Origin of the sequence: Fervidobacterium riparium (assembly GCF_025370035.1) — a bacterium.
In the GTDB taxonomy this organism is placed as follows: Bacteria; Thermotogota; Thermotogae; order Thermotogales; family Fervidobacteriaceae; genus Fervidobacterium; species Fervidobacterium gondwanense.
Map to the genome: position 1 here is coordinate 1,933,872 of NZ_CP009277.1, position 230,686 is coordinate 2,164,557.

The following is a 230,686-nucleotide window of genomic DNA, read 5'->3' on the forward strand; positions in this document are numbered from 1 at the left end:
CGATATGGAATCACCTTGGTTCAGATGGAAAATCACGATGTCACGCGAAGAGTTTGAACAGAGTATCAGTAAGAGACTTCCTGCCAGAGAAAAAGCAGACCAAATATTGAAAGTGGATGCGGTGAGAACAGTTGAAGGTAAAGTTATACATGTTAACGAGCTCAACTCTCAATGGTGAACATAAAGATTTAATCGCCATTTGAAGAGGTAAGAGTGGCTTAGTCATAACCTTGCGGATCATAGCAGAGAACGGTGTGTACGATGTTGATAAAGAGTACAACATACGTTTCGTTAGAAGGCTGACTAAATCGATAACAGGCTTTTCAAGAGACATTCTTCTCGAAAGCAACGCTTTGACAATTGTAAACGACTATTCAGTTGTGCCGAGTGGTTACTTCGAGCTTCTCGTTGAAAGAAGAGACAATAGAATACCTCAGGTTACATTCTACGGGGTGGCAATGACCACGATGTTGGTATGAGTCAGTATGGTGCTAATAACCTGGCAAGAAGGGGAAGAGATTATCAAGAGACTCTTAGTGCATTGTAAGAAGAGGAAACTGTGAAAATGGATTAATTCAATCAGGAGGACAATGAAGATGGTAAGGAATGGAATCGATGTGCTTGATTATCAGTCTCTCAAAAATTACAGAATAGGCTTGGTCAGTAATTATTCTTCAGTTAATTCTAAGGGTGAACTGCTTACAGACATACTTCTAAGTAAGGGATTAACTCTTAGAAAACTCTTTATACCAGAGCACGGACTTTATCTAGCAGCAGACGGAATGGAGATATCTGATTTTTTTCACCCTAAGTTAGGAATTCCAGTTATAAGCGTTTACGGAACTAGAGATGAAGTCTCTTGTGAGATGCTCGAAGATGTCGATTTGATAATGTACGACATTCAAGACGTGGGTCTTAGATATTACACCTTCATCTACGCTTTAGCCAATATGATGAAAGCTGCAGCAAAGTGCGGCGTAAAATTTCTCATCTTAGACAGGTTTAACTTGCTTGGAAGAAAGGTCTTTGGCCCAAGAATGCCAGAGGGTATTAATTCAATAATCGGCGGTTATGAACTTCCTGTACAGTATGGCCTGACAACGGGTGAACTCGCATTGTATTACAAGAAATACCTTAAGCTCGATATAGATTTGGAGATTGTACGGTGCGAAAATTGGAACGGGGAGGCGTTTCCAGAAACAGGAATTTTTTGGAACGTTCCTTCCCCTAATCTTCCAACGTTTTCATCACTATTGTGCTACGCAGGCATATGCTTTTTCGAAGCAACTAATTTGAGCGTTGGAAGGGGCACTACAAAGCCTTTCGAATTCTTAGGTGCACCCTGGGTTGATGAAAATGACATGTACGAGTATCTCAAGCATAGATTTCCGAATCTTTTCTGCCGGAAACGGCAGTTTATACCTCAGTATAGGGAATACGCACAAAATGTATGTAACGGCGTTGAATTTTTCCCAAAGCAGGATGATAACTTCTTTGAAATCGCGGTTGCATTGTTTGAGTATTTTGAAAAATATGAAGAGTTTAAAGTTGATTATCAAAGGTTGGAAGTTTTCACAGGTGTGAGGGAATTCATGAAAAATAAAGAAAAATTCTTGAGTTTTGACCTTTGTTCATACCTCGAGTATGTGGAGGATCTACTCTTGTACAATTAAAACCGGAATCTTAGGAGGGGATTTAGTGAGAAGGATAAACGAGGAAAGTATCGGAAAACTATTTATGATTGGCATTTACGGTACGGAGCTAACAAAAGAGACGAGAGATGTTCTTGCACACATAAGACCTGGGTCTGTCATTCTTTTCTCTCGCAATATAGTAGGTCCAGAGCAAGTTAGGAAACTGATAGATGATATATCCAACTTCCTTGGTTACAAACCTATCATCGCTGTTGACCAAGAAGGCGGGAATGTTGTGAGGCTGAAAGATGGATTCAACACCCTCCCAAGTCCAATGGCTTGTGCTGCAAGCCGCGATGTAGAGCTCTTCAAGAAGGCAGTCTACTTAACATCCTTGGAGATGAGAGCAGTCGGTGTGGATTGGAATTTGGCCCCTGTTGTAGATATAAACGTTAATCCGTTGAATCCAGTAATCGGAATACGCTCTTTTGGCGACGAGCCAGAAATTGTAACTAAGTTTTCGAACGCTTTCGTGGAAGCGTCGGAAGAGGCAGGAGTTGCGACGTGCTTAAAACACTTCCCCGGTTTGGGAAGCGTTTCAATCGATCCGCACTTTGACCTGCCAGTCATAAACAAGACAATTGATGAACTACTCAATTTTGATTTGGTACCTTTCAAAAATGTGAAATGCAATGCATGGATGCCGTCTCATGTGTACTTTCCAAGAATTCAAAAAGATGGTCTGCCAGCCTCTCTATCTTCAGAAATAGTAGATATAGCCAGAATTAGACTTGGTTTCGACGGTGTTATAATAGTTGATGATTTACTTATGGGAGGTACTGGCAAATTTACAATAGAAGAAAAAACGTTGAAAGCATTCAACGCGGGGAACGATATCTTGACTATCTGCCACGAACCGGAAAAACAAATAAGAGCATTCGACAATTTCTGTGAATACGTTAACCAAAATACTGACCTGAAAAGGCGAATCATAGAAAGTTTAGATCGTATAGAAAATTCATTCAGCAAGGTTAAGTCTCACGCTCTTTTTGAACACATAGATAATGGACGTTTTGTTAGAGAAGCAAAGGGAACGATAGATGAGCTCGTTAGAAAATCCATCACCATTGTAAATCTGCGCGATTATTCATTGCCTCTCGAAGAGGTAGACATGGTATTAACAATGCTTGGTGTTCCTGGTTCTCCAGTTGTGGATCAATCTCTGCCAGTTCCTCAGATAACGCAAGAACTTTCAAGACTATTCAACGCTTATTTTGAGATTATCTCTGATACGAAATTGCCAGAAATAGAGAAAGTTAAGGGTAAAAAAATCCTCTTATTCACTTTCGATATGTACAGAAGCAAGTCACTCGTTAATTTCATAAAAGAGCTCGACTCATATTCCAAACTGCTACTTATCGCTCTTAAAAATCCATATGATGCTTTTTATTCGAGAAACTCTATTGTCCTTTACGGTTCATCGGCGACACATCAGAGAATATTGCTTGACGTACTTTTAGGAAAAGTACATGCCGAAGGTAAACTACCAGTCAAACCATTGGAGGTGGTGTAATGAAAAAAGATGATTTCAAAGAAGAGAAGACAATGTTCGAAGGACTCGAAACAGAGAGAGTCAATCCTGTCTCGCAGGAAATAGACAGGTTAGACGTAATGAGCATTTTGCGAATAGTAAATGATGAGGATAAAAAGGTTGCAAATGCTGTTGAAAAAGTTATTAACAAAATCGCCATGGTGATTGATTATTGCATTGAAGCGATAAAGAGTGGCGGCAGGGTTATATATGCCGGAGCAGGTACGAGCGGGAGAATAGGTTTTATCGATGCGGTTGAAGTTGTACCAACGTTTGGGGTACCTGAAGGTGTTTTTGTACCTTTAATAGCTGGAGGAGAAGAAGCACTCAGAAGGTCTGTTGAAGCAGTTGAAGATAACTTCGAACTTGGACGTGAAGACGCAAGAAGGATAGAGATAAACAGCAACGATATGGTTATAGGCATAACCGCAAGTGGTAGGACCCCTTATGTTGCGGGTGTTTTGGACTACGCCCGGGAAAACGGTGCACGTACAGCATTGATTTGCAATGTCAATAAACCAGCACTTTCTGGGTTTGCCGATATTGTTATCTCCATAGAAACTGGACCTGAAGTTATATCTGGAAGCACGAGGATGAAAGCAGGTACATCACAGAAGATGGTCTTAAATATGATAAGCACTACAACAATGATTAAATTGGGAAAAGTATACAAGAACTACATGGTTGATGTGTTAGTGCTTAATGAAAAACTGCGTGAGCGAGCAATAAGAATCATAATGAAAACAACAAGTACTGACTACAAAACGGCTTCAGAATTCCTTGCGAAAGCTAACAACTCACCAAAGATAGCAATCCTCATGATACTAACCGGCAAGAGTAAAGAGGAGTGTCAACAGCTATTTGGAAAATACACAAGTATATCTGACGTGCTATTACATCTGTTAGACAAGAAAAATGAGTGCTGAAGGGGTGGTTGATAAATGGACAAAAATGTTATTCCATTATACTATCGCATATACAACGAACTTCGTAACAGGATACTAAGTGGATATTACAAAGATGGAAAACTTCCACCCGAAATGGAACTCTGTGCCGAATTTGATGCGAGTAGAATAACAATAAGAAATGCCCTAGAACAGCTGAGAAGAGAAGGACTAATATCGCGTTCTAAAGGACTTGGGACTTTCATCAAGAAGTTCGAAAGTGAAGAGCAGTTGACAAAGTTAACCGGTTTTACTGATGAAATGAAAGGTCGAAAAGTAACATCTAAGGTGCTTGAGAATCGTCTTGTCAATATTCCGGCAGAAGCGCAAGAATGCTTTGGCTTAGCATCGGGAACACTTGTTGTGTTGTTAAAGAGAATTCGTTACATTGACGAAAAGCCCATTGCTATTGAATCAGCTTATCTCAATCCATCTGTTGATTTGAGGTTGTTGAACGTTCTTCACAAGGACATGGAGAAGGAATCCCTTTACCACTTCATCCAAAACGAACTGTCCATCAACCTGGCATATGCAGAAGAAATTTTGGAAGTTACTAAACTCTCTAAAGACGAGGCTAATTTACTTGGCGTAAAACCAGGTGAATGTGCGATACTCAGAAAAAGGTTTACTTATACTGATACACAAAAATGTATCGAGTACGTTCTCTCAATTTACCGCGGTGACGAATACAAATTCAAAGTTGTAAGAAAGTGAGGAAAGCGGATGATTGCTCTTGGCATAGACGGCGGTGGAACGTCTACAAAGGTTTGCTTAGCTATTCCAGATAGAAAGGTTGTGATATTGGAGTTCTCGATACCATGTGGAATCAACCTTACTTCCACGCCGTCTGATATTCAGCTGGAAATTCTAAACAAAATACGAGATGAGATAAATAGGAGAACCTCAGGATTAGAGTTTTTTGATAGTGTAATAATCTCAATCTCTGGTGGTGGTTCGTCTTCGAGAAGACTCAACTTCAAAAATCTCGTTTCTACTGTTTTTAGAGCGGGAAAGATAATTGTGCTTTCAGACATCGAAGTGTTAAAGGAAATAGTTTTGAAAGGCAGAACTGGTATATTGGTGATATGCGGCACTGGGAGCATAGCCATCTCTCACACAGGAAAAAGAGTGGGTGGTTGGGGACACCTGTTTGGAGATGAAGCAAGTGCGTTTTCGATTTCTTTGGAAATATTCAGAAGATTTTTTGAATATATAGATGGAGTTGAAGAATACGACGAGATTTTTGATGTGCTCTTAAACTTTTACAAAGTCACTAGCGTATTTGACTTGACTACTATCCAGCTCGAAAGTGATTTCAAAAGAAAGATAGCGTCCTTTACCGAACATGCACCGCTAACGCCTCTTGTTAGGAAAATTATAGATGAACAGCTAACTAAACTCACGCAGAAAATTTCCTACCTCGCATCCACAGAGAATGTGTCCGATATATACTATTTCGGTGGAACGTTTAAGAACGAATACTTCACTCAAGTGTTTTGCAAAAAACTCCACCGTTTCAACCTCCATTATTCTGACATAAAACCGCACGTTGAACTTGCACTTGATGCGCCTCATTTTTTGGAAGCAAGCAAAAACAATACGTGACGAAATGGTAAAACAATCAATCCCGAACTGGTAAGTGATAACATTTATTAGCAAGAATTGGCATTTGCATGTGGTTTGCAATTGCCTAGCGACGCATACTTAACTCTCAAGACAAATTTAAACAGCTCATGGATTTCAACCACGAGCTGTTTATGGTTTAGATTTATAATTTCAGTGGCATGAATGCACTTAATACAGTACACATCTTATTTTTCTACCGTTCACTTGTCGTAGTTCCACGGGGTTTTTGCACTCTAGTTTTGAAAATTTGCACCTTGGTTCGAATGGGCAACCTGGTGGTGGGGTAATAAGGCTTGGCGGCTCTCCTATATCAACCATTTTTGTCGTATTTGCCTTTTCCGGGTCAGGTGCCGCTTCTTTGAGGAGCATTGTGTATGGATGCATTGGTTTGTTCACTATATCCTTTGCATTTCCCTCTTCAACAACTAAACCTGCGTACATGACAGCTATTCTATCTGAAACGTACTTGGCAGCTGCCAGGTCGTGTGTTACATGAATAAATGAAATGTGAAATTCTTCTTTTAGTTTAATCATAAGGTTTAATATGCCAGATTTGATTGAAACATCAAGCATTGAAGTTGGTTCGTCCGCTAATATTATCCTTGGCTTGGTTATGATCGCTCGAGCAAATACTACTCTCTGTCTTTGACCGCCGGACAGCTCGTGTGGAAACTTTTCTAAGTAATTGTCAACAGGTGTGAGCTCCACTTCGGTCAGGACGTTTTCCAGGGTCTGGCTTTTGTCTGGAATTTTGTGAATTTTCAGTGGCCTTTCTAATATGTGCGATAGTCTCTTAGTTGGATTTAGTGAAGCGAACGGGTCTTGGAAGACCATCTGAACCTGCCTTCTAAATTCAAGTTCTTCCCTCCGATTCATTTTACTTGGAACCTGTTTTCCGAATAATTCAATACTTCCTGACGTTGGTTCGTATATTCTTGCAAGAACTCTCAAAAACGTTGTTTTGCCACAACCGCTTTCTCCAACAACTGATACTATTTCATTTTCGTAGAGTTCTAAATCTATTCCACGTAAAGCTTTTAGGGTGAACATTTTGAATCCTTTTCTGATTAAGAATTCTTTGGTTAGGTTCTTTACAATCAGTATAGATGACATGAGACCCACCTACCATTTTCTCCATCTTCCAGCAATCTCAGTCCTGGCTTTTCGATTTCACATCTATCGAAAGCATAGGGGCACCTTTCTCTAAACGGACAGCCCTTTATCTGTAGGGAAAGGTCTATGGGTCTTCCCGGAATGCCATTGTATGATTCGAGGTCTTTTGAAATACTCGGAAGAGCCTCAACAAGACCCTTAGTGTACGGATGAAATGGCTTGGAGTATACTGATTTTGCAGCCCCTGTTTCTACAAGCTCACCTGCGTACATTATAGATATTCTATTCGCCAGTTCAAAAAGCAAAGATATGTCGTGGGTTATAAATATTGTTGAGAACTTTTCTGTCTTTCTTAGTTCTTCGATTTGTTGCAAAATCGACCTCTGTACAACAACGTCTAAAGCTGTTGTTGGTTCGTCCATTATTATTACGTCAGGTGATAACAGAAGTGCCATAGCGATAACTACCCTTTGTCGCATACCACCAGACAATTGATGTGGATAGCTCTCCATTCTTTCGATAGGTATACCAACTAACTGTAATTTTTCTCTCACCAGATTGTATGAATCTTGCTTTGAATATCCGTGGTTTTTTATTAATGCGTCAGCCATCTGGTCCTTTATTTTCAAAACTGGGTTAAGGGAATTCATAGAACTTTGTGTAACCAGCGAGAATTTTTTCCAACGTTGTTTTCTTAGCTCAAATTCAGATAAACTAAGTATATCTGTACTATCTATAATGACCTTTCCTGAGATTATTTTTCCGGGTTTTCTCAGTAACTTAAGAGCAGCAAGGACAAGTGTCGATTTTCCACAGCCCGATTCACCTGCGATACCATGGAACTCACCTTTTTCTACTTTTAGAGAGACATTCCTTACAGCGTGTACAAATTTATTTCTGAATTCATATCCTGCATTAAGATCAACTATCTCGAACACAGTATCACCCCAGTTTTAGCACCTATTTAGAGCGTAGCCTTGGATTAGTTATTTCATCAATAGAAAAGCTTATCAACGCAAATGCCGTTCCAAGTAATACAATGCACAAACCCGGCGCAAGTACCCAGTACCACATGCCATTTAGAAGTGCATTTGCATTCTGTGCCCAATAAAGCATTGTACCCCAAGTGATTTTGCTTACGTCACTCAAACCGAGGAATGAGAGTGAAGCTTCACCTATTATTGCATAAAGGACTGAGTTGAAGAATATCGACGCAATTAGAGATAGCATATTTGGCAACAGCTCTACGAAAATTATATATAGATTGCTTTCCCCAATAACCTTTGAAGCAACTGTAAATTCTCTGTTTTTTAAAGAAAGCATTTGAGATCTGATTATTCTTGATCCAGATCCCCAGCTTGTAAACGCTATTACTAAAATCACCATAAGTGGACCTCGTACCCTCATGTATGAGCTAATAACTATCATCAACGGCAAGCCTGGAATAACGAGGAATATGTCAGTAATGGTTGAGAGAATTCTATCAACAATACCACCATAGTATCCTGAAATCATGCCTACAGCGGTAGCAATTAACGTCATCATTAAGCCGGTGGAGATTCCTATCGTCAGTGATAGTCTTGAACCATAGAATACTTGCGAAAGAATATCACGCCCGAGTCTGTCCGTTCCTAACCAGTGTTCGCTTGACGGAGACTGATAGGGTAAACCTACCGTGCGAGTAGGTTCATATTTAGAAAGTAGCGGTGCAAGAATGGCCATCAGGATGAACATTAAGATTATTGCCAAACCGATTTTCCACTTCACATGAATTACCCCCTAACGCGTGGATCCAAGAAGGCGTATAGAAAGTCCATAATAAGATTCGCTAAAAGAACAGAAACAGATACAAAGAAAAATATGGCTTGTATTAGCGGGAAATCTTGACTCAGCACTGCTCTGTAAAGTTGATATCCAACACCAGGATATGAGTATACTATCTCTGTCAACAAAGCTCCACTTACTACAAATCCAAGTGATATACCAAATGCTGTAATACTTGGCAGGAGTGCATTACGAGCAGCATAGTTTAGCATTATGTACTTTTCATCAAGCCCTTTCGCTTCTGCCAGGGTTATGTAATCTTCGGACAATATTGAGACCATGTTATTTCTCATTGTCAGTATCCAACTCCCTAATGAAGCAACAATTAGAGTTATCGACGGTAATATGGCATGGTATATTACACTTAGAGCAAATTTAAAACCGGTTAATACTTCTTTTGTTGAGTACGCATTTGAAAGCGGGAACCAACCAAACCTGTAACTAAAAACATACAAAAAGAGCATTGCAAGCCAAAAGTATGGGATAGCTCTTAACGAAAGTGAGAATATTAGCAGACCAGTACCTGAAGATTTGTCCCGGTTCCAACCGGCGTATACTCCAAGAAATGTTCCCAGTATGAAGCTTAAGACTGTGGAAACACCAACAAGACCTAAAGTCCAAGGTATGGAATCCTTTAAGACCTCAGAAACTGGAACTGGGTAATGTAAGTATGAAACACCAAATTTTCCAGTAAATGTATTGATTAAATATTCGAAATACTGTGAAACCAAGTTCTTGTCTTTCTCTACTCCAAGTGCAATCCTCATTGCCTCTATGGCTCTCTCATCTACGTTCGGGCCAAACCTTGATAGAATCCTCTCGGCAGGATCACCGGGCATTAACCTCGGTAGTATAAAGTTAAGCGTCAGTGCGAAAAATAACGTTATAACAAAAAACATCAATCTGTTGGCTACGTATTTCAAACTTCTCACCGCCTTTGAACCCTTTCAGCAAATTTGTAATCGGAGTATTAAAAAAGGCAACGCACATTCTCAATGTAATTTATACATTCGCTATTTTGTATATAGGTAAGAAATTGTGCGTTGCCACTCAAAAAATCCTGTTTTACTTAAAATCAACTCATTTGACTGGTTCCAAATTCATCACAAGATAAATCTTATCCATTCCAGTGATCCTTGGCTCAACGTATGGGTTCTTGGCGTTGGGCCAGCCTGTAAAGTTCTTTGTCGAGTAGATGAACCATACTGGGTTGTAGTATAGCGGTATGGCGGGCATGTTTTCAAGCATTATTCTTTGTAACCTTGACATGATGACCTTCCTTGTGTTAACATCCGCAGTCTCTTTTATCTTTGCGAGCAGTTCATCTGTAGTTTTGTCTATCCAACCGCCCCTGTTACTACCTACGTAAGCATTAGCGGAACCAAGATGGTTATCATAGAAATTGTAAGGTGTCGCACCATAATTTGACCAGCTCAGAACAACGTCGAAGTTCTTATTTCTAATTCTTTGCAGATATTCTCCATAATCGATAGGTGTGACTTTCAGTTCGACACCATAGTTCATCATTTGCTGGGATAGCAATTCACATACAGCTATCCAGTCTGTCCAACCCGCAGGAACGAGTAATTCATATGAAAGTTTTATATTTCCTTTCGCAAGTATTCCATCTCTACCCTTTTTGAAGCCAGCTTGTGCAAAAAGTCGTTCGGCGGTTTTTGGGTCATACTTCCACCACAAGTTCTTCAGGTCTTCACTAATTAAATATTCGTAACCGGATTTGATAAGGACAGGATTCACGGGTGCTGCGTAGCCTGTCATACCTATCTTAATTAGCATATCTCTGTCTACAGCATACGCGAATGCCTTTCTAAGTGTAACGTTGTTAAACGGCTCTTTAGCCAAGTTAAAGAAGAGGAATACGGGGTTACCTTCTGCAAACCAGTAATTTAAGTTCTTGTTTTGTTGGACAAGTTTTTCAATCTGTGGATAGTTAATTCCTGCCCAATCAAGCTCACCATTTGCCACCGCAAGTTGAGCGCTTTCATTACCGCTATATGCCGGGATTCGTATTGAATCTACCTTTATTTTCGAGGCATTCCAGTAATTTGGATTCTTTTTAAGTGTTACAACCTGTGTTGAAAAATTGTCAAGTAAGTACGCCCCTGTACCTATTGGTTCTTCATTCGTAAATTTCGATGGATCTTCAACCTTACCCCAAATATGTTTCGGAACGATGTAAACACCCGCTAAACTATATAAAAGCAAAGTGTTCACAACATTCATCTTAACCTTAACTGTATAATTGTCAACTTTTACTACATCTACAACTCCACTTTTCCATATTCCAACAGTGTCCAAAGCTGGGAATTTTTTCAGAATTTCAAAAGTAAAGATAACATCATCGGCTGTGAACGCTGTTCCATCTGACCACTTTACGTTGTTTCTCAGCTTGAATGTTATTTCCTTATACCCGGCACCCCATTTGTACTCTGAAGCTAACCATGGAATGAATTGTCCAGTCTTTGTATTAGCATAAATGAGAGTCTCATAAATGAAACCGGCTGCAACGTAACCAGTCGCGCCAGAGAAGTATGGGTTGAAATTTCTCTGGTAGGGACCCGTTACTGAAATCACTATCGACAATTCGTTCGCTACCGATAAGACCGATGCAATAACGAAAAACATGAGTACTACTTTCAAAAGATACCTCTTCATACCTCTCACCTCCACCTTCGGAATATACTTCGCGTATATTTGTTATAACATTCTATCATATAAACGATTCAAAAAAAACGTAAGGTAAACACAAAAATCTGGGAAAAAGTAGAATTAACTACAGAAATATACATTTTATGAACAGTTTCTAAGTAATTCGCAATAAAAGAATCTATTTACATATAAGATCTATCGCTGACAAATCTAAAACCAGAAAACTCAACAGCTTTTTCTAACTTTTCTCACCATTTCTTTTCCGCAAGTTCTTGCTTCAACAAACTACTTAGTGAGAAATTACAGGCAAAGCGATTTCTATTCATAGTTTCTGAATGCATAAAGGATATGATAACTTATTCCACTGTCAACAATTTGCTATACGTGAAGTATGTATGACAAGTGTTGTACTAAGTAGGAAATTGAACTTACAATGATAATCGAATTCTAACAAAGGGATTTTCGCCTATTCATATACGCGAAGTAACGCAAATACTGAGCAGATTTCCTTGAATTAAATCAACATGTCTTGTCATTCTAATGTTTTCAAATAGCATGATCCCTCCAATAGTCAGCAAATTCATGCACAACAAGAAAGAACTCCTTATCATGGAGCAGCGATGTGAGAAGTTTGCATTGTTTAATCTACGATCTGTTGTAAAATAAGAGTGGAAAAGTAATTTTTTGAAATTACTTGTATATACAAGTATATACAAGTTAAACGCAAATATCAGGACTATTTTGCCACTTTTGAGATTTCCGTTTTGTATACCACGGGTATAGAATTTCAGTAGGTGCGAAGAGAAACGTGCCCATCATGCTGAAGAAGATTTCCGGTAATAAGTCAAGAGGAGAAAAAATAGAAAAATAAAAAACCTAGTCAACACTTTGACTTTCAATAACTTAATATTTCACTTTCATTCTTCACATACTTGATTTCGTTCTTTTTACCTATTTCATCGGTACATACGGTACGTTGTTCTTTAGTAAATAATACACTAAATTTACTAATTTCCTTGCAGTTAATATTAGCGCTCTCATGTGTTTGTGTGTTGTTGCTTCTGCGTACTTTTTGCGATAATATTCTTTGTATACAGGATCGTATGTCTTTACTCCGTTCGCTGCCATTACTAGGTATGTTCTTAGATACTTGTTCCCTTTTTTCGTTAGTTGGTTGTTTTCTGATTTGTAATTTCCACTTTGATTGATTGTCCATACAAGCCCTGCGTATGATGCTAACGCTGAGGCTTTTTCGAAACGATTGATGTCTCCTATTTCGGCTATAATTCCAGCTGCAGTTATTTCTCCTATCCCTTTGACTGTTGTTAGTGTGTTCGGAATTACTTTAAGTAATTTACTTATTTCTTTCTTTACTAGTTCGATTTGTTTTTCATAGTGCTGTATCAAATCGATAGTGGAAACAATAGATATTCTCAGAGTGTTTGAAGGATTAACAGACAACCTCAAGGCATCTTTAGCAAGAGTTTGGAGTTTTTCTGCTAAGACTTGTGAAGAGACATTGTGTCTGGAAATTTTCGCAATATATTCAAATAACTCTTCAATTGGCATGTTTGCGATTTCTTCGATTGTATAATCTTTAAGCAGGCATTCGAAAGTCTTATTTAGTTTAAAGTCAAGTTTAGGGAAATAAAGAGAAACATACGAATAGAGCCTAAGTTTCAATCGAGCGATATCTTCGTTGAACTTTAAATAAAGTCTGGTGAGATTACGAAGCTCAGAGATGATATATGAGTTATTGACAAAAGGGACTAAAGACTCAGGAAATTTAGAAGCGATAGAGAAAATAAGTTCAGCATCGATTTTGTCAGTTTTAGGACGATTGAGAATTTTGCGATAGAGCTTAATGTTATCAGTTTTAACCCAAAAGACAGGTACGTTGTTTTGAAAGAAGAAGTTAGCGACATTAAAAGAAAAAACACCAGTTGATTCAAGGACAAGAGAAAAATCGGAAGAAGAAGCAAAAGCTTTGTTAAAAAGTTCAACAATGCCTTGAGGAGAGTTCTCAACAGTCCCACTACCGATGAAATCAGAAAAGAAAGAAAGATAGTTCTTTGAGACATCAATAGCTAAAATAGCCAAAGGAATCACCTCCGGATTGAGTACAGCCTTACAACCTCGCGGTACATAAGAAAACGAGGCAAAACATTTTCCGGCAAGTAAAAAGCTGTACTCTAGTTAGGCAATCTTATTTAAGAGAACAAAGTCTCAAGGAGGGGCAACCTGAAACTATTTTACCAGAGGTGTTAAAAAATATGCATTCAATTTTCAAAGACCAATTTTAATTTTTACCGAACTTATTATACGAGGAGGGGACTGTATGAGTTTTAAACGATTGTTCGGAAGTTTGGTTGTTCTGTTTCTCGTCTGTACGGTAGCGTTTGCTGCTGTAGAAATTACTTTCTGGCATGGTTTGGCCAGAGATCCTGACAAGAGTAGTATTGACAAAATCATCGCAGCATTTGAGAAAGAGAATCCAGGGATAAAGGTTAAAGTTGTTATAGTCCCTGCAGCCGAAACAGATTCAACGAAGTTGCTTACAGCGGTTGCTGCCGGTACCGGTCCAGATTTGGTTTACATCGACCGCTTTACAGTTCCTCAGAGGGCAGCATACGATGTGCTTGAGCCAATTGATAACTACCTGAAGCAACTCGGAGTGAATGTAGCAGATTTCTTAAAGCAGTTCTATCCATTTGCTGTTGAAGAGTGTATGTTTAATGGTAAGTACTACGCACTTCCATTTGATACTGATGTTAGGGTTATGCTTTACAATAAGAAGTTACTTAAAGCAGCCGGCTTTGAAAGACCACCGACAAACGTTTACGATATGATAAAGATAGCAGAGAAACTTACAAAAGAAGGTAAAAAGGGTAAGTACGATACGGTAGGGTTTATTCCTTGGTACGCTCAAGGCTGGCCCTACACATGGATATTTGCCTTTGAAGGAAAAGTGTTCGATGAAAAGACAGGAAAGTTTGTTTTTGCAACAGATCCTGGGGTAATCGAAGCATTTAAATGGCAAAAGTCATGGGCGGATAGGTTCGGGTATGAAGCTTTGAACGCATTTGGTTCTCTTCAAATTGGTGATTTGACACCGTTTACCGCTGGAAAGCTTGCAATGCTTGTTGATGGTAACTGGACTATATCCGGAATAAAATTGTTCGCTCCTAAGGATTTTGAATTTTCAATAGCTGGTATACCAACGAAATCTGGTAAGAATGTAACATGGGCTGGCGGATGGAGTGTTGCAATTCCAAAAGGTGCTAAGAGACCACTTGAAGCAGCGAAGCTTGCTTTGTATATAGCAACAAAAGGTCAAGTGACATATAGCGTTGATACTCTGCATCTACCAACCTATAAGCCTGCAGTAAGCGAACTTCTAAAGGTTGACCCATCGCAGAAGGTTTTCGTTGACTTACTTGAAGACGCAAAGTGTAGACCTCCTCTTCCAGTTGGTGCGTTGCTCTGGGATAAACTTGTTGAAGCACGGGATATGGTATTGACGGGAAAGAAAACCGTTGAACAGGCTTTGAAAGATGCACAAGATGCTGTTCAACGTGAGTATGACAAGATAATGGCAAAACAAAAATAGGTTGGGTGATAGCGATGAGATTTAAAGCAAGAATATACGTGTTGTTGATTTCAGTTCTGATAATGTCAGTTCTTTTTGCTCAAGAAGAATTTAGGATTCCTGAATCGTCATACTGGTATCCAAATGACTTGTTAGATTGGTCGCTGGAAGCTGACCCAGATGCGAAATACAACGTTTCGCAAGTTCCACTTCAAAAGAGGATTTCTGGCGAGAAAATATCAAGTAGTGCATCCGAGAAGGTTAAGATAGTAGCGCTATCTATAATGAATTCGTCTACAAGTGGTATGCCATCACAGGGAAGAAACGATTCAATGAAGGTCTATCCTTTCACGTATTGGCAGTATGTAGATTATTTGGTAGCCTGGGCTGGTTCAGCTGGTGAAGGTATAATCGTTCCTCCAGGACCAGATACAATTGATGCCGGTCATAAGAACGGGGTTCCTGTCCTCGGGACAATATTCTTCCCTCCGAATGTGTACGGTGGACGAAGAAACTGGGTTGACCAAGTCTTGCAAGAAGATGAAGATGGAACATTTCCAGTTGCTGATAAATTGATAGAAGTTGCAAGATATTATGGATTCGATGGTTGGTTTATAAATCAGGAAACGGAAGGTTGTAACGAAGAGCACGCAAATACGATGGTAAGATTCATAAAGTATTTTAAGACTAAAGCACCAGAACTTATCATCTTTTGGTATGACGCCATGACAGATACCGGAGAAGTTGCGTGGCAAGGTGAACTCAACGAAACAAATGTGGATTTTATTGTGAGTAACGGCGAAAGAATTTCTGATTTTATGTTCGTTGATTTCAGATGGATTTCTTCAAAAAGGCCAAACTCCATTGTTAACACATTGGCAAATTCTCAAAAGTACAATTTATCTCAGTACGATTTCTTTGCTGGTGTATTACTCCAAGGTGATGGGTACAATACTCCTTATTTCAATCTCCCGAAGATTCAGAACACAGACGGCACTCTTAAATTGTCGTTAGGTTTGTATGGTCCTTGCTGGTCTTATTATTCATCAAGAACTTTTGATGAATTTTGGAAAAAAGAAAATGTACTGTGGATAGGCAATCATGAATCATTGGTGTATGGTGAAAAGTCTGTTAAGCCTGATTGGTCTGGATTTGCAAAGTTTGTAGTAGAGAAATCACCAGTAACGAAACTACCGTTCGTAACTAATTTCAACGTTGGACATGGTAAGTATTTCTTCGTTAACGGAGAGAAAGTAAAGAGCACAGAGTGGCACAATAGGAGTTTGCAAGATGTCATGCCAACATATAGATGGAAAGTTGAAGGTAAGCCTTTAAATGTGCAGATTGATTACGATAACGCATATTACGGCGGAAGTTCACTAAAGTTTTCTGGTGAAATGGAAAGAAATGACACAGCTTTGTATCACTTGTATGTTGCAAATCTACCAGTTACAAATAAAACGTATTTCTCTGTAGCATTTCTTTCGGAAGTTGGAAAAGTTGATGGAAGGATTGTTCTCAAGTTTGTTGATGGCGAAACGTTGAGTATCCCGGTTCCAAGTATGCCACAGTGGCGAAGGTACGAGTATTCGTTACAAAATTACGCTGGTAAAACTATATCTGGAATATATCTATCTGTTAAGAGCAGTGCAAAGCAGACTGTTTCGTTCAATCTTGGTGAGATAGGTGTGTACGAGAAAGCAGCATCTCCGAAGGCTAATAAGGTGCAGATCGAAGACCTAACATTCAGTGAAGGGATTTATGCACAGCTAAAGTTGACGATTCAAACTTCAGAAAAGGCAAAAGCTTATGAGATATACAGAAGATTACCGACCGGTAATGAACTCGTCTGGGTAAGTGTTAATCCGTACACCTACATATACAGTCTCAGGCGTTTCGGGCACGAGAACGAAACAGTTTTGCAAGTTGTTCCAGTATCTGAGAACAACACCAGAGGTAAAGCTGTGAGTGTATCTTTCAAGTGGCCAGAATACCCGAAACCAAAAGCTGATTTTGTTGTGAGTAATACCATTATAAAACCAGGCGAGAGTGTTGTGTTTGAATCTAAGTCTTCGGAAACAACAGAAAAGTTGACATGGGAGTTCGAAGGCGGAGAACCCGCTGTTAGCCATGAAAATGTGGTCCGTGTGACGTATAATAAAGAGGGTATATACACTGTTAAGCTCATCGCAGGTAATATTTCCGGTGAGGATGTAAAAGAAGTTCAAGGAATGATTGTGGTAACAAAGAATGCTGAGAAAATACAGAACTTGGCACTTGGAAAGGATACTTACGCAAGTAGCTTTGTTCCTGCTGAGAAACCAGCTCTTGCAGTAGATGGTACAGTTGAGAACAACAGTAAGTGGTGTGCAGTTGGAGATCTTCCACACTGGTTGGTTATAGATCTTGGAAAAGAGTATATAGTTAACAGGGTCATTATAAAACATGCGGAAAGTGGTAAAGAATCTGCGGATTGGAATACAAAGGATTACAGAATACAGATTAGTACTGATGGAGAAAATTGGAAAGATGTAGTTGTTGTTAGAAATAATCTTAAAGGAATAACTGAACACTCATTCCCGCCAGTTAAAGGCAGGTATGTGAGACTGTTCGTTGAAGCCCCCACACAGACTGGAGATAAGGCTGCGAGAATATACGAAGTAGAGGTTTATGGCTTAGAAGAACAGTAATTATTTACACGCTCCGGAGGCTCAGCCTCCGGATTTTGTGGAACAAATCTAAGGAGGAACAAAAGATGAGAAAAAATTCTACTCTGAAAGGTTTAATGTTTATTATGCCCTGGCTTTTAGGGTTTTCGGTATTTAACTTGTATCCTATTATAGCATCTTTTTACTACAGCTTGACCGAGTATTTTATTACAACCAAGCCGAAATTTGTTGGTTTCTCAAATTACAAGTCAATGTTTTCTGATCCTCTTTTTTGGAAGAGCCTTACAAATACGCTTTTGTATGTCGTTGGTTTGGTACCATTGGGATTAGTTGTAGCACTCGGGATAGCTTTGCTACTTAATATAAAGCAACTCAAAGGGGTTTCAGTCTTTAGAGCCACAATCTATTTGCCTTCAATAGTTCCAGCTTTCGCATTTTCTGCTGTTGTAACACTCTTCTTCCATCCGTATATTGGTTTTGTTAACACTATTCTTTCATGGTTCGGTGTAGAAGGACCGCTTTGGTTGAGTAGCGAAACTTGGGTTAAGCCAACTATAATAATCGCTGCGCAATGGGGTGTTGGAGGTGCGATGTTGATCTTTTCTGCAGCTTTGAAGGATATCCCTTCTGAGTTATACGAAGCTGCACGAATTGATGGAGCGTCAAAATTCACTATGTTCACGAAGATAACACTGCCACTCATAACGCCAACGATATTCTATTACCTTGTGACGTCAACTATCGGAAATATGCAAATATTCGATTTACCAATGTTGTTAACTGGCGGTGGACCAGCGAATGCTTCAATGTCGCTTGGTATGTATATCTACAACCAGGCGTTCAAGTACACTAACATGGGATACGCATCAGCACTATCATGGATACTCTTTGGATTCATAATCATGCTTACGTTACTCTATTTTGGATTTTCGAAAAAATGGGTATTTTATATAGGAAAGAACTAAGAGGTGACAGCAATGAGAAGAGGGATAATGAATATATCAATTGCATACATTGGCATTTTCTTAATATCGATTATTTACATATTGCCATTTTTGTGGACGATAGGAACAGCTTTGAAGCCTGATAGTGAGATGTTAGACTTTCCTCCAAGCTTTTTCCCGGACGAACCAACATTTGAAAACTTTCCAAAAGCCTTGCAGAAATTCCCATTCGGAAGATATTTTATGAATTCTCTCATTATAACCATTGGAAATGTCATAGGTGTTGTATTTAGTGCTCCTCTGGTTGCTTATGGATTTAGTAAAATAAAGTGGCCGGGACGAGATGTCTTGTTTTTTGTAATGTTGAGTACTGTCATGATTCCAGGAGCAGTAACTATGGTGCCAACCTTCTTGATATTCAAAAATTTAGGATGGTTAAATACGTTTCTTCCACTGATTGTTCCAGCTTTTCTCGGAGGAGGTGCAATGAACGTATTTCTTATCAAGCAGTTCTTTGAAACTATACCTCAGGAAATGTTAGAAGCAGCCAGAATTGACGGTGCGGGGGATTGGATGATATTCAGAAAAATCATGTTGCCACTTGCAAAACCGGTGTTGGCTCTGGTTTCACTATTCACTTTTATAGGCAGTTGGAACAATTATACAGGTCCGCTGATCTACATTACGAGTGAAGAGAAGTATCCACTAGCACTTGGAATGCCTATGTTCATGAACAGATACGGCACTTACTGGAATCAAGCCATGGCTGCAGCGATACTTACTTTCTTACCTACTGTGATTTTCTTCCTCTTTGCGCAGAAGTATTTAATCGAGGGTATAAAACTCTCAGGAATCAAAGGGTAGTTCTTCGAGTAAAGGAGTGATAAAGTTGGATCCGAAGTATAGAGAGATTGAAAAGTACATAGAACAACTGATTTTAACCGGAAAGATATTACCTGGTGATAAATTGCCTTCAGAAAATTCACTGGCTAAGAAATTTAACACGACAAGAATGACTGTAAGAAAGGCATTTGATGAATTGGAGAGTATAGGATTGATAACAAAGGTGCAAGGCGTTGGAACATTTGTTTCTGAAATAAACGTTTTTGCACATAAGCGTGTAGGACTTCTCATAAACAATAAGAGAATCATGTACGGTGCGGTGAATTTTCTGTCCTCAGTGGGGACAAAAATGTTCTCGTTGCAGAAAGGAGTTAATGAGAAAGAAGAAGAAAAAGCGCTTGATGACCTTTTATCGAAGGAGATAGATGGATTAATTATAGAGCCATCAGAATATTCAATCAGAAACAAGCTACTTAAGGAACTCATTAAGAGCCGTTTTCCAATAGTTTTTGTTGACAGAAACATACCCCTTGATGATGATATCCCAACGGTAATGACTGATAATTTTGCAGGTGGGCGACTTCTTGCGCGTCATATGAAGAAGAGTCATCGTGTAGATAGTGCATTATTTGTGACAGCTGAGGAGTTAACGATATCGAGTGTTGAGGAAAGATACAAAGGAATTTCGAAAGAATTAGGATACAGTCCTCATATAGTGAGAATTGACAGAATTGATGGTGACTATTCCCCACTTGTAAATGAAGTCCAGTTGAGAAATGCTAAGTGTGTATTCTTCTGTAACGATATGCTTGCGGTAAGGGGTTTATTTTATTTAGTTGAAGGTGGATTTAGAATACCAGAAGATATAAGTGTTACAGGGTTTGATGATGAATATGTCTCGAGTATAACGAGACCAAAACTCACAACAGTGAAGCAGGATTTAACTAAAATCGGTGAAGTTGGAGCGTCGGTTTTGATGAGTATTATTAAGGGAGAGAAAGTAAAATCAAGATACCTTGTTGGTGTTGAACTGGTAGTAAGAGAATCTTGTGGTTGTCCATCAGAAGAATGATAAACATGCATGTATAGTTTGGAGGTGCTCATGTGAGAAAGAAGGATTTCGAGATAGGCCACTTATACCGTTTACTTGGTGAGCTTGTACCATACGCAGTAGTTTCCAAGAGAGACTATGAAGGTTGGAAGCACAATGAAAGCAAGATATCGTTACCTTACAAATGGGACGAAAGAATTCTGCCAGCTGTTTTTGTCAATTCTTTTAAGTTCACTTCTCTGGAAAAAGGATACAGTTGCTATCTCAGAGCATGGTTTGGTGGTGAGAGTCTTGTATTAGTAGATGGTCAGCCGTATGGGGAGGTTAATGTTTTTCACAAGGAAGTGGATTTGACTAAATTTTGTGATGGAAAGGAACACATTCTCAGAATTGAGACTATGCCAAGAGGATTGTTCGGGACAAAAGAGGAAAGCGTTTTCAAGAATTCTCAACTGGTAATATACGATGAAGAAGTTAAGCAAGTATTGAATTTTATCAAAAACGTAATAGATGTGACTAAGGAAACAGACGATGAATCTCTTGCTAATTTTCTAATTAGTGAAACCAACGCATTCTTGTCTTCGGTCTCCAAGCCCAAGAATACCGAAGCGTTCAAAAGCTCAGTTGTTGAGAATCCCACCATACTCGGCCAAGTGACTTCTACATGGTCTCATCCGGATTTTCCAAACGACAAAGTCATTTACGATTTGTCTTTTAAAAAGATGCTCTTGGAAAAATTCGAAGAATATGAAAAATCGATAAAATCCAAGGGTCTGCCATTATTTCCAAAAGTAGGGAATGTCTTCGTTTGCGGACATGCGCACATCGATTATGCTTGGCTTTGGCCCGTTGAGGAAACAAAGAGAAAAATCGTTCGAACGTTTGCGAATGCTGTTCAGTTGGCTGAGAAATACGATGAATTCATATATTCTCAATCATCAGCCCAGATGTATGAGGATTTGAAGAGTAGCTATCCGGAACTTTTTGAAAAGATTAGAAACCTTGTGAAACAGGGGAAATGGGAACCTGTGGGCGGTATGTGGGTTGAGTCAGACTGCAACGTTCCGAGTGTAGAATCGCTTATCAGGCAATTTTACTATGGGCAAAAGTTTTTCGAAAAGGAATTTGGAATAAGGAGTAAGGTTGCTTGGCTTCCTGATGTATTCGGTTTTTCATGGGTGCTACCTCAGATTTTGAAACAGTCAGGAATTGAGTATTTTGTAACAACGAAACTGAGTTGGAACGAGACGAATGATTTTCCATATGATTTGTGCGTTTGGCGCGGAATTGATGGCTCAAAAGTCGTATATTACAGCTTTAAGAACTACGAGGAAGGTTATAACGGTAGGATAAGTGCTCGGTCGTTAATAAATACTTTTGAAAATTTCAGGCACAAGGATATCACTAAGGATATTCTGTTGTCATTTGGATACGGTGACGGTGGCGGAGGACCTACGGAAGAGATGTGCGATAATTACCAGCCACTGAACGAGATACCTGGAATTCCAAATGTCAGATATTCTCGTGTTGAAGACTATATGGAACATTTGGTACAAGATTTTGACTTGTCAAAATTGCCTGTCTGGGATGGAGAGCTCTATTTGGAACTCCACAGGGGAACGCTTACATCACAAGCAAGGACAAAAAGACTTCACAAGATTGCAGAAACTCAATTGAGAAATACCGAAGTCTTGAATGCGTTGTACTTGGAAAATTATCAGGAAGAAATAGACGAGCTCTGGAAGGTTCTTCTAAGAAACGAATTTCATGACATATTGCCCGGTTCATCGATTAAGGAAGTCTACGAGGACACTGAACGGGAGTTGACTCATGTCATCGAAAGTTGCGAGAAAATTCAGCAAAGTATAGTCGAAAAGAATTTAATCAGTACAGAAGGGTATACAGCGTTTAATTTCTCATCTTGGCAGCAATGCATGAGAAATGATTCATCAGTTAAGGTCGAGCCATTGAGCTTCGTGCATCTTGATAGATTAGATGATGCAAGAATAATTAAGAAGGAAAAAGCTATTAAAATAATGGTAGAAGGAAAAGACTATATAATGGAAAATGATAAACTCAAAGTCCGTGTGTACCCGGACGGAAGTGTGAATATTTACAATAAAGAGCTCAAAAAATGGGCGTTCAACAAGAGCGGGAATTTGTTAAGGATATACGGTGACGTTCCTCCGTACTGGGAAAATTGGGACATAGATGCTTCGAGCAAACTTTCTGAGTGGAAACCTGAAGTGGAGAGTGTTGAAATCCTTCATACTGAGACAAGCGGTAAGATTAAAGTCAAGTACGTATTTGATTCAACAACAATAGAACAGGTATATGTCTTAGAACCGGAAAGCGACGAGTTATTGGTTGAAACGAGTGCTGACTGGCACCACAGAAGAGCGGTGCTTAAAGCATTATTCCCGACTAATGTTCTGAGCAGGTACGCATTGTATGACATTGATGGTGGATACATCCAAAGGAGTACAACTGATAATACATCTTTTGAGCAGGCGCGATTTGAAGTGCTCGGGCACAGGTGGGTTGACATTTCGCAATACGACCACGGTGTGTGTATTCTCAACGACGGCAAGTACGGACATTGCGTTAAAGGAAATACGATTGAAATGACACTTTTGAAAGCAGGTATCTATCCTGATTTTTGCGTTGATGAAGGGCACCACGAGTTCAAATATTCGATCCATCTACATGGAAAACAAGATGTGATTGATTTCTACAAGAAAGCAGATAAGCTTAATAATCCGGTGAAGGTTTATAAAGGCAATTTGAAGGAACCAAAGTTACAGATAAGAATTGAACCTGAGAATTTTAAAGTGCTCTCAGTTAGGAAGGTTAATAAGAAAGTTTATCTAAGAGTTTTAGAATGTACAGGTTCTTCGGGAGATGTTTCGATTGATTTCTTAACGAACGGTTTAAACTTCAAAAAGGTGTCCTTGGTAAACGCACTCGAAGATTTGATAGGAGATTTGAATGTCGTAGATAATACTGTTAATATTCCAGCTGAACCATTTAAGTTTTATACTATAAGTGTGGAGCTGTAACAAAAAAGACGTAAGGCGCACAAAATACGAATAAACAACAACCGAGGGTATTGACCCTCGGTTGAGTTTGTTTTGAGGAAATTAATTTTCCTTCGTACTCTTGTGAAGGTTCTTCTAAAGTATCAATTGAATGATTTGTTAGAAAGTGTGAACCGTTATCTCAGTACGTTAATTTCTATTTTCCAGAGATTCCATAAATACTTACCCATAGCAAATCAGCAACTATCTTCGGATTTTCTGGGTTTGAGATGTCGACAATGACCAATCCATTTCCGCCATCTGCTACGTAAGCATAATTACCCAAGACGTATACAGCTTCTGTATATCCACCAACATCTATATACCCAACTTCTATTGGTTGGACCGGGTTTGATATGTCAAATATGCTCATCGTGCCATCCCAGTAGCTTGTTGTATAAGCATATTTGCCTAAAATTGCTATATTGGTTATTTGTTCATAAGTTTCGAAGTAATCAACAAATTCAGGTTGTGAAGGATCTGATATATCATATATAAAAACAGTTCCATCATCATTTACCACGTAAGCATAATCTCCTGAAACAGCTATATCGACTCCATCAACTCCTTCAAAATATCCAACTTCTACTGGTAATTCAGGGTCTGATATATCGATTATGAACGAACCATTGTATTCATCAGTAATATATGCATAATCACCAGAAATGGTGACACTAACTACGGCATCTACTTGAAAATATCCAATTTCAATTGGGTCCTTAGGATCTGATATATCGAGTATAACCAAACCATTGTATCCATCAACCACATAAGCGTATTTGCCAGAAATAGTAACATCTATTGCATCCTCAACTTGAAAATGTCCAATTTTCCTTGGTTGTGCAGGGTTTGATACGTCAACTATAACCAGTCCATTATACCCGTCAGCTATATATCCATACTTCCCTGAAACCACTACGTTGAGGGTATAGTCGCCAGTATCTACACGTCCTATTTGTTTTGGCTGCGACGGGTTTGATACGTCCATTATAACCAGACCATTATACCCATCTGCCACATAGGCGGACTTACCAAATACATAGATGTTCTTTGCGTACTCATAAGTGTCGAAGTATCCAACTTTTTTTGGTTTGCTGGGATTCGATATATCGACTATCGAAAGTCCATTATATTCTCCTCCCACGAATGCGTAGTTACCTGAGATATAAAGACTCTGTATATTTGAATAATCGTTCATGTGGGCAACTTGTTTTGGATTGACAGGGTTCGATATATCGACTATGACCAGTCCATTGTATCCTCCCGCCACATAAACGTAGTTGCCTGAGATGACGAAATCAAATGGAGGAATTAGTTTGAAATTTCCAACTTGTCTCAGCTGCGACGGATTTGATATATCAAGTATAAACATATTGCCTTTGTTGTCGACTAAGTACGCATACTTTCCGGATATGCCAACAGTTTGTGCGTCACCATCGATATTGAACTGCCCGATTTGTTTCATCTGAGTTGGGTTTGATATGTCAATTATTACCAGCCCTCTATCTCTGAAAGACATGTAAGCATATCTTCCAAAAATCACAAGATCAGATAAAAAGTCATCAGAATATGGTAAAATTCCAACTTCTTTTGGCTGAGCAGGGTTCGATATGTCCACTACTATGAAACCAACTGGGTAGTTTAAAATGTAAGCATACTTATTTGAGACAATTACATCATATGAATATCCATCAATACCTAAATGTCCAACTTGCTTTGGCTGAGTAGGATTTGATATGTTAACTATAACCAATCCATTCTCTAAATCTGCTATATAGGCGTAATCGCCTGATACGTAGACCTTTTCTGACCAACCATCAGTGTTAAATTGTCCTACTAATACTGGACTGTTTGGCTTTGAAACGTCAAATATAAGTAATCCTTCAGGTCCACCTGCACACGCGATAATTTTAATAATTCCAGTAGGCTGTGTACTATTCGCTTGCAAGCTTGTTGTAAAAGAAAAAAACAATAAAAAGAGGAACAATGTTACGAACCGAACGAAAAAAACTCTTTTTACCATAATTACACCTCCTACATAAAAATATGGTATAAATAATTTAGCTTAAAAAAATTGAGGGCAGGACAACTTATGTCACCTTGGCTTTTAAGCCATTTAAGGAGTCTGTTGCCTGCCTTTAACCATGATTAGTTGGTTGGGCTTTCAGCCCTCGTCAGCATGGAGGATTGGTTCAGCAGGCTCCCTGCCCTCATCATTCGAAAGGAGGATTTTTCATGGATAACTTCCCTGTTTTCGTCGGCATCGATGTTTCCAAGGATAAGTTCAACGTCTGCGCTATCTCTAATCCCAGTTCCATCATCTTCGAATCTTCTTTCGATATGTCCCAGCAAGGCTTTTCCTCCTTCGCAAACAAACTCTCTGCCTTCCCAAAACAATCCATCATCATCGCTATGGAATCTACTGGCTGTTATCATCTCAACCTTCTGGCTTTCCTTTCTTCCAACGACTTTGCTTGCGCTGTTTTTAATCCTCTAACTGTTAAAAACTTTGCTTCTCTTCGAAAGACCAAAACCGACAAAATCGATGCTCGCATTATCGCTACTGCTTTGTTTTACCTACAACATCAAATTCCTTCTTCTGCTTTTGTCAACTCTGAGCTTCGTGATATTGTCAGAGCACGCGAAAACATTATCCACCGCATCGCAAAAGTTAAAGGCAATATCGAAAAACTGCTCAACGTTCTTTTCCCTGAACTCGAAAGAGTTACCAATATCTACAGTGACACTATCCTCAATCTTCTTTCTCATTTCCCTTCTGCCAAGGCTATTCAAAAGGCTCGTAATCTGGATGTGTTCTTTTCCAAAGACCGTGGCAGAAGTACAAAACTTAATGCTCAAAAACTTAAAGAACTCGCTAATAACTCGATTGCTCAATATTGGCCGATGAAAGAAAAGATTCTTGTGCAAAATATCAAAGAACTACAATTTTTACAGCAACAGCTTGAAGAACACGACAAGATGATGAAAGAATATTGCGAATGTAGTGCGATAAACCTTGATATCGAGATACTCACGTCAATACCAGGTATTGGTGAAAACAGCGCGATGCATTTCTTGGCAGAAGTTGGAGATATCTCAAGATTTAGTACATACAAAAAACTCATTGCGTATTGTGGACTCGATCCAAGCATTGCCCAATCAGGCAAAAGCAAAGTAGAAGGACACATATCGAAAAGGGGCAATGCCCACCTAAGACGAATACTATGGCTAATGGCAGTGAGTGTAGTGATTCACAACGAATATTTCCGAACATACTATGAACGAAAAAGGCAGCAAGGTATACCGTACAAAAAAGCGATAATGTCAGTAGTACACAAGTTATTGCGAACGTTGTACGCAATGTTGAGAAAGAAAGAGAAGTTCAATATTGATTATGCTATCTCACACTCAAAACAAAAATTTAATTTTGCATAGTTGACTCCTTAGATGTAGTGTAAGTTTTTAATATATATATTAGTTCATACAGAATGTCAAATTGACTATTATTGTAACTAATGAACGAAATCAGACTTATTCAGCTGTTTATATAAATTTTCGGATAATAGTTTAAATTTGCGCTTGTTATCATTTATTTACAACAAGCTGTAAAGTTTAACAACTACAATTATCATGCTCAGTAAAGTATATAGTTCAGAGTAGCGAAAGGTCGATGATGTTGTAGAAGAGTTCGGATGACTTTATCTGAAAATTACTCTTGTTTTCTTATGGTTTTGATATGACTTCTGTATTGAACTTCTAAGAATAAGAAATATTTTATTATCTCTCTAAACGTGAGTGAATTTGAACGATTTAGATATACCATTTCAAAAAATAATAAGCGGGCTTTTAAGCCCGCCTTTTTGAATTATGGGGGTTATTAAAATATGTTGTTTAATTCTTGGTAGATTTCTTCGGTTATCTTCTCCTTTACCTCAACAGCTTTTATGTTTTCCTTAAGCTGCTCGAGTGAACTCACGCCAAGAATCACGCTGCTAACGTGTGGATTCTTTAGACACCATGCGATTGAGAGTTGGGACATTGTTACGCCGAGGTCATCCGCGATTTGTTTAATTCTCTTAAGCTTATTCATCGTTTCTTCACCAAATATTCCGCGCTCCTCCATTGTCTTTCTGAGCCACGGCCATTTGTCAAGTCTTGAACCTTGCGGGATACCTTCAAGGTACTTTCCAGAAAGCACACCGGATGCTAATGGACTCCATATTGTTGTCCCCATGCCGTATTTTTCGTACAGCGGAGCGTATTCTTTTTCCACTCTTGCTTTGAAAATGAGGTTGTACTGTGGTTGCTCAACAACTGGCGGTATGCAGTTCAATTCTTTTGCTACCTGGTGGGCTTTTTCTATCTCTTCTGCACTCCATTCGCTTGTCCCCCAGTAGAATGCAAGTCCGCTTCTCAATATTTGATCCATTGTCCACACTACTTCTTCCATTGGGACTTCTGGGTCAGGCCTGTGGCAGTAGAGTATGTCCACATAGTCGAGCTGGAGTCTTTTGAGTGAGTTCCAAGTACCTTCCAAAAGGTGCTTTCTTGAAAGACCTTTGTCGTTTGGACCTTCTCCACCCCAGAATATCTTTGTAGAGATAACTAAGTCTTCTCTTCTGTATTCCTTCAGTATCACCCCGAGCATCGATTCTGCGATCCCGTTTGCGTAAGCTTCCGCTGTATCGATGAAATTAATGCCATTCTCTACTGCATACCTTACAACATCTTTTGTTGCTTTCAAGTCAAGCTGGTTTCCAAAAGTGAGCCAAGAGCCAAGTGAAACTTCGCTGATTTTTACGCCCCATTTGCCGACTTTTCTGTATTCCATCTCGTCCACCTCCTAATTCAAGGTATAATAGTTCGTATAACGAACAAAAGTATTATACCATAAAATTAAAGGGAGATGCAAGTGGTGCATCTCCCTTATTTTAAGACTGTTAATTATTCTTCTTTTGTTAATTCGTGGATCAATCTTTCTTCGATTATTCTGTTTGTGCCGAATTCGTCCAGTTGCAGATACCATGCAAATGTTTCGACAATCGCTTGGAGTGGTACCATTCCGATTATTTCACTACCGACAACTGGAACACCATACCTTTCGGCTTCTCTTTTGATGGTTTCGAAGACTCTGAAGATTGGTGATTTTTTGTAGTTTGTCAAGTTCATTGAGACTTGAACTATGCCTTTTTCTTTCAGTTCAACGCCCATGGCCTTTACGTATCTGTATCCACCGCTTATATGCCTCACAGCTTTTGCTATCTTGTCTGCTATCTCTATGTTATTTGTTCCCAAGTTTACGTTGAATGCGATCAAGAACTCCCTCGCACCAACTGCAGTTACACCAGCGGTCTCGTGTACTTTATCAGGGCCAAAGTCCGGTTTCCATTTCGGATTCTTTATTTTTTCAAAAAAGCCTTCGAATTCGCCTTTTCGTATCTCGGAAAGGTTTTCCTTTTCAGGAGATGTTGCGCTTCTTTCATATAGATAGACAGGAATGTTGAGCTCTTCGCCTATTCTTTTTCCAAGTTGTTTAGACCATTCTACACATTCTTGCATTGTCGTGCCGATGAGTGGTACAAGAGGAATAACATCCGTTGCACCCATCCTTGGATGCTCGCCTTTATGGTATCTCAAGTCTATCAGTTCAGAAGCCTTTTTTGTCATGTCAAAGAGTGCGTCCAAGACTTGTTCTGGTTCACCAACGAGTGTTACAACGGAGCGGTTGTGGTCTTTGTCCATCGACCAATCAAGAACCTTTACTTTTGGGTATTTGTTCGCTTCTTCGATTATCTGCCTTACAATTTCTTCCTTTCTTCCTTCACTAAAATTTGGAACGCTTTCGATAAGTTTCATTAAGAAATCCCCCTTTCATTTTTGAGCATCACTTGTCTACTGTCTTTTTTATCATATACCACAAGTATAGGTCAAACTTACCTAAGTGTTCTCCGAAAGCGTCTGATACCTTTCTAAGCCTTTCTTCGTAGTCTAAATATTTTTTCTTCGTCCATCCTTTCGGTATCTCTTCGATTAGTCCATATTTGTTCATTACTCTGAGTACGTGCTTGTCGAGTATTGCGTAATTAGTGAACGCTACGTTTCTTAAGAAGTGAGATGTTTCTTTCCAGCCGAGTCCTTTGATGTTCTTTACAAGGTATTCTCTCGGGTCCTCGGTCGATATTACTTCCCTAAGCTTTCCGATTATCCATCTGTTTGTTACTATGTACTGGGCTCGTGCATCCGGGTATCTGTGCCCAACTTCTCTTAGTTTGTCCGCAAGTTCTTCTTGATTTAATGTTGAGAACCCGTGACCAATTAGTTTCTGAGCTTTGATACCTCCCTGCGCACTCCAATTTGCAGTCAAAACGCAGAAGCTTAACTCAGAAAATAGATCGTCTTCGTTACCGTAATTACGAAGATTTTCAAATTCCACCCATCTTTTTTCAACAAGTGGTTTTGCTTCTTCACGAATTTCTTCAAGTTTGTTTAACAGTTCTTCTACCATGAAAATCTCCTCTCAGCTTCCTTAGAAAGTCTGTCCAATTATGAAATAGAAATTCGGATTCGGTACGAATGTTGGGGTTATCGGCAAGCCCCAACCGACTCTTACGAGCCCAAACATAGGAATAACCAAGCCAAGCTCGAAACCAGCAGAAGATTTTATGTTGTCGAAATTGTATGTATTTTCAAGAATACCTACATCAAAGAAAAGTGAGAAATATATCATCTGGTCAGGTTCTTTGAATCTAATTTCATTGTTGTTAAGTACCAAGACTGTGCCTTTTTGGTCTACTTTGACACCCCTTACTTGGTAAGGTCCAGCGAGGCTAAAGTTAACGGGCTCGCCTGATGTTTGGAAGACTTGTGCATTGTAAATGCGTGTAGCAAAGGAGATTGAAGGTGTAAACGGTAAGTGATACGTAGCATCTACAAAGTAGCTTAGAGCGTCAGAACCGTTTTCCGAAACCGGGACGTACTTTGTACCGCTCAGAGTTAATGAATATCCTGTCATCGGCACAAAGAGATTATCGAGCGTTTCGTAAATGTATGAGCCTGTAAAGCTAAGAGTTTTTGAGTTAACGGTTGTGTCTGAGGATACCGTAGTGTCGGTATACGCGGTGCTAAATGAGAATTGGCCAAACTGAGTTTTCAATGTGCTTAAACTTAATGATGCCGAGTACTTTGTTGTCTCGGTTGCGTTTTCTGTTGTTTGGTTGTAAGACAAGGATGTATTAATAATGAGAGGTAATTCAAAAGGTTTCCTTATACCAAAGCTGAAAGACAGATTCGTATTTGATAAAGCTTTCTGTAGTGATATGGAGAAGCTTTCACCGTATCCAAACGGATTCGTGCTTGAAAGTGAGAGAAGTCCTGCAAAACCTTCATACCACGGTTTATCTTTAACTGGTCCCCACGTTACACCGCCTTGGAAGTCAAATTTCTTATCCTTCTCTTCAACTGTCAAAACGATATTTACGTCTGTCGAGGTTGCTTCGGGTTGCTCAAAGTTGATGTTTACCTCTTTGAAAAAGTTGAGTTTCTTAAGTTCTATGTATGTGTTTTGCAAATCTGTTCTATTTAAGTAATCCCCGGGTTTAACGTAGATAAGATCATTGAACACGTATTCTTTCGTGTTTGTATTGCCTTTAATCTTTACTTCTTTTACTTTTGTTTCATTTACTAAAATGTACAGGTACCCATCTTCTCCTGCCTCGAGGTTAAGGTTTATAAAGTACCCAGCTTTCTCGTATTTGACCTTTACTTGCTGGATTTTCTTGAGTATGTCAAGGTTTGTGTAAGTTGCTTCTTTCACCTCGCCAACTAATTCGCTCTCTGATATCAGCGTGTTTCCTTTAACCCGGATTCCTTTAAGCGCAACGGGTTGACTTACAATTGTATTTTCCGCTACTGTTAAGACTAATGTTTTTGCTGGGATATCCTTATCCTCTTCAATAACTGACAAGTCAATCACTTTGAAAAACACATACTTTGAAAGGTTTTGGAAAAAGCCCTGGAGTGTGCTCAAAGTAGGTACGTAATTCTTTCCGCTATCGAAAATTTTTAAGAACCAATTTTTGTTTTCGTAATCTATATACTTCGGTAGTGAGAGCGATGGTTTTATCTTTTCAAATTCATCGTTGAAAGCTTTGTTGTCACTTAGAATCTCAAATTCTAAATTGTAAAGTGCGTATTCAGTGACTTTGAAGTTGACGACATTATCCTCGCCCAAGTTACCAGAAACGTATACGAATGCAAAACTCTTATCTTGCGTTCGTGGAGTTGCAACGGTATATCCGTTGTCAGAATACATTTTGGCTATGTTATCGATACTTTCCCAGAACTTTGGAAAACTAAACGCTTTACCTTCTTTCAACGTTACTGAAGCTTGGATTGTTTCTTTAGATATGATCCCATGCCCGCTGATTTCTATGTTTATCTTTGATACGGGAGCGTTTTCCGTTACTTTGATAAAGAGTATCTTTTCGTTTGCTTCAGAGTCTTTTAGCTCGTATGTTATTTCATCAAAATATCCTGTACCGTCGAGTTCTGATATGATGTCCTCAATTGCGTAGTTGTTGATATCTTTTCCTAAGTACTGCTTATAGAAAGGTTCTAACTCGGTTTTTGGGACGGTCTTCAAACCGTCAAACTGTACATCTTTGAGTACAAACCCAAAAGAAAGTGTTAGAAACAGGCTAAAAAGTATTACCAAAAGTGCTCTCAGTCTCATCACGTTTTCCTCCTTTTTATTATCACGATGTTACCTTTTATCTCAGATTTGACTCTCCATTTCTTTCAAAAGCTCTTCCAAAAGAGTTATTTTCTCAGGTGTGTCAAGGTGACCAAGATATTCTTTGATAGTCTTAGAAGCAATTTCATAGCATTCACCATCATAACACCTTTCAATTTGCCAGTTTATATTTTGATTAAGAAGCAGCACAAGAAATGTATCGGTAAGATTTCCAACAGGTTGGCAATCTATATGGCTTTTGTAAAATAATGCTTCTGTCTTTGTCCCTTTACCTAATTCTGAATCTATCTTCACGTACCCGCCAGTCGCCTCTGTTGCCTGTTTCAGAAATGGGAGGCCCAGTCCCACTCTACGTATTTCTTTCTTGCGCGTTGTGACAAACGGGTCGAATATTTTTTCAAGTATATCTGGTCTTATCCCGCCCGCATCGTCTTCCACAGAGAAGAAGAACGTATCGACAGTCTCAATAATCTTAATGTATACATTTTTTGCACCTGCGTTAACGGAGTTTTCCGCAATATCGTGTATGTGATCTGCTATGGTTATCAATCCCAAATTGTCTTAAACCTCCCTTCAATCAAAGTCTCTATCACATCATTTGCTGAAGAGATTTCTCCTTCGATATACAACTTTCTTGAGCCTATTTCATCCGGTAAGTGGGCATCAGACGATGTCAGCACAATGTATCCTTCCGCTTTCAGCTTAGCCCAAGTTTCTTTCCTTTTCACCTCAACGTATCTTGTACCGCTTGGAAGAAAGCCAAGTTGCTGAATTGCTCCAAACCTTCTGTCAACATGTGCAAAGACAGGTAAACCACTATTATCCTTAATCAATCCAATTGTATCATCAATTGTTAGATTTGTCGGAAAGCCGAGATAGTAATCGACTATCTCAACAAACGCCTCATTTTCGTTAATTACAATCTGGTATCCGTATTTTTCTGGATCATACGGCAATTTGTCAGCGTTTTCTTCTACAAGTTTTGAGAAATTCATTAAGTTTTCTATATTCGGAAAATAGCCAAGTATGTGAACGTCTTCGATAGTGTGCACTTCTATGCCCGGCACGACTATTTTATCTTTGCATAATAAAACAAATGCCGCAACATTCTGTGCGGTATTATGGTCTGTTATCGATATTATATCCAAATCATTGTTGCACACAGCAGATGGTACCATTGTTAAATCTCCACAAGGCGAAAGGCAAGAGTGGATATGAAGGTCAGCCTTGTATATCATTCTATCTAATACCCAACGAATAGATCTTTCCGGCGGTTATATATGAAGTCTCGTTTGAGATATACAAGTTAATCTTTTCTTCTTTCGCTTTTTCTATTACCTCTTCACTGAATTCGATCCCTTCACACAGTACTATAGCTTTAACACCGGTGAGCGCGGCAACTGCAACAATATTAAGATGATTTTGAACAGTTAGCCATACTGAATTAGCCTGAGCCGAGCGCATAACAATGCTTAAAAGATCTCCAACATAGCCGTGTTCGATTTCATAATCTTCGCAAAATAGTACCTCTTTTAGTCCGATCTGTCTCGCGAGCTCTTTAATTTTCATTCTTCCTATCCCCCTTAAATATTATATAAATGTTCAAACCGTTGTATTTAGAAGCATCCCTATCAGGAACTCTGGCATTTTCATGCCGAACATCAAAGCGTTCATTGCCATAGTGAGAAGCAAGATCTGTTGTTGGAGTTTTTCCCGCTCAACGGGATCTTGAGTCATTTGGAGTTTTCTGTAAAGTTCATCTATTTTTCTTGTTATTTCGCTCTGTTTCATTTGGTCTGGTTGCTCGAGTTTATTTGCACCGTCGGTTGGACCAGCTTCTCTTCCTTGACCATCATTGCTACCAGGTATATAAATCAAAACTTTTGTTTTACCTGCAACAGCTGCTAAAAAAGAACCACGCTTTTGCATGTCTAAGTATATCCCGCCAGATATTATTACTCCACCTTGCTCGGCGGCTTGTTTTTTGAAATCTATGTAGTTTGCGAATTCCTGACTCATTACTCTAAGCACGCTCTGGCTTGCAGGTGCACCAGAAGGTATACCTGGTTCGCCAGGATCAAGTTTGTATCCAAGTGTTGGATTTACAATTACCTGAGAGCCGGTTCTCACGCTACCAATAGCACTTACCATAGCCCTCATCCCTACTTAAAATTTCAAAAGTTCCCACTTTACATCTTCGACAGAAGCTTTAGAGATTCCTTTATGACCCTCGATAAATTGGCATCTGGAAGTTCTTTGCGCACTTGCTTGACAGCGTTTTGAGCCTGAGCTTTGCTGTAACCAAGAGAAGCAAGTGCCTCAATTGCTTCAAGAGATGTACTGTCCACTTGCATAGGTTCAAATTCCTCTCTCAGCTCCGCAACTATGCGTTCTGCAGTCTTACGTCCTATTCCTGGAATTGCGGAGAGTTTTTCTATATCACCTGTTGCAATTGCTGTAGAAAGATATTCTAAGCTCGTTGCCGACAATATTTTAACAGCGGTCTTTGGACCAAGTTTTGATACTTTTGTTAATTTTTCAAAGGCTTCTCTTTTTTCCTTAGAATCGAACCCGTATAGAGTTATATCTTCCTGCGTTACTACCAGTTTTGTATATACTTTAATATCCTCTCCCTCTGAAGTTTCTGAAAAGCTCTCTGCATCGCAAACAATGCTTAGCACAAAACTTCCAACCCTAATTAGCAGATTTCCCTCACTGCGTCCAGCGTATTTTCCTTCTATTACTTCTATCACTTTGCATCAACTCCAAGAAGTTCGTTGTTCAAACCAAAGAGTTGCGTTACATTGCTCAAAACATGTTCGGTCACATCTTTGCCAAATATTTTGTTTAGCTCTTCGACAACATATGCAACATAAATCGGTTCATTTCTTTTTCCTCTGAACTGTTGTGGTGGTAGATATGGGCAGTCAGTTTCGGTCACTATATTTTCTATTCCTATTATTTTGACTGTTCTTCTAAGCATTTCGTTCTTAGGATATGTAATTGGTCCGCCTATACCTATTTTGAAACCCAATTTTACGAATTTCTTCGCCCAGTTTTCATCTGAACCGAACGCGTGAACAATACCACGTAATTTTTCAGTCTTAAATGCACTTAAAATATCGTACGTGTCTTCGTATGCATCTCTAATGTGGAGTATGACGGGCAAATCGAGCTTTTGGGCTAAAGCAAGTTGATCGGCGAATACTCTTTTCTGAACCTCAACAGGTGAGAGGTTCCTAAAATAATCAAGGCCTATTTCTCCAATCGCGATAACTTTATTTGAAGTTGTTGCGAGTCTTTCGATTTTATCAAGGTAATTTTCTTTATGCTCAAGAGCATCTTTGGAATCGTGAGGGTGGACACCAATTGCACAGTAAGTGTTCGAAAGGCGCTTTGCAATCTTGATAGTTTCAGGCATATCTTTCATATTCGTAGACACATTCAAAACAAATTTTAACTCTTGAGTACGTTTTAGCACATCTTCCAGGTCGTTTTTGAATTGCCACATGTGCAAATGTGCGTGTGTGTCTATCAACTTTTGTGTGTCTAAATTCAATTCCATGGTATACACAGCCTCCTTTTTCTGATATAATTATACCAGAATTTTATTAACTTTATCATGTTTAGTTTTGAAATTGAGAAACAAGAACAGCTTTGGGGGTGTATCAATGGATCGTTACGGAAAACTGACGGTGATTACTGGACCTATGTATTCTGGAAAAACGACAGAACTTCTAAATTTTGCGGAGATTTATGACCTTGGAAGGAAGAAAATCGTTATTTTTAAGCCAGCCATCGATAACCGGTACAGTGCTGAAGATGTTGTAACGCACAAGTTTTTTAAAATGCCTGCTAAGGTAGTTGCGAGTTCTGATGAACTGGCTCGTGTGTATTATTCAGTTGGAGAAAGGCCCGATGCGATTTTTGTTGATGAGGTGCATTTTTTTGATGAAGCAATAGTTGATGTGCTAAAAAAGATAACCTCAGATGGTGTTGATGTATATTGTGCGGGTCTTGACATGAGCTATCTGTGGGAACCTTTCGAAGCAACAGCTAAGCTTATGGCAATAGCTGACGAGGTCATAAAGAAAAAAGCAGTGTGTGAAATATGTGGAGAATACAATGGGACACTATCGTTCAAGAAGAAGACAAACGGTGGTGTGATCGATGTTGGAGGGAAAGAAAAATATATAGCAGTTTGTAAAGATTGTTATAGAGAATTATCTTTGAAGGAGGGAGATAAATGATGGTGAGAAAGTGGAAGATTATTTTGGGTTCACTGTTCATTTTTATTTCTGCATTTGTTGTAGCACAATCGAAAGCAAATGTGACAGTTGTCCACACGAGTAACATATATGGAAATGTTTTGCCCTACAATTATTTTAATGATACTTTTGAGCCAAAAGGTTTGACGTATATTTATTCATACGTGACTTCAAAGAGAGCAGAGAATCAGAATTTTGTTCTCATCGATACAGGAAATATCCTTTACGGAAGTCCGTTTGGTGATTATTTTGTTGAAAAGGACATAGCAGAAAATCGAGTTTTAGAGTTAATTAACAAAACAGGTTACGATGTTTTAGTACCAGGAACGTTTGAGCTTTCGCTTGGTAAAGAGTATCTGAATCAGTATGTAAGAAAGTTTAATGGATTTGTTCTTGCGACAAACTTAGTTGGCGAGATAGACGGTATTAAAAACTACTATGTCAAAGTACTTCCAAACGGTATAAAAATAGCGATTTTCGGCGTCGTACCACCTTATGGTGAATATAAGTACAGTGACTATATTGCAAATCTTCGCGAAAGGATAGATAGAGTTAAGAAAGAAGTTGCGCCAGACGCAATCGTGCTCGCGACAAGTGGTGGCATTTCTTATGATCCCGTAAAAGGAAACAGAATAGCTTTGGAAAGCAATTTGAACATAGGGGACGCTTTGGTAAAGAATTTCTCAAAAGATGTTAATATCTTCTTGTTTGGAAATCAAGCCTTAATTTATACGGGTAAGAATCAAAACGTGATTTACTCACTTCCAGGTAATGATGGATTGTCAGTGAATGAAATCAATCTTGAATTCACGAAGAACGGAACTAAATGGAAATTGAACAACGTTTCCATTAAGAATGTCAAAATGGCTGATATCAAAGTCAACGAGGATATTATTTCATGGGCTCAGAAATTTGAAACAGAAGTGGAAAAATGGCTTTCCGAAAACTTGTTTGCATCTGCAGTGACAATTGGATTCAACAAATACATGGCCATTCTTGAAGATAGCTTAATCACGGAGTTGGTGAATAAATCAATTATTGAATATACAAGAGCGCAAATCGGTATTTGGAATGTCTTTAATCCGAATTTTAAAGGTATAGTGGAAGGAAACATAACAAGAAAAGAACTATATGGGTTGATTGGAAAAACAACATCTGTAAAAGTGTTGAAGCTTTCTGGTGGGGAAGTAAAGGAGATAATCAAGAATAGCCTTCAGTATTTATCGCTTGAAGATAGTAAAGTCTTGTTCTCGAGAACAGTTGTAAACAATCCATGGTTCTATGATCTTATTGAAGGTATAAACTACAAGGTTGTGTTGAACAATGGGACAATAAGAGAAATAACCTTCTTGGGTAAACCTTTAGAAGACAGCGATACTCTTATTATGTCAGTGCCAACTATAAGAACATACGGTCAGAATCCATTACTGAAAGGCAAAGTTATCAATGATGTTGAGGTACCTGTGCAAAAAATACTATTTAGCACGATTGGTAATCTGTTGTCCGATGGGGTAATAGCCAACGAGGAGGATAGAAACAGAGAGTCCTTGGTACTCCTGACATACACTGTTCAAGCGGGTGATACTTTCAGACAAGTTGCTTACAGATTGGGTGTTAGTGAAGAGGAACTCTTGAAACTTAATCCTATTATCAAAGACCCGAATTTGATAAGGCCGGGATGGAAGTTCATCTACTACAAGAAGTATTTAGACCTTATTCCACCATTGAAAGAACTTTTCGAAGCCAAATAAATGAAAAGAGTGAACCAGATATTCAGAATTTAGAATAGTTTTTCATAGGCGGGGTGATAGTGATTCACCTCGCTTTTATTTCTTAAGTTAATCTCTCTGAAAACCAAGTTTTTGTATCATTCACACATAGTTACCATATGTGTGGTATAATATATAAAAGTTGAAATAGTTAAATAAATAGAACACATCCGGAGGTGTTTTGAGTGAAAAAGTTTTATATTACGACGCCTATTTATTATGTTAACGCGGAACCTCATATAGGGAGCTCATATACTACGATTGTTGGTGATATCTTGGCTCGTTACAAGAGAATGCTCGGCTACGAAGTTTTTTATCTGACTGGTACGGATGAACACGGTCAAAAAATAGCTCAGGCAGCACGAGAGAAAGGTGTTGAACCTCAAGTTCTCTGCGATGAACTTGCACAGAAATTTAAAGATTTGTGGAAGGATTTGAATATCACAAACGATTATTTTATAAGAACGACAGATGAAAATCACATGAGAACTGTTCAGTACTTTGTTTCAAGGATGCTCGAAAATGGCGATGTCTACAAAGGTACGTATGAAGGATGGTACTGTGTACCGTGTGAAACGTACTGGAACGAAGATGAATTAGAGCATGATGAACACGGACACAACCTTTGTCCATCGTGCAGAAGAGAAGTCCAGGTCATCAAAGAGGAAAACTATTTCTTCAGATTGTCAAAGTATACGGAGCCTCTTCTAAAGCATTTCCAAGATAATCCCGAGTTTGTTGAGCCTGATTTCAGAAAAAACGAGATGTTAAAAATTCTCGAATCTGGTCTGAAAGACCTTTCGATAACCAGAACAACGTTAAAATGGGGCATACCAATGCCAAAAGATCCAGAACACGTCATTTACGTCTGGGTCGATGCACTGATAAACTATATTTCGGCAATCGGTTATCCTGACAACATGGATAATTTCAACAAATGGTGGCCCGCTGATGTACATCTAATAGGAAAGGAAATTAACAGGTTCCACAGCCTTATTTGGCCTGCAATGTTGATGTCGGTCGGACTACCTTTACCAAAGAAAGTCTTTGCGCACGGCTGGTTGACTGTGAATGGCCAGAAGATAAGCAAGTCGCTTGGAAATGCTATAGATCCACGTGAGTACGTAAAGAAATATGGTAACGACGTTGTTAGATATTACCTCGTTAGAGATATAGTTTTTGGAAAGGATGGAGACTTTTCCGAAGAAAACCTCGTTAAGAGATTGAATTCTGATCTTGCTAACGATTACGGTAACCTGCTCCATAGGACACTTGCTATGATTGTGAAACATTTTTCCTCAATAGTTCCGGGTATTTCTTCGTTAGAAGAAATTGATAAGAGCCTCATAAGTGAATATGAAAAGACAAAAGAGGAATATATAAGCCTGATGGACAGTTACAAGATAACCGATGCGCTTGATAGATTGTGGCAGTTTATAGGGTATCTGAACAAATACTTTGACGAAACAAGGCCTTGGGTGTTGGCAAAGGAAGGTAATAAGGAAAGACTTGGAACAGTTTTGTCTTTGGTTGTAGAGAGTACACTGAAAGTTGCAACACTTGTTTCGCCAGTTATGCCTGATTCATCAAAAGAAGTCTATTCAAGACTTGGTATAAGCAGTGATTTCTCAGAGATTTATTTGACTGGGTGGGAACATCTCAAAGACAGAAAGATTCTACATGGTGAACCACTGTTTAAGAAATTTGAAAAAGGTAAGGAGGAAAAGTTTATGGAAAAAGAGCAAATTAAGGGTCAAGCTGAAACTAAAGTTGAAAATGTCGTAACTATGAGTGATCTTATAGATATAGATTACTTCAAAAAAGTAGATTTGCGCGTTGCAAAGATTTTAGAAGCCGAGAAAGTGGAGAAGTCCGAAAAATTAGTTAAGTTACAGATAGACCTTGGTGAACTTGGCAGGAGACAGATAGTAGCAGGTATAGCTCAGTTCTATAAACCCGAAGAGCTCGTAGGAAGGCTAATAATTGTTGTAGCCAATTTGAAGCCTGCAAAGTTGATGGGACTTGAATCAAACGGAATGCTGCTTGCCGCTAAGAAGAACGATAAGCTCAAACTGTTAACAGTATCTGATGAAATCGAACCGGGAGCGAAGATTTCGTAATAAGTTTCATGGTATTTCAGATTTGTGGTTAGTCAAATTAGTCTGGAATTTGAGGAGGTAACTCAAGGTGAGCGAGAAAGAATTCAGTGATGTAAACAATCCCGTTGAATCTAATGGCGATTCAAAAGATAATAATATAATAGAGCGATTGCTCGAAGAGGAACTTGTGAAATCATATCTGAGCTACTCGATGAGTGTAATCATCGGGCGCGCTATCCCAGATGTTAGAGACGGTTTAAAACCTGTTCAACGAAGAATTCTGTACTCAATGTATGAGTTGGGATTATCGCACAATAAGCCATTTAAAAAGTCTGCACGTATCGTTGGTGAAGTGATGGGTAAGTATCACCCGCACGGTGACGCTTCGATTTACGAAGCGCTTGTGAGAATGGCACAACCTTGGTCCATGAGATATTCACTTGTTGAAGGGCAAGGAAACTTTGGGTCTGTTGATAGGGACCCACCAGCTGCGATGAGGTATACCGAGGCTCGTCTGCATAAAATCTCGGAAGAAATGATGGAAGATATAGAGAAAAATACTGTCCGTATGTTAGATAACTTCGACGGGTCGTTGCAAGAACCAGAAGTTCTGCCTTCAAAATTGCCAAATTTATTGCTTAACGGTGCGAGTGGTATAGCAGTTGGTATGGCGACAAGCATTCCAACGCATAATTTGAAAGACGTGGTGGATACAATAGTCGCAGTTATTAAAGAACCGGATATTTCTGTCGAAAGGCTGCTTGATATAATCAAAGGCCCGGATTTTCCAACTGGTGGAATTATCATAGGAAGAGCTGGAATACGTGAAATGTATGTTACAGGCAAAGGCAGTTTCACTGTAAGAGGCAAAGTTGAAGTAAAACATGAGAAGAAGAAAAAAAGCATAATAATTACCGAGATACCCTATGGCATAAGCAAAGCAGATTTAATAAACCAGATTGCTGAATACTTACAAGAAGAAGAGATTCCAGTCAAGGATTTAAGAGATGAAAGTGATAAAGAAGGTCTTAGGGTTGTAATCGAATTTCCAGAAGAAATAAACGAGGAAGTTATTTTGAACAATCTCTACCAGAAAACAGGCCTTCAAACGAGATTCAACGCAACGTTCTTGGTAATAGATGCAGATAAGCAACCAAGACTGATGAATCTTAAGCAAATAGTTGAGGCATTTGTCAGACACAGGTTTGAAGTTATACGCAGGCGCACACAGTATGCGTACCAACAGGATTCAAGAAAGGCTCATATCCTTGAAGGACTGATAAAAGCTTCGAGGGCGATAGACACCGTTGTAAACATTGTGCGAGGTGCGAAAGATTCTTCAGATGCGACAGCACAGTTGATCGATATTCTCCAACTAACTGAAGAACAGGCAAAGGCAGTATTGGACATGAGACTTGGTAGGCTTACAAACTTGGAAACTCAGAACCTGCAAGGTGAGTACAGGGAAGTATTACTGCGATTGGAAAGGGAAAAAGAAATATTGATGAGCGATGAGAAGGTCTATGAAGTCATGATTCAAGAACTTCTGGAATTGAAGGAAAAGTACGGAGATGAGAGAAGAACCGAGATAACAGAATACGAAGAAACAATAACGCGGTTTGATAAGAAGGATCTTGTACCAAACAAGGATGTTGTTATGACGTTGACAAGAAAAGGCTTCTTAAAGTTGATGGACCTCAATGTCTTCCGAACGCAAAGGCGCAATGGAAAGGGAGTTACTGGAACCAACTTAATGGAAGACGATATCGTCTCACAGATAATTTATACGCAGTTGCACAACAATACGTTGTTCTTCACTTCCTTTGGTAAGGTATACGAACTTGAAAACTTAGAGATAGAAGAAAGTGGACGCACAACGAAAGGTAAGCCCGTTAATAAGTATATAAAGCTTGAACAAGGCGAAAAGGTTCTTGCAATGATGGATATATCAGATTACAGTGGCGACTTGCTTTTTGTGACTAAGAATGGTGTGGTTAAGAGAACGAAACTTGAGGAGTTTAGGAATATAACATCAAAAGGTATAAGGGCTATAACTTTTAGAGAAGGTGACGAGCTTGTTTCTGTGTTGAAAGTTTCATCTGAGGAGCACACTGTGTTGATCTCTACTAAACTTGGAATGAGCATCAGGTTTGGACTTGAAGAAGTAAGAACGATGGGAAGATCCGCAGCAGGTGTTGGTGGAATAAGATTGCGAGAAGGCGACCAAGTTGTCTCTGCAACCATTTTGGAAAATGACGAAGGATTTATACTCACAATAACAGAAAATGGTTTTGGAAAACTGACAGAAGCTTCAGAATACAGGAAGCAGTCGAGAAATGGAATTGGTATAAAGAATATCGCCGACCTTGAAAAAACAGGAGCTATTGTTGGTGTTTCATATGTAAAAGGTGATGAAGAAGTCGTTGTATTTACCAAAGACGGTGCGACTATAAAATTCAAAGTTAGCGATGTACCTTCACGCGGACGTGTAGCACAGGGAGTCAAAGTGATCCACCTTGCTGACGGAGATATCGTCGCAGATTTTGCCGTTATCGGTGGTGAAGATTGATTTGTACAGGGAAATTGAACACAAAGCGGATTTGGCGTATGAAGTAATTGTAAATGATATCGATGAGCTGCTGAGAGATTTAATCGAGATTTTCAAAGAGAATGCAGAGATCGAAAGTTCAAAAAATGTTGAAGTTTCAAATGACAATTTGCAAAATATTGTAAAAAAATGTTATAATATAAAAATGATTAAAGATATGGACGAGTCGGATGAATTCATAGACAGCGTTTTTGACACAGTAAATGATATAATTTCTTTAATAGACAGGGGATATTTTCCAATCAAAGTCGAGAACTCCTGCATTTATTTGATACCGCTTAGAGTGATTTTTAGAATCAAAGCTTTGACTTACCACGCACTTAAAGTAAAAGTTCTGGGTTCAAGAATTCATTTTTGGATGGTGTTCGACGTATGAGGAATTTGACAGAAAAACAGCAGCAAATCTATGAGTTTATAAAAGACTATATAACAATGAAAGGATACTCTCCATCTGTTAGGGATATAGCGCGTCATTTCAAGATGACGCCACGTGGTGCTCAGCAACATATAATAGCATTAGAAAAGAAAGGTTACATAACACGTGCCAAAGGACCAAGGACGATAACCTTGGCTGACAGGAAGGAAAGTATTACAATTCCTGTTAAAGGAAAAATCGCTGCTGGACAAGCCATAGAAATGTTTGAAGAAGTTGACGAAGAAATTGAGGTACCGTTGGTCATGCTTCGAGGTTATGGAGTTTACTTTGCCTTGAAAGTTCAAGGCGATAGTATGATTAATGCACACATTGTTGATGGAGATTATGTAATCATCAAAAAGCAATATACGGCAGAAAACAATTCGATAGTTGCCGTCACGGTTGATGATAAGGTAACACTTAAGCGTATCTTTGTTAGGGATGATGTCATAGAGTTAGTTCCAGAGAATGATTCGTACCCAATTATAAAGCAGGATCCAAAGAAGGTTAGAGTTATAGGTAAAATGGTAGGGCTAATTAGAGTTCTTAAATAGGTTATTTTCACAGTAAGGGGTGGACAGTTATGGAAATGAAGAAATTAGGAGATATAGTTCTTTTTAAAGTTCCTGAAGAAATGGAGCTAACTAATGCTCAGGATATTAAAAGATTTGTATATGAAAATTCTTTCGATAAAGGTTTGAAAAAAGTAATTCTTGATTTTTCTGAAACTAAGTATATAGATAGCACAGGCCTTGGAACTATGGTCGCACTCCACAAGCAAGCATTGATGAACGCTGGAGCGGTTGTTTTTTTGAATCTTGATAGTAACATTAAGAACTTACTTAAAATGACAGCTTTAGATAGAATTTTGAATATTTATGATAATGAAAGGGAAGCCATTGAGTTTCTTAATAAGTAAAAAGCTTAGATTTAAAAGGAGGGGATCATATGTACACTTTTACAGAGCAGTTCGGTGTTGCGGTAGTGGCACTCGACGGAGAAATTAATATGCAAAATGCCATGTCACTTAGAAATTGGGTTGTGGACAATCTCATAAAAAAAGGAAAATCTAAAATCGTTTTTGACTTTGCAAAGGTGAATTCAGTAGACAGTTTTGGATTGGGAACATTCGTGAGCTTACACAAAAGTGCTCTTTCAGCAAATGGTGTAATAGCTTTTGCAGGTCCAAATGAAAATGTTAAGAAGCTGCTTGCAATGACGGCGCTTGATAAAGTTATAAGGTCGTATCCTTCAGTGATGGAAGCCGTAAATGCGATAAAGTAATTCTATAATTCTAAATGATGGGTGTGATCGATATGAAAATAGCCATTGGCAGTGACCATGCAGCCTTTGAATTAAAAGAAAGGATTGTTGAACATTTGAAGAAGAGTGAGGTCGAAGTCATCGATTGCGGTACTTATTCAATTGAAAGCGTCGATTATCCCGACTACGCCAAAAAGGTTGCGGAAAAGGTCGTAAAGAAAGAGTGCGATTATGGAATATTGCTGTGCGGAACAGGAATAGGAATGTCAATAGCAGCGAATAAAGTAAAGGGAATAAGAGCGGCTTTGTGTCTTTTCCCTGATATGGCGACATATGCCAGAAGACACAACAACGCTAATATATTAGTTTTGCCTGGCAGACTTATGGGTATTGAACTGGCAAAATGGACAGTTGATGCGTTTCTTGCTGCCGAATTTGAAGGTGGAAGGCACGAAAGAAGAGTTAAGAAAATTGAGGAGCTTGAGGAATAAATGTCGTGTGAATTCGTTTTCTTTTCAGATTTGAACGTTGATTTTGTACCAAGGAAAGAAATCGACAATGGAAAATTCGTAAGAAATCCAGAAAAACCCGAGAGACTTACTGGGGTGTTAGGTTATTTAAATAAGAAATTTCAATCAGGAAGCGTCGTTGAATTCTCTGAAGAATGGATTCTCAAAGTGCATACTGAAAAATATTTTAAGTACATTGTCAAAAAATCTCAGGAAGTATCTGGTGAATATATTCCAGAAGTCTTTTTTGTCGATTTAATTTTTGATACTGGAACTCCTATAAACAATCTTACTTATATTGCAGCTAAACGGGCAGTGGACGTTGCATTGTCTGCTGCAGAGTGTTCTTTCACAAGTGGAAAAGTAACATATGCATTAACTCGGCCACCCGGGCATCATGCGATGCGTAGTTTCGGTGGTGGTTATTGTTATTTCAACAATGTTGCAATCGCTGCGAAATTTTTTGAAGAAAAGGGTATGAAGGTTGCAATCTTAGATGTTGACTTCCACCACGGTAACGGCACGCAAGACATCTTTTATGCTGATCCAAATGTGCTCTATGTCTCTTTGCATGGTGATCCAAAAGAATTCTATCCATGGTACAGTGGTTTTGAAGACGAGATAGGTGAGGGAAAAGGCAGAGGGAAGAATATAAATATACCACTTCCAAGGGGAACTGATGGAAGGATTTATTTTAAGGCACTAAGAAAGGCACTGGAGAAGATTCAAGAATTTAGCCCCGATGTGTTTTTGCTTTCTCTCGGAACCGATACGCATGTTAAAGATCCAGTAGGTAAGTTTTCTTTAAAATCTGAAGATTACAAGATAGCAGGCAGACTGATTGCTGATGCCACATCAAAGGTAAAGTACAAAGTCTTAGTACATGAAGGTGGTTATAATCATTATTCAAATCTCTCTGCAGTAAAGAATTTTCTTGAGGGATTCCTAAGCTAATATTATGCAAGGAGGAGTATAAATGAGCCTTAAGGAAAAGATTTTGAGCGATATGAAAGAAGCTATGAAGAATAAAGATGACCTCAGACTAAGAGTTCTTAGAGCAATTAAGACGGCTATTGGATATTTCGAAGTCGAGGGTGAAAAAAGAGAGGCAACCGATGAGGACATACAAAAGCTGATACTGAAAGAAATTAAGAAGAGACAAGAATCGATAGAAGCTTACAGGAATGCTGGAAGGGAAGACCTTGCAAAGGCAGAAGAAGAAGAGCTTAAGATACTGGAAGAATACGCTCCAAAGATGCTGTCAAAAGATGAGATTGCCGCAATTGTGTCCGCTGTAATTAAGGAACTTAACGCTACGCAGAAAGATTTTGGAAAAGTTATGAAAGAAGTTATGGCACGAGTCAAAGGTTCGGCCGATGGTAAGTTAGTCAATGAAGTGGTGAAGGAACTATTGAGTTGATGAATCGAGTGAAAATTGCGAATAAACTGAAAATATATCCAATATTTCTTCCAAACTTAGGGTGCAAGACTCGGTGTGTTTATTGCAATCAGTCGATAATGACTGGTGAAAATGTTCCTAAATTTTATGTTTTGGAACAGCTTCTTAAAGACAAAAATGATATCGACGAAATAGCATTCTATGGTGGCACTTTTACAGGGCTTCCAAAAGATGTTATGAAAAGATTGTTATCAATAAGGCCTGATATTCCAAAAAGAATATCTACAAGGCCTGATAGTATAGATGAAGAAATCTTGGAAATATTGAAATCAGGCAATGTTAAAACAATAGAACTCGGTGTAGAGAGCTTAGACGATGATGTGTTAAAACATTCTAAGAGAAACTATACTAAGGAAGACGTTCTAAAGTCAATTAGACTCGTTCAAAATCATTTTGAAGTTGTAGCCCACTTGATGATAGGGCTTCCGTATGACACAAGTGAAAAGGATTTACGCACTGTCAGTAAGCTTTTAAATGAAGGAGTTAAGCTTTTCAGGATACATCCGACTATTGTTTTCAAAGACACGGAACTGGAGCAACTTTACAATAATGGTGAATATGAACCTTTGACTCTTGAAGATGCTGTTACTATTATTTCGGAAATGACAATGTTTGTAGAGAGTTTCGGAGGGGTTGTAACTCGTTTAGGATACTATGTACCTGATTCACAAAAGCAGTTCATCGTCGCGGGACCATATCATCCTTCTTTCGGTGACCTTGTTAGAAGTTCTATAATAAGGATGCTGGTAGAAAGGTACGACATACACCAAATTCAGTACAACAGACGATATAAGTCTTGGATTTCAGCCTATGGGAATTCCAATATAGAACTCGACCGGAGAGAAATCGAAGCAGATGATATTCTGCTCGACAGCATTCCTTACAAGGTGTTTATACGCAGATTTGTTGATGAATTCACGCTACAGAAAATTTCATGAGGTGGTATGATGCAGGAATTAATATTTTGGTTGATATTTGGAGTAGTAGCTACAACACTGCTTTTTACACAAGTTCTGGTTACAATTCCGAAGGAACCTGTTGCTTTACCATCCGTACAGGAGGTTATTCCGGACGTTGGAAAAAGTGATCCTTCTGTTTCTTTGGTGTACGAAAATAATGTTTTAACCAATAGACTCAATGACTGGGTCAAGGACAAGAAAAGCAAAGTAATATACGGACTTGGTCAGGCGTCAGGCCCAAATTTTAACGAGCGAACCGTAAAAGAGTCTGCTCTCCAAACGGCATATCAGAAAGTTATAGAATCAATCGATGAATTGCAGAAGGAAATTCTTCAAAAAATCGTTTCTCAAAATCCTGCGAAAAAAGAATTTTACGCAGAAAATTTGAAACTGGTTTTTGATAAGCTCTATCAGCACATAACGAGTGACGAATCTTTGGCACCAGTTTTCAAGATATGGACAAAATCAAGCGGAGAGGTTATTACATACTACTATATTGTGATACTCGACGATGAGTACTCTTTGAGCATAATGAAGGTTTTCGCCTATGATTTTTTTGAAATGTTGAAAAATGATGGAATTGACTTTGACATGCTTTGGAGGAATGAATTCTATCAGTCGGTAAAAACAAGCAAGTAATCGAAAGATTTCAATATAAAATAAAAATTGGCGGAGGCGGTGGGACTCGAACCCACAAGGACCGCGAGGTCCACCGATTTTCGAGACCGGCTCCTTAGCCATTCGGACACGCCTCCGACCTTTAAGCTCTGCTCAAATAGTATATCATAAGCTGAAGATTTTTCAATATGCAAAAGAGGTGAATTCATCAGTGAGTTCTACAAGTAATATACCGAAAATTATGATAGTAGAAGACGATAGAAAGCTTAGAAGGCTGATCGAATTGGAGTTACAGCATGCTGGATATAGTGTCGTTACCTACGAGAGTGGTATCGATGCAATTGAAAACTTTGGGAGCGAGAAACCTGATTTGGTTATATTGGATATAATGCTTCCGGATACTGATGGATACGAAGTTGCAAAAGAAATCAGAAAGTTGAGCCCTGATGTTCTCATTTTGATGCTTACAGCTTTGGGAATGAAAAAAGACAAACTAACAGGCTTTGAATCAGGAGCTGATGATTACCTTACAAAGCCATTTGATAACGAGGAATTATTGGCACGGATAAGAGCGCTATTGAGGAGAAAACACATATCGATATCAACACCGATACGGTTAGGGAATCTGGAAGTATATGAAGATAAGCATGTTGTTTTATTCAATGGAAGGGAAGTTGACTTGAGCAAAACTGAATTTGAACTCTTGTTATACCTTTTAAAGAATCACAGCCGTGCAGTCAGTAAAGAAGAAATTTTAGACGCAGTCTGGGGAATTGATTACTACGGTTCTGACAACACAGTCGAAGTTTATATTAATTATTTACGAAAAAAGCTATCTCCAGACATAATAAAGACAGTAAGAGGTATAGGATACAAGTTAGTTGGTGAGAAACTTGAAACTGACCACTAAGATATCTTTCTTCACAACTCTCGCTTCTGTTTTAGTTGTATCTATAGCACTTCTGCTTATTTACAGATATTTTTACGTCCTCGCTGTTCGAAGTGTTACTTCAGACTTCATCAATCCTCAGAGGTTTGTCACAGTTGTAGATACACCGGTTGGAAAGCAATATTTCGTTCTAAGATGGGATGTTTATGTTGCGGATTTGTCTACCGGTGAAGTTATCAATGACCCGTATGGTATAGGTTTGAAAGATGTAAACGGATTTCAAAAGATTGGGGATAAACACTACTACTTTGTGAAACTTGATGATATTATTTTGGGAAAAGATGTTACACCTACGATGCGGTTTTTGGAGAACATAAGGAAGATTTTCATGTTCACCATAGTATTGATCGCTGGAGGTATCTTCTTATCTACCTATGTACTAACGAAGGAAAGTGTAAAGGAAATAAAAGCATTCGTCTCAGAAATTGAACTTCTTGGTGGGTCAGATGTCTCATATCGGGTAAAGATTAAACCTAAGAGCTTGGAAGTTGAAGAATTAGTGTCGAAGTTCAATGATTTGATGGAAAGAATTGAACGTTCTTACAAGGCACAGGAATCTTTCGTGTCTGCGGTCTCCCACGAGCTTAGAACGCCTATTGCGACTCTTCTCGGTTATGTAAACATGCTTAAGAGGTGGGGAGCGAAAAATGAAGAGATACTTACAGAATCTGTTCAGGCGATAGAAGAAAGCGCAAAAGAAATTAAAAATATCATAGAGAATATGCTGTTAATAGCAAGGGTGGAAACTCTTACGGAAGAGAAGATTAACATTCGTGACTTCATATCAGAAATTGTACAACACAAGTTTAAAGACAGAGAAGTTATCGTTGAAGGGGAAGGAACTATTGAAACGAACAAAGAAGGACTCGGTATAATATTGACTATCCTTGTTGACAACGCATTTACCCACGGTGCTCCACCTGTTATAGTAAGCATAGATAACGGCAAGATAGACGTCATAAACCATGGACCAAAGATATCAGATGAAGTTCGGGACAAAATATTTGAGAGATTCTATAAAGGTGAAAACTCTTCTGGAACAGGGTTGGGCTTGTACATAGCAAGCGAAATAGCTAAGAAACTTGGATTACAGATAAAGCTGTATAGTTCTGATGAACGTACAGTGTTTTCAATTCTTAAGATTAAGAATGGGTGATATTAATTCTATCAAATTTTGGTCGATAACAAATATGAGGTGATATTTATGCAAGTTAACGGTCTTGGATCCGGTTATACAGGTATCAGTATGTTTCCTATTCAACGAAGTGTTCCAGTACATTCTGGAACATCTGGAGTCTCTGATGTTCAAACACAAGTAAATCAAGCAAAAGAACTTATGCTGAAAACACTGGAATTTGCATTTTACAAACAGCAAGATATGAATCTCAAGCTTGTTAGGATCGCAGGTCAGCTTTATCAAGGACAGAACATCGATACAAGTGTTTGAATTTGCAACTACACTTTACAAAAAATAAGAAAAGGCGAGTGGTTATTTTCCACTCGCCTTTTTTCTACTGCACTTATTATTTAAGTAACCCTTTTTGTTTGAGAAAATCTGTAAGTATTTCTTCCAATGTTGGTTCGCCGATTTCTTGCAATTCATACCTAACTCTTACTGCAGGTTTATTTATGTGCATAACTCTTCTGAGGTCGATTGGAGTACCAATGATAACTACGTCAGCATCTGACTTGTTTATTGTTTCTTCTAATTCTTTAATTTGTTTTTCACCATAACCCATTGCTGGGAGTATAACGTCAAGGTGGTTGTATTTTTTGTATGTTTCAACTATTGAGCCAACAGCAAATGGTCTTGGGTCAATAATTTCCTTTGCTCCAAATCTTTTTGCTGCAACGTAACCTGCTCCATATCTCATTTCGCCATGTGTTAGGGTTGGTCCATCTTCAACAACGAGAACCTTCTTGCCTCTGATCAGTGATGGATCATCAACGAAAATTGGAGAAGCTGCATCTACTACTATTGCATTTGGGTTCCACTTTGCGATATTTCTTCTCACTGTCTCGATATCTTCCCTATTTGCTGTCTCTTCTTTATTGATTACTATGACATCTGCCATGAGTAAGTTTGCCATGCCTGGATAGTATGTCACTTCATGGCCTGGTCTGTGTGGGTCAACAACGACTATCTGAAGGTCAGACTTGTAGAATGGAAAGTCGTTATTTCCACCGTCCCAGAGAATTACATCTGGGTTTTCTGCTTCTGCACTTCTCAATATTGCCTCGTAATCAACACCTGCGTAGATAACGCTCTTTCTGTCGATATGTGGCTCGTATTCTTCTCTCTCTTCAATTGTGCAGTTGTGTTTATCAAGGTCTGAATAATCTGCGAATCTTTGAACTTTCTGTGCAACAAGGTCGCCGTATGGCATCGGGTGTCTTATGGAAATAACCTTCATGCCCTTGCTTCTGAGTATGTCAAGAACTCTTCTTGTTGTCTGACTCTTTCCACAACCTGTTCTGATTGCACACACCGATACAACAGGTTTTGTTGATTCAACAGTTGTTGCTTTTGGACCCATCAATTTGAAATCCGCACCTGTAGCAAGAGCTATAGCAGCTCTTTCCATAACATATTGGTGCGGTAAATCACTGTAAGCAAGGATTACTTCGTCAACATCATATTTTTTGACTAACTCGGGTAAGTTTGCCTCATCTTCAATAGGAATTCCGTTTGGATAAAGTGGTCCAGCAAGCTCGGCGGGATATACTCTACCTGCTATATCAGGAATTTGAGTTGCTGTAAATGCTACAACTTCGTAATCGGGGTTGTTTCTGAAGAATGTGTTGAAGTTGTGGAAATCTCTTCCTGCGGCACCTAAGATGATAACTCTTCTCCTTCTTTTTTCCATCACTTTCACCTCCAACTTTATATACCATGATTTTCGAATGAATGCAGACTAATTATACATTGTAAAGGGTGTAATTTCAATAACAGCAAAGAATGAATTTCAGAAAAAATAATTTAAGTATATTATTATGCTCTTGTATGCTCGCGTATGCAAAAGTATGTTCTCTAATGTATTCAAAGGTTTTGTAAGTCTTTTCACAGATTCTTGGAAACTATTCCAAAATGTTGTTTACTTTCTTACTTGTTGTAGTATAATACTAATGGTTTCCACATTATCTTAGAAGGGGAGGTAGAGTGTATGAGAAAAGTTCTTACGGTAGTTTTAGCAGTATTGTTTGTCTTCTTGGCTTTTGCTCAAGCCAAAAAGATTACTATATGGACATCTGAGGCACAAGTTCCTATTCTTAAGAAACTTGCGGATCAGTACAAAGCAAAGTATGGTGTACAGGTTGATGTCGTTCAGGTAAATTTTGGTGACATCAAGTCGAAATTCTTAACAGCAGCACCAGCAGGAGAAGGTCCAGATATCATCGTTGGAGCACACGACTGGGTTGGAGAACTTGTTGTCAACGGTTTACTCGAACCAATAAACCTTCCAGAAAAAGACAAGTACTTCCCAGCACCACTCCAAGGTTTCACCTACAATGGAAAACTCTACGGTGTACCATATGCATTTGACGGTCCTGCACTAATGTACAACAAAGATTACGTTCAGAACCCACCAAAAACATTCGATGAGCTCATAACACTTGCAAAGAAGATTGAAAAGGACTTTGGCGGAGAAGTTAGAGGTTTGATTTACGATTACAAAAACTTCTACTTCAGCTCATTTGCATTCTTTGGTATGGGCGGTTATGTATTCGGAACGGACAAATCAGGAAAGGTTAACGTAAAAGACGTTGGACTTGCAAACGCAGGTGCAATTGAAGGTCTTAAACTCATAAAGAAACTTGTTGATGAAAAGATACTCACATCAGGTGACAACTACAATACAATGGACGGTCTCTTCAAAGATGGTCTTGCAGCAATGATAATCAATGGTCCATGGGCAGTTCCAGGCTACAAACAAGCGGGTATCAACTTTGACGTTGCACCAATTCCAACACTCCCTGGCGGAAAGAATCCAAAGCCATTCTTCGGTGCACAAGGTTTCATGGTTAACGCAAAGAGCAAGAATAAACTCTTCGCACTTGACTTCTTAACAAAATTCATCGCAACAAAAGACATAATGTTCCAAATTTGGCAAGCTGACCCAAGATGTCCATCAAGAAGCGATGTTAACGAACTTGTTATGTCAAGAGATCCACTTACAAAGAAATTCGCAGACTTCCTTGGAAAGTACGGACTTCCAATGCCAAATGTTCCAGAGATGGCAGCAGTTTGGGGAGCAATGGGAGACGCACTCGCAAAGACGCTTGACCAAGGAGTACCAGCAGAAAAAGCACTTGCAGACGCAGTTGCACAGATTAAAGCACAGATTAAATAATTCTTGAAATACAGATAGGGGCACGGGGGTATGCCCCCGTGCTTTTTCTTAATGTCTATATCAAAACCTAATCTGCAACATTCTTTCAAAGTCAAACGTACCAAATGAATGTTCAAAAATACAGTCGGGGAGGAATACCCATGAGATTCTTGAAAGTGCTTGGCTGGATCTTTTTGGTGTTTTTCACAGTATTTGGAGTTCTTGGAGGGATTTTCCTTTTTGGCAGAGGCTTTTATGAGCTATCTGTAACTTTGTTTGTGCTTATATTTTTGATTGACTTTTTCATAATTAACAGGAACGCTTATCCGTACAGATACATGATACCCGCTCTTGTTCTTTTGTTTATACTTGTGCTTTATCCGATAGCTTTTACGATCAGAACAGCTTTCACGAACTATGGAACTGGTCACATAATGACAAGACAGGAAGTCGTTGAGAGATTGTTGGTTGATCCAATTTACACGTACATTGTGGAAGAAAGCACACCACTCAATTACAGTGTTTACGTAAAGTTTGACGGCACTCAACCAACATCCGATTTTGTAGTGGTTGTTTCTTCGGCAACGGAAACTTACATTGCGAAAGATTACAACGTCTTGAAAAGCGAAGCTGGTCAGTTAATCTTAGCTGAGGCGCAGTTTCTCAAAATTAACGAAAGTGGAGTTCAGACAGAACTTCAAAATGGAAGAATTGAATTAATAAAAGACTCGGGGAATATATATAAGTACTTCTACAGTCCAGACGATACTTCTACACAAATTAACGAAGATTACTTTAAGTATTCTATTCTCTTCCCAACTATGAGTAAAATAGAGTTTGTCGATAAATCGTCAGAAAGATATGCTGTGAGACAGAACGAAGAAGGAAAATTGTATATGTATAAGATTAGGCACATGTACAAACTTGGTCTCGCAGAAACTATAGAGAAAGGAAAGAGCATAGTTAAGACAGTATTGATTAATACGATTACTAACAGGCCGTTAATCGAAGAGAATGGTACTATTTACGATATAAATGAAAAAGGCGAAAAAGTAGCAGTTGGTGGCTACATCTCTGGTTATGGACTGAAGAATTTCACAAGAATTTTCACAGATCCGACTGTTTCAGGTCCTTTTGCAAAGATATTTGTTTGGAACTTCACCTGGGCAGCTCTCAGCGTTCTCTTCACTTTTGTAATTGGTCTGATACTTGCTCTTGTTCTTAATAATCCGAACTTAAGAGGTAGGGCGATTTACAGGTCATTGCTGATAATTCCTTGGGCTATTCCTGCATTCATTTCAGTTCTTGTTTGGAAGAATGGGTTTTTCAATGAGACATATGGTATTCTCAACAAGTTTGTCGTGACGCAGCTTTTTGGTGCGGAACCGATTAAGTGGTTTAATGATCCATTCTGGGCAAAGGTTGCTGTTCTTACCGTCAATACTTGGCTCGGATTTCCATACATGATGGTTGTTTCACTCGGTGCGCTTCAGAGCATACCGGAAGACTATTACGAAGCAGCTGCTATCGATGGTGCTAACAAATGGCAGAGATTTTGGAAGATAACATTCCCACTTCTTATGACAACAATAGCACCGCTTTTGGTTGGAAGCTTCGCGTTTAACTTCAACAATTTTGTTAATATCTACCTCTTAACTGGTGGTGGACCAGCGATGCCAAATACAACCACACCAGCTGGTTCAACTGATATTCTTATATCCTACACTTACAAGCTCGCTTTTGAAGGTGGACGAGGTCAGGATTTCGGATTTGCATCGGCAATTTCAATTATCATATTCCTTATAGTTGGAACTCTCAGCTTCATCAACTTCCGTTTGTCCGGCTCCTTTGAGGAGGTGAATAGATAATGGTTCGAAAAGAGAGAAAAATTCTAACACATATAATTCTCATAATCATTTCAGTAGCTGTTCTATTTCCAATAGTATGGGTTGTTTCTACCTCGCTTAGAAGGGATAACGCGGCATTTTCGACGAAGCTCTTCAGTAGTAGAATGACCCTTCAAAATTATATCGACCTTCTTGCACCAGAAAAGAATGGACCAAGGCTCGTATCCGATATGGATGCACTTATACTAATGGCTCCACCACACGATAAAATAACTATAGAAAAAGCAACCCAATATTTCAAAGAGGATGTCCAAAGGTTCAAAAAGTATATACAAGAAACTGAAAATTTGAAGTCTCAGATAGACACGGCAATATCGAATCTAAGGGAATACTTCGAGAAAAATTCTGATGCTTTAATAAAAGGTTATGTGAGTGACATTGATAAGATAGTTGGTGAGCTAAAGTTTGAAAAGCCGACGAAGTATTTACAAGTTGCCGCATATGAGCTTTATAACAGCGGAGAGGATTTGAGTGCACTTGTTGATATCGACCCTTACCAAGGACAAAAGGAATGGGAACTCCTTATTGGCAATAAGAAATCCGAATTGGAAGAGATAGATTCGCAAATCAGCAGCGTTAAGATGACTTTGCAACCCTTAGAAAAATCCTATGCACAGTATCAGGGTGTATTCTTAGCCTCCGTTCGAACAATACGTTCTTATCTTATTCCGCAGCTTTCGGAATATACTCTTGTCTTGAAATCTGCTTCAGAACTGCTCGAAGCTGCAAAAAACTCAAGTGTCTATGCGGAAATGATTCCGGACGAAACAGCTATTATGGAAAGATTCACCAACACCCTGAGTAAAATTAAAGACATACAGTTGAACATCCAAAAGTTCACAGACTTGAACGATATAGATCAAGCATTGACAGAATTTCAAAAATATTATGATTTAGTACTAAATAACTGGTCTGCCGCAGTTGATAAAGACAAGGCACCATACGCTGACTTTTTGAATACGCTTGATACATTCACTGTAAGGGTGTCAAGTACGGTAAATGAGGCGGTCTCAATGCTCAGTAAGCTTAACAATTATACAAGTAAGATGTTAGCGCTCCAGAGTCAGATAGAGAAGTACAAAGCTATGCAAAATAAACTCGAAAAAAGGAAAGAAGAGATAAATACAGAGATAGAAAAGGCTTATGAACTTATACACGATGCACTGCTTTACCTAAAAGCGCAGCTTGCCATTGTTCAGTTGAACGAAGTTAAGTCAAGAGTCTCAAACATGAGGTTACCTGCACAGCTCCAGATGCTGAACTTGCAATCAAAAAGAATATTTGGCATAGTCAGTGATGTTGCAAGTCTGATTAGGGATGAGAAAAAGCAAAAAACACTAAGGAGCATAGCAAATAAACTTGACTGGCCCGGAACCGCTAAAGATATGTTCACAAACTATGACTTGTTCGTTCAAAATTATGGACCTTTCATAAGTGACTTGAAGTTATACCTGTCTGACATAGAAATCCAAGGTCCAAGATTTATGCCCGTTTCAAAAACTGGCGTAAAAGTCAGACCAATGTCAATGGAAAGGCTTACTGACACTGTGCTCTCTGTTTACAGAAACAATGTTGTGCCAAATATGAACGTTATGTCAAGGAAGTCTTCCGAACTCTCCGATAAATTGAATTTAAAGGATATAACTGCTTATTCTAAAAAGATTGATGGTGCTTCATTCAGAATAGACCAGATATGGCAAAGGAAACCTGACCATTACATGATGAGATGGATACTGAACAGTGTTATCGTTTCGCTCTCAGTTTCATTAATAATTACAGCTGTAACAGCACTAGCCGCATATCCGTTCAGTAGAATGAGGTTCAAAGGAAGAAAGTATGGTATAATGGGATTGTTACTGATTCAAATGTTCCCGGCAATAATGTACATGATAGCTATCTACACGTTCTTGGCATTTGCTGGAAAGTACATACCTGGATTTGGCTTAAGCAAGCTCTCGGGTCTTATATTTGCGTATCTCGGTGGTATAGCCTATAATATGTACCTTATCAAAGGATACTACGACACGATTCCAGATTCTCTTGAAGAAGCCGCACTTATAGATGGCGCAACAAGATGGCAGACATTCGTAAAGATAGTTCTTCCACTCGCTTCACCAATACTTGCTGTTATAGTAATACTAACTTTCATGGGGACATTCAATGAATTCGTTCTTGCAAGGATAATTCTCCAAGACGTTCAACAGTACACTTATGCTATCGGTCTTTACACATTCTCGACAGGACCATTTGAAACACAATGGGGACTTTTCACTGCAGCAGCGATGATAGGTATGATACCAATGGTTATACTCTTCTTACTGATGCAAAAGTACATCGTTGGAGGCCTTGTGAAAGGAGCAGTAAAAGGTTAATGTTAAATGAGCACGAGCTTTATTTGCCTGATTACCAAAAATCTATTGTAAATCTTCTCTCACGATTTCTTAAACATTTTGGATGTCATTCAAATCACCCAGAATTTCCCCTCGAAGGTTCCTTCGAGGGGTTTTTCAATGGAGTGAATAAGATAGTTATATTTCTTGTTGATGGAATGGGATACAACAAATTTATCCAAGTGAACGAAAAACTTGGGTTTGAAAGTATATTGAAGGTATCGAGCGTTTTTCCTTCTACAACAGCTGCGGCTGTTACAAGTTGGTTTACAGGGAAGACCCCAAAAGAACACGGATTGTTAGGATATATTCTTTACCTAAGAGAAATCGGCGGACTTGCAAACATGATAGAGTTTACTTATCCTGGAATTGAAGGAAATATATTCTCGAGTATTCTGAAAAAAAGACTCCATCGAATAGATAACATATTTGACCAGTTAAAGGAAAAGGGATTGTACGGCGGAGTTATAACACACGCGTCGATTGCCAATTCTGGATTATCTTACCTAATACACAAGAACGGACATATAATGGGTTATTACTACATGGGCGACTTGTTAGCAACACTTAGAAAGAAACTTTTAGAAGACTGGAGCGGAATTCTCTACGTTTACTGGGGACACTTGGACGGATTGGGGCACAAAAAAGGACCAGATAGCGATGCATACGATATGGAAATGACAAGGATACTTATGGAATTGAAAAGATTTACCTCTGAAAGTCTGCCACACGACTCGCTCTTTGTAATCACTTCTGATCACGGAATGATTCAAATTCCAAATTCGAGCAACAACTTCTTGAAACCTACGGATTCATTTAATAGACTTTTATCTTCTCCACCCGGTGGAGAGATGAGGATGATGTATTTCTACCTTTTGAAGCGTAGTGCCTACGATGCGTTAAGGTTATACTTTGACGAGAATTATCCAAATTCAGCAATTTTCTTGTCTAATAAAGAAGCGCTCGAGATGGAACTCTTTGGTCCTGGAAGAACACACCCGGAGTTGTACAACAGAATAGGTGATGCTATAATGATTGCAACAAAGAATAATGCCTTCACATATATGTACAGCGGAGGCGAGGAAAGGCTCGCAGGAATGCACGGTGGGCTCACTGAAGAAGAATTGTATGTTCCTGCGGTGTTTTTGAGACGATGAATTAAAAGTATAAAATAAACTTAGAAGCGGGAGGAAAAGGTGAGATGACAGAAAAAATTAATGTAGCTAACGAACGACAAGTAAGAGTACGATTTGCACCAAGCCCAACCGGATACTTACATGTGGGCGGTGCTCGAACAGCCTTATTTAACTGGCTTTTCGCACGTAAGAATAACGGGAAGTTTATACTTAGGATAGAAGATACTGACACAGAAAGGTCCACGAGAGAATCCGAACGTATGATAATGAACGATATGAAATGGCTTGGATTGAATTGGGACGAAGGTCCTGATATTGGTGGAGAGTATGGTCCTTACAGGCAAAGTGAGAGGCTCGAACTGTATAGAAAATATGCCTACCAGCTCGTTGAGGTGGGGCATGCGTATTTTGCTGTTTACGACAAAGACGACCCAAAGAAACTACTGTATAAAACAGAAAAGCAGCCAGAAACCGATAATCCGTATACAATAGTCTTCAAAGTACCAGAAAACAGAACTCTTTCTTTTGACGATATGCTTAAGGGTACGATTGAATTTTCAACAGAGCACATGGAAGACTTCATTATCGTTAAGTCAAACGGCTATCCTGTCTACAACTACGCTGTTGTGATCGATGACTATCTCATGGGCATCACACATGTATTGCGTGGTGAAGACCATATATCGAATACGCCAAAACAACTACTTATATATGAAGCTTTGGGTTGGACTCCACCGAGGTTCATGCATATTCCGCTGATACTCGGTGCTGATAAAACACCACTAAGTAAAAGACACGGAGCAACAGCTGTAGAGCATTTTAGAAGAGAAGGATACCTTCCGAAAGCGTTAGTTAACTACTTGGCAATTCTTGGTTGGAGCGTCGACGAGGAAATTTTTGATTATACAAAGAAAATTGAATCTTTTTCACCAGATCAGATATCGAATAAGAACGTAGTTTTTGATTATCAAAAACTCGAATGGGTAAATGGAAAGCATATGAGGTTGTTATCTAACGATGAGCTCTATGCATATTTTGAAGAATGGGAAAAGTTTACTGGAATTAAAAGTGATGTTCCAAGGGAAGTGATTAACATATGCCGCGAGAAAGTAAATACTTTAAAGCAATTATACGAATTTGTCCTCCCGTTTGTGGATGATAAATATGAATACTCATCGGACTATATTGAGAAATTTGTCAAAAAGCCGGAAGCCAGATCTATATTAAGCTTAGCTATTGAAAAATTCGAAGCACTCGAAAATTACACTATTGAAAACGTTGAAAAGACCTTGAGAGTTATTGCAGAAGAATTAAGTCTTGGTACAAACAAAGTATTCCAGACTATTCGTGGTGCTCTTTTAGGAAAGCTTGTAACACCTGGTTTATTTGAAAGCATAGTGGTTTTGGGAAAGGAAGAGACGTTAAAGAGATTGGGCAAAACTGTGGATTTCATAAATAAATTAGAATAATACTCTCGGCATTATGGGGTGATTGAGTTGCTCATACACAAGAGGTATTTTGAGAGCACGGTAGAAATTACAAGAATCGAGGAAAAAGACGGAAAGTTTTATGCATATGCGAATGCATCACCGTTTTATCCAGACGGTAAGGGTGGCCAGCTCGGTGACAGGGGGAAGATTGCAGGAGTAGATGTTTTTCATGTTTTTGAAAAAGATAACGAAATTGTCCATCAGATTGCTGGCACTATCACACCAGGTATCCATGAAGTCATTGTCGATCAAAAGCGACGTAAAGATATCGCCCAGCAACATACCGGACAGCATATTCTCTCAGCTGCGTTCTTAGAGGTTGCGGATATAGAAACCGTCAGTTTCCACATGGGCGAGGAGTATTCAACTATAGATCTCGACGTTCCATTTTTGGAAAGCGAAGTCATCTCAGAGGCAGAAGAGCTCGCCAATAGAGTTACACAATCTTGTTATACAATAGAAGAGATAATAACGGACATTGAGGGGTCTAAGAATTACAACCTGAGAAAACCCTTAAGCGATAAAGTTACCGGAGAAGTTAGGCTTATAAAAATAGACAACTTCGACGTTTCTGCGTGTGGTGGATTTCATCTTAACAATACTGGCGAGGTAGGTTTGATAAAAGTAATAGATGCTGAGAAAGTCAAGGGTAATCTCACAAGGATCTACGCAGTCGCTGGGAAGAGGGCGTTGAAATACTTTCAAAAATACAATTCCGTCTTAAAAAAACTTTCCAAAATGCTCACATCTTCAGTGGGCGAATTGGAACTGCGTGTGGAAAAGCTTTTGAACCAGAGCAGAGACCAAGCTTTACTACTTTCTAAGATTTCGCAGGAATACGCAACTGTTTTGAGTCAGAATTTGTCAAATAAAGGTCTGGTATACTTAGAAGGATACACAGAAGTTGGGAATTTCTTAGCTAAAATTGGAAATTTCGAAGACAGCATTTTAGTATTTTACGATAACAGCAAATACATAATTGCTTCTAAAAAATACGATGTAAGAAATTTTGTATCAAAGTTAATAGAGAAATTTGGTGGAAAAGGTGGTGGAAAGAGCGAATTTGCTAACTACCAACCTACCAAAAAGTTAAAATTTGAAGAACTTGAAGAAGTATATCATGAGGTGTACAATAGAGATTGAACCTATATTATGTTAAAAAATTCCAGGAGGTGCAACAACTATGAGCTTGAGAAAACTATTGAGCTTTTTATTACTAACCATACTGCTGTTAACAGTGAGTTTTGCCGATGCGCTGAAATTCTTGCCAAAGGATTATTCCATGCTTGTTTATGTCCCGGATCTTCCAAAAGCGTACGATGCCTTCAAAGCGCTTCCGATAGGTCAGACTTTATTGGCTGATACGGGAATTGGTCTTGAATCTCTCGTCTTAGGTGTTCTCGAACAACAATTGTTATCTATGAAGTACACACTGAGCGACTTCGACCTATTCACGAAAGAAATGCTTGTTACTACAGATAAAGAAGGAAATATAACTGTCGTACTTGGACCTGTGAAAAACACAACAAAAGTCAGAAAAGTCCTTGAAAGCTTCTTAGAACAAGAGACTCTCAAGAAAGTAAAATTTGTAGAAAACTACTTCGTGTATTCAGACGTGCAAGTTGGCGGAGGGAAAGTACCAGCAAATCTATCGAGCACGTTGAAGGGAAATCTCGGTGTTACGTACACGAATATTGTAGATAAAGATATATCGTTTGAAGGATACGGATACATCCGCGTGGAGAACAACGCACTTGTGCTTTATCAGAAAATAGATGCAAAGACACAGGCTGCAAAGAATGCACTTAAAACTTTGCAAAACACAAAACCAGTCGATGTGCTCGGAGATAAGAACGTTGGAGGGGATTTGCTCATATTCGTTAACAGGCAGATACCTGAGGCTTTGAAAAAGAGCACTTTAGATGCATTGTTATCCGTTGCAAATATAACAAACGTGAGTATAAGTGGTGTGATGTACGCATCGGCAGATATAGGTTCAGCTGTGAGTAGTTTGCTTAGTGCAGATTCACAGAGTCAAACGTCTAATCAGAGTAATCAAAATAACCAAAATGTTTCCGTTTCATCCTACTCGGTTGTTTTTGGAAGTGGATTCAAAATGCCAGAAGAAGTCAAGAAGTATGTTACGATAGGTTCTGAAAAATATGGTGTTCTCACTACAGAAAATGGTATGGAGAGTTATTTACTTATAAAGAATGACAGAATGATTACGTACACGGTCGCACCGAACAAATACAAACCCGGAGATAAGACGTTTTTTACAGCAAACTATGATCCAAAGTATTTTATGGGTGTTTTCATAAACTTTGAACCGCTTATAAACACGATGCTTGGAAAGAAAATTAAATCTTCCGCGACATTCGTTGCATATGTTGAGGGTGATTCTATCATTCAAAAAGGAACGGTGAAATGATTGTCTGAAAAAGGGGCAAGTAAGCAGAAGAATGCATTAAGTGGCTGTTTTAGCTTTGTGTTTTTTGCATTCATGATTTTAATATTTCTTTCAATCTTTGGTTCAGTTTTTGAGAACTACTATTTCTTTATGTTTGTTCAGAAAGTATTGCCATTCATTTTCATAATCATTCCTACTTTAGTGTTCGTAATTTTTGCTTATGCAATACTGTCTACTATCGTCAAGATTTTCAAAGGCGGGAAAAAGCCAACGAGAGAAAGAAGCACGGACATTAAGGATTTAATTAACAAGGAAAGAAAAACAGAATCGGATTTTGAAGAAACTTCAGAAGACTATACAAGAGAAAAGACGCTTGAGTATAAAAGAAGTTTCTCTGAAACAGGTTTGTCTTCTTCCTCTGAAAAAGACATGGGTGTTGCAGAGGCATTCAGACTTTTAGGTCTTAAATCGAATGTACCGTATACTAAAGTAAGCGAAAAGTACTATGAACTTGTTAAGAAATTCAACAGAGCCAAGATGTCTGAGGAGATGCGACAGAAAGTTCTAGACGAGCTTGCAAAAGCTTATGAGATTTTGACAGAATACTATTCTAAGAATGCTTGATAAAGAAGGTGGTTCTGTGGAATATGAGTTCTATTTCACGTTTCCGATGCCACCAATAAGCATCTTGTTTATCATTTTAAGGATATTTGCTATCTTCCTAACTGTCTACACGTTATTTATCTTAGTAAGATTTTTGATTTCACCAGAATCAGGTACTGATGTTGGAAGAAGGAACGAATTTGATAAAAAACAGTATAGAAATCTTAGAGCAGAAGCAGATGAAAAACTTCTGAAGGCTTTTAAAACTTTTAATGCAACACCCAACGACTCATATTCAGATATTTCTGTTAGGTATTACTACTTAAGAAGGATGCTGTCTTTATCTTCACTTCCTTTGGAGGTAAAGGAAGCTAAATTAAAAGAAATAGATGAACTTTTTGAGGTTATAACTGACTATTACACGAAAAGATGAACGAAAATACAAAAGGGGACGGAAGTCCCCTTCATTGTTTTTTACAATTTCAATTCTCAAGACTTAACAATTTCTTGCATAATCTAACAGCTTCTTGTGCATCTTTTGCATAATACGAGCCGAATTTCCTTGCAAGTTCTTCGTTCATAGATGCTCCACCAGAAATAACGGGTACATGAATATTGTTTTCTCTGAGAGCTGTGACGACATTTCCGACTTGCACCACGGTTGTTGTCATCATTGCAGACAGCCCTATAATATCCGGTTTTATTTCAAAGAACTTCTTTACAATCTCGCCAGCTGGTACGTCTTTTCCGATATCTATAACTTCGAAACCAGCACTTTCAAGTACTGTTGCGACAATTTTCTTACCAATGTCATGTATATCTCCTTCAACGGTAGCGAGCATGACCTTTCCGAGCTTTACAGAATCTTTTTCCTTTATCATTGAAAGCAGTTTATTAAATATCGGTTTAACAGTCTCAGCTGCAAGGATAAGATGCGGGAGGTATATCTTATTAGCTGAATACAGATTTCCTATCTCCTCCATGGCTTTTGTCAAGACACTTTGAGCTATTTCAATAGGCGTTAGTGTGTCCAAGAAGGAAAAAACATTCCTTTCTGCATTCGCTGAGTCTGCTTTTAAGATATATGTTACAAGTTCATTCTCTGAAGATCCAACTGCCGTATCCGTCAATTCCTTCTTAAGGATCTTTTTCATACCGGACAAAATATTCATCGTTGTCTGTTCCGCGGTGTTCAATATAGCGGCTGAAAGGCCAAAATACATTGCCAAGCTTAAGAATGATGCATTTAGGCTCTCTCTGTTCGGCATTCCAAAACTGAAATTCGACAAACCTATACTCGTCTTTATCCCATCATTGACAAGCATCTTTATGGTGTCTAAAGTTACTTGGTAGTCTTGGTTAGCACCTATAGGCAAAACTAAAGGATCCACGTATACACGAGAGCGCGATATACCGTTTTCTTCTAAGTATTCTACTGCTTGTTTAGCAATTTCATACCTTTCTTTCGCACTCTTTGGTATTTCCTTTCCCATTGCCAGAACAATCAACACGCCGCCATAACGTTTCATCAATCGTATCTTCTCGTCTAAGTCTTCTTTTAACGCCTTAGAAGAGTTTATGAGCGGTCTTCCTACGTATTCAAAGAGAGCAGTCTCAAGGAAGTTGTTGAATTGTATATCGAGTGACAAAGGAAGACTCACTATTTTATCGAGTTCCAGTATAATCTTTCTGAAATGTTCATCGGTAAGTACACTCTCAAGTCCAAGGTTAACGTCCAAGACTTGCGCGCCTTCTGCTTCTTGATCTTTAGCTTGTTTTTTAACGTTCTCAAAATTGAATTCTTTTATTTGAGCGTGCAGTTTCTTCTTTGCTGATGCGTTTATGCGTTCTCCGATAACCAGAAACGGTTCGAGATTTACCATGTAAGTTCTGTTGCTCACGACGTTAAGTTCCTCAATTTTTCTTCTTTTAGGAGTCCTTACTCCAATGTGATGTGTCATGTACATGATATGCTCTGGAGCGGTACCACAACATCCACCAACAATGTTTGCTCCAAGTTCTACGTAATCTTCTATGTAAATTGTGAATTCCTCCGGGGTTGTCTTGTAAGTAAGCTTTCCATCTGGTCCAAGTATTGGTTTACCGGCGTTTGGTTCTACAAATATGGGTTTAGTTGAGAACTGAGACAATTTTTTCACAAGTGGAAGCATCTTGTCCGGTGTAAGTGTACAATTAATGCCTACCGCATCTACGTCTAAGTCGTTGAATAACGATATGTAAACTTCCAGACTCGTACCTGTTACAGTGACTCCGTTTTCTTCAAAAGTCATACTTACAAGAATCGGTATATCGGATGAAACATCTCTTGCGGCTAAATAAGCAAGTTTCGCTTCTTTTAAATCGCTCATTGTTTCGATTATTATTCCGTCAACACCTGCTCTGACTAAGAGTTCAACTTGTTCCTTTAAAATATCGTAAACATACTTAGAATCGAGTTCTCCTATCGGTTGCAACAACTCGCCCAGCGAGGAAATGTCACCTAACACATAAACCTGTTTCTTAGAAACGCTTGCAGACTTCTTGGCTATTTTCACAGCGTTTTCGTTTATTGCTTGGAAATAATCTTCATATCCGAGCTTCTTTAATTTATGACGATTGCCGCTGAACGTGTTCGTTAATAGAAAGTCAACACCGGCTCTCACGTACTCAGTTTGGAGTTCTTCAACAACGTCAGGGGATTTTATGTTCAAAATCTCTATCGGATCCCTTCCCTTTATATGCCCCCTCTTAAAAAATTCCGTACCGTACGCACCGTCTAAGAAAAGGACCTGCTGAGATAATATTTCCGCAAATTTCTTTCGTGTTAACCTCTCCAATACTTGCACCCCCAATTCTTCCGATTTCTGTACTTTTTGATGATTATATCACATTTTTCAGATTCATAAAGAAACTAACTCATCTCTTTGACTTGACAAATGTTGAATTTTGATGCATACTATATATGAACATATGTTCATATGTTCTCGAGAACAGGAGGGATTTAGTTGTTGGGACTATTAAAGAACGAAGAATTATTGAGACATGTTGCCGAGTTTTTTAATGTTCTTTCTGATGAGACAAGGCTTAAGATAATTAACTCACTTATGGACGACGAGAAGACAGTTTCTGAAATAGTACTAACTGTTGGAATTAGCCAGTCGGCTGTGTCCCATCAATTGCGTTTACTTCGACAATTTGGGATTGTGAAGTACAGAAAAGTTGGAAAGTACGTATACTATTCCATAGATGATGAGCATGTTGAAAAGGTCATCAATCAAGCATTTGAACATATCGAACATAAGAATGCAAAAGAGTGAGGAGTGAATGTCTGTGAGTGAGAAAAAAGCTGATAGAACAGATGCTGTAAATCATGTCCATAGTCATGACCATATCCATTCACACCATGACCATGGAGATGGTGTCTCAAACCTGAGTCCGACACAATTTACTTTTGTTGTCCTTCTAAACCTTGGAATAACGCTCGCGGAGATAATCGGAGGTTTAATTGCTGGAAGTTTAGCACTCGTATCGGATGCGATGCACAATTTGAGTGATTCTCTGTCATTGGTAATATCGTACTTTGCCTTTAAATTATCAGGGAAAAGTGCAAATACGAGAAAGACATTTGGTTATAAGAGGGCAAACATAGTTGCAGCGCTGTTTAACGCATCGACTCTCTTGATAATAGGTGTATTGTTAATACGGGAAGCTATCGAACGTTTTGTAAATCCAGTAGAAATAAATTCCGAGATTGTCTTAGTTGTTGGAACGATAGGTTTGATTGCTAATTTACTCAGCATGGTCATACTAAGAAGATGGTCAAAAAGTAGTCTTAACATAAGGTCAGCGTATTTGCACATGTTAACTGACGCTCTTTCTTCGGTAGCAGTCCTTATAGGTGCGGTGATGATATGGATTTTCGATTTGAAATTTATAGACCCTATCTTAACGATAGGGATTTCGCTATACCTTCTTAAAGAAAGTTTTGAAATTCTAAGAGAATCAGTTTCAATCCTGATGCAAAGTGCTCCGAGCGAAATTGAAGTAGAAAGAGTTGTGAGAAAACTTAATGAGATAGAGAATATAAAAGACATCCACCACGTACATATCTGGAGGCTCGATGAAAAGAGCATCTTCTTTGAGGGGCATGTGAATTTGACAGAAGATATCACGGTTAGCAAATCTATGGAGATTTATGAAAAGATAAAGCACGAACTCGATGAAGAATTTGGAATAACGCATGTTACAATTCAGTTCGAATATAACGGCTGCTCTGCTTCTGGTGTAATAGACTGCAAATGAACTTTTTTTCATTCTATGATAGCCGCAATGCACGTTGTGGTCTTTCTCGGAATCATCAATCCAGAGTCCAATACTCTAATTTTGTCTTCGATACCGAGTAATTTGACGTAATCTTTATTCACAGTTAAATCCAAATCGCCATATCCAGGAGAAAAGCGCATTGTTAGTTCAGCTTTGTGCTCTTTTTTAAAGAACTTTTCAAAATTGTCATTGAGCGATTCAAGTGCTTCAGAACCCCATGAATCTAAAAGTGTTGCTTGTAGTGTTGAAATCTTTGACAAATTCTCAATTTCTTCATCTACTTCTCTTCCGAGTGTTGAAACAAAAATGAGAAAGATTTTGTAGGCGTGGTACTTAGAAGGTATCATGTCTGATCTTAGAGAGCTTTTATCATAAATGTTCCAATAAACGACTGGTTTGGCAATTTGTAGTCCTTTGAGGTAGATACTATTTGCCACTTCCATAAGTTTTTCATCATTAAGAACTTTTGAGTACACAGCTCCTGTGCGGGCAAGGTAGATTTTTTTCGGTGGCATGTAGTGTACTTTCTCCGGGATGAATATTTTCAAACTTTTTCCTCCTTTCGAGCACTCTTTTGAAATTATTTTACCATAATTAAAAACAATTCTGTGAGGAGTGTGGGCTATGAATTCAAACATTAAACCAATTGGTGTAGAGAACTTGGCAATTTGTAAAAGTTGTGGTGGGAAGTGTTGTAAGACTTACCCTGGTCCAGCAACGCCGGAGGATTTCGGTGCACCAGATATTGAAAAATTGCGAACGAACCTTATCGAAGCTTTATCGACAGGAATGTGGACTATCGATTGGATCAACCAAGACGAGGGGTTGTACTTTGTTCGCCCAGCAGTGAAAGGATTTGAAGGAAGCGTTTTTGATCATAATTATCTTGGGGAATGTACGTTTTTAACCCCGCACGGATGTGAGCTCGAGTTTGAGAAAAGACCAGAAAGCTGTAGAATGTTGGTACCAAAAGTGGACGAGAGGTGTGATCCACAAGGATACACGAGGCAAACTGTGGCAAGAAGGTGGAAGGAGTATTACGACATCTTAATGGATGCGGCAATAGAAGTTGAAGAGAATTAACACTCTCGTGTCTTTAGGCAGGAGTAAGAGATAATATCATTATATTTGTTATACCTTTGAGCACAGAATAGATGAAGACTTGATTTTGCTATTGTATAATATGTGTAGAATCATAACACACCTTAGATGGGCAAACAAAATGCCTATAATTGGTCACAAAAGAGGGTACGTATATTCCCTTCAATATCATATAGTGTGGTGCGTAAAGTACATACACAGAATTCTTCAAGGTGAAATAGAAACAGACCTAAAAAATATTACAGGAAATTGCAAAAGAACAGGGAAACCCGTCATATTTTGTTGCTACGGTGAGTGAAAATACTGAAGAGCAAATCAAGAAATACATCAATTCTCAAAAGGAGCAAGTTTAGTATTATAGTCACCTATCGATACAGGCTCTATCCAAATGAAAAACAAAAAACACTGTTAGCCAAGACATTTGGTTGTGTAAGATTTGTTTGGAATTACTTCCTTGCTTGGAGAGAGCAAAGATACAAAGAAGAAAAGCTTTCGACCACTGAACCTGAGTGTCGAAAGCATTTGAACAGTGTTTTAAAAGAGCAATATCCATGGCTTAGGGAAGTAGATAAGTTTGCTCTCGAAAATGCTTTGATAAATCTTGACAATGCTTACAAAATATTTTTCAAAAAACAAGCAAGATGTCCAAAATTCAAGACAAAGAAATCACATCGGTTTTCGTATACGACGAACTCTACGAATAACAATATACAAGTCGATTTTGGTGAGATAATAATAAATCCAGACAAAAGCCGTTGCTGGGGGAAGATAAAGCTTCCGAAACTCGGTTGGGTAAAAGCACGAATCCATAGAACTTTCGATGGCAGAATCAAAAGTGCAACCGTAACACTAACCCCAAGCGGGAGGTACTATGTATCAATTACAGTAGAACAAGAGAAAGTGTACAATCGTAGAATTAGTGAAACGCCACAAAATTTCGCAATAGCTTTAGACTTAGGAGTTAAAGATCTCTATGTAGACAGTCAAGGAAAGCATATTGAGAATCCAAAGATTCTTGCAAGATATGAAAAGAGAATAAAGAAGTTACAAAGAGAGCTTGCAAGGAAGGTGAAAGGAAGCAAGAACTTTGAGAAGATAAGAATAAAGCTTGCAAGAATGCATGAAAGAGTAACAAATATCAGGAAGGACTTTCTGGAAAAGTTATCTTCGCAGGTAGTTAGCGAAAACCAAGCAATTATCTGCGAAGATTTGAGAGTTAAGAATCTTGTACGGAATAGTCATCTAACAAAGAGTATTCATGATGTATCATGGTCAAAGTTTGTAGAGATGGTAAGAAACAAAGCAGAACGGTATGGACGAGTATTCTTGCAGGTATCACCAAGTTTTCCGTCATCACAGATTTGCAGCAAGTGTGGACACAAGAATGAGGGAGTAAAAGAACTAAGTGTAAGGACATGGAAATGTCCAAAGTGTGGAATGGAACATGATAGGGATGAAAACGCAGCGAAGAATATATTAAGACAAGGGCTGTTGCAACTCGGGATAACGTGATAACCGAATCTTTGGTAGGGCTGGGACGACCCGAGGACGAAAGTCCATGCCTGTGGAGGCTGGGCCTCTACTGTCAAGTAACACTGCAGCAAGTCCGGTCGATGAAGCAGGAAGCCTGTGACTTTAGTAATGGGTAGTTCACAATATGATATAATTATTTTACACGGATGTTAAGGCGGTTTTTTCTTTTCTTCCTTGGGTTGGAGAAGGGAGGTATGCTGTATGTTTAACATTTCCAAAGTGAATGTAGCACTACTTGCGGTCTTATTCCTGATATCAGTCTCAGTTTATGGCATTACACTGAATGTACCAGGAAACAGCGACTACGTGATGTATTTTAATTTCGAACAGTTGATTACAGATGAAGTTGAAGGAGAATTTATAGACATAGTAAAGATATTCGACGAGCTGGGAATTCCTAAAATCCTAGGGATTTATGGAAAAAACTCTCTGGGTGGACCTGGTCAGTTATTTAAGTTGGCGCTACTCTTAGAAGAAGATTTTGAAAATTTTGAAGACGGTTTTCTTGATATTTTGAGCGGTTTACCATTAGGTTTGGTGTTGCCTGGCGAAATTGGTGATAAAACACTCATCTCTATTTTGTCGCTACTTTCAAATGCACGTTTATCTATAACACAGTTTGTGAAAAACACGCTTTACGAAGTGCCCGTTGGGACTTTTGGTAAGTTGTACGTTATTCGCTCAAATACAAACATATACGTTTGCTTCAACAACTATATTGCACAGTCAACAAAGGCAATGCTTGATGCTAAAGTTCATATTTATTCCGTATCCACAAAAGATGATTACGTGTTCTACTATAAAGCTTTGAAATTTTCACCTGTTGGAGATCTCCTGTACCAATTTATAGATTTTTACGGTACGCCGAGTTCAGAGGAGGCTTTTCTTAGGAAGAGCGGAGATGAATATCATTTTGAACTATCAGTAAGCAAATCCTATGTAGAGTACGAACGAAAGTTGGCACTTTCAAGAATAGGAGCGTTAAAAGGGCACTATTTTGTTAAAGACTCACCTTACACATTTGGTTTTCGTCTCGATGTGCTGGAAAATGTTAAACAAATACTGATGTTTGGTCTTTTGGAGGAGATTGCGGGTGATGAGGAGCGGTTTGTAAAGGCACTCGAAGGTTTTTTGGATTCCGTTGAGTCAGTTTTTGGCTCAATTTCGGAAGAAGGATTCTTATTTTCCGTAAAATATATTCCCGAGTATGAGAAAGACATTAGGCTTATACTTGAACTTCTCAAAAGAAATGGTTTGAGTTATAAACTTCTTCAGGATAAGAAGATCGCACTGTTATCGTCACAGGAACTGGATAATAGTACGGAGCTCGGTGTTTTTACAAATGACTCACACTTGTATTTCAGGGTGAATGTTCAAGTTGATGAATTAGGCAGTTATCTGGAATTTACAATTACCACGCTTCAGAACGGAAACACATTAGTATCGTGTGATTTCACTAATCCGATGCTCCTTTTAGAATACTTAATGGAGAAAGCTGAAGAGTCGTATGAAGAAGAATACGAGTATTATGACTACGAGGAAGATTGGGAAGAATATGAAGAGGAATATGACGAATATTATGAAGAAGAGTACGATGAATTCGAGGAAGAATATGAAGAAGAGTGGGAAGACTATTCCGAAGAATATGAGGAAGAATACTATGAAGAAACAACAGAGGAAGTAGAATGGGGAGAGTATAGTGATGTTGAATATGAGATAGCAGACGAGCTTGATAAAATTTCATACGCGGTCTTTGACTTTTTGGGCTACGAGGGTATTCAGGAGGTTGACTTGGACACGCTCTACGAATATGGATATATTGACTACATTCCCGAAAATGTGGAAATGAAAACGCTTATCTTTGACGAAGGGTATGTCTTCACAATCATTTTATACACATTCTCAGATGTGGACGCATATCCAGAGAACGTTCAGTCCATATTATCTGATAAAGGTTGGACATCAGATGTTTGGAATAACAAACTCAGTCTAATTCTCGTATATTATCCAAACGTAGCACAATAGCACATGATTCTCTTATTTGCTCTGTATAAATATTATCTATATCTATAAACGCAAAGAGGGGCTAACCCCCCTCTTTGCTATTTTCTCCATTCCTTGTAGCCATTTGTAATCGGCAATCTTCTGTCTTTTCCAAATGCTCTGTGTGTGATCTTCGGACCAGGTGGTGTTTGCCTTCTTTTGTATTCGTTGACATTAACCATCCAGGCAACGTTTCTCACAGTAGATTCATCGAAACCCTTTTCCACGATTTCCTCGATACTGTAATCTTCCTCCACGTACAGCTTTAATATTTCATCAAGTATTTCGTAAGGTGGCAATTTATCTTGGTCTGTTTGATTCTCCCTTAGCTCTGCGCTCGGTGGTTTTATAAATACCCTTCTTGGAATTATCTCTTTCGCAGCTTTTTGATTGACGTACTCTGAGAGCTTGTAGACAAGTGTTTTGTAGACGTCCTTTATGACAGCATAACCACCGGCTGTGTCACCGTACAGTGTTGAGTATCCTGTGCTGCTTTCACTCTTGTTTCCTGTTGTTAATACAATCCATCCAAACTTGTTTGAAAGTGCCATGAGTATAATGCCACGAAGTCTTGCTTGTAAATTCTCCTCAGTTGTGTCGAATGGGAGATCGCCGAAAACGGGCTTGAGAATGTTCAAATATGCATTATATGGTTCCAATATCGGAATTGTCAGGAATTGTATTCCGAGGTTCTCGGCGAGTAACTTGGCATCTTCTTTGCTATGCTCTGATGAAAATGGACCAGGCATAGAGACACCTATCACATTTTCTGCACCTAACGCATCAACAGCTATACAGGCAACGAGTGAACTGTCTATACCACCGCTGAGTCCTATTACAGCCTTTTTCATTCCATTCTTTCTTAAATAGTCTCTCGTAGCGATTACAAGTGCGTTGTACACCTCTTCAACTTCGTCAAGTACAGGCTCAATCCGGTTTTCATTTTTCGGTTTTTGGTTATTCCATTCAAAAGACAATTCAACTATGTCGATAGATTCAAGATTTTCCTTTGTGATGAGAAGTTTATCTTGTCTTCTTCTTGGGTCTTTGAGTCGTAGTTTGTCTATGTTATCTATCTCTACATCGACCAATAGGAGGTCCTCTTCAAATTGTTTTCCTCTGGCTAAGACTGTGCCTTTTTCATTGACAACCAGACTTGCTCCGTCAAAGATAAGCTCATCTTGACCTCCAACAAGATTCACATACACAACGACGGCTATATTGTCATTTGCTCTAACAGAGAGCATATCCTCTCTCCAGCGAAGTTTGTTCATGTGGTAAGGTGAAGCTGAGAGGTTAAGCAGTATATGGGCATCGCCGTACAGAGCTTCTGCCCTTGCAGGACCACCCGGATACCATATGTCTTCACATATTGTTATTCCAACCCTTACGTCCCCCATCTTTATTACTAAAGCCTTGTTTCCTTTTTGGAAGTACCTCATCTCATCAAAGACACCGTAGTTTGGGAGATAGTTTTTGTGATATTTTGCAATTAGCTTTCCATCATTTAACACACCTGCAGCGTTATAAATGTCTCCGTCTTTATCGACAAATCCAACAACAGCTACCAAAGACTTTGGCACGAAAGTTGCAATTTCCTTGAGTGCTTTTTCGTTATCTTCAATAAAATGCGTTTTAAACAACAGGTCTTCAGGTGGATAACCTGTGATAGCGAGTTCTGGAAACACCACGATATCGGCTCCAAGTTTATTCGCTTCCACGATAGAGTCTATAATCTTCTTCTTGTTTCCTTCGATATCTCCCACCGTAGAATTGATTTGCGCTAACGCAAGTCTGACCTTATTCATCCTCCATTCCTCCTATACGTTTCAATTTCCTAACTTTCTGAAATGATAACATGAATGGCAAAACAGTTAAGGTAAGTAATGCGGCGGTGAATATTCCAAGCGATACAAGTATAGAGATTCTTTTGAAGAGAGCCAGTTCACCACCAATTAGAAGCGTTAGAAAACCAAATATTATACCCAGTGCGTTTCCAACAATTGCTGGTCCGACGTTCTTAATCGATGTGAATACATTACCAGTTTTGTTGTAATCATGACCAAGATGGATCGAATAGTCAATAGCAAGACCTATGATAATGCTTGACGTAATAGCGGTCGATATCTCAAGCTTCATTCCAAATACCGACATGTAGAAAAAGTTCAAAATCGTAGCAAATAGTACAGGAGAAATCAGTTTTACGCTCTCTGCAATATCTCTAAAGACGATTATTAACATGACGAATACAAGGATTAATGCCGCCACTATGCTTTGTATCTGACTCGACAGTATGCTGTCGTTTATCGCCTTCATTATGTAGGGTGTACCGGAGATATAGTATTTGTATTTAAAATCCGTCATTATCTGATTTATAATCTCAGTTACTTTGTTAATATTCTCAGCACCTGATGGTGTTAGATTTATTGAGAGCCTTATCGTTCTTCCGTCCGCAATATACCTTCTCAAGACCGGTTGGGTTCTCGAAGCGAGGATTAGAGCAGTCGTGCTAACGCTTCTTGGAAAATCTACACTCGCCACTTCTGGATATTTAGACAACTCTTTGATGATTGAATCTATATTCCTATCGTCGAATGGCAAAAATACACCAAATTCTTTTTCTAATACCATATAAATAGATTCTTTCATTCCAAACTTCTCTTCAAGGACGTTATAACCCTTGCGTATATCTGAGCTTTCAGAAAAATAGTCCATTGTGTTGAATCCAACTTTAAGTCGTGGTAGATAATATACGGACAACACTGTGAAGAAAGCGAGTACTACTAAAATTCCAATAGCAACTTTGTTGCCAAAATAACGTATGCCAAAGGATTTTGGTACGCGTATTGTTTTTCTCTTTGCTCTTCCAAGCAGCTCGTGACCGATGGTTATTGTTAGTAAAAAGTCGAGTAATAACCCGATAGAAACTAACAATCCGAACTCTTTGAACGCTGGTATCTTTACAAACAAGAAAGACATGAATCCAATTGCTGTTGTTAACATTGAGAAAAATATTGGTATACTTATGTGTTTTCTCACATCTTCCGTCCTAAATATAGCGTTATAGTAATGTAGTGGATAAGCTGAGCCGATTATGATTAGAAAAGATGCCGTCATTGAAGTTAAAATATTTAGAACTCCTCCAAAGTAAAAATAAAGTGCATATGTATATATTGAAGACAAAACTGGTATGAAAAGAGAAACCCAAGCTGCTCTCAGAGATTGAGTTTGATAAAAGAACAATGAAAGTATAACTAAGAACATCACTACTGGGTAGAAAAACATCGATCTTTTAAGTTCGTCGAAAAGCTTATTGTTCACAGAGGCTTCTGAGAGAACTATGATAGGTTCTCCCTTTAACGAGTTCGTCAATCTCCTAACAACAGGTTCAACTTGCTTAGAGACTGATAAGACAACTAAGAACATTGCGTAACGTCCATCTTCTGAAACAAAATTCTTCAGTTCCTTAGGGAGTTCTTTCAAATTTATCGCATCATTTTCAAAGTACGCCTCTGCCCCTGGGTAGTTCAGTATTGAAATCACCAATCTAACATCTTTCAATTTTTCCAGTTTTTCTTGAAATTCCTTTATGCGTTTTAATGCACCGGGCTGGTTTAATGAAACTTCTGAATGATAAATGATTGAAACATTTGCACTGTCTCCGAATTTAAGAGCCATTCTTACCATATTTTGAACGGCGGGATCATCAATTTCTTCTATCGGTCTTCCTGGTTTGTATCCGGGTAAGAACGTTTCTATTCTTGTCTCTATTTTTGCGTTGTTTAAGATTATAAGTACAGACAGTATGAGCAAGAGCGAACCTATGATAGTAAATTTGTACCTGTATATGATATCGAAGAATCGTCGAATTATATCCAAAATGATCCTCCTTTCTAAGATTTTAGTAGTTTAAATGTATATCATTTTCTTAGTCATTCCACCATCGACAATAAAATATTGACCAGTGATGAAACCACTCTTGCTTTCATCTACCAGGAAATTGACAAGTTGAACCACATCTTCTATGTTCCCTGCACGGCCCGTCAAATGCTGCTTGTGATCAGCTTCAGAAACAGTTTCACTCTCATGAAGTATCCATCCAGGGCATATCGCATTTACCCGTATGTTAGGACCTAACGAATTTGCCAGTGCATGGGTAAGTCCTAATATGCCTGCTTTAGATGCGCTGTAAGCTTCGTTTCCCGGTTCAGACATCAAAGCACGTGTAGATGAAATGTTCACAATTGCACCTGTTCTTGCGGTTTCCAAAATCAGTGGAACACCAAAACGTGCCATTAAGAAGTATCCGGTGAGGTTTATATCTATCACGCGTTTCCACTCTGTGACTGTAAGGTCTAAAAAATTCTTAAACCCTCCTATTGCAGCGTTGTTAATTATCGCATCTAACCTGCCGAACCTCTCCTTGACGTGCAGATAAAAATCACTAACGGAATACTCATCTGAAACGTCTCCGTAGAATTTTAGAAGATTTTTGTCTTCATCGAGTTCATCAAGTGCTTTTTTGTCAAAATCGATAATACCAACCAACCAGCCGTTTCTTAGGAAATGCAAAGCTATTCCCTTTCCTATGTTCTTGGCACCACCGCTGACAACTATGACCTTTCCATTTTCCATCTTTATCACCTCTTTTCCGAGGTTATATTGCTCACTTAAAAAATTATACCACCAATGTTGATAGGTGGTATAATTTAAAATAGGGGTGATTACCGATGGTTACGTCAAGAAACCATAGGTTTGTTTCTATTTCTCTGTTGATAATAGCCATTGTTTTGATTGTTATCATGACTGTAAGATTCATGGAGAAGGGAACGGTAAGAACAAACGCAAAAGAGGAGGTGGGTTCAATGACAGTCTCTTCGGTTTTTAAAAACGGCGAGTTTATTCCGAAAGAATACACTTGTGAGGGGGCTGACTTAAATCCTGAACTCTTGATACAGAATATTCCCGAAGGAGCAAAGACTTTAGCAATCATATGCGATGATCCAGACGCACCGATCGGCACATTTGTTCACTGGGTTTTGTGGAATTTACCCGTAACATCGAGTACAGTTACCGTTCCAAAAGGTTTGCAGAAAATTGAGAACCTTTCAGATGGAACTAAACAAGGCTACAACGATTTTGGAAAGTTGGGATATAACGGACCGTGCCCACCAAAAGGGCATGGTGTTCATCATTATCACTTCAAAGTTTATGCTATTGATTCTTTACTGGAACTCAAAGGCAGAGTTACGAAAAAGGAACTTGAAAAGGCATTAAGTGGGAAAATTGTTGCTCAGGGGGAAATTGTTGGGTTGTACGAGAGAAAATAGTTTTAGAATTTCCAATAAATGCCACCGAAACCTCCGTTCTTAAATAGGTTTATTCTGAGTCTTAGCTGATTAATTTCCAACGTACCACCAATACTGGGCTGAAACTCTAATTTTAGCAGCTCACTTTCTGAATTGTTGAAAGTAACATTTAAATTTCCGATATTCAGTTTCAACCTAAAAGGTCCTGATTCAAGAAATTGATATCCTCCGTACAGACGAAAACCAAGAAAGAATTCTGAGAAATCATCCGGTGGCGGTATAAGCCTTACCATACCTTCAATAAGTAGTGAAAAATCTCCTATCTGAGATTCAAAACCAACTACTCCAAGAATAACCATAACAACCACTGGAACTAAAAGTAGTCCGACAATAACTACGAGAAGCTCTGTACCAACATACATAAAATCGCCTCCCGCATTAGAGAAGTGTCCATATATTTAGACTTAAGAAAAGTATGACCAGTTCATCTGCAGCAGAAAGTTTCATAGTTCTATATTCTTGGCACACGTGATATAATAACTTGGAACTGAAAGAAGGTCGTCTAAAAGAGGAAGAATATGGAGGGACGCTTGTGGAAAATGTTTTCGTGATTAGGTACTCTGAGATAGGCTTAAAAGGGCAGAACAGGGGTTGGTTCGAGAAAAAGTTGATAGACAATATATTGAAGATAGTTAGACCTGCTGCAGTTAACAAAAGGTACGGAAGAATTATCGTAAGGATTGGAAGAAACGACCCGGAGGTTATAACCCAAAGGTTGAAAAACGTATTTGGAATCCAGAATTACTCACTGGGTTATGCGGTATCGCACGACTTGGAAGAACTGAGAGAAGTTGTTATAAAGGTTGCGAAGGTTTTTGTTGAACAAGGGCTCAAAACGTTTAAGATAAACGCACAGAGAGGGTATAAGGAATTTCCTATGACAAGTCTTGAGATAAATAGAGAATTCGGTGCTTACGTTCTTGAGAGTTTTCCAAATCTAAAAGTGGACGTACACAATCCTGATTTTGAAATTGGAATAGATGTTAGAGAAAAGGAGATTTTTGTCTTTTCCGGTAAAATACCATCGTCTGGAGGATTACCAGTAGGAGTGTCAGGCAGAGCTCTTTTGTTGCTCAGTGGTGGTATAGATAGCCCAGTTGCAGGTTGGTATGCAATGAGACGTGGTTTGGAACTTCAAACACTCACATTCCTTAGCCCACCTATGACAACTGAAAAATCCGTAGAGAAGATACTGAGCCTTGGACGTGAACTAAGCAAGTACCTTCCAAACGGGTTGAGGATGTGGATTGTTCCGCTCACAGATATTCAAATGTACATAAAAGAGAATGCACCTGACGAATATTCTCTTATCCTCCAAAGAAGATCAATGATGAGAATAGCAAGTATGATAGCAAGAAGGAGTAAAGCGAAAGCAATTGTCACAGGCGAAAATCTTGGACAAGTCGCAAGTCAGACACTTACAAATATGGCTGCAATAGAAGATGCAAGCTCATTGTTGGTTTTGCGACCACTTATTGGTTTTGATAAAGTTGAAACAACAAAGAAGGCAAAGGAGATAGGTACGTTTGATATATCCATACAGCCGTATATAGACAGCTGCGTTGCGTTTGCACCAAAAAGACCAGCGACGAAGTCTGACATAAACGAGATAAGAAAGATAGAATCCCAGTTGGAGAAGCTATCAGACTTAGAGCATGAAGCTTTTAAGAAGAGGGAGAGCTATCGAGTAACCTGCACTGAATAGGGGGTGTCAGTATGCCGGAATTTTCACATGCATTCAGTGGATTGAAGAACAAAGAGAAATTAACACACGAAGAGCTTATCAGAGCCATTAGATTTATGATTGCAGCTGAATATGAAGCAATTCAGCTCTATATGCAGCTTGCGGAATCAACTGATAACGAGCTTGCTAAAGAAGTCCTCATTGATATAGCCAACGAAGAGCGAGTCCACGCGGGTGAATTTTTGAGACTTTTGATGGAACTCGATCCTAAGGAGTTTGAGCTTTACAAGCAAGGATACGAAGAAGTTGAAGAAGAAATACAAAAAATTAATAAAAAGAAGTCAAGACAGAAGAGAAAGGGGTAAATGCCCCTTTCTCTTATTGTTATTTTCCTTAATCAAGAATTGTGATATAATTAATTTTGCAAGCACACAACTAAACAGTGAAAGGAGTGGAACATATGTATGTTAACACGAAAGACATTTTGGAAAAGGCAAGCAAGGAATACTACGCAGTGCCAGCATTCAACATCAACAACATGGAATTTTTCCATGCAATTCTTGACGGAGCATTAGAAAAGAGAGCGCCTTTAATCATTGAAACAAGCGAAGGTGCGATAAAGTATGCAGGAAACGGTGACATACTTAAGGGTGCAAGATATTTTGTCGAATTAGTAAGGTTATTCGCTGATAGCGTCGATATACCGATTGCCCTTCACCTTGACCATGGTAAGCACTTTGAGTATATAATAGCAGCGATAAAGGCAGGTTATTCCTCCGTTATGATCGATGCCTCCGAAGAACCTTTTGAAGAGAACATGAAGAAGACAAAAGAAATCGTGAAGATAGCGCATGCAGCAGGTGTCTCTGTTGAGGCGGAACTTGGTCAGCTTGCAGGTGTTGAGGACAATGTTTCTGCAGAAGAATCTGTTCTTGTTGATCCACAGCAAGCGAAAATATTTGTTGAGGAAACAGGAGTAGACTTTCTTGCGCCAGCTATCGGGACAAGCCATGGTGCGTTCAAGTTCAAGGGAGATGCAAAACTCGATTTCGAAAGGTTAAAGACTGTTAAGGAACTAACAAAAAGGCCGCTCGTATTGCATGGTGCATCAAGCGTTTTGCCGGAATATGTGAAGTTGGCAGAAGAATACGGTGCGGATTTGGGCGGTGCAAAAGGTGTTCCTGAGGAAGAATTGAAAAAGTGCGTTGAACTCGGTATAAACAAAGTTAACACAGACACAGATTTGAGAATTGCATTTATAGCAGGCCTTAGGAAATACCTTAAAGAGAATCCAAAAGAATTTGACCCGAGACATTACCTCGGAGCTGGAAAGAAACTTGTCAAAGAGGTTGTTATGAACAGACTCGAGTTCCTTGGAGCCGCTGGAAAGGCTTGATTCAGCAGGTATAAGCCGCATAGTAGGCAATTCTTACGACATTAAGAGGAGGGGTATCAGTGCGAGTACTCGTAGTGAACTGCGGTAGCTCATCTATTAAGTACCAGTTCCTTGATATGGAAACAGAGCAAGTGCTTTGTAAAGGGCTTGCGGAAAGAATAGGAATACCAGGAAGTAGAATAGTACACAAGAAAGATGATCAAAAAACAGTTGTGGAAAAACCCATGAAAGACCATGAAGATGCACTGAAATACGTTCTGGAATTGGTTGTAGACGAAAAGGTCGGCGGTGTTAAGGATCTTTCGGAAATCGATGCCGTTGGTCACAGGGTGGTACACGGTGGCGAGAAATTTTCCGGTTCTGTTCTAATAGACGACGAAGTTATGAGAGCTCTCGAGGAGTATTCCTACCTTGCACCACTTCACAACCCACCAAACATAATGGGTATAAAAGCGATGATGAAGTTGTTGCCAGGCGTTCCAAACGTTGCAGTGTTTGACACAGCTTTCCATTCAAAAATGCCAGCAAAAGCATACCTTTACGCAATACCTTATGAATACTACAAGAAATACAAGATAAGAAGATATGGCTTCCACGGAACGAGCCACAGGTACGTTTCAAAGAGGACAGCAGAAATACTTGGGCTCGATTATCACAAATCAAAGATAATCACAGTTCACCTTGGAAATGGTGCTTCCGTAGCTGCAGTACTAAACGGTCACAGTATAGATACATCGATGGGGTTCACCCCTCTTGAAGGACTTGTCATGGGTACAAGGTCTGGAGATATCGATCCATCAATCGTGACCTTCTTAATGGAAAAAGAGGGACTCACAGCAGAAGAGGTTTACACAATACTCAACAAAAAGAGTGGTGTACTTGGGCTAACAGATGGTTTCAGTTCAGACATGAGGGATATAGAAGACAAGGCACTCGAAGGAGACCCAGTTTGCAGACTCGCTCTTGATATTTACGAATACAGAATTGCAAAGTACATCGGTGCATACATCGCAGCAATGAACGGTGTTGACGCAATAGCATTTACAGCAGGCGTTGGAGAAAATTCCCCGATTACCAGAAAAGAAATATGTGAAAACTACCTAAGTTTCCTTGGAATAAAAATAGACGACGAAAAGAACAACATAAAGGGTGAGGAAAGGATAATAACAACCCCGGATTCAAAAGTTAAGGTACTCCTTGTACCAACCAACGAAGAACTGATGATAGCAAGGGATACAAAAGAGATAATTGAAAAAGGATTAAAACAGCTTGAATATTGATATCTGCTTATAAAATGTTGTATAATAGAATTGGCAAATTGATGTTTTGTATGTTGGGCACCATGTGCCCAACATTCTTTTAGAAGGAGTGATACTATTGATAATAAAGAAACGTTATGTTTATCTGGATTCCCCTTTGAGGATGGAAGAGAAAAGAAAACTTGAAGCTGATAAGAACAAAGATATTCTTCAAGAACAAAAGAAATCGCTTTCAGAGGAAGAAATCGTCCAAATGGTTGCGAATGCAAATAGAGAAGCAGAAAAGATTGTTGAAGAGGCTCAGCAACAAGCACAATCAATAATCTTGCAGGCTCAGGAGGAGTATAACAGGATAGTTGAGGAGGCTAATCAAAGATCTAAGGAACTAATAGAGCAATTAGAGAAGCAAAAAGAAATTGAAATAGAGAATTTAAGGAAACAGATAGTGAGAATTGTCGATACCTTTGAAAAAAGTCTTTCAGATGCATTTGCCCAATACTGTGAGAAGTTAACCGCGATAAGTTCTGTGTTGGTTGAAAAGTTCTTGGAGAAACAGGTAGATCCCGAAGTTACAAAGCGGAAACTCGAAAAGGTATTGGCTCACCTTGCAGGTTCTACAAAGGTGAAAATTCATATAAACCCAGCTGATGCTAAATTGTTAGATGATGAAACTTTGAACTTTATTAAAGAAAAAGGATACGAAGTTGTCTTGAACGAAAATGTCGAGTACGGAATTATTGCAGAGACAGACCTTGGAACCATAGACGCAACTCTTAAATTCCAGTTTGCTTTGCTCGATGAGATATTCGAAGAGATTTTCAACATAAATGGCTAGAGTCTTTCGTAAGACTTTTAATCTCGATGGGAGTTGTTCAGAATGGGGAACATTGAAAAGTGTAACTTTCCCAAAGTGATGGAGATATTTTTAGAAAAAGTTAATAACATAAATCCTTACGAATACATTGGGGAAGTCCAGAAGATAATAGGTCTGACCATAGAGTCAAAGGGACCGGATGCTGCTTATGGCGAGCTGTGCAAAATAATCGTTGGAAATAAAAAGGCTTTGGCTGAAGTTGTTGGTTTCAAAGAGGATCTCACCGTTTTAATGCCACTTGAGGATATCACCGGGTTGAAAAAGGGTTGCGAGGTAATTAAAACTAACAAATCAGTTAGTGTACCAGTCGGTGAAGATCTGAGGGGCAGGGTGGTAGATGCACTCGGAAGACCGATAGATGGGAAAAGCTTGTTTTTGAGAGAATACAGACCAATTATAAGCGAAGCCCCTAACCCGTTGGTGCGTAAGAGAATACTTGAACCATTACCGGTTGGTGTAAGAGCTATCGATGGGTTTATAACTCTCGGTAAAGGTCAGAGAATAGGTATATTTGCCGGTAGTGGAGTTGGAAAAAGTACTCTACTCGGTATGATTGCAAGAAATACAGCAGCTGACATAAACGTAATTGCCCTCATAGGTGAGCGTGGTAGAGAAGTTAGAGAATTCATAGAAAAGGACCTCGGCGAAGAAGGTTTGAAGAGATCAATCGTTATCGTTTCTACATCTGACCAACCGGCACTGCTTAGAATAAAAGCACTTCTTACGGCAACAACTGTTGCTGAGTATTTTAGGGATAACGGCTATGCTGTTATGCTAATGGTTGATTCGTTAACACGCTGGGCGATGGCTCAAAGGGAAGTTGGACTTGCTATTGGTGAGCCTCCTACAACGAGAGGCTACCCACCAAGCGTTTTCGCACAATTACCTAAGATTCTTGAAAGGGCGGGAAACTCTGACAAAGGTAGTATAACGGGCATATATACCGTTCTTGTAGAAGCGGACGATTTTAACGAACCAATTTCAGATACTGTGCGTGGTATCGTTGATGGGCACATAATACTTTCAAGAAGGTTAGCTGAATCAAATCATTACCCAGCAGTTGATGTCTTGATGAGTATAAGTAGGTTGATGGTGGACGTAACTAAACCTGAGCACATTCAGGCTGCAAGGTTGATAAGAGACATCATGGCAACATATAACGATGCAAAGGATTTGATCGACGTTGGCGCATACAAGAAGGGAACAAATCCAAAGATTGATAAATCTATAGAGCTTATAGATGAAATAAACAAATTTCTTAGGCAAGGTATTAAGGAAAGAATGAGTTTTACAGATACTGTAGAGTATCTGCTTTCAATAGCACGAAAAGTTTAGAAAAGAAACAGGTGGCTACATGATGGAAGAAAAACTCATAAATCACATTGTCGAGCTGATTAATAAGTCGTCAAATATCGTTGTTTTGACAGGGGCAGGCGTCAGCGTCCCAAGTGGGGTTCCTGATTTTCGAAGCCCCAATGGTTTGTATACCAAATACGGTCAGGACATATTTGATATAGATGAATTCAACAGGAATCCTGATAGGTTTTATGCATTTGCCAGGGAAGGTTTGCTTAGTATGTTGGAAGTTAAACCAAACTTGATGCACCTGCTGTTAGCAGAGCTCGAAAAGTTAGGTAAATTAAAAGGTGTCATAACTCAGAATATTGATGGTCTGCACACGAAGGCTGGAAACAGAAACGTCGCTGAAATTCATGGGAGTGTCAGAATTTGGAATTGTCTCAGGTGCAGTAGAAGGTATGAAATTCTGGACTTTGCTCAAAGAGAGTTTTTGCTATCGAACAATTTTAGGTGTTCTTGTGGTGGTTTAACAAAACCAGACATAGTATTCTTTGGCGAGATGCTTCCTCTTAATGAGTTCACTAAAGCGCAAAATTGGGCAATCAAGAGTGATGTCTTTTTAGCCATAGGAACATCACTCGTTGTGTATCCCGCAGCTCAATTGCCATTGTACGCACTCAGGAATGGAGCAAAGCTGGTAATAATAACAAAAGGCGATACTCCGCTCGACAGGTATGCTTATTTGAAATTCGACGTTGACCTCATAGAATTTGCCGAGAACTTATCTCAAAAACTAAACTTATACCTTTCTTAGAACACATTCCTTCTGTAATGACAATAAGGCGCTTTCCCCGTTTTCTCATAGTAATCCTGATGATAATCTTCCGCAAGCCAAAAGGTTGAGGCTTTTTTTAATTTCGTTGTCACGCGATATCTTTTCCTCAGCTCTTCTATAATCTTCTCCGAAATGGATTTTTGCCTATCATTTGTGTAGAATATGACACTCCTGTACTGTTCTCCGATATCAGGTCCTTGACCGTTTTCCTGAGTGAAATCATGAATTTCGAAAAAGTATCTTACGAGCTCTTCTTCGGATATCTTTGAAGGATTGAATATAACCTCGACTGTTTCGTAGTGCCCAGTAACACCTGTGCAAACCATCTCGTATGTGGGATTTGGACGATGTCCTCCCATGTACCCAACACGTGTATCAACTACTCCTTCAAGTTGTTTGAAAAGATGTTCGACACCCCAGAAACAACCACCAGCAAAGAACATCCTATCTATCGGTGGCTTTTGACCTTCCGGAATGAACTTCAACGAGACGGAATTAACACAGTGCCTCACGTTCTTCGGTGTGAATCCTTCATTTAGAAAAACATGGCCTAAATGAGCCCCGCAATATGCACAGACTATTTCAGTGCGTCTACCATCCCTGTCAGGTTGCCTGAAAACAGCACCAGGGATTTCGTCATCAAATGCTGGCCATCCACATCCTGAATGAAATTTGTCAGATGAATTGTAAAGAGGTATCCCACAGTTCTTACAAACGTAGATACCTTTTTCGAAATGGTTTTCATATTCACCAGTAAAAGGTGGTTCGGTACCTTTCTGAAACAGTACAAAACGTTCAAACTCGCTCAAATTATGATTCTCAATGCGTTTTTTCATAAACTCACCTGCTCTTATACAATGTATAATTTTTTACTCATTATACCACCTTTCTATATATTTTTCAACATCGAATTTTCTTTTACATCCTTCAAAACTCATATATTGAACCATTCCGAAGATTGTTCTTTCTTTCCAAGGTCTATGTGCACGCCACCGATTGCCCAAGCTATACCGGCGTATCCGTTAGGGTCTCTGCCATCAAGTTCGTACTTATCGTTTAGGTAAATTGCGTATTTCAAAGCTTCGGCAGGAGTGGTTGTCCACTCCAAAATTTTCTTTGCCCAATACATGCGCATATAACCGTGCATGTACCCTGTCTTTAAAAGCTGCAACTGCGCAGCGTTCCACAGCGAATCGTGGGTTTCCGCGTTTTCGAGATCTTCCAGGGTATAAACATACTCTCTTTTATCCTGCACATGCTTTTCCAAAGACTTTCTTGCCCAATCTGGAAATCCCTCGAGCGAATCGTAATTTTCGTTGTAAAGGCAAAAATTATCTGCAAGTTCACGCCTGACTATAAGTTCTTCCAAAAATGCTTCTGCAGATTCAGGGTATTTCTCCTTAAGTTTAATGACTTCAAGAGCAACACGCTGAGGAGAAATCTGCCCAAAATGTAGATAGGGAGATAAATTCGAAGTGCCATCTACTGTCGGATCGTTTTTTAAATTGGCATAAAATTTTAGTCTTTCCTTTATAAACTCATTCATTATTTCAAAACCCATCTGAGCACCAGGAAGAGGTTTCTCAAGAGGTTTGATGGTCTTATCTACATTCAGTAATTCGATTGTTTTTTCTACATTTAGCATGTCAAAATCTACGACTGAGAGATTTGAATAAGGCATTTTCTGAGGTTTTGGAAATTCACGGAGAAAATTAGACAGTACTTTTTGAATCTTAGGTCTTAATGTGTAAGCACCATATTCTTGCTTTTGTGATATCCAAAACGCAGGTGTGATATTGTGAGCGTCAACTTCGTATACCGTGGCATCAATAGATTCTATTATTTTCTTTTTCCATTCTTTTACCGTCCTCAACGGATTGAAATCAGTTACAAAAAAGGATGGCTTTAACGATTCTAAGAAGGTCAGCAAACTTTCGGTCGCAGCTCCAAATGTGAAAACTAATGGAATATTGTACTCAAGTAGCCTATCTTGCGTTTCTTTTAATCCCTTAAGCATGAAGTCATACTGTCTTATTGTTGCGTTAAGAAACGACGAAACGATATTAAAGCAAACAATCAGCGGAACATCGTTTTCAATTGCAATTCTTTGTGCGAACAATAAAGCCCAGTTATCTTCAAATCTTTGATCTCTTTGCATCCAGTATATAACAGGTCTTTTCTTTACAGTATTTGCCTCTTTAAGTTTTCTAAATCTTTCACTGTGGATCTCTATGGGCACTATTTTTCACTCCTTTCGCCATGATTGGCAAGAAATCAACAGGCTCGAAGAAATCTTCTATATCATCTACCAAGAATAAGTTAGTGTCTACATCCAGATCAGAAGCACCAAAACCAGGGATTGGCTCAAATCTTTTTGAAAGCATCTTGGAAATCGTTTCTTCTATTCTGTTTTCAGATGGAAACATAACAGCGCAGATTACCTCTCCGAACTCTGTTAGGTAGTCTATATGCCAGTGCTTTCTCTTGTTCTTTCTCAGATGTCTCAGTATTCGTTTTTCGATATTGTTCATGGCTGAGCCAACATAAGCATATAAACCTGGCATTAGATCCCAACAGTTCTTTGAAATCTTCAATTCTGTTTGCGTCTTGATTTTGATTAGCAAAATATAAGCCCCTTTGATATTATCACCACCTCAGGACTTAGGACATGGAACTAACAACAGCCCTTCTGAAGTACTTCCGAAGACCAGAGTCTCTTCTATCGTTGGCAGAAAGACGGTGTATGCACATATAACAGCATCGAGAAAATCTTCATATTCCTTTAGCTGTTGAAATTGCAACTCGGGTAATTCGACATATTTTAGAATAATTCTTTTAAGTATGTCTAATTTCTTTTCCCTCTCACTCTTTGACCCTCTCTTGTAACTGAATAACTTCCCAAAGAACTTGGCAGCGATCGTTGCATGCGGATATATTTCGAATACGTTATAGTTTTCGAAGGAAAACTCGTGCTTCTTCAGCCTATTGTATAGGCTTGTAGGAAAAAATGAATTCCATCTGCTTACGTTCACAGGATATAAAGGTACTCGAAGCTTGTATTTCTGCAAGAATTCGAGCTCATTTTGCCTGTGACCAGAAGTATTCTTAACAATCAACGGAGCATCTATTCCTAATACTGAATTACGATACCTCAACACAAAGTCCAAGATTTCGCTTTCATTTGATGTATATATATAATCTATAAGACCACACTTATCACATTCTTTCAGTTGCACAAGTACAACAACAGCACTCTTGTTCTTTCCAGTCCACGAAGGGTCAATTCCCATATAATATTCTGGCACGTTGAGGTACTTAAAAATGTACATTATCTGTCACACCTCCATACATCAATTTTAGCATATTTTCGAGTGTCACAAACGCCTGAGAGATAGGCATGCTGTGGTTGTTTGTAACAGAAAGTGGTAAGGAGTCGTTACGGAATGAGGCTTTACAGTTAACAAAAGATGGTGTAGAATGAATCTCGCCGTCTGACAGAAGGCGGAAGGAAAGAAGCGAGAAAGAAGAAAGACAAAAAAGACAGTTGACAAAACAAAGAGGATATGGTAAATTAAGAAACGCTTGAGGAAAGCAAGCGGAAGAAAGTACGGGTCTTGACAAAATTGAAGGACTATGGTAAATTAACAAAGCGCCGAGCGACGACACGAAGAAGGTAAGGGAAAGCCCGGTCATTGAAATACGAATAGCAGCCACCGAAAAAAGATAAGCTTGGGTTGAACCTGACAAGGGTTAGCTTGGAGGGTTTGATCCTGGCTCAGGGTGAACGCTGGCGGCGTGCCTAACACATGCAAGTCGAGCGGTGCGGCTGGAAGCTTCGGTGGAAGGCTGCATAGCGGCGGACGGGTGCGTAACACGTAGGAACGTGCCCCCTGGAGGCGGATAGCCGTGGGAAACTGCGGGTAAACCGCCGTAGACTCGGGAGAGTAAAGGCCGAAAGGCGCCAGGGGAGCGGCCTGCGGCCCATCAGGTAGTTGGTAGGGTAACGGCCTACCAAGCCGACGACGGGTAGCCGGTCTGAGAGGATGGCCGGCCACAAGGGCACTGAGACACGGGCCCTACTCCTACGGGAGGCAGCAGTGGGGGATTTTGGACAATGGGCGAAAGCCTGATCCAGCGACGCCGCGTGGAGGACGAAGCCCTTCGGGGTGTAAACTCCTTTTCTCAGGGAAAAAAGCTGATGGTACCTGAGGAATAAGCCCCGGCTAACTACGTGCCAGCAGCCGCGGTAATACGTAGGGGGCGAGCGTTACCCGGAATTACTGGGCGTAAAGGGTGCGTAGGCGGCCGTGTGTGTCTGGCGTTAAAATCCACGGCTCAACTGTGGGTATGCGCTGGAAACTGCACGGCTTGGGTGCAGCAGAGGCAGACGGAACTGCTGGTGTAGGGGTGAAATCCGTAGATATCAGCAGGAACGCCGGTGGAGAAGTCGGTCTGCTGGGCTGTAACCGACGCTGAGGCACGAAAGCTAGGGGAGCAAACCGGATTAGATACCCGGGTAGTCCTAGCCGTAAACGATGCTCACTTGGTGTGGGGGCGAAGGTCTCCGTGCTGAAGCTAACGCGTTAAGTGAGCCGCCTGGGGAGTATGCCCGCAAGGGTGAAACTCAAAGGAATTGACGGGGGCCCGCACAAGCAGTGGAGCGTGTGGTTTAATTGGAAGCTAAGCCAAGAACCTTACCAGGGCTTGACATGCTGGTGGTACTGAGCCGAAAGGTGAGGGACCTTACCGCGAGGTAAGGAGCCAGCACAGGTGGTGCACGGTCGTCGTCAGCTCGTGCCGTGAGGTGTTGGGTTAAGTCCCGCAACGAGCGCAACCCCTGCTCTTAGTTGCCAGCACGAAAGGTGGGCACTCTAAGAGGACCGCCGGCGACGAGCCGGAGGAAGGAGGGGATGACGTCAGATACTCGTGCCCCTTATGCTCTGGGCGACACACGCGCTACAATGGGATGGACAGCGGGAGGCGAGGCAGCGATGCTGAGCAAACCCCACAAACCATCCCCCAGTTCAGATTGTGGGCTGAAACCCGCCCACATGAAGCCGGAATTGCTAGTAATCGCGGATCAGCCACGCCGCGGTGAATACGTTCCCGGGCCTTGTACACACCGCCCGTCAAGCCACCCGAGTTGCGGGCACCCGAAGACGGTGACCTTTAGGGGCGCCGTTGAGGGTGAACGTGGTGAGGGGGGCTAAGTCGTAACAAGGTAGGTGTACCGGAAGGTGCGCCTGGATCACCTCCTTTCTAAGGAGAAGTGGTGGCTGCTATTCGGATTTGAGTGATTGGGCTCGTAGCTCAGATGGTCAGAGCGCACGCCTGATAAGCGTGAGGTCGGAGGTTCGATTCCTCCCGAGCCCACCATGGGTGGGGACATAGCTCAGCTGGGAGAGCACCTGCTTTGCAAGCAGGGGGTCAGGGGTTCGAATCCCCTTGTCTCCACCAATGGGGAAGGGTCATTGAAAAGTGCATAGGGAAAGGTGAAGGAAGAAAGGGCATGCAGTGGATGCCTAGGCGGCAGGAGGCGAAGAAGGGCGTGGCAAGCTGCGAAAAGCCCGGGGGAGCTGCAAGCGAGCGTTGATCCCGGGATACCCGAATGGGGAAACCCGCATGGGTGAGAGCCCATGTGCCGAAAGGCGCGATACCCGGGGAAGTGAAACATCTCAGTACCCGGAGGAGAAGAAATCAAACGAGATTCCCTGAGTAGAGGCGATCGAAAGGGGAGGAGCCTAAACCAGCGCGAGCTGGGGTTGTGGGACACAGTTAGGCTGAGTCCGCACTGAAGCGTTGTATAGCCGAACAGTCTGGGAAGGCTGACCGTAGAGGGTGACAGTCCCGTAGGCGAAATGCAACGCGTAGGTGTGACTGTGATCCCGAGTAGCGCGGGACTCGAGGAATCCCGCGTGAATCAGGGGGGACCACCCTCCAAGGCTAAATACTACCTGCCGACCGATAGCGCAACCAGTACCGTGAGGGAAAGGTGAAAAGCCCCCCGGAAGGGGAGTGAAAGAGACCTGAAACTGCATGCCTACAAGAAGTCGGAGCCCGCGAGGGTGACGATGTGCCTTTTGATTAATGAGCCTGGGAGTTATCGCATCTGGCGAGGTTAAGCCGATAGAGGCGGAGCCGAAGCGAAAGCGAGTCCGAATAGGGCGCGAGTCAGGTGCGATAGACCCGAAGCCGGGTGAGCTACCCATGGGCAGGGTGAAGGTGGGGTAAAACCCACTGGAGGCCCGAACCGGTGGATCGTGAAAAATCCTCGGATGACCTGTGGGTAGGAGTGAAAAGCTAACCGAACTCGGTGATAGCTGGTTCTCCCCGAAATGCATTGAGGTGCAGCCTCAGCAGTTCTGTGGCGGAGGTAGAGCGCTGGTAGGGCTAGTGGGGTAACCTGCGAACCCTGTCAAACTGCGAATGCCGCCACACGATATGCTGGGAGTGAGCCCGTAGGGGATAAGCTCTACGGACGAGAGGGGAACAACCCAGACCGTCGGCTAAGGGCCCGGAGAGGTGGCTAAGTGTGAAGAGGAAGGATGTGGTGTGTCCCTGACAACCGGGATGTTGGCTTAGAAGCAGCCATCATTTAAAGAGTGCGTAACAGCTCACCGGTCGAGACGCACTGCGCCGAAAATGTGCGGGGCTGAAGCCACCCCCCGAAGCCACGGAACCAGAAATGGTTGGTAGGGGAGCGTTCCGCGGTAGGGAGAAGGTAGACTCGAGAGAGCTACTGGACGAGGCGGAAGTGAGAATCCAGGCATGAGTATACGAGAGGATGGTGAGAATCCATCCCCCCGAAAGCCTAAGGGTACCTGGGGAAGGGTCGTCCGCCCAGGGTGAGTCGGGACCTAAGGAAAACCCGAAAGGGGTATCCGATGGGAAACCGGTTAATATTCCGGTACCAGCTGTGTATCGATACTGCAAGCGGGGACGCAGGAGGCTAAGTTCTGGGGATAAGTGGCAAATCCCTCCAAGCGGTTAGGTGTTGAGGGCTGTAGGTAAGTCCGCAGCCTGAGCTGAGCCGTGAAGGGGAGGCTCCGAGAGGGGCCAACGGGACTGACGCCACACTGCCAAGAAAAGCCGCGTGTAGTGATACATGGCTGCCCGTTCCGCAAACCGACACAGGTAGGCGGGCTGAGAAAGCTAAGGGGAGCGGGATAACCCTTGCCAAGGAACTCGGCAAATTAGCCCCGTAACTTCGGGAGAAGGGGTGCTACGTTAGGTTGAAGTCAGGGGAATCCGCGAGGAGGAAACTGACGGAGGCCGAGGTAGCCGCAGTGACAAGGCCCTGGCGACTGTTTACCAAAAACACAGGTCTCTGCCAACTCGATGAGAGGAAGTATAGGGACTGACGCCTGCCCGGTGCCGGAAGGTTAAGGGGAGGGGTGCAAGCTCCGAACCGAAGCCCCGGTAAACGGCGGCCGTAACTATAACGGTCCTAAGGTAGCGAAATTCCTTGTCGGGTAAGTTCCGACCTGCATGAATGGCGTAACGACTGGGGCACTGTCTCGGCAGGGGACCCGGTGAAATTTCAGTCTGGGTGAAGATGCCCAGTACCCGCAGCTAGACGGAAAGACCCCGTGGAGCTTTACTGTAGCCTGGTATTGTGCTCTGCTGCGGCGTGTACAGGATAGGTGGGAGGCGAAGAAGCGTGCTCGCCAGGGCACGTGGAGCCGACGGTGGGATACCACCCTCGTTGCAGCGGAGTTCTAACCTACGCATGTGGAGAGCATGCGAGGGACAGTGCCAGGTGGGCAGTTTGACTGGGGCGGTCGCCTCCTAAAGAGTAACGGAGGCGCGCAAAGCTCGGCTCAGGTGGGTTGGAAATCCACCGTTGAGTGCAAGGGCAAAAGCCGGGCTGACTGCGAGACCGACGGGTCGAGCAGAGGGGAAACCCGGTCCTAGTGACCCGGCGACTCCGAGTGGAAGGGTCGTCGATCAACGGACAAAAGTTACCCCGGGGATAACAGGCTAGTCTAGCCCGAGAGTTCACATCGACGGCTAGGCTCGGCACCTCGATGTCGGCTCATCCCATCCTGGGGCTGAAGCAGGTCCCAAGGGTTAGGCTGTTCGCCTATTAAAGGGGTACGTGAGCTGGGTTCAGACCGTCGTGAGACAGGTCGGTCCCTATCTGCTGCGGGCGCAAGAGGCTTGAGGAGGGTCGCCCTTTGTACGAGAGGACCAGGGTGAGGGAGCCACTGGTGTACCAGCTGTCCTGCCAAGGGCATACGCTGGGTAGCTACGCTCCTGAGCGATAACCGCTGAAAGCATCTAAGCGGGAAGCGCGCTCCAAGATGAGGCCTCTTGGGTCGGTTCGAGAAGAGGACCTTGATAGGCCGGTGGTGGGAGCACAGCGATGTGTGGAGCCAACCGGTACTAATAGACCCGTCCCTTCACCTACACCCTATGCACTTTTGAATGATCCTGGGTGCCGATACTGCGGTGGGAAACACCCAGTTCCATTCCGAACCTGGCCGTTAAGCCACCGCGGGCCGATGGTAGTAAGGGGGCGACCCCTTGCGAGAGTAGGTAGTGCCCAGGCTTCCTATATACCCTCACCGCCGATTCTTATCCGAATCGGCGGTTTTTTGTTTTTAACTGAATTAGCATGAATATATGAACTTACAAAGGAATATCAAAAAAATGAAGTAAAGAAGAATAATAAGTTAAATGGTAGTTAAGTTGTTGAGAGCCGAGAAAAATGTGATAAGATATAGGTGAACTACTTAGCGAAGAGAGGAAAGATATTCTTATCAATTTGTTAGTATATTTAGAAAATAGGGGTGAAGGAGTAGTACGGTAGGTGTGGCGGATGGGTGAAAGAAAGCTGGTAAATTTGGTTAGGATGTTACTCATTTCGTTAATATCTCTAGTCTTGTTTTTGAGCTTGAGCTACACATTCAAAGTCATCAACCTTCCAGAAGGTGAAGTTATTCGCTGGATGGTCCCGTCTAATGAGATTACAAAATATTACCAATTCGAAAAACCCGATAGCAAAGAGTTCGTGGGATACTTTTCTTACGATGGTGTAAGAAATACCGTTGTTTTTCAAAAAGTGATTGCAACAAAGTTAGAAATATTTGTGAATAGAGAACGTGTTGCGGTGTTCGGTGATGGGACGGGTAATTTGTGGCCCAAAGCGCTTGTTGTAAGTGTACCTGAATATTTGTTAAGAGAAAGCGAGAAGAACGAGATTAAAGTGGTTTTGCACGGTATAGTTGGAGCGGGAATAAGCGGAAGTCCTTACTTAGTGGACATGAATACTGCGATTCAGGGAGCACAGTTGATAAACATGTTTAGAAATGATATTGTTTTAGTCGGTATCGGAGCAGCGGGAGTTATTCTATACTTGTTCTTACTGGCATACACCGGTGCTTCAGCAAACGAAAAAAAGTCGTATTTTTATATCTTGATGGCTTCTGTTTTCATGATACTCGGGCTTGTTCAATTTACATACAGAGAGACTTATGGATCTGTAGAGAGTTATTTAATCTTTGAAAAACTTGCCTGCACAGCTCCCATGTTTGTTGTTACTTTCCTTCTTTTCCTCATATTTGAAAATTCGGGTTTTTATCTTAAGCCACGTTTCAAAATTGCATTCTTGATCATTCCTTTCTTACTTACAGGCTTAGTGGTTATTTCAACTAACACAAAATACGTGCACTTTTTTGGTTTACTCTCAGATCTATATTCAATGATTTTGGTAATATATATTTCCTTCATCGTTTACGTAAAACGGCTTCTTGAATACGTCTTCCCTGTTTCTTTCCTTTTGCTCACTGGAACTCAGACATTTTACGTACTCGCTACCGGATTACCAAACGAGTTAATGATACCTTATGGAAGGCTCGTATTTTTGATCTCTTTGGCGACTACAACATTGACAAAGTTCAAGCGCATAGCAGCGAGGCATGAGGTTTTGGCGAAGGAAAATGTGTTAGACCATCTCACTGGTGCATTCAACAGGAAGGTAATAGAACAGCTTCCAAAGGGTGGCGTTTTGATTTTGATAGATATAGACGGGTTGAAGAAGATTAACGATACATATGGTCATATCTACGGCGATAAACTGCTTCAGAGATTTTCTGAAATTGTAAAGAAAGATATCAGGCAGGAAGACTATTTCATACGCCTTGGCGGAGATGAGTTCTGTATTGTCTCCAACAGTATTTCTGAAAAAGATGTTGAACACATAATGAATAGGTTATACAATCGTTGTAGAAACGAGCTTGGAGTAGGATTTTCGTATGGTTTTGCACCGTTTGATAATTTTGACAAAGCATATGAACAGGCAGATGAAAAGATGTACCAAATGAAAGAAGAAAAGTATAGATCTAACAAGAAAGGTGTATAGTGTGGTTAGTGCACAAAGGGAGGTGTAAGGTGTGAAAAGAGTCGTTCTTTTTCCATTTTTCCTTGCAATGCTTTTGCTCTCATCGGTATTTTTTGGGCAGCAATCTTTACAAACGGCCGGTACGGTTATAAAACAGTTGGAAGTTAGTTTTCCTGACCATATTTTCAAAACAGTTGGAACAAAGACCTTCAACGTTCAGTATATTAAACTCTTTGAAGACAAAGAGAGCAAAGGATATCTCATTAAAGCTTGGACATTCCAACCACTGACAACGAGTGCAGCCTCTCAGAAAGAATTAGTCTATAAGGTCACATTCACATACGGCAAAGAAGAGTATTCTTACCAGATTAACGGCGTACGCGATAAGTCATACGTTAGGATGCCACTTTTGCTTGTAATGTGCCCCGCAAAATATACAATAAGTGTTAACTCGCAAGTCATACCAGAAGAAAAGAAGACATCAGGTGGTGAGGCAGAAGTGCCGATTCTTGAACAAATCGAAGGTGCAATGTTAAGAGTATTGAAGCATGCTGATACAAAATATGTTGAAATATCGGAAGGAGTACCGGCATCGAAAGACGATTATTTGTTTGTTCAAATTATTGCTGGCACGTTCCCGACGGGAGGATACAGAATCGAAGTTAACGAGCCTGATATAGTTTACCCTGTTGGAAATAATCCTGGGAAAATAACGATAACTGGCACATTCTACAGGCCAAAACCGGGCGATATGGTCACCCAAGCATTCACTACGCCGACGAAAACCGTGGAGATTGGCAAGCTTCCAGCTGGGCAATATGAAGTTATTATAACTATAAAGGATCTTGGAGAATTTAGAAGGGTGCTCGTAGTCAAATGATTTTATTCATTATATTTTAGATAAGAGGCGGAGTGATCCGCCTCTTTGCATGTTTTATATACAGAGATTTTTGAAATGGTATAATAGGATAATCAGAGATAGAAAGAGGTGATACAAGTGATAAGACTCGGTAAACATGTCGAAGAAGCTTTAAACAAGAATCAACCAACAGTCGCACTCGAAAGTACAGTAATCGCCCACGGTTTGCCGTTTCCACATAACGTTGAAACTGCTAAACTTCTTGAGGAAATTGCAAGAAGCGAAGGAGTTGTGCCCGCCACAATTGGTGTCCTCAAAGGAGAAGTTATCATTGGCATGACCGAGGAAGAGATAAACAAGATGCTTGAAGATGAACCGCTGAAAATAGGCACAAGAGAAATACCATATGTTGTAGGGCTCAAAAAGAGCGCCGCTACAACTGTCAGTGCAACAATGCGATTCTCAAAACTTGCTGGAATCGACGTTTTTGCTACTGGCGGCATCGGAGGTGTCCATGTGGGCGACTGGGATGTTTCGCAGGACATCACCGAAATGGCAAAAACGGATGTTATAGTTGTCAGTGCAGGTTGCAAATCGATACTCGACGTGAAGAAGACTATAGAATTTATGGAAACTTTTCAGATAACTGTGCTTGGATACAGAACGGACAAATTTCCCATTTTCTACGAAGGTTTGTCAGATTTCAAGTTAGACCACACAGTTCAGAATGCTGAAGAAATCGCAAAAATTTTCAAGGCTAAGAAGGAGTTATCCATAGAAGGCTCAATACTTGTAGCAAATCCAATCCCTGAGGAATACATCGTTCCTGAGAGCGAGGTTGAGGGGTATATCCAACAAGCCTTGAAAGAATGCAGTGAAAAAGGTATAACCGGAAAAGGTGTAACTCCGTATTTACTTTCCAGAGTTGCTGAGCTTAGCAATTACAGAACGCTCAAAGCAAATATAGAACTTTTGAAGAATAACGTGAGGTTAGCATGCCAGATAGCAAAAGAGCTCGTGAAACTTCGCTAACACCACGCCTTGAACAAAAGCTAATACTTACGAAAACTGAGAAGTTCTACCTTAATATTTTGAGCACGCCGATACATCTGCTCAAAGAGAAGTATCTTCCAGTTATGGAAGTGGAAGATTACGCTGTTGCGTACTCAGAAGACCTACACCAAGTTCTTGTTGGCCTACTGCCTTTTCTTGGGCTTTCGGACAACGACGAAAAGATTGCTGAGTACATAATATACAATATCGACAGCAGGGGAAAAATAAGAATTAGCGCAGAAGAAATAGCTGAAAATTTTGGAATAGATATTTCTCACGCTCAGGAACTGATAGAACTTCTACTGACCGAATTTTCTGAGGAAATATCCCAAAACACAGGAGGACAATTCAACGAATACGTCGAACCTGATGTTATAATTACCCCGGAGAAAGTTGAAGTGCTAAGAATAGAAGTCAAAGACCCAATAATCATGAAAGCCTTAGAGATGCGTGCAGAGACACTTTACAAAATCTGCGATGAGATACGGAAGGTGAACGAATACTTTTTGAGAGGATACAGACGATATCCGCAGATATTAACTATGAGGCATCTCAGTAAGACAATTAGCTTACACACATCAACGATCAGTCGTGCCGTTAAAGGAAAGTATGCAAGTACTCCGATCGGCACTCTACCACTAAGGCTGTTCTTTGGAAAAATCATCAATCCACAAATTGTGAAAAACGAGATACAGAGACTCTTAGAAATAGACAACACACTGACAGATGCTCATCTGGCACTCATACTCAAATCCGAAGGCATAAATATATCGCGCAGGACGGTTAATAAATACAGAAAACAGGTTTCAACCGCTACGAAGGAGGGAAAGGCTTAGTTGCCTCATGTATGAAAATACTCGTTGTCAGCGATACGCATGGTTCAGTGAAAGCTTGGGAAGATATTGAAAAACTTTTTGATTTAAAACAATTCACAAGCATTTTCCATCTTGGAGATGTGCTCTATCACGGTCCACGAAATCCGTTACCTGATGGATATGACCCGAAGAGCTTAGTTGAGAAGCTCAAAAACTACCGAATAGACTACATCAGAGGCAACTGCGATGCTGATATAGACTTAAAGGTTTTGTCTGTACAAGAGATGCCGAAGGTGACAATGGAATACTTCGGAGATTTTTCCTTCTTGCTCGTCCACGGCGAGATATTCGAGGAAAATGATATAAAGCAATTTGTCAACGACACGAGCGCTCAATTCATAATTCACGGACACACACATATACCAAAGATAGAGGAAATAGACGGAAAATTTGTGCTAAACCCCGGCAGTACATCACTACCCAAAAATGGAACGTCGAGGAGCGTCATGACTATTGAAATCGACGAAAACACACTCCTTACGAAATTCTACAACCTCGATACCGGAGAAGTATACATGGAAAGAACATGGACATTGAGCGATTCAAAATTGATAACTGAATAATTGTCTGAAGTGCTAAAAGGCATGAACAGAGCTGAGAGAATAATCCTTTACCTGATAATTCTTGGCTTACTTCTCTTCTCAAATGCAATAATCTATCAAACTTTCTTTTATGCACCTTCCCAAAAGAAGGCAATTAATTTGGCATCTGTTTCGGTTGAAAATACCGGTAATGAGGTCGTTTCCGCTTCAACTGATGGAACTACCACACAAAATGTGGAAACTCCAGATTCAACACAACTAACGCTCAAAAGCTTTAATGAACTTAAGAAAGATATTGAGAATCTCAGAAAAGCTCTCTACAACAACTCCATAGTCGAGTACGTTATATACAGCGTTGTCGACTTTGAAGGGAGCACTCTGACATTTGACGAACTCGGAGGCTTTACGAAATACGGAATCTCTTCTAAGCATAACCCGGATGTTAACATCTTCAACCTAACGCGTGACAGGGCTTATTACATCCTGTACACAAGGTACTATGTTCCGAACAGAATATATGAATTCCAAAGCATCAGACTGCAGGTAGCCATGATGCATATGTGCACTTTATTTGGCAAGAAGGCGCTAACAATAGCATATTCTGTACTTCCAAGAAGTGAACTAATTTATTTGAAAGATTCTGACCCGAGGTTTCCATGGATAGTTGAAAAATTAAGAACAGCATTCTCACAGCACGCCCGTCAAATTGGAACGAGATACCCTCAATATCTCAAAGGCTGGTTGAACAGAATAAACAAAGTCTTCTACATTGGATAGTTTCTGAACAGGCAGGTGTTTTGCAAAAGTGGAACTTGAGAATTTTAAAACACTTGAGGGAAGAACTCAGATTAAGATAAACATAGAAAGGTCCATATTCATCGCGACTCTACATCAAGCAAGTTCAGAAGAAGAGGCAAGGGCTTTCATATCAGAAATCCATAAAACTTACATAGATGCAACGCATAACTGCCCTGCATATAGGGTTATAACTAAGAGCGATATTGTTGAATTTTCCTCAGACGCGGGAGAACCATCTGGAACAGCTGGACTTCCCATGCTTAATACATTAAGAAAATACGGCTTGTTGAACGTGGCAGTAGTTGTAACGAGGTACTTTGGCGGGGTGAAACTCGGCGTTCGAGGGCTCATCGATGCGTACTCTTTAGCTGTTCAAAGAGCTATTGAGGAAGCAGAAAACAATAATCGCATAATTGTGAAAAGAAGAGCATACAAGCAAAAATTAAAGATAGATTTCCTTTCATACGGCAAAAAAATGCAACAGCTCAGCTATATCGGAGTTACCATACTTGATATTTCGTACACCGAAGAATATGCTTATCTTGAAGTGTTGCACGATAAACCATTAGACCTACCCGAAGTTGAGAGTAGAGAAGAAGTATACGTGTAGAATAACCACAATAAAGGAGGCAAGAGAAATGGTATCAAAAAGGGCAGTTGAAACACCCGCAAGTCCAATAAGAAGATTGGTCCCGTACGCAGACGAAGCTAAAAAAAGAGGTATAAATATTTACTATCTCAACATAGGACAGCCGGATATAAAGACTCCAAGCGTGTGGTACGAATATATCGATAAATACAAACCAGAAGTCGTTGCATACACTCATTCTCAGGGTCTTTTAGAACTCAGGGAAGCTTTTTCAAAATACTACGCAAGGCATAACATACACGTGAGCGCCGACGAAATAATGGTAACAAACGGTGGAAGCGAAGCGATAATGTTTGCTCTTGGTGTCGTATGCGACCCAGGTGATGAGGTTATCACAATAGAACCATTCTACGCAAATTACCTTGGATTTGCTTCCTATCTAAATGTCAAACTTGTTCCCGTGACTGCCCACACTGAAGACGGCTATCGACTGCCGCCGATGAGTGAATTTGAAAAGGTTGTCAGCCCAAAAACGAAAGCTATTCTCTTCTCAAACCCGTCGAATCCAACGGGCACAGTCTACACCTACGAAGAGATGAAGCAAATTGTTGAATTCGCAAAGAAGCATAATCTTGTGATAATCTCGGACGAAGTGTACAGGGAATTCACATTCGACGGCAGGAAACACATATCAGTATTTCATTTCGAAGGAATCGAAGAACAGACGATAATGGTTGACAGTATATCGAAAAGGTACAGCGCCTGCGGCGCAAGGATAGGAACGTTGGTAACCAAGAACAAAGAATTTTACAAAAGCGCTCTCAAATTTGCACAGGCAAGGCTTTGTCCAGCGGAGACAACACAATTCGGTGCTATTGGATTGCTTACACTTGGCGAGGAATACACAAATTCAGTGAGGGATGAATACCAAAAAAGAAGAGACGCAACATACGAAGCGATGAAAGAAATCCCTGGGGTAGTTGTACACAAACCTGAGGGAGCGTTCTACCTCTCTGCAAAGCTTCCAGTTGACAATGCGGAAGACTTTATAATCTGGATGCTCAAAGAATTCAACGTTGACGGAAAAACGACGATGGTATCACCGCTCAGCGGATTCTACGCAACGCCAGGAGCAGGAATGAGTGAAATAAGGATAGCGTACGTACTTGAAGCCGAAAAGCTCGCAGACGCCGTGAGGATACTTGGGGAAGGGATAAGGGAATATAATAAAAGAAAATAACAAAGGGTAGAAGAAATAAAACAGGGGCATTTGTGAAATGCCCCTGTTTGTTTTTCTTAGAAATTAGAAAACAGCGTAGAACCACTTCAATATCTTTAATCCATCCTTTGGAACGAAGAAATCCTTCAATGTCATATTTGCTGAAATGACGTCTTCATCTCCTGCGATTATGTTTGCATCAAGGTCAATGTTGTAAGGTTGAAATTCAGTTGAGCTGATTACAGGGAATGTGTAAACATCGTTTTCTAAAGCTTGTAAGTAGCCCTTTGATATTTTAACATAGTAGTCTGTATCTAGATTTGGGTAACCCCCTTCAGAAAGCTCATAATACGAGGTAACACGGAACAAATACAGAATATCAGACATTCCTGACAGACCTGGATTGTACGGAGTAATTGTTGCTTTCAGTGTTCCATCCATTACCTCTGTTGCTACCAATGTTTCAGGAAGTTCGGCAGGAGTGATAGAACTTGTAGCAAATGGCGTAGTTGTTGGATATGCTTTTCTATATTCTGAATATGTGAATCCTTCTTTCCAATTGAAGTAACCAAACACGTACAAATCTGTATCGTTCTTCAACGAACTTGGAATTTTGTGGTCCTGGTCATGTGAAGCTACACCAAATGCAGCAGTCTTTCCACCTACCAACCAGTCTAAGAAAATGTCTTCAAAACGATTTATTCTTTCACTATCTTTAAAATCAGATGTGCTCAAGTTAATTGTTTTATCGGTGTATAACTCGAAATTTCTTAATATAGCAACTTTCTGAACGCCTTCTTCAGACCACAATGATGGATAATAAATTACCAAATCACCTTTGCCTTTTGGCAGATGTTCAGCGACCGCGACTTTGTTGCCACTAACATCGTCAATCGATGGAAAGCGGTGTTCAATCAAGAAGAATATTCCGAGTTGCGTATTTGTAGCAAAATCACTTGGCAGGTTGATTGTCAGCGTCGCTGCATCTTCGTCGGTTGCATTTCCAACATCCACCGGTACAAAATTCGTTTCCAAGAGCTTGTAATGTATAAAAAACACCTTTGTTGCTGAATAAGTATCACTTGGTTCAGCAACAGCCACGGAATAAAGACCACTTGAATCGTTGACAGTGAATTTATATACACCATTTGTTCCTGTCAACTTAGTCCAAGTGCCATTTAAACCGTCCCTTGCAAAAACCAAAGTTGCGTTCGTAATATGCCCGTGTCGTGATGTTTGGATAACAACTTCCTTAGGATTTTCAGCCGGTGTTAGGGGTATACAAGAAACCAAAACTGCGATCGCAAAAGCTAAGACTAAAATTCCATGGAAATACCTTCCTTTAACTCTCATAATATCATCTCCCAAAATAGGATGGGGTTTTTTACCCCGGATAAATATTTAGACTGTTGAAGATATCAAACGTTCATAAATAGTAGGATAAAAGGACTCATTCGGGGAAAAATATATTTGAAAAAATTGTTAGAGGTTAACGTATGAATGATGAAATTCAAAAATTAATACAATTGGGTGACTATTCAAAAGCTTTTGAAATGATTGATAAGCTTGAAGATAATGAGCCAAAAAAGCATAACTTTCTTGGGATGATATACTTCAACCAGGGAAAACTAACTGAAGCAAAAGAAGCATTTGAAAAGGGACTTAGATATTCCCCAATTGATTCTGATTTATTATTCAATTATGGATATGTTTATTATTCAATTATGGATATGTTTTGAAACAACTTGGGAATGACAAAGAAGCTTGGAGATACTTAATGAGAATACACGACAAAGATTGGGCTGTGTACGATTTACTCGGGGATACTCAACTGAGCTCTGGAAACATTCCGATGGCTTTGAAATACTATTCAAAAGCGGCCCAGCTAACTGATAATCCAGAAATGAAAAACAAGTTCATGGAACTGTACAAGAAAGAGAAAAAAGACACGAAGATAGCATTCTTATGTCTGCCAGTGTACGAAAATTTTCTTAAAGATATCGCTGAAGTGCTATCTCTTACTTATGATACAAAGCTTGTTGTGACTGAAGACATCAAAACCTTACAGGAAGCTGTAAGATGGGCTGATATAATTTGGCTTGAGTGGGCGAATGAAATGGCAATTTTTGTGACGAAAAACATACCAGAACTTTCTAAAAAGAAGGTTATCTGCAGATTGCATAGTTACGAAGCACTTACTGATTTTCCTGAAAGAATAGATTGGACAAAAATCGATCATTTGATCTTTGTTGCAAAGCACACACAGGAGATCTTCCGTGAGCTTCACAAGACACTTGATATCCCGAACGTGAAAGAGCATGTTATTAGCAATGGAATTGATCTGGACAGATTTAAGTTCACTTTGCACAAACCAGGCTATAACTTAGCTGTTGCAGCAATTATAGGTCACAAAAAGGATCCAACAATGTGGATTCAGCTTCTTGCTAAACTTAAAAGAATTGATAAGAATTACAAGCTCCACATAGCTGGAGAATTCGAAAATTTCAGATACAAGGTTTATTTCAATTATTCAATCAAAGAGGTTGATTTAGAAGAAAACATGATTTTACATGGTTGGGTGAAAGATATTGAAAAATTCTTGGAAGATAAGAATTTTGTCTTATCCACAAGTATACATGAAGGTCATCCCTACAACATAATGGAGGGCATGGCAAGAGGAATAAAACCGATAATCTTGAATTATCGCGGAGCGAAAGAACAATGGCCAAACGACTTAATTTACAATACTTTAGACGAAGCCTTAGAAATTATAACTAACAAATCTTACGATTCAGAAAGCTACAGAGCATTTGTAGAATTAAACTATTCGCTTGAGAAACAGATTGTGGAAATTTATAGATTGATTAAAAGCATTGATGATAAGACATATAATACACAAAAAACAAGTGTCTCTGTCATTTCAAACAAAGACGTGGTTGAGGACAAAAATAAAGAAAACTTGGAAAAAGCTAAAAGTGCAGATGAGATAAAAGATTATTACGATAATTTTTTAGAGAGATTGAAGTACGACCATATTAGAGAGAATCCAAGACATTCACGTGTGAAAGATACTCTTTCAAAACTCGTCAGACCTTATATCAAAGTTCTTGACATAGGCTGCGGGACCGGCATCACGTCATACTTTATGGCTTCTAAAGGTGCAATTGTTACTGCGATCGATTTGTCTGACAAGTTGATCGAATTTGCAAAGCAAAATTCTTATCATTCCAACATTACTTACATCGTCGCTGATGCTACAAAATTAGAACTAAACAGGAGCGACTTTGATCTTATCACAATTGTAGATTCTATGGAACATATTCCTCAAAACATCGTAAATGATCTCTTCAAAGTTATAAAAAATCACAGCAATTCTTCAACAGTGATTTATCTAAATATTCCGGATGCGAGGTACCAAACTTTCTTAAGAAATAACTATCCGGACAGATTGCAAATAGTTGATGAGACGTATTATCTTGATTTTCTTTTCAAAAAATTCGGTGAAATTGGTTTTGAGCCTATTTATGTAAACATATACGGATTAGACGTACCCTATCAGTATGACGAAATAGTCTTTGTCACAAAAGAATACCTTGAGAATACTTACAATGTGGAATTTTCTAAGTACAAATAAAAGAATGGCGATATATTTAAACTTTTAATTGTTAGAATTGAAAAGGTTAAAGGGTCTCATACAGCTTTTTAAGTTCCAACCCAATTGTTATTTTGCTATGATAGTTTTCAACATATTTCCTGGACCTTTTCCCTATTTCATGACGCAGTTCACCAGATTGTAGTAGCTTTTCAATCTCCTCTTCTAGTGTAACGGGTGTTGCATTGACTAACGGTAAATCGCTTGGATACTTGTCTATCAGATCCTCCCTGATGTAACATACAACTGGTTTTCCAAGTGCCATTGCTTCAACTGAAAGTATACCATGGGCACCTAAGATTACCTGATCAATGACAATGTCTGAATTCAAAATTGTACTTAAAACCTTATCATGGGGTAATCCACTTAGCCTGATATATTCAAAGTTGTATTTTAGTAGAAGTTTTTCAATCGCATTCTCAACAAAAGAAGTTCCTTTTACGTTTGTTCGACTTGGAGCATGTACAATAACTGGTCTTTCGTTGACGGGTTCTGGGTACTTTGGTTGAAGAACTTCTGTGTCTACTGCTTGTCGTATTAGTTTTATGTTTTTAAAAAACGGCTCTATATATTCATATAACTCATAATCTGAGATGACAGCGCAATCGACAAATCTTGATATTATCTTCAACTTTTCGATCTTCAAATTGTCATCACCAAGGTGCATCTCGTCGCTGTAAAACGGATTCTTTTGCTTTGCAATAGATTTTAATCTCACATCGCTCCCCCAGAAATTCATCAACACTTTTTTACCCATAAATTTAAGTGCAGGTAAATCGAGATTCTGGTGAATTAAAGACTCTCCAAAATGAAAGTGGAAAATATCAAATGAGTTTACTAATTCGGTGAAAATCTTAATCTCTGCACCAACTAAGTCATAGACGTGGGTTGCGCCTGTAATTTTGATTATTATGTCATCTTTGTATCCAAAAGGATGCTCTTCAAAAGTCAGTTTTCTTGCATTTACACCAACTTTTCTTAAAGCATCGGTGTATTCCCAAAGCTGGCCAGCTATTTCGATTGGGGCATGTAAAACTCTCAAGAAATTCCCTCCTTTAGTTTGAAGTATCAAAATTATCTTTCACGAAGTTTTTTTGCAGGATTACCTGCCCAAATTTCATAGGCAGGAACACTCTTGGTAACTACAGATCCAGCCCCTATAACAGCTCCTTCTCCAATTTTAACACCCGGCAGTATTATCGATCCAGCACCTATATCAGCTCCATCGCTTATTATAACTTCCTCAAAAAGTAAGGGTGCGAAATATACGGGAATGTCCAAATGCGTTAAATCGTGCTGCGATGTTAGTATGGTAACTTTTGGACCAATTCCAACAGCTCTACCTATTTTTAACCCACCTGCACCGTGGAAAAAGCACTGTTGGCCAATCCATGTGTGATCTCCTATGGATATAATATTCTTATAATAACCTTTCAATATAGTGTAGTGACCTATGTATACATTGTTACCAATCTCTATATTTTCCGGATGAAAAACCAGTACTCCGTGCTCGAAAATAACGTTTTCTCCGAGCTTTTTGAAATCTTTAATGTCAAACATACCTGTTCCATGTGACTTATTGATTTTGTTATTCTCTATCTTCATTGAATATCATCCTTTCCAATGATTCAACAACATATTCAATTTCCTCCATTACCATATCGTTGTATATTGGTATAGCAAAGGCTTTATCATGAAGTACCTTTGCATTTGGAAAATCTTCGGAAGAGCATCGATAAATATCCTTGTAATAGCTCAATTCATGTACAGCAAATGCTCCTACGGTTGTTTCGATACCATACCTCGAAAGCTTCTGAATAATTTCAGAATTTGTAAAAGCGTTGTGCATTACAACGAAAGCCTGATAAGAGTTTACGCAATCATCCGTCGTCTTTTGCAAACTTAGTCCTTTTATCTTTTCAAGTCTTTTCATATACTCATTTGCGATTTTTATTCTTTGCGAAACCATTTCATCGAGTTTTTCCATTTGTACGATTCCAAGTGCAGCCTCGAACTCATTCATCCTATAGTTAAGCCCTGGCATTAAGAATTCTCTGTTATTACCTACCTGGAAGAATCCATGATTTCTTAGAGCAAATATTTTTCTCGCAATTTCGTCATCATTCGTGACAACTAACCCACCTTCTGCTGTTGTAATTACTTTTCTTGGATGGAAACTGAAACAACCAATATCCCCGATAGTACCACACTTTCTGCCTTTGTAAAGACTTCCTAATGCACCTGCAGCGTCTTCTATAACTTTCAGTTCGTACTTTTTTGCTATCTCTAAAATTACATCCATTTCTGCAGGATTGCCAAAAAGATGCACGGGCATAATTGCTTTTGTTTTGCTTGTTATTTTTGATTCAATTTGTTTAACGTTTATGTTATAAGTGTCTAAATCAACATCAACAAACACAGGCTTTGCCTTAACAAGCTCTATGACATTTACAGTTGCCGGAAAAGTGAAAGATGGAACTATTACCTCATCACCTTCATGTATGTTCAAAGCTAAAAGAGCCAAGTGAAGAGCTGCAGTTCCAGAACTAACTGCTATACAATATTTAGTACCAAGGTATTCTTTGAGTTTCTCTTCAAAAATTCTGACTTGTTCTCCTTGAACAAAGTATCCACTGTCAAGTATTTTTCTAAAATTGTTCAGTAATTCTTCTTTGTCAGCAATACATGGCATAGAAAGTCTTACTCTCATGTTCTTTCCTCCTTAATATACTTTATTGATACGACTTTTATACCACTCGATCGTTCTAAGCAATCCTTCGTTTAAATCAACTTTTGGATTGTAATTTAATATTCTCTGAGCCTTTTCAATATTTGGGATTCTCAACTCCACGTCGATATAATTCTTTGGAACAAATATGATAGGTGAAGATGAGCCGGATAAATAAATTACCTTCTCTGCGAGCGAAAGAATGGTAAGCGTTCCCCTGGGATTTCCAATGTTGAAAACTTCACCTATGGCCTTATCGTTTTCCAGAGACAAAAGAATTCCGTCAACCATATCGTCTATGTAACACCAAGATCTAATTTGTGTACCGTCCCCGTGAATTTGCAATGGTTCATTTTTTATGGCTCGAACGACAAACTGGTGTATTGCACCCTCACCGATCTGTCCAGGTCCGTACACATTAAATGGTCTTAAGATGGTACTTCTTAGTCCAAATTCCTTATTGTATGCATTGATTAAATGTTCGCCCGCAACTTTACTTACAGAATATACCCATCTTGCTTCTCCTACAGGTTGTAAATTTGTTGAGGTATCTTCTGATGATTTAAAAGCTGTTACGCCAAAGACCTCACTCGTGGAAAGGAAGACTAATCTGTGGAGTTTATCAATTAGTCCTTTCTCCTTAACAACCTTGAGAAGAAAATAAGTACCAATAGTATTGATTTCCATAGTCTTGACAGGGTTTCTTAAAACAGTATCCACGCCAGCTATAGCTGCAAAATGGAGAACTATGTCAGTGTTTTCGGGAATTGAGGAATATAGAAGCTCATAATCTAGAATGTCACCTTTTATTATAGATATATTGTCGACGTTCAAATTGAAAGTATCGCTTTTTGAATGGCGATACATGTTATCGTATATAATTATCTTATTATCATTACAAAGTCGCAGAATAGTATTCCAACCGATAAATCCGGCACCACCGGTAACGAAAATCACCTTATCTCTTATCATATCTCCACCTCACCGAAAGTTTTCTTGGCTGCTCAAATTTATGATTCTGTACCTCTTAAACCATTTCCTTTTTCAAGCTCTTGTAGTCCATTTTCAACATCTTGCTTATAAATCTCACTGAAAAGTCTTGAAAAATTAGCGAACAAGTGGTATAATAAAAACACAAATAAGCCGAGGTGGCGGAATTGGCAGACGCGGTTGACTCAAAATCAACAGGGGTTCAAACCCCGTGCGGGTTCAAGTCCCGCCCTCGGCACCAAATCAAAAGGCGGTGGAGAAATCCACCGCCTTTTTTCAGTTGGAGGGATGGCTATCCAAGAAGCCTTAAAACATTCATTGCATTAGCATTCGACTGTCCTATGATGCCTATCGTTGCTTGCTGTTGCAATCGTGTCCTTAACCAGTCCATTACTCCACGTGCCATGTCTGTGTCTGTCAATGTACTCACGGAGGAGGTGAGGTTGAGCATTGTTGTACTTAGATTCCTTGCAGCGCCTTCCAATCTGTTTGTTACACTGCCTACGTAAGAACGCGTATTCGAAACACTTTCGATCGCTGTGTCTAATGCCTTAAGTGCATTCTGCGCATTTTCGACATTGTTGAGATTAACGTTTTCCAACCCAAGAGATCTAATGTCCATGCCCGGGAGGGTGACTCTCATTTGCTGACCTTCATTTGGACCAAGTTGCACTTGCATGTCTCTAATATCACCGCCAATAACTCTCCTGTTGTTATAGGTTGTCTGCTCGACAACCCTGTTAATGCCTTGCGCTAACTGACTAAATTCCTGCTGCAAAGCCGTTCTGTCAGCTTCCGATAACGTTCCGTTGGAAGCCTGTACTGCAAGTTCTCTCATTCTTTGGAGATTGCTCGATACGTTCTGAATACCGCCTTCCGCAACGTTCATAACACCAATTGCGTTGTACACACTCATCATTACCTCACGGTAACCGTTCACTTGCGAACGAATCCTTTCAGCAATTACAGTTGAAGCTACGCTTTGTTGAATAGGAATAGTAGCCTGTGCCAAACTTTGAGCTTGTGTATTCTGTGTTGATTGGAGATTTTGCAAATACCTTATTGCCCACATACCGACGTTATTATTGATACGCATAACCATCCCTCCCTACAGGGCATGGACGAAAAGAGATTTTTTGCTTTCACGTATTTAGACTTTGTAAATTCCGAAATCGTTCAAAAATTTTTTTCAGAGATATTTTAAGCTAAAGAAGTCCTTTGTTTTTTCCGATAATAACAATGGATTTCGGGAAGTGGGGATCCCCGAAAAATAACTTTGAGAACTAAGGACAAAAACCACATGGAGGTGGAGAGGTATGAGGATTAACCACAACATTAGCGCACTGAACAGCTGGAGAAACATCAGCATGACGAACATGGACATGAGCAAGACACTTGAGAGACTCTCATCTGGATTAAAGATCAACAGAGCAAGTGACGACGCAGCGGGTTTGGCAATCAGTGAAAAGATGAGGGGACAAATCAAAGGTCTTGACATGGCAATCAAGAACTCGCAAGACGCTATCAGCTTGATTCAGACAGCAGAAGGAGCACTGACAGAAGTACACTCGATACTCCAAAGGATGAGGGAACTTGCAGTACAAGCATCAAGCGATACGAACACAGACGTAGATAGGAACCAGATACAAGCAGAACTCAACCAGTTAAGAGAAGAAATTGACAGAATCTCCAGGACAACGGAATTCAACACGAAGAAATTGTTAGATGGAAAACTTGAGAACTTCAGATTCACACCAGATGCAAAAGTGGTTACAGGTGGAAATATTAATGTTTCTCTTGGAACAATCAGAAATACCGCTGGCGAAGGAACATATGTAATAGAAGTTGGACAATTAAACGGAAGCGTTAGCAGTGCAATCGATGTTAGAATTACAAGAATAGACGCATCCGGCTCAATAACCACAACATCAGCAACGATAGGTGCAGGTGTTGTTGCGTTAGGTAATATTACATTCAGATGGACAGGCTCAACATTTAGCATTTCTGATTTCGGAGGAGCACTGCCATTGAACGAAGTTATAGATAGCGCAGTTGTAAGAGTAGAGGCATTGTACACGTCAAATACACAATTGATATTCCAAATAGGTTCAAACGAAGGGCACAACATGATAGCAGGAATTGACAACATGAGTGCAAAGTCACTTGGACTAACAACAAGTACACTTAAAGTGACAGACCAAAATAGTGCGGAAAAAGCGATAATGGTAGTAGATGGAGCGATACACAGGGTAAGTACAGCGAGGGCAGCGCTTGGTGCGATTCAGAACAGGCTTGAGCACACGATAGCGAACCTTGGAGTAGCAGCAGAGAACCTGACAGCAGCGGAAAGCCGAATAAGAGACGCAGACATGGCGAAAGAGATGATGCAATTCACAAAACAGCAGATACTGTTGCAATCGAGTATGTCGATGCTTGCACAAGCTAACGCTCAACCTCAACAGGTGTTGCAAATCTTGAGAGGATAAAACATTTAAAACATTAGGCTAAAATCACATTTTATAGAGTACTTTATCAAGGAGGTGATAGAAAAGTATCAAGTTTATGGTTTAGAACTTTTCGGAAGTTTTTATTTAATTAAGTTCAGGACGAAAGTACACAAGGAGGTGGAGAGGTATGAGGATTAACCACAACGTGAACGCACTGAACAGCTGGAGAAACATAAGCATGACAAACATGGACATGAGCAAGACGCTTGAAAGACTCTCATCTGGATTAAGGATCAATAGAGCAGGAGATGACGCAGCAGGTTTGGCAATCAGTGAAAAGATGAGGGGACAAATCAAAGGTCTTGACATGGCAATCAAGAACTCACAAGATGCTATCAGCTTGATTCAGACAGCAGAAGGAGCACTGACAGAAGTACACTCGATACTCCAAAGGATGAGAGAACTTGCAGTACAAGCATCAAGCGATACGAACACAGACGTAGATAGGAACCAGATACAAGCAGAACTCAACCAGTTAAGAGAAGAAATTGACAGAATCTCCAGGACAACGGAATTCAACACGAAGAAATTGTTAGATGGAAAACTTGAGAACTTCAGATTCACACCAGATGGAAAAGTAGTTACAGGTGGAAATATTAATGTACAAATTGGTACAATCACAAACTCGGTGCAAGAAGGAACTTACGTTGTAGAAGTTGGGCAGTTAAATGGTGGCGTATCATCAGCAATAGATGTCAAGATTACGCTCATCACTGCGGGAGGAACAAACAGTAAAGTAACTGCTATCAACGTTGGAGCTCTTACATTTGCAGGAATCAATATCACCTGGACTGGCACAACATTTAGCATTGCAGACTTTGGAGGAGCACTACCTTCGAATGAAGTGATTGATAGTGCAGTTGTACGAGTGGAAGGTAGATACACAACGGCGAGTCAACTTATCTTCCAAATAGGTTCAAACGAAGGGCATAACATGATAGCAGGAATAGACAACATGAGTGCAGAATCACTTGGATTGTTAACAAGCACACTCAAAGTGACAGACCAGAATAGTGCAGAAAAAACAATAATGGTGGTAGATGCAGCGATCCACAGGGTAAGTACAGCAAGGTCTGCACTTGGTGCAATCCAGAATAGGCTTGAGCACACGATAGCGAACCTTGGAGTAGCAGCAGAGAACCTGACAGCAGCGGAAAGCCGAATAAGAGATGCAGACATGGCGAAAGAGATGATGCAATTTACGAAGCAGCAGATACTGTTGCAATCGAGCATGTCGATGCTTGCACAAGCTAACGCTCAACCTCAACAGGTGTTGCAATTACTTAGATAAATATAGTTTCAGATAGGACTTTTCAGGACGAAAGTACACAAGGAGGTGGAGAGGTATGAGGATTAACCACAACGTGAACGCACTGAACAGCTGGAGAAACATCAGCATGACGAACATGGACATGAGCAAGACACTTGAGAGACTCTCATCTGGATTAAGGATCAACAGAGCAGGAGACGACGCAGCGGGTTTGGCAATCAGTGAAAAGATGAGGGGACAAATCAAAGGTCTTGACATGGCAATCAAGAACTCGCAAGACGCTATCAGCTTGATTCAGACAGCAGAAGGAGCACTGACAGAAGTACACTCGATACTCCAAAGGATGAGGGAACTTGCAGTACAAGCATCAAGCGATACGAACACAGACGTAGATAGGAACCAGATACAAGCAGAACTCAACCAGTTAAGAGAAGAAATTGACAGAATCTCCAGGACAACGGAATTCAACACGAAGAAATTGTTAGATGGAAAACTTGAGAACTTCAGATTCACACCAGATGCAAAAGTGGTTACAGGTGGAAATATTAATGTTTCTCTTGGAACAATCAGAAATACCGCTGGCGAAGGAACATATGTAATAGAAGTTGGACAATTAAACGGAAGCGTTAGCAGTGCAATCGATGTTAGAATTACAAGAATAGACGCATCCGGCTCAATAACCACAACATCAGCAACGATAGGTGCAGGTGTTGTTGCGTTAGGTAATATTACATTCAGATGGACAGGCTCAACATTTAGCATTTCTGATTTCGGAGGAGCACTGCCATTGAACGAAGTTATAGATAGCGCAGTTGTAAGAGTAGAGGCATTGTACACGTCAAATACACAATTGATATTCCAAATAGGTTCAAACGAAGGGCACAACATGATAGCAGGAATTGACAACATGAGTGCAAAGTCACTTGGACTAACAACAAGTACACTTAAAGTGACAGACCAAAATAGTGCGGAAAAAGCGATAATGGTAGTAGATGGAGCGATACACAGGGTAAGTACAGCGAGGGCAGCGCTTGGTGCGATTCAGAACAGGCTTGAGCACACGATAGCGAACCTTGGAGTAGCAGCAGAGAACCTGACAGCAGCGGAAAGCCGAATAAGAGACGCAGACATGGCGAAAGAGATGATGCAATTCACAAAACAGCAGATACTGTTGCAATCGAGTATGTCGATGCTTGCACAAGCTAACGCTCAACCTCAACAGGTGTTGCAACTGCTCAGATAAACAATTTAATATCAAATGTTTAACAAAAGCGGGCTTCACGCCCGCTTTTGTTTTTTTGCTTTTAGGAAAGTGATTTACGAAAGATGAATAATATTTTAGAAGAATTACAAAATATCTTTTCTCCTTCGGAGGGGACATACATATGGAGAAATCTAACCGTTGCCTAATTAGTGTTGCTATGATTACGAAAAACGAGGAACACAATTTAGATAGGGCTTTGGGAAGCATTAAGCCTTACGTTGACGAAATTATTGTTGTTGATACTGGTTCAACAGACAAAAGTGTTGAAATAGCGAGAAAGTATACTGATAAGATTTATTTCTACGAGTGGCACGATGACTTCTCAGCTGCCCGTAATTATTCTTTACAATTTCCAACATGTGAATGGGTGCTCATATACGATGCTGACGAAGAAGTAAGAGAGGATTTTGCTGGCATAAGAGAATTCTTGGAGAAATTGCCTGATGATGTTAATACTGTTTATCTTCCTACACTTAATTATCTCGACTGGGATCTCAAAAAGACTGAGATAGCGTCAACGGCGAGGGTTTTTAGGAACGGCACCGTGAAGTATGAAAATATCATTCATAATCAGGCTATTTACAAAGGTAAGATAGTGGAAGCACCTTTCACGATATATCACTACGGATATATTTGGACACGAAAATTAAGAAAGAGCAAGTATGAAAGAACAAGAAATCTTATCGTTAAACTTTTGAATGAAACGAAAGATTTACCTTCACAAGAAAGAGTTTACTACCTTTGTCAATTATATAAGGCAGAACTCATAGGTTCAAGGAAGTACGTTTTATATGATATAGTCCAGGAAATACTGAGTATCATAACATCTGATAAGAAGATGCCATCAATAGGCCTTGAAGTGTTGTTCATGCATTCACTAGATCTTAACAACAAGGGTTTCAGGGAAGAAGCTAGAAATTTGTTACACTTCCTTTTAAAAGTCGAGCCAAGTAATCCAGACCCGTATTATGCTTTATTAGCTGTAGAAGAGGCTGAGGAAAATTATAGTAAGGTAATAGAATATGGAGAAGAATTTCTCAAGAAGATAGATTATGTTGAGAAAAATCCTGAGAAGTTTGCTTGGACAATAATTTCTATCAAGTACGTTCCTTCAGCTCATGCCTTATTATCTATTGCATATCTGAGGTATAAGAATGTAAGGAAATTCAAGGAACATTTTTCTAAGGCGTTTGATAAATCAAGACTCTTGCCACATGAAGTTCAGAAGTTTGTAACCGCACTTCTAAAAGAAATTGCGAAAACTGACGACAGCACATTTTCTAAGGTCTTGAATGAATTAGCGGAAATACTACGAATATCAGCAGAGTATGAACTAAAGATAAGTGTCTTTGAAATACTAGAAAAGATTACAAATTTGCACGTGGAATTTGATTTTTCTTTGTTTAGTCCTTTTTTAAACACGCGATTTGGAACACTTGTCTTGGAAAAACTGAAGAGTGGTAAAGACGGTCTAATATCTTATGTTCTTGGTGAAAATGAAGAAGAAATATTAGACAAAATAAAGGAATACGGTATAGAAGGGCTTATATTCTTCCACGAAAATATGAGTGATGATGATCCAGTCAAACTCAAGATTCTAAACAAGTTGCGTAAGTTTGAAGATGAGACGATTTCCGGAATCTCAAATGCACTTATTGGTGATATCAATCTCCGGAAAGCTAATTATTCTCTTGCACTTGATTATTATAAACGCGCTTCTCAGGTCTTTCCAGAATTGTCAAGGTTCATAAAATCTGTACTCGATGATCTGAAGACCAAACTTGATCCAACGATAGAAGGCGTTTTTAAGGAACTGAAAGAATTTTACATTAAAAACAAGGAATTCATGGTAGGAAATTTAAGAAATTTTCCAAAAGCAGAACTCGAGCGTCTATACCTTATATCAGATAGTGACTTTGCAAAGTATGTTAGCGCAGTTAACATTGCGGTATCAAATAAAGAAATGGCAAAAAGGCTATTTGAAAGCATAACTAACAAGGAAGACTTCCAGTTCTTAGAGTATAAGTATGCTAAACTGTTTGAAGAATCAGATAAGGATGAGGACTTAGGAAAAGCGCTTGATTATCATCGTAAGGCAGTGGAGAAGAATGTAAATTTAGGTGACATTTTAATAGGTACGTATAGATTTGATGGTTTCTATCCCCATGAGGAATTTGGAAATTCTCAAGATAAAATAGTATGGGTTGGGAATATCTCCGAAAAGCATTCTGGACTTGGCGTAATTTCGCCAATTAGGGTTTGGAGGAAAGGGGAAAAGTTCTATTATGCATCACCATTTCACACAGATGAAGCAATCAAGATTTATAAGGAAAGATTAAAGACTCACAAGCTACCAAGGCTTACTGTGAATAAGAAATATATTCTTGAAGCTCTATCATATTTAAATGCATCAGATATTAAACTAATTGAAAAAGATGATGAACATCTAAAAATTGTTAAAGCGTGTACGCTTGAATTGGGCATCGAATATTCTGAGGTTTCCAAAAATATATTAAGTTATGAACTTATAAACACCGCTAAGGAATTTAATAGTGCGTTGAAGAATGTTCAAAGTGGAGTGCTCTTCTATTTTGTGCCTGATTTTGAGAATCGAGAAGATATGGTTTGGTATTATCCACTATTTAGAATCATTAGAACAAGAAAGCAAGTGGAAACGGAACTTAGAAATCTTGGGTATACTCACATAGAGCATTTTGTATTTGACGAAAACACAAGAGCAGTGTTATTTAAGAGAAAATAATTAATATTTCATTATCCATGGAGGTGAGGTTATGCGTATTAACCACAACTTATCGGCTCTTAACGCATGGAGGCAGATTACACTCACAGACTCAGACATGAAAAAGGTACTTGAACGACTTTCCTCAGGTTTGAAGATCAACAGAGCAAGCGATGACGCAGCAGGTTTGGCGATAAGCGAAAAGATGAGAGGACAAATCAAAGGTCTCGACATGGCGATTAAGAACTCACAAGATGCAATTTCGCTCATCCAAACAGCAGAAGGTGCGCTGAACGAAGTACACTCTATTCTTCAAAGAATGAGAGAACTGGCTGTTCAGGCTGCAAGTGATACAAACACAGACGTTGACAGGTCCAGCCTCCAAGCCGAAATTGACCAACTAAGAGAAGAAGTGGACAGAATAGCGAGAACTACGGAATTTAACACGAAAAAGCTCTTAAATGGTAACCTTGAAGGATTTAGGGCTACACCAGATGCAAAGATTGTTGCGCAGGGAAACATCGATTTAGACATTACTGCCGTAAGTTCAGCTGCAAGCGTAAATGAAGGGACAATTATAGTCGAAATTGGTCAGTTCACAGGTAATACAACAGGTGCTCTCGACGCAAGGGTTGTATTAGTTCAAAGCAATGGAGTAAGCACGGTTGTAACATCTTACTCACAAGCCTCTGTTGTTATTGGTGGTGTCAAAGTAAAGTGGAGAAATGATAGATTTAACATCAATGAATTCGGAGCTTTGCCGCATGAATCAGTTATTGATACCGGTGTGGCAAGGGTCGAGAAAATTAACACGAGTGGAAACCAGCTTGTTTTCCAAATAGGTGCTAACGAAGGCGCCAATATGATTGCTGGTATTGATTCAATGATGGCAAAGGACCTTGGATTGATTACAAGTGTACTTAAAGTTACAACTCAAAATGCCGCTGAACGTGCAATTAGCGTCATAGACGCGGCAATTCACAAAGTTAGTACAGTTAGGTCTCAGCTCGGTGCTGTTCAAAACAGACTTGAGCATACAATAGCAAATCTCGGTGTAGCGGCGGAGAACCTGACAGCAGCGGAAAGCCGAATAAGAGACGCAGACATGGCAAAAGAGATGATGGAATTTACAAAGAGACAGATACTGTTGCAATCTGGCATGTCGATGTTGGCTCAATCGAATGCTATACCGCAAAATGTTTTGCAATTGCTGAGAGGATAACAGTTTTAAAAAGTAGAATAGGGCGGGGATACCCCGCCTTTATTTTTATTCCGTGATTTCTCAGTGTGGTATAATTAATGGGAAGAATTCTTAAGAGGTGATTGTATGGGATTGATAGAAGTTTCTGGACCGGTTATGACAGGTCCTTCGAGTTCACATACACTTGGTGCACTCAAGATCGCCCGATTTGTTTACAAGCTCATGGGAATTCCTGATAGCGTTGTATTTACACTCCACGGTTCGTTCGCACTAACGTACAAAGGTCACGGAACAGATAGAGCATTACTCGCAGGAATAATGGGACTAAAACCAGATGACCCGAAAGTGAAGGATGCGTATAAAATCGCCGAAGAAAATGGTCTGAAATTCGAATTCGAATTCGCAGACTTAGGTGACGTCCATCCAAATACAGTGCTTATCAAAGCTAAAAAGGGCGAAATCTACAATGAAGTTGAGGGCTCATCAATCGGTGGAGGAGCTATAAGGATTACGAAGATCAATGATGTTGACTGCTCCTTAGAAGGCAATTTACCTGCGCTTGTTGTTGTTAACAAAGACAGGCCCGGTGCGTTGAAATCTATCCTTGATTGTCTCGATGTGAATATTGCCAACGTTTATCTGCGAAGAGTTAATGCCCTTCAAGGAATCGCACTGACTATTATAGAACTCGACGAGAATCCGAAAGAGGAAACCGTTGAATGTTTAAGAGGACTGAAATGTGCATTGGAAGTGTATCAAGTTAAACTCGAAGAAGGTGAATGGGTGTGAAATATTCAGAACTCATAGAAATATGGAAAAATACGAATCTCGAATTCAGCGAGGTTATATTAGCTCAAGAAATGTTGGATACCGGCAGAGATCCGGTTAGGGTTAAGCATAACTTGAAGGCATTGCTTACTGTCATGTTAGAAGAATCTGAGCGAAATTATGGAAAAAGCTTTGAGACGTTAACTGGACTCACTGGAAACAATGGCCAAAAATTATCATTTCATACACCCCAAATGCTGAGCGAGTTCAGCCACGTTGCAACGGTTGTCGCAATTTCGATGGGCGAATCCAACGCATCTATGGGCAGAATAGTCGCTTGTCCAACAGCTGGTTCATGCGGTGTAGTCCCGGGTGCTTTGTACGCACTTTATAAAGTCAAAAAAGCTGATTTTGATTCATTACTAAAAGCTTTTATCGTCGGTTCTGGCGTGGGAAATGTGGTGGCAAAGCGAGCCACTCTATCCGGTGCAGCGGGTGGATGTCAGGCTGAGATAGGGACTGCAACAGCAATGGCTTCTGCTATGCTCACGTATTATTTTTCCCAAGACCCGATAAAGGTAGGAAATGCATCTTCGCTTGCTTTAAAAGCGTTGATGGGATTAGTTTGCGACCCGGTTGGAGGATTCGTTGAAGTTCCTTGCGTCAAGAGAAACGGTAATGCGGTAAACGTTGCAATTGCTTCTTCTGAAATGGCGCTTGCAGGGATTGAGAGCGTGATACCATTTGATGAAGTTGTGGAAGCGATGTACAACGTTGGAAAGTCGCTTCCTGAGTCATTGAGAGAAACCGGGCTTGGCGGCATTGCGGCGACAAAAACGGCGCAGGAAATAGTTGAGAATATACGAAATAAGTGGAATACTTAAGTATGCTTTTTTGATGTCGTACTTTTTCTTTTATCTTATCTTTTGAGCGGTTTGAGAATTTTTCAGTCTTTATATAGAATAGATTATGATGAGTCATATATTCAGAGGGGGTTGAACCGTATGGCAGAAGTTATTAGAGCTCCAAGGGGAACAACGCTGACGTGTAAATCATGGCTAACCGAAGCAGCAATGCGCATGCTTATGAATAACCTCGACCCGGAAGTTGCGAGAGACCCTGCCAATCTCATAGTATACGGTGGAAAGGGTAAGGCTGCAAGGAACTGGGAAAGCTTTTACAAAATAGTTGAAGTCCTTAAAGAACTTGAAGATGACGAGACATTGATAGTCCAGAGCGGTAAACCGGTTGCTGTTTGGAAGACGCATGAATGGGCTCCGAGAGTGCTCATTGCAAATTCAAACCTCGTACCGAAATGGGCAACTTGGGAATACTTCAACGAACTTGAAGCACGCGGACTCATAATGTACGGTCAGATGACCGCAGGTAGCTGGATATACATAGGCACGCAGGGAATTTTGCAGGGGACATATGAAACATTCTACGCAGTTGCGAAGAAATATTTTGGCGGAACGCTAAAAGGAAAACTCGTATTGACGGCAGGTCTTGGCGAAATGGGCGGAGCCCAGCCACTTGCAGTCACCATGAACGATGGCGTTGTTATCGCCGTTGAAGTCGACAAGAGGATGATTGACAGAAGGCTTAACACAGGATATCTCGATACGTGGACAGATAGTCTTGATGAAGCGATAAGAATGGCGAAAGAAGCGATGAAAGAAGGCAAGCCGCTGTCGATAGGACTTTTAGCAAACGCTGCAGATGTGCATCCGGAACTCGTCAGAAGAGGCATAATTCCTGATGTAGTAACGGACCAAACAGCCGCTCATGACCCGTTGAACGGATACGTGCCAGCAGGCATATCGTTTGATGAAGCGCTCAAATTGAGGAAAGAGAATCCGCAAAAATATCTTGAAATGGTTTACGACAGTGTTGTAAAACATGTGAGTGCCATTTTGGAAATGAAAAAACAAGGTGCAAAAGTATTCGAATATGGAAACAACATCCGCAGACTTGCGCAAGACCACGGCGTGAAAGATGCATTCGATATCCCGGGTTACATGCCTGAATACATAAGGGACCTTTTCTGCGAAGGTAAAGGACCGTTCAGATGGGCAGCGCTTTCGGGTAATCCAGAGGATATATACAAGACAGACCAGAAAGTGATTGAACTCTTCGGCGAAGATGAGCACCTGAGAAAATGGATAGAGATGGCGCAGAAAAAAGTGAAATGGCAAGGATTGCCAGCCAGAATCTGCTGGCTTGGTCAAGGTCAGAGAGCCGAGATGGGACTTGCGATGAATGAAATGGTGAAGAAAGGCGAACTTGAAGCGCCGATAGTAATTGGACGCGACCACCACGACACAGGTTCTGTTGCAAGCCCGTATCGAGAAACAGAAGCGATGAAGGATGGAAGCGATGCTATCGCAGACTGGCCCATCCTCAATGCGATGCTCAACGTTGCAAGTGGTGCAACATGGGTTTCGTTCCACCACGGTGGTGGTGTCGGAATTGGATACTCGCTCCATGCTGGTGTTGTTATCGTTGCCGACGGAACTGACTTGTCGAAGAAGAAACTCGAAAGAGTCTTAACAAACGACGTTGGAATGGGCGTTGTGAGGCACGCAGACGCTGGGTATGAAATAGCGATAAACACAGCCAAAAAGCATGGCATAAGGATGCCGATGCTTGATAAGTAAGATAAAATTAGGAGATGATTGAGTGTACGTCGGACCGAGTAAGTACGAATATATAAAGGATATAGAGTTTGATACAAGTGAGCTCATACAATTTTTGGAGAGCAAAAAAGAGCGATTGGATGTTTACCACCGCCATGTGGCGGTGGTAACTTGTCATATAAATGAACTCACTTCCGAAGCTGAGCAAAATAGCAAATTCCCATTCTACCTTAGTTTCATAGTTACGACGTCAAACGAAAAAATCGTCGGTATATCCATTTCACCACCCATGTCTCGTACACCAGCGATTTACAAATTAAACGAATTCAAAACGAAAGAACATTTCGAGCAGAAATTCATTGAAATATCTGGTTTAAAAGAGCAACCGACGTGTCAGTGCGGGATATTGAAACTGCCGTTAAAAACGAGATTTGTAGCCATATCCGGAAACGAAGAATTTCTAAAAAAGGAACTATTCAGCGAAAAGGTGATGGGAGTTGAATCGCTCTCGTTTTCGAACAAGGTCGATGACAAAATTTTAGAGCTCCTTGAAAGATACAGGAGCGGTTGGTACAAAATCTGCAGAACGGCTATAACCGACGACGGGATAAATTTCTTTGTAATAGACAAAAAACTTCCTGATGAGTTCAAACCTTTATTCTCAGAGGTTATTGCACTATTGAGGAAAAAGTACAATTTCCAACCGGCGAAATACTTTCCAATTACTGAAAAAGTATTGGGATCATTCAATGCAGAATTGAGCCTGCTTTTTTCACAAGAACCTTTTACACAGGTCGACAAATTGCTTTCAGATTATGAAAAGATCAAGAAGGACTTGATGAAGTACTTTAGTGAATGAAAACGAATTGAAAAGCGAATGCATTTTGTTGATTTTAATGGTAAAATACTTTATATACTGAAGAATATTGGAGATGATAATTTGAAGCCAAGAGGTTTGTTTCTCTCATTTGTTTTATTATTTTCACTGTTTTCTACGCTATTCGCTGTTAATTTTCCAACACCCACGCCGTACAAATACATAAACGACTATGTTGGCGTAGTTAATGAAGAATACGCGAAGAACATAGTCTCGATAGGCAAGGAACTAGAAGAAAAAACAACAGCGCAGATTGCTGTGGTTATTATTGACACATTACAAGGGCTTACCGTCGAAGATTACGCAGTTGAACTTTTCAGAAGATGGGGAATTGGTCAGAAAGGGAAAGACAACGGAGTACTGCTGTTAGTAGCGATAAAAGACAGAGAGATGCGCATAGAAGTAGGGTACGGACTTGAAGGAGCTATTCCCGACGGAAAAGCTGGTCGAATACGAGATGAATACATAATTCCTTACTTCAAAGAAGAAGATTATTCGAAAGGTGTATACTATGGATACTTAGCGCTTGCAAAAGAAGTGGCAAAAGAATATAATGTTGAACTCACATTCGATGTGGATGCGGAACTGCCGGAACAAGACGAAGTTCCAGATATCGGAGAGATAATATTTATAATCATTATGATTTTCATAGTGCTTTCCATCTTTTCAGGCAGAGGTTATATACGTTACGGAGGACCGAGGGGACCTCTCGGACCTGGTGGGTTTGGAGGTTTTGGAGGCTTTGGCGGAGGTTCTGGAAGAAGCTCTGGTGGCGGATTTGGTGGCGGACGCAGCGGCGGTGGTGGTGCAAGTGGGAAGTGGTGATTTGAACTGATTTAATCTAAATCGCTGGGAGGTTTAAGAAACAATTATGCCTAAAGAACAGAAACTGAACATACTTCTCTTTGAAGATGTTGTTATTTTTTCGTAACGCATGCTGGTACAAAGAAAGTACGCCCCTCTAGGCGAGCATAGTGAATGGCTATAATATTGATGGTGTATAATACCTTTGAAGTAATTCATGTGGCAAAGTTAAGAGATATATACTACAAAGACAAGCAACCAAATAAAAAGCACCACATACAAAATCACGAGTCATTTCATAGGCACATGTCTTAATAGAAACATTAGAACCAGTGTATTTGGCAAGCTAACTAACATACGTAAGAATGCAGAAGGCAAAGATAAGCAGAAAATTACCAATGGCAGTTTAGCAAACGAGATGCTTGAGTACAGAGCGCGGTCGTTTGGTATCTCAGTTATCAAAACCTCGAAAGCCTATACAAGTAAGCCGTGTCCATTTTGTGGTACACAAAATAAGCCGAAACATAGAATATGAACACCACAGTGACAGAGTGGGAATGATTAGTATTTAGAAAAGGCGTCTTCGCTAATTTGATCCACGCCGTAGGTATGAGGTACAAAGCGCACCTGCGTGTTCATGGGCTTAACATGAGCCCATGAAAGGTAGTCATGAGCTACTAAGAATCCTATCCATTCAAGGGATTAGGAGTGAGGCAAAAGAATTAACGAACATATAAACTGATTGGTCATTTTGCATTAGGGGGAATTTGACTGAGCTTCAAAGCAATATTGCGAAATGTCATAATATCTGTAATAATTGGCCTTGCAATCGTCAATATTGTAGGGCTTTTCTTTGCAGAACAAGATCCAATAGCAGCGCTAAGATTCTTTCCATTAGGAGGATTTGTAATTCTTGTATTGATACTTGCGCTGGATTACTTCCTGAATGCTCTCAGAATAATGCTATTTGTTAGATTTATGGGATACAGATTATCTTTTTGGAAAAGCCTTGAGAACTTCTTTTTTACGGCGTTTTTTTCATTTGTAACCCCGATGACTATTGGCGGCCAACCTTTTCAAATTTATCACCTGACAAAAAACGGAGTCCCTTCACATGTTGCGACAAATATATCAGTGTTCAGAATGTTTGAGGGAGTTATTATTGTTTCTATAGTTGATTTGATATTCCTAAAAGATGTAATTAATATACTTAGAGGTACTGTTGGTCTAAGTGTAATAATCTTTGGATTTCTGATTACTGTGGGACTCAGTGTTGCTGGATTCATCGCTTTTGTTAATAAGGAGTTGCTTTACACGATTTTTAAATTCTTCTTGAGACTTACAAAATCTGAAAAGATACAAGAAAAAGAAATGAAAGCTCTTACGTGGTTTGAAAAAATGAGCACGTCAACAAAATCGCTCTTAATGAATAGATACTGGGTTATCCTTTTTGATATGGTTACAGGAATGCTGTTGAGCATAACGCCAGCAATATTACTTAAGATTTCTATAGAGTGTGTCAGCAATACTGCAGTACAGCTTACAACGATTTGGGGTATTATATCGATGCTAAATACCATTGTTTACTATGTTCCAACCCCGGGCTCAAGTGGTGGAGTGGAAGGTTTCTACCAGATGGTATTCTCACATATTTATGGTGCAAAGCCAACAATGACAGGTATCTTCGTATTTAGACTTGTAACCTACTACTTGATAATATTTATTGGTTTATTCTTGATGATACGTTTTAAGGAGAACATTGAAGGTGCTGAGTGAGAAGCAAAACATTCCACTTTCAAAAGAACTATGGAAAGAATACAACGTTGAATACGAATTTGATGTGGACGTAAAACTACCAGAGGAAGATATAATTCCGAACGTTGAAGAAAGCAGTATTTATAATCGATATGATTTTGATAGTTGTATCCATCTTCTATGGTAGAGTATAGATACATTGTAGCGGACCGAAGGAGCTCTCGGCTCAGGAGGTCTTGAACGAGTTCTGACGGTGGATACAGCAGTGTGGCGGAGCAAATGAAAAGTTCTGGAACAGAGCTATTAGGAGGTTTAGAAGATAGTTATGCCCAAAGAACGAAAACTAAACATACTAGTTTTAGAAGGTATTGCAATATTTTTTGTAATGCTCGTACATACTGGGGTACCATACTACATGTTTTCATTCTTCAGCTATGGTTTGAGTTCTTTAGCATTTGCGAGAGGATACCAATGGAAAGATAGAGGGTTTAAAGAATTAATTAGGTCAAGAGTTCTTCTCGTGCAAGCATACTACGTAGCCGGGTTTGTTAACACCTTGATATATTTAATTTTGGCACCGCAAAATGTTTTGCAATATCCTAAGTATGTGTACATTACTAACTATCTTATTGGGAGAATGGACAAACTTGATCAAGTAGCAATTAATGCAGTTCCATTATGGTTCTTTCTGATGCTATTCTTATCAGAAGTTATGTACTATTTTGTGAATAAGAGTAGCTTTTTGTTAGCCGCTTCTGTACTCTTAGCGATAATCTTTAGAATCATTCCTCATGAGCCGTTTATTTTCAAGATCGACTCGGCCATAGTTGCATTGCCATTTTTCTGGCTCGGAAAAATTTGGAGAAAATACGAGCTTGAAGTTAGACCTCTGGACTTCGCACTTTCAATTCTTGCATTGATTTTGATTAGCCAAACAAATGGAGACATATCGTGGAACAACCAATGGTTTGGAAAGAGCGGATTTATTGCCTTGCTGGGGGAGATAGTGGCGGTATTCGTAGTCATATATCTTTCAGAGATGGTGAAAGCTATAAGCTTAGACAAATTTTTCTACAAGTTGGCTTTCAATGCGTTGTTTGTAATTGGATATCACATGCTCTTAGGGAGCTTGCTCTACGTAATTTTGAATTTATTTGGAATAGTTATATCCGATGTTATGTCACTTTTAAACAAGATCTGGTATATTTACTTTGCATTTGATTTAATAATAGTGTATTTAGCAATAAGATATCTTCCAACAAAAGTTAAATCGCTGCTGATTGGCGACTTTAGGAGGTTGTCAAAATAATGGGGAAACAAGAACTCGTATCAGTGATAATACCTGCGTACAACTTGGAAAAGTATATCGAAAGGTCTCTGAAAAGCGTTTTAGAGCAGACGTATGAGAATATAGAGATTATAGTTGTCAACGACGGTTCAAAAGACAAAACTGCACAAGTTGCAGAGAAGATACTCAAAAATGCTGGGAAGCCTTACAAAATAATCAACCAAGAGAACCAAGGTGTGAGTATTGCAAGGAACGTTGGACTTTCAGTTGCACAAGGCAAGTACATTAAATTCTTAGATGGTGATGATACACTTTTCCCTTGGACGATCGAAGAGCTTGTGAGAGTGATGGAAGAAAATAACTGTGAAATGATATTTGGCGGACAGGATTTGGCTAATCTCTCAGGAAAGATAATGTATAGGCACGATGAAACGTACCGGTATCATGAAGGGATTCATAAATCTGTAGAAGTGCTAAAGAGCTTTCTTTTACATGAGACACATATCAGCTTAAACGCAGCGCTATTCTTAAAAGAAGTAATTGACAATTATTCAATTAAATTTACGCCAGGAGCCAAGTATTCAGAAGATAATGAATTTATCTGCAAGTATCTATATTACTCACGGAATGTTGGCGTCTTAAATAAAGCTGTTGCAAACTGTCTTTTTCGTCCGTCATCTGCTACGAAAACTCCAACCTTAGGAGCGTTTCATAATGTTGGGGCGATGTTAAGGCTTAAGAGGTTTTTCGAAAAGCAGAATGAAAAAGAAATAGTTGAAATTATAAGAACGCAGAGCATACCAGATGCATATGTTTGGACTATTGGAAGTCTTGCGTTTAATGGATATCCGCTTTCCAAATGGCTCAGGCTCGTGAAAATAGATTCAATCCGAAGAAATATCGTGACTTGCAAAGTTCACAATAAGGACACAAGGTTTGGGAAACAGATGAATTTCGTAATCAAACTCTTTAGATTTTCGCCCTTGCTTGTTTATATTCTCCTGAGAAGCTCTTCAAAATTATTTGGAAGAGTAAACAGATGAAAATTGGAGGGGGGCAATATTGGTAAAAAGTCCTGGGCACAATGATGTATGGTGAGAAAAGCTGAGATATTTGGTCAACGTCTAGTTAACGTAGTTAGAACCAAAAGAATTGGGATATAAATTAAGGGATGTATCAGTATGATACTGGGATCTCGGGGCTAAGTTATTTAAAAGTATAATATTCTGTTGAACATCCTGCATCTTCTTGAAATGGAGAGATAAAACCAGTGCTGTTCACGGGAAGATGTTTCAGAATATGGAAGTAATAGCTCATAAAAGATTGAAAAGTACTTAGAAATGTGAAGATATTTAAGTGGTAAACATTTCATTAATGCTGAGTTGTATATTAACTTCTATATTTGTAGAGCCAACAAAAATCTTAAACCAAATTATTGTTGACATTGGTCCTATTAGAAAGTTTTTCTATAATCTTGTGATACTAAGCTTACTGAAATGATTACCATAATTTCTGTAAAGTTTCCATCATGTCTAAACATAGGCCTTTTGTAGGTTACTGTAAATCCTCAGTTTCCTGTAGAGAAATGAATATATCAAACAGAGCATTTTTATCATAAGCATGTTGTCTTTAGTAAGATAGAACGTATATTTTTCGTTTGGTGACAGAATTGCAGAGCTTAGTCAACGCGTTCTATTCGTATGTTGAGTTACTACATCTTTAGCACCTTGTCTTTATGCATCTAACAAGGATACCTCTTAATTCATATCAATGTCTTCAAAACTGCCATCTGAGATTCTTCTCTAAATGCTTGAGTAATCTTGCATTAGAATAGAATCTATAGTGTCTTTTAAATATTCATACGGATATGTGAAAATTGTAGCCAAAGCAAGATACAATTTACTCGCCGAGTACTTTTCTTTACCGGCTTTTACCATTCTTTTTATAATTGTCTCGTATTTAACCATCGATTTATCTGGCATGGTATTTTTGATAAAATCTCCATCTTACGTTTTCAAAGTTTGACTCAAAAAACGGAATAAAGCGCTTTTCCATTTCTCAGGTTTTTCAAACCCATTCTCATCCAAACATCTTTTCGATAATCTTGAATTTTTCGGTCTTTTTGCTTTCGTTGGATACTCTTCACTCGTTATCGGAATAACCTTTACGTCCATTTCAGCAATTCTGAATATCTCCACCGCAAATTCATACCAACTGCAATATCCTTCGTTTGTGGCATGGTATATTCCGTACTTTTCTGTCTGCACCATATCCGCAAGTAACTTTGCAAGGCCTTTTGTGTACGTCGGGGAACCTACTTGGTCATTCACTACCTTTATCTCCTCCCCTTCTTTCCCAAGTCTCAACATCGTCTTTACAAAGTTATTTCCATTTTCTCCAAATACCCATGAAGTGCGAACAATGAAGTATTTTTCCAATATCTTCTTTACTTCCTCTTCACCCATGTATTTTGTGTATCCATAATAATTTATCGGATTCGGTTTGTCCCAAACTTCGTATGGCTCTTTTTTTGTCCCATCAAACACGTAATCCGTGCTTATGTACATAACATTCGTACCTATCTTACTCGAAGCCTCAGCAATATACCTTGTTCCCAAGGTATTTACAGCATAGCATAGTTCTCTTTCGTCTTCTGCCTTATCCACTGCTGTGTACGCTGCACAGTGGATTATTGCATCGGGTTTGTAGTTTTCGATGAATTCTTTCGTTGCTTTTTCGTTTGTTAAGTCAAAGTCTTTTATCGTTGCTCCGTAGCACTGTATGTTCCTTTTCTTTAGTTCATTGACAACATCGTATCCAAGCTGTCCATCTGCTCCTGTTACTAATACTTTCATTTCCCTATAACCTCTCTCCGTACATGCGTTGGTAGTAATTCATATATTCTCCATTGATTATCTCTTCCCACCAAGGTTTGTTCTCTATATACCATTTTATCGTTTCCCTCAATCCCTTGTCAAACCCTACCTTTGGCTTCCAACCAAATTCTTTCTCCATCTTTGGCATCGCTATCGCATATCTTCTGTCATGCCCAGGACGGTCTTTTACATATTTGATTAAACTCTCATCTTTTCCTAATTCTTTTAATATACTCTTCACCACATCTATGTTTGCCTGTTCATTGTTCCCACCTATATTATACACTTCACCCTCTTTTCCACGATGCAGGATTATATCTACCGCTTCGCAGTGGTCTTTTACATGTATCCAATCTCTTACGTTTCTGCCATCGCCATACACAGGAAGCGGCTTATCATTCAGTGCATTGATAATCATCAAGGGAATCAACTTTTCCGGAAATTGATACGGTCCGTAGTTGTTTGAGCATCTTGATATTGTTGCAGGTAGTTCATATGTTCTGTGGTATGCCAAGACAAGCAAGTCTGCGGATGCTTTTGAAGCTGAGTATGGTGAAGACGGCTTTATTGGGCTTTCTTCGGTGAATTTCAAATCAGGTCTGTCAAGCGGAAGGTCGCCGTATACTTCGTCTGTGGATATCTGGTGGAATCTCTTCACACTGTACTTCCTGCACGCATCTAAAAGCACCTGCGTGCCGAGTATGTTCGTTTTCAGAAAAACATCCGGATTTTCTATCGACCTATCAACATGCGACTCTGCTGCAAAGTTCACGACAATATCTGGTTTTTCTTCAGCAAATACTCTCTCAACAAGCTCTCTATCACATATGTCGCCCTTGATGAACCTAAAATTATCGTTGTGAATAATCTTGTCCAAATTCTTCAAGTTGCCCGCATATGTCAGCTTGTCGATACAAACTATCCTGTAATCAGGATGATTTTCTGCCATATGATAAATAAAATTCGTTCCGATAAACCCTGCTCCACCTGTAACAAGTATCGTCATCTGTTATCACCCTCATACACAAAATTGCAGTCGCTATCTTTCAAATACGGTGCATTCCTGTCCTTTTCTGAAAGAATTGGCTCTTTCGTAGGCCAGTCTATGTTCAATTCCGGGTCGTCCCATCTGATACTCCTGTCGTGTTCTTTGGAATAATACTCACCCACCTTGTATTGTACCTCAACATCATCAGTCAAAGTGAGGAATGCATGACCAAAGCCTTTTGGAATGAAGAGCATTTTTTTATCATCTGCACTCAGTTCTATTGCTATCCATTTTTTGTACGTTGGTGAGCCTCTTCTTAAATCAACGGCAATGTCTAATATCTTTCCTCTCGTGCACCTTACAAGCTTTGACTGAGCCATCGGATTGTTTTGAAAGTGAATTCCGCGAAGAGTGTATTTGTGCTTTGAATACGAATGGTTGTCCTGAACAAACTCGACATCTATTCCAAGCTCTTTGAAGACTTTTCGAGAATATGTTTCCATGAACCAGCCACGTTCATCTCCAAAGACTTTTGGTTCTATTATGTATACTCCCGGTAATTCTGTTTCAATCAATTTCATCTCTTTACCCCCGATAGATTATCTTGCCTTCTGCCACTTTCTTCAAGTGCTGTCCATATGGTGAGTTACCATATCGCTTTGCACTTTCCAATAACTGTTCTTTCGTTATCCATCCATTTCTGTATGCTATTTCCTCAGGCGATGATATGACTATATTTTGCCTTTTTTGAACTATCTTTATAAACTCACTCGATTCACTTAGAGCATCAGGCGTTCCTGCATCAAGCCATGCAAAGCCCCTGCCAAGTATCTTTACAGTAAGCAAGCCTTTCTCAAGGTATAACTTATTCAAGTCAGTGATTTCCAGTTCATTTCTCCAGCTTGGTTTTAGTGTCTTGGCAAGTTCTGACACACCTGATGGATAGAAGTAGAGACCGACAACAGCATAGTTTGACTTCGGATGTTTTGGCTTCTCCTCTATCGAAATAGCATTGCCATTTTCGTCAAATTCAATAACTCCAAATCTCTCAGGGTCTTCTACGTAATACGCGAAAACCGTCGCTTTTTCCGTATTCTCGTTCGCTTCCCTCAGGAACTTCGTAAACTCATGTCCAAAAAAGATATTGTCACCGAGCACAAGCGCTGATGGATTATCACCGATGAATTCTTCTCCGATTATGAACGCTTCAGAAATGCCTCTTGGTTCAGCTTGCTCTGCGTACTCCAAATGTATGCCAAACTGACTACCGTCACCTAACAACCTTTGAAAATGTGGAAGGTCGCTGGGCGAAGAGATAATCAGAATATCCCTTATCCCTGCGAGCATAAGGGTGCTTAGTGAGTAATAAATCATTGGTTTATCGTATACTGGAAGCAAGTGTTTATTCATTACCAGAGTCATTGGATAAAGCCTTGTTCCTGATCCTCCGGCCAAAATAATACCTTTGCGCATGGGATATCACCTCTCGAAATTTAACTGCAACTGGTAAGAGAATTGGAAATGTAATGGCGACCAGTCCGTTCAAATAAGACATACCGATATTTGCGAGGAACAATTTTATTGGCCCATATTTTTTATACTCCTTAAGATAGTAGAGATTTGCCTCTTTCATGATTTTCAGTCTCTTCCTGTGATTAAAAAGGGTGCTAGTGCTAGCTTCGTGCAAATGTTTAACATAAACTTTGTCAGTATATGCCACCTTATAACCCTTTCTGAATAACTTTGATGACAATATCAACTCCTCAGCGTAGAGGAATGTTTTCTCATCAAACCAACCAACCTCCTCCATCGCGTTCAGATTTAAAAGCATATAACACCCCGATATCCAATAAGGATAATATACTCCATGTTTAGAAATAACATACTTGCGCCTGACAAATCTAATCAATTCTACAGGCCATAGTAACGGGAACAATATTGGCAAAAAGAACAAAAGATATAGATTGTAATCTTCAAATGGGCCTTGGCTTCCAAGTTTGGCAACAATTTTTGGACCGATAACGGCTATTCTTTGATCCTTATTCTTGTTAACTACGCAAAGAAGCTTCTCAAATACTGGCGTTTCGATAATGATGTCATTGTTCATGACCACTGCCCATTCATAACCGAGCTTTTTGGCAAGCTTTAACCCAAGATTATTACCCTTTGCATATCCATAGTTTTCATTTGCTAAAAGTAAAATACGTGAATGTTGCCCATTTTCTATCAAATTGACTTTGTCGTTTTCACGAATAATTTCCTCACCGATTACAACCCAGCCATTCTTCTTGGCGTATTCGACTAGCTTATCCCTTTCATCTTCACGCGAACCGTTATCTACAATTATAACACCATATAGGCCTGGTTCTCTCAATAACAGGTTTTCAACTGCAGTTATTGTCAGAGCTGCTCTGTTCCAGTTCAGTATTACAAAAGTCGTCAATTAATCATCACCTCTTTCAATGTTGAGTTTAAAGACTAAATCACTCTTATCACTATGGCTGACTAAAAGAGAACCATTTCCTGAACAATATTTCACCTGAATTTCAAGAAAGAAATAAAAAGGAATCTCTTTGATGCGGTATTTACGATTATACGAATGGTGCATACTACAAACATGTTGTTTTTCCTGCAAAGTGTTGACAGCTTTTTTGTTAAATGATAAAATATATCTTGCCTTACGGCTCTTGGGAGGTCGTCTAATGGCAGGACTGCGGACTCTGGATCCGCCAGTGGAGGTTCGAATCCTCCCCTCCCAGCCAACTTAAGAAAGCCCCTTTTTGGGGCTTTTTATTTTTATCTCATGTCATCCAACATATCTTTTATTCCACTTGCCACAAAGTTTATTTCGAATTCAAATTGTTCGCCTGTCTCCATGTTCTTTATCATCACAACATTTTTCTCAATTTCGTTCTCACCGATTATTACGCACAATTTTGCGCCCGTTCTTGCTGCGTTCTTTAATTGTGCACCTAATCCTCTTTCCGTTATTTCTAAATTCACCGCTATTCCTTCGTCTCTGAGCTGCTGAGCCAATCTAAATGCAACATTTCGCACTTCGCTTCCGCCAAAGTGTGCGATGTATACCTCGTTTATTCTCATATCCTCAACTTCCACATTCTCAGCCTTTATCGCAAGGACTAACCTTTCCATACCCGCGGCAAAACCGAGCGCAGGAACATCTTTTCCTCCGATTTCCTTTATCAACCCATCATACCTTCCGCCACCTGCGATTGCGCTCATCGCACCGAGTTTGTGGTGGTGGACTTCAAATACTGTCCTGTTGTAGTAATCGAGCCCTCTAACAAGCCTCGGGTCCTCGATGTATTTTATCCCAGCAGTGTCAAGCAGTTCTTTCAACTCTTCGTAGTGCTTACGTGCATTTTCGCCCATGTAATCGATAAGCTTTGGAGCATTCTTTGCATACTCTACATCTACCTTACAATCCAAAAGTCTGAGAACATTTCTTTCGTATCTAACTTTACAGTCATCGCACAACTTGTCTAAATGTTGTGAATAATATTCCTTTAGGGCTTCTTTGTACCTTGCCCTGTCTTCAGTATCACCGAGAGTGTTTATATGTATCTCAAAATCTACCAGCCCAATTTCCTTTAAGAACTCATTGACAAATATTATTAACTCAGCATCTGCAAGTGGGGAAGGGCTTCCGAAAATCTCTGCACCAAACTGGTGAAATTGCCTTTGCCTACCAGATTGTGGACGTTCGTACCTAAACATCGGTCCGATGTAGAAATACTTCTGTGGGAAACCGACAGTTATTAACCCATTTTCTACAAAAGCCCTGACAACTGGTGCAGTTCCCTCGGGTCTCAACGTTATACTTCTTCCGCCCTTGTCTTCAAAAGTGTACATTTCTTTCTGAACGATGTCTGTATCTTGCCCAACACTTCTAACAAATAATTTAGTCTCTTCAAAAATCGGTGTTCTAATCTCCGTGAAACCGTACAGCAGCGACAATTTCCTCGCCTTTTCCTCTATCCAGTACCAAAACTTCATCTCCTGCCCGTACAAATCCTCTGTTCCCTTTATTTTTTGGTACACAGTTTTTCCACCTCCGAAATTCGCTTCTTCGCATCATCCTTTGCGCCTTCGTCTACAAATTTCCATTCTGGTCTTATGGGTAACTCCAATACCTTGGTGTAATACTCCAAAGCTTTGCAGTAATCCTTCTTCTTTTCAAAAAGTCTCCCGTACATATAGTAAGTGTACAAATGATTCGGATTATTCTTCAAAGACCTTCCCAAATACTCTTCAGCAAGCGCCAAATTTGGGAATAATGGAACTTCGAGATTTCTAACTCCTGCAAGAAAGAACGGTTCCCATTCGTTAGGTCCGTATTCCATAGCTTTATTCAAATTGTAGTCAATCTTGCCAACTAACGTCAGAGCGAGCAGATTATTTTTCTGAACCCTGTGAGAAAGCACGACGGCTAAGCTATAATACCCTTTCCAGTATTTCGGATTCTCTTTTATTACTCTATCAGCGATATTGTAGGCCTTTTCGGAATATTCATATCCCTTACCGCCCCAGCTGTACAATTCCGTGTAGCCAATAACCACATCGCATATCTCAGATACGCTCAATCTTTCTAAATCTAAGTTTTTGAGAAACTCATCGAGCTCCTTTGCTTGTCTGTTACCTATCATATATTGAATTTTGTAAGAAATTTCACTTTGGGCAAGAACTAAGACATTAAAGAGCACGAAACATACAAACAGAAAACTCAATAATCTTCGCATTTAAACTCCCTTTAACTTATACTCTTCCATTCAGTGCCCATTTCCTAACAGCATATGCCACTCCAGCTTCATCGTTTGATTTTGTTATAAACCTTGCATATTTCTTTACTTCTTCATGCCCGTTTTCCATAACCACTGGATAACCTACGATTTTCAGAAGTCCTATGTCGTTGAAGCTGTCTCCCAAATACATCGTCTGCTCGTGAGTCACGTTGAAATACCTCAGCAGATATTGAAAAGAAGATTCCTTTGAAGAATTTGGACCAAAGACTTCATAGAACGTTTCATTACCTAATGTGTTGTTTTTCACAACACTCGTTTGGTTCTGAAATCCATCCAACGCTTCCGAAATTGCCTTTACAACAGTTGGCTCATCGCCGACAACCGCGATTTCCGCAATCGAATTCTTTGTTTTTAGATATTTTAACACATCATCGACAACATTCAATCTCCAACTATTTTGCTCCAGATATTTCGAAAACGTACCGCTGTACGGCTCATCGACGTACATATCTTTCTCTTCAAGAAAGTCTCTATAGACTATGTAAAACAAATTATTTCTTCTTGCACTCTCAACAACGCGAATAGCTATCTGTACGTCTAACTCGGACTTGTAAATAACCTTGTCTTCCATCCATTGATAGATGAAAGCCCCGTTTTGAAAAATAACAGGCACATCGAGTCCAAGTTCTTCTATGTAAGGCTTGGCAGAATAAAAATTCCTGCCGGTTGCAACACTTACATGCAAACCGTTCTCCATCGCTTCACGTAGTGCCAATACATTATCTTTTGGTATATGCTTTTCTTCGTTCAGCAACGTACCATCCAAATCAGTTACTATTAACTTAACCACTAAGAATACCTCCTTATTTATCCCCTTACCCCACGGCTCAGCGGGACACAACAACCTTACCTAAATCTCCGACTATTATCTGTACTCCTTTTGGTTTTCCATCGTTTTCAATGATTTCGACTTTCTTACCTATCAACGAAGAATCAATCCTGTACGAGAAATTCGATATCTTCACTTCGTCCATTAGGATAGAATTCTCTATCTCACAATTCTCAATAAGTGTGTTATTACCGATTGAAGTATAAGGTCCAATGTACGCATTTGAAATCGTGCAGTTATCACCGATAATCACAGGTCCTCTAATTACACTGTTCACTACCTCAGTGTTCTTTCCAATGCTCACTCTTCCCTGCAGTACCGATGTTGCTTCCACTGTGCCTTCTATCTTAAACTCTTCGATCACATCATCGAGAATCTTGTGATTTGCTTCAATCAAATCCTCAGGTTTCCCTGTGTCTTTCCACCAACCGTAAATGATATGACCTTCCACGGACTCTTTATGCTGAATCAACCAATCTATAGCATCGGTAATTTCCAGCTCATTCCTCCACGATGGCTTTATATTCGCAATTCCCTCGAATATATCCTTTCTGAACAGATACAAACCGATTATCGCAAGATTTGAAGGTGGCTCTTTTGGCTTCTCAACGGTTTTAACAATCTTGCTTCCTTCCATGACAGCGATACCGAACCTTGTTGGGTCCTGAACTGGCGATAACATAATCAGAGCGCTGAGTTCCTTCTTCTCTTCGAATTCTTTGACAAAAGGTCGTATATCATCCATGATGAGGTTGTCGCCAAGATACATCATGAAATCTTCATCGCCGAGGAAATCCTTTGCCATCAGAACGGCATGAGCAAGCCCTTTTGGCTCTGGCTGAAGGATATATGAAAGCTTTACGCCATACTTAGAACCATCGCCAAGCGTTTCTTGGAAATCGTTGATATTTTCTGGGCTTACTATCATGCCTATCTCATGTATACCCACGCTCTTTATCTTCTCGATTGTGTAGAGTATAACTGGTTTATTTGCAACTGGAATAAGGTGTTTAGCTGTTGTGTAAGTAAGTGGTCTCAACCTTGTTCCTTTACCTGCGCACAGAATAATTGCCTTCACTGACAATTCCCCCTTCCGATTGAATGTTGTAGCATTGTAGCAAATCAATTATATTACAAAATTTCGCATTTTCAAAGAAATTTACAGTTAAGAATTCTGTACATACACAAGTATACTGAAGAATCATTAAGAAACTGTGTGAACAAAGGCAGATAATTAAAGACAGGTGTTATTTCTGATGTTAGTGAAAATTTGGACGATTTGGATTGCTCATGCCCTAATGTTATCATTAAAATGCATAGCTATCGAAAATCAAACTTTGGGAGGGACGAAAATGAGCGCTTCTCATGTTTTGAAGCTTATCGAACAGGAAGGAATTAATTTTATCGACCTAAAAGTAGTTGACCTCTGGGGTAGATGGAGGCACGTAACATTAGCCAAGACAAACTTTTCCGAAAAGACTTTTACTGAAGGTGTAGGATTTGACGCGTCGAATCTTGGATATGCAGAAGTTTTCAGCAGCGATATGGTGATAATCCCAGATCCAGAAACAGCAATGATAGAAGAGTACGATAGCGAGAAAGTCCTCTCTATGATATGCGATGTCTACGAAGTAGAGAACATGACACCATGCTCACACGACCCAAGAACAATACTTAAGAAAACACTCGAATCGACAAAAGACATAGCCGATGAAGTTTACCTCGGTCCTGAGTACGAATTCCACATATTTGAAGACGTTAGGTACGATGTAAAATCCAACAGAGTCATGTTCGAAATAGACAGTGCAGAAGGATTTTGGAAATCGAGCGAGACAGGGGAGTATTTCATAGGCAGGAAGAAAGGATACCACAGAATCCCGCCATTTGACAAATTCATGGAAGTAAGAAACGCGATAGTCAAGAAACTTCTGGAATACGGCGTTCCGGTAAAATACCACCACCACGAGGTTGGCACATGCCAAGTTGAAATAGAACTTCCACTCGTTGAAGCTCTAAAAGCAGCGGACTACACAATGATAGTCAAGCACGTTGCAAGGCTTGTGGCAAAACAATACGGCTACATCGTAACATTCATGCCAAAACCGATGTACGATGAAGCAGGAAACGGAATGCACGTACATCAATTCTTAAAGAAGAATGGTAAAAACATCTTCAATGGCGACAAACTTTACAACCTTTCACAAGAAGCGCTCTACTACGTTGGTGGCATTTTGAAGAATGCACCAGCTCTCATGGCATTCACCAATCCGTCTACAAACTCATACAGACGTCTTGTCCCAGGATTTGAAGCGCCGACAAACGCAGTATTCGCACTTGCCAACAGAACATCGGCGATTAGAATACCTGCATACGTGAAAGACCCAGAAAAGCGCAGAATTGAATTCAGAACAATAGACGCCACATGCAACCCATACCTTGGATATGCAGCCATGATACTTGCTGGCGTGGATGGAATAAGAAGAAAAATAGACCCAACCGCTGAAGGCTTTGGACCATTTGAAGGCGACATGTACGAAAAAGAACTCAAACCACTTCCAAAATCACTTGAAGAAAGCTGTAAAGCACTCGAAGAAAACAATGAATTCCTCACAACATTCCCAAGAGAACTAATAACCCACTGGATAAATGCAAAACTTGTGGAAGAAAGACAAGTAAACGCAATACCTCATCCAAAAGAATACGACCTATACTTCGACGTTTAAAAAATAGTTCCTCCTCGTACCAGTACCCCCAGCCCTCGCTTCCAGCCAGCGAGGGCTTTGTTTTTTCAAAAAAATATATTGACAATTTCATATTACTGATATATAATCAGTACTGTGAATTGACTAATACATACGAAAAGAAAGAAGGTGAGACGATGAGGCGAAGATGCGGCTGTTCAGGACACGGAATGCATGGACCGCATAGATGCGAAGAGATGGGCTTTTCCATGGGAGATTTCTTAACAGCGGTTGTCTTAAATGAGCTTTCAAAAGGAGATATGCACGGATATGAGCTGTATGAAAGAGTTTCGAATTTGGAGTACTACCCATTCAAACACGATCAGAGCGTTCTCTACAGCCTTCTAAGAAAACTAAGTAACCACGGGCTTGTTGAGTATAGAATAGAAGAAGGTAGCGGAGCACCAAGAAAGGTTTACAGCATTACCGAAACTGGAAAAGAATACCTCAAAGAACTCAGAATCTATATTCAGAAACTCAAAGAATCATTTGAAGCGTTCTTGATGAGCTAAATAGTTAACAATTTCAAAAAAGGAGGGAACAAAGATGAGATTTGCGATACCCACAAACGATAGTAAGATGGTTGCAGATCACTTTGGAAGAGCTGAGTATTTCACGATAGTGGAAATCAAAGACGGAAAAGAGTTTGAAAGGAAACTTGTTGAAAATCTCCATGCAAAAGGTCACCACGGACATCATGGACATCACGGACACGAAGAAACCCACGAAACCAGCTGCTGCAACGGACATGGAAACGGACACGGAAATGGAAACCATCATCACGGACATGACGACGTATTCGAATCGACAGGACAGATAGACGCAGTCGTAGCAGTCAGGATGGGACAGCACATGTATGAAGAGCTCGTTGAAAGAAAAATAGACATCTACCTTGTAGAGCCCGGAACATCAATCGACACGATTGTCTCAAAAATGATTTCTGGAGAATTGAAAAAGATAGAGCCGAGGAAATAACGAGGTGAAGGACAACCCCCAGTTTAATAAGCTGGGGGTTGTTTGTTTATCCAAAGTCAAGACCGTTTGTTTGAACAACAATCCCATTCTCTCAGTCAGAATATTGGAAGGTGTGTTGGCTTGAGGAGATGTACACAAGAATGGGGGGAGTATGATGAAAAAAAGTGTCAACTATTCGCATGATATTTGGTTAAGGTGCGATAGCAAGACAGGGTTGTACTATCTGACGACGGAAGTAAGAGGACTGAAGTTCAAGGAATACGGTTATCCAACATTAGAACGATACTTGGTTAAGGTGGGAGGGATGGAAAACCCCAGGGAAACGGAAAGAGTGTACATCAGCGACGCTCTGCTTAAATACTTTGGTTCTGACCTCCCGAAGTGCTTAGACGCAGAACTTATCAAGACAAAGCCCTGGACATATTACCTTGTTCCAAGCAACACTTTCCAAACATTCATTATCTTGCTTGACAAAGGTGGGTTAGTCACTTTTGTCGAAAAACTGCCGAGAAACACTCGAAATTTTGTAATCCTGCCTGCGAGTGAAGTACAGTGGGATTTGGTGGTTCTCACACTGCCAAAGAAAAGAAGAAAAGAAGCAAAAATCACGTATGCAGCCTTTTCAGGATGTTGCGGCACGAGAATGGAAATAATCATAACACCCCAGGGAGAGATTATAAGGCCGGAGTTGCCGCGGATTTAGAGTAGACTCCACCTTTTTATTCCCTTCTCTCTTCACAGTTTATGTTGACTATTGTATATACTGATATTTGTATTAACCGTTAACAAGAAAAACAATTTCCATGGTATAATACAATGTAGCTGAGCGACTCTATGAGGGGTTGAAATTCTAAGATCTAATATGCCACAAACCACAGGAACTATGGTGTTAAAAAGGCTGTTTATTGGCAAATATCTTTGTACATTCCCATAAAATTTCGACACAGTTTGCGGATCCAGTGAAGCGTTCCTAACTATTCTCACAAACTTTCTAAAGGTGTTTAGATTATATATTGCTGCATGATTTCTTCTTTTGAAATTTTAGAACTTTGTGAACCTGTCTTATATTAACTATGAGGGATTTAAAGCCATGACAAGGCCTGATTAGTGGAAGTGGTACTGGGGAAACGGAAAAGTCAGTATAGCACAGAGTTTGAGCTTCCCTACAAGGGATTGAAACAATTGTGAGCGTCGCTATGAGGGTTTGAAACATATGGCTCTTGTTTTTTCCTCATAGTGATATGTTTTGAGCTTCCCTATAAGGGTGTAAAGACCCCCAGCGAAAGCTGGGGGTTATTTATTCACATATTTTTCGTATATCTTCTCTAATCTTTCCTGCAGTTCTTCAATCTTACTGTTATTTTCAACCACTATTCCCTCTTCAACAATATCTTCCTGCCTTTTCAGTATCTCTTCAATTGTCTTTTCGTCGTACCGTCCGCTTAGACGTTCTCTTATCGTTTCAGGACTTGCAACAACTGTTATCGTCAAATCGCAATTCTTAATCCCAAGCCTTCTTTTTATCGCTGCTTCTATGACTATGTCTTTCCCTTTCAGCTCTTCGAGCCTTTTGTCTAATAGTTTCAACATTGTAGGGTGTACTATCTGCTCGAGCTGTCTTAATTTCTCTTCTGATGCAAAGACTATCTTTCCTACTTCTTTTCTGTCGTCAGTTCCGAACGTTTTCTTGATTACTTCTTTGTTTATCTCAAATGCCTTATGACCCAGTTCATCTACGTTTATGTACTCAAACCCTTTACCAACAAAAAACTTTGAGACAGTGCTTTTTCCAGTGGCTATCTTCCCCGTGACACAGATGGTCATAGCAACCTTTCACCGAGAACTTTGTCCTTCATCTTCTCATATTCGTCGTTGTTCAAAATCATGAGGCTTATGTCATCATCTATCGTTTCTGAAAGTTTCTTTACAGCATCCTGCACTGTTTTTTCATCTTTGACGACAACCACAAATTCTTCATCTTTTAGAAATATTGCAACTGGATCGAAAATTGTTTTGAGGATTTCGACGTATTCTTTCATCATTCTACTTCAACCTTTCTCTGTGCAGAATCTTGGTAATTGTATTCCTCAAATCCGCCTCTTCCCATGAGTGCGTATGTTATCTTCTTTCCAAGCTCGACACCCGGCTGGTCATATGGGTTTATATTTAGCAGATGTCCAGCGATAGCAGTTGCGAGTTCGTAGTACATGATGAACTGTCCAAGGTGGTACTCGTCAATTTTCGGGAAGTTTACGGTTATCGATGGTCTTCCGTGCTTTGCAAGTGCAAGCTGCGTTCCTGTTTGTTCACTGTTGAGGAGTGTTGAGAGTTTCTTGCCACCCAAGTATGCCAGCTCTGGTTCGTTTTCGTGGAGTTTTGGAATTGTTATTTCTCTTTCGAACTGCTCAGTTCTCAAGAATGTGATTATCTTGTCATCTGGACCTTCGTTGTAGAGCTGTACTTGTGAGTGCTGGTCTACCGCACCGAGTGCTTTAACCGGTGTCTGACCAACGTTCACTTTATTTCCATCGTTGTCGTACATCTTTCCGAGGCTCTCTGCCCAAAGCTGTCTGTACCAGTCAGCGAGGTAATACAATCTGTTCGAATATGCCATCATAACAGAGATATTTCTGCCTTTTTTGTAATGCAAGTAATGTGTTACTGCAAGCAACGCTGCAGGATTTTCCCAAAGCGGCGATTTTATGGTTTTTTCGTAAGCGTCCTTTGCGCCGATTATGAGTTCTTCAATATCCAAACCTGCTGCTTTGGCAGAAAGCAATCCAACTGGAGTAAGGACGCTGAACCTTCCGCCAACATCTGGTGGTATATCAAGCATGCGTATGCCTTCGCTTCTTCCGAGTCTTCTCAGTACACCTTTTTCCGGGTCTGTTGTGAAGATTATATGTTCCTTCGGGTCTAATCCGTACGCATCGAGTATTCCGCGAACAATGAGGTAGTTTGCCATTGGCTCTGCCGTTGTACCAGACTTAGAGATTATATTGAATAGCGTTGTCTTCGGGTTTATACAATCAAGCACAGCGGCGAGATTATCTGGATCCACGTTGTCAACGACGAAAATCCTCAAAAATCCGTTTCTTTCTTCAACATTCATAGAATTCCAGTTGAACGGTCTTAGTGCGTTTTGAAGGGCGATATTTCCAAGTGCTGAACCGCCAATACCAAGCACTACGAGACTGTCGAATGTGAAGATAAAATCGCTCAGTTCGTTTACCGAGTCTATCCATTTTCTTGTAAGAACGGCATTAACGAAGCCTGGTTTGTTTTCGTCAAGCTTTTTCAAGAATTCTTCCACTTTTCCGGAGTAAGAATCTATTTCTGTGTAATCAAGCCCTCCTGCAACATTCTCAGAGAGGGTGTAAGTCAAATCGAACTTTAACACGTTAAGGCACCTCCGTTTTTTGCTCTCTTAATATTCTAATCTAAATATTACAACGATTGATTGCTAAGTCTGTTTTCTGATTTTTAAAGAATTAATACTTGATAGGTGCAATTATTGGAAGATCCTTAAGCAAATCCCTTGGATTAAGGTATGTGAGCTCAATTAAAAACGCACTTGCAACGACTTGACCTCCAACTTTTTCGACCAATCTCTTAAGTGCCAAAGCAGTACCGCCAGTTGCAAGAACATCGTCGACGATTAGTACTTTTTGCCCGGGTTTTATAGCATCTTCGTGTATATGGAGTTCCGCTTTCCCGTACTCGAGTTCGTATGTATCGCTTATCGTTTTGTATGGGAGTTTTCCAGGTTTTCTCACAGGAACAAATCCCTTGTTTAGAATATATGCAAGTGGAGCGCCTATCATGAATCCTCTTGCTTCTGGACAGACAATAACGTCGAACTCGTATTTCTTTGCTTCTTCAACAATCGTATCGATAGCGTGTTTAAAAGCTGTTGAGTCTTTGAGAAGAGGGGTTATATCTCTGAATATAACTCCTTTTTGTGGGAAGTCTGGAATGTCTCTTATAAATGCCTTTAGGTCCACTTTGAAATGCACCTCCGTTTTGTTTTTTACGCATATATTTTACCACAAAAGTTTAAATATTGAAAATAGTAATGCGGAAAATATACCGCTGTACAGTGGGGCCTGCAACCAAGAGAATAGTACTCTGTTAAATATCCTTTCGTTGCGAATCCTCGTACCTCTGGCATACCCTACGCCGACTATGCTTCCGACTATTGAATGCGAAGCCGATATTGGCAAACCAATAGCGGAGAATAACCACAAAGTTACGGCGGATGCACTGATACTTACCATCGCTGAAAAGTCATCAAGCGCAACAAGCTCTCTTCCAATTGTATAAATACTGCGTTTTCCGAAAAAATAAACTCCAACAGCAAGGGACAGCCCACCGACTAATAATAGCAAATACGGATTAACACCCTGGGAAAGTAGAAGTCCTGTGATTTTTCCGGCATTATTGGCTCCGAAAGAAAATGCACCGTAGAGTGTGAAAGACCATAAGAAAGTTCTCAACACCAATTCTCTGACGCCTAAGTTTTTAATGCCTCTAAAAATTAACGCAAAGATTTTAAAGAACAAATATGCGATTGCAAACGAAGCAACAGGTGTGGCGAACCAGCCCAAGGCTATGAACAAAAGCACTTCTGTATTTACTTCTTTCAATAAGAACCCTACTCCAACACTTGCTCCTACAATTGCCTGCGTCATTGAAATAGGCAAATTAGCTCGCAAGAAAAATAAGGCAACCGCTGCTGAGGAGATGTTTATTATAAGCGCTCCGGCTGTATCTACCTTGACGAGGTTTGATGCAACTTTCAAATTTGGCATACCTTCAATCAAAGAGCCCAAAAGGATGAAAATTATAGAAAAATAAAGGGCTTTTCTCATTTTAAAGATGCCGTTTGCTATCGTTGGACCGAGGAGACTTCCGGCATCGTTGGCGCCAATAATTACAGAAACGACAACAGATGGTAAAAGCAGCAAAAATACCGTAAAGTTCATCTATCCCACCCCTGGAGAAATATTAGCAAGACTGAGAATATAATTATACAACTATTTGCTCATCTTTGGCAATAAAAAAAACAAAGAGGGCACAACTGTACCCTCTTTTCTGGTTTTTGGAGCAGGCGGTGGGACTCGAACCCACACCCTCCTCCTTACCAAGGAGGCGCTCCACCTCTTGAAGCTACGCCTGCACCAAGCGAATCATTTTTGCCGAAAGATATTTTACCAAAACAGGTAATTGAGGTCAAGATGAAAAATTAGAAACTTATTCTTCCTCTTCATCTTCTTCGTCTGTATCGATGAAGAAATCCTCGTCACCCATCATATCTTCCCAAATCTTTACGACATCGTTGAACTCTTCTTCATTTTGCACGGAGTCAAGGAAAACGTTTCCCTCGTCGTCTTCTGACTTGACGAACAAGTATGTATCTCCAAATTCAGAGATTTCTTCATTCTCTACGAAGATTTCTTCACATACCCAGTAAGTTTTTCCTTTGTTTTCGACTTCGCCAAGCAGTACGAAGTGGTGTTCGTTTCCTTCCTCGTCCATAAGCGTGAATGCGTCGATGTGGTCATGGTGTTCATGATCGTGGTCGTGTTCGTGACCGCAATCACATTCGTGATCATCGTGATGATGGTGTTTGTGTTCGTGATCAAACATGTTAATCTCTCCTTCCTCAAAGAAATATACGATTAAATGATACCACACATTCGCTAATTTTGTTTAATTTTGTGTTAAATTTATGTTCTCTTTGCTTTCGGAGTGTTATTCCGAATAAGAGATGAGTTTTCTCATAATCGTGTCAGAAAGTTCGCCCTTTAAACCGGGTGTATTCGACAAATTGACAAGCATCCTGATGAAGGCTTCGAACGAATCTCTCGGCACAACTTTTGAAAGTTTGAACAGATTTTCAACGATCGTTTCGACATTGTTCTTGAGACTTTCGAGTTCTTTGTCATCTACCGTTGTTATGAAATCGACGAGCCTTATCAAAATTCCATTAGCTTCGTGTATATCAAGCTCCTGAGGTATGTGACCTTTTAAGAGTATCTCAGACGGGCTGTACATGGAACCTGATATGCTCTGATCTACGAATACCTTTGCTGCCTCAGGTCCAACTATCCCGCTGGCAAGGATGTAAGAATATTCTTTCTTTTCCTGTTCGTTCATAAGTGAAAGCACCCGGCTCAGTTTATACCAGCTTCTCGGGCTCGGCTTTATGGAGGTTTTCAAAGAGACGCCTTCGCGAACGGACAAAAATTCTGGATATTTGGAGATAAAACTAATGACTTCCTCTGCAACGTTTACCTGCCTTGACCAACTTATCCACTCTTGTGGGTCCGGGTGGACTTCCAATATAAAGAACCTGCTCAGAAAAGCCGGATCGGTTATTAGCTCCACCTGGTCGTAATTTTCATCTGGCGGGTTCATGGAAGCCATTATCCACGTACCTTCCGGAAGTACGTGGTTGTGTATCCTTTTATCGACAAGCAGCTGCATTATAGCATTTCTGATGCTTCTGTGAGCTCGGTTTATCTCGTCAAGCAGTATTATAGTATTCCCATCCTCGGGCCACCAATCTGGTGCCAAGAATTTTGTCTTGTTCTCATCTCTTGCAGGCAGACCTATCAAATCTCCGGGCTCCATCTGGGACAGAACGAGTATGATAAGCTTCCTGTTTGTCTCTTTTGCGATGTCTCTTGCAATGTCGGTCTTCCCAACACCAAAATGGCCGATGAGAAGAGGAATTTCTCCGGCTTCCATTATCTTTTTTGATAAGTACTTTGCTTCGTTGACTGTCACATCTAACACCTTCCTTTATATTCCCTTTTCATTCTTCAGGTGGAAGTTCGATATCTTCAGGAATGACTTCGAATGGGGCGATTTCTTCCTTTGTAGCAGCATCTTGATTGCTGTCTTGCGGGATTTTTTCTTGAGATTCTGATGGCTCGGGCGTTTCAAATAAATCCTTGCCAATGCTTTCAAACGAAGCTCCACCGGCTTGTCTTACTAATTCTTCTATCATGCTTTCATCTTTAAACGTATCGGTGAGGCTGTACACAAATGTCCTTCCCAGTTTTCGCCTCTTAATAACCCCAGCTACTAGCAGCTGCTTGATTAAATTGGACGAATCCTTACCGCGCATGCTGTCTATCTCGAGCTTAGTTGCCTGCCTTCGAACAGCAAGAAATACCGCAATTTCCAATTGAGATGGAGACAAACTTCCGAGATTTCTTCGCTTGGCAACCTTAGAAACAAAATCGGAAAACTGCGGTTTTGTGTAGAATCTATAGTAATCCTCTATTTGTTTCAACTCAACTCCGTACTCTTCGCCGGAATACCTTTCTTGAAGATATTTCAAAACCTCATCAAGTTTTTCTTCAGGCAGTTCGGTAAGTTCAATAAGCAATGTTTTCGATATACCTCGGGAAGCGAATATAATGGCTTCAACAAGAGAAACATATCTTTTCAAATCATCTTGCAGTTGCGACATCTTCTTTCACCACTCTTCTTAAGACCATGTCGTCGTCAATTGTATACCTTTCAAACCTTATCAACTCGAGCACAGCTAAGAACTTAACGATGATTTCATACCTTGAATTGCTATTTCTCAAAATCTCGTACAGGCTTACATTGTCATATATTTCTTCTATCTCAGCCATTATCCTCTCGAGAGAATAGTTCTCTTTTTTAATAACATAAACCTTCTGCTTAACTTCGACTTCTTGAATAGCCGCTTTAACGATCTTAACTAACTTCTTTTCGTCGACCTTCGGGAAAACGTATGGAATCTTTACGGGATACTGATCGGGATTGCTGCTGTTTGCAATGTGTTCCGTTAACTCTTTCAACCTCGCGTATTCCTCAATTCTGCGTATCAACAATTCCCTTTTGTATTCGTACTCTTTCTTTTCCTTTTCGCTCATCGGAAGCAAGCTTTTCGATTTCAGTTCCAAAAGATACGCAGCGGTCGCTATGAACTCCGAAGTTATATTCAAATTAAATTCTTCCATCTGGTTAACATAGTACAAAAACTCATCCGCCAGCTGAGAAATGGACAGCTGACGGATGTCTATTTTCTTTTTTTGAACTAAATAAAGGAGTAGATCCAAAGGACCTTCAAATTGCTCTAACTTAAAATGCAGTTCCATCGCCTAATTAAAAGAAACCCTCTTCCTCCACTATGGATTCGTACGGGATTTCATATACTTCGAGGATGCCTGCAACACTCTCTGCGTCCTTGCTGTCAACCTTAATGGAAACTTGCCTGTTTTCGCCATCTTTGAGAGTGAGTATTGACAAGATGTTAATTTTGTTGTTAGCGAGTACGTCTATGACTCTCTTCAGCTCTCCGGGCTTGTCTTGTAAAGTGAGATTGATCCTTATTCCATGCTCATCCATTGCGGCGATTTCAGTCATCGCTTCGAGAACTTCCTGTATCGAGAGCACGCCGATGACTTCGCTGTTGGAATTCACAACTGGAAGTATCGTTTCCTTGTTTTCGATGAGCATCATCGCCGCTTCTTCGATTGTTGAATCTTCAACGATGTAGAAATCTGGGAAGACAACATAAGAAGCTACCTTTTCATCCATTTCTACTTCTTTAACGACCGACTTGTGGAGCAAACCGTCAAATTTGCCATCCTCGTCGAGAACAATACAGTAATCGCATGAAAACCTTCGCATCTCGTGTAGAGCTTCTGAAATTGCCTGCGAATTCTTTACCTTGGGAAATAGAGTATTTACCCACCTTACTGCTTTCATGAATAAAACCTCCTTTACCTGCCATTTTGGTTATGGATTCTTAGAAATAGTAGTAATAAACTTCACCGCTATCTGAACAGTACACTGCAAATGAATTGTTTGAATTATTTATCTTAAATACTTCAAGAGGATAATCGCCCGTATCTAATGTGGTTATATCCTTGCCATTTGATGTGACCATAACCTTATTATACGGTGCGCTGAGAACCGCAACTTGTTCTCCCACCTTAGCGACATACGTAGGCGTGTAAGGAACCTTGAATCCTCCTATGATTTCATCGTTCTTGAGTATATAAATCGTTGAATTCGACATAGAAGCTATGTAATAAACCTCTCCATCGAAATACGCACTTGATATGTAGGAAGCCAATTTTGTCAGTTTACCAGTTGCCAAGTTGTAAACCTGACCTCCGCGTGTGTCGACAAGCAAGTCATTTACCAAAATAGAGGGTGTCGTAAGACCAATTTTCAAAGGTTTTTCGTTAAGAAATTCAACATCGTATGAATCGTTCCAAAGATAAGTACCTAAAACTTTTCCTTTCCATAGGAAGATATAAGCTGCTGAACCTGAGAATGTCGATTTAGACACTGCTTTCAAATTGGTGTCGTATATATGTAAAGCCCCGCCTTCCAGCAGTACGTAAACATTCTTTCCATCGAAAAGGCTACCCTGAATACGCCTTTCAAATTTGACGCTCTGCAAGAGTTCACCATCGAGAGATATTTTCGAAAGGTAAGGTCCTGTCCTGTCAACGACCAAATACCCATTTTTTAAATCATACACGGCGATAACGAAGTTTCCAATGTAGTTGAAATACGATAAAATTTGCTTGCTTGATATATCATAAACCGCCATATTGCGGCTGAACGGATCAATAAAAATCACGTCCCCGTTAGTTCGAAAATTCCTGAACGAGTACTTTATACCAACGTACACCTTTTCAATAGTTACAGAGAATACGCTTGAAAAGAAAATGGTAATGAATAAAAAGGATACCACCAATCTTAGCGCGCGTCTGTGCATACTCTCTTCAACAACTCCTTTGCTACTTCTTCCTTAGTACCTTCCAAATTCACAACTGCTTTGCCTTTGAATATTATATATACCTCTGTCTTATCGCTTCCCATCACTTTTCGAGCATCGTTTGCAACTATAACGTCGGCATTTTTCTTTACAAGTTTTTCGTAACCGTTTTCTATTATATTTTGAGTTTCTGCGGCAAATCCGACAACAATTTGACCCGGTCTTTTGTGGTGACCTACATATTCTAATATATCAGGTGTCTTACCCAATTCAATTACAAGCTTATCGGAAGATTTCTTAATCTTCTCTTTAGCACTTTCAACAGGTGCGTAATCCGCAACGGCGGCACACATAATAAGTATATCATAGTCATTGTATTTTTCCAAAACCTTTTCAAACATCTCGCGCGCGCTCTCGATCTTCACGATTTCATCGACGAAGTAAGGATATTCCATACACGTAGGTCCGGTTATCAAACAAACCTCTGCGCCTAACCTTTTCGCCGCGTTCGCAATTGCATATCCCATCTTACCACTTGAGTGATTCGAAATATACCTCACCGGGTCAATGCTTTCCCTTGTTGGACCCGCTGTAACGAGCACCTTCTTGCCTGCAAGTGGTTTTTCTTCAGCCAAGATATTTATGAATTCTATAATCTTTTCATTTTCAGGATAACGTCCTCTTCCAACCTCTCCACAAGCCAAATGCCCGACTTCTGGCTCTAAGACTTTCCATCCCAATTTCTTAACCTTTTCCAAATTCTCCAAAGTTGCGGGATTTTCGTACATCCGAGTGTTCATCGTTGGAACGATGACCTTGTTTTCCTTGTTGAATGCGAGTGCTGTTGTTGTCAAAAGATTGTCAGCAAAACCATTTGCAATCTTTGCAATCGTATTTGCCGTTGCCGGCGCTATAACAAAAACATCAGCCCATTTCGATACTTCGGTGTGTATTATCCAACCAGATTCAATCTCGTACGTATCAGTGTAAACTTTACAATTTCCGACTGAGGAGAATACAACAGGATTGATAAGCTTTGCTGCATTCTCTGTCATTATCACCTGCAGATTCCATCCTTGCTTTCTAATCTTACTTGCCAAATCGACAGCTTTGTATATAGCAATCCCAGAAGAGACACCTAATAGGACATTCATCTTGCCCACCACCTTTACCGTATCGTATTTTTCACCATACGAATATACCTTGTACATATTATTATATCATGTACCACTTCCGCATGTGAATTTGATTTCTGTATTAACGAAAGTACCTCACTCTGATGGATATTAAAATCACTCGGAAACAGCATGATGTTACGAATATTTAACAAACATGGAAGCGTAAAGATGTCATAAACAGATACTTTTTCAAGTTCAAAATTATCAATGTAAAATTATAATAATTTATATACATTACATTTGTAACAACAAAACTTTAATTATAATAGATGGAATTACTCGAATGAGTTATAATGTCCAAAAATCTATGAATTTTATAATCTAAGATTGATAAAGTTGTCATATCTATCTAAATGAGCCAATTTGCTTCGTATTTTACATGAACATAATAGTAGGTATTGACTTTAAAGAATCGAATATGTTAAAATATGAAAAAATTTTTTAAGCGTGTTACATTTCCAATTTGTTCCAAGCAATTGTGAAAAGACACATTAGGCAATTTTCCATGATTCTCTTCAAGGGAGGGTGAAGGTATGAGTAGTTTGAAGAAAGCCGTCTTAGTTCTTCTTTTAGTTAGTTCTCTTAGTGTGTTTGCAGTTGTGAAGATTGGTGCTCTTTTGCCACTCACAGGTGGGGTCTCTGCGTTCGGCGATTTGGTAAAGAAAGGTATCGAACTTGCGCATGAAGAAAGAGGTACAGTTCTCGGCGAGAAGATCGAAGTTGTCTACATGGACACGAGGAGTGAGAAAACAGAGGCAGCTAACGGTATCGCAAGGCTTATTGATAAAGAAGGCGTTATCGCTGTTATAGGCGAAGTTATCAGCGGTAACTCGATTGCAGCTGGTGAAATAGCAGAAAAGAAGAAAGTCCCGATGGTCAGCCCATCTTCGACAAACCCACTCGTAACGCAGGGCAAGAAGTTTGTTTCAAGGGTATGCTTCATCGACCCGCTCCAGGGAACAGCGCTTGCAGAATTTGCAGTTAAAACGTTGAAAATCAAAAAAGCAACAGTCCTCACAGACGTCGAACAGGACTACAGCGTTGGTCTTTCTAACTACTTCATCGAAAGATTTAAAAAATATGGAGGGCAAGCACAACAGCTGAATTATAAATCAGGGGACAGTGAATTCAGCGCCCAACTATCACAAGCGTTAGCATTCGGAGCTGAAGCGATAGTTGTTACAGGATACTACAACGAGATAGCATTGGTGGCACAACAAGCAAGGGCACTCGGATTCAAAGGACACATACTTGCGGGAGACGGAGCAGACGCGCCAGAGCTTATAAAGATAGGCGGTCAAGCTGTAGAAGGACTGTACTTTACTGCTCACTACCATCCAGATGCACCGATAACGCAGGTATCGAAGAAGTTTGTTGAAGCATTTGTGAAAAAGTACGGAGTGAAACCGTCCACGCTATCGGCGCTTGGATACGATGCGTACATGTTGGTTGTAGAAGCGATAGACAGAGCGAAGCAAAAGAAACCAGAACTTATAGCTACAGCAATCAGGTCGATTAAGAATTTCCAAGGCGCTACGGGTGTTATCACAATCGATGGGAATGGAAATGCAACGAAAGACGTTGTTATTGAGACAGTCAAGAACCAACAATTCGCCTTTGCAGCTAAGATTTCTGCAAGTGAATTAAAATAAATTCTGCTTTCAATTAAGAGTGGGTGGTCAATGCCACCCACTTTTAACGAGAGACTTTAAAACTTTTTTTGGAGGGATGTGTGTGAGGAAAACGGTCGTTGTACTCTGGCTTTTACTTGTCCTCAGTGTCTTTGCTGAGATTAAGATAGGTGTACTCCTACCGCTGACAGGCGGTATTTCTGCTTTTGGTGACTGGACGAAGAAAGGCATAGAGCTTGCCTACAAGCAAAAGAACACAGTTCTCGGTCAGAAGATTGTACTCGTGTATGCAGATACAAGAAGTGAAAAAACGGAAGCTGCAAACGCTATGGCAAGGCTTGCCGACAAGGAAAAAGTCGTTGCTGTAATAGGAGAAATCGCAAGCAGCAACTCTATGGCAGCAGCGGAAATTGCTGAAGCAAGGAAAGTTCCGCAAGTAGCTGTTACGTCAACTAACCCACTCGTGACACAAGGCAAGAAGTTTGTTTCAAGAGTCTGCTTCATCGATCCATTGCAAGGTACAGCACTTGCAGAATTTGCAGCTAAGAACCTCAAAGCCAAGAAAGTGGCAATATTTGTGGACATAGAACAGGACTACAGCGTTGGTTTGACGAACTACTTCGTCGAAAGATTTGAAAAGAAATACAAAGGCCAAGTACTCAAGGTACAGTACAAATCAGGCGACCAAGAGTTCAGTGCACAGATTGGACAAGCAACTGCTTTTGGAGCAGATGTAATAATGTTCACAGGTTACTACAACGAAATAGCACTCGCTGCTCAGCAAGCAAGATCCATGGGCTACAAAGGATACTTCATCGCAGGTGACGGTGCGGACGCTCCAGAGCTCATTAAAATAGGTGGTAAGGCTGTTGAGGGACTCTACTTCACAACACACTACGTACCGGAAGCTGCGACGACGAAACTTGCTAAGGACTTCGTAGAAGCATTCAAAAAAGAATTTGGAACACTCCCAGCGATGAACGCAGCGCTTGGTTACGATGCTTACATGCTCGTCGTAAACGCTATTGAACGCGCAAAATCAGCAGATCCTGTAAAAATTAACGAAGCAATCAGAGCTACAAAAGGTTTCCAAGGCGTTAGCGGAAACATCACGATCGATGCTAACGGAAACGCAATCAAAGACGTCATTATAGTAAAGGTTAAAGATGGGAAATTCGCATTTGAAACAAGGATAACGCCAGAAAACTTACAATAATTCGCAACAACGCCCGTGCTCTGTGCTAACCTCACAGGCACGGGTTTATATTTTTGAACATTTTTGAGGAGGTGTCGATATTGACCATAAACCTTACTATCTTTGTTCAAAATCTGTTCAATGGGTTGATGGTTGGTGGGTTGTATGCATTAATAGCTGTGGGATACACAATGGTGTATGGTATACTGAGACTCATTAACTTCGCATTTGGTGACATCATGGTCATGGGTATATACTTCGCATTTTACGGAGCTACGCTCATTAGATTCAGCTTTCCTCTCGCTGTTATATTCTCGCTTGGTGCAACGGCTGTACTGGGTGTTCTTATCGACAGGCTTGCTTACAAGCCACTGAGAAATTCGCCAAGAATTTCAGCCTTGATAACGGCAATTGGTGTGTCGTTCTTCATTGAAAGCTTTGCGGTTGTTTTCTTCGGACCGAACTACAAAGCATTCTTAGAGGCTTTGAAAAACAAAACTATTGCCTTTGAATCGTTCGTCTTCGGCAACGTCTACCTTCCAAAGATCATATTCATCATCCTTGGCATAACCGCTGTTGCTTTGGTTCTGCTTTATCTGATTGTCTACAGAACAAAAATGGGAATGGCAATGCGAGCAATATCTGCTGACATACCGACAACATCATTAATGGGTGTCAATGTTGATAATGTTATTGGCTTTACATTTGCTATCTCATCCGCCTTAGCTGCTCTTGCTGGCATCATGTGGGCTTTGAGGTACCCGAGCTTCTATCCATACACCGGTTTTGTTCCGGGACTTAAAGCGTTCATAGCGGCTGTTCTTGGTGGTATAGGCTCCATTAACGGAGCAGTCCTTGGCGGTATACTGCTCGGTGTCATAGAGATGATGATAATCACATTTTTCCCAACCCTCATGCAGTACAAGGATGCGTTTGCGTTCATAATCCTTATCCTCATACTCCTTGTAAGACCAGCAGGGCTACTCGGCAAACGCGCGGTAGAGAAAGTTTGAGGTGAGAGCAGATGAAGAGCAAGACGAAAAGGGATTTAACACTGACCGTACTATTCGTAATTTTCGTTGCTATTTTGCTTGCTATTGCCAATGTTAGATTCGATTCTTACCAAAGACAAATACTATCACTGATGGCGATATACGGAATAATGGCTGTGAGCTTGAACCTTGTTAATGGTATAACTGGTGTATTTTCACTTGGTCATGCAGGTTTTATATTACTCGGTGCGTATACATCGGCACTTCTCACAATTCCGCCTGACCAAAAACAGATGATATTTATCATTGCACCACCGAGCCCTCTAATAGCGAACTTGCACACCGACTTCTTTACGGCGACGATAATAGGCGGTCTTGTCGCAGCTTTCGGAGCGTTCATAATCGGATTTCCGGTTTTGAGACTTTCGGGAGATTATCTTGCTATAGCGTCGCTCGGTTTTTCAGAAGTCTTAAGGATATTTGCACTAAACCTGCAATCGATAACGAACGGTTCTCTGGGCTTAAAGGGACTGCCAAACTACACGAACATCTGGTGGAGCTGGGGCTGGCTCTTAGTTACGGTATTGTTTATTGTTAGCTTGGTAAAAAGCTCATACGGTAGAGCACTCTTAGCTATACGAGACAACTCGATAGCGGCTGAAGCGATGGGAATAAACGTCTTCAAACACACCTTGCTTTCATTCGTTATCAGCGCATTCTTTGCAGGCGTGAGTGGAGCGCTGTATGCCCACTGGCTCACCACGATAGACCCGAGGATAACGACATTCGGTCCAATCCTAACCTACTACGTGCTCATTATGGTCGTTCTCGGTGGACTTGGTAGCATAAGCGGGTCGATAGTTGGTGCAATAATCTTCGCGTTCCTCATGGAATGGCTCAGAGCGTTCGAACAGCCATTCACACTCTTTGGAAAAGAATTCCCAGCGATACAAGGCATGAGGATGCTCGTTCTCTCAGTGCTGTTTGTCATAACGATGATCGTCTGGAAGCGCGGAATATTTGGAAGAGGAGAACTAACATGGGAAGGAATAATAAGATTTTTCAAGCGCATCAGTTCAAGAGGTGGTAAACAATGAGTGAAGTCAAGACAAATAACAAAACTCAAAAGCCTGTGATACTAAAAATGGACCACGTAACGATGCAATTCGGAGGATTAACTGCGGTCGATGACTTCGATAACGTCGCATACGAAGGCGAAATCCTCGGTATAATAGGTCCGAACGGTGCTGGAAAAACCACAGCGTTCAACGTCATTACAGGCATATACTTCCCAACAAAAGGAAGGATAATATTTGAAGACATAGACATAACACCGTACAGACCGCACCAGATAACGCATCTGGGCATTGCAAGAACGTTCCAGAACATAAGGCTCTTCGGAACGCTTACTGTTCTTGACAACGTCCTTGTTGCAATGCACCATTTGTTGTCAACAAGAGATGCTGATGCGATACTCAAAAAGCACGGTAAAGAACCAAAAATCAAAGGACACCTCTGGTTCTGGAGGGCGGTCAGCAAAATAGGTTACAAAAACCAGGAACAAGCTATGCGAGAAAAAGCTATGCAATTGCTCAAAAAAGTCGAGCTCGACCACCTTGCGGACGAAATAGCATCATCACTCCCATACGGTCAGCAGAGAAAACTTGAAATCGCAAGAGCGCTTGCGACTGAACCGCGGCTACTCCTGCTCGACGAACCAGCGGCAGGTATGAACCCGAAAGAATCCGAAGAACTCATGGAATTCATAAAATACATCCGAGATGAATTCAAACTCACGATCATACTCATCGAACACGACATGAAAGTCGTCATGGGCATATGTGAAAGAATAATAGTTATGGACTCAGGAAAGATAATTGCTGAAGGAACACCTGAAGAAATAAGTCGAAATCCGAGAGTTATCGAAGCTTACCTTGGTAAGGAGTGGGAACATGCCGGTGCTTGAAGTTGAAGGCTTACACGTATTTTACGGCTCAATCAACGCAATTAAAGGAATATCGTTCAAAGTTGATAAAGGAAAAGTCATAACGCTTATCGGCGCCAACGGCGCTGGTAAGACGACGACGCTATCAACAATCGCTGGCTTGGTTAAAGCAAAGAGGGGAAAAATCATCTTCGAAGGAAAGGAAATTCATAACCTGCCACCGCACCAGATTAACAGACTTGGCGTATGCCTTGTTCCGGAAGGTAGAAGAATCTTCCCAAACTTAACGGTCATGGAAAACCTCATGATGGGCGCATTCAACAGAAAAGACAAAGAAGGCGTAAAACAAGACCTTGAATGGGTCTTTTCACTATTCCCAAGACTTGCGGAGAGAAAAAACCAACTGGGCGGAACGCTCTCTGGTGGAGAACAGCAGATGCTTGCGATTTCGAGAGCGCTCATGAGCAGGCCTAAACTACTCATGATGGACGAACCATCGCTTGGACTTGCGCCTATACTTGTTGAAGAAGTCTTCGAAATAATCAAAAAACTTAACGAAGACGGAATGACAATACTGCTTGTTGAACAGAACGCAGTCGGTGCGCTCAACATATCGCACTATGGATACGTACTTGAGACAGGAAACATAACCCTCGAAGGAAATTCCAAAGATCTACTCAAAGACGAAAAAGTCAAAAAAGCATACCTCGGGTTGTGATTTGTTAATTCATTACGAACTCCAAAATACCCGGTTATAGCTGAATACGACCGTTCATACCCGTTTTTTGGATTGTGAAATATACAATCGATAGTTGTCGAAAAGAAGTATGCACAATATTTTGGGTGGGGATTTTGAATTCCCCACCCTTTTAATTTGACAAAAGTTTTCCGTTGATGTACTATATATTGTGTACAATCCTAAAAATATCCAATATAATGCGTTAAATATCCTATTTAAGCACCTTTTTGAGTTTGTGGGGGAATGAGTATGATATTTGAAAAACCTCTTTTGCGAGTCGTGAGGGTACTGTACGGCGACCATCCAGAATTGCCTTCCGTCAGCGTATATTTCCAAGGCTGTGATGCTTTTCCAAAATGCGCAGGCTGCCACAATCCTGAGACGTGGGAATTCAACGAAGATTTTTCCGTTGACTTTGAAAGTCTCAAAGAGCACGTCATTTCAAAACTTCAAACACTGCTTAAAACGTACGAAAAAGTCAGCTTGGCGTTACTTGGCGGTGAGCCACTGTCGTTCAGGAACAGAAGATATTGTTATTTACTCGCTAAAGAAGTTAAAGAAACATTTGGCGACAAAGTCGTCGTAATCGTGTACTCTTGGAGGACGCCGAAAGAACTGCTTAACATGAACATACCGCTGAGCTATTTCGATGAATTCGTACTCGGAAGGTACAACCACAAATATCACAGAAACGGATTTCCAGCTTCGGCAAACCAGCTTTACTTAAATAAAGAACAACTTATCCAGATATTGCAAATTATTAGTGCAAGGGGGACAAGGTATGTCAAAGTTAGTTGATATTCTCAAAGTTTTCAACTTCGAAAATGATTTCGTGGAAGAGATTTCTCAAGTTCCCGAAGTTTTTCTTGGTTTAGAAGGCATTGACTGGCAGCTTGATATAGTAAGATTCACTGAACACTTCTTCAACAATGGAATACTCAGCTCTACGATAGATGCCAACGCAAACGTTAGGAGCACGAATGTATATACATACTTCAACGAGGTAGTAAAACCCTGGTCGAAACTCTACTCGCTTTATTACATATACCAGCGCATGAAGTCGCTCTTTGGCAAAGAGGACGCAAGAAAATTTCTGAGGTACGAATTGTATGGCGACGTGTATCTTCACGATGCGCACCACTCAGCATTCGAGCCGTACTGCTATGCCTACTCGCTCAGGCCCATTGTCGAGAAGGGCTTGTTCTTCATCGACAGCATAAAATCCGTCCCAGCAAAGCACCTGTCCTCATACATACAGCACGTTATCCAGTTTGTCATGTTCGCATCGAACCAACAATCAGGCGCTGTTGGACTGCCCGATTTCTTCGTCTGGCTTGCGTACTACTACAAAAAGGACATCGGATCTGGAGTAATACCAAAAGGGCAAGAGAAAGAATATCTGTATCAGATGTTCCAGATATTCACATACTCAATCAACCAACCAATTAGGGGTACGCAGTCTCCGTACACGAACTTCACATACCTTGATAGAAATTACATAAAGTCTATATTCAATGGCGAAACATATCCCGATGGCACGCTGATTACTGACTATGTAGAGGACATAATCGCACTCCAAAAAGAATACTGGCAGTGGATAAGCGAAGAAAGAGAAAAGCAGATGTTCACATTCCCAGTCTTAACTGCATCGCTGCTCTACAAAGATGGAAAATTCATCGACGAAGACAGCGCGAGGTTCATAAACAAAGTGAACTTGAAATGGCAGGACACAAACTGGTACATCTCAGACAGCATCGATGCCGTAGCTTCTTGCTGCAGGCTCACGAGCTCAACTCGTGAAATAAAATTCAAAATGGGACCGGACAAGCTCTCTGGAATGGTCAATTCCATAGGTGGTTCTGACTTGAACATCGGGTCATTCAAAGTCGTAACGCTCAACCTTCCAAGAATAGCGCTCGAAGCGAAAAACAAAGAGCAATTCTTGGAAAAATTGAGGGAAAAAGTCAGAGTCGTACAAAAATCCTTGGCAGCAATAAGGAACATAATCCAGGAAAGGATTCAGCAGGGCGTCCTGCCGCTTTACAACCTTGGCTTGATGGATCTCAACAGGCAGTACGGAACGGTGGGAATCAACGGTGTATATGAAGCGATGGAAATTCTTGGACTAACAACAGTTGACATCGATGGCGTGAAGTACACTCAAGAAGGCGAAGAGTTTGTAGCCACTCTGCTCGATGAGATAAGAAAACTTAACGACGAGGCATTTGAAAAATACGGCTTTACATATAACATCGAGCAAGTCCCTGCAGAAAAGGCGGCTGTTACGTTTGCACAGAAGGATAAAATCTTATATGGAATAAACTACATACTCTACTCTAACCAATGGTTGCCACTAACGACAAACACCGACATGCTCAATAGAATAAAATACTCAGGAATATTCGACAAGAAAGTTTCAGGCGGGGCGATACTGCATATAAACATAGACTCACCGTTCAGAAGCGAAGAAGAAGCTTGGAACATGGTTAACTTAGTAGCTCAGATGGGTGTTGTGTACTTCGCATTCAACCAGAAAATCAGCGTATGCCAACACGGGCACGCATTCTATGGAGAAAAATGCCCAACGTGCGGTGGAAAGAAAACAGACGAATACCTGAGAATCGTTGGCTACTTAGTCCCTGTGAGCTCCTTCAACAAAGTCAGACAAAAAGAAGAATACCCAAAGAGAATATTCTACTGATAAAAAATAACTCCCATCCCCCTTTAGCTCCGCTGATAGTTAAAACATTCTCAACTGTCCCTCCGGGACAGTTTTTTTCGTCGATTTTATCTTCTTCATCTGCCCTTCCTTCAAAATTCCAACCTTCTTCTCTATATCACTCTTCTCAACGATTATATTCAATATCTCCCTCGCCCTATCGACTATACTCTGCGGCAGTCCCGCGATGGCCGCTACCTCTATCCCATAGCTCCTGTCTGCTACTCCTTCGATTACCCTGTGCAGGAAGATGACACCATCTGCTGTCTCTTTTACATCAACTGTAAGGTTCTTTATCCCATCGTACGCATTAGCAAGTTCTGTCAACTCAGTAAAATGCGTTGCAAATAAGGTCTTGCACTTCACCTCGTTATATATGTACTCACTCATAGACCATGCGATACTAATACCATCGAACGTACTTGTCCCCCTTCCAACCTCATCGAGCAAAACGAGGCTCCTCTCCGTTGCTTTCGAAAGAATCAGTGCAACCTCGCTCATCTCTGTCAGGAAAGTACTCTTTCCTGTTGAAATATCGTCCCTTGCGCCCATGCGCGTGAAAATCCTGTCGAAAACAGGTATCTTCGCAAAACTTGCCGGCACAAAACAGCCAATCTGCGCCATTAGCGCAATCAACCCAACTTGCCTGATGTACGTACTCTTTCCGCTCATATTCGGACCTGTCAATATGAACATCCTGAGCCTGTTATCCATATACGTATCATTCGGCACAAAGCTGTCCACAAACCTCTCAACAACAGGATGCCTGCCCTGCAATATCTCAAGCTCGCCATCTGAAAGCACGGGCCTTGCGTATCCGTACAGACTTGAAACGTATGCAAATGTAGTGTAAATATCTATCCAGCTAAGCGTCTCGGCAACTTTTTGCAACTGCTCAGTGTAGACCTTTATCTCATTGCACAGATTCTCAAACAACGCCTTCTCGAGAGCCTCAACCTTCTGCTTTGCAGCCATGATTTTGTTTTCGAATTCTTTCAATTCCGGCGTTGTGTACCTTTCGGCGTTCACGAGTGTCTGGAGCCTTGTGTAGTGCTCCGGAGCATTTTTCACCTGTCCTTTCGGAATCTCTATGTAATAACCAAAAACATTGTTGAAGCCAACTTTCAGCTTCTGAATTCCCGTCTTTGCCCTCTCAATTTCTTCAAAATCCTTCAACTTCTCATTTGAATGGTACAAAAGCTCGCGGTACTCATCGAGCTCTTTTGAAACCCCTTCCTTGATTATCTTTCCTTCTCCAAGCTCACCTTCTATCTCATCGTACATCGCACTTTGAATCTTCTCTTTTACAACACTTAAATCTGGCAAATCCTCAAGCAATTTTGAAAGCTCGTCGTTACTTGCCAGCGCATCACGCAGAGGTTCTATAACCTCGAGCGTGAGCCTCAGGCTTATCAAATCCTTCGGCTTTGCGCTGTCGTATTGTATCCTGTTTATTATCCTCTCCAGATCGTAGACGCCATCGAGATACTCTCTTACCTCATTCATCAACAGCTTATCTTCCAAAAACGCACTCACCATATCGAGCCGTTTCTCTATCTCTCTTCTATCCTTCAAAGGATGTAGAATAACCCACTTCAAAAGTCTCGAACCCATAGGCGTCTTTGTCTTGTTCAGCACATCGTACAAATTCTTCCCCCGTTCTCCGGGAACAAGCGACAGATTCTCGATTGTTGTCGAATCGAGAATCATATATTTCGACTCGTCGAGCGTCCTTGGAAACCTCAACTTCGCCTGTTTATTGATTGTGTAATTCAAATACTTCACTAAAGCTCCAAACGGATAATGCGCATCGCCAAGCTCAAAATGGTCGATTGAAAAAACATTGTACGCTTCCTTTATCGCATCGATTGTATTCGTATAATACCAATCATCGAGCCGGTCAATAAAAACCTTTATCTTATCCCTCAACTGTGGATACATGCTCTCCGGGCATATAACCTGCGTGATTTCGTGGGTATTTACAAAATCGATTAAATCATCTAGGCTGTCAAAAGCCTTAACGACAACATCGCCTGTTGAAGTATCTGCCAAGACAGTATATATCTCTCCGGATTTTGATTCATAAACCGACATCATGTAGTTGTTGCTCGTTGAAAGCAACTCATCTTCGATAATTGTTCCGGGTGTAATGACGCGCGTTACCTCACGCTTCACAATACCCTTAGCCAACGCTGGGTCTTCCATCTGCTCGCATATAGCGACCTTGTAGCCGCTGTCCACGAGCTTTTTCAAATAATTATCCAAAGCATGATAAGGAATGCCTGCCATAGGGGCATCCTGGCGCTTTGTAAGGACAATATTAAGCACCTTAGAAACAGTCAGGGCATCATCGAAAAACGCCTCATAAAAATCCCCGAGGCGGAAGAGCAGGATGGAATCCTTGTATTTCTCTTTTATTTCAAGATATTGCTTCATCATAGGGGTTAACTTTACATTGCCAAACAGATTCTGGCCCGAGTGACCTGCATGACCTGTCACAATACCACCTCTTTGAAAAGCTATAGGTTGACAAAAGTCGGTGAAGAGATTAAAATTTACATCAATATTTTAACATTTTTTCCAAAACATAGTAAGGGGGAATAGGAGGGAATACTATGCTTGAAGGAAAACTTGTGAAATTGGTAGAGTACAAGAAAGAATACTTAGAAAAAGCACGGGAGATGATAAACGACTGGGAAGTTAAAAAATACCTCACACCTGGTATACCATTCCCGCTAAGAATAGAAGACGAAGAAAAATGGTACAGCTCGCTCAATCCATTTGGGAATGGAACATATTCATTCGCAATACTGCTCAAAGATACGAATGAATACATAGGTGGCTGCGGGGTTAACACAGTAGACTGGAAAAACTCCGTTGCTGAAATAGGAATCTTTCTTGGTTCGCAGTACCATAACAAAGGATATGGAACGGATGCGATGGAAGTACTCATACGATTCATATTCAAAGAAATGAACATAAACAAAATAAGACTTCACACCTATTCATTCAACAAACGTGGAATCCGCGTGTACGAAAAAGTTGGATTCAAAACCGAAGGTGTGCTGAGAAAAGAAATATTCAGAGAAGGACAATACCACGACATAGTAGTTATGGGACTTCTAAGAGAAGAATGGCAAGAAAAATAAAAGAAGGGAGCTTAAACGCTCCCTTCCTTCTTCCTCTTCTCAAAATTAAGTTCAGCGATGCTCTTTTGCAGATACAAAGGCTCAATATCGTTTACAAATCGCTCATTTTCAATTTCTTCGCATGCCAAAAGATACAAATTCCTTGCTGTAGGCAAACTCAATTCACTCAACTCGAACTTATTCAACTTAACATCGCTCTCGAAAAACTCCGCCCCATCGCCAAGGAAAAGCTTTGGGCTGAATTCTCGATATCGTTCATTTATCAAATCAACCGTTTCTATGAACGGTGACACAATCTCATCAAGCTTCCCATTCTCCGGCTTATACAGAGCACTGTACAAATACCCTTCCCTTGCCTTTCTAACAACAGCGATGTATCCATTATAGAACAGCCCATTCAGCGCTATCAGTTTCAACGAACTAATCTGAACAAACTTATTGCCAATTCCAAGCCCGTAGGCAAACGAAATCCCAACACGCAACCCCGTAAGCCCACCAGGACCTATACCGATTCCGACTATATTCAGATTGGCAAAATCTACCTCAGCCATCTTTTCAACAACCTGCGAAACCTGAATCCCGTGCTTTGCCTTTGTCTCGAGCTCAACAAAAATCTTCTTTTCATCGTCCACATAACACGCAACAACTCTTGGTGTTGATGTATCCAAAGCGAAAATTTTCAAATCTCTTCACCGTTCCTTTCTGGGACAGATAATCCAAGATTTTTTAAAACAGCTACTTAAAAAGCAGTCTTCAAAAATATTATACAACAAAAATTTCAATTCCTCCAAGGTACTGTCAAAACAAAAAAGAAGTATTGGATTTTGCACCAGAAAGATAATTTCAATTCCTCCAAGGTACTGTCAAAACACGGGTCTTCTGGATTTTTGCTCCACACACGAAATCTATCATTTCAATTCCTCCAAGGTACTGTCAAAACATATGGCGTGTGGTGGAAACATAACGCTTCCAGGCAACTATTTCAATTCCTCCAAGGTACTGTCAAAACTTGCGCCAATCTCTCTTGGGAAACGATTTGTTGCAGAAGATTTCAATTCCTCCAAGGTACTGTCAAAACTTTATCAGGTTCGAATTCGTCCAGCAGTTCGATAAGATTTCAATTCCTCCAAGGTACTGTCAAAACACGAAGCGATTATAGAACTCAAATCGCATAACGAACCAAAATTTCAATTCCTCCAAGGTACTGTCAAAACTTTTTCTTTAGTATCCGCACCGCCAAGCCCAACACTTACCATTTCAATTCCTCCAAGGTACTGTCAAAACTTACTACAAAATAAAAGGAAATAAGAATAAAAAAATATTTCAATTCCTCCAAGGTACTGTCAAAACCAGAAGCTTGGGGATACTCAAAAGCCACGGTTGTAGAATAATTTCAATTCCTCCAAGGTACTGTCAAAACGTTTGTGAAGGGGGATTACAAAGATTGGCTTGTTGTGAATTTCAATTCCTCCAAGGTACTGTCAAAACGAAAGACCGAGTAGAAGAATGCATTTATACAAATTTATTTCAATTCCTCCAAGGTACTGTCAAAACTTTACAATGGATATAAGCAACATCGGTCAAAAACTATTTCAATTCCTCCAAGGTACTGTCAAAACCGTAAAACGGGCAAAAGGGGCATGTTTGAATTAGAATTTCAATTCCTCCAAGGTACTGTCAAAACATGCAAAAGATGAATGAAATATTAAGAGAAGTTGGATATTTCAATTCCTCCAAGGTACTGTCAAAACAGGAATTACAAAGAATGTTATCAAACCAAAAAGCAATATTTCAATTCCTCCAAGGTACTGTCAAAACTAAGATTGTTCTTTGCTCATAGCCTATCTCTTCTGTATTTCAATTCCTCCAAGGTACTGTCAAAACTAATAATTGTCCGAGGCTGTTTCAGGCGGTATATATATTTCAATTCCTCCAAGGTACTGTCAAAACGGAGAGAACCTGCTTGCCGATAGTGATGTTGCACTATTTCAATTCCTCCAAGGTACTGTCAAAACTCTTGAATGATTTTTTTGATTGCATCACCAAGCTCTATTTCAATTCCTCCAAGGTACTGTCAAAACAAATACTTTCCGAATAGCATATTGGCGGTCCACGAGTTATTTCAATTCCTCCAAGGTACTGTCAAAACTACATTAACAGGCGATTATGCGTTAGCTCCAGAAAGATTTCAATTCCTCCAAGGTACTGTCAAAACTCGTATTCGATTGCAATTTTTAAGTTTGGCAGTGCTATTTCAATTCCTCCAAGGTACTGTCAAAACCAGGCATTTTCTCACTCAATGCCCGTCTTAAATGCGACTATTTCAATTCCTCCAAGGTACTGTCAAAACATTATCCTTGCCGTAATTACCACCTCACTTAAAAAAGGATTTCAATTCCTCCAAGGTACTGTCAAAACTGATATTGCACAAGTTCTGCGTTTGAAACATTATTATTTCAATTCCTCCAAGGTACTGTCAAAACTGGACGACTTGATGTTTATGGAAGTGTTTTACGAAGCGTTATTTCAATTCCTCCAAGGTACTGTCAAAACCTACCTGCTTGCAGAGTTTATTGAATGTATAAAACTTATTTCAATTCCTCCAAGGTACTGTCAAAACCAAATTCGAGGTCGTTGCAAGGTCGCTCCAATACGTAACCATTTCAATTCCTCCAAGGTACTGTCAAAACCAGGTTATCAGTACATGGTATTGTTGCCAGCTAGGTAATTTCAATTCCTCCAAGGTACTGTCAAAACTTACCATTTTCATCAATTTTGCTTGGAAATCCCATCGCTATTTCAATTCCTCCAAGGTACTGTCAAAACGATGGTTTGGTGCGATTGTTTCCTGAGCAACAATTACGCAATTTCAATTCCTCCAAGGTACTGTCAAAACTCGTTTTGGAAGAAGGCTTACCAGTAAGTTATCCTATATTTCAATTCCTCCAAGGTACTGTCAAAACGCTCGAACAAATCTGTTTTTCAAAACCACCTGTTTATAATTTCAATTCCTCCAAGGTACTGTCAAAACCAAATCGATAAGTACGTCAACAAGTACATCCATGAGCATTTCAATTCCTCCAAGGTACTGTCAAAACATATTTTGTACGTCATACCGTCTTTTTCTTCCTCGATTTCAATTCCTCCAAGGTACTGTCAAAACCTTTTGCCAGATGCGGTTTTGGTTGCGCTGACCGAATTTCAATTCCTCCAAGGTACTGTCAAAACTATATATACGGCAGGGCGTTTACGGTTGGTTTAATCTCATTTCAATTCCTCCAAGGTACTGTCAAAACTTGTGTAACTGTACATACTTACACCTCCTCTTTTGATTTATTTCAATTCCTCCAAGGTACTGTCAAAACTTGGTTCCGCCTGCTATACAAAATGCGTCGTTGTAAATTTCAATTCCTCCAAGGTACTGTCAAAACGCAATGGGGTAATAGCAGTTCCAAGCGACGTTACAATATTTCAATTCCTCCAAGGTACTGTCAAAACTAATTCACGCACTCACCTCCTATCGCAGAATATACCATTTCAATTCCTCCAAGGTACTGTCAAAACTTTCAAAGGCAAAATACTCGCTTGCGTGTCTGGAAACCAATTTCAATTCCTCCAAGGTACTGTCAAAACCTATTACAAGGTTGCCATTGATATTCTTGGCATAGAATTTCAATTCCTCCAAGGTACTGTCAAAACATGTAGATTATTCACCGATACCAAAAGTCCGCATTCTCTCATTTCAATTCCTCCAAGGTACTGTCAAAACCTGCCTGTTGGTCATCCGTTTCGTCTGCTACTAAGTCATTTCAATTCCTCCAAGGTACTGTCAAAACTGGTCGTTTACAGTTTTTACGGTGTTTTGTGCGTTCGTGTATTTCAATTCCTCCAAGGTACTGTCAAAACACAAAAGCAGATGGAAGGAATTAGCACAACAACAACATTTCAATTCCTCCAAGGTACTGTCAAAACTAATAATCGCCGTGTGGGAATTCGTCGTATACTTGCAATATTTCAATTCCTCCAAGGTACTGTCAAAACGAATAATTGCGAAAGCTTTTCCGCACCGCTTTTGTACAAATTTCAATTCCTCCAAGGTACTGTCAAAACCTAGTATTCTCGCAACTAATTCCGAGCAGATAACGTTGTTATTTCAATTCCTCCAAGGTACTGTCAAAACAATACATTTTCGTCCAAGCATACCCCGGGATGAGATTATTTCAATTCCTCCAAGGTACTGTCAAAACTTGGAATGGCATAGTCGAATATGTACCAAAGCCATCGTAATTTCAATTCCTCCAAGGTACTGTCAAAACGGTTACCAACGCGGGACTATTAGGGCTGAAAAGATATTTCAATTCCTCCAAGGTACTGTCAAAACAGATAAACAAACAACGTTAGGAGAACTTGAAAGAATTTTATTTCAATTCCTCCAAGGTACTGTCAAAACACGCCATAAACATTTGCTAATTCTACACTCAATTTAATTTCAATTCCTCCAAGGTACTGTCAAAACAATACTGTATCAAATCCACAAATTTTGGTAGCAAAGTCGGTATTTCAATTCCTCCAAGGTACTGTCAAAACAACACCTTTTCCAAGTTATCGCTCTCTTGTTCATCGTTATTTCAATTCCTCCAAGGTACTGTCAAAACTGTTGCAGGGTGCACGGGGTGGGGTGAACATACCAGAATTTCAATTCCTCCAAGGTACTGTCAAAACTGATAGAAAGAATTAGACAAAAGCTGGCGGGTGGTTGATAATTTCAATTCCTCCAAGGTACTGTCAAAACGGTTGAAAAAAAACAAAGGATTATATGATGAATATGTATTTCAATTCCTCCAAGGTACTGTCAAAACAAAGTGCATGGGTTTGGTTTCACAAGAACAAAGTTGTATTTCAATTCCTCCAAGGTACTGTCAAAACTGAAATAAGGCATACAAACCTGACAAATTGCGAACAACGATTTCAATTCCTCCAAGGTACTGTCAAAACGTTTGGTTTTGCGGTTTGCATGAAAAGCAAAGATAAGAATTTCAATTCCTCCAAGGTACTGTCAAAACTTATCCAAACTTGCTAAAATCAGCGTTGCTTCTTCAAGATTTCAATTCCTCCAAGGTACTGTCAAAACACAATGAAGGGGTGGTAGGGCTTTTGTTTCCACCAGATTTCAATTCCTCCAAGGTACTGTCAAAACATTTTGTAAAGTGTAGCACCAACACGACCACCAAATATTATTTCAATTCCTCCAAGGTACTGTCAAAACGTTCAATTAACCGTTCCATCATCTCGGCATAATCTTTATTTCAATTCCTCCAAGGTACTGTCAAAACCGCACTCGCCTGCCAGTTACCCTCACGTGCGGCTTGTATTTCAATTCCTCCAAGGTACTGTCAAAACGCGTATTCTCCTTTCGCTAACGCAACAGATTTATCGATATTTCAATTCCTCCAAGGTACTGTCAAAACGACGATGGACACACTACTCAGAGATGTGTGGACAGGATTTCAATTCCTCCAAGGTACTGTCAAAACAAGGTAGTTGTTGGAAAAAGGTTACAAAAGCTGGTGTATTTCAATTCCTCCAAGGTACTGTCAAAACTAGCAGGTGCTATTTTTTTAAGCAAGTGTAAAACTATAATTTCAATTCCTCCAAGGTACTGTCAAAACCTTTTTCTTCCATAATATCACCTCACCCTTCTTCAGTTATTTCAATTCCTCCAAGGTACTGTCAAAACCGGTTGATACAATTAGCGGTTGGATTAAATCGTTCGTATTTCAATTCCTCCAAGGTACTGTCAAAACAAATATTAGCACAAACCGCTGCAGCTTTGGCGATCTTATTTCAATTCCTCCAAGGTACTGTCAAAACTGAGTTATGCCAAGTTGCCTTTGGAAAACTTAAGCGTATTTCAATTCCTCCAAGGTACTGTCAAAACCTTCAACTGCACTTTTAAATTCATCAAATACTGCTATTTCAATTCCTCCAAGGTACTGTCAAAACTGAAGATAGGGTTGATGGATGATAACGTGTATGTGTTGGAATTTCAATTCCTCCAAGGTACTGTCAAAACGAGAGGTTTGCAAGTCCTGTGCTCGTGGGCAAAACAGAATTTCAATTCCTCCAAGGTACTGTCAAAACGATGTTCAAAATAGTAAGCGTAGGCTGGTCAGCGGTATTTCAATTCCTCCAAGGTACTGTCAAAACGAATAGATATATCGGATAAAAGTTTTAGTTTGGAGACATTTCAATTCCTCCAAGGTACTGTCAAAACCTTGTAGATAAATTCGCACAGCTCGGCTCTGTAATATTTCAATTCCTCCAAGGTACTGTCAAAACACGATTGGAATGAAGCTGATGGTATAATGTATAATGGATAATTTCAATTCCTCCAAGGTACTGTCAAAACTCGCATCGCTCAGCAAAAATCCGTGTTGAAACTGAATTAAGCGCTCATTTCAATTCCTCCAAGGTACTGTCAAAACCCAGCTTGCTCAATTTCAAACGTGTGTTCACCAAGATTTCAATTCCTCCAAGGTACTGTCAAAACTATATCGCTGGATTGGCATCTTGGAGTGTTTCGTGATTTCAATTCCTCCAAGGTACTGTCAAAACCTGCGTAAAGTTCATTTAAGCGTTGTAACATCATGCCATATTTCAATTCCTCCAAGGTACTGTCAAAACAATAGTTTTCGGTTATATCTCGGACCGGGTAGCACATTTCAATTCCTCCAAGGTACTGTCAAAACTCACAACGTGCCCGCAACGGTACAAGTTTCGTTACATATTTCAATTCCTCCAAGGTACTGTCAAAACTCATGATGCTAATATGCTCAAGACCGATTTTTTGTGCTAAAATTTCAATTCCTCCAAGGTACTGTCAAAACAATAAGATACAACGCATTTTCAACCACATCTTCAAGCTATTTCAATTCCTCCAAGGTACTGTCAAAACTAGAAACAACGGCTCAACAATGGTAAGTCAATTTTTATTTCAATTCCTCCAAGGTACTGTCAAAACCATCTTTTTACATAGAAATGTATTGATTATGTAATTTTAAGTTAAAATACGAAACGCTGATTTTGAGAATGTCCTTTCTTTTTAGAAAAAATTAATTCATATTTGACACCTACTAAAATCTTCTTTCAACATATTCTGTCTAACCCCAGCGCTCTATACTTTATCTCTCTTCGACAGAAAAAACTAGATGAACTTAATGTCCTGTCTTTTATCTTTTCCGAGAACTTCTCGATTGCTGTAGTACATCTGTTTAAATTCATAGATAACAACTGAATCTTCATCTTCTATAAGTCTGTTCAGTTCAGATTTTAACTTAACAAGGTTGCCTTCGCTTATTTCCCCTTCAAAAACTGAGTTTTGTACCCATATCAGATATTTCCTACATATTTTCAGTGCTTTGGATACTCTTTTTTCAGCAATATCGTAGAATAAAATCACGAACAATTTTACCACTCCATTATAAAAGGTTCATAATCTTCTTCGCCCATTATGTGTTTTTCTATTTTGTATAGCTCCATCCTAATCAGTGTTCTATAGCTCACTTGTTTCCCTAGTTTTTTAGGCTTTATCGTTTCGTTTAACTTCTGCTCTAGTACCTCTAAGAATTTCATTTTACCTTTGTCACTCAAATAAGTTTTTTCGCCTAATTCGTCAAAATCACTATCTTTCAAAATCCCTTTGTTCACAACTTGGAATATTGCTCTATCTCCTATTATTGGTTTAAATATCTCAGATATATCCAAGTTCAACGAAAAGCGTCTGAAATTTGTTTCGTGAAGAAATCCTATTCTTGGGTCTAAATGCGTACTGTATATCTCCCTTAAAGTTATGCTATAAATAAGTGAATTGGAAAAACTTATCAATGCATTGAGTTTGTCTTTCGGAGGACGTTTTGTCCTCTTTTTAAACTCAAAATCCTCAGAGTTTATTATTATGTTGAAAGAATCATAGTAGTATTTCTTTGCATCTGCTTCCTTTTGCATCAGTCTTGGGATATCGCTACAATCATTTAATTCCAAAAGCCTGCTTTCTAGTCTAGATATATGTTCAGAAAGCTCTCTACCACGTCTGTTGTAGTATTTCATTACCGTCAGCTCGTTCTTTATTGCCCCTTCAACCAGTTTCCTTGCTAATACCAATCTTTTTCCATAGTCAAGGTAATGTTCTGCCTGTTTCAGTATTATAAACCCAGAATTGTTGTGGGTTCTTGGATAGAAACTGCCCATGTAAAAACCGTAATAATTAAATACGGAAAGAATTATTTCCTTTTGCGATAAGAATTCTAAGAGCTTTTTGTTTAGATTAATCTCTCCGAATACCATAATTTCTTTGACGTTTTCAACGGGGATGTGTTTTTTCTCACCCTGTTCCGTTACGAAGAAAAGCGAATTGTCTTTTCTCATAAGTTCCCCAGAAGAGAAAATGTATATCGTTTCTTTCACAATATCAACTCCAGCAAAGAAGTTCAAACGAGCAAGTGCTGCAGTAACTTTTCCTCTCAGGTTTTGGCGGCTTTTCACTTTTTATCAGTTCTTCAATTTCTCTTTCTATGGTCTCGAGCTCTTTTATTTTTTCATCGGATAGTTCGACACGTATTACTTTCTTCTCTTTAGGAATCCTAATTTCGCCGTATTTTATCTTAGCTTCTCTCATGTAAAGAAGCAACTGTAACTCGGCACTTTTTAGCATTCTCGATGATTTTTTCACTTCAACTATAAACTCATTTCCCTTATCTGCAGAAACCACGTCAATGATACCTGAGTCAAGAATTATTTTTTTCCTGCTTCTGGCGTATGACTCTTCATCTACTACGCGCCCTATGCTCATTAAGTCATTATCTTGTTCTCCGATAATCTGATGTGCTAACAACCACGCTTGTCTATTACAAACCAAATAGGCCTGTATTAAAGAACCTGTCATATGAAATCATACTCCGAGGAAAGTTTTTTGTTTACAAATTTTTCGACATCTAGACCCGTGTCATCAGCATAGTAAGATTTATAGTCTTCAGCATAGTAAAATCCACTTTCGAGCTCGTCTTTCAGTAAATCTCTCAAACATTTCTTACCATTAACCTTATAGTTGAACAGAGATACCAGGAACAAATTTAGCAGTTTTGAAAACTCTTTTGCTTGTTTGAAATCTATAGAATGAGATTGGAAAGTCTTCCAAACCAACTTTCCTGATATTATTTCGTCTTTTTCAGTTAGTACATTGTACTTACGAGCCAAAAGTAGTATCGAGGGGAACTGAGATAGTTCTTCTACGCTAATATCAAATGGTATGAAGAGTTGTAGCGAGTCACCATCTATTAGTTTTACTTTCTCGTCTACAGTCTTAAATTTCAATGCTGTGACTTCATCGAATACATCGTGAACGACAATATGTCTTAACTGCTTTTTCAGCAACTCTATGGTTTTATCGTAAAAACTGTCTATGTTGACTTCCTTAGAAGTGAAGTCTTTCAGATTATCTTTTAGTATTTTTGTTCTTGGATCTCCCTTATACACGTAACTCCAACTCTCGTCATTGAATACGTAAAGTTTTGCAACAGCTTTTTTACCATTTCTATTAACGCGTCCGGCTACTTGAATAATTGAATCAAGAAGCGCAAATGCACGAAAGCCTATGTCAAAGTCCAAGTCGACACCAGCTTCTACTGCTTGTGTGGATACCAATATCAACGGGTGTTCGTCATCGTAAGCTTTTATGTGTTCTATAATTTTCTTCTTTCTCAAGTATGGGATTGTTGAGTTCAGTAGAAGTATCTCGGCTGAATCTCCGAAAAGTTCGTTCAAACTTCTATAGAATGATAAAGAATCTTTTATTGTGTTAAAGACGACTAAGCCTTTTCTGTATCTCCCTTCCAGCATTTTTTTAACGACAAATTCAGTCAGGTTTGACTTGTCTGTGTCTAACCATTCGATATCCGTTCGCTTAAACAACACATGCGAAGTAAACTCCTTAGGTGGTGTTAGGTCATCAAAGATTTCTTCACTATCTTCCACAAACTCCTGGAGGCTTGGCAGTGTTGCACTCATGACAATTACCTTTGTGTTGAAGTATTTTGCTAGACTGAAAAAGAGCTTAGACAGTGCATTCCAGTATTTTGGATTGTAAGCTTGTATTTCATCGAGCACAACCACGCTGTTGGCTAACTGATAAAAATTGAAATTCTCGGATTTACTGTTTCTAAAAAACGCATCGAAAAACCCAACGTGTGTTGTAAAAACAAACGGAAAATTCAAGAAAATGGTGTTGTAGTAGTATTTAAGCTCGGTTTCATAAGGCTCTACGGAGAAACTTGACTTTGAATCTTCATCTTTTCGTGTATCAACGAATCCGCTGTCGAATCTGCTAATTGCTTCATGTGGAACAAACTTGGAGAAATAATCAAAAGTTTGTTCTATTATGTTAATAAACGGAAGCACGTAGAAAACCTTTTTTGGCATTTCGCCACTTTTTAGTAATGACCTTATCAGCCGCAGTGATATGTTCGTCTTGCCACCACCTGTTGGTATCTCAACGAAAAACACGTTTTTGTTACTTTTTAAGAATTTTTCTTCCACCTTTGCTGTAATCACACTTCTCAGATGGTTTATGTTAGCTACTTCCTCATGACTCGTCCGAATTAAGTTCTCAAATTGCTCGTCTATACTTCGATTAAAGCTAATTGTTTCGTCCTGAATCTTGCTTTCTATTCTGCTAACTAGGTTGTTTGTTATAACCGAGGGTTCGAACCGGATGCCTTCCATAAAATCAACGGTGGCAAGGAAATCTGAGGTAATCAGTAATGAATTCACGAGCTTGAAGAGTAGGAACATCTCTATGGAATTCAATTTAACGCTTATTTTGTTATCCGTTGTGTTAGCTATGCGTTTTAAATTTGCCAGTAGCCTTTTTTCGACCATTTGAATCAGTTCATTTGCCTCGGTTTCACTGTAGCCATTAAATAAGCTCATGATATACTTTACTCTTTCCTTTTGTACAGAACTGATTTTTTCAGCATTTTCAAATATCATGTCTATATCATCCAAACTGCTGTGATGCTTCAGTACAGCTGTACTTAAAAGCGACAGAACTAAGAGTTCGCGGTCATCAATTTTACTTTGCTGCCTTAAATCTACAAATAAGGAAAGCAAAGTATAAAACCCGATGTCGCTGTGAGTAGCTTCAACCTTTCCATTTTTCAAGCCGTTTTGGAATTCAACAGAAAGTTTTCCAATATCATGCAAAACTACAATTGTCCTTACAAGATTGTACATTTTTTCTGCATCGACATTGAAAAACTCAAATAGCTTAGCAAAGACACTCCTTATGTCGTATGTTGAGACAAGCAAATCAAAGTACATCTGAGTTTCTTTTACATGCTCTAAGAATGTTTCAAAGTGGTTATCTTTTCTGTGTGCATAGGCATTTTCAACACTTTTAGAAAATATAAAAGGTAGTGCCATTACCTTGCACCTTCCAGAAATGTTCCTTTTTAAGTGGTTTTATCTTCTTCTCTGTCAGCATAAATATGTCTTTCTTATATATTCCAAACTCGTCGAAAGCAACCGGTAATTCTTCGAATATTGTTGTACTATAAGTTGGAACTGAAAGAAGACTAAACTCTTCTTCAACTAATTCCGCATCATTTTTTCTAACTAATGAGTTTGTTATTACCTCTGATTCTGCTACTTCCTTCAATTCGAATTCTCCAAAGTTCTCGAAATACGCAAGAAACTCATTCTTACCAAGATATACCGGATACCTCGAATATTCCTTTCTGACCGACTCTTTAAGTTCAAAATATAACTCTCTCTCATCGTCCGTAAAACTATCAAGCTCAGGAACAACTATCCTGTACCTTACAGGTTCAGCAATTATTTGCTCAGTTACCTGGAGAATTCCACCTTCTTCTTTTGATGCCAGACCGTTAGAATTATTATACTTTACAATCGCCTTTTTCAATGGCTTTCTATAAAAAGGAATAATCGATATATTGAAATTCTTTAGTTTATCGTAGAATTCCACAGTTTCATTTGTTTCACCGTTGTCAAACAGTTTATATCCGCCGAGCCCGAGAATTGCTCCGAAAATACCCAAAACAGCAGGTTTGTGGATAAAGTTATATGTTGTCAAAACTATATTGTTTGCATCGTTCTTTTTAAAAAAAGCCATATCACCGGCTATCTCAAAAGAAAACGCTTTCATTTCATGGCACCTCACAAGAGTATGTCAGATACTTTCCAATTATTGGGAATCCCTTTAACTTTGGTGATGTTTTCGTTATAGTAAACTTCAATTTCCTCAATCTCCGATTTGTCTCCTTCAGTATACTTAGAAAGCAGGCTTGCAACACCTGATAGGTCTAATGTTTCATCGTTTTCAATTTTTACTATGTTTTTCATAGTTGGCAAAACAAGCTCAGAATCTTCTTTGAGCTTTACAAACAGTAGTAAAGCATTTTCTGTTCCCATCTTAGACACAGAGTTCAGGTATGTGGCAGACTTTTTCAGTGCTTCTTTCATCAATCTGATATCATCATCGGAAATTGTTATCTTTTCTGGCAGATTTCTTGGATTCAGCACGAAGTCATATACGTAATAAGATTTCAGATTCTTTATCTCATTTCCAAGGGTAGTCTGCGAAGATTCTTTTTTCTCGTTATCCTTTTCCTTGTCCACTCTAAACGGCGAACCTATATCGACAACGTATGGTGTGTTCACAAAATATCGATTCACTCCATAGCTTATTTGCAAAGGACCGGTTATGGAGAGATTATTATCCTTTACAGCGAAGGTTATACCGAAGAATTTCACGTCTATGAAGTTATTAAAGAACTCTTTGATGTTGTCAGCATTAAACCTTTCTTTCCAGTAGTCGTATGTTTCTTCTAAGTTCCTTGGTTTGCCATCATCTCTGAATGTTCGCCAGACAAATACGTTCTGTCCGTTGTCTACCCAGTATTTTCTAACTGAGTACTTCAGTGACTTATCTGTTGCGAAAATTGTTCCATTTTCATCTGGCAACCTTCTTGGATACTTTGTGAAATCTGCATTCCAGTTGCTGTTTTCGCTCCTAAGAATAACTATTCCATAACAGCGATTTGTAAACATCTTTCCATCTGCCATACTAATCCCCCCATTATTCAGTTATTTATCGCTATTTCTATTAGAGCGAGCAGTAGTGAAATATCCCTCGAAGAAGTAGAATTTGTTTTCTCTACTAACTTGCTGATTATCTGACTTACTCAATTTGTTATTGTAATAGCTCAAAACAAGAGAAAAAGCTTTGTTGAACTTATAGTCATCGATATCGATTTTGTGTTTGTACTTATTGAAAAGCTCAACAACACGTTCTAACATAACCGCGGAAGATGAGACGTTTATGAACGGTTCAACAAGTGCGTGAGTCTTTGTTGCCGATTCAGATTGCAAAAGCAGAGAGTACGTTATTTTGCCTAACAAGTAGTAGAATTCATAGTCATTTTCCAGTTCTTCTTTATTCATTATTTCCCTTGCCAAAGTACTCTTTTCCATATAATCACCCCCAAATGCACGGTTTAATCTTTTGTATATATCAAACATCTTGAGTATAGCTTCTAATTTTGTTCTTTCCTCATTTTCTTTCTTGTTCTTTTTCTCAATCTCTCCAGAGCTTTCGAGAAAGGAACGCAATCTCTTTTTAAGTGCATTGTAGAAAATCTCGTTTATAATAGCAAGGTTTAGACTTTCGTATTTTGCTCGATACACAAAATCGAATATCTGTGATCTGTAAGCCAATATATCGCCCTCGTCAGTCGAAGAAAAATAATTGTTTCTCAACTTGCCATCAAAAAGAATATCAAGTTCAGACTCAATATCAAATACCGAAACTTCATCAACAAAGTAGTATCTAAAGTTACTCACATAATCAAAAAATACAAAGTCATCGCCTTCTCGTACAATCAAGTAAAAATCAATGTATTCAAATTCCTTTGCTGCTTCTTTCAAAATATCTCTAAACCTACTTCTTTCTATTCGTTCCCCCGCTTTAAAAAGACTTTTGAGTATATTGATTTCTCTTTCTTCCAACTGTTCATTGACAAAGAGTGGGAAGATATTGATCTTTGAGAGGAATCCGATATAGAAGTCTGCTAACTCAAGACTGCAGTCTCTACACATAAGAGTATTTAGCGATATATTTCTACCAAGGTGGGTAATGAAGGGCTTTTTGTCATTCATATTGTGAAAAACTCCGGGAATTGATAATTCAACACCGCTTTGACCGCAAACATGACATGTTCCTTTGTGAATATATCTGTTGTCTTCCTTTGAGAATATCTTCTTCTTTTTCCATTCCTGATAGAATTTTTCATACATATTTTCCGATACTAACTCACTGGATTCGAAAACAACATAAATAGCATTTGGCCCTACTGTTTTTTTGAATTGCTTTTCTCCTAGCTTTGTCTGGAGTTCATTAAGAAAACTACTCACCTTTTTGTCAATTATTTCAGCCTCTTCTTCACTGAATATCAAACTTTTTATTATTTCCTTTGAAAGCAAGTATGAAAGATCCTTTGATACATCCCTTAGGCCTTTCTCCGAATAGTTTCTTAAGATTTTTTCCTTTATATTTTCTTTGGGTAGATTGAAAATGAAAAGGTTGTAAGAATTTACTCCTTTATTTCCTCCAATGCTTTTATTTCCCTTATCATCTCCAGGAAGCTTCTTTGTGAGCTTCTCAACGTTCAAGAGCACTTTTTTGAACGCATCCTCCACGTCGTTGACGCTCTTGCAAGAGGTAATTTTGTGCTTAACTAATTCGTTGTACACATTGTTACCAGCGACAAAGTATACATCCTTCTTGTTTTCTAATGGAACTATAACGTAAAGCAAGTTGTCAACTGAATCGTTGATTTGACTATCATAAAAGCCACTTTCTTTAAGTTTGTGCGAGAATTGAATCATTTGTTTCAGCACGGTTTTCACCCCTATTCAATGAATCCAAACCCTTGAGAGTTCTTGCTTCCCAGTCCCGCATCGTATACGAATCTCAGTACCTCAGGCTCACCTTTCAGAAGATATTTTCCCTTCCAACCTTCAACAATGTAACGTTTATTTCCAAATCCGTAGTACACAACCTTCTTGTATCTCCTTTCCGCTGTTTCCTTTTCGAACAGCGGAATTATCTCGAGGTTTTTGTCCAGTTCTTGCCTGTAGAAAGCGCTCCATTTATTTCTCAGATTCATGTTCACAAGCTCAGAAAATTCCTTTTCAAATGGCGAGAAGTAAATCGTCTTGTTCCTTCCATTCTCTACATATGTCCTGTGAACTTCAATGGGTGTTAGAGCGGATACTTCTACTGCATCCAAATTTCCGAAATTCTTTTCAACAGAAACTACGCTTGAAACGTACAATTCGTTCTCTCCAAGGCGAAAGTGCTCGTTCTTGAATAAGCCATTCAAAATATCTTCCATTAACACTTTTGCCGGAGATGATATGTAAAAACTAATTTTGTTACCAAAATCAAAAACTTTTATTTTCTTAATGTATCTTCCTTCTTCTAATATCCAAGAGAAACAAAACAGTGAAAATTTCTTTGCACTTCTGAATCCGGCTTCATGCACAAATTCTCTGAGCTTCTTGCTGAAGATGTTGTATATCATAGCTTGCATGTACTTTGTGTATCCTTGAGGTAGTATTACACTTTTTGGCGATACAAACTCCAGTTTCAGCCTCATACTTCAGCTCCCCAACGAACTAAGCTTGGTTCTATTATATCACTTTTTTTAAATAGTAAACAAAATATTCCATAAAACTTACAATAAAAACTTTTATTAGTTACTTTACTTGTCAAGAGCCCTGTGCAAAGTATTTAAGCATTTAATGTTTCCAATTTCAGCTCACACTATATTAAAACTAATCGATTTGCAATTTCTGACAAAAAAGTGATAAAATATCCACAACCACACTTCTACAAGGGGGGAAGGGTATGAGTATTTGGCTACCTATTTTACTGCTGCTCTCGATAGTCTTCATAGTCTACTCAACCGTGCGCTGGAAACTGCATCCGTTCTTGGCTCTCATCTTTGCGGCTTTCTTGTATGGACTACTTGCCAAGATGAACTTGGGCGATATTGTCAAATCTATTACGGAAGGTTTTGGCGGAACAGTGAGCTCCATAGGGATAGTCATAGTTGCAGGAACTGTCATCGGTATATTCCTTGAAAAATCTGGTGGAGCATTCACCATGGCAGAATCGGTTCTCAAAGTAACTGGTCGAAAGAACGTCCCACTTGCCATGAGTCTCATAGGTTACATAGTTTCCATACCGGTTTTCTGTGATTCTGGATTCGTCATTCTAACACCACTGAACAAAGCATTGACAAAAAGAGCCAACCTTTCTCTTGCCACCACGGGAATTGCCTTGAGCTTGGGTCTCTACGCAACTCACACCATGGTTCCACCAACTCCCGGCCCAGTTGCAGCTGCTGGTAACCTCGGCGCAGACCTCGGGTTAACCATACTGATGGGAATGATAGTAGCCGTTCCCGCAATTATCGTTGGTTGGCTATTTGCAACAAAATATGCATCGAAAATACAGATTGACCCAGAACCTGAACTGACCGAAAAAGAAATTGAACAGAAAATGAAAGAAGCGCCGAAAAGCACAATGGCATTCCTGCCAATTGTTCTGCCGATAATCCTCATTCTCCTCAAATCAGTATCAGACTTCCCGACAAACCCATTTGGCACTGGCGGTTTCAAGAACTTCATTGGCTTCATCGGTCATCCAGTTACAGCCTTGATGATAGGTGTGTTAATCTCCTTCCTACTTCCAAAAAAACTCACAAAGGATATGATTTCAATGGGCGGCTGGGTTGGACAGGCGGTCACACAAGCAGGAGTTATAATACTCATAACCGCTGCTGGTGGTGCGTTTGGTAAAGTGCTCCAAAACTCTGGTGTAGCAAATCTCATTGGTGAATCGTTATCAAAAGCAAACCTCGGCATGTGGCTTCCATTTATAATTTCCGCCGCGATAAAAACTGCGCAAGGTTCATCAACGGTTGCACTCATCACAACATCAGCTCTGCTTGCACCATTGATGGAACCTCTTGGCTTAGTTTCACCAATTGCCAAAGCACTCACGGTTGTGGCAATCGGAGCTGGTTCAATGGTCGTCTCACACGCTAACGACAGCTACTTCTGGGTCGTAAGCCAGCTCTCAAAAATGGACGTCAAGACAGGCTACAAACTCCAAACATTTGGAACGCTCCTTGAAGGTTTAACCGCTGCGATAACAGTATGGATAATAAGTCTCTTCGTGATTTAATATATAATGAACATACATGCTCTGGCTTCATGCCAGAGCATGTTTCATATAACCCGTAAACGATAGAACAGGAGGCGATACAATGCCACAGTTAAAAGAACACATCAATGAAATCATCTCATACACCTTGCAGCATATTCTCCCAGACAACGCTGTAAGGCAAAAACTTGAAGAACTGAATATTCAAAAAGATAAAGGAAGAATCATCGTTGTCGCAATAGGAAAGGCAGCTTGGCGCATGGCAAAAGCTGCAAAAGAAGTGCTAAAAGAACGAATTGATAAGGGAATAGTAATTACAAAATACCATCACTCCGAAGGTGCAATAGATGGCTTTGAAATATACGAAGCTGGACACCCGATACCAGACGAAAACACATTGGTCGCGACAAAAAGAGCGCTTGAACTAACAAGCAATCTTTCAGAGGATGACATCGTACTCTTCTTAGTCTCTGGCGGCGGTTCAGCACTCTTCGAAGAACTACAAGAGGGCGTAACACTGCAAGACATACAATCAATAACCCAGCAACTTCTCAAAAGTGGAGCGAATATAGTTGAGATAAACACAATGCGAAAACATTTGTCAATTGTAAAAGGCGGAAGATTTGCCCAGCATGTATATCCGGCAAAAGTAATCTCCCTTGTACTCTCTGACGTACTTGGCGACAGGCTCGATTCAATAGCATCTGGTCCTGCATACCCTGACTCCACAACAACCGAAATGGCGCTGAAAGTAATTGAGAAATACAATATACAAGTTTCAAGTGCAGTACTTAATGCCTTAAAACAAGAAACACCAAAAGAACTCACAAATGTTGAGACGCACATAATCGGAAGTGTAAAAGTTGCATGTGAAAGAGCAATGGAAAAAGCAAGAGAACTCGGCTACAACACATTGCTTCTAACAACCACATTAGACTGCGAAGCCAAAGAGGCAGGCAGGTTTCTAAGTGCAATTGCGAAAGAAATAAAACAAAACGACCTCCCTGTGAAAAAGCCAGCTGCTGTTATCCTCGGCGGAGAAACGATTGTTCATGTTAAGGGAAACGGTAAAGGCGGACGCAACCAAGAACTCGCACTATCATCTGCTCTGGCAATAGATGGAATCGAAGGAATAGCCTTGTGCAGCTTCGGAACTGACGGTACAGACGGACCAACTGACGCAGCGGGAGGAATAGTGGATGGAACGACTGCGTCCAAAATCAGAAACGCCGGTTACAACCCAGAGCAAATGCTCGAAAACAACGATTCATACAACGCCCTAAGAGTCGCTGGCGACCTACTCATAACCGGACCTACGGGAACGAATGTCAATGATTTGATTGTGATGGTGGTGGATAAATAATAAAAAACGTCTTAAGGAATTGTTCTCATTCGATCATAGAGCTTCCTGTAGGTACCTACTAAGAAAGTTGGTTAAGGTGCGGGTATGAAGATGCTCGCACTTTTTTTGTTACATAATTCTGTCTTCAAGAATAATCAAATTAAGGTATAAAGTCTCCGTGACATTTTCTGATGTTCAAACACACAATCAAATTGCCATTACAGATTAATAATGTGCTATAATAATATAAACAGATAATGATAGCAAAAGATTTTTGCACCTCACTGTCTGTACTGGGGGAGGGTCAATGCCTCTAATCACGATAAGAGCTCAGATCCAAGCCGATAAAGAGACTGAGGAAATCTTGAAAGATGCTATGAGATGTGCAACAAAAGTATATAACGGTCTCTTATGGCACTTAAGGGAGGAGCAAAAGCAGACCGGAGCTGTTGATATTTCAAGGAAGAATCTGAACAAAATTTTGAGAAAGCTACCAAGAGCAAACAGCTACTATTCTATGTCCGTGCAACTTACTCGTGACGAAGTTCGTGCAGCATATAAGTCATTCTTTACCCTCAAAAATAAAGGTTTAACGAAACATGATGCGCCGTCTTTCCGACCAAAAGAACAACTATCTCCCATTAAGTACGTGCAAAGTGGGTTTACTGTTAAAGGTGAAGAGGTAACTATCAGTTTAGGTAGGAAACGCAATGATGGGATTGAGAAGGTATCGTTTCGAATATCGCACCGTCCCGACGTCGAATATAAGAATGTTCGTGAGCTTTCTATCATCTACGACAAGGATTCCGGGCGTATGGAAGCCCGTCTGGTGGTAGAAGCTGTGCCACAGCAAAACAATGGAGTTGGAAGGGCGGCGGTGGATATTGGCGAAACGATTCTAATGGCCGCAGCATTTGACGATGGGACTGTAATTCTTTATTCCGGGAGAATGATAAAGTCTGTTAGGAGGTACTGGAATAAAGTAAGGTCGAAGCTTGAAAGAAACTCACGACGGTGGAAAGAAATAGCACATAAGGAAAAGAGGCAAGTTGAGCATCTACTACATATAGCTACATCGCATTTCATAAGAGAGTGCTTGAAAAGAGGTGTTAGGGAAATATCAGTAGGACAGTTAGCAGGTATTCAAGAAAGCACTAATTATAGCAAAGAAATCAATCAAAGACTACACGCTTGGCCTTACAGAAAGCTAGTGCAAATGCTTAAGTACAAGGGAGCTTTAGTAGGTATTTCGGTAAATGATAACGTTGATGAGAGATTCACTTCCATAACTTGTCATGTTTGTGGAAAAGCTTTGAGCTCTAATCGGAAACACAGAGGATTATACTCATGCTCATGCGGCTGGAAGGCTCAGGCAGATGTGAACGCCGCACTTAATATTTATGAAAGAGCCTACAATGTATCTCCAGTTAAGTGGAGTAGTGGCCAAGTGGCGAGGCCCGCGGTCGTGTCATTTCGTTTAGGGTGGCACGGCGTCGTTGAACCAAAGTTCAAGTTGAAAGGCGTATGTGCCTCCTAAAAAATATGCTTCTTTAACTTGAACGTAGGATGCCACAAGTGACTATGAGGGTACTTGACAACAAACTAACATTCCCCGGAAAATCGGACAGATAAAAAATATACTATTAGTTTTTCAAATAGCACAGCTTCGGTACTCTACTGAAGCCATGCCGAGTGAAAACTTTATAAGATAATTTTTTCCGTTCCACTTCCGTGGGCAAGTCCAATTTACAAGCTTCTGAGTAAGCAATACAGTTGTAAAATTAAGGTACTATTCTCCGAGTAACTCTGACAGAAAGTTTATAACATACTTTCTCTTTAAGGAATCATGACAGTATTGGTTTTTGTAGTTTCGTAGACAACCATAACAGCTTGAATCACCGTCTGTACCACCGCATTCGCAGTTTTTAACAATGTTTAGGGTTTCATAAAGTATCTTCGTAAAATTGTCCTCGTTAGCTATTCTTTTGACATGTCCTGCTCCTCCGGGAAAATCGTCAAAGAGAACTAATGCTGGACTCCCTAGAGCACCTTGATAGTAATATAACGTACCATCAATGTCTTGGCGTTCTATTTCTAAAGCTTTACTTGTTCCCTCGATTAGCCCGTACAACATTGATAACCAAAAGGCTTCGTCTGTATTGATGAGCTCTGGGATTTTTATAATACATATGTCGGTCTTGAATTCGTAACCTAATGCGTATCTTTCGAAAGAACCTGTGCATTCTTTGCCATAAGGATTCCTATGAGTTCGAGAATACTTATTATTGTATATCTCTGCATAACCACATTTTTTGCAGACTATAAAACCGCGCATTCCGGCGTTATTTATAACCGCAAGTTTTCCACTTCCTGCTGATATTTGTATAATAAAACCGTTCTTTTCCAAGGTTATTGGTTCGTCAATTTTCTCTTCCTGAGCAAAGTGATAACGCGTGGTGTAAGTTCTTTCGGGTTTTGTCATACTAGGTTTCCTTGGTTTTTCTGATATGAAACCAAATTCTGGGGTTATAAAAATTCCTTTTTGTTTCAGTTTTGAACCGCAATATTTGCATGTATCGAATGTGTCATGTTTTTCTGCTATATCGCTGAAGTATCTCTTACATTTATCACAGATACCGTATCGATATGTTATTGGTTCTCTGTCAGGTAGTTTTTTAATATATCTGCTTGTCCAGAGTTTTCCACCAGCTATGACTTCGCTGTCGGGTGCGTATTCAGATATGGCAATTTTCAGATCTCTTGTGAGCTCAAGCCCCTTTGCCTCATCGCCGTAATGATCTATAATCAACTCGACAACGTCTACTGGAAAGCCATATTTCGGAATCACGTTACTCTGCGAGAGATAATCTATTATGTTCTTATTTTCAAGTGTGTTAATGATTCTGCTTACTTCATCTGCTCTTCTGTGTTGACGATTGTTGGAGTATTCTCTTTCTATGGTTTTTAGTTCTTCTATGTCACTTAATATTCTTCTTTCGGCTTTTGTTAATACACCGTCTTTACCTATAAACTCATTAATCCACTCCCAGTTTTGAATACCTATTTCCATTTGTATGTCTTTTGGAACTATTCTTTCTAATCTCTCTTTCAATTCTTGAGGTTTGTTATGCAGGAATTCTCTCAATACCTCCGTTATAGGTTTATCTTTTTCGAAAAAGTTTTTAACTGTGCCGTAATAATAAGGATTCTCCTTCCAAAATAGCGAGAGTACGACTGAGTGAATGTGTCTTTTGATTATTTTCTCGTTCCTTAATTCAAAATGTGGTGGCTTTATTTTTCCTTCAACCATTCTGAAAGGTTCAGAAAAATGTGAAAAATCGTGTGAACGTGCTTGTGCAAATGTAAGTGCGAAGGCCGTTGATGATATTCTTCGTCCAGCACGTCCTACTCTTTGCACATAGTTTGAAGGGGTGGGTGGGACGTTTCGTAAAAATACGACCTCAAGTTCACCAACATCGACTCCCAATTCAAATGTTGTGCTACAGCTCAGTATGTTTATTTCTCCTTTGTTAAATTTTGCTTGGATTTCAGCAGCGGTGTCTGTGGTAAGTTGTGCGGTGTGTTCTTTCACCTTCATGCTTATCGGAGGTATTGTCAAGAAAAGTTTTCTATAGTGATTATTTTCCAATTCTTCAGAAATATTGATTTCAACTAGTTGCCCATCACAACGATACGATGGGCAAACACCCTGAACATTGTAAATGGATATCTTGTTACATTTTGTACATCTGTAGACCTTGCTGGATTTGTCAACTTCCAGGGGTACTATTTTCCAGTAACTTAAATCAAGGCGATAGCCATTCTTGGGGTCTCCTGAGAGGAAACTAGTTTGTGGAACTAAGAACTTATGCCATATGTCTGAAAGGAATTTTATGGCTTCATCCGTTGTTTTTTCTTCTCCCTTTACAGCGGCTAGGCGCATCAAAAAGTCTACCCTTGAATTGATTTTGTTTTCATAAGGAATCCAACTTAGCACTTTTTTCGTTCGCTCTTCATTTCCTTTAACGTATTTAAAACAAATATCTTTATTCAGTGGTGCAAAGAACTCGTCATTACGATCTACAATGTCGGGAAATTTCACAGCACCATATTTTCGTATGGTATCGAGCAATACGAATAGAAGATCATTTGCTTCGTTTTCAGTTAGCTCTACGAACTGTTTGCGTAAAGCTGGTGGAAGTTGATTATTCGATAACAACGGCTTAAAACTTAATACCCCTAGACTGGTTAAACTTGTTTCTCCGCCACGTTCCAAAAATTCATTAAGAACATACTTCCATGCAATTTCCTCCAATTCCTGGGGACTGTATTCTTTAAAGATTCCAGATTCTTGCATTATTCTTTTAAGATACCTCGCAAGATCATTTATTCTCCACTCATTCTTAATAATCTCATCCGCAAATCGTTCAATAGTCATTGCTAATAGTCGTTTTTGTAGTATTAGATTGTATGAATTCTCTAAATATACGGAGAAGAACGCAGCATCCTGTCGGCTATCCGAAAAGATCAACATTCTCTTTTTAGTTTCTGCAGAATTTGGTACTGATGGGACATACCATCCATCATCTGAGTTCAGCTCTAATTTTGGATTTTCTCTCTCGCCGGTATGTTGGTAAAGAGCTGTGGCTAAAACACTTGTTGCAGCCTCACTTCCAAGGATCAATCGTCTGACAATTGATGAACTGGGGTTAATGCTGCCGCATGCAGGACACTTATGAATGATTCCTTCACGAGTTGAGGCCTTGATAACTTTGACGTGGTATTGAGTTCCACAACTGCAAAATTCTCCACTTTCGTTCGCCTGTCTTATGGCACCACATTTTCCACAAAGAATGTACTCATTGTCGAGATCTTCTTGTTGTTCGTTATTGTCTAACAATATCATTTCATCCTCGTTATCCGGAGCAAGGGATGTTGTTGGTACTAGGAAGAATTTTAGACTCTTCATGTCTTCGAAAAATCGTTTGCCAGGCTGGTTCAGATACAACAAGTTATCCCTTGTATTGAGCTCACCTACTATGTAAAGTGAGTTACATTTGGAACAGGTGGCAATCTCGAAACACCGGAACTCTTTGTCATCAGTCCACTCTCGCCTATTTAAGTAAAGTTTTATTTTCGGAAATAGTGATATGAACCCGCCTTCGAGCGCACGTATAAACAGATGATACCTTACAGGAAGGAGTGGTTGCGAATTTTCATCCAGTTTGGCGTTGCTTGCAACATGCACTAAGGCTGACAAATTTTTGTAATTGAATTCATCGTTATCGGATGTAAATATTCTTCTCGCCATGTCCTCAAAATACTCAGGCTTTTCCTCTATTATGTTTTGAAGCTGAACAATTCTTTTATCATCTTTGAGGACTAGATACAAAAACTTCTGCCAATTGTCTTCACAGTTGTTTCTTACGTTCTCAATCACATACTCAGGAATTCCATGTTTCTTTCCTTCAATTATTAGTTTTTCAATAACTAAATTTTGATTACTTTCATTTTCAATAATTTCTGACCAAGCCGCATAGAGGGATTCTTCCGGTTCACCCCACGGTTGACTAGAAATATTGAGCTTTTTCTTCTTACCTGTGATAATATCTTGTCTCTTTGGATCTGTTTTAATCCACTCAAATTTTTCGTCAAACAGTTGTTCAGCGAACTTTGCTACTTCTTCGAATTCTTCGTTGTTTTCACTTGCAAGTGTTGCACTTGTTCCTATGCATTGAATTTTTTCTTTTTGACCTTTAGTTACTCGATCCTTTAATCTTCTAAGCAGCATTGAGAACTCGATGCCTTTTGAGCCTGAATAAATGTGAATTTCATCTACGACAATGAATTTCCATTCAGAAGCGTGTTTTCCATCAAAAAATACATTATCGTCAGGTCTTAGGAGTAAGTATTCAAGCATTGCATAGTTTGTTATTAGAATGTGAGGAGGTTTCTTTTGCATCATTTCCCTGGATAACAGTTCATTCACTAATCTATTTTCGTTAGGATTCATTTTTTGGAATTTTTCTATAGCTCTAGATTCAGTGCTTTCCGTTTCCCCTGTGTAGCTACCAAAGGTTATATCTGGATAATTCTTCAAGACTTGACGTAGGCGCTTTAGCTGGTCGTTAGCTAGTGCATTCATAGGATACAGGATGAGTGCTCTTACACCGGGAGTAAGCCGACCAATTTCTTTCTGTCTCATAAGGTAACTCAGAATTGGTATCAAAAATGACTCAGTTTTTCCACTTCCTGTGCCTGTTGAAATTATGACATTTCTCTTATCTACTACAATTTTTCTTATTGCTTCTTCTTGATGAATGTACAGATGTCTGTCAAGAGGCAAGGCATTAGATGAAAGTTTAAGAAACTCTCGTGAAAGGATACCTTCTTCGATTAGTTCTATTAGCTTCTTACCTGTTTCAAATGGTGGTGTTGCCTCTAAGATGGGGCCTTTAACAAATTTTTTCTTATTTATTAGTTCGCTTCTAAGTTGTTCCCTAAGTTCAGGGTCGTTAAATGAAAACGTAGTTGTTAAATAATCAATGTAACGATTTACAACTGTCCGTGTTGTTTCAATTGGATCAAGCCTGTGCATGTTCTTCCTCCCTCAGAGTTATTAATAAGCCGTCAGGAAGTATGACATATCCTTCTTTGTTACACTTTTCATGCTCTCTGTGATCAGAAAAAAGGCTCTTACATTTTTTGCAATACATAATTCCATCGCCTTGTGAATCTTCAATCTCGGTTATTCTGAACTTTCCGTTCAATAGGCTATTCCAGTTAACTGTAAAGTTCCAAAAGGAATTGTCAAGAATGTCTTTCCTTTGTTGACTGCAGAGTCGTCCCCTAAATCTTCTACCAGTTAGCGAATCTTCTACTAGTGGTTCTATGTCCTGTATCCAGTATTGAGCATTTGTTGGAAGTTCTTCGCTTTCTGATTCAACTCCTTCAATATCCAGAATTCTGATTCTTTTGATTCCTTTTACAACTTCTTCTATAATCTTTTTTGGATTTACGAGTTGAACGATGAATGAACTTCTTATAGATGGTTCCATACCTGAATCTCTCCAGGGATCCTCAATTTCGAATTGAAAAACATATTTCCCTGGTTCGATCTGCTCCAGATAATTCTCGAAGTTTAATGCGTATTCTCCGTCTTTGATTTTCCAGCGCCATTCCGGAAACTCTTTATTTAGCTTTCTAATAGACAAAACTCTGTCTGTTGCTTTTCCCAAATCTTTCCATTGGATATGTAGAACAGGAGGGTTATCTGTAGAAATTTCTATTAAGAAGCTCTTAACTTCCCACAGCAATCGTATATTTGCTACTAGTACTTGCCCTATTATGTTCTTGTTTTCGTCTTTAAAACCCAAGTATAACCCAGTGGTAGTAACTTTTTCCTGAGAGTGGAGTTCATATAGAATATCAGTCATTTCCTGAAGGTTAAACTTGACCACATCATCACCAATTCTTTTTCCTGTTATGTAAAAGTCTGTAGACCCAAGGTAAAGAAAAGGTTTCGTCTTAAGTAAGTAGGATGGGAGTTTAACTTGAAAGCTTCTTAGGTCATCAAACCAAACTTCCTTTGGGGTGGTCGTCCATTCTTCGTCTTCTGAAAACTTCCAATTTATTCTTGGAACGTTGAGGTTAAATGTGGTTTCGTAAATCATTTTTGCTCTATCAATCGAATTGTAGAATTCAACTGTGAGGTTCACGTTTTCTCTCTGACGATCTGTTCGAAGGATTTTAACTAAATCGCTGCCCTCAAGTTGTACGTTCTTGTCTATGTCAGTAACTTTGAAGGGTATATCAGACTTTAATAGAATTTCACTGTCAGATTCATTATTGTTTGAGAAATACCTTTCTAAGCTGACAGTTAAATTTGGGACTAAAACAAATTCCTGATTCCAAATAGGAACCATGTCTTTTATTAATGACAACCTAAAGGAACCATACATTTGCTTTGTTAGTAAACTTAGTGGAATTTCAATTGTACGACCTGCAAAGCCTTGGCCAATGAGTTCTTTTACTGGTTTGGATATAACTTGACCCGTTTCATCAACAAGATTTATATAGTATAATCTTATATCTTCATCTTTTCTGATAGAGAAAACAAAGCTTGGACTAAATGTAGAATAGATTTGTTTTCCGTCCAGGCTTATCCATTCGACTATCTTAACTCCGTGTAATTGTGGTTCAGTATTTATCATTCTTTCTAGTCTTCCAAAGGTCTTACCATCCTTTTCTAGGATTATTGATTCAACGTCTCTCAGATTAAGGCAAGTATATTCATAGTCATTCCATCCAGCAATAAGTTGTTCCCTTTCAATAACAATATCGGGAATCACTTTGCATCCTGCTTTTGTTACTAAATAGATGGTATCGTACTTTTCCGGAATTTCATCACCAATAATAAGTTTCATTTCCGGGCTAAATAGCATATAATCTCGGTTAAGTTTGAGCACCCATTTTTTTATTTCAATGTGAGAATCCATATCTTCTATCAAGAATTCATAGTTTTCACATGGTTTAGCTAAATGCTCTATGATAGCTTTGGTGCGATACATGTCACCAGCACGTCGATAACGTAGTTGCTTTGTTCCAAGTATAATATTGTCACCCTTTATCTTGAATTCCCACGTCCCAAGTTTATCGCAATCGCATATTACTTGCTCCGGTAAGATTACTTGTATACTTTTGCCTGTTGGGTCAAGTCTCATGGTGGGTTTTCTAAACCGGCTATGTGGTTTATCACTCTCTTCGTATAAGTTTTCATCTTCTTGATAACGATTGAAATTCCTGGTGGTTCGTACAATGTACCTTACAGTGTTGGTCATGGCTAAACTAAGTTTTTGCTCAAGCGATTCTTTTATTCTTGTTTTTAACCTGCTTGGTAAATTAATATCTTCAATTCTTTCACTTCTCACTATCCTCTTTAACAAATTGAGACTTTCGTAAATGAATCTCTCTGCAACTTCCCTACCCTGGAGTATGAAGATTCGAACAGGCTCAGGAAGTAAACTCAATAGATTGTTTGTACGAATGTTGATAAGCTCATGATTCGCAATTTCATTTTGAATACTTTGAAGCTCTTCTTTAATCAACTGCATATTCATTTCATAGTTAAATATCACAGGTAGGCAATTAGTCATATCATGCAAATCTTGGTGAGAATAGCGTTGTAGTATCTCTTGTTCTAAGTCGTTTATTTTCTTTCTCAGTTCTTTTTGCTTTTCTAAGAACTGGAGTCCTTCGATGATTTCGCCTGGATATACATTTTTAAGCTTTTCTTCGAAATCGCTAAGGCTTTCTGCTCTTTTCTTGCTTAATTCCTCCCTCAGATTTTTCAAAACTTCATTGGCAATTTGATTGTTAATGTTTACAAGGTCTATAATGCTTTTCGAGCTTGTAGACATTCTAACAAACTTAAGGTTTGTTGCTTGCGTGTTATCTTTGATATACTCTTCCATAATGAGCAAGCGTTTAAGTATTTCGAGATCTAATTGTTCTATTTTCATGCATAGCTCACTTTTTTTGCTGAAAATCTCGAGAATTTCATTAATTTTGCTGAACAGGTCGTCAAAGTCTTTTTTCTTCTTTATATAATCGTTGAGATTTGCTATCAACTCATCTACCAATTGTGATTGTGATAATGCCTTCCTTAATTCTGTCAGCTTTCCAAGGGTTTCATATAGTGGAAACAACTCCAAAGTTCGAGTAAGTTTTGCTTCACGTTCTATCAATTCTTCTAAAGTATTTCTTGCCATCAGATTTTGAGATTCTCTTCGCCATTGTTCGACAATTGGTTGGACATTTGCAAAAGACAAGTCATCTCCTGATAATTCTTTCTTATAAAGATTATAGATGAAATTGAAATAGTCATCTATATATACGTTTGCAACACATCCATGTGCCAACACTGGTGTGACATATCGTAATCCTCCAGTGAAAAACATCATATCATGTTGTCTTAAGGTGCTTAGGAAAATTTCACCCAGCTTTCGTTGAACAGCTATCTCTTCGAAAGGTATGTTGAGAACCTCGTAAACATGTGCCCAAAAGTTTCCATTATATTTTAGGATTCCGGTCCAGACGAGAAATGTTGAAATAGCAAGGGAACCGGTAGAAAACTCTTCCACTTCGAAAATACATTCTCTGATTATTTTAGTAATGCATGTATAATCTTCCTCGTCGAAATCAATGAGCCCAAATACTTTTGGTTTACTTTCGGAGTTTAATATATCTTCAAAAAAATGTTCGAGCTCTTCTAAAGTTCTAAACCTATCCAAGGATAGTATGCTCATAAAATCGCACTCCTCATGTGTCTTATAACAATTATAACATATTTGTATGTTTTTTATGTATCGAATAAATTAACTTTATCTGGCCTCATAACACACGCGATGTCTTTTTAATAGCTGCGAGTGTAAAGGAAACCTGTTTCTTAAAAGGATAGTTTTAATTGTAAAAAAGCGTAAGAGTCTCGACTAGGTGACGTAAAAATAATCCTACAAATTTTATAAGACGTTCCTGATGGATTGGTATAAAGTTACTTGTGTTATTATTTATTATGGCTTCTGTTATATAATATTTTTGTACCTCAGAATTTAAGTCAGAAGGGTTTGGTAAATCATGGTCGAAGACAGTCGGAAATTTAGACAACCTTATTCAACAAAAAGCCTGCTTCCATCGTGTTTCATCGGAGGAAACGATTTGTTTTTGAAAGAAATCAGCGAGACTATATTAAAGGCTATTGAGATAGATATAATTGTTTCGTTTGTTCTCAAATCAGGTGTTGAGTTGTTGCTTGAACCGTTAAAGAAAGCAAGTTCAAATAGTGCAAAAGTGCGGGTGTTAACGAGTACTTATTTGAATATAACCGAACCTTCCGCACTTGTTCTCTTGAAAGATTCTCTTGGTGACAATTTAGATTTGCGGGTCTTTAAGTATGAAGATAAACATTTTCATCCGAAAGCGTATATTTTTGAGTTCACAAATGGCGATGGAGAGCTCTTCGTTGGGTCTTCAAATATTTCCAAGGATGCTCTGACTGGTGGTATAGAGTGGAATTATAGAATTTCAAAAAGCGCAAATCCTGAACATTTTGAGTATTTCAAGAAAGCTTTCTTTGACTTGTTTGAAAATCACAGCGTCTTAGTCGATGATAAGTTCATCGAGCAATATGCTGAAAAGTGGGCAGCCAAAAAGTCTGACTCCGAGTATGAAGGTTTGAAAAATTTGGAAAAGGATATTTACGTTTTTGAGTCGGATGAATGTGAAACTAATTTGGAGGAAATGGAAGGTATTGAACAAAGTAAGTCTGAGCTGTCCAATTTACCCATCATTCCTAACGAGGTTCAGCAGGAAGTTTTGAGGGAGTTGAATAATACAAGAGCAGAAGGATTCACAAAAGCGCTTGTCGTTTTGGCTACAGGGGTTGGGAAGACTTTCCTCGCAGCATTTGATTCTATGCAATTCAACAGAGTTCTTTTCATTGCACACAGAGAGGAGATACTAAAACAAGCGAAGAGCACGTTTGAGAAAGTACGCCCAACATCTCGCATGGGCTTTTTCACCTCTTCAGGGAAAGATACAGATGCTGATATCGTTTTTGCTTCTGTGTTCACAATTGGCAAAGAAGAATATCTGAACGATGATTACTTCCCGCCGGACTATTTTGACTACATAATAATTGACGAGTTCCACCATGCTGCGGCTGAGAGTTACAAAAAGCTCTTGAGTTATTTCAATCCTAAGTTCTTGCTTGGCCTTACTGCAACACCTGAAAGAATGGATGGTAAGGATGTATTCGAAATATGCGACTACAACGTTGTGTATGATTTAAGGCTACCGGATGCCATTAATAGAGGATACTTAGTTCCTTTCCACTATTACGGAATCTATGATGAAACCGACTTTTCAAAGATTCCAATTATAGACGGTCATTACAAAGAAGACGAGCTTGAAAAAGCATTAATGCTCCATAAAAGAGCTGATTTAGTGTTGCAAAAGTATGTAAAATATGGTAGAAAGCGGGCAATAGGTTTTTGCGTTTCTCGAAACCATGCCGAATACATGGCTGATTACTTTAACAAGAACGGTGTAAATGCATGTGCCGTTTACAGCGGTGAACAAGGTAGAAATGCTCTTCCAAGATGGGAAGCTATAGAAAAACTCAAAAATAGAGAAATAGATGTGATTTTCACCGTAGACGTCTTCAATGAAGGTGTCGATATTCCTGAGATAGAAATGGTCATGTTCCTAAGACCTACAGAATCTACTACCGTTTTCATCCAGCAACTTGGGAGAGGTTTGAGAAAAGCTAAAGGTAAGAAATACTTGATAGTGCTCGATTTTATAGGCAACTATAAGAATGCTGTTCTTGTTCCGTTTATACTTACACAGAAAGAGTACGATATTAGCTTGCTGAGAAGAGAACTTGATACAAAAAAACTAAGCGAAGTACTGGAACTCCCCAAAGGTTGCGAAGTTGAATTTGAATTCAAAGTTGTTGACCTCATTAGGAAGATGGCAAAAGAATTGCAGCAGATAGAAGAAATCATCTTTAACGAGTATCTTAGAATAAAGGAATTCTTGGGTCACAAGCCTTTGAGGCACGAGTTCTATAAATATGTAGAAAAAGTTGTATATAACAACATACGTAGAAACTCGAAACTGAACATCCTGAGAGATTATATTGCGTTTCTTAACAACCACGGAGAGCTCGATGAAAATGAAAGAGCTATTTGCAATACTATTGCTCATAGGTTTATAAACTTCATAGAGACTACTAATATGACAAAAAGTTATAAAATGCCAGTTTTACTTGCGTTTTATAACAATGGAAACCCGAAATTATGCGTAACTTCAGATGATATTTATATGAGCTTTAAGGAATTTTATTCCAATCCATCCAATGCTGTCGACTTAAAAATGCACAGCTCCACGAGAGATTTTGAAACATGGGGAAAAGATGAATGGGTGAAGCTTTCAAGAAAGACCCCTGAGCATTTTCTTGAGCAAACACACGGAGAATTCTTCAAGAGAAAAGGTGAGCTGTTTTGCCTGAATGAAGAACTTGCGAGGTTCTTTAATAATAAAGCATTTATAGAACACTTTAGAGATGCAATTGAGTACAGGACAATAAGGTACTACAAGGAGAGGATAAAGCATGGATAGAACGCTGGATTATTACAATAAGAACGCGAAGAAGTTTTTCGAGGATACAATAAACGTCGATATGAGCTTTTTGTATCAGATGTTCTTAAAATACATCCCAGCCAGAGGGAAGATTCTTGATTTGGGTTCTGGTTCGGGAAGGGATACAAAATACTTTCTGGAACGAGGTTTTTCTGTTGTTGCTACTGACGCTTCGCCTGAGATGGTAAAGATATCGACCGAATACACAGGAATCCAAACACTTCACATGAGTTTTGATGAGCTGAACTTTGTTGAAGAATTTGATGGTGTCTGGGCTTGTGCATCGCTTTTGCATGTTAAGAGAAGCGAAATAGATGATATCCTATACAAGATACGCCGAGCACTCAAGCCTAATGGAATACTCTATGCTTCTTTCAAATACGGTAACAAAGAAGAATACAGAGAAGATGGAAGGTATTTCAACTACTACGACGAAGATGCTTTTTCTGAATTGCTGAAAAATCATCCATACTTCAAGCTCTTAGAAACCGCAATCACAACAGATGTAAGAAAAGACAGGGCGAACGAAAAGTGGTTGAATATCATACTCAGAAAGAAATGAAGAACAACCCTTGTGTCAACCTTCAACATACAGAATTGCCACCATAAATTTGCAAAAGAAAATAAGAAATGCTATAATGCACGTTAGAGAAATCGCATCCTATCTCTATAAACGACCTAAAACGTGGAGTTCGAAACACGAAAGTTGCCCGACAATATTTGCTCATATCCGCATCAATACTATACTTTCTGTCATTGACAGGTTACTAATTTTTGCCAAGCGAATTTTCAATAAGTCATTTATTCATGCGCTTCTGCGTTGAATTTTAAGTGTTTTGTTTCACAAAGTGTTAATATCATCTTATTTTTTATATGTATTCTTCTTGATTTTCAGCTTGTGATTAGACATAATCAAAAAAATTCTCTACCTATTGTTACGATAATATTTCACAGTGAAAAGCTAACACAACTCGTTTATTCATCAGCATGCATCAAGAAACAAGCACAAATACCGGTAGGGAATCAGCATCAGTTCAAGAAAATCTGCAACTGTTAGCCATACTAAAACAAAATTTAGATAGTCTAACTTTGGAGGTAGAGAAAATCGCATTCCAAACTACATCTATTTATGCCTATTCTGGAAGGTAAGAGTCAGGAAGGAACCTCTCTCTGAAAGAGGTGGAAACCAAAAGTTTCAAAACTATTAATAAAAAATTTATTTGTTTTGTCAGGAAGGAACCTCTCTCTGAAAGAGATGATGGGAACCGGACGTTAAAAATAGCGCAAACGTTGAATTTATCCTTTTGATAGGTATTATCTCTGAAAGTGCTGAATTTATAAGCAAAAGTGGGACTTTTGTCCCACTTTATTTTTTTCAGAAAAATGATATTGTTTTTCTTTTGTTATATATGATATAATGGTAACGTAAATTTGTAACGTGCGGTTACATTAAGAATAATGAATAATAACAGGAGGGGTAGGGTGTTTTACAGTCTTCTGCTCAACGTAAAAGCTGAGAATGATGGTATTATTGAGTATTATCCTGGCCGCAAGATTCATGGTTGGTTCTTTTCTGTGCTGAAATCCGCAGATGAAAGAATTTCGAATGTCATGCACTCTAATATAAGTGATAAGTCCTTCACTGTTTCTTCCTTCCTTGGCAGGAACGTAAGTAGACCTTTAGAAGTTAAACAAGGTGAAGTCTACTCGATTAGGATAACCCTCCTTGAAGATAGCCTTTTCGAGCTTTTCAGCAACAAGGTGTTTGAGTCCACACTGAAAGACGAGAATGCTCGATTTGGGAATGTAACTTTTAAGGTGCTCAATTTATCCGTGGGACAGTCTAATAAGTGGGCTGGATTTACAACAGAAGAAGAACTTTTCAATAAGGATAATACGCAAACTGTTGTCAAACTAAAGTTCTATACACCCACTCTTTTTCGCATCGGGGATTTGCATTTGAGAGAGCCCGACCCTGAGAAGGTCTACACAAGCCTTATTAGAAAATTCAACAAATACAGCAAGGTAAAACTCGATGAGAACTTGGTGGGGAAATTTAAGGATATAAAGATTTTGGAAAAAGACACAATTCTAAAAAGAGTAAATTTTGGTGAATTCTACTTGCAAGGTTTCGTTGGAACTGTTACGTTCGAAGTGCCGTATGAAGATAAGCTTGTAGAAGCAGTGAACGTGCTTTCCAACTTTGCCTTCTACTCAGGTGTTGGTTACAAGTCGACAATGGGATTAGGGCAGTGCAAAAGGGAGGAACTCTGACCACTGTCGCAAAATAATATCAAACTTTGGAGGTTACAAATCCATTAGGGGGGCAGATATATATGGATGCTATAAGTGAAAAACAAAACCTGAAGCATATTTTGTATTTAGCATCTCTGTTCCATGATATAGGGAAATTTAGGCAACGTGGAAAAATGAGTGACGTGTTGAAAAATGGTATCAAAGATGAGTACAAATTCCAAATTAGTGAGAACAAATCAGGATTGGCTCATCAGTACGTTGGTGCATATGTTTACTCTAAGTCAAAGCTTCCCTACAGAGACACTGTCTCTGCAATCATTTCAAGACACCACGAACAGTTGTCGAATCTAAACTCAGAACCAGACGTCCTTGTAAAGATAGTAAGTCTTGCGGATAAACTTTCTGCATCAGAAAGAGAAAACTATACCGCACAACCTGATGATAAAATCAAATTTATGAGATCCATAATTTCCTCCGTCTCTTTAAATAATGTCGAGAAAGTGAAATTCTACAAAAAAGTATCGAAATTTTCCGAAGCATTAGAACCTGTTGAGCAAGCCGCAGCAGAGCAAATATCCGTAGAAGATGTGTACGAAAAGCTTTGGAGCGAATTTGAGAAGTTCATATCTGATGGTGAGCTTGAAAGTAGATGGGGAAAAGAAAATGATCATGATGTACTTGGGAGAATTTATTATTTACTCAAAGAATACACCTCCAACATTCCTTCCGCATTCTACTACAATGAACCAGACATATCTCTTTTCTCTCACTCAACCACAACCGCCGCTATAGCCGTCGCTTTATATAAACAATTTGAAAATGAGCTTTTTGAAAAACAGAACGATAGATTTGTAAAAGCCGCAGAGATTCTCAATAAAAAAGAATCTTTTTCTCGAAAATACCGAGAGAATAAAACTTCGCAAGCAGACCCGGAGGATGAAGAGATATTCGGTGTTATCAAAGGTGACATATCGGGAATACAAGATTTCATATACAAAACCTCTTGGCGAAACGGTCTCAAAAAACTTAGAGCCAGATCATTCTTTATCGCCTACCTTTCGGAAATCATAGCCAGATACATCATAGACAAAGAAGGGCTATACCAATCAAACATCCTTTACTGCGGTGGTGGGCACTTCTACTTGCTTGTTCCTGCAAAAACAATTGATAAGTTGGAAGAATACCAAAAAGATATAGAAGAAAAAATGTACAAAGCGTTTGGATTAGACTTGGCTGTTCTGCTTGGTGGAATCAAGATAAATATTTACGACCTCATAGAATTCAAAGTCCACGACAAACTGGCAAGAATTCTTGAAGAAAAGAAAAACAAAAAATTTGAGAACGTGATAGACCTTGAAATGTTTATTCCTGAAGACTTCTCTGGTCCGAGATGTCCGTACTGCGGAAGAAAAATGCTGCAAGTTACAAGGAAAGAAGAAGAACAAGAAGAAGCATTTGAATGCGTATTTTGTGAATCTTTTGCTGAACTTGGAAGAAAACTTGCAACCTCGGAATATCTCAAAATAGAAAAATGCCCGGAGCTAATTACACCACCAGTAAACGTGTACGAAGTTTTCAAGATGTTCGGTTACGAGCTAAAATTCAGCGATAATCCAGACAAATTTGCCTTTGCAATTGACAAAGCGACATACGATCAAAACAAGGCAATGTACTTTACTAAGATGGCAAGTTACGTGTACAAAAAGGCAGGTAAGTACTACGAAACTCCAGCCGACCTCGAGACGATAGCACAAGAAGCTGAGGGACTAAAAAGATGGGGACTGCTCAGGGGAGACGTTGACAATCTTGGAAGAATATTCCAAACACTGCAAGTGTCTGATAAAGAAAAAAGAACTCCGATATCGTTTGTTTCCACACTCTCGTCTGAGCTTGAATCATTCTTCAGCATAGTTATAGAAAGAATAGTGGCTGAAAGACACGAAAAATGTAATGTCATATACTCGGGCGGTGACGACTTCATGATACTCGGTCCATGGAGTGAATTGCCATTACTTGCAAAGGATATAACGAATGAATTTAGAAAATACAGCAAAAATGATGAGCTATCAATATCCATGGCAATAGCAGTGGCACCTTCAAGAAAATTCCCGGTTTACAAACTTGGAACGCTGGCTGGTGAGTATCTGGACGACAAAGCGAAATCATATAAACGCACATGCAATAACAAAGAATTAGAAAAATCGGCCATCTACATGTTTGGGGGGTGTGTAGGTTGGGAAGAATTCGATAAAGTTGAAGCGTTCAAAAACGACCTCGAAAGCCTTATAAACAAAAACGTGACCAAGAACATCTTTTACATACTCACAAGACTTATAGAAAAACAAGAAAGAAACGAACCAACAAGAATCTGGAGGCTGTATTACTACATAGCAAGGCTCGAAGAACGCCACAACGCGGAAACGAAAAAGGAAATACACGAACTATTCAACAAAATACTTGTAAACAAGAACATGATACATCCAAAGCTAAAGATCTCAATAAAATGGCTCCATGACAAACTGAGAAAAACTGAAGAAAGAAAAATAAAAGAGCCAACAATATAACCCAAATCCTATACACAAATTAGGAGGTGCTAATATGAACGGCGGGGGAAAACCATTTGGAAACCAGGGGTTCAACCAGCAGCAACAAAACCAAAACCAAGTACAGATAAAAAACAAATTTGGTGAGGTCAAGAACTTATTTGTTTCAGGTAACGTTGACTACAACAAACTTTACAGCTTATCAGAGGAAATTGCGAAGAACCTTGAAATTAACAGCACCAAAATCAGAAAATTTTACAACCATGTAAAGAAACTTGAACTGGATAAAGATGTGGACATAACACGCGATCTGAACAAGTTTGTTGCAATGCTCATGTACGATGTTGGAAGAGAAGGAAAACCGTTCTTGAAAGACTTTGCATCGGGTATGAAAGAAGTCGTAGACGTTGTCAAACAAAAAAAGGGCGATGAACTAATAAAACACTACAAGTATTTCGTTGACTTCTTTGAATCCTTAGTTGCGTACCACAAATTCTACAAAGGATAAATGAAAAAATAATAAGGAGGAGTCCATATGGAAGTTAAAAAATTCAAAGGAAAATACATATTACAGGCTAACATAAGGCTCTTGACGGGATTGCACATAGGCACCAGCAAAGATGACCTTGAAATAGGCGGACTTGACAACCCAGTAATAAAAGACGCACAAGGTAGACCGTACATTCCTGGCAGCAGCTTAAAAGGAAAACTCAGAACATTGTCCGAATTCTTCCATGGAAAAGTATCGAACAACGGAGAACCACATGGTTGTGGGGACGAAAACTGCGAAGTATGTGGCCTATTCGGTGCAGGCATCAAAGGAAAAGAAGGAAAACCTTTGTATCTTAGAAGACTCATAGTACGCGACGCAATGTTAGACCCAAAATCTGTAGAAGCATTTGAAACATACTTAGAAACAAAATATACAGAAGTCAAGCACGAAAACTCAATCAACAGATTAACATCCGAAGCAAACCCGAGACAACAAGAACGCGTCCCTACCGGTGCAGTCTTCCAATCAGAATTCTCAGTTAACATATTTGAAAACGACGGAACAAAGTTCATTGAAGAACTGCTTAAAATAATGAGACTTCTTGAAGACGACTACATTGGCGGTAGCGGTTCAAGAGGATATGGAAAAATAAAATTCGAAGACATAGTAATTAAGAAGCGCAGTGTTGATTTCTACAAAGGAACAGAAAATGAGGAGGTTATCATTTCCGGAGCAAAATCAGTAGACGAAGCACTCAAAGCAATTAAATAATGCACTACAAAACGTTTGAAATAAAACCCAAACTGAGGAAGTGATGCATATGACCTACAAAGTAAAATTGAAACTCAAAGGACCTCTCCACATCGGTTATCTTGACGGGGTCTTTGAGGTGTCTGAAGCAACAATACATGCCGATACAATTTTTGGCGGATTAATAAATGGCTACAACTTGCTATTTGGCGAACAAAAAACTAACGATTTAATTGAAAAAATTAAAGAAAGCAATTCAGAGCTTCTAATCTCATCTGCATTCTTTTACGTTGGAAACAAATACTTCTTGCCGAGGCCAAAAGGCGAGACATTTGGCTTAGAAGACAAAATACAACAAGTCAAAAAAATAAAGAAAATCAAATTCGTTGAAGAAACAATCTTAACTGAGTCAAAAAGCGTTGGAGAAGAAAACCTCTCGCTACCGTTCCTACTTGCAGACAAAGCTCAAAAAGAATTAGAAGAATTTTACATCATATTAGAACGTCCAAGAGTCATGGTTGCAAGAAACTACGCAGAATCAAACATATTTTACTTCTCAGAAGTTCACTTCAAAGAAGATAGTGGACTGTGGTTCTACTTAAAGGTCAGTGATGATATAGAAAAAGAAATATTAGCGGCGTTGAAATTGCTTTCCGATGAAGGGATAGGCGGAGACCGAACGTATGGCTTTGGACAATTTGACTATGACTTAATCCCAATAAGCCTTCCAGAACAAGGAGAGAACTATTTGCTTCTCTCGCCATATATTCCAGATTCAGAAGACTACGAAGAAAACTCGAAAGAAATCACAAAATTTGCAAAGGCGTACGAACTGCGGTATAGAACAGGCTACATCCACAATAGCGACAAAAAAGCAAAAAGAGTGACGATGTTCGCAGAAGGAAGCATATTCACAAAACCAGTAAAAGGAAAAATACTTGATGTAACACCTGACAATTTTGAGTATGACTACAGAGTTTACAGATACGGGAAAGCATTCCTACTCCCGTTTAAAGGGGGTAACGGAAAATGATGAGACTTAAAATCGAACCAATGTCACCTATATTCATCGGTTCCGGAGAAAAAGTAACAAAATTCGAAATGCTCATAAGAGGCGACAGGACGTATATATTAGACTTTGACAAACTGATGAACGACGACAAATTCGTTGAAGAATTCGTCAACAGAGTGGACAGAATACTAAATCCTTCAGAAAAAGACAAAGCGCTTGAAGACATATTTAGAAAGCTAAACATAAACATAGACACAGTAAAAAAGCACGACTTTAAAACGATAATTGACAAAAAAACTGGAAAGCCGAGAACATTGCAAATTCACACATTCATCAGCTCGGCAGGAAGAAAATACATTCCAGGCAGCTCGTTAAAAGGAGCAATAAGAACAGCGCTGATAAAACAATATCTCAGCGATGAATTCGCCAAACACCTTGAATCACGATACAGGAACGTTGAAAATGAAATCTTTGGCGATGCAAAAAAGTCTGTATTCAAATTTCTACAGATCTCAGACAGTACATACATAAACAGCAAATTTATTGCTTTTAAAATGTACAGAATTTTAAACATACTAAAACAAAAGGGTAGCATACCTCAATTTCTTGAAATCTGGCTTCCAAAGAAAGTTACAAATATTCCTGAAGAAAACTATGTTGAGTGCACTTTAGAATTCAAGACATCATGGTACAGAAAAAACCAATCAGCAGGTACGATACGTGCAGAAGGAAAAATCACTCACATATCCAGCACACTTGAAGATAAACAAAAGTTCATTGCGATAATGAAAGAAATTGCCAAAAACTCTATCGAGCGCGAAAAAACAAGAATATCACAAATGATTGACAAAAATGCTCAACAACAGCTTATGCGATTTTACGACGAACTGAGCAAAGAAAACCAAAAGGACAACGTATTCGTACTAAGAGTAGGTGGACACTCAGGTTTTTACTCCAAAACAGCTTTCACAAAACCATTAACACAAGCACAAATTGAGACACTGAGAAAAATTAACAGACACTGGAAATTTAACCCAGCAATGTTCCCTGTGACGGTAAGAGTAGTTGACGTAAACGCAAGCACAATAATGCCACTTGGCTGGTTAAAAGTAACCGTTACGAACTAAACAACAAAATTGGGGGAAACGCAAATTGCTCGAAATATATGTTGAATGGGACTTCAAAAAACCGGTACTAATTAATGACGAAGAAATAACAAAAATCAAAGAAAAAATTGGAGAACGCGCCGCATCCGTTTCGCACATACTATCCAAAAAATACTACTTGCACGAATCCGGATACTATATTCTTGGTAAAAGTTACATGAGAATAAGAATTTTGACAAACCGCGTTGGCTCCGTCATGAAAAACCTTGTGAATCTAAGGCTCGGCGGAGCCATCCTCTTAAATTTCAGAGCCAAAGAAATACAACCACGAACAGAAGGCTTTATCATCGCGCCTGAAACATTTGGAGAGCTAAACTATGATACATTCATATCATTTATAGAAGATTACTACTTCAACTTAGCAGACAAAATCTTCAATGAAGAAGAATGCGAAAAAAAACTAATACCTGTGATAACTCCATACGAAGAAAAAATCTACCGTGTCCAACTATTCGGAGACGAAAAAATGATTGAACTATTCAATATAATCGGACTCATAGATTCAGAAAACCAAAGATTCCTCTACCACAAAAGAGACCTAAAAGAACTAAGAAAGCTTGCTGGAAAACTATACACTCAAACACAAATCCAACATACAGAGTAGATAAAAACCAAGGTTGTAAAAAAACACAAGCGAAACAGGGAATATATGATATCGCGCAACTCAGCGCAAATAAAATCTTTTCTTCAACTGCCAACGCCCTAAACCGCGGAGACCAAAAGACAAATTTTGCACCACGATACTCACTAATAACCGCATAAATACTATACTTCTGGTCATTAGAAAGTTGATAATTTTTGCAAGCTACATCGTCGAAAAATCTTGTATTCATGCGCTTCTCCGTTGAATTTTAGGTATTTCATTTCACAAAGTGATTTTATTTTCTTCTTTCTCATACGTATTCTTCTTGCTTCTCCGCTTGTGATTAGACATAATCTAAAAAATTCTCTACCTATTGTTACGAACATATTTCAAAGTGAAAAGCTAACTCAAATCATTTATTCATCAGCACGTATTAAGGAACAAGTGCAAAAACAGGTAGGGAATCGGCATGGATTCAAGAAAATTTGCAACTGTTAGCCATACTAAAACAAAATTTAGACAGTCTAACTTTGGAGGTAGAGAAAATCGCATTCCAAACTGCATCTATTTATGCCTATTCTGGAAGGTAAGGTCAGGAAGGAACCTCTCTCTGAAAGAGATGGAAACAAAACTGGTTCTATAGTTCTTCCTTCTTATCCTTAGATTAGAAGAGACCTCACCGAAAAAGTTAAAAACAACTGTTAAAATATCTCTAATCTTTCTAACCTCATGTTGGGAAGGTTATTCTTCTGAAAGAGATGTTAAGAATGTGCATTGAAAGTATTATTTAACATCTCAGTGTTAAAACGAGCAAAGGCTCCGCAACGTACGGAGCCTTTATTTTTTTATTCCATCAAAGCATTCCTTCAGCGTTTCCCTCCTTCATTTTTTCCTGCCAGTTTCGTGCTCTGTCTAAGTCTACCATCCGATTTTTGCGGAACTGTTCTGATTTTTCCTTCAGCATGTGTTTAAGGTATGAGTGAAGATGAAAAAGGATGGAAAGAATCGTTTTAAACAGTGATACATCGAGCGTGAGGTATAAATGTCAGTTGTATAATCGGAACCATTGAAGTGATTGCAGGTGTATTGGAAGTGCAATAGAAAAATAAACTTAAACTTCATTTGTAGGAGGTGAGATTATATTAGGAAAGAAGATGTTATTTGGTGTTATCGCGGTTGTTTTGCTGCTTGAGGTATTCAGAATCATGGAATACATGATTGCATTAATAAGTATTTGGACTTGAATATGATTTAAAAAAGCGATGAAAACAATGGGAAACGAACAAAGAAGTTTTAAAAGTCAGATGTACAAATGGAACAACCGGACTGAACACGAAAGTGCAAGGTCCGGTTCATTTTAAAACTAAACTGACAAAGAGGAGGTTGGTAAAGATGTTAAAAGTTTACACCGATGGTTCATACAAAAACGGATTCGTTTCCTACGGATTTCTTCTTTCATCCCCGGTCCTTGGCGGAGAACAGATAGTAGCCAAGGTCAGCAAAGCAACAACGGAGTTACAAAACGTAGAGGCTGAACTAAAAGCCGCACTCTACGCCCTGAACTACGTAAAACAGGAAAAACTTGACGAAAAATTCCCAGTGATCGTCCTGTGCTCAGACATAGACATTATTAAGAAGGCACTGAGTGGGAAAGTGAACTCTCAAAACCCAGAAGTTGTGAAATATGTAGAAGAGCTTAAGAATATAGCCAAGTCACTCAAATGCAGACTCTGTTTAGAAAAAGTTAGAGGACATGAAAACCACGTACACAACAAACTCGATATTCATCTCAGAAGAAAAATTAACAGATACGTAGCAGAACGCACTCAGGCGTATGCATAAATAAAACGTTCCATGGACTTTTCCCGAGCCTTTAATGGCTCGGATTTTTAATTTCAACAAAAGGTAAAGAAAGGCAGGGATGAATATGTCCACTATGGTGGTATTGTTTACTCCATCGAAAGAAAATAACTTGGTTGAAAAATCGGTATACAAGTTTTCAAACGGTTCTACTGCTACAGGAATGTACTTCTTAAGAGCCATGACGAGATATGTGAAAGGACGTAAAGACCTGACAAAAATATTAATATTTGCTGAAGAAGATTGCGAGATAAGAGCGCTTGAGGAACTTGCTGGATATGAAAATACAAAAGCCCGCAGGAACGATATAAAAGAATTAGAAAGAATAATATCAGAAACGTACGGAGCAAAAACGAGTATAACAGTACTTCCATCGATTAGATGTATAAAAACAGACGAAGATAACATAGAGTACCAGCAGACGCTACTCAGAGCAATCATACAACATCTATCGACGGATATAGAGAACGTATATATCGATATAACTTATGCAAATAACATTAGTGTATTATTGACACTTGGCATAATACTTCCGGCAAGGTACGTAAGTCTCAAGAAAATATACATCTACTATGTCAATATGAATTTGGGAGAAAAAGCCAAAAAGGTTCTTGAAATGCCGATTTTTGAAAAGATGATAACTTTGGACGAACAACTTGCTGCATTTGAACTTAGTGGGAATTTTAACCTTCCCCTGTTGACATTTTTGAAAGAAGACCAACAAAAAGAAGTGGAAGAAATATACTACCAATTCGAACTAAACGACATGTCGGAAGAATCAGCAAATAAACTTAGAACTATTGCAACGATGAAAGAAACGCAGAACTATTTCCTTATAAACGTGAACAAAGAACTAAAAAGAATATCGCAAACCAAGCATGTTGAAGAGCTATTTTATGAAAAAGCCGCTTTTTATCACAAAAGAAAACAATACTTCAAGGCTATCCAGTTGATATTTGAAGCCATAGTCAGCGGTGCAACAGTCATGCTCTACGGAAGAGGAAAAGAAACAAACCTGAATTACAGAGCGAAAGCAAAAAACAAAATCGAAAAACTATTTCCGCCAAGCTTAGCAAAAGAATTCATAAAATTAAGGAAAATGAGAAACCGCATAGCTCATGGAATAAACCAAAACCGAAGGTACTACGAAACAAAAACAGAAGAACTCGAAACACTTTTTAACGATGCTATAAAGATATACCAAACCATAAAACAGAATTTGAAGTCATAATTCCAAAATAGATGGTATAATATATATACATGGTATAATATATATACGTAGTAGCTGTGAAAAGCACATCTTTTCAAACCTTCAAACGCCCTAAACCGTGGAGACCAAAAGACAAATTTTGCACCACGATACTCACTAATAACCGCATAAATACTATACGTCCGGTCATTGGCAAGTTGATAATTTTTGCAAGCTACATCGTCGAAAAATCTTGTATTCATGCGCTTCTCCGTTGAATTTTAGGTATTTCATTTCACAAAGTGATTTTATTTTCTTCTTTCTCATACGTATTCTTCTTGCTTCTCCGCTTGTGATTAGACATAATATAAAAAATTCTCTACCTATTGTTACGAACATATTTCAAAGTGAAAAGCTAACTCAAATCATTTATTCATCAGCACGTATTAAGGAACAAGTGCAAAAACAGGTAGGGAATCGGCATGGATTCAAGAAAATTTGCAACTGTTAGCTAACTTAAAACAAAATTCAGACAGCCTAACTTTGGAGGTAGAGAAAATCGCATTCCAAACTACATCTATTTATGCCTATTCTGGAAGGCAAGAGTCAGGAAGGAACCTCTCTCTGAAAGAGATGGAAACTTTTTTCTTTACCATTTACTGTTACCTCAATCTCGATGTAGTCAGGAAGGAACCTCTCTCTGAAAGAGATGGAAACTAACTATGCGCTTGCCGTTAAAATCAATTACGATAACACCCGGTCAGGAAGGAACCTCTCTCTGAAAGAGATGGAAACTAGCTTCTTGTACGGATATTTGCGTTGACTCGGCATAAGAAGTCAGGAAGGAACCTCTCTCTGAAAGAGATGGAAACTGTAATTCCTCAATTTTTTTGTTAATCACCTCCTCAATTTGTCAGGAAGGAACCTCTCTCTGAAAGAGATGGAAACAACTCTTTTAGTTTCTCCAATTCCTTAATTTTCCTGTTAAGTCAGGAAGGAACCTCTCTCTGAAAGAGATGGAAACGCTCTACAATTTTTGGATCTTCCACTAATGTTAATGTATGTGTCAGGAAGGAACCTCTCTCTGAAAGAGATGGAAACTATTTCAACAATTCTTTTAGTTTTTCAATCTTGTGATTCAGTCAGGAAGGAACCTCTCTCTGAAAGAGATGGAAACAATCTCGCCTTCAGGAAGAGATACCTCAACTCTTCCTTTTTGTCAGGAAGGAACCTCTCTCTGAAAGAGATGGAAACAGGCTATCTCTAGCCTGCCTTTTTTGTTTACACCGTTCACGTCAGGAAGGAACCTCTCTCTGAAAGAGATGGAAACACTTCCAACCTACCTTTTTTGTTTACACCGTTTACTGTTACGTCAGGAAGGAACCTCTCTCTGAAAGAGATGGAAACTTTTCCTGTTAATCATTTCTTCGATTTCTTTTGGATCATCGTCAGGAAGGAACCTCTCTCTGAAAGAGATGGAAACTAACCTCTTCATACTTTTCACCTCTTTCTCTTTTTTTGTCAGGAAGGAACCTCTCTCTGAAAGAGATGGAAACCGTTTACTGTTACCATAATTTCGAGATATAGTCTCTTCATGTCAGGAAGGAACCTCTCTCTGAAAGAGATGGAAACGTGCGGCTATGTAAGGCTCTTCCAAACTTATCTTCGCCGCAAGTCAGGAAGGAACCTCTCTCTGAAAGAGATGGAAACCCTTGGTGAGCCCTTTTAACTTTACCTCAGGTATTTTTAAGTCAGGAAGGAACCTCTCTCTGAAAGAGATGGAAACTCTCGTTTGAGAATTCGGGAACATTGTCCACATACTTACACGTCAGGAAGGAACCTCTCTCTGAAAGAGATGGAAACCATCTTGCAAAAAGTTCATCTACAAGCTCATTTGGTTTACAGTCAGGAAGGAACCTCTCTCTGAAAGAGATGGAAACCAGATTTGATATGTTCATACTTGATTCCAAGATCTTTAGTCAGGAAGGAACCTCTCTCTGAAAGAGATGGAAACAGGGTGTGTTGACTGTTACTTTGAGTCAATCCTTTTAATTTGAGTCAGGAAGGAACCTCTCTCTGAAAGAGATGGAAACTGGTTGTCCGTTAATAATAACTTTAATTTCCAAGTACAATGTCAGGAAGGAACCTCTCTCTGAAAGAGATGGAAACTTCTTTGGTTGACCGTTAACTAAAATCTGTAACTCGAGATAGTCAGGAAGGAACCTCTCTCTGAAAGAGATGGAAACTCTTCAATAGCTTTTTTGTCTGTTATTAATGTGAGGGTGTGTGTCAGGAAGGAACCTCTCTCTGAAAGAGATGGAAACCCATTGTGCATACTCATATATAAACTTGTCATAGTCAGTATGTCAGGAAGGAACCTCTCTCTGAAAGAGATGGAAACACCCCGTTAGAATAAGACTTGATGCTTTTCTTCTATCTGAGTCAGGAAGGAACCTCTCTCTGAAAGAGATGGAAACAAAACAAACACACTGCCATTAGGAAAAGCAATTGTCTGCTCGTCAGGAAGGAACCTCTCTCTGAAAGAGATGGAAACCCATTGTGCATACTCATATATAAACTTGTCATAGTCAGTATGTCAGGAAGGAACCTCTCTCTGAAAGAGATGGAAACTACTCCCTCAACGGACAAAGCTCAACATAACTACATCTTTGTCAGGAAGGAACCTCTCTCTGAAAGAGATGGAAACTTTTTTCCTTACCATTCACTTTTACTGTTACGTCAAGATAGTCAGGAAGGAACCTCTCTCTGAAAGAGATGGAAACTTTATTAGCTCTTCAATAGCTTTTTGGTCTTGTATCAGCGAGTCAGGAAGGAACCTCTCTCTGAAAGAGATGGAAACTATTGACGGTACTATATTTCTTTTAACTTGTTTAGCTCTGTCAGGAAGGAACCTCTCTCTGAAAGAGATGGAAACATAAGCTTTCACAATAACTTTATATGGCAGCCCATCGTAAGTCAGGAAGGAACCTCTCTCTGAAAGAGATGGAAACTCGATAAGCTCATCATTCAATTTTGTTGGTCTTCCACCTTGTCAGGAAGGAACCTCTCTCTGAAAGAGATGGAAACAAACTCTGTAGAATCCAATGTTATTGTTACAATCTCATTCGTCAGGAAGGAACCTCTCTCTGAAAGAGATGGAAACCTTTCCTATCTTCAAGTAACTTAAAACCTTTTTTACCATCAGTCAGGAAGGAACCTCTCTCTGAAAGAGATGGAAACCGTCTTGTTGTTTGTTTTGTTGCACTTCTTGTGAACTGTCGTCAGGAAGGAACCTCTCTCTGAAAGAGATGGAAACTTTGTTTGTTTCGTATATGTATAATTTGCTAACCTTTTGTGTCAGGAAGGAACCTCTCTCTGAAAGAGATGGAAACATGAATTCAAGTTTCTCCCATCCATAGTACAAAAAGCCTTGTCAGGAAGGAACCTCTCTCTGAAAGAGATGGAAACTTGGTACACCATAATCAGCCATGTTGAATATGTTGTACGTAAGTCAGGAAGGAACCTCTCTCTGAAAGAGATGGAAACTTTTGCGCATCTCTTGCTACGGCGATTAGTTCTTCGTCTTGTCAGGAAGGAACCTCTCTCTGAAAGAGATGGAAACTTCTGCCGCCTTTCCTTTTATCGTTAGTGTTACGTCTTGTCAGGAAGGAACCTCTCTCTGAAAGAGATGGAAACCCGATTTCGTTTCCATATTCGTATGAATATAGCTTCACCATGTCAGGAAGGAACCTCTCTCTGAAAGAGATGGAAACATCCTCGGTCGAGTGCTTCGTTCACGTTCCAGTACGCATTGGTCAGGAAGGAACCTCTCTCTGAAAGAGATGGAAACGTCTGTGTTTGTTTGCTCTTATGTTATCGCTTAGTTCGTCTCGTCAGGAAGGAACCTCTCTCTGAAAGAGATGGAAACCAAAATCCAAAGTTTCTATCCTTTCACTTGGTTCCTTTGGTCAGGAAGGAACCTCTCTCTGAAAGAGATGGAAACGTCTGTGTTTGTTTGCTCTTATGTTATCGCTTAGTTCGTCTCGTCAGGAAGGAACCTCTCTCTGAAAGAGATGGAAACCAGCCGGAATGAGTACAAATACTTTCGTTTCACGGTTCCGCGTCAGGAAGGAACCTCTCTCTGAAAGAGATGGAAATTTTTCTTGCTTTGATTTTTCCGTGTCGTACATATTCGTATGTGGAAAAGGCACTTCTCTCTGTAAGAAAGTGGGGGCTAAATTGTTCGAATACTTTTAGCAAAATGTGATTAAAAAGATATGTTTTTGGATGGTGAAAGCTTAAATTTACGCTGCTGGGGGTGAACTTATGGATGTTTTTAAGTCGATATTGTTTATTGTAGTGTTTATTTTTTTTGATAGGCCTACTTTTATTCGTGGTAGTAAAGTTTGCTTGGAAACAAATCGTAGATTTTTCTGCAGAGGTGTTCGGAATAGGAAGAAAGGTCCAAAAGATATCATTTCCCACTTATATATCGGAGATTAGGAAGATAGGAAGACTCGTCACTTTGAGGGCTATGTATCAAAAAGTTTATATATACAATAAAAATAAGGATTCTGTAATAACTTACGAAGAGTATAAGAGAATTTTAGCAAGTGTAGAGGATGGTAATATTATAGATAAGATAGCAAACTTTTTATATGGATATGAATCGGCAGCTCACCTTGTCTACGTTTTTAGAGCGGGAGTTGATTTGAGTGAAATAAGTGAAGAGAATGTTGAAATTGATTTCGAAACAAAACAAGCGACAGTTACCGTACCTGAGGCTAAAATATTTGAACAGTACTTTGTTGAGAAACTCGAGCATTACACAGATATATACAAGTCATTAGTTGCTAATTTACCAGTTGAAGCCGAGAGAAAGATTCATGAGATAGCAGAGGCAGATATTGATAGAGAAAGAGAAAGAATTGAAGCTGAAATACTCCCGCAGGCTAGAGAACGCGCAAAGATTTTTGTTGAACAACTTTTAAAACAGTTAGGCTTTGAGACTGTTATGGTTATGTAGATGGGGTGGGAATATGGGTAAAATAAAATCCTGTATTTTAGTTATATTCGGACTTTTGGTGACTATAGTAGTGCTCGGGTTTGTTTGGAATGAGTTTTTTGCAAATAGGAACGAAGAAAACACATCGGTTAATCAAGAAGAAGAAAACACATCGGTTAATCAAGAAAATGTGGTTATACTGAAAAAGTTACAAGAGGTGTTGCAACTGGATTTGGTTAAGTATGAGATAGAAAAAGTTTTTGGAAAAAGAGTAGAAAATAGGTTTTTGAATATACCATTTGGTGATAAGGAACTTATCTTGATGTGCAAGGCTGATGTAACGGCGTATGTAGATGTTTCAAATCTAACAAGCGCAGATGTTGTAGTTGAAGACAGAACAGTAAAACTAACCCTTCCGTCTCCAAGAATAGAATCACGCTTTTTAGAGCAACCGACTGTACTTAAGAAAGACGATTACGAATCGCTTGAGGAATGGCAACAGTTGGAGAATGAAGTGCTTCAAGAAATCGAAGAGGATGCTAAAAGAGCTGGGATAATTGAAGAAGCAAAGGCTCAAGCATCGTATATTGTAAAGAATTTAGTAACGTTGCTCGGATTTGAAGATGTTGAAATAACGTTTGTCGATTAATAAAATTCATTGCTTCAGATTCTAAATATCGATAATATAATACTGTACGCGGGATTTAACCCCGCGTTTCATTTCAAATGAAACTACAAGGTTTCTCTTTAATTCAGGCAACATCAAATTGATGTGTGAAAATTACTTTCTCTTATAATTAGTAAAGATTGTGGGGATAGTGTGTTTTATAATCTTCTGTTAAACGGACAGATCTAAAATGCCGGCATAATAGAATACTACACAGGGCGAAGGATTCGTGGTTGTCTTTTCTCCTGCCTTAAATCCGCTGATGAGTAAATCTCAAATGTTATCCCTTCTAACATAACCAAATAAGTCCTTTACGGCTTCTTCCTTCCTCAGTTATCTTCAACTCTTATTTGAATTTCAGATACTTTGAGTTTATTGTGAATATCATCAATGATGTATTTTTGTTACCTTTCAACCTTGGTGAATTTGAAACTTTTGTTTAATCTATTCAGATGTTGAATTAACACTTTGTTTTGAGAAGGAATGTACTCTTTTCAATTTTTTGTGGCTTTAGACGTGATTGCATCATTGTTTCGGTTTTGGTCATGTCAATGATGCCTAACGTAATCGTATCACAATTGTATGCTATAATTAGTTATGGTAGATTCAGCCTTTACCTATAAAAGTTGTATGTGTGTAAAAATAAGATGAGGGGGAATAGTATGAGATTGTTTCAGCAGTTTTCTTTTGCTGGTTCTGATGAGTTTGTGAGAATGATTAATAGTTTTTTCGGCATAGTCAGAAAAACGATTAGTAAATCGATAGACGATTCTGAGAAGAAGGTTGATAGCTTAAGAAAGCTATCAGACGTTTTGGAAGCTATGAACATTGATGTTAGTAAGAAAAGCAATCTGTACGGGACGGGTAACTTGGTTATCGGTGGTTTGTATGATATTAAGTTTGATTTCGGTGAAAAGTTTTTCCATGATTATATTGAACTTAAGGATGTTATTTTGCTTGTTCCTGATAAGGATGGGTATTTTTATTTCGAAGGTAGTAAGCTTTACTCTCCATTTGTCGTTTTTGATGGGTTTAGCACATCAGATGAGTTGGAAGTTTTTGAAGAGAATGAATCTGTTGATGATTTATCAATGAAAGAAATTTTAGAAAAGAGTATCAATCTTTCTGAGAGTATAGTCCTTCAAGGTTACTATTTGAATTTTCTTTTTGCTCTACTCAGGATTGTTTATGAAAGGGTTCGCGATAGAAGAGTCAATTCAAGCTTTAGAAGCGCACTTTTGAATCAGCTCGTTCAAAAGATAGGGGTAATCTTTAGTAGATATTATTCTAAAACTGGGCGGTGGTTGGCCGTAAAGGTGCCTAATTTCTTCCTCGCAGACGAGCTCAATGATATATCGTATAATTCGGAACCACGAAAGGTTATTTATCCAAATGAGCAGGTTAACGATAACCTCAGGCTGCCACATTCTTCACATTTTGGGATTGTTGATTTGCTTGAAACTCCTGAGTCGGATAAGATTGGTCTAACGCTTACGTTGATAGATAGTGATGATTTGTCTTTTGATTTTGATAATTTGAGAATTGTTAATAAAAGATTTACTATTTCAGATTTGTTGAATGGGAATATCTCATCGCCCGATTTTCTGTCTTTTGCTACTAAACAGATTCCTTTCATTTTGCACTCCGATGCAGCAAGGATGTTGATGGGATCAAAGAATTTGAAGCAAGTGATACCTGTCGAGGAAGCCGAAGAACCGATTATCAAAACAGGTTTTGAAACGCAAAAATATGGCGTGAACGCACTTGTTGGGTACGGGCTTTTCTACGGTTTTAATTTTGAGGATGGCATAGTAGTTTCAGAGAGTTTTGCTAAGAAAATGAGAGTAAAGATTAAGGAAAGTGAGAAGTTTACTGAAGAGTTCATTTCAGCCAAGAGTTTCACTTTTAATGAGGGGAAATGGAAGTTTGTTGGTAACAAGGTTGAAGCAATAATCGAATGGAAGGTCAAGCCCGGTGAGAGTGTTTATTATGGAAAAGAGTTGTTCGAAGTTACTATAAAAGAAGACGAAAAAAAGAAAAAGAGTTGGATACGTACGTATGAAGGAAGGTATGAAGCAAGAGTTGTGAATCTGCCTAAGGATGCTTTTCCAGTACCTTCTGCAGTTTTTGATGAATATGTGATAAGTTTCTATATAGACTTCGAGGTTTACAAACCTTTAGAAGTTGGAGACAAACTGATGGGAAGACACGGAAACAAGGGTACTGTTTCTCTGATCCTTCCAGACGAACAGATGCCTGAAGTGGAAATAGGAGGGAATCGTTACAAACTCGATGTTATCTTGAGTCCACTTGGCGTTGTTTCAAGGATGAATTTGGGACAGTTGTACGAGACCCATTGTTCAGTTGCCGTAAAACACGCCAATTTTAACCTGCCTATACCAATCTCTCCTCTGGAAAATATGAGCTCTCGTTCAAATGAACTTCTGGATTCTCTCCGTTCAATAGGTGCTGATAAATACGGAAGGTTTAGGGTTTATTACAATGGTAACGTTTGGTATCTTACAGCTGGCTATCAATATATGGTGAGGCTTGACCATTGCGTGAGGGATAAGATTCATGTTGTGGATATAGCAGCAGAAAGTGAATTAACAGGTCAGCCAAAGAAAGGTAAGTCAAATAATGGTGGTCAGAAGTTTGGAGAGCTTGAGTTTTGGAGTTTGCAATCATATGCAAATAGAAAACTTACAAAACTGTTCGCTCAAAAGAATTTGAGTAGTTTAGCAAAAGGTAAAAAAGCAAATTTGACAGTCTATCCTGAGGATATTTTGAACGAGATTTTTGATTATGTGTTCGGTATCAGGTTCGAGTTGAAATCAAATGGTTCATCTAATTGCAGTTGCTTCAAGTTAGCTAACAATGTTAATACAAAACTCAATGTCGATTTAGAGCTGTTGAAAATATATGTAGACTCTGCCTTGAGGAATTTAGATCGTGATACTAAGAGAAAATTTGGCTTGTACAGGATTTGGTATATGATGCAGAAATCACCTGATGTTAATCAGGAAATTGAGCAATTTTTTGATTTGTTGGAGAATTTTGTAGGAAAGGAAAGCAAGAGTGTTGATGATATAAAAGAGATAGACAAGTTTATCAATCATAGCAAATATTTAGAAGCTGTGTTTGAGCATGTGAGCGAGTTTGAGAGTGTTAAGAATGGAATTAAACTATCTCATGGGCCTAATGGAAATGTTGAAAAGTTCGCAAAGCTGATAGAGAATTTCTGGAATAAGATTGTTGTAGTTCTCAAAGAAGTAAAAGCGGAAGGCTCTAAAAGAGCAGATTTTAAATACATAGAAGATAAGATTAAGAAATTACTCTTCAAGAAGGAAGGTTTTGTTCGTGAGATAGTTATCGCCCGAAGATTACACTATTCGGCGCGAACTGTTATTTCTCCGATGCCTCTTTCTAAGCTAGATTTGGAAGGTCTTGTGGTTGATTTGGATGTTGATACTGTTATTTTGCCTGTGGATTTTGGGATTGCTTGGCTCAAAGATAGAATTTCGGTTATTTCAAAGGACAAAGTTGAAAGAGCTTTAAGGGGAGACAGCAAGGAGCGAAAAGAAATCGCAAGGCTGTTAACTAAAGAACTTATCAGCGATGATATTTATGTAGTCTTGATAAGGCAACCAGCTATTCACAGGCATTCTGTTCAAGCATTCAGACCTGTTTTTTGGCAAAACTATACGATAGGACTTCCAATAAACGTGTGTGAAGGTTTCAATGCTGATTTTGACGGAGACACTATGGCGGTGATATACCCAACTGAGCAAACAGAAGATATCAAGGAAGAATTAAGAAGTATGTTGCCTTCACGCAATCCTTTCAAGCTGGGTAATGGCGAGCTTATATACTCGATAGACCAAGATATGGTGTACGGCTACTATTGTGAGACCGGAAAAGAGAAAAAGGCTTTGAAGAGCGAAGCCGACAAAGTAATCAGAGATTATGCAAGGCAAGGAAAATATGATGAGATAAAGGAATATATAAAGTCAACTATTTTAGATAAGTATGTTAGATTGGCAACGGAAAGAAATCTTACACTGAGTATTTTTGAAATACTCAATAATACTGGCAGCTTCGAGGCTATTAAGAAATCAAAGTGTAGAGGGAACGATAAGCAATACAAACAGCTTAATTTTGAAATCAGCGTTGAAGAGAGAAAGATTCAAACAGGTTTCGTACAAGGTTTAAGCGTTAAAGATTACTTCAATCCTGAAGATGGTTTGGTCAGGAGAGCTCGAAGGACGTTGATGGATAAAAAGTTGAAAGTTGCGGATGCCGGATATTTGACCCGTAAACTCGTTGAATTCGTAGGAGCTATTAAGACGTCTGATAATACTGATGAATTTGTTGAAATTAATATAGATCTAAGTACCTTGCCAAATGGATTTGATAAGAAAAGGTTCTTATACCGTTACATAAAGGTAGGGGACGAAGTTAGATTTGTGGAAAGTGAAGATATGATTCCGGATAGGTTTGTGCTACTTTCACCAAAAGTTGTTGAAATTGGCAATGGTTGGTATATTAGCAAAAAATGGTGTGGGTTTGATGTTTCACGATTAAAGGAATTTAATGATAATGAGTACATAGGAATTTCAGCAGGGCACGTTATAGGAGAGCGAGGAACGCAACTTTCGATGGAGACGTTCCATACTGGTGGAAAGGGTTTGAATATGGCGTCTGTTAGGGAGAGTATTCTTAGGAATGCGTTCAATAGTGAAAATTACAGTAAATTTCTCGAAAACGTTAGTAAAGACTTTCAGCGTGACATGGGGGAAGGTTATCATCTGTTTAGTTACCTTGACTCAAAATCTTTGTATTTTGAATTGATTTACAATTTTGCTCAATATATTAAGGGGTTTGGAATCACAAGACCAGGAGATTACCATTCTAACATAGACCTGAGAGGTGCTCTCACTTGCATGTCGTTTGAGAGAGGGCTGGATATTATAAAAGAAATTGAAATAGGAAAAGATTACGAAGAGAAACATCCAAGAGTAGAGTACTCTTTCTTCTGGAGGTGGATGTAATATGGCAATTAGGCAAAAACAAGAGCAAAGACAAGAAACTAAACTAAAACAATCACAAGTTCTTGTAGACGAGAGAGTTATAGTTACTTCAGGAAGCGAAGAAGAGACGATATATGATATTACTGAATCGTATGATGATGATGCTTCTCAAAGTAGTGAGCGTATCGATTCTCAGCTTTACGGAGAATGGAGTATTGACCTGGAAATAGGCATTAAATTGACACCAAAGAAATCGTTCTTGGTTGTAAAAACAGACGTTGGTTATAAATTACTTTTCAGCGGGGACTCTGAGGAGAAAGTTAAAGGGTTGGTAAATTTGTTTGCTTCTTTCTTCCCGTTTGAAGAACTTTCAAAAGAAAAGCTGTTATATGTTTTGGAAGATGAACGGCAAGGAGAATATAAGTTCTCGATTGATAGAAGTCTGAATGATAAGAGCGTGTTGCTTCCAAATGGAGAGATAGTTCCAATAGTTCTCTTGAAAAGAAAGAAAGGAAGAATTGAAAATCAAGAGGATAAAGACTACAGAGAGTTTCGGGGATTGATATTTGATGAGTTTGAAATTTTGGAAGAGTTGAAAAAGAAGGAATATTTTGAACTTTTGAAAAAAATGCTAAACGGAAAAAGTGTTGAGGATTTTCCTGATGTTTTTTATGAAGTTTTTAATACAACAGAAGAGAAACGTGAACGCCTTCGTAATTTACTGAAAAATAAGAGAGTGAAGAGTGTAATTGAAGAGATTGTAAGAAATGCAAACAGCTAATGTATGAATGTAGGAGGTCTGTTCCATGTCTGCAGGACGGTCGGAAGGGAGTAAATTAAAGGTTTGTTTTGTTGTTGATGATGAATTGGAAAGTATTGTAAAGAATGTAGTCAATAGACTTGGTGTTCAGTTCAAAGCTAAGGGTGAGAAGGTTAATTTGGTAAATATTATTAAAAGGTCAGAATTAAAGAATCCCAAGGAGATAGAAAATAAAAAGGTAATATGGATTGTGACGGGTAATAGTTTTGACAATAAAGTTGGAAATAGCGGGAACGATATGTATATACTTATCATAGATAGGGCGCTTGATATAGATTTAATTAAGAAATTTTTGACTCACGATGTTGTTGGAGTATTTAGAAGAGAGAGGCTCGAAGGAGAAGGGCTCGAGTACGAAGAGCTTGGGAAATTTGAGAAGTTACTCAAGGATTTATTGAGGGAAACTGACGAAAATATCATTGTTGAAGAAGATACAATGTATGAAATGATACGGGCGAAGGATATTGAAAATTGGAAATTCGTCGTTAAGAGAGAAGAAATAGCGGAAAAATACGAGGACATAAAATACATCTCCGTTTTCCTTGATCCATCAATGCGCGAGTTTTCTAAAAAGTTAAAAACTATCATCGCTGATTTCAAGAAAAGTTATGAAACAATGACCAAGTTTGTTCGTGATAAAAAATATCGTAATACTCCTCGAATGGAGAGTCATGAGAAGCTACAGGATATTTCTAAAAAGTTTATTGAGTTTTTTAGTAAAAATAGATATTTTAAAGTCCCATCGCTCTTGTTAGAGGGAGAAACTGGAACTGGCAAATCGCTCATAGCAGAGATTATAGCCCGCGAAGTTCTTGGAGAACACCACTTCAAAGAAGAATATTACAGGCAGTCTTTAGTGAACGTGGAAAAGCAATTAATTGACTCGATACTCTTTGGAACCGAGAAGGGAGCGTTTACCGATAGTGTAACTAAACTTGGAAGGATTACAGTATCCTGTCCGGGTATTCTTTTCCTCGATGAGATTACAGAAGTACCTCCCGATGTTCAAGCAAAGCTCTTGACTTACATGGACGACAGTGTAGTCCATCCTGTTGGTTACACAGGAGCTGAAAAGATCTATGCACCAACCCATATCATTGCAGCGACAAATAAGGATTTGAAAAAAGAAATTCAAGAGGGTAGTTTCAGAGCGGACCTATACTACAGGTTCAAATACCGTTTGACTATTCCACCATTGAGAGAAAGGGTTGAGGATATAAGGTTCTTGATCAATTTCGTACTTTTGAATCCTAATGTCAATCCATTCGACAAGGAAGAAGGCTACAAAATTAAAAAGATTTCGCTTAACGCGATTAAAAAGCTTGAAAAGAGAAAGTACGCTGGGAATTTTAGAGAGTTTGAAGATGTGCTTAGGAACGCAGTTCAACAGGCTCTTTACGAAGGTTTGAACATCATACTTGAACGACACGTTCAATAATGGAAACTGGGGGTTTGGAAGATGTCGTATATTGAAAAAGAGAGAAAGTTTCTTATAAAAGAACGAGGGGCATTTGAGAGAATTTTGGACAATGGTTTGAAGTATGAGAATGGTGTAGTAACTTTAGATAATAAAGATAAGAAGAATAATATTGTAAAAAGGATAGGTATTATACAGTGGTACTTAAGAAAAGACGACGATGAAGAGGAGCGAATGAGGTTCGAGATGATAAAGTCCGACATAGGTTTTACTAAAAAATGGATTCGGACTGTTAAGAAAAAGCTCTCAGATAACAATGATTATGGTCTGAACAGAGAAGAATACGAAGAAATCATCGATGGAATTGATGATTTTATGTCAAAGAAACTTAAGAACAGTGATGTAGTGATGAAAATCAGGTACAAACTTTTAGATGTGCCTGAAGTGGTCATCGATGAGTTTATCTATCCTAAGGTTGATGGGTTTTTGATGGAGATTGAAAGTGTAAAAGGTGTAGAATTTAACGATTTCAAAGTACCACCCGAGTTAGAAAATGCGGTGGAAAGATTGGATGAAAACAACCAGGAACGTTATATGAACAAAAACTTAGCCGAACCTTTTGAAGGGTTAAGAGGAATAATAAATGCAAACGAGACGAACTGTTTGATAAGTACCATAAGTTATCTGAGAAACCGCATACTTGATAAAACAACAGTTGTCATGCCAGTGGGTCTGAGCTTTCGAGGTTACTTTAATGATGGAAATAATAGACCTAAGAGCACCGAAGAACAGGAAATGCTATTTGAAAGTCTTGTTGACTTTTTTGAGACAGGAGTTAGACCAAAACGTCCACCTGCAGAAATTGAGACATTAGCTTTAATCAAGAAAAAAGGCTACAAAATAAAGAATGTTGTATTGATATCTAATCGACCATGTTGTAAGAATGATAATGAAAACAGTGTATATTGTGAAACTATTCTTGAGCTCTTGAAGAACTTTTTGAGCAAGGATAGAGGAAAGTTGGACAATGTATTGGTCTTGTCTAACGGTAGTGAGGACTTTGCTGTGTTGGATGATAGTAAATTTCCGGAATTGCCATCACAGATTCTGTATATGCTGTATTTTCTTTTTAAGGCTGATAGAGATCAAGAATTTGAAAAAATATACATCATAGAAACCCCGTTTAGCAATGAGGGTACAACGACAAAGGAAAACTTGGAGACAGTCAAAATTGTTTTAAAAAAGATGGATAAATTGATGGAAAATGTTGGTGAAGATGATTCTGAGATTATTATGGATATCGCACCTGGTGTTAAGATGATAGGTCTTGCACTCATGCTCTGGGGGATATTTAGAAACAAAGACATTTACTATAAACATGAAAGGCAGGAAGAGCTTTTGCGTATTCCCAGGGTTGTAGTAAATTGGGATACTTACTACGTTGATAATATCATTTCAACACTTAACTCAATTCTCGACTCTGGTGTGGAGCCTTCTTGGACAGAACTTTTGCAGATACATGACGATGTTGCTGCCCTTTTTAATTTTGATAATAGTGGTCAACCAGTTGCTTTCTATGATATTCACTCAATTAAGAAGGAGTATTCAAAAAAGAGAAACCTTCCTTTTGGATACGGAGAGCAACTCTTGAAGGTTTTCAGAAGGAACCCTGAGCTTGCTGAATATATTGAATCTGGAATCTTGGAGAAATGGAACCACATGTGGATTGGGGACCAAATTCCTGAAACTGTGGAACACTCGCAAAGACACAGCAAAAGGCTGATGGATTTCTTGACAGGTTTGATACTTAAAATGGATGAAGATAATTTCTTTGCACCGTTCGGTTATAATGAACTTTACAAGAGTTACTACCAAAACATAACTTACAAAGATCTGATCTATTTCCTTCTGATAGTTTCCATAAACGTCCATGACCTTGGACATACGTATCCAATTTACAAAATTGAAAAATTGAAAAAGACTCTCCATCTTGATTCCCTTCCATCGCTTGTACGCGATGTGCATAACGAACTAACCGTTCAGCTTTTGGATAATGAGCATTACAACGTACTTGCTTTCCAAAAACCATTTATTGGAAGCGGGAAAGAAAGTGATAAAGGCTTGACGCTGACAAGGATATTCGGTAGAGAAAAGGCAGTTGCTGTTAAGAAAGCACTGCAGCTGATTTCTAAATATCATAGAGGATATTTAGCAGTCGAAAGAGATGATGAAAGCGAATCAAAAGACTTTGCTGAGATACTTGGCGTTGATACTTCGAGTTTGGAAAGTTTAATGAGCGACCCACATTCTGAATGGTATGTGGACGATGAACTTGAAAGAAAGGTGATTAAGTTTGTTGTGAAGTGGTTGAAATTCATAGATGCTACGGACGTTCAGGCAGATAGAATAGTAACAGACGCTTATCACTTTAATAGACTGCTAAGAACAAAAAACGAATGTCTTTATCTTATTGATAAGTATCAAAGTATTGATATTCCGGAAGAAACTTCTAAATATAAAGAAACCAAAGCAGAACTTTTGAAACTCAAGGAATTCTTAGAGAACGAGCAATATATAGAAGCCGAGAAAACGGCAAAATATGTAGAAGAGAAAATCGTTTACCCAACAATTAAGGAATTGATAGATGAATATTCTGAGAGTGTGAGAGTTCCTGAATTCATACAATTAGCTGATAAGATAGCATTCAAAGCGCGCCAGTTCAGTCATTTTGATAAACACAAGTCTGTGCGAATGGTATACGCAAAGTCTTTTGGAATAAACACGCTAAGTTCCGGTGAAAATGGTAGAAAAGCATCTCTTGGATTGCAAATCGTGAAGAATTCCGAAGTTGAGACTGATGAAGAAACTTTGAAAAAGATAGAAAAGGACATAAGAGAGGAGTTTGAAAAAGCTAAGCTTTATATTGAGTACAAGTCGGTATGGGATGAGTTTGAATTGAAGATTCAAAGATAATGAGAAAAAATTAAGGAGCTTCCCTGTGATTTCAGGGAAGCTTTTTTTGTTATATCTTCCAAGCAACCCATAAATCCCCACCGAGTCTTCAACCTCGTGTAAAAGGCATCTTAAGCTGGTCTTCTGTCTTTACTTCCCAAGGACAAGCCATCTATCCAGCTATATGTCATTTGTAATACATGAAACCATTTTACGAAATTAAATATAACAACATCAGAAATCCAAAAACTTGTATTTATAAGAGAAATTCAAACTTTTGCCTCCAATTGTCATATGTAATACACGGAAGCCACAAGGCAGATATAGCTTAATCGCGGGAAATCAAGAGCAGAAAGGAGGTGAGGAGAATGGAGTTTCTCGAAGAAAAAATGGACACCCTCATGCCAGAAGAGATAGTCATGAGCTCCTCGCCAATCGACGGACTTGCATACAGCATAGTTCTAGTCATAATGTGAGTAGTTGGGGTTCTCAAAGCCATCGAAGAATTGTCCGAGTAACATAGTCTCATCCCGACCCGAAAGCAAGTAAACATCTAAAGGTCTATCCACCGAGCGTGGACAGTAAATCCTCGCACGGTGTTCTCTTGTAAAGAACAAAATATGGAGGTGAAACTGGAATACCGATGTTCGATCTTCCGCTGGTATTGGCTCTTCTAACCCTGATATCTCCTGTGGATTTTATTCCTGACTTCGTACCGTTCATGGGAAGGTTCGACGATTTTATAAGTATTATCTACATAATCTACAAACTTGCTAAAGCTTTCAGACGTGCGTGAGTTTGAATTACGAGTACCAACAGCAACACGTCATGAGAAAAGCCTGATGGATTCACTTTAAATGTCATTTGTAAATCACGGAAGGTTATTAACAATTTCGATTGGGGGTGAGAGTTGAACATGACTTATCCAAGGAATAAACAAACGAAGGAAGGTGAGACAGACGCAAAGATTCAAAATCGAAGAGCAAGTGGGTGAGATCCAAGTAAAAAATCAAATTATGAAAACACATAGGTATAGCCTTATAGTCTTATAATTCATTTTCCATTCTATTCTTAATCAACCCTGGGAGGAAAGCATTGACATTTCCTCTCCAGGGATTTTTTGTGAAAATACCCATTGTTATCTTCAACACCTTCCTAACCAAAAATCCTACCTTCCAATTCTTGCATATTTTATACCTACTCAAAGTACTCTTCCAAATTCATGCTAATCTTTCGTACGGTTCGTTTGGAAAATGCATTCAGGCGTTTCAGACGTTAAAAGTCATATGTAATAACGGAACCAATAACATACAAGGTTGGTAAGTTAAAGAGTTTCTTCACGGACGAATAAATCGGCATGAAAAAGATTATGTAACATATGATATTTCATGAATGTTATAATCAAGATATGTCAAATGTTCATATTAGCCTTCCTACTAAAAAATATTAAATAGGGGGTGAGATGATGGAAAGCATTTCAAAGGAAGTTCTAAACCAAAAATGGGAAGAGTACAAGCAGGAGGTGAAAAACGGCGCTAATCCTCAACAGTTGTACCAAGAGGAAATCTGGCCATCACTTTTAGCTCTTTGGAAGGAAAATCCTATTGTTAGTCCAGAATTCAAGAAGTTTGACGTTTCAATACACACTTTAGGTACAAGTCCTGAAGCAACTACGCTTGCTATTCTCGGAACACAGGCTGATGAGATCTACATTCTTCACACTCCAGAGACACAAAAGCATATAGAGAAGATAGAAGCTGATACTGGTAAGAGAGTTTATCCTTTGGAGATTCAAAAGAGCGACGTGACGAAGATATACGAAAAGGTCGTTGACATTATCACAAAGTATGAAGACAAAGATATAGCTCTTGATATAACAAGTGGAACAAAAGCGATGAGTGCCGGACTTGGTGCAGCGGGTTTCTTTTTCAGAAGATTTTTCGATAAGATTAGAGTTGTATATATCGACAACGAGGAATACGATACAGATTTGAGAAGACCAAGAGCAGGTGCCGAGAAATTAGTTATTTTACCGAGCCCTCACGAAGTGCTTGCCGATGTTGATGTACTACTTGCAATCGAAAAATACAGGTCAAAAGACTTTTATACAGCTCACGACCACTTAATCGCTGCTCGAAGAAAAAGCGGCAATGAAAAATTCAAAGTCTTTGAAGAATTATGTTTAGCATATGGAAAATGGTATGCTCTTGAAATAGGAGTCGCTGCAAAAAGGATGGAGGAAGTCTTAAGAAATTTAGAAAAAGACCAATTCATGAATGACCCACTGAGAAAATATTACAATGTTTTCAAGATACAGAAGCAAATTCTTGATGCAATTAAGGATGTTATCTATAGCAAGGAAGAAAAAAGTTTTGAGAACAAAAAAGGCATACTTGCTTTGGCGGAAACACTATTGTGGATTGCTAATAAATATGGGACTGAAAACAAAATACTCTCTTCGCTATATACCTACCGTGCTTTCGAATTGCTATTGCAACTTAGATTGTACAGCTTAGGAAAAACCTTTGAGACAAGCTCGCTAACCGCTGAAGAACAGAATGCACTTATCGATACACTGAGGAAGATCTTTGAACAAGTAGAACAAGAACTACGTCCAAAACTTGGTTTGCTTCAAATTTTAGTGTATCTTCTGAATGTAAAAGATGAGTGTACAACTAAAGTTATATCCGCAGAAGATGTTAGAAATCTTGCATTTATGGTAAGCACGCGCAATTCCTCGATACTTATCCATGGACTAAACATTCCCGAAGATAAGCAAATAGAAAAACTCAAAGAGAAAACCGAGAAGTTACTGAAAGAAATCAAGAGAACAGAAAGGCTTGACTTTTCAATTCAGCCAGTCAACATTGATTACAAACTTGTGTTCGGACATTGAAAGATAATTCTATTCATTACCCCTGGGAACAATCCCAGGGGGTTTTTTATCATTTCTTTTCTTGCCGGTACGGAAACTTCCAATAACTATTTTGAATCTTCAAGTGGGAGGTGTCAGAGTGTTCAACAAATCCCAAAGACTCTTCTTAGTTTCCCTCATATTATCCTTTATTGTTTTGCTCCAATCTTGTGTACCTAACGAAAGTATTGTGAATGCCCCGTTACACGGTTGGACAATTTCGAGCAAAAAAGACCCAATGACTGGAAATGAGATTTGGTATGCTATTTCACCCGAAGTAAAATCGCTTGAGACAATGACCTTTCCATATTCAGACACAAAGGCAAGGCTCATTGTAGCAACAGACGGGCAAACTGAATGGACGTACATATGGTTCAACAACGCACCCAACATTGCAGATTTCGACTTTGGAAGTGGGGGATATCTTGTTATAAACACGCGAATAAAGTGGGATAACCAGGAACCAGAATACACTACGTTTTACCAAGAACCGCTGAGTAACTTCTTGAATTTTGGAAACGATGCGTATATCATTAACAAAATCCTTAACCATGGAAAATTAATGGTCGAACTCAATTGGTACAGCCAAGGATATGTACACTTCGAATTCTCACTTGCAGGTGCCAAAGAAGCAGTTAAGCAGATAAGAAGCAAGTTCAGTAATCAAGTTCAGTAATTAAGCTATATTTATCCTTTTTTTCCGTACCGGCTCTCTTTACAAATCTACAAATCTTAGGATTAGGAGGGTGATTGAACGTGAGGAAAGTATTTGGGAAAGTATTGCTCTTTCTTGTTGTGCTCTTAACATTTTTCGGTGTATCATCGTTTGCGGACACACAAGAGGCTACAAAAGTTAGTTTAGCGGTTATGGAAAACGACGATATTAGGATAATCGTGGATTTGGAAACGTACGTTGGTTCTTTGTTCGACATATTAGCAAACACAAAAGTTTTGCGTTTGACAATTACTAACAAGACAGGACTACCTTTGAAAATCATATGGGACGAATCTCTATTCACTGACAACTACGGGAAACCCGTCAAACTAATTCGTGAAGGTCAAAAGTTCATAGACGCAACGCGTGCTCAGGTTCCGACAGTAATCTTGCCTAATTCTACACTTTCAATTATTGCAGTCCCAGAGAGTCACATTTATTACTCAGGTGGTTGGCAAGTTCTTGGAATCTCCGGAATTGTTTCCAATAGAAAGTTGTTTGTTACATACGAAGTTAATGATAAAAAGAAGTACATAGAAACAAGTATAATAATAGAATTGCCATCGAAATCTTCTAAAAACCAAAAAACAAGGATCACTTTTCCATTTTTCAATATTCTCTACCCTGTTTCTGACAAAGAAGGAAACATAACAAGTTACAAAGGTTTCTCGGCACTTCTCTTGGGATACGTGGAAAAGAACTATTATGGACCTCTGAAATTCAGCTCGTGGAACAACTTCTGGCATTGGGGAACGGCATTTATTGTACTTCCATATATAGGTATAGGAACTGAATATGTCAACGGTGACGGAACGTTTGCATTTTCGCTTTTTACATTATACGTAGTCCCATTCTTTGAACTTTCAGTTTCATTCTAGCTTTGATATCATTTTTGTTTTCTAAACCGCCTCTATTTTTGAGGCGGTTTTCTTCTTTTAAGAATTGAAAAAGTCATGTCAGATTTTGCAGATTCTTACGTTTTATATATTGTAAACCGCCAGAAGTTTCTAGTTGGGAGGTATTCCTTTGATTAGGAGGAAAGAGGAAAAACGTGTGAGAAGAAGAATTCGTAAACACCGTCTTCCTGTTTGGATACCTATTAAAAAAAGAAGATTATTAGAAAGGTTAGGTTTAATTAGACCTTCGTGATATCTCAATACCTTTGCGGTTTACTTATGCTGTTATTCTGTTAAGTATTTGACTTTAGAAAAGGAGGTCTTTTCAGTGTGTAGATTGGCTATTTTTAACAACATGGGAATAAAAGGGAAATGGCTTGATGCACTTACAATGTCAAGAGGTGGAGACGGGAACGGATTTGTTAGCACACAAGATATAGAGCCAAGACTTTTTAAAATTGGTCAGACCAAAACACCGTTATTGATGATTTACATGTCAAGAAATGGTTCATCGAAGGAAGTTATGAATATGAGCACAATAACTTAGAATTGCCATGGCTTGTTTTCCACACTCGGTAAGCATCGTTCAAACCAATCTACCTTGAGAATGTTCATCCATTTATCGCACATTCAGACGAAAGAACAGTAATGTTGATGCAAAACGGACACGAAGCAGACAACGTTCGAGTTCTTGCAAAAGAAGCTGGCATACCGTTTGATGGCACAGATTTTAAAACAATGGCAAGAATCATAGCCGAGACTGGTGATATTAATTATCTAACCCAAACACGAAGCAACTGGTTTATCTTTCTAAGAAACAACAGCGAGGAAAACTGGAAACTATACGTTGCATCATATCGGATAAATGATCCGTTACATATATATGGAAACTTAGATAACACTTTCTACATAGCCTCAGAAAAACTGGAATCTGAGCACGAAACAAAAGCGTTCAAAGGAATAATAAAATTCAAAGTAACAAGTGAAAGGCTAATACCACTGAACTGATTAAATAATTTATTCTCACTTTTGACACACAGCCCTGCAGCAATGCAGGGCTTTTCGTATTTCTGGGCTGATAACGTATTAAACATTGATAACACGTTGCAATATACCGTAGGCTTTATGATATAATATAACTGTAAAAGCAAAATGAACCTTTTCTTTTTAATACAAACGCCCTAAACCGTGGAGACCAAAAGACAAATTTCGCATCACGATACTCACTAATAACCGCATAAATACTATACGTCCGGTCATTGGCAAGTTGATAATTTTTGCAAGCTACATCGTCGAAAAATCTTGTATTCATGCGCTTCTCCGTTGAATTTTAGGTATTTCATTTCACAAAGTGATTTTATTTTCTTCTTTCTCATATGTATTCTTCTTGCTTCTCGGCTTGTGATTAGACATAATCTAAAAAATTCTCTACCTATTGTTACGATAATATTTCAAAGTGAAAAACTAACTCAAATCATTTAGTCATCAGCACGTATTAAGGAACAAGTGCAAAAATAGGTAGGGAATCGGCATGGATTCAAGAAAATTTGCAACTGCTAGCCAAGTTAAAATAAAATTTAGATAGCCTAACTTTGGGGGTAGAGAAAATCGCATTCCAAACTCCATCTATTTATGCCTATTCTGGAAGGCAAGGTGAAAGGCACTCCTCTCTGAAAGAGATGGAAAGGTCTCCATAGAACATTTTTTTCTTTTTTTTATCCCATGCCCTAAATTGAAAGGCACTCCTCTCTGAAAGAGATGGAAAGGTCTCCTCCTAACGGGTTGAACATTATCCTTCCGGTTGGGAGGTGAAAGGCACTCCTCTCTGAAAGAGATGGAAAGGTCGATTAAATTTGAAATATAGTAATCTTTAAGTTTCTCCCGGTGAAAGGCACTCCTCTCTGAAAGAGATGGAAAGGTCAGTACGGAAATGTCGATTCCGACAAAAGTGGAGAACACAGGAAAAGTTTTTCTCTCTATAAGAGCTGGATAAAGTTAAGAAAAGCTCGGCAGTGTGCCGAGCTTTCTTTTTTATATGTGGTTTCTGCATATTTTTTGCTTTCTGTGTAATGTTTCCGTTTTTTTCCTGGAATTGCCTGCCTTGATTCTTTCGTTTGCGATATCCCTATCTTTGCAAATTCCAATTCAATAAAAGAAGATATTATAGTTGTGGTCATGTTTTGTGTGAAATGTCATTTGTATAATTGGAAGACATGTAAAGCACTTATAAATCTGTGCAGTGGTATGTGGTTAATAGATTGTCAAGATGATTCGTTGAGTATTTATTTATGTGATAAGTTTGAGTTAGTGTCTTTAGGGAAGCTTTTTCTGTGGGTTTTTTGATTTAGTGTAGGTGTTGGAAAAGCTCCGTTTTTGCGGAGCTTTCTTTTTTGTGCTTTGCGCATCTACATTATCATGGAGGGATTGGAATGTGTATACATGGAAAGAAAAAGAGTTCTAAGGAACCAAGTTTCGTGGATAGGTTTCTTGGGTTTCCTTCGATTCCTAAGAAGTAGTTTGTGATTGTACTGAATTTAAAGGCGCATAATTATTCGCCTTTTTTGTTTTTTTAGTATAAATGTCAAATGTAAAAACGGAATGTGAATTTAAGTTTCGTAATTATGGAGGTGATTTTATGTCAAATTACAGAGGTCAGAATATAGTAGTGTTAGGCGAAAACGAGATTTTGATTGAAAAGAATGGAAAGAAGTACCTTCTACCTCATTACATCGATGGGCAGAGATACGAGGTTACAGGAATTCTCAGTGCAAACACCGGTTTCGGATTGATTCTGAACGCTGTGGACCATCATGTTTTTAAAAGAAGAGTTCTGATTAAGGCAAGAAATTACTTTGGAAAAATTCGAAGAAATAATTTGGACAACAAGCAGTTCTTGGTCCAGGCAAGAAACGATATCAAGGCTGAGAGAAGGGTGCTTGAGCTCATAAGGGATATCAATATTCCAAATACGCCTGTCTTAAGAGACTATATAGAAGGTTACAATCCAAGCTTGAAGTGGCCCGAAGGTGATTTCTATGCCAAACCATACAAAGATCTTGAAGAAGAAGCTTACAAAGAGCCGTATATAGTTCTCCAGTATATCGAAGGAGATACTCTTGAAAATGTTTTGAATTCGCAAATCACTACTCAGAAGTTAACTTCTCCAGAGTGGAGGAAAACTGTTTTTAGTTTAGTTAAGACAATATGTAAGATTTTTAGAAAGTTGTACAGAATCGGCGAAAGACATGAAAGCATTGCAAAGATAATATATCAAGATTTGAAGCTTGATAATATTATCGTTACCCCATCGTGGAACTTCACTTTGATAGATTTCGGTGGCGTTGGAGTTATAAAAAAGGATAACAAAACTTACAATCTTGGAAGGGTATACACGCCAGGATATAAGGCACCTGAGATTGATTCACTTGCAAATCGGATGGTAGACGAAAAGGTTGATGTTTACACAATTGGCGTTGTAGTTTACCGATTACTTACCAAGGTTCAAATTACGACGGATAATATATTGCCAAATCAGACTTTGAAGTTTGATTATTCATTACTGAGTAAGCATAATAACAAATTAATTGAAGAGTTCGTTAGGAGGACTACCGAACCAGATCCTGACAAACGCATTGGGTTTGATGATATGACTGACATGGTTTATACGATCTTGAAGAATATCTTAACAAATCAATGAGGGGGGTTGAAAATGATTGAAATTGTCAGCAAAGATACGTGGATTAAAATCAATCTTAAAGATAGGAATTCTCTTGCTAATTCTGTAGAACCTATGCATAAATCTTCAGGGTATTTTAGCATAACACTGCGTGAAACTGAAAAGATGAAGGGGATACCGTATATTGTACTGTCAAGAACCCTTAAAGAGCCGAATGAGAATCAAATTGCAGACCAAATTGCTATTTTCAAACGTATTATTAGTATCAATAATTATCTGCACACGACGTTCCTTCCTGAGATTGTTGATTTTTATGTTAAGAGAAAAGAACATTCCGTCAAAGTGAGGATG

General features: G+C 39.3%; 185 protein-coding genes, 6 tRNA genes, 3 rRNA genes, 1 pseudogene and 2 CRISPR repeat arrays (2 of these 197 only partly in view). Of the genes and pseudogenes, 126 read left to right on the forward strand and 69 right to left on the reverse strand.

Translation table 11 applies throughout. The annotated features are described in order from the left end of the window. The 7 genes from IB67_RS09315 to IB67_RS09345 form a co-directional block, all read left to right on the forward strand. Nucleotides 1–178, forward strand: partial view of a hypothetical protein gene (locus IB67_RS09315; protein ID WP_143145301.1) — the 3' portion only. It extends 26 nt beyond the left edge of the window; only the last 178 of its 204 coding nucleotides appear in the window; its start codon lies off the left edge, out of view; the stop codon is at nt 176–178. A gap of 52 nt (nt 179–230) precedes the next feature. Beyond that, entirely contained in the window at nt 231–479 is a 249-nt protein-coding gene (locus tag IB67_RS09320) for a hypothetical protein (protein ID WP_072760042.1), read from the forward strand. A gap of 117 nt (nt 480–596) precedes the next feature. After that, complete coding sequence (locus IB67_RS09325; protein ID WP_072760043.1) at nt 597–1,673, forward strand: exo-beta-N-acetylmuramidase NamZ family protein; 1,077 nt, start codon at nt 597–599, stop codon at nt 1,671–1,673. Nucleotides 1,674–1,698: 25 nt separating this feature from the next. Next, complete coding sequence (gene nagZ, locus IB67_RS09330) at nt 1,699–3,207, forward strand: beta-N-acetylhexosaminidase (protein WP_178137761.1); 1,509 nt, start codon at nt 1,699–1,701, stop codon at nt 3,205–3,207. Beyond that, nucleotides 3,207–4,151, forward strand: a complete 945-nt coding sequence (gene murQ, locus IB67_RS09335; RefSeq protein ID WP_245789620.1) for an N-acetylmuramic acid 6-phosphate etherase — start codon at nt 3,207–3,209, stop codon at nt 4,149–4,151. Before nagZ ends, murQ begins: the two co-directional genes overlap by 1 nt. Before the next feature lie 15 nt (nt 4,152–4,166). Continuing rightward, complete coding sequence (locus tag IB67_RS09340; protein ID WP_072760045.1) at nt 4,167–4,883, forward strand: GntR family transcriptional regulator; 717 nt, start codon at nt 4,167–4,169, stop codon at nt 4,881–4,883. A gap of 9 nt (nt 4,884–4,892) precedes the next feature. Next, nucleotides 4,893–5,774, forward strand: coding sequence for a BadF/BadG/BcrA/BcrD ATPase family protein (locus IB67_RS09345; RefSeq protein ID WP_424695116.1), 882 nt, complete (start codon nt 4,893–4,895; stop codon nt 5,772–5,774). Nucleotides 5,775–5,963: 189 nt separating this feature from the next. On the opposite strand, the gene IB67_RS09350 is transcribed toward IB67_RS09345, so the two are convergent. The 6 genes from IB67_RS09350 to IB67_RS09375 all read right to left on the reverse strand — a co-directional run bounded on the left by IB67_RS09350 (nt 5,964) and on the right by IB67_RS09375 (nt 13,502). Continuing rightward, on the reverse strand, nt 5,964–6,908 hold the full coding sequence (locus IB67_RS09350) for an ABC transporter ATP-binding protein (protein WP_072760050.1): 945 nt from the start codon (nt 6,906–6,908) through the stop codon (nt 5,964–5,966). After that, nucleotides 6,893–7,846, reverse strand: a complete 954-nt coding sequence (locus IB67_RS09355; protein ID WP_498875292.1) for an ABC transporter ATP-binding protein — start codon at nt 7,844–7,846, stop codon at nt 6,893–6,895. Before IB67_RS09355 ends, IB67_RS09350 begins: the two co-directional genes overlap by 16 nt. A 22-nt stretch (nt 7,847–7,868) precedes the next feature. Further along, the gene (locus IB67_RS09360; protein WP_245789622.1) at nt 7,869–8,675 is read right to left on the reverse strand and encodes an ABC transporter permease; all 807 of its coding nucleotides are present in this window, start codon (nt 8,673–8,675) and stop codon (nt 7,869–7,871) included. 5 nt (nt 8,676–8,680) lie between these two features. Further along, nucleotides 8,681–9,664 carry an ABC transporter permease gene (locus tag IB67_RS09365; protein ID WP_498875293.1) on the reverse strand — a complete coding sequence of 328 codons (984 nt, stop codon included), beginning with the start codon at nt 9,662–9,664 and terminating at the stop codon, nt 8,681–8,683. 148 nt (nt 9,665–9,812) lie between these two features. Next, nucleotides 9,813–11,408, reverse strand: a complete 1,596-nt coding sequence (locus IB67_RS09370; protein WP_072760058.1) for an ABC transporter substrate-binding protein — start codon at nt 11,406–11,408, stop codon at nt 9,813–9,815. Between the two features lie 945 nt (nt 11,409–12,353). Further along, entirely contained in the window at nt 12,354–13,502 is a 1,149-nt protein-coding gene (locus tag IB67_RS09375) for an IS110 family RNA-guided transposase (RefSeq protein WP_164542215.1), read from the reverse strand. A gap of 238 nt (nt 13,503–13,740) precedes the next feature. Here IB67_RS09375 and IB67_RS09380 point away from each other — a divergent pair, with 238 nt between their 5' ends. From IB67_RS09380 to IB67_RS09405, 6 genes are all read left to right on the forward strand, one after another. Next, on the forward strand, nt 13,741–15,012 hold the full coding sequence (locus tag IB67_RS09380) for an ABC transporter substrate-binding protein (RefSeq protein ID WP_072760060.1): 1,272 nt from the start codon (nt 13,741–13,743) through the stop codon (nt 15,010–15,012). 14 nt (nt 15,013–15,026) lie between these two features. After that, entirely contained in the window at nt 15,027–17,681 is a 2,655-nt protein-coding gene (locus IB67_RS09385) for an endo-beta-N-acetylglucosaminidase (RefSeq protein ID WP_072760062.1), read from the forward strand. A gap of 65 nt (nt 17,682–17,746) precedes the next feature. Next, a complete protein-coding gene (locus IB67_RS09390; protein ID WP_424695114.1) occupies nt 17,747–18,625 on the forward strand; it encodes a carbohydrate ABC transporter permease in 879 nt (292 codons plus the stop codon). Nucleotides 18,626–18,637: 12 nt separating this feature from the next. Then, on the forward strand, nt 18,638–19,468 hold the full coding sequence (locus IB67_RS09395) for a carbohydrate ABC transporter permease (protein WP_072760066.1): 831 nt from the start codon (nt 18,638–18,640) through the stop codon (nt 19,466–19,468). 25 nt (nt 19,469–19,493) lie between these two features. Then, complete coding sequence (locus tag IB67_RS09400; protein WP_072760068.1) at nt 19,494–20,519, forward strand: GntR family transcriptional regulator; 1,026 nt, start codon at nt 19,494–19,496, stop codon at nt 20,517–20,519. A gap of 32 nt (nt 20,520–20,551) precedes the next feature. Continuing rightward, on the forward strand, nt 20,552–23,557 hold the full coding sequence (locus tag IB67_RS09405; RefSeq protein WP_424695113.1) for an alpha-mannosidase: 3,006 nt from the start codon (nt 20,552–20,554) through the stop codon (nt 23,555–23,557). A gap of 175 nt (nt 23,558–23,732) precedes the next feature. On the opposite strand, the gene IB67_RS09410 is transcribed toward IB67_RS09405, so the two are convergent. Next, nucleotides 23,733–25,598, reverse strand: coding sequence for an LVIVD repeat-containing protein (locus IB67_RS09410; RefSeq protein ID WP_424695112.1), 1,866 nt, complete (start codon nt 25,596–25,598; stop codon nt 23,733–23,735). Nucleotides 25,599–25,810: 212 nt separating this feature from the next. Between IB67_RS09410 and IB67_RS09415 the strand changes: the two genes are divergently transcribed. Next, nucleotides 25,811–27,010: an IS110 family RNA-guided transposase gene (locus tag IB67_RS09415; RefSeq protein ID WP_498875160.1), complete on the forward strand. Its 1,200-nt coding sequence runs from the start codon at nt 25,811–25,813 to the stop codon at nt 27,008–27,010. A gap of 442 nt (nt 27,011–27,452) precedes the next feature. Here the strand turns inward: IB67_RS09415 and IB67_RS09420 are convergent, their stop codons facing one another. From IB67_RS09420 to IB67_RS09465, 10 genes are all read right to left on the reverse strand, one after another. Then, nucleotides 27,453–28,406 (reverse strand): aldo/keto reductase, encoded by a 954-nt coding sequence (locus tag IB67_RS09420; protein ID WP_072760073.1) that lies wholly within the window; start codon nt 28,404–28,406, stop codon nt 27,453–27,455. A gap of 113 nt (nt 28,407–28,519) precedes the next feature. After that, complete coding sequence (gene ftcD, locus IB67_RS09425) at nt 28,520–29,431, reverse strand: glutamate formimidoyltransferase (protein ID WP_072760075.1); 912 nt, start codon at nt 29,429–29,431, stop codon at nt 28,520–28,522. Nucleotides 29,432–29,459: 28 nt separating this feature from the next. Next, nucleotides 29,460–30,080: an N-glycosylase/DNA lyase gene (locus IB67_RS09430; RefSeq protein WP_072760077.1), complete on the reverse strand. Its 621-nt coding sequence runs from the start codon at nt 30,078–30,080 to the stop codon at nt 29,460–29,462. A gap of 21 nt (nt 30,081–30,101) precedes the next feature. Continuing rightward, nucleotides 30,102–32,306 carry a BamA/OMP85 family outer membrane protein gene (locus tag IB67_RS09435; RefSeq protein WP_084634403.1) on the reverse strand — a complete coding sequence of 735 codons (2,205 nt, stop codon included), beginning with the start codon at nt 32,304–32,306 and terminating at the stop codon, nt 30,102–30,104. A 42-nt stretch (nt 32,307–32,348) separates the two neighbouring features. After that, nucleotides 32,349–32,882 (reverse strand): ATP-binding protein, encoded by a 534-nt coding sequence (locus IB67_RS09440; RefSeq protein ID WP_072760079.1) that lies wholly within the window; start codon nt 32,880–32,882, stop codon nt 32,349–32,351. Further along, nucleotides 32,873–33,505: a PHP-associated domain-containing protein gene (locus IB67_RS09445; RefSeq protein ID WP_072760081.1), complete on the reverse strand. Its 633-nt coding sequence runs from the start codon at nt 33,503–33,505 to the stop codon at nt 32,873–32,875. Before IB67_RS09445 ends, IB67_RS09440 begins: the two co-directional genes overlap by 10 nt. 61 nt (nt 33,506–33,566) lie before the next feature. Beyond that, nucleotides 33,567–33,896, reverse strand: coding sequence for an iron-sulfur binding hydrogenase (locus tag IB67_RS09450; protein WP_072760083.1), 330 nt, complete (start codon nt 33,894–33,896; stop codon nt 33,567–33,569). 33 nt (nt 33,897–33,929) lie between these two features. Continuing rightward, complete coding sequence (locus IB67_RS09455) at nt 33,930–34,478, reverse strand: hypothetical protein (RefSeq protein ID WP_072760085.1); 549 nt, start codon at nt 34,476–34,478, stop codon at nt 33,930–33,932. 38 nt (nt 34,479–34,516) lie between these two features. Continuing rightward, complete coding sequence (ruvA, locus tag IB67_RS09460) at nt 34,517–35,080, reverse strand: Holliday junction branch migration protein RuvA (RefSeq protein WP_072760087.1); 564 nt, start codon at nt 35,078–35,080, stop codon at nt 34,517–34,519. Then, nucleotides 35,077–35,892, reverse strand: coding sequence for a TatD family hydrolase (locus IB67_RS09465; RefSeq protein ID WP_072760089.1), 816 nt, complete (start codon nt 35,890–35,892; stop codon nt 35,077–35,079). Before IB67_RS09465 ends, ruvA begins: the two co-directional genes overlap by 4 nt. 106 nt (nt 35,893–35,998) lie before the next feature. Between IB67_RS09465 and IB67_RS09470 the strand changes: the two genes are divergently transcribed. The 13 genes from IB67_RS09470 to IB67_RS09530 all read left to right on the forward strand — a co-directional run bounded on the left by IB67_RS09470 (nt 35,999) and on the right by IB67_RS09530 (nt 48,315). Next, nucleotides 35,999–36,577, forward strand: a complete 579-nt coding sequence (locus IB67_RS09470) for a thymidine kinase (protein ID WP_072760091.1) — start codon at nt 35,999–36,001, stop codon at nt 36,575–36,577. After that, a complete protein-coding gene (locus IB67_RS09475; protein WP_424695111.1) occupies nt 36,574–38,346 on the forward strand; it encodes a LysM peptidoglycan-binding domain-containing protein in 1,773 nt (590 codons plus the stop codon). Before IB67_RS09470 ends, IB67_RS09475 begins: the two co-directional genes overlap by 4 nt. A 203-nt stretch (nt 38,347–38,549) precedes the next feature. Beyond that, nucleotides 38,550–40,484 carry a methionine--tRNA ligase gene (gene metG / locus IB67_RS09480; RefSeq protein WP_072760093.1) on the forward strand — a complete coding sequence of 645 codons (1,935 nt, stop codon included), beginning with the start codon at nt 38,550–38,552 and terminating at the stop codon, nt 40,482–40,484. 136 nt (nt 40,485–40,620) lie between these two features. After that, the gene (gene gyrA / locus IB67_RS09485) at nt 40,621–43,032 is read left to right on the forward strand and encodes a DNA gyrase subunit A (RefSeq protein WP_072760131.1); all 2,412 of its coding nucleotides are present in this window, start codon (nt 40,621–40,623) and stop codon (nt 43,030–43,032) included. A 1-nt stretch (nt 43,033) separates the two neighbouring features. Further along, a complete protein-coding gene (locus IB67_RS09490; RefSeq protein WP_072760095.1) occupies nt 43,034–43,447 on the forward strand; it encodes a hypothetical protein in 414 nt (137 codons plus the stop codon). Then, nucleotides 43,444–44,040 carry a transcriptional repressor LexA gene (lexA, locus tag IB67_RS09495; protein ID WP_072760097.1) on the forward strand — a complete coding sequence of 199 codons (597 nt, stop codon included), beginning with the start codon at nt 43,444–43,446 and terminating at the stop codon, nt 44,038–44,040. The genes IB67_RS09490 and lexA overlap by 4 nt, the downstream gene beginning before the upstream one ends. Before the next feature lie 29 nt (nt 44,041–44,069). Next, a complete protein-coding gene (locus tag IB67_RS09500) occupies nt 44,070–44,405 on the forward strand; it encodes an STAS domain-containing protein (protein WP_072760099.1) in 336 nt (111 codons plus the stop codon). A 29-nt stretch (nt 44,406–44,434) separates the two neighbouring features. Continuing rightward, a complete protein-coding gene (locus IB67_RS09505; RefSeq protein ID WP_072760783.1) occupies nt 44,435–44,770 on the forward strand; it encodes an STAS domain-containing protein in 336 nt (111 codons plus the stop codon). A 32-nt stretch (nt 44,771–44,802) separates the two neighbouring features. Then, the gene (gene rpiB, locus IB67_RS09510; RefSeq protein WP_072760781.1) at nt 44,803–45,240 is read left to right on the forward strand and encodes a ribose 5-phosphate isomerase B; all 438 of its coding nucleotides are present in this window, start codon (nt 44,803–44,805) and stop codon (nt 45,238–45,240) included. After that, a complete protein-coding gene (locus IB67_RS09515; protein WP_498875294.1) occupies nt 45,241–46,212 on the forward strand; it encodes a histone deacetylase family protein in 972 nt (323 codons plus the stop codon). It begins immediately after the preceding gene. 22 nt (nt 46,213–46,234) lie between these two features. Continuing rightward, nucleotides 46,235–46,678, forward strand: coding sequence for a GatB/YqeY domain-containing protein (locus IB67_RS09520; RefSeq protein WP_072760777.1), 444 nt, complete (start codon nt 46,235–46,237; stop codon nt 46,676–46,678). Then, nucleotides 46,678–47,655 carry an elongator complex protein 3 gene (locus IB67_RS09525; RefSeq protein WP_072760800.1) on the forward strand — a complete coding sequence of 326 codons (978 nt, stop codon included), beginning with the start codon at nt 46,678–46,680 and terminating at the stop codon, nt 47,653–47,655. Before IB67_RS09520 ends, IB67_RS09525 begins: the two co-directional genes overlap by 1 nt. Before the next feature lie 9 nt (nt 47,656–47,664). Continuing rightward, the gene (locus IB67_RS09530) at nt 47,665–48,315 is read left to right on the forward strand and encodes a hypothetical protein (protein WP_072760775.1); all 651 of its coding nucleotides are present in this window, start codon (nt 47,665–47,667) and stop codon (nt 48,313–48,315) included. Between the two features lie 28 nt (nt 48,316–48,343). Here IB67_RS09530 and IB67_RS09535 read toward each other — a convergent pair. Further along, nucleotides 48,344–48,431 (reverse strand) — tRNA-Ser (locus tag IB67_RS09535). A 74-nt stretch (nt 48,432–48,505) separates the two neighbouring features. Between IB67_RS09535 and IB67_RS09540 the strand changes: the two genes are divergently transcribed. From IB67_RS09540 to IB67_RS09550, 3 genes are read left to right on the forward strand one after another with little or no spacing between them, the layout of a single operon-like run. Beyond that, on the forward strand, nt 48,506–49,204 hold the full coding sequence (locus IB67_RS09540) for a response regulator transcription factor (protein WP_084634432.1): 699 nt from the start codon (nt 48,506–48,508) through the stop codon (nt 49,202–49,204). Further along, nucleotides 49,179–50,399, forward strand: a complete 1,221-nt coding sequence (locus IB67_RS09545; protein WP_339746414.1) for a HAMP domain-containing sensor histidine kinase — start codon at nt 49,179–49,181, stop codon at nt 50,397–50,399. The genes IB67_RS09540 and IB67_RS09545 overlap by 26 nt, the downstream gene beginning before the upstream one ends. A 48-nt stretch (nt 50,400–50,447) precedes the next feature. After that, the gene (locus tag IB67_RS09550) at nt 50,448–50,690 is read left to right on the forward strand and encodes a hypothetical protein (protein ID WP_072760771.1); all 243 of its coding nucleotides are present in this window, start codon (nt 50,448–50,450) and stop codon (nt 50,688–50,690) included. A gap of 76 nt (nt 50,691–50,766) precedes the next feature. On the opposite strand, the gene IB67_RS09555 is transcribed toward IB67_RS09550, so the two are convergent. Continuing rightward, nucleotides 50,767–52,110, reverse strand: a complete 1,344-nt coding sequence (locus IB67_RS09555; RefSeq protein ID WP_072760769.1) for a cyclic 2,3-diphosphoglycerate synthase — start codon at nt 52,108–52,110, stop codon at nt 50,767–50,769. 297 nt (nt 52,111–52,407) lie between these two features. Here IB67_RS09555 and IB67_RS09560 point away from each other — a divergent pair, with 297 nt between their 5' ends. The 9 genes from IB67_RS09560 to IB67_RS09600 all read left to right on the forward strand — a co-directional run bounded on the left by IB67_RS09560 (nt 52,408) and on the right by IB67_RS09600 (nt 63,943). After that, nucleotides 52,408–53,595, forward strand: coding sequence for a sugar ABC transporter substrate-binding protein (locus IB67_RS09560; RefSeq protein WP_072760767.1), 1,188 nt, complete (start codon nt 52,408–52,410; stop codon nt 53,593–53,595). Nucleotides 53,596–53,735: 140 nt separating this feature from the next. Next, entirely contained in the window at nt 53,736–55,442 is a 1,707-nt protein-coding gene (locus IB67_RS09565) for an ABC transporter permease subunit (protein ID WP_072760759.1), read from the forward strand. Then, entirely contained in the window at nt 55,442–57,853 is a 2,412-nt protein-coding gene (locus IB67_RS09570; RefSeq protein WP_072760756.1) for a sugar ABC transporter permease, read from the forward strand. The genes IB67_RS09565 and IB67_RS09570 overlap by 1 nt, the downstream gene beginning before the upstream one ends. Nucleotides 57,854–57,996: 143 nt before the next feature. Next, nucleotides 57,997–59,028, forward strand: a complete 1,032-nt coding sequence (locus IB67_RS09575) for an alkaline phosphatase family protein (protein ID WP_245789673.1) — start codon at nt 57,997–57,999, stop codon at nt 59,026–59,028. A 44-nt stretch (nt 59,029–59,072) separates the two neighbouring features. Beyond that, entirely contained in the window at nt 59,073–60,476 is a 1,404-nt protein-coding gene (gltX, locus tag IB67_RS09580) for a glutamate--tRNA ligase (RefSeq protein ID WP_072760752.1), read from the forward strand. Between the two features lie 27 nt (nt 60,477–60,503). Further along, complete coding sequence (locus tag IB67_RS09585) at nt 60,504–61,640, forward strand: alanyl-tRNA editing protein (RefSeq protein WP_072760739.1); 1,137 nt, start codon at nt 60,504–60,506, stop codon at nt 61,638–61,640. A gap of 40 nt (nt 61,641–61,680) precedes the next feature. Next, nucleotides 61,681–62,928 carry a hypothetical protein gene (locus IB67_RS09590; protein ID WP_072760737.1) on the forward strand — a complete coding sequence of 416 codons (1,248 nt, stop codon included), beginning with the start codon at nt 61,681–61,683 and terminating at the stop codon, nt 62,926–62,928. Nucleotides 62,929–63,000: 72 nt separating this feature from the next. Next, nucleotides 63,001–63,531 carry a hypothetical protein gene (locus IB67_RS09595; RefSeq protein ID WP_143145320.1) on the forward strand — a complete coding sequence of 177 codons (531 nt, stop codon included), beginning with the start codon at nt 63,001–63,003 and terminating at the stop codon, nt 63,529–63,531. Nucleotides 63,532–63,547: 16 nt separating this feature from the next. After that, nucleotides 63,548–63,943 carry a succinate dehydrogenase/fumarate reductase transmembrane subunit gene (locus IB67_RS09600; protein ID WP_072760733.1) on the forward strand — a complete coding sequence of 132 codons (396 nt, stop codon included), beginning with the start codon at nt 63,548–63,550 and terminating at the stop codon, nt 63,941–63,943. A gap of 49 nt (nt 63,944–63,992) precedes the next feature. On the opposite strand, the gene IB67_RS09605 is transcribed toward IB67_RS09600, so the two are convergent. Continuing rightward, the gene (locus tag IB67_RS09605; protein ID WP_072760731.1) at nt 63,993–66,347 is read right to left on the reverse strand and encodes a homocysteine S-methyltransferase family protein; all 2,355 of its coding nucleotides are present in this window, start codon (nt 66,345–66,347) and stop codon (nt 63,993–63,995) included. A gap of 168 nt (nt 66,348–66,515) precedes the next feature. On the opposite strand from IB67_RS09605, the gene IB67_RS09610 reads away from it, so the two are divergent. Together IB67_RS09610 and IB67_RS09615 are read left to right on the forward strand one after the other, a co-directional pair. Beyond that, nucleotides 66,516–66,827: an ArsR/SmtB family transcription factor gene (locus IB67_RS09610; RefSeq protein WP_072760730.1), complete on the forward strand. Its 312-nt coding sequence runs from the start codon at nt 66,516–66,518 to the stop codon at nt 66,825–66,827. Nucleotides 66,828–66,840: 13 nt separating this feature from the next. Further along, entirely contained in the window at nt 66,841–67,812 is a 972-nt protein-coding gene (locus tag IB67_RS09615; protein ID WP_218587320.1) for a cation diffusion facilitator family transporter, read from the forward strand. Nucleotides 67,813–67,820: 8 nt separating this feature from the next. On the opposite strand, the gene IB67_RS09620 is transcribed toward IB67_RS09615, so the two are convergent. After that, the gene (locus IB67_RS09620) at nt 67,821–68,381 is read right to left on the reverse strand and encodes a methionine synthase (protein WP_245789671.1); all 561 of its coding nucleotides are present in this window, start codon (nt 68,379–68,381) and stop codon (nt 67,821–67,823) included. Nucleotides 68,382–68,457: 76 nt separating this feature from the next. On the opposite strand from IB67_RS09620, the gene IB67_RS09625 reads away from it, so the two are divergent. The 4 genes and pseudogenes from IB67_RS09625 to IB67_RS09640 all read left to right on the forward strand — a co-directional run bounded on the left by IB67_RS09625 (nt 68,458) and on the right by IB67_RS09640 (nt 72,492). Next, nucleotides 68,458–68,916 carry a YkgJ family cysteine cluster protein gene (locus IB67_RS09625; protein ID WP_072760716.1) on the forward strand — a complete coding sequence of 153 codons (459 nt, stop codon included), beginning with the start codon at nt 68,458–68,460 and terminating at the stop codon, nt 68,914–68,916. 139 nt (nt 68,917–69,055) lie between these two features. Continuing rightward, nucleotides 69,056–69,287, forward strand: a pseudogene (locus tag IB67_RS09630) (transposase). Then, nucleotides 69,229–70,446, forward strand: a complete 1,218-nt coding sequence (gene tnpB / locus IB67_RS09635; RefSeq protein ID WP_218587319.1) for an IS200/IS605 family element RNA-guided endonuclease TnpB — start codon at nt 69,229–69,231, stop codon at nt 70,444–70,446. The pseudogene IB67_RS09630 and the gene tnpB overlap by 59 nt, the downstream one beginning before the upstream one ends. 222 nt (nt 70,447–70,668) lie before the next feature. Next, nucleotides 70,669–72,492, forward strand: a complete 1,824-nt coding sequence (locus IB67_RS09640) for a hypothetical protein (protein ID WP_072760715.1) — start codon at nt 70,669–70,671, stop codon at nt 72,490–72,492. Nucleotides 72,493–72,569: 77 nt separating this feature from the next. Here IB67_RS09640 and IB67_RS09645 read toward each other — a convergent pair whose 3' ends face one another. From IB67_RS09645 to IB67_RS09655, 3 genes are read right to left on the reverse strand one after another with little or no spacing between them, the layout of a single operon-like run. Further along, the gene (locus tag IB67_RS09645) at nt 72,570–74,318 is read right to left on the reverse strand and encodes an NAD+ synthase (protein ID WP_072760714.1); all 1,749 of its coding nucleotides are present in this window, start codon (nt 74,316–74,318) and stop codon (nt 72,570–72,572) included. Then, nucleotides 74,311–76,389, reverse strand: a complete 2,079-nt coding sequence (locus IB67_RS09650; RefSeq protein WP_245789669.1) for an efflux RND transporter permease subunit — start codon at nt 76,387–76,389, stop codon at nt 74,311–74,313. The genes IB67_RS09645 and IB67_RS09650 overlap by 8 nt, the downstream gene beginning before the upstream one ends. A 30-nt stretch (nt 76,390–76,419) precedes the next feature. Further along, entirely contained in the window at nt 76,420–77,145 is a 726-nt protein-coding gene (locus IB67_RS09655) for an SDR family oxidoreductase (protein WP_072760713.1), read from the reverse strand. 95 nt (nt 77,146–77,240) lie between these two features. Between IB67_RS09655 and IB67_RS09660 the strand changes: the two genes are divergently transcribed. Further along, complete coding sequence (locus IB67_RS09660; protein ID WP_245789667.1) at nt 77,241–77,840, forward strand: YbhB/YbcL family Raf kinase inhibitor-like protein; 600 nt, start codon at nt 77,241–77,243, stop codon at nt 77,838–77,840. A gap of 2 nt (nt 77,841–77,842) precedes the next feature. On the opposite strand, the gene IB67_RS09665 is transcribed toward IB67_RS09660, so the two are convergent. Continuing rightward, nucleotides 77,843–78,241, reverse strand: a complete 399-nt coding sequence (locus IB67_RS09665; protein ID WP_072760712.1) for a hypothetical protein — start codon at nt 78,239–78,241, stop codon at nt 77,843–77,845. Between the two features lie 170 nt (nt 78,242–78,411). Here IB67_RS09665 and thiI point away from each other — a divergent pair, with 170 nt between their 5' ends. The 7 genes from thiI (at nt 78,412) to IB67_RS09700 (ending at nt 85,205) form a co-directional block, all read left to right on the forward strand. Next, nucleotides 78,412–79,584 (forward strand): tRNA uracil 4-sulfurtransferase ThiI, encoded by a 1,173-nt coding sequence (gene thiI / locus IB67_RS09670; RefSeq protein WP_072760711.1) that lies wholly within the window; start codon nt 78,412–78,414, stop codon nt 79,582–79,584. An 11-nt stretch (nt 79,585–79,595) separates the two neighbouring features. Then, entirely contained in the window at nt 79,596–79,928 is a 333-nt protein-coding gene (encB, locus tag IB67_RS09675) for an encapsulin nanocompartment ferritin-likeEncB family encapsulin nanocompartment ferritin-like cargo protein cargo protein (protein ID WP_072760710.1), read from the forward strand. A gap of 95 nt (nt 79,929–80,023) precedes the next feature. Next, nucleotides 80,024–80,959: a class II fructose-1,6-bisphosphate aldolase gene (gene fba / locus IB67_RS09680; protein ID WP_072760709.1), complete on the forward strand. Its 936-nt coding sequence runs from the start codon at nt 80,024–80,026 to the stop codon at nt 80,957–80,959. A gap of 59 nt (nt 80,960–81,018) precedes the next feature. Continuing rightward, the gene (gene ackA / locus IB67_RS09685; protein WP_072760707.1) at nt 81,019–82,239 is read left to right on the forward strand and encodes an acetate kinase; all 1,221 of its coding nucleotides are present in this window, start codon (nt 81,019–81,021) and stop codon (nt 82,237–82,239) included. A gap of 97 nt (nt 82,240–82,336) precedes the next feature. Then, entirely contained in the window at nt 82,337–83,053 is a 717-nt protein-coding gene (locus IB67_RS09690) for a FliH/SctL family protein (RefSeq protein WP_072760705.1), read from the forward strand. 78 nt (nt 83,054–83,131) lie between these two features. Next, nucleotides 83,132–84,427: a flagellar protein export ATPase FliI gene (gene fliI / locus IB67_RS09695; RefSeq protein ID WP_084634433.1), complete on the forward strand. Its 1,296-nt coding sequence runs from the start codon at nt 83,132–83,134 to the stop codon at nt 84,425–84,427. Nucleotides 84,428–84,449: 22 nt separating this feature from the next. Continuing rightward, nucleotides 84,450–85,205 (forward strand): SIR2 family NAD-dependent protein deacylase, encoded by a 756-nt coding sequence (locus IB67_RS09700; protein ID WP_245789665.1) that lies wholly within the window; start codon nt 84,450–84,452, stop codon nt 85,203–85,205. Here the strand turns inward: IB67_RS09700 and IB67_RS09705 are convergent. The 4 genes from IB67_RS09705 to IB67_RS09720 all read right to left on the reverse strand — a co-directional run bounded on the left by IB67_RS09705 (nt 85,202) and on the right by IB67_RS09720 (nt 88,555). Beyond that, the gene (locus IB67_RS09705; RefSeq protein ID WP_424695513.1) at nt 85,202–86,062 is read right to left on the reverse strand and encodes a bifunctional methionine sulfoxide reductase B/A protein; all 861 of its coding nucleotides are present in this window, start codon (nt 86,060–86,062) and stop codon (nt 85,202–85,204) included. The genes IB67_RS09700 and IB67_RS09705 overlap by 4 nt on opposite strands. Before the next feature lie 98 nt (nt 86,063–86,160). Beyond that, nucleotides 86,161–87,465 (reverse strand): deoxyribodipyrimidine photo-lyase, encoded by a 1,305-nt coding sequence (gene phrB / locus IB67_RS09710; protein ID WP_218587318.1) that lies wholly within the window; start codon nt 87,463–87,465, stop codon nt 86,161–86,163. Then, entirely contained in the window at nt 87,443–87,850 is a 408-nt protein-coding gene (locus tag IB67_RS09715; protein WP_245789663.1) for a GIY-YIG nuclease family protein, read from the reverse strand. The genes phrB and IB67_RS09715 overlap by 23 nt, the downstream gene beginning before the upstream one ends. A gap of 30 nt (nt 87,851–87,880) precedes the next feature. Continuing rightward, nucleotides 87,881–88,555 (reverse strand): DUF429 domain-containing protein, encoded by a 675-nt coding sequence (locus IB67_RS09720; protein WP_072760696.1) that lies wholly within the window; start codon nt 88,553–88,555, stop codon nt 87,881–87,883. Between the two features lie 423 nt (nt 88,556–88,978). Here IB67_RS09720 and IB67_RS09725 point away from each other — a divergent pair. From IB67_RS09725 to IB67_RS09785, 13 genes are all read left to right on the forward strand, one after another. Then, nucleotides 88,979–90,485 (forward strand): 16S ribosomal RNA (locus IB67_RS09725). A 40-nt stretch (nt 90,486–90,525) separates the two neighbouring features. Beyond that, nucleotides 90,526–90,602: transfer RNA gene (locus IB67_RS09730), tRNA-Ile, on the forward strand. A gap of 5 nt (nt 90,603–90,607) precedes the next feature. Then, a tRNA-Ala gene (locus tag IB67_RS09735) sits at nt 90,608–90,683 on the forward strand. 34 nt (nt 90,684–90,717) lie between these two features. Continuing rightward, nucleotides 90,718–93,635 (forward strand): 23S ribosomal RNA (locus IB67_RS09740). 24 nt (nt 93,636–93,659) lie between these two features. Continuing rightward, a 5S ribosomal RNA gene (gene rrf / locus IB67_RS09745) occupies nt 93,660–93,776 on the forward strand. The 16S, 23S and 5S rRNA genes sit together here with 2 tRNA genes alongside, the layout of an rRNA operon. 271 nt (nt 93,777–94,047) lie before the next feature. Further along, the gene (locus tag IB67_RS09750) at nt 94,048–95,589 is read left to right on the forward strand and encodes a GGDEF domain-containing protein (RefSeq protein ID WP_498875295.1); all 1,542 of its coding nucleotides are present in this window, start codon (nt 94,048–94,050) and stop codon (nt 95,587–95,589) included. Nucleotides 95,590–95,620: 31 nt separating this feature from the next. After that, nucleotides 95,621–96,448, forward strand: coding sequence for a protease complex subunit PrcB family protein (locus IB67_RS09755; RefSeq protein ID WP_072761103.1), 828 nt, complete (start codon nt 95,621–95,623; stop codon nt 96,446–96,448). Between the two features lie 120 nt (nt 96,449–96,568). Then, complete coding sequence (locus IB67_RS09760; protein ID WP_218587322.1) at nt 96,569–97,459, forward strand: pseudouridine-5'-phosphate glycosidase; 891 nt, start codon at nt 96,569–96,571, stop codon at nt 97,457–97,459. After that, complete coding sequence (locus tag IB67_RS09765) at nt 97,423–98,316, forward strand: RNA polymerase factor sigma-54 (RefSeq protein WP_072761099.1); 894 nt, start codon at nt 97,423–97,425, stop codon at nt 98,314–98,316. The genes IB67_RS09760 and IB67_RS09765 overlap by 37 nt, the downstream gene beginning before the upstream one ends. A gap of 11 nt (nt 98,317–98,327) precedes the next feature. After that, on the forward strand, nt 98,328–98,918 hold the full coding sequence (yfcE, locus tag IB67_RS09770; protein WP_072761097.1) for a phosphodiesterase: 591 nt from the start codon (nt 98,328–98,330) through the stop codon (nt 98,916–98,918). Nucleotides 98,919–98,939: 21 nt separating this feature from the next. After that, nucleotides 98,940–99,674 carry a glycosyl hydrolase 108 family protein gene (locus IB67_RS09775; RefSeq protein WP_072761095.1) on the forward strand — a complete coding sequence of 245 codons (735 nt, stop codon included), beginning with the start codon at nt 98,940–98,942 and terminating at the stop codon, nt 99,672–99,674. A 28-nt stretch (nt 99,675–99,702) separates the two neighbouring features. Next, nucleotides 99,703–100,305, forward strand: a complete 603-nt coding sequence (locus IB67_RS09780) for an IMPACT family protein (protein ID WP_072761093.1) — start codon at nt 99,703–99,705, stop codon at nt 100,303–100,305. A 28-nt stretch (nt 100,306–100,333) separates the two neighbouring features. Beyond that, nucleotides 100,334–101,524, forward strand: coding sequence for a pyridoxal phosphate-dependent aminotransferase (locus tag IB67_RS09785; protein ID WP_011993255.1), 1,191 nt, complete (start codon nt 100,334–100,336; stop codon nt 101,522–101,524). Nucleotides 101,525–101,587: 63 nt separating this feature from the next. On the opposite strand, the gene IB67_RS09790 is transcribed toward IB67_RS09785, so the two are convergent. Further along, the gene (locus IB67_RS09790; RefSeq protein WP_072761091.1) at nt 101,588–102,856 is read right to left on the reverse strand and encodes a hypothetical protein; all 1,269 of its coding nucleotides are present in this window, start codon (nt 102,854–102,856) and stop codon (nt 101,588–101,590) included. Nucleotides 102,857–102,999: 143 nt separating this feature from the next. Here IB67_RS09790 and IB67_RS09795 point away from each other — a divergent pair, with 143 nt between their 5' ends. Next, the gene (locus tag IB67_RS09795; protein ID WP_072761089.1) at nt 103,000–103,242 is read left to right on the forward strand and encodes a tetratricopeptide repeat protein; all 243 of its coding nucleotides are present in this window, start codon (nt 103,000–103,002) and stop codon (nt 103,240–103,242) included. Between the two features lie 38 nt (nt 103,243–103,280). Next, a complete protein-coding gene (locus IB67_RS09800) occupies nt 103,281–105,137 on the forward strand; it encodes a methyltransferase domain-containing protein (RefSeq protein WP_072761087.1) in 1,857 nt (618 codons plus the stop codon). A 46-nt stretch (nt 105,138–105,183) separates the two neighbouring features. Here IB67_RS09800 and IB67_RS09805 read toward each other — a convergent pair whose 3' ends face one another. The 4 genes from IB67_RS09805 to IB67_RS09820 are packed head-to-tail and all read right to left on the reverse strand — an operon-like array spanning nt 105,184 to nt 108,855. Beyond that, nucleotides 105,184–106,197 carry a glycosyltransferase gene (locus IB67_RS09805; RefSeq protein ID WP_072761086.1) on the reverse strand — a complete coding sequence of 338 codons (1,014 nt, stop codon included), beginning with the start codon at nt 106,195–106,197 and terminating at the stop codon, nt 105,184–105,186. Nucleotides 106,198–106,229: 32 nt separating this feature from the next. After that, the gene (locus IB67_RS09810) at nt 106,230–106,760 is read right to left on the reverse strand and encodes an acyltransferase (protein WP_178137771.1); all 531 of its coding nucleotides are present in this window, start codon (nt 106,758–106,760) and stop codon (nt 106,230–106,232) included. Next, the gene (locus IB67_RS09815; RefSeq protein ID WP_072761083.1) at nt 106,744–107,865 is read right to left on the reverse strand and encodes a DegT/DnrJ/EryC1/StrS family aminotransferase; all 1,122 of its coding nucleotides are present in this window, start codon (nt 107,863–107,865) and stop codon (nt 106,744–106,746) included. Before IB67_RS09815 ends, IB67_RS09810 begins: the two co-directional genes overlap by 17 nt. A 12-nt stretch (nt 107,866–107,877) precedes the next feature. Next, nucleotides 107,878–108,855 carry an NAD-dependent epimerase/dehydratase family protein gene (locus tag IB67_RS09820; RefSeq protein WP_072761081.1) on the reverse strand — a complete coding sequence of 326 codons (978 nt, stop codon included), beginning with the start codon at nt 108,853–108,855 and terminating at the stop codon, nt 107,878–107,880. Between the two features lie 170 nt (nt 108,856–109,025). Here IB67_RS09820 and IB67_RS09825 point away from each other — a divergent pair. Then, nucleotides 109,026–109,114: transfer RNA gene (locus IB67_RS09825), tRNA-Leu, on the forward strand. A gap of 51 nt (nt 109,115–109,165) precedes the next feature. On the opposite strand, the gene IB67_RS09830 is transcribed toward IB67_RS09825, so the two are convergent. Beyond that, entirely contained in the window at nt 109,166–109,969 is an 804-nt protein-coding gene (locus IB67_RS09830; protein ID WP_072761079.1) for a flagellin, read from the reverse strand. A gap of 220 nt (nt 109,970–110,189) precedes the next feature. Here IB67_RS09830 and IB67_RS09835 point away from each other — a divergent pair, with 220 nt between their 5' ends. The 15 genes from IB67_RS09835 (at nt 110,190) to IB67_RS09905 (ending at nt 127,026) form a co-directional block, all read left to right on the forward strand. Then, nucleotides 110,190–111,359: a flagellin N-terminal helical domain-containing protein gene (locus IB67_RS09835; protein WP_372589800.1), complete on the forward strand. Its 1,170-nt coding sequence runs from the start codon at nt 110,190–110,192 to the stop codon at nt 111,357–111,359. A gap of 148 nt (nt 111,360–111,507) precedes the next feature. After that, entirely contained in the window at nt 111,508–112,671 is a 1,164-nt protein-coding gene (locus IB67_RS09840; protein ID WP_434223479.1) for a flagellin N-terminal helical domain-containing protein, read from the forward strand. A 55-nt stretch (nt 112,672–112,726) separates the two neighbouring features. Next, nucleotides 112,727–113,893: a flagellin N-terminal helical domain-containing protein gene (locus tag IB67_RS09845; RefSeq protein WP_434223480.1), complete on the forward strand. Its 1,167-nt coding sequence runs from the start codon at nt 112,727–112,729 to the stop codon at nt 113,891–113,893. A gap of 142 nt (nt 113,894–114,035) precedes the next feature. Then, complete coding sequence (locus IB67_RS09850) at nt 114,036–116,675, forward strand: tetratricopeptide repeat-containing glycosyltransferase family 2 protein (RefSeq protein WP_072760269.1); 2,640 nt, start codon at nt 114,036–114,038, stop codon at nt 116,673–116,675. Nucleotides 116,676–116,706: 31 nt separating this feature from the next. Further along, on the forward strand, nt 116,707–117,876 hold the full coding sequence (locus IB67_RS09855) for a flagellin N-terminal helical domain-containing protein (RefSeq protein WP_072760271.1): 1,170 nt from the start codon (nt 116,707–116,709) through the stop codon (nt 117,874–117,876). Between the two features lie 105 nt (nt 117,877–117,981). Then, nucleotides 117,982–118,644 carry an L-serine ammonia-lyase, iron-sulfur-dependent subunit beta gene (gene sdaAB, locus IB67_RS09860; protein ID WP_072760273.1) on the forward strand — a complete coding sequence of 221 codons (663 nt, stop codon included), beginning with the start codon at nt 117,982–117,984 and terminating at the stop codon, nt 118,642–118,644. Then, nucleotides 118,641–119,507: an L-serine ammonia-lyase, iron-sulfur-dependent, subunit alpha gene (gene sdaAA / locus IB67_RS09865; RefSeq protein WP_072760275.1), complete on the forward strand. Its 867-nt coding sequence runs from the start codon at nt 118,641–118,643 to the stop codon at nt 119,505–119,507. Before sdaAB ends, sdaAA begins: the two co-directional genes overlap by 4 nt. A gap of 120 nt (nt 119,508–119,627) precedes the next feature. Further along, complete coding sequence (hutU, locus tag IB67_RS09870) at nt 119,628–121,280, forward strand: urocanate hydratase (RefSeq protein ID WP_072760277.1); 1,653 nt, start codon at nt 119,628–119,630, stop codon at nt 121,278–121,280. A gap of 22 nt (nt 121,281–121,302) precedes the next feature. Beyond that, nucleotides 121,303–122,118, forward strand: coding sequence for a DUF4895 domain-containing protein (locus IB67_RS09875; RefSeq protein WP_072760279.1), 816 nt, complete (start codon nt 121,303–121,305; stop codon nt 122,116–122,118). Between the two features lie 81 nt (nt 122,119–122,199). After that, entirely contained in the window at nt 122,200–122,961 is a 762-nt protein-coding gene (locus IB67_RS09880; protein ID WP_498875296.1) for a TPM domain-containing protein, read from the forward strand. Nucleotides 122,962–123,202: 241 nt separating this feature from the next. After that, nucleotides 123,203–123,475, forward strand: coding sequence for an IS200/IS605 family accessory protein TnpB-related protein (locus tag IB67_RS09885; RefSeq protein ID WP_498875515.1), 273 nt, complete (start codon nt 123,203–123,205; stop codon nt 123,473–123,475). A gap of 254 nt (nt 123,476–123,729) precedes the next feature. Then, nucleotides 123,730–124,716, forward strand: coding sequence for a lysylphosphatidylglycerol synthase transmembrane domain-containing protein (locus IB67_RS09890; protein ID WP_498875297.1), 987 nt, complete (start codon nt 123,730–123,732; stop codon nt 124,714–124,716). Then, complete coding sequence (locus IB67_RS09895; protein WP_498875298.1) at nt 124,706–124,882, forward strand: hypothetical protein; 177 nt, start codon at nt 124,706–124,708, stop codon at nt 124,880–124,882. The genes IB67_RS09890 and IB67_RS09895 overlap by 11 nt, the downstream gene beginning before the upstream one ends. Before the next feature lie 138 nt (nt 124,883–125,020). Then, nucleotides 125,021–126,004, forward strand: a complete 984-nt coding sequence (locus IB67_RS09900) for a hypothetical protein (protein ID WP_498875299.1) — start codon at nt 125,021–125,023, stop codon at nt 126,002–126,004. Then, nucleotides 126,004–127,026, forward strand: a complete 1,023-nt coding sequence (locus tag IB67_RS09905) for a glycosyltransferase family 2 protein (protein ID WP_498875300.1) — start codon at nt 126,004–126,006, stop codon at nt 127,024–127,026. Before IB67_RS09900 ends, IB67_RS09905 begins: the two co-directional genes overlap by 1 nt. Before the next feature lie 963 nt (nt 127,027–127,989). Here the strand turns inward: IB67_RS09905 and rfbD are convergent. From rfbD to IB67_RS09930, 5 genes are read right to left on the reverse strand one after another with little or no spacing between them, the layout of a single operon-like run. Beyond that, nucleotides 127,990–128,838, reverse strand: a complete 849-nt coding sequence (rfbD, locus tag IB67_RS09910) for a dTDP-4-dehydrorhamnose reductase (RefSeq protein ID WP_498875301.1) — start codon at nt 128,836–128,838, stop codon at nt 127,990–127,992. Between the two features lie 4 nt (nt 128,839–128,842). Continuing rightward, nucleotides 128,843–129,865 (reverse strand): dTDP-glucose 4,6-dehydratase, encoded by a 1,023-nt coding sequence (gene rfbB / locus IB67_RS09915; RefSeq protein WP_498875302.1) that lies wholly within the window; start codon nt 129,863–129,865, stop codon nt 128,843–128,845. Next, the gene (gene rfbC / locus IB67_RS09920) at nt 129,862–130,428 is read right to left on the reverse strand and encodes a dTDP-4-dehydrorhamnose 3,5-epimerase (RefSeq protein WP_498875303.1); all 567 of its coding nucleotides are present in this window, start codon (nt 130,426–130,428) and stop codon (nt 129,862–129,864) included. The genes rfbB and rfbC overlap by 4 nt, the downstream gene beginning before the upstream one ends. Nucleotides 130,429–130,432: 4 nt before the next feature. Beyond that, nucleotides 130,433–131,320: a glucose-1-phosphate thymidylyltransferase RfbA gene (rfbA, locus tag IB67_RS09925; protein WP_498875304.1), complete on the reverse strand. Its 888-nt coding sequence runs from the start codon at nt 131,318–131,320 to the stop codon at nt 130,433–130,435. Further along, entirely contained in the window at nt 131,250–132,290 is a 1,041-nt protein-coding gene (locus IB67_RS09930; RefSeq protein ID WP_498875305.1) for a glycosyltransferase, read from the reverse strand. The genes rfbA and IB67_RS09930 overlap by 71 nt, the downstream gene beginning before the upstream one ends. A gap of 245 nt (nt 132,291–132,535) precedes the next feature. Here IB67_RS09930 and IB67_RS09935 point away from each other — a divergent pair. Then, nucleotides 132,536–132,609: transfer RNA gene (locus IB67_RS09935), tRNA-Gln, on the forward strand. Between the two features lie 34 nt (nt 132,610–132,643). Here IB67_RS09935 and hisS read toward each other — a convergent pair. The 4 genes from hisS to IB67_RS09955 are packed head-to-tail and all read right to left on the reverse strand — an operon-like array spanning nt 132,644 to nt 136,577. Then, on the reverse strand, nt 132,644–133,909 hold the full coding sequence (gene hisS / locus IB67_RS09940; RefSeq protein ID WP_498875306.1) for a histidine--tRNA ligase: 1,266 nt from the start codon (nt 133,907–133,909) through the stop codon (nt 132,644–132,646). Next, entirely contained in the window at nt 133,894–134,607 is a 714-nt protein-coding gene (locus IB67_RS09945; protein WP_072760287.1) for a tetratricopeptide repeat protein, read from the reverse strand. The genes hisS and IB67_RS09945 overlap by 16 nt, the downstream gene beginning before the upstream one ends. Nucleotides 134,608–134,623: 16 nt before the next feature. After that, entirely contained in the window at nt 134,624–135,460 is an 837-nt protein-coding gene (locus tag IB67_RS09950; RefSeq protein WP_498875307.1) for an HAD family hydrolase, read from the reverse strand. A 37-nt stretch (nt 135,461–135,497) separates the two neighbouring features. After that, nucleotides 135,498–136,577: a glucose-1-phosphate thymidylyltransferase gene (locus IB67_RS09955; protein WP_498875308.1), complete on the reverse strand. Its 1,080-nt coding sequence runs from the start codon at nt 136,575–136,577 to the stop codon at nt 135,498–135,500. Nucleotides 136,578–136,851: 274 nt separating this feature from the next. Between IB67_RS09955 and glnA the strand changes: the two genes are divergently transcribed. The 4 genes from glnA (at nt 136,852) to IB67_RS09975 (ending at nt 139,918) form a co-directional block, all read left to right on the forward strand. After that, complete coding sequence (gene glnA, locus IB67_RS09960; protein ID WP_498875309.1) at nt 136,852–138,222, forward strand: type I glutamate--ammonia ligase; 1,371 nt, start codon at nt 136,852–136,854, stop codon at nt 138,220–138,222. 155 nt (nt 138,223–138,377) lie between these two features. Continuing rightward, nucleotides 138,378–138,752, forward strand: a complete 375-nt coding sequence (locus IB67_RS09965; RefSeq protein WP_072760295.1) for a PadR family transcriptional regulator — start codon at nt 138,378–138,380, stop codon at nt 138,750–138,752. A gap of 34 nt (nt 138,753–138,786) precedes the next feature. Beyond that, entirely contained in the window at nt 138,787–139,215 is a 429-nt protein-coding gene (locus IB67_RS09970) for a NifB/NifX family molybdenum-iron cluster-binding protein (protein ID WP_072760297.1), read from the forward strand. Nucleotides 139,216–139,369: 154 nt separating this feature from the next. Further along, nucleotides 139,370–139,918 carry a hypothetical protein gene (locus tag IB67_RS09975; RefSeq protein WP_498875310.1) on the forward strand — a complete coding sequence of 183 codons (549 nt, stop codon included), beginning with the start codon at nt 139,370–139,372 and terminating at the stop codon, nt 139,916–139,918. Between the two features lie 590 nt (nt 139,919–140,508). Here IB67_RS09975 and coaE read toward each other — a convergent pair. The 13 genes from coaE to coaBC all read right to left on the reverse strand — a co-directional run bounded on the left by coaE (nt 140,509) and on the right by coaBC (nt 150,147). Further along, nucleotides 140,509–141,039: a dephospho-CoA kinase gene (gene coaE, locus IB67_RS09980; RefSeq protein ID WP_072760301.1), complete on the reverse strand. Its 531-nt coding sequence runs from the start codon at nt 141,037–141,039 to the stop codon at nt 140,509–140,511. Then, entirely contained in the window at nt 141,036–141,254 is a 219-nt protein-coding gene (locus IB67_RS09985; RefSeq protein WP_084634422.1) for a hypothetical protein, read from the reverse strand. The genes coaE and IB67_RS09985 overlap by 4 nt, the downstream gene beginning before the upstream one ends. Beyond that, nucleotides 141,254–142,615, reverse strand: coding sequence for a glucose-6-phosphate isomerase (locus IB67_RS09990; RefSeq protein WP_072760304.1), 1,362 nt, complete (start codon nt 142,613–142,615; stop codon nt 141,254–141,256). Before IB67_RS09990 ends, IB67_RS09985 begins: the two co-directional genes overlap by 1 nt. 91 nt (nt 142,616–142,706) lie before the next feature. Further along, nucleotides 142,707–143,219, reverse strand: coding sequence for an adenine phosphoribosyltransferase (locus tag IB67_RS09995; RefSeq protein ID WP_424695348.1), 513 nt, complete (start codon nt 143,217–143,219; stop codon nt 142,707–142,709). Between the two features lie 39 nt (nt 143,220–143,258). Then, nucleotides 143,259–144,200: an inorganic phosphate transporter gene (locus IB67_RS10000; protein WP_434223481.1), complete on the reverse strand. Its 942-nt coding sequence runs from the start codon at nt 144,198–144,200 to the stop codon at nt 143,259–143,261. A gap of 117 nt (nt 144,201–144,317) precedes the next feature. Next, nucleotides 144,318–144,394: transfer RNA gene (locus IB67_RS10005), tRNA-Thr, on the reverse strand. Nucleotides 144,395–144,468: 74 nt separating this feature from the next. Further along, nucleotides 144,469–144,864: a DUF1292 domain-containing protein gene (locus IB67_RS10010; protein WP_084634417.1), complete on the reverse strand. Its 396-nt coding sequence runs from the start codon at nt 144,862–144,864 to the stop codon at nt 144,469–144,471. A gap of 105 nt (nt 144,865–144,969) precedes the next feature. Beyond that, a complete protein-coding gene (locus tag IB67_RS10015; protein ID WP_072760307.1) occupies nt 144,970–146,007 on the reverse strand; it encodes an AAA family ATPase in 1,038 nt (345 codons plus the stop codon). Between the two features lie 28 nt (nt 146,008–146,035). Further along, nucleotides 146,036–146,698: an SMC-Scp complex subunit ScpB gene (locus tag IB67_RS10020; protein WP_072760308.1), complete on the reverse strand. Its 663-nt coding sequence runs from the start codon at nt 146,696–146,698 to the stop codon at nt 146,036–146,038. Then, the gene (locus IB67_RS10025) at nt 146,679–147,317 is read right to left on the reverse strand and encodes a segregation and condensation protein A (protein ID WP_339747167.1); all 639 of its coding nucleotides are present in this window, start codon (nt 147,315–147,317) and stop codon (nt 146,679–146,681) included. The genes IB67_RS10020 and IB67_RS10025 overlap by 20 nt, the downstream gene beginning before the upstream one ends. A 46-nt stretch (nt 147,318–147,363) precedes the next feature. Next, nucleotides 147,364–147,969: a CBS domain-containing protein gene (locus tag IB67_RS10030; protein ID WP_339747170.1), complete on the reverse strand. Its 606-nt coding sequence runs from the start codon at nt 147,967–147,969 to the stop codon at nt 147,364–147,366. A 40-nt stretch (nt 147,970–148,009) separates the two neighbouring features. Continuing rightward, nucleotides 148,010–148,993 carry a hypothetical protein gene (locus tag IB67_RS10035; protein ID WP_339747173.1) on the reverse strand — a complete coding sequence of 328 codons (984 nt, stop codon included), beginning with the start codon at nt 148,991–148,993 and terminating at the stop codon, nt 148,010–148,012. Continuing rightward, entirely contained in the window at nt 148,975–150,147 is a 1,173-nt protein-coding gene (gene coaBC / locus IB67_RS10040; RefSeq protein WP_339747176.1) for a bifunctional phosphopantothenoylcysteine decarboxylase/phosphopantothenate--cysteine ligase CoaBC, read from the reverse strand. Before coaBC ends, IB67_RS10035 begins: the two co-directional genes overlap by 19 nt. Before the next feature lie 557 nt (nt 150,148–150,704). On the opposite strand from coaBC, the gene IB67_RS10045 reads away from it, so the two are divergent. From IB67_RS10045 to IB67_RS10080, 8 genes are all read left to right on the forward strand, one after another. Beyond that, nucleotides 150,705–151,823: an ABC transporter substrate-binding protein gene (locus tag IB67_RS10045; RefSeq protein ID WP_339747179.1), complete on the forward strand. Its 1,119-nt coding sequence runs from the start codon at nt 150,705–150,707 to the stop codon at nt 151,821–151,823. A gap of 82 nt (nt 151,824–151,905) precedes the next feature. Continuing rightward, a complete protein-coding gene (locus tag IB67_RS10050; RefSeq protein ID WP_072760318.1) occupies nt 151,906–153,018 on the forward strand; it encodes an ABC transporter substrate-binding protein in 1,113 nt (370 codons plus the stop codon). 80 nt (nt 153,019–153,098) lie between these two features. Then, entirely contained in the window at nt 153,099–154,010 is a 912-nt protein-coding gene (locus IB67_RS10055; RefSeq protein ID WP_084634418.1) for a branched-chain amino acid ABC transporter permease, read from the forward strand. Between the two features lie 11 nt (nt 154,011–154,021). Continuing rightward, nucleotides 154,022–155,086 carry a branched-chain amino acid ABC transporter permease gene (locus IB67_RS10060; RefSeq protein WP_072760320.1) on the forward strand — a complete coding sequence of 355 codons (1,065 nt, stop codon included), beginning with the start codon at nt 154,022–154,024 and terminating at the stop codon, nt 155,084–155,086. Continuing rightward, entirely contained in the window at nt 155,083–155,955 is an 873-nt protein-coding gene (locus IB67_RS10065; RefSeq protein ID WP_072760322.1) for an ABC transporter ATP-binding protein, read from the forward strand. The genes IB67_RS10060 and IB67_RS10065 overlap by 4 nt, the downstream gene beginning before the upstream one ends. After that, complete coding sequence (locus IB67_RS10070) at nt 155,942–156,652, forward strand: ABC transporter ATP-binding protein (protein WP_072760324.1); 711 nt, start codon at nt 155,942–155,944, stop codon at nt 156,650–156,652. Before IB67_RS10065 ends, IB67_RS10070 begins: the two co-directional genes overlap by 14 nt. A 270-nt stretch (nt 156,653–156,922) precedes the next feature. After that, nucleotides 156,923–157,471 carry a 4Fe-4S cluster-binding domain-containing protein gene (locus tag IB67_RS10075; RefSeq protein ID WP_339747186.1) on the forward strand — a complete coding sequence of 183 codons (549 nt, stop codon included), beginning with the start codon at nt 156,923–156,925 and terminating at the stop codon, nt 157,469–157,471. Beyond that, nucleotides 157,455–159,374 (forward strand): anaerobic ribonucleoside-triphosphate reductase, encoded by a 1,920-nt coding sequence (locus IB67_RS10080; RefSeq protein WP_072760326.1) that lies wholly within the window; start codon nt 157,455–157,457, stop codon nt 159,372–159,374. Before IB67_RS10075 ends, IB67_RS10080 begins: the two co-directional genes overlap by 17 nt. 39 nt (nt 159,375–159,413) lie before the next feature. On the opposite strand, the gene mutS is transcribed toward IB67_RS10080, so the two are convergent. Then, complete coding sequence (gene mutS / locus IB67_RS10085) at nt 159,414–161,831, reverse strand: DNA mismatch repair protein MutS (RefSeq protein WP_072760391.1); 2,418 nt, start codon at nt 161,829–161,831, stop codon at nt 159,414–159,416. Nucleotides 161,832–162,007: 176 nt separating this feature from the next. Here mutS and IB67_RS10090 point away from each other — a divergent pair, with 176 nt between their 5' ends. Next, nucleotides 162,008–162,541: a GNAT family N-acetyltransferase gene (locus IB67_RS10090; protein ID WP_072760328.1), complete on the forward strand. Its 534-nt coding sequence runs from the start codon at nt 162,008–162,010 to the stop codon at nt 162,539–162,541. A gap of 11 nt (nt 162,542–162,552) precedes the next feature. On the opposite strand, the gene tsaB is transcribed toward IB67_RS10090, so the two are convergent. The 9 genes from tsaB to cas6 (IB67_RS10135) form a co-directional block, all read right to left on the reverse strand. Beyond that, nucleotides 162,553–163,224: a tRNA (adenosine(37)-N6)-threonylcarbamoyltransferase complex dimerization subunit type 1 TsaB gene (tsaB, locus tag IB67_RS10095; RefSeq protein WP_339747191.1), complete on the reverse strand. Its 672-nt coding sequence runs from the start codon at nt 163,222–163,224 to the stop codon at nt 162,553–162,555. Between the two features lie 92 nt (nt 163,225–163,316). Continuing rightward, a CRISPR array of direct repeats spans nt 163,317–169,562; the repeat unit is 30 nt; unit sequence ATTTCAATTCCTCCAAGGTACTGTCAAAAC. 183 nt (nt 169,563–169,745) lie between these two features. Further along, nucleotides 169,746–170,000, reverse strand: coding sequence for a CRISPR-associated endonuclease Cas2 (gene cas2, locus IB67_RS10100; RefSeq protein ID WP_434223578.1), 255 nt, complete (start codon nt 169,998–170,000; stop codon nt 169,746–169,748). Between the two features lie 8 nt (nt 170,001–170,008). Continuing rightward, nucleotides 170,009–171,004: a type I-B CRISPR-associated endonuclease Cas1b gene (cas1b, locus tag IB67_RS10105; RefSeq protein WP_339747197.1), complete on the reverse strand. Its 996-nt coding sequence runs from the start codon at nt 171,002–171,004 to the stop codon at nt 170,009–170,011. Nucleotides 171,005–171,008: 4 nt separating this feature from the next. After that, the gene (gene cas4, locus IB67_RS10110; RefSeq protein WP_339747200.1) at nt 171,009–171,482 is read right to left on the reverse strand and encodes a CRISPR-associated protein Cas4; all 474 of its coding nucleotides are present in this window, start codon (nt 171,480–171,482) and stop codon (nt 171,009–171,011) included. Beyond that, nucleotides 171,479–174,016: a CRISPR-associated helicase Cas3' gene (cas3, locus tag IB67_RS10115; RefSeq protein WP_498875311.1), complete on the reverse strand. Its 2,538-nt coding sequence runs from the start codon at nt 174,014–174,016 to the stop codon at nt 171,479–171,481. The genes cas4 and cas3 overlap by 4 nt, the downstream gene beginning before the upstream one ends. Beyond that, nucleotides 173,991–174,758: a CRISPR-associated protein Cas5 gene (cas5, locus tag IB67_RS10120; RefSeq protein ID WP_339747206.1), complete on the reverse strand. Its 768-nt coding sequence runs from the start codon at nt 174,756–174,758 to the stop codon at nt 173,991–173,993. Before cas5 ends, cas3 begins: the two co-directional genes overlap by 26 nt. Before the next feature lie 11 nt (nt 174,759–174,769). Continuing rightward, complete coding sequence (locus IB67_RS10125; protein WP_339747209.1) at nt 174,770–175,678, reverse strand: type I CRISPR-associated protein Cas7; 909 nt, start codon at nt 175,676–175,678, stop codon at nt 174,770–174,772. A 21-nt stretch (nt 175,679–175,699) separates the two neighbouring features. Further along, on the reverse strand, nt 175,700–177,511 hold the full coding sequence (locus IB67_RS10130) for a hypothetical protein (RefSeq protein ID WP_339747212.1): 1,812 nt from the start codon (nt 177,509–177,511) through the stop codon (nt 175,700–175,702). Between the two features lie 11 nt (nt 177,512–177,522). Further along, nucleotides 177,523–178,272 (reverse strand): CRISPR-associated endoribonuclease Cas6, encoded by a 750-nt coding sequence (gene cas6 / locus IB67_RS10135; RefSeq protein ID WP_339747215.1) that lies wholly within the window; start codon nt 178,270–178,272, stop codon nt 177,523–177,525. Between the two features lie 251 nt (nt 178,273–178,523). Between cas6 (IB67_RS10135) and IB67_RS10140 the strand changes: the two genes are divergently transcribed. The 3 genes from IB67_RS10140 to IB67_RS10150 all read left to right on the forward strand — a co-directional run bounded on the left by IB67_RS10140 (nt 178,524) and on the right by IB67_RS10150 (nt 182,725). Then, nucleotides 178,524–179,867, forward strand: a complete 1,344-nt coding sequence (locus tag IB67_RS10140) for a GntP family permease (protein WP_339747218.1) — start codon at nt 178,524–178,526, stop codon at nt 179,865–179,867. A gap of 82 nt (nt 179,868–179,949) precedes the next feature. After that, the gene (locus IB67_RS10145; RefSeq protein WP_339747221.1) at nt 179,950–181,209 is read left to right on the forward strand and encodes a glycerate kinase type-2 family protein; all 1,260 of its coding nucleotides are present in this window, start codon (nt 179,950–179,952) and stop codon (nt 181,207–181,209) included. 286 nt (nt 181,210–181,495) lie between these two features. Then, nucleotides 181,496–182,725: an RNA-guided endonuclease InsQ/TnpB family protein gene (locus IB67_RS10150; RefSeq protein WP_498875312.1), complete on the forward strand. Its 1,230-nt coding sequence runs from the start codon at nt 181,496–181,498 to the stop codon at nt 182,723–182,725. 252 nt (nt 182,726–182,977) lie between these two features. Here the strand turns inward: IB67_RS10150 and IB67_RS10155 are convergent, their stop codons facing one another. Both IB67_RS10155 and IB67_RS10160 read right to left on the reverse strand, forming a co-directional pair. After that, nucleotides 182,978–187,786 carry a DEAD/DEAH box helicase gene (locus tag IB67_RS10155; RefSeq protein WP_011994557.1) on the reverse strand — a complete coding sequence of 1,603 codons (4,809 nt, stop codon included), beginning with the start codon at nt 187,784–187,786 and terminating at the stop codon, nt 182,978–182,980. Then, nucleotides 187,773–191,495: a hypothetical protein gene (locus tag IB67_RS10160; RefSeq protein WP_498875313.1), complete on the reverse strand. Its 3,723-nt coding sequence runs from the start codon at nt 191,493–191,495 to the stop codon at nt 187,773–187,775. The genes IB67_RS10155 and IB67_RS10160 overlap by 14 nt, the downstream gene beginning before the upstream one ends. Nucleotides 191,496–191,904: 409 nt before the next feature. Here IB67_RS10160 and IB67_RS10165 point away from each other — a divergent pair, with 409 nt between their 5' ends. The 25 genes from IB67_RS10165 to IB67_RS10285 all read left to right on the forward strand — a co-directional run. Then, entirely contained in the window at nt 191,905–194,370 is a 2,466-nt protein-coding gene (locus tag IB67_RS10165) for a DEAD/DEAH box helicase family protein (RefSeq protein WP_339748048.1), read from the forward strand. Beyond that, a complete protein-coding gene (locus IB67_RS10170; RefSeq protein ID WP_339748051.1) occupies nt 194,363–194,953 on the forward strand; it encodes a class I SAM-dependent methyltransferase in 591 nt (196 codons plus the stop codon). Before IB67_RS10165 ends, IB67_RS10170 begins: the two co-directional genes overlap by 8 nt. A gap of 920 nt (nt 194,954–195,873) precedes the next feature. Further along, complete coding sequence (gene cas6 / locus IB67_RS10175) at nt 195,874–196,665, forward strand: CRISPR-associated endoribonuclease Cas6 (protein WP_424695336.1); 792 nt, start codon at nt 195,874–195,876, stop codon at nt 196,663–196,665. 62 nt (nt 196,666–196,727) lie between these two features. Next, nucleotides 196,728–199,211: a type III-A CRISPR-associated protein Cas10/Csm1 gene (gene cas10, locus IB67_RS10180; RefSeq protein ID WP_424697070.1), complete on the forward strand. Its 2,484-nt coding sequence runs from the start codon at nt 196,728–196,730 to the stop codon at nt 199,209–199,211. Nucleotides 199,212–199,245: 34 nt separating this feature from the next. Continuing rightward, complete coding sequence (gene csm2 / locus IB67_RS10185) at nt 199,246–199,698, forward strand: type III-A CRISPR-associated protein Csm2 (protein WP_339748060.1); 453 nt, start codon at nt 199,246–199,248, stop codon at nt 199,696–199,698. 27 nt (nt 199,699–199,725) lie between these two features. Continuing rightward, the gene (gene csm3, locus IB67_RS10190; RefSeq protein ID WP_339748063.1) at nt 199,726–200,454 is read left to right on the forward strand and encodes a type III-A CRISPR-associated RAMP protein Csm3; all 729 of its coding nucleotides are present in this window, start codon (nt 199,726–199,728) and stop codon (nt 200,452–200,454) included. Between the two features lie 49 nt (nt 200,455–200,503). After that, nucleotides 200,504–201,466, forward strand: a complete 963-nt coding sequence (gene csm4 / locus IB67_RS10195; RefSeq protein WP_339748065.1) for a type III-A CRISPR-associated RAMP protein Csm4 — start codon at nt 200,504–200,506, stop codon at nt 201,464–201,466. After that, nucleotides 201,463–202,572 (forward strand): type III-A CRISPR-associated RAMP protein Csm5, encoded by a 1,110-nt coding sequence (gene csm5, locus IB67_RS10200; RefSeq protein WP_424695331.1) that lies wholly within the window; start codon nt 201,463–201,465, stop codon nt 202,570–202,572. The genes csm4 and csm5 overlap by 4 nt, the downstream gene beginning before the upstream one ends. A gap of 25 nt (nt 202,573–202,597) precedes the next feature. Then, entirely contained in the window at nt 202,598–203,215 is a 618-nt protein-coding gene (locus IB67_RS10205) for a hypothetical protein (protein WP_339748071.1), read from the forward strand. Between the two features lie 1,371 nt (nt 203,216–204,586). Further along, complete coding sequence (locus IB67_RS10210) at nt 204,587–205,036, forward strand: ribonuclease HI (RefSeq protein WP_339747745.1); 450 nt, start codon at nt 204,587–204,589, stop codon at nt 205,034–205,036. An 85-nt stretch (nt 205,037–205,121) separates the two neighbouring features. After that, nucleotides 205,122–206,285 (forward strand): TM1812 family CRISPR-associated protein, encoded by a 1,164-nt coding sequence (locus tag IB67_RS10215; RefSeq protein ID WP_339747748.1) that lies wholly within the window; start codon nt 205,122–205,124, stop codon nt 206,283–206,285. Between the two features lie 563 nt (nt 206,286–206,848). Then, nucleotides 206,849–210,401: a CRISPR direct-repeat array (repeat unit 36 nt; unit sequence GTCAGGAAGGAACCTCTCTCTGAAAGAGATGGAAAC). A 214-nt stretch (nt 210,402–210,615) separates the two neighbouring features. Then, complete coding sequence (locus IB67_RS10220; RefSeq protein WP_498875314.1) at nt 210,616–211,269, forward strand: DUF4230 domain-containing protein; 654 nt, start codon at nt 210,616–210,618, stop codon at nt 211,267–211,269. A 13-nt stretch (nt 211,270–211,282) separates the two neighbouring features. Next, nucleotides 211,283–211,897 carry a DUF4230 domain-containing protein gene (locus IB67_RS10225; protein ID WP_072760983.1) on the forward strand — a complete coding sequence of 205 codons (615 nt, stop codon included), beginning with the start codon at nt 211,283–211,285 and terminating at the stop codon, nt 211,895–211,897. A 680-nt stretch (nt 211,898–212,577) separates the two neighbouring features. Further along, the gene (locus tag IB67_RS10230; RefSeq protein WP_072760981.1) at nt 212,578–216,966 is read left to right on the forward strand and encodes a hypothetical protein; all 4,389 of its coding nucleotides are present in this window, start codon (nt 212,578–212,580) and stop codon (nt 216,964–216,966) included. 1 nt (nt 216,967) lies between these two features. Next, nucleotides 216,968–217,726: a hypothetical protein gene (locus tag IB67_RS10235; RefSeq protein ID WP_072760979.1), complete on the forward strand. Its 759-nt coding sequence runs from the start codon at nt 216,968–216,970 to the stop codon at nt 217,724–217,726. Nucleotides 217,727–217,751: 25 nt separating this feature from the next. Continuing rightward, complete coding sequence (locus IB67_RS10240) at nt 217,752–219,203, forward strand: sigma 54-interacting transcriptional regulator (protein WP_072760977.1); 1,452 nt, start codon at nt 217,752–217,754, stop codon at nt 219,201–219,203. Between the two features lie 21 nt (nt 219,204–219,224). Next, nucleotides 219,225–222,155, forward strand: coding sequence for a hypothetical protein (locus tag IB67_RS10245; RefSeq protein WP_072760975.1), 2,931 nt, complete (start codon nt 219,225–219,227; stop codon nt 222,153–222,155). A 622-nt stretch (nt 222,156–222,777) separates the two neighbouring features. Beyond that, entirely contained in the window at nt 222,778–222,930 is a 153-nt protein-coding gene (locus IB67_RS10250; protein WP_084634446.1) for a DUF1232 domain-containing protein, read from the forward strand. Between the two features lie 669 nt (nt 222,931–223,599). Beyond that, complete coding sequence (locus IB67_RS10255) at nt 223,600–225,030, forward strand: TIGR02710 family CRISPR-associated CARF protein (RefSeq protein ID WP_072760971.1); 1,431 nt, start codon at nt 223,600–223,602, stop codon at nt 225,028–225,030. A gap of 118 nt (nt 225,031–225,148) precedes the next feature. Continuing rightward, nucleotides 225,149–225,724: a hypothetical protein gene (locus IB67_RS10260; RefSeq protein WP_072760969.1), complete on the forward strand. Its 576-nt coding sequence runs from the start codon at nt 225,149–225,151 to the stop codon at nt 225,722–225,724. 80 nt (nt 225,725–225,804) lie between these two features. Beyond that, the gene (locus tag IB67_RS10265) at nt 225,805–226,641 is read left to right on the forward strand and encodes a hypothetical protein (protein ID WP_339747786.1); all 837 of its coding nucleotides are present in this window, start codon (nt 225,805–225,807) and stop codon (nt 226,639–226,641) included. A 346-nt stretch (nt 226,642–226,987) separates the two neighbouring features. Further along, entirely contained in the window at nt 226,988–227,206 is a 219-nt protein-coding gene (locus IB67_RS10270; RefSeq protein WP_339747789.1) for a hypothetical protein, read from the forward strand. 101 nt (nt 227,207–227,307) lie between these two features. Beyond that, nucleotides 227,308–227,667 (forward strand): hypothetical protein, encoded by a 360-nt coding sequence (locus IB67_RS10275; RefSeq protein WP_339747792.1) that lies wholly within the window; start codon nt 227,308–227,310, stop codon nt 227,665–227,667. Between the two features lie 1,627 nt (nt 227,668–229,294). After that, the gene (locus IB67_RS10280) at nt 229,295–230,356 is read left to right on the forward strand and encodes a protein kinase domain-containing protein (RefSeq protein WP_339747751.1); all 1,062 of its coding nucleotides are present in this window, start codon (nt 229,295–229,297) and stop codon (nt 230,354–230,356) included. A 12-nt stretch (nt 230,357–230,368) separates the two neighbouring features. Next, nucleotides 230,369–230,686: the beginning of an FHA domain-containing protein gene (locus IB67_RS10285; RefSeq protein WP_072761045.1), read on the forward strand. Its footprint extends 1,149 nt past the window's final position; only the first 318 of its 1,467 coding nucleotides appear in the window; its start codon is at nt 230,369–230,371; the stop codon falls past the right edge of the window.

What these genes read in the sequence shown, in the direction of transcription:
- IB67_RS09565 (WP_072760759.1), top strand. Translation starts at nt 53,736, where the DNA reads ATGAGATTCTTGAAAGTGCTTGGCTGGATCTTTTTGGTGTTTTTCACA.
- IB67_RS10140 (WP_339747218.1), top strand. Translation starts at nt 178,524, where the DNA reads ATGAGTATTTGGCTACCTATTTTACTGCTGCTCTCGATAGTCTTCATA.
- csm5 (WP_424695331.1), top strand. Translation starts at nt 201,463, where the DNA reads ATGATGAGACTTAAAATCGAACCAATGTCACCTATATTCATCGGTTCC.
- IB67_RS09515 (WP_498875294.1), top strand. Translation starts at nt 45,241, where the DNA reads ATGTCGTGTGAATTCGTTTTCTTTTCAGATTTGAACGTTGATTTTGTA.
- rfbD (WP_498875301.1), bottom strand. Translation starts at nt 128,838, where the DNA reads ATGAAAGTATTAGTAACAGGAGCAGATGGACAGCTTGGATACGATGTT.
- mutS (WP_072760391.1), bottom strand. Translation starts at nt 161,831, where the DNA reads ATGATGAAGCAATATCTTGAAATAAAAGAGAAATACAAGGATTCCATC.
- IB67_RS09625 (WP_072760716.1), top strand. Translation starts at nt 68,458, where the DNA reads ATGAATTCAAACATTAAACCAATTGGTGTAGAGAACTTGGCAATTTGT.
- IB67_RS10210 (WP_339747745.1), top strand. Translation starts at nt 204,587, where the DNA reads ATGTTAAAAGTTTACACCGATGGTTCATACAAAAACGGATTCGTTTCC.
- csm4 (WP_339748065.1), top strand. Translation starts at nt 200,504, where the DNA reads ATGACCTACAAAGTAAAATTGAAACTCAAAGGACCTCTCCACATCGGT.
- IB67_RS10145 (WP_339747221.1), top strand. Translation starts at nt 179,950, where the DNA reads ATGCCACAGTTAAAAGAACACATCAATGAAATCATCTCATACACCTTG.
- rfbB (WP_498875302.1), bottom strand. Translation starts at nt 129,865, where the DNA reads ATGACGATACTTGTTACAGGTGGAGCAGGGTTTATCGGAACGAATTTT.
- IB67_RS09430 (WP_072760077.1), bottom strand. Translation starts at nt 30,080, where the DNA reads ATGGTAGAAGAACTGTTAAACAAACTTGAAGAAATTCGTGAAGAAGCA.
- IB67_RS10230 (WP_072760981.1), top strand. Translation starts at nt 212,578, where the DNA reads ATGAGATTGTTTCAGCAGTTTTCTTTTGCTGGTTCTGATGAGTTTGTG.
- IB67_RS09570 (WP_072760756.1), top strand. Translation starts at nt 55,442, where the DNA reads ATGGTTCGAAAAGAGAGAAAAATTCTAACACATATAATTCTCATAATC.
- sdaAB (WP_072760273.1), top strand. Translation starts at nt 117,982, where the DNA reads ATGGGATTGATAGAAGTTTCTGGACCGGTTATGACAGGTCCTTCGAGT.
- murQ (WP_245789620.1), top strand. Translation starts at nt 3,207, where the DNA reads ATGAAAAAAGATGATTTCAAAGAAGAGAAGACAATGTTCGAAGGACTC.
- coaE (WP_072760301.1), bottom strand. Translation starts at nt 141,039, where the DNA reads ATGACCATCTGTGTCACGGGGAAGATAGCCACTGGAAAAAGCACTGTC.
- IB67_RS10075 (WP_339747186.1), top strand. Translation starts at nt 156,923, where the DNA reads ATGATATTTGAAAAACCTCTTTTGCGAGTCGTGAGGGTACTGTACGGC.
- IB67_RS09385 (WP_072760062.1), top strand. Translation starts at nt 15,027, where the DNA reads ATGAGATTTAAAGCAAGAATATACGTGTTGTTGATTTCAGTTCTGATA.
- IB67_RS09645 (WP_072760714.1), bottom strand. Translation starts at nt 74,318, where the DNA reads ATGAATAAGGTCAGACTTGCGTTAGCGCAAATCAATTCTACGGTGGGA.
- cas6 (WP_339747215.1), bottom strand. Translation starts at nt 178,272, where the DNA reads ATGAGGCTGAAACTGGAGTTTGTATCGCCAAAAAGTGTAATACTACCT.
- IB67_RS09820 (WP_072761081.1), bottom strand. Translation starts at nt 108,855, where the DNA reads ATGATAAGAGATAAGGTGATTTTCGTTACCGGTGGTGCCGGATTTATC.
- IB67_RS09395 (WP_072760066.1), top strand. Translation starts at nt 18,638, where the DNA reads ATGAGAAGAGGGATAATGAATATATCAATTGCATACATTGGCATTTTC.
- IB67_RS09325 (WP_072760043.1), top strand. Translation starts at nt 597, where the DNA reads ATGGTAAGGAATGGAATCGATGTGCTTGATTATCAGTCTCTCAAAAAT.
- IB67_RS09720 (WP_072760696.1), bottom strand. Translation starts at nt 88,555, where the DNA reads ATGTACATTTTTAAGTACCTCAACGTGCCAGAATATTATATGGGAATT.
- fliI (WP_084634433.1), top strand. Translation starts at nt 83,132, where the DNA reads ATGGAGATATTTTTAGAAAAAGTTAATAACATAAATCCTTACGAATAC.
- IB67_RS10020 (WP_072760308.1), bottom strand. Translation starts at nt 146,698, where the DNA reads ATGTCGCAACTGCAAGATGATTTGAAAAGATATGTTTCTCTTGTTGAA.
- IB67_RS09505 (WP_072760783.1), top strand. Translation starts at nt 44,435, where the DNA reads ATGTACACTTTTACAGAGCAGTTCGGTGTTGCGGTAGTGGCACTCGAC.
- IB67_RS10235 (WP_072760979.1), top strand. Translation starts at nt 216,968, where the DNA reads ATGGCAATTAGGCAAAAACAAGAGCAAAGACAAGAAACTAAACTAAAA.
- IB67_RS10000 (WP_434223481.1), bottom strand. Translation starts at nt 144,200, where the DNA reads ATGAACTTTACGGTATTTTTGCTGCTTTTACCATCTGTTGTCGTTTCT.
- IB67_RS09640 (WP_072760715.1), top strand. Translation starts at nt 70,669, where the DNA reads ATGTTTAACATTTCCAAAGTGAATGTAGCACTACTTGCGGTCTTATTC.
- IB67_RS09965 (WP_072760295.1), top strand. Translation starts at nt 138,378, where the DNA reads ATGAGGCGAAGATGCGGCTGTTCAGGACACGGAATGCATGGACCGCAT.
- cas5 (WP_339747206.1), bottom strand. Translation starts at nt 174,758, where the DNA reads ATGAAAGCGTTTTCTTTTGAGATAGCCGGTGATATGGCTTTTTTTAAA.
- IB67_RS09970 (WP_072760297.1), top strand. Translation starts at nt 138,787, where the DNA reads ATGAGATTTGCGATACCCACAAACGATAGTAAGATGGTTGCAGATCAC.
- rpiB (WP_072760781.1), top strand. Translation starts at nt 44,803, where the DNA reads ATGAAAATAGCCATTGGCAGTGACCATGCAGCCTTTGAATTAAAAGAA.
- IB67_RS09830 (WP_072761079.1), bottom strand. Translation starts at nt 109,969, where the DNA reads ATGCGTATCAATAATAACGTCGGTATGTGGGCAATAAGGTATTTGCAA.
- IB67_RS09550 (WP_072760771.1), top strand. Translation starts at nt 50,448, where the DNA reads ATGCAAGTTAACGGTCTTGGATCCGGTTATACAGGTATCAGTATGTTT.
- IB67_RS09975 (WP_498875310.1), top strand. Translation starts at nt 139,370, where the DNA reads ATGAAAAAAAGTGTCAACTATTCGCATGATATTTGGTTAAGGTGCGAT.
- IB67_RS10080 (WP_072760326.1), top strand. Translation starts at nt 157,455, where the DNA reads ATGTCAAAGTTAGTTGATATTCTCAAAGTTTTCAACTTCGAAAATGAT.
- IB67_RS10060 (WP_072760320.1), top strand. Translation starts at nt 154,022, where the DNA reads ATGAAGAGCAAGACGAAAAGGGATTTAACACTGACCGTACTATTCGTA.
- IB67_RS10240 (WP_072760977.1), top strand. Translation starts at nt 217,752, where the DNA reads ATGTCTGCAGGACGGTCGGAAGGGAGTAAATTAAAGGTTTGTTTTGTT.
- IB67_RS09500 (WP_072760099.1), top strand. Translation starts at nt 44,070, where the DNA reads ATGGAAATGAAGAAATTAGGAGATATAGTTCTTTTTAAAGTTCCTGAA.
- IB67_RS09475 (WP_424695111.1), top strand. Translation starts at nt 36,574, where the DNA reads ATGATGGTGAGAAAGTGGAAGATTATTTTGGGTTCACTGTTCATTTTT.
- rfbC (WP_498875303.1), bottom strand. Translation starts at nt 130,428, where the DNA reads ATGAAATTGATTGAAACAGAATTACCGGGAGTATACATAATAGAACCA.
- IB67_RS10045 (WP_339747179.1), top strand. Translation starts at nt 150,705, where the DNA reads ATGAGTAGTTTGAAGAAAGCCGTCTTAGTTCTTCTTTTAGTTAGTTCT.
- IB67_RS09800 (WP_072761087.1), top strand. Translation starts at nt 103,281, where the DNA reads ATGAGAATACACGACAAAGATTGGGCTGTGTACGATTTACTCGGGGAT.
- IB67_RS10030 (WP_339747170.1), bottom strand. Translation starts at nt 147,969, where the DNA reads ATGAAAGCAGTAAGGTGGGTAAATACTCTATTTCCCAAGGTAAAGAAT.
- cas3 (WP_498875311.1), bottom strand. Translation starts at nt 174,016, where the DNA reads ATGGCACTACCTTTTATATTTTCTAAAAGTGTTGAAAATGCCTATGCA.
- IB67_RS10275 (WP_339747792.1), top strand. Translation starts at nt 227,308, where the DNA reads ATGTTGATGCAAAACGGACACGAAGCAGACAACGTTCGAGTTCTTGCA.
- IB67_RS10215 (WP_339747748.1), top strand. Translation starts at nt 205,122, where the DNA reads ATGTCCACTATGGTGGTATTGTTTACTCCATCGAAAGAAAATAACTTG.
- fba (WP_072760709.1), top strand. Translation starts at nt 80,024, where the DNA reads ATGTATGTTAACACGAAAGACATTTTGGAAAAGGCAAGCAAGGAATAC.
- IB67_RS09700 (WP_245789665.1), top strand. Translation starts at nt 84,450, where the DNA reads ATGGAAGAAAAACTCATAAATCACATTGTCGAGCTGATTAATAAGTCG.
- IB67_RS09845 (WP_434223480.1), top strand. Translation starts at nt 112,727, where the DNA reads ATGAGGATTAACCACAACGTGAACGCACTGAACAGCTGGAGAAACATC.
- IB67_RS09525 (WP_072760800.1), top strand. Translation starts at nt 46,678, where the DNA reads ATGAATCGAGTGAAAATTGCGAATAAACTGAAAATATATCCAATATTT.
- IB67_RS09370 (WP_072760058.1), bottom strand. Translation starts at nt 11,408, where the DNA reads ATGAAGAGGTATCTTTTGAAAGTAGTACTCATGTTTTTCGTTATTGCA.
- IB67_RS10160 (WP_498875313.1), bottom strand. Translation starts at nt 191,495, where the DNA reads ATGAGCATACTATCCTTGGATAGGTTTAGAACTTTAGAAGAGCTCGAA.
- encB (WP_072760710.1), top strand. Translation starts at nt 79,596, where the DNA reads ATGCCGGAATTTTCACATGCATTCAGTGGATTGAAGAACAAAGAGAAA.
- IB67_RS09595 (WP_143145320.1), top strand. Translation starts at nt 63,001, where the DNA reads ATGATTTTAATATTTCTTTCAATCTTTGGTTCAGTTTTTGAGAACTAC.
- IB67_RS10170 (WP_339748051.1), top strand. Translation starts at nt 194,363, where the DNA reads ATGGATAGAACGCTGGATTATTACAATAAGAACGCGAAGAAGTTTTTC.
- IB67_RS10125 (WP_339747209.1), bottom strand. Translation starts at nt 175,678, where the DNA reads ATGGCAGATGGAAAGATGTTTACAAATCGCTGTTATGGAATAGTTATT.
- IB67_RS10035 (WP_339747173.1), bottom strand. Translation starts at nt 148,993, where the DNA reads ATGCACAGACGCGCGCTAAGATTGGTGGTATCCTTTTTATTCATTACC.
- IB67_RS09785 (WP_011993255.1), top strand. Translation starts at nt 100,334, where the DNA reads ATGGTATCAAAAAGGGCAGTTGAAACACCCGCAAGTCCAATAAGAAGA.
- cas10 (WP_424697070.1), top strand. Translation starts at nt 196,728, where the DNA reads ATGGATGCTATAAGTGAAAAACAAAACCTGAAGCATATTTTGTATTTA.
- IB67_RS09590 (WP_072760737.1), top strand. Translation starts at nt 61,681, where the DNA reads ATGAGCTTGAGAAAACTATTGAGCTTTTTATTACTAACCATACTGCTG.
- IB67_RS10255 (WP_072760971.1), top strand. Translation starts at nt 223,600, where the DNA reads ATGGAAAGCATTTCAAAGGAAGTTCTAAACCAAAAATGGGAAGAGTAC.
- IB67_RS09465 (WP_072760089.1), bottom strand. Translation starts at nt 35,892, where the DNA reads ATGGAATTGAATTTAGACACACAAAAGTTGATAGACACACACGCACAT.
- yfcE (WP_072761097.1), top strand. Translation starts at nt 98,328, where the DNA reads ATGAAAATACTCGTTGTCAGCGATACGCATGGTTCAGTGAAAGCTTGG.
- IB67_RS09350 (WP_072760050.1), bottom strand. Translation starts at nt 6,908, where the DNA reads ATGTCATCTATACTGATTGTAAAGAACCTAACCAAAGAATTCTTAATC.
- coaBC (WP_339747176.1), bottom strand. Translation starts at nt 150,147, where the DNA reads ATGAATGTCCTATTAGGTGTCTCTTCTGGGATTGCTATATACAAAGCT.
- IB67_RS09655 (WP_072760713.1), bottom strand. Translation starts at nt 77,145, where the DNA reads ATGGAAAATGGAAAGGTCATAGTTGTCAGCGGTGGTGCCAAGAACATA.
- IB67_RS10065 (WP_072760322.1), top strand. Translation starts at nt 155,083, where the DNA reads ATGAGTGAAGTCAAGACAAATAACAAAACTCAAAAGCCTGTGATACTA.
- rfbA (WP_498875304.1), bottom strand. Translation starts at nt 131,320, where the DNA reads ATGCGCAAAGGTATTATTTTGGCCGGAGGATCAGGAACAAGGCTTTAT.
- IB67_RS09415 (WP_498875160.1), top strand. Translation starts at nt 25,811, where the DNA reads ATGGATAACTTCCCTGTTTTCGTCGGCATCGATGTTTCCAAGGATAAG.
- IB67_RS09775 (WP_072761095.1), top strand. Translation starts at nt 98,940, where the DNA reads ATGAACAGAGCTGAGAGAATAATCCTTTACCTGATAATTCTTGGCTTA.
- IB67_RS10245 (WP_072760975.1), top strand. Translation starts at nt 219,225, where the DNA reads ATGTCGTATATTGAAAAAGAGAGAAAGTTTCTTATAAAAGAACGAGGG.
- IB67_RS10225 (WP_072760983.1), top strand. Translation starts at nt 211,283, where the DNA reads ATGGGTAAAATAAAATCCTGTATTTTAGTTATATTCGGACTTTTGGTG.
- IB67_RS09840 (WP_434223479.1), top strand. Translation starts at nt 111,508, where the DNA reads ATGAGGATTAACCACAACGTGAACGCACTGAACAGCTGGAGAAACATA.
- IB67_RS10150 (WP_498875312.1), top strand. Translation starts at nt 181,496, where the DNA reads ATGCCTCTAATCACGATAAGAGCTCAGATCCAAGCCGATAAAGAGACT.
- IB67_RS09420 (WP_072760073.1), bottom strand. Translation starts at nt 28,406, where the DNA reads ATGGAATACAGAAAAGTCGGCAAATGGGGCGTAAAAATCAGCGAAGTT.
- IB67_RS09750 (WP_498875295.1), top strand. Translation starts at nt 94,048, where the DNA reads ATGGGTGAAAGAAAGCTGGTAAATTTGGTTAGGATGTTACTCATTTCG.
- csm2 (WP_339748060.1), top strand. Translation starts at nt 199,246, where the DNA reads ATGAACGGCGGGGGAAAACCATTTGGAAACCAGGGGTTCAACCAGCAG.
- IB67_RS09985 (WP_084634422.1), bottom strand. Translation starts at nt 141,254, where the DNA reads ATGAAAGAATACGTCGAAATCCTCAAAACAATTTTCGATCCAGTTGCA.
- IB67_RS09835 (WP_372589800.1), top strand. Translation starts at nt 110,190, where the DNA reads ATGAGGATTAACCACAACATTAGCGCACTGAACAGCTGGAGAAACATC.
- IB67_RS09445 (WP_072760081.1), bottom strand. Translation starts at nt 33,505, where the DNA reads ATGGTACCATCTGCTGTGTGCAACAATGATTTGGATATAATATCGATA.
- IB67_RS09340 (WP_072760045.1), top strand. Translation starts at nt 4,167, where the DNA reads ATGGACAAAAATGTTATTCCATTATACTATCGCATATACAACGAACTT.
- IB67_RS09410 (WP_424695112.1), bottom strand. Translation starts at nt 25,598, where the DNA reads ATGGTAAAAAGAGTTTTTTTCGTTCGGTTCGTAACATTGTTCCTCTTT.
- IB67_RS09705 (WP_424695513.1), bottom strand. Translation starts at nt 86,062, where the DNA reads ATGAAAAAACGCATTGAGAATCATAATTTGAGCGAGTTTGAACGTTTT.
- IB67_RS09530 (WP_072760775.1), top strand. Translation starts at nt 47,665, where the DNA reads ATGCAGGAATTAATATTTTGGTTGATATTTGGAGTAGTAGCTACAACA.
- IB67_RS10280 (WP_339747751.1), top strand. Translation starts at nt 229,295, where the DNA reads ATGTCAAATTACAGAGGTCAGAATATAGTAGTGTTAGGCGAAAACGAG.
- IB67_RS10010 (WP_084634417.1), bottom strand. Translation starts at nt 144,864, where the DNA reads ATGTTTGATCACGAACACAAACACCATCATCACGATGATCACGAATGT.
- IB67_RS09660 (WP_245789667.1), top strand. Translation starts at nt 77,241, where the DNA reads ATGGTTACGTCAAGAAACCATAGGTTTGTTTCTATTTCTCTGTTGATA.
- IB67_RS09850 (WP_072760269.1), top strand. Translation starts at nt 114,036, where the DNA reads ATGGAGAAATCTAACCGTTGCCTAATTAGTGTTGCTATGATTACGAAA.
- ftcD (WP_072760075.1), bottom strand. Translation starts at nt 29,431, where the DNA reads ATGAAACTTATCGAAAGCGTTCCAAATTTTAGTGAAGGAAGAAAGGAA.
- IB67_RS09945 (WP_072760287.1), bottom strand. Translation starts at nt 134,607, where the DNA reads ATGCGAAGATTATTGAGTTTTCTGTTTGTATGTTTCGTGCTCTTTAAT.
- IB67_RS09905 (WP_498875300.1), top strand. Translation starts at nt 126,004, where the DNA reads ATGGGGAAACAAGAACTCGTATCAGTGATAATACCTGCGTACAACTTG.
- IB67_RS10250 (WP_084634446.1), top strand. Translation starts at nt 222,778, where the DNA reads ATGTTCGATCTTCCGCTGGTATTGGCTCTTCTAACCCTGATATCTCCT.
- IB67_RS10090 (WP_072760328.1), top strand. Translation starts at nt 162,008, where the DNA reads ATGCTTGAAGGAAAACTTGTGAAATTGGTAGAGTACAAGAAAGAATAC.
- IB67_RS10070 (WP_072760324.1), top strand. Translation starts at nt 155,942, where the DNA reads ATGCCGGTGCTTGAAGTTGAAGGCTTACACGTATTTTACGGCTCAATC.
- IB67_RS09855 (WP_072760271.1), top strand. Translation starts at nt 116,707, where the DNA reads ATGCGTATTAACCACAACTTATCGGCTCTTAACGCATGGAGGCAGATT.
- IB67_RS09470 (WP_072760091.1), top strand. Translation starts at nt 35,999, where the DNA reads ATGGATCGTTACGGAAAACTGACGGTGATTACTGGACCTATGTATTCT.
- IB67_RS09520 (WP_072760777.1), top strand. Translation starts at nt 46,235, where the DNA reads ATGAGCCTTAAGGAAAAGATTTTGAGCGATATGAAAGAAGCTATGAAG.
- IB67_RS09555 (WP_072760769.1), bottom strand. Translation starts at nt 52,110, where the DNA reads ATGGAAAAAAGAAGGAGAAGAGTTATCATCTTAGGTGCCGCAGGAAGA.
- IB67_RS09810 (WP_178137771.1), bottom strand. Translation starts at nt 106,760, where the DNA reads ATGAAGATAGAGAATAACAAAATCAATAAGTCACATGGAACAGGTATG.
- IB67_RS09765 (WP_072761099.1), top strand. Translation starts at nt 97,423, where the DNA reads ATGCCAGATAGCAAAAGAGCTCGTGAAACTTCGCTAACACCACGCCTT.
- IB67_RS09815 (WP_072761083.1), bottom strand. Translation starts at nt 107,865, where the DNA reads ATGAGAGTAAGACTTTCTATGCCATGTATTGCTGACAAAGAAGAATTA.
- hutU (WP_072760277.1), top strand. Translation starts at nt 119,628, where the DNA reads ATGGCAGAAGTTATTAGAGCTCCAAGGGGAACAACGCTGACGTGTAAA.
- IB67_RS09380 (WP_072760060.1), top strand. Translation starts at nt 13,741, where the DNA reads ATGAGTTTTAAACGATTGTTCGGAAGTTTGGTTGTTCTGTTTCTCGTC.
- lexA (WP_072760097.1), top strand. Translation starts at nt 43,444, where the DNA reads ATGAGGAATTTGACAGAAAAACAGCAGCAAATCTATGAGTTTATAAAA.
- IB67_RS09390 (WP_424695114.1), top strand. Translation starts at nt 17,747, where the DNA reads ATGAGAAAAAATTCTACTCTGAAAGGTTTAATGTTTATTATGCCCTGG.
- IB67_RS09455 (WP_072760085.1), bottom strand. Translation starts at nt 34,478, where the DNA reads ATGGTAAGTGCTATTGGTAGCGTGAGAACCGGCTCTCAGGTAATTGTA.
- IB67_RS09450 (WP_072760083.1), bottom strand. Translation starts at nt 33,896, where the DNA reads ATGAAAATTAAAGAGCTCGCGAGACAGATCGGACTAAAAGAGGTACTA.
- IB67_RS09790 (WP_072761091.1), bottom strand. Translation starts at nt 102,856, where the DNA reads ATGAGAGTTAAAGGAAGGTATTTCCATGGAATTTTAGTCTTAGCTTTT.
- csm3 (WP_339748063.1), top strand. Translation starts at nt 199,726, where the DNA reads ATGGAAGTTAAAAAATTCAAAGGAAAATACATATTACAGGCTAACATA.
- IB67_RS09560 (WP_072760767.1), top strand. Translation starts at nt 52,408, where the DNA reads ATGAGAAAAGTTCTTACGGTAGTTTTAGCAGTATTGTTTGTCTTCTTG.
- IB67_RS09665 (WP_072760712.1), bottom strand. Translation starts at nt 78,241, where the DNA reads ATGTATGTTGGTACAGAGCTTCTCGTAGTTATTGTCGGACTACTTTTA.
- cas4 (WP_339747200.1), bottom strand. Translation starts at nt 171,482, where the DNA reads ATGACAGGTTCTTTAATACAGGCCTATTTGGTTTGTAATAGACAAGCG.
- IB67_RS09795 (WP_072761089.1), top strand. Translation starts at nt 103,000, where the DNA reads ATGAATGATGAAATTCAAAAATTAATACAATTGGGTGACTATTCAAAA.
- IB67_RS09345 (WP_424695116.1), top strand. Translation starts at nt 4,893, where the DNA reads ATGATTGCTCTTGGCATAGACGGCGGTGGAACGTCTACAAAGGTTTGC.
- IB67_RS09900 (WP_498875299.1), top strand. Translation starts at nt 125,021, where the DNA reads ATGCCCAAAGAACGAAAACTAAACATACTAGTTTTAGAAGGTATTGCA.
- IB67_RS09435 (WP_084634403.1), bottom strand. Translation starts at nt 32,306, where the DNA reads ATGAGACTGAGAGCACTTTTGGTAATACTTTTTAGCCTGTTTCTAACA.
- IB67_RS10155 (WP_011994557.1), bottom strand. Translation starts at nt 187,786, where the DNA reads ATGCACAGGCTTGATCCAATTGAAACAACACGGACAGTTGTAAATCGT.
- gltX (WP_072760752.1), top strand. Translation starts at nt 59,073, where the DNA reads ATGACAGAAAAAATTAATGTAGCTAACGAACGACAAGTAAGAGTACGA.
- glnA (WP_498875309.1), top strand. Translation starts at nt 136,852, where the DNA reads ATGAGCGCTTCTCATGTTTTGAAGCTTATCGAACAGGAAGGAATTAAT.